The organism is Streptomyces sp. MMG1121, from assembly GCF_001280015.1.
Lineage (GTDB): Bacteria > Actinomycetota > Actinomycetes > Streptomycetales > Streptomycetaceae > Streptomyces.
In genome coordinates, this window is sequence record NZ_LGDV01000226.1 from 169,248 (window position 1) to 372,731 (window position 203,484).

The window sequence follows — 203,484 nt, forward strand, 5'->3', positions numbered from 1 at the left end:
GTACGGTCGCCTCGTTGCTGCTCCTGCTGCTGCCCGTGCTGCTGCTCGACACCGGCAACCTCTCCGCGACCGTGGCGCTCGCCGCGACCGCCGCCGCCGGTTCCGCGCTCTCCGCCTGCGCTCTGCTCGCCGCCCGCAGCGCCCCTGCCGTTCCGCCCACGCGGGTGCGTACGGCGATTCGGGACCGGGCCCGGCGTACCGCCTTTCTGCCCCAGCGTGATCCCGACGCGTCCGGCCGACGGCGGCCCAGGGCACCTGGGCTCGCCCTTCCGGCGACCGCCGCGTAGGGCACGTACTTCCCGCATCCGACTGCTTCTGGCACGTCCGTGCGCGTGACCCCGCGTGGGTCGTCCTGCCGTTCTGCTCACTTCCAGCATGTTCCCGGCACGACGAGACCCTCCGGAGGGCTCACCCATGTCCGTCTTCTTCTCCGCCTTCGCCGGCCTGGTCGAGCACCTCGCCGACCTGCTGACACCGCTGTTCCACGGCTCCGCGGCCGCCGCCGCGATCGTCCTGTTCACCGCACTCGTACGGCTCCTGGTCCACCCGCTGTCCCGCGCCGCCGCCCGCGGGCAGCGGGCCCGCGCCGAGCTTCAGCCGAGGATCGCCGAGCTGCGCAAGAAGCACGCCAAGGATCCCGAGCGGCTGCAGAAGGCGGTGCTGGAACTGCACGCCGAGGAGAAGGTCTCGCCGCTCTCCGGCTGCCTGCCGAGCCTGCTCCAGATGCCCGCCTTCTTCCTCCTCTACCACCTCTTCTCCAACTCCACGATCGGCGGCGAGGCCAACGGCCTGCTCGGCCACCAGCTGTTCGCGGCCCCGCTCGGCGGACACTGGGCCGACGCGCTCGCCGACGGCGGGGCGTTCGGTCCGGCCGGGCTGGTCTACCTCGGGCTCTTCGCGCTCGTCGCGGCCGTCGCCGCCTTCAACGTCCGGCGTACCAGGCGGATGATGACGAAGAACCCGGTCGCGGCGAGCGGCGATGGCGGCGAGCAGGTGCCGGGGCTCGGCGCGGTCAACAAGGTCATGCCGTTCATGTCGTTCTTCACGCTGGTCAGCGTGGCGGTCGTCCCGCTCGCCGCGGCGCTGTACCTCGTCACCAGCACCACCTGGAGCGCCGTGGAACGGGCCGCCCTTTATCAGTAGGAAGCGTGGTTACGGTCCAGTACGTGAACAGGGTCTTGCGGAGTGGACTGTGGGATTGGAGGATCAGCCAGTCCTCCGATGGCTGCACCCATCGGCCGGGCGCCCGCGATCGAGGGAGATGGTGACCATGAAGCTGCTGCGAGTCGGTACGGCGGGGGCGGAGCGGCCTGCACTGCTCGATGCCGAGGGAACCCTCAGGGACCTGTCGGGAATCGTGCCCGACATCGACGGCGCGCTCCTCGCCGACGACGCCGCGCTCGGCCGGGTGAGGGCGGCCGCCGAGTCCGGCGAGCTGCCCGCGCTGGACGCGGCGGGGCTCAGGATCGGGCCGCCGCTCGCCCGCATCGGCAAGATCGTGTGCATCGGGCTCAACTACCACGACCACGCCCGCGAGACCGGCGCCGAGCCGCCCGCCGAGCCGGTCGTCTTCTTCAAGGCGCCGGACACGGTCGTCGGCCCGAACGACACCGTGCTGGTGCCGCGCGGCTCGGTGAAGACCGACTGGGAGGTGGAGCTGGCCGTCGTCATCGGGCGTACGGCCCGCTATGTGGAGTCGGCGAAGGAGGCGCTCGCGCATGTCGCCGGGTACGCCGTCGCGCACGACGTATCCGAGCGGGAGTTCCAGATCGAGCGGGGCGGGACCTGGGACAAGGGCAAGAACTGCGAGACGTTCAACCCGCTCGGACCGTGGCTGGTGACGTCCGACGAGGTCGCCGACCCGCAGGAGCTGCCGCTGAGGCTGTGGGTCAACGGGGAGCTGAAGCAGGACGGCACGACGGCCGAGCAGATCTTTCCCGTCGCGGAAGTCGTGCGGTACGTCAGCCAGTTCATGACCCTCTACCCCGGGGACGTCATCAACACGGGGACGCCGGCGGGGGTGGCGATGGGGCAGGCCGAGCCCAAGCCGTATCTGCGGGCCGGGGATGTCGTCGAGCTGGAGATCGCCGGGCTCGGTCGGCAGCGGCAGGAGCTCAAGGACGCGTAAGCAGCAGAGCGAGCCTGCGCCATTGCGCTCTCGGGAGGGTTTCCCTCGGGGTGTCGGTGATGAGCTGGAGGGCCACGTGGTCCGCGCCCGCCTGGTGGAAGGTGTCGATGCGGTCGCGGACGCGGTCCTCGTCGCCCCAGGCGAAAACGGCGTCGACCAGCCGGTCGCTGCCGCCGTCGGCCAGGTCGTCCTCGGTGAAGCCGAGGCGCAGGAAGTTGTCGGTGTAGTTCGGCAGGGCCAGGTACATCGCGAGGGTGTCGCGGGCGAGGGCGCGGGCGCGGGCCGGGTCGGACTCCAGGACGACCTTCAGCTCCGGGGCCAGCAGCGGGCCCTCGCCCAGGATCTCGCGGGCCTGGGCGGTGTGCTCCGCGGTGACCAGGTACGGCACCGCGCCCGCCGCCCGGTCGCGGGACAGCTCCAGGGTCTTCGGGCCGAGGGCGGCCAGCACCCGGCGGTCCTCGGGCACCCCGGCCTCGTCCAGCTCGTCGAGGTAGGCGACCAGGGCCGAGTACGGACGGCGGTACTGCTCGGCGAGCTTGGCATGGCTCACGCCGAGGCCGAGCACGAAGCGGCCGGGATGCGCCGCGTCCGTCTCCGTGAAGGCGGCCGCGCTCGCCTTGGCGTCGTACTGCCAGATGCTCTGGATGCTGGTGCCGACGGTGAGGGTGCCGGTCGCCTCCAGGAGCGGTGCGGCGTGCCGGGCGGCGCTGCTGCCGCCCAGCCATACGGCTCCGTAGCCGAGGCTCTCCAACTCGGCTGCCGCGTCCGCCAGTTCGCCGCGCCGGGAGGCGTCCTCCGCGCGCAGGCCGATACTCCAGATGCCGTACCGGCCGATCCTGTCCTTCAAGGTGCTCATGGGGTCGATCCCTTCGGGCGGGTCGTGATCATCACGTGTGCACTCATCCCCAACCGAAGGGACCTGCCCGCGTAATCCCTGCCGGCGTCACACCTTCAGGAACTGCTCCAGGGCCGCCACGACGAGCCTGTGGTCCTCGACCTGGGGCAGGCCCGAGACCGTCACCGAGCCGATGACGCCCACGTTCTCCACGGTGAGGGGGAACGAGCCGCCGTGGGCCGCGTAGGTGCCGGGGTCCAGACGGGAGGAGTCCTCGAAGGTCGTGCCCTTGGCGCGGAAGCGGGCGCCGACCAGGTAGGAGGCGGCGCCGTAGCGTTCCACCACCCGGCGCTTGCGGGCGATCCAGACGTCGTTGTCCGGGGTGGATCCCGGCAGGGCCGCGTGGAAGAGCTGCTGGCCGGCCCGGTGGATGTCGATCGCGACCGGCGCCCGGCGCTCGCGGGCCAGCTCGACCAGGAGCGAGCCGAGCGCCCAGGCGTCGTCGTAGGTGAACTGCCGGAAGACCAGCCGGCGTTCCTGCGCCTCCAGCTCCTCGACGGACGGGGCGGTCCGGGGCATCAGAGGGTCACCGTCACCTTGTCGCGGGCGGAGCGCCGGGCGGCTTCGAGTACGTCGAGGGCGGCGGCCGCCTCCAGCGCGGTCACCGGGTTGGCGGCGGAGCCGCGCAGGGCCTCGGCGACGGCCGCGTAGTAGGCGGGGTAGTCGCCCGGCAGGGTCGGTACGGGGGTGCCGCCGTCGGTCAGCGGGGACTCGCCGGCGCCGATGCGGCCGTACAGGGCCTCGGGCTCGGCGCCCCACTTGGGGCCGGGCCGCAGGCCTTCCCGGAGGGCGCCCTCCTGCGGGTCCAGGCCGTACTTGACGTAGCCCGCCTGCGAGCCGAGCACCCTGAAACGCGGGCCGAGTTGGGCGGTCGTCGCGGAGACGTAGAGGTGGGAGCGGACGCCGTTCGCGTGCGTCAGGGCGATGAAGGTGTCGTCGTCGGTCTCGGCGCCGGGACGGCGGATGTCGGTCTCGGCGTACACCTCGGTGACCGGACCGAACAGGACCAGGGCCTGGTCGACGACATGGCTGCCGAGGTCGTAGAGGAGACCTCCGATCTCTGCCGGGTCGCCGGACTCGCGCCAGCCGCCCTTGGGCTGCGGGCGCCAGCGCTCGAAGCGGGACTCGAAGCGCCATACGTCGCCGAGCGTGCCGTCCGCCACCAGCTTGCGGAGGGTCAGGAAGTCGTTGTCCCAGCGGCGGTTCTGGAAGACGGACAGGAGCACGCCGCGCTCTTCGGCGAGGGCCGCGAGGTCACGGGCCTCGGCGGCGGTGCCGGCGACCGGCTTGTCCACGACCACGGGCAGGCCCGCCTTGAGGGCGGTGGCGGCCAGCGGGACGTGTGTCCTGTTCGGGGACGCGATGACGACCAGGTCCAGCTCGTCGGCGCGGTCGAACAGCTCCTCGGGGGCGGCGGCCGTGCGGACGTCCGGGAACTCCGCCCGGGCCTGCTCCTGCCGCTCGGGGTTCGAGGTGACCACGGTGTCCAGGGCGAGGCCCTCGGTCGCGGCGATCAGCGGGGCGTGGAAGACGGAGCCGGCGAGGCCGTAGCCGATCAGACCGACGCGGAGGGGGGTAGCAGTCATGCCTCCTACTTTCGCAACGCTGTTGCCAAAGTGCAAGCGGTGGGGACAATGGGTGGCGTGAACAGGACGAGGACGGGGATGGCGCCGGGTTCGGCAGGCGGTGGGGCGGCGGGTGCGAATCTCGGCGCGCTGCGCAGCCACAACACCGCGCTGGTGCTGGGGCTGCTGCGGGACGCCGGGGCGCAGGGCATCAGCCGGCTCGAACTGGCCGAGCGCACCGGGCTCACCCCGCAGGCGGTCAGCAAGATCACCGCGCGGCTGCGGGAGGAGGGGTTCGCGGCGGAGGCCGGGCGGCGGGCGTCCACCGGGGGCAAGCCGCGCACCGTGCTGCGGCTGGTGCCGGAGGCCGGGCACGCGGTGGGGGTCCATCTGGACCGGGACGAGCTGCGGGCGGTGCTCGTCGACCTGGACGGGGCCGTGGTGGCGCGGCGGCGGACCGAACTGGATCTGGGGGCCGGGGCGGAGGCCGTGCTGCGGGTGGTGGGCGATGTGGTGGAGGGGGTCGTGACCGACGGCCTGGGCGGGCCGGCCGGCGCCGGGTCGCTGCTCGGGGTGGGGGTGGCGCTGCCGGGGCCGCTCGATCACGCGCGGGGTGTGCTGCACCGGGTGACCGGGTTTCCCGGGTGGGACGGCTTTCCGCTGCGGGACGCGCTGGCGGCGCGGCTGGGGGTGCCGGTCGTGGTGGACAAGGACACGAACGCCGCGGCGCTCGGCCTCTCGGTGGGGGGCGAGGGCGGGTCGTTCGCGTACCTGCATCTCGGTACGGGGCTCGGGGCCGGGCTGGTGATCGGCGGGAGCGTGCACCGGGGGGCGCGGACCGGGGCGGGAGAGTTCGGGCACCAGGTGATCCAGCTGGACGGGCCGCTGTGCGAGTGCGGGGACCGGGGGTGCGTGGAGGCGCTGTGCCTCGCGGCGGTGGGCCGGGGGGAGCCCGCGGAGGCGGCTCGGGTGCTGGGCGTGGGGGCGGCGAATCTGGTGGGGCTGCTGGACATCGACGTGGTCCTGCTCGGCGGCCGGACGATCAGCGGGGCGCCGGAGACGTATGTGCGCGGGGTCGGCGGGGTACTGGAGGCCCGGGCGCGCCGGGAGGGCGCGGGCGGCGCCCCGGTGCCGGTGCGGGTCGCCCCGCGGGGGGAGGAGGCGGTGGCCGAGGGGGCCGCACAGCTGCTGCTGGCGCCGGTGTTCGGGCGGGGGGACGGGTGAGGGGGCGGCGGCCCGCAGGGGCGGCCCGGCGGGGCTCGGGGCCGCGTCTTTGATGCGGGGCTGCTGCCGCGTGGGCGCGCTCACCCCCTTGCGCTGATCGAGCGGAGTTTCCCCCGCCCCGGAGTGGCACTCCCGCACACCGCCGGCCGCCCGGCAAGGTCATGTGTTCATGCGACTGTGCACGTCCCTGTCCCCCTGCCTCGCCGCAGCCGCCCTCAGCGTCCTCGTCCCCGTGTCGCCGGATGCCGCCCACGCCGACGCGGCCGTCGCCTGCGCCGGTGCCGACGCGCACGCCTTCCCGCTGGCCACCCGGATCCGCGGCGGTCCCGGCTCGTACGTGGCGGGCGGCGGCTACGGCACCTGGTACATCGACCTCACCAACACCACCCGCCGGACCTGCACCGGCATCCACCCGGTCGTCGTCCTCGTCGACGACAAGCGCGCGTTGCAACCCGGCCAGCCCCGGCTGGACTTCTACGACGGTCCCCGGGCCCGGCCGGTGTCGTTCGAGAGCACCGACGAGCAGGAGCTGGTCGGGGTGCTGGACGGCGCCGGGTTCGACGGGTTCGCCGTACCGCCCGGCAAGACCGTCAGCGTCCGGGTCAGGCTCTCGCTCACCTCCGACGCGGTGGTCGAGCGGGTCACCGCCAGCGCCGCCGTCGTCCAGCGCCGGGGCGGGAACGGGGAGTGGGTCGGGGAGTCCGGCCCGTACCGGTTCGGGATCGGACGGGAGGGGCGGGACGGGGTGGTCGTGCTGCCGGAACCCGAGGCCACGCCGGAACGCGAGGGCACGCAGGCGCCCGGGGGCACGCCGGCGCCCGGGGGCACGCAGGGGGGCGGGAGTGCGCCGCCCCGTTCCCCCGGGAGCCCGCAGGCCGCGCCGGGCGCCGGCACCGCCACGGGTGTCCCGACCTCGGCCTCGTCCTTCCCCTCCTCCGCCTCGCCGCTCCCCTCCTCCCTCCCCGCCTCCGTCCTCCCCTTCGCCCAGGAAGTGGCGGAAGTGGCCGAAGTGGCGGAAGCCGGCTCGCGGGCACGGGAGTTGGCGCGCACGGGACTCGGTCTCGCCCACGGGCTGTTCGCCGCTGCCGCCGCCCTGCTCGGGGTCGGCGGCGGCGCGTTCGTGCTGGCCCGCCGACGGCCCTGAACCGGGGTCCCGTACCCGCGACGCCGCCGCCGTCTGCGACGATCCCCGGGTGGACTACCCGAACGACCAGGCCCCCGGCGCCCCCGTCCGCTCCGGCATTCCCGAGCACGGGCGCATCCCCAAGTACTACGCGGTGAAGGCGCGGATCGCCGCATTGCTGGAGGAAATGGGGGAGGGCGGCGTCATCCCCACCGAACGTGATCTGGCCGAGCGGTACGACGTCGCGCGGGAGACCGTGCGCCAGGCCGTACGGGAGCTGGTGCTGGAGGGGCGGCTGCAACGCCGGGGGCGTGGCACCGTCGTGGCCGGGCCCAAGCTCGCCCAGCCGCTGTCCCTCGCCAGCTACACCGAAGGCGTGCGCCGCCAGGGCCGTACTCCCGGCCGTACCCTCGTCACCCTCGACCGTTTCCCCTGCCCGGACGCGCTCGCCGCCGAGACCGGGCTCACCCGGGGCGAGCCCGTGTGGCACCTGGAGCGGGTGCTGCTCGCCGACGACGAGCGGGTCGGGCTGGAGAGCACGTACGTCGCCGTCGCCCGGCTGCCCCGGCTGGACACCGACTTCGCCCCCGACTCCTCCTTCTACTCCTACCTCAAGGCCCAGGGCATCGTCTTCGCCGACGCCGACGAGCGCATCGAGACCGTGCTGGCCACCCCGCGCGAGGCCCTGCTCATCGGCACCCCGCCCGCCCTGCCCATGCTGCTGATCCACCGCCTCTCCCGGGACACCGAGGGGCTGCCGCTGGAGCGCGTACGCACCCTGTACCGCGGGGACCGGTTCTCCTTCACCGCCCACCTCACCGGCTGAGCGCCGCCCGTCTCACCAGGCGATTCCGGCCTGAACCCACCCATCGGGACCCTCGTAAATGTCACGAGAAGATAACGGGTCTAGCCCAAACGTGATGGGTCGTTCACGCTCTCGTTGTCAGCCGGACCCTTCCGGTTCCCCGACTCCGAGGAGCGTTGCCGTCGTGAGAGTGACAGTCGTAGGAGCAGGCGTGGTGGGCACCATGCACGCCTGGCAGGCAGTGCAGCGCGGCCACCAGGTCGTCCAGATCGAGCGTGAGGCGGAGGCGCGCGGCGCCTCGCTGCGCAACTTCGGACAGATCTGGGTCAGCGGCCGCGCGGGCGGAGAAGAACTGGAGACCGCGCTGCGGGCGCGGGAGCTGTGGGAGGAGATCGGCGGCCGGGTGCCCGGCCTCGGATTCCGGGCCAACGGATCCCTCACCCCCGTGCGCGGGGATCTCGAACTCGCCGTCGCCGAGGCCGCCGTGGCCCGCCCGGACGCCGCCGCCCGCGGCTACAAGCTGCTGACCCCCGGCGAGGCGCGGGCCCTGAACCCCGCCCTGCGCGGCGAGTTCACCGCCGCCCTCCACTGCGAGCGCGACGCCGCCGTGGAGCCGCGCACCGCCCAGCTCGCCCTGCGCGAAGAGCTGCTGAAGTCCCCGAACTACACCTTCCTGCCGGGACGGGAGGTGCGTGAGGTGGTCGGCGCGGCGAGCGTGCGCGACGACCACGGCGAGGTGCACCACGCGGACGCCGTCGTGCTGTGCACCGGTGCCTGGCTCGGCGGGCTCGTCCGCGAGCTGGCCGGACCCGATCTGCCCGTGCGCCGCGTCCGCCTCCAGATGATGCAGACCGACCCGCTGGGCGAGAAGCTCACCACCTCGGTCGCGGACGCCGACAGCTTCCGCTACTACCCGGCCTACGCCTCCCCGGCGCTGGACGCCCTCAACGCCGGCCGGCCGCAGCCGGCGACCGCCGCCGAGTACAAGATGCAGCTGCTCATGGTGCAGCGCGCCGACGGCGGCCTGACCATCGGCGACACCCACGAATACGAGCACCCCTTCGCCTTCGACACCGTCGAGGACCCCTACGACCACCTCACCGAGGTCGTCGAGTCCTTCCTCGGCCGGCCGCTGCCGAAGATCCGCCGCCGCTGGGCGGGCGTGTACGCGCAGTGCACCGACAAGAGCCGGGTCGTCCACCGGCAGCAGGTGAGCGACGGCGTGTGGCTGGTCACCGGGCCCGGCGGGCGCGGCATGACCTGCTCGCCGGCGATAGCCGAAACGACCGCGAACGAACTGGGCTGGTGAGTACCCCCATGACCGACATCCACGACATCCGTCTCGTCGTCCTCGACATGGCCGGCACCACCGTCGCCGACGGTGGTCTCGTCGAGCGCGCCTTCGCCGCCGCCGCCTGCGAACTGGGCGTCGAACCCGGCTCGGCCGAGCACGCGGAGCACCTCGCGTACGTCCGCGCCACCATGGGCGAGTCCAAGATCTCCGTCTTCCGGCATCTGTTCGGCGACGAGGCGCGCGCCCAGCGGGCCAACACCGTCTTCGAGCAGGCGTACGGCGAGCTGGTCGACGCGGGCCTCATCGCCCCCGTCCCCGGCGCCCGCGCCGCCGTCGAGGAACTCGCCGGCAGCGGTCGTGCCGTCGTCCTGACCACCGGCTTCGCCCGGGTCACCCAGGACGCCATCCTCGACGCCCTCGGCTGGCGGGACCTCGTCCCGCTCACCTTGTGCCCAGCCGACGCCGGCGGGCGCGGGCGGCCCTACCCGGACATGGTCCTGGAGGCCTTCCTGCGCACCAAGGCCGCCGAGGACGTGACGCAGGTCGCCGTCGTCGGCGACACCTCGTACGACGTGCTCAGCGGGGTACGCGCCGGGGCCGGGCTGGTCGCCGGTGTGCGCACCGGGGCCCACGGCGACGAGGCGTTCCGCGCCGCCGGTGCCACGCACGTCCTCGACTCCGTCGCCGCGCTGCCCGCCCTGCTGTCGGGAGCGCACTGACATGGGCATCCGCTTCGACTCCGTCACCGTCGCCTACGGCGGCAACGTCGTCCTCGACTCCCTCGACCTGACCGTCGAGCCGGGCGAGGTCATGGCGCTGCTCGGGCCGTCCGGCTCCGGCAAGACCACCGCGCTGCGGGCGGTCGCCGGGTTCGTGCGGCCCGTGTCCGGGCGGGTGCTCCTCGGCGGCCGGGACGTGACGGACCTGCCGCCGTACCGGCGGGGCATCGGCATGGTCGTGCAGCAGTACGCGCTCTTCCCGCACCTGCGGGTCGACGAGAACGTGGCGTTCGGACTCAAGGCACGCAGGACGGCCAAGAGCGAGATACGGCAACGGGTCGCCGAGGCGCTGGAGATGACCGGCATGGCCGCCTACGCCCGCCGCCACCCGCGCGAGCTGTCCGGCGGACAGCAGCAGCGGGTCGCCATCGCCCGCGCGCTGGCCATCCGGCCGGACGTACTGCTCCTGGACGAGCCGCTGTCCGCGCTGGACGCCCAGCTGCGCTCCGGGATGCTGGCCGAACTCGCCCGGCTGCACCGGGAGCTGCCCGACGTCTCGATGCTCTACGTCACCCACGACCAGGTCGAGGCACTGACCCTGGCCGACCGGATCGCGGTCATGGACAAGGCGCGGCTCCAGGCCTGTGGCACACCGAAGGAGCTGTACCGCTTTCCGGCCAACGAGTTCACCGCCTCCTTCGTGGGCGGCGCGAACCTGGTGCCGGTGACCGTGGGGTCGGGCGGTGTCTCCTTCGCGGGCACGGAGCTGAAGGTCGACACGGCGGACGCGGTCGCGGGTGCGCGGGCCACGCTGTGTGTACGGCCGCATCTGGTCGGGCTCGGGGAAGGCCCCAACCGGCTCGTCGGCACCGTCACCGAGATCCAGTGGCGGGGCGCCACGCACCGGCTGTACGTCGAGGTCGACGGGCACAGTGTGATGGCCGACCTGCGCGAGCTGAAGAATCCGCCCGGTCTCGGGGATTCCGTGGCGCTGCACTTCGCCTCGGACGACGCGGTGTTGCTGCCCGCGGGAGTCAGTCATGGCTGAGGCCGTGCAGAACGCGCGGGCCGTCCGGGGCCGGTCGAGTGGCTCCCCGCGCACGTCCGGGGCGTTGCTGTGGGCCCTTCCTCCCCTCGCCGCCCTCGCCCTCTTCTTCCTCTACCCCCTCGCCCTCGTCGTCCAGCAGTCCTTCCAGCCGGACTCCGGCGGCACCTCGCTCCAGCCCTACGCCGACGTCTTCGCCTCCGAGTCCTTCCGGCACGCGCTGTGGACCACCGTGTGGCTGGCGCTGGCCTCGACCGCCGGATGTCTGGTCCTCGGGTTTCTGCTGGCGCTGGTCATCGCGTTCGTGCCGTTTCCCGGGGCGAAGGCGGTGGCGCGGTTCATCGACGTGTACCTGTCCTTCCCGTCCTTCCTGATCACGCTGGCCCTGCTGTTCATCTACGGCACGACCGGCATCATCGGGTCGTTCCAGTTCCTGACCACGCCGTGGGGTGTGCTGCTGGCGGAGGTCACCTACTTCACGCCGTTCGTGATGCGGCCGCTGCTCGCCGCCTTCTCGCAGCTGGACACCGCGCAGCTGGAGGCGGCCAGTTCGCTGGGGGCGCGGGCGCCGCGGATCGTGCGGCAGGTGATCCTGCCCGAGGCGCTCCCCGCGCTCGCGGCGGGCGGCAGCCTCGTCCTCGTGCTCTGTCTCAACGAGTTCGGCATCGTGCTCTTCACGGGCGCGAAGGGGGTCACCACCCTGCCGATGCTCGTCTACGGCAAGGCGATCCTGGAGTCCGACTATCCGGGCGCGTGTGTGGTCGCCGTCGTCAATGTCCTGATCTCCGTGGGGCTGTACGGCCTCTACCGGGTGGTGAGCCGTCGTGCTGGTGCATAGCCGGGGGGCCAAGTGGGCCGTGTGGGCGGTGTTCCTGCTGCTCTTCGTGCCGCTGTTCGCCCTTCCCCTCCTCGTCGTCCTCGGTGCCTCCTTCGCCACCCACTGGTCCGGCGTCCTGCCCTCGGGCCTGACCACCGCCAACTACCGTTCCGCCACCCGGGGCGAGGCCCTCCAGGCGCTCACCACCAGCCTGCTCACGGCCACCGCCGCCAGCCTGCTCGCGCTGACCGTCGGCACCTGGGCCGCACTGGCCGCGGCGGCCCTGAAGAAGCGGTACCGGCGGGTCATGGACGCGCTGTTCGTGCTGCCGGTCGCCGTGCCGTCGGTCGTCGTCGGACTGTCGGTCCTGGTGGCGTTCTCCAAGCCGCCGATGCTGCTCAACGGCACCCGGTGGATCGTGATCCTCGCGCACACCGTGCTGGTCACGGCCTTCGCCCACCAGTCCGTGTCGGCGGCGATCACCCGCCTCGACCCGGCCTACGAACAGGCCGCCGCCTCCCTCGGCGCCCGGCCCTCCTATGTGCTGTGGCGGGTACGGCTGCCCCTGCTGCTGCCCTCGCTGACCGCCGCCGCCGGCCTCTGCTTCGCCCTGTCCATGGGCGAGCTGAGCGCCACGATGATGCTCTATCCGCCCGACTGGACCCCGTTGCCCGTCCTGATCTACGCGGCCACCGACCGCGGTGCCCTGTTCACCGGCTCCGCCGTCGCCGTGGTGCTGATGGCCGCGACCCTGCTCGTCCTGTTCGTCGTCTCCCGGGTCCGCACCCGGGCGTCGTACCGCTGACCCCCTCCTCAAACCCCCGTGAAAACGCCAGGAGTTGGCCTCGCCATGCCCAGAACCCGCATCACGCTCGCCGTAGCCCTCGCTCTCCTCGCCACCCCCGCGCTGGCCGCCTGCGGCGGCTCCTCCTCCGCCTCCGACGCGAAGGAAGTCACCGTCTACAGCGCCGACGGCCTGAAGGGCGAGAACGGCGACGGCTGGTACGACAGGGTCTTCGCGGACTTCACCAAGCAGACCGGCATCAAGGTCAAGTACGTCGAGGGCGGCTCCGGCGAGGTGGTGCAGCGCGCCGTCCGCGAGAAGAGCAACCCGCAGGCCGACGTGCTGGTCACCCTGCCGCCCTTCATCCAGCAGGCCGACGCCAAGGGCCTGCTGCAGAAGTACGAGGTGAAGGACTCCGACCAGGTCAGCGGCGCCGACAAGGCCATGGACGGCAGCTGGATCTCGGTCGTCAACAACTACTTCGGCTTCGTCTACAACAGGAAGGAGCTGAAGCAGGCCCCCAAGACCTGGGACGAGCTGCTCGACGCCAAGTACAAGAACAAGCTCCAGTACTCCACCCCGGGCGTCGCCGGTGACGGCACCGCCGTGCTGATCAAGGCGATGCACGACCTGGGCGGCAAGGAGCAGGCCCTCGCCTACCTGAAGAAGCTCCAGGCCAACAACGTCGGCCCGTCCGCCTCCACCGGCAAGCTCGCCCCCAAGGTCGACAAGGGCGAACTGCTCGTCGCCAACGGCGATGTGCAGATGAACTACGCCCAGTCCAAGACCATGCCGAACCTGGGCATCTGGTTCCCGGCCGACCAGAAGGGCAAGCCCACCACCTTCGCCCTGCCCTACGCGGCCGGCCTCGTCACCAAGGCCCCGCACAGCGAGAACGGCAAGAAGCTGCTCGACTTCATGCTCGCTCAGAAGCAGCAGCAGGAGGTCAGCGAGATCGGCGGCGGCTTCAGCGCCCGCCAGGACGTCAAGGCCACCGATGCCAACGCCATCGCCCTCACCAAGATCATGGACGGTGTGGACTTCTTCGAGCCCGACTGGAACGACATCAACAAGAACCTCACCTCCTACGTCGAGGACTGGAAGTCGGCCACCGGCAGCTGACCTGGACGACCGGGGTCAGGATCAGGCCACTCTGACTAGGCTGGGGGCGTCGGTACGCCGTGGTTCCGGCGCCCCCAGCTTTCTTGACCGTACGTACGCCAGGAGACGCACAACATGGCAGACCGCAAGCCGATCGAGTCGTGGCTCACCGACATGGACGGTGTCCTGATCCACGAGGGCGTTCCGATCCCCGGCGCCGACGCCTTCCTGAAGAGGCTGCGCGAGTCCGGGCGGCCCTTCCTGGTGCTCACCAACAACTCCATCTACACCGCCCGCGACCTGCACGCCCGGCTGCGGCGGATGGGCCTGGACGTGCCGGAGGAGAACATCTGGACCTCCGCCCTGGCCACCGCCCAGTTCCTCGACGACCAGCGGCCCGGCGGCAGCGCCTACGTCATCGGCGAGGCCGGTCTGACCACCGCGCTGCACGACATCGGCTACATCCTCACCGACCACGAGCCCGACTTCGTGATCCTCGGCGAGACCCGCACCTACTCCTTCGAGGCCCTGACCAAGGCCGTCCGGCTGATCAACGACGGTGCCCGGTTCATCGCCACCAACCCCGACAACGTCGGCCCCTCCACCGAGGGCGACCTGCCCGCCACCGGCTCGGTCGCCGCCCTGATCACCGCCGCGACCGGAAAGAAGCCGTACTTCGTCGGCAAGCCCAACCCGCTGATGATGCGGGCCGGCCTGAACGCCATCGGCGCCCACTCCGAGACCTCCGCGATGATCGGCGACCGCATGGACACCGACGTCCTCGCGGGACTGGAGGCCGGGATGCGCACGTTCCTGGTGCTCAGCGGGGTCACCCAGCCGGCCGACGTCGACCAGCACCCCTTCCGGCCCTCGCAGGTCGTCGACTCCATCGCGGACCTGGTCGACCTCGTCTGAGACCGGATCGGCCGGGGTTCCCAAACCCCGGCTCACCCGTATGGAGCAATCGGGCGCCTTCCGAGGATGCGGGGGCGCCCGGTGCGGGGGAGCCTCCAGATAACTGGAGGTTCACGATGGGCTCACTTCGCCTCACTGTCTGTACCGGAATCCTGGCCGTCACCGCGCTCACGCCGTCTGCCCACGCGGCCGACGGCGCTTCGTTCTCCGACGCCGGCACGGTCTCCGTGACCCCTGCCTCCCCGGCACCCGGTACCGACGTGGCGGTACGGGCCGTCGGCTGCTCCGGACCCGAGGGCACCGCCGTCTCGACCGCGTTCGTCGCCGACGCCCGGCTGACCGGCAACCGGGACGCCCTGTCCGGCGACACCCGCGTCCGCTCCTCCCTCGCGCCGGGCGCCTACGACGTGAAGGTCATCTGCGCCGATCACGTCGTCACCGGGACGATCAGGGTGGCCGGCCGGGGCGCAGGGGCCGGTCGGGGGACGGGGCAGGCCGACGGGCCCGTCCGGCCGCCCACCGACGCCGCCTCGCCCGTCGCCCCCGTCCACGCGGGCGGCGGCGGCACCGCCACGCACTTCGCCACCGTGGCCACCAGCGAGTCCGGGCCCGGCGCCGCCCAGGCGGTGACCGGCCTCGGGCTCGCCGGCATCGCCGCGCTCGCCGTCGGGCTGCGCGCCCACCGGGGCCGTAACAGCCGTCACACCCGCTGACGGGCCGGCATGACCGACGACCACGGGCCCGCCACCACCGGAACCGGCCGGCTGGTCACCGTCCTGGCCTGGGCACTGCTGCTGCTCGGGCTGTGGCTGTGGGGGCGAGAGATCACGGGCGTACCGCACCACACCGACAGCCCGGACACCGGTGACGTGTTCGTCGCCGGCGCCGCCCTGCCCCGCCCGGCCGCACCGCTCGGAGACGCACTGCCCCAGCGCGTCGACATCCCCCGGCTCGGTGTGCGGGCACCGGTGGTGGCCCGCGGCCTGGACGCCGAGGGCGCCGTCGACCCGCCCCCCTTCGATCAGCCGGGGGTGGTCGGCTGGTACGGCGCCGGCACCAGGCCCGGCGCGAAGGGCGCCGCCCTGCTGGTCGGACACGTCGACACCGAGACCCGGCGCGCCGTCTTCTACCGGCTCAGCACGCTCAGGCCGGGCGTGACGGTCCGGGTGGTCCGCTCGGACGGCAAGGTCGCCGAGTTCACCGTCGACGACGTCCGCGTACTGCCCCGCGACGACTTCGACGCCCACCAGGCCTACGGCCCCCACCAGGCCGGCCGCGCCGAACTCCGGCTGATCACCTGCGGCGGCACCTTCGACCGCGTCACCCGCAGCTACACCGCCAACGTGGTGGTCTCCGCCTACCTCACGGGCACCGCCCACTGACCCCGCGCGCCCCACCACGCGACCTCGTGGCGAACCGTCCCGATATGCCAGCATGGAGCGGCACCCGGACCAGTGCGCCCAGGGGGGAATCGCATGTACGACAGCAGGGGGGCCCGGTCGACCGCGCGGGCGTCCGCGGCGGCGGTGCTGGGGGCGGCACTGCTGCTCGCCGGCTGCTCCTCGGGGGGCGGCGCGGACCAGCACGCCGACCCGGGGGGCCCGATCACCCAACAGCCCAAGTCCGCCGACCCGTTCTGGGTGAACCCGGACGGCACCGCGGCCCGCCGGCTCGCCGGCTCCACCAAGGCCGGCAAGACATCGGAGAGCGAACAGATCCGGAAGATCGCCCGGCAGCCGGTGGGGGAGTGGATCGGCCCGGAGAACCCGGAGCAGGAGGCCCGCGGCTTCACCGAGGCCGCCCAGCACGCCGACCGCACGGCCCTGCTCGTCCTGTACGACATCCCGCACCGCGACTGCGGCCAGTACTCGCAGGGCGGTGCCGCCGACGGCGACGCCTACCGCGCCTGGATCGACGGCGTGGCCCGGGGCATCGAGGACCGCCCCGCCGTCGTGATCCTGGAACCGGACGCCGTACTCCACCTCGTGGACGGCTGCACCCCGGACCAGTTCCACGAGGAGCGCTACGACCTCCTCAAGGGCGCGGTCGCCAAGCTCAAGTCCCTGAAGAACACCAAGGTCTACCTGGACGCGGGCAACGCCGGCTGGGGCCACCCCGACCAGATCTTCCAGCCCCTCCGGCAGGCCGGCGTCGACCAGGCCGACGGCTTCTCCGTCAACGTCTCCAACTTCTACTCCACCCAGGACTCCATCGCCTACGGCAGGCAGCTCTCGGCCAAGGTGGGCGGCCGGCACTTCGTCATCGACACCAGCAGAAACGGCAACGGCCCCTACACGTCCGGCGACCCGGCCCAACGCTGGTGCAACCCGCCGGGCCGGGCCCTGGGAGAGACCCCGACGACGAAGACGGCCGACCCCCTGGTGGACGCCTACCTGTGGGTCAAGCGCCCGGGGGAGTCGGACGGGACGTGCAAGGGGGGCCCGAAGGCGGGGCAATGGTGGGAGAGTTACGCGCTCGCCCTGGCCGAGAACAGCAAGTGACAGCACGGGCGTCCCGGGCGGAGCCCGGCTGCGGAACGGCCTTGAGTCTCCAGTGACTGGAGACAGCAGAGTAGGGGCCATGGACGCGACGACCCTCTATTCGATCGGGGAGCTGGCCCGCCGGACCGGCTTGTCCGTGAGGACCATCCGGTTCTACTCCGATTCGGGGGTGGTCGCGCCGACCACTCGAAGTCCCGCCGGATATCGGCTCTACGACCTCGACGCACTGCTTCGCCTGGAACTCCTGTGCACCCTGCGCGAGTTGGGCATCGACCTGGCCACGATCCAGCGGGTCATGGACCGCGAGCTCTCGGTGGCGGAAGTCGCCGCTGCGCACGCCGACGCCATCGACGTCCAGATCCGGGGGCTGCAACTGCGTCGGAGCGTGCTGCGAGTCGTGGCCGGACGCGGTTCCGATCCCGAGGAGACCAAGCTCATGCACAGGCTCACGCAGTTGTCCGCCCAGGAGCGTCGCCATCTGATCGACGACTTCGTGGAGGGCACCTTCGGCACGGCCGACGCCGACCCTGCCGCCGTGGCAATGATCCGTGCCGCCACTCCCGATCTCCCCGACGACCCGTCCAGCGAACAGGTCGCCGCCTGGGTGGAGCTCGCCGAGTTGGTCGGCGACGACGAGTTCCGGGCCCGGATGCGCCGGATGGCCGTGCGCCAGGCCGCCGGGCACCCGCCCGCCCTCGAGAGCGAGGCCGGCGAGGAACTGATGACCTTCACCCGGCGGCAGGTGACCGAAGCCAGGGAGTCCGGCATCGACCCGCTCACCGACAGGGCCGCACCCGTCGTCGACGACCTTGTCCAGCGCTTCGCCGAGGTGTTCGAGCGCACTCCCGACAAGGAGTTCCGGGACTGGATGGCCCGGCGGTTCGAAGAGGCGCACGATCCCGAGGTCGACCGGTACTGGCGGCTGGTCTGGATCGTCAACGGCTGGCAGGTGCTGCCGAACCTGACCCCGGTGCACTCCTGGCTCGTCCCGGCCCTGCGGACTGACCGCGACGTGTAGTCACCGTGGTCCGCCCGGCGGTCGGCATCGCGCCGACGGTCCGCATCGCCCCTGCTCAGGCACATGATCCGAGCCCCGGCCACTAGGGAACCCGGACCCATTGCGCGGTCGAGGGCGTCCCCTGGTCATCGTCCACGAACAGCATGTACCACCCCGACGGCACCAGATTCCGGTTCGTCGGCACCGTCACCGTGATCCTGTCCCCGGACACCTTGAAGTCCAGCGCGATCGAGCGCTGATCCACATCCGTCACATGCGTCGAAGCACTCGGCCGCATCAACCGCGCCTTCCTGACGGCGGCCGCCTGCTTCGACGTGAACGTCCCCGAAGCGCCACGGGCGATCGTCTGCGGACCGCCACCGAGCGAGGGCCGTGCGTCCCGGTACAGATACGGCGGGGTGTAGATCTCGATCCGCTGCTCGAACGTCCCCGGCTTGGTGTTCGCCTTGTCCCCGTACAGCGAGTCCGAGCCGAAGAACATCACCCGCCCGTCCGGCAGCAGGATCGACCCGGAGTGGTAGTTGCGCCCCACCAGCGGATCGGCGACCCGCGTGAAGCTGTTGCTGTCGGGGTGGTACAGCCGCGCCTGGAGGATGTTGGAGTCGCCGCGCCCCCGGTAGTCCTGCGAGCCGCCGGACACCAGGACCGTGTCGTCGGGCAGGATCGAGGTCTGCGGATAGCGAGTGCCCTTCTCCAGCCCGGGCCCGTCCACGAACCGGGGATCCCTGGCCTTCAGACCGATGAGCCGGGTCTTCCTGCTGGACAGCTTCGACTCCCCGACACCGCCGCCCCCGACCACCATGAACCTCTCGTCCTGCGCCGGCGGCAGCAGCACGGTCGCGGAGGTCTCCATCATGTCCGGGTCGCCGAGTCCGGGCAGCTTCGTGAACCGGTTGGTGTCCACGTCCCAGATCCCGGGATCCCGGCCGACGTCGTCCGGCCCGTACCCCGCGTTCGCCCCCGAGTAGAAGACCTTTCCGTTCTGCATCAGGAACAGCGCCGGATAGGTCGGGAACTGCCGGGTCTTCTGCGTGTACGTCCACTTCTTCGTCGCCGGGTCGAAGATCTCGTTCTTGCCCGGCACCAGCTGACCGATGTCGTCCAGACCCGAGACGCTGAGGATCCTCCCGTCCGACAGCGTCGTGAGCGTCGGATACCAGCGGGCCTCGTTCATCGGGTCGACCTTGATGTACCGCTCGGCGACCGGGTCGAACTCGTAGGCGTTCTTGATCCCCTCGAAGTCCTTCTTGTCGAGGGCGAGCTTCTGCGCGATGCCGTACGTGTTGCGCGCGTCGGCGCCGGCCAGGCCCTGGATCCGGTAGTTGTCCTGGGTGCCGGTCTCGTACTCGGTGCCTGCGCGCGGGGCCTCGACGTAGACCCGGCCGTAACCCGGGTTGTTCCGCAGCCACTTGCCGGTCCGGTCGAAGACCTTCGTCGCGCGCGGGACGAGGACCGGGTCCTGGGAGACGAACGTCCTGCCGTTCTGCTTGCCGGTGAACCGGGTGCCCGCCGGCAGCGTCATCGGCTTGTCCGGGTTCTCGTTGTAGAGGATCATGACGCCGCCCGCCTTCTTGACGTCGCCCTTGAGCTTCTCGTACCGCTTGGTGCCGCCGGCGATCAGGATGTCGCCGTTGCCGAGCTGGGTGTGACCCGTGCAGAAGAGGTCGGCCGGGGTGGGCACCTTCTTGATCGTGCCCTTGACCGGGTCCCAGATCCGGGTGTCGAACCTCTTGGCGTCGAAGTTGTCCTGGTTGTTGCCCGAGCCCGCGATCATCAGGATCTTCCCGGTACGCAGCAGGGACGCGTGGATGGTGTCCTGGCGGTACTCCTTGGGGAACTCGATGATGTCCCAGTGGCCGTTCGCGGCCTTGTACTCGGGTCTGTTGATCTTGTACTGGTGGTACTGCTCGGTGCCGAAGCGGTAGACCCACGGCCCGTCCATCCCGGCCAGGGCGAGTACCACCGCCGTGCCTATCGCGAGGCGACGGGCGCGACGACGGCCGGCCTGCTGCTTCATTCCTTACGTCCCCCCGGTCCGCCGAGAGCGATCTGCATGGTCTGTTCGTGGTCCTCGGCCGGACCGGCCCAGGCGGGCCGCCGCGCGGTGTACCCGGCGGGCACCGCGTCCTGCGGTTCGGCGGCCGCCACCGGCCTGCGCCTCTCCTGCCGCAGCGTGTACCGCCAGGCGAAGATCGGTGAGGCGGTGATCAGCAGCGCGAGCGCCGCCCAGACGATCATCGCGGGCTGCGAGTGCCCGAGCGCGAAGCCGGCGCCGAGCGAGCCGGCGAAGACCAGGATGAAGAACCAGTGGATCCGGAAGGTCCCGAACAGCGTGTCGGGGCTGGCCGATTCGCCCTTGGGCGTCACCACGAACTTGCTCTTGCGGCGCAGTACGGCGTCCATGAGGGAGCGCGCGTAGACGGGCGCGGACAGGGCGGACATCACCATGCCCGCCACGCCGCCGGACCCCTCCGGCTCGTGCGGGGAGACGTTGTGCCGCCGGTTCCAGATGTACAGCCCGATCTGGAGCGCCGAGGCGTTGCCGTACAGCATCAGCCACACGGTCGGGTCGATGTTCACACCCGAGGCGCCCAGGCCCAGGAACAGGGCGCAGCTCAGCGCCGCGAGGATCCAGTTGAGGGCGGACATCGGATAGAAGATGATCATCATCGTGTAGTTGAAGAGCTTGCCCGGCCCGAGCGTGAACAGGCCCTTCCAGTACTGCTTGAGGATCGTCTCGTAGGTGCCCCGGGACCAGCGCAGCTGCTGGGTGAAGAAGTCGGTCCAGGCGTTCGGGCCCTCGCCGACGGCGAGCACGTCCGGGGTGTAGACGGACTTCCATTTCCGGCCCGTCGCGGGGTTCCTGGCCCGGTGCATCTCGAAGCCGGTCGCCATGTCCTCGGTGATCGAGTCGTACAGCCCGCCGATCTGCTTGAGCGCCCTGATCCGTACGGCGTTGGACGTGCCGACGAACATCGGGGCGCCGTAGCGGTTGCCGGCGCGCTGGATCAGCGCGTGGAAGAGGAACTGCTGGGACTCGGCGGCCTTGGTGACGAACGTGTCGTAGTTGCCGTAGACCTGCGGGCCGATGACGAAGCCGACGTCCGGGTCGCGGAAGTAACCGAGCATCCGCTCCAGGTAGTTGGGCAGCGGGACGTGGTCGGTGTCGACGGAGGCGAAGAAGTCGTACGCGTCGCCGTGCGCCTCCAGCCAGGCGTTGTAGTTGCCGTGCTTGGTCCTCGCGCGGTGCGGGCCCCTGGGCCGGTTCCACTTCTCGACGCCCTTGCGGGTGAAGTGGTGCACGCCGAGCCGGGCGCAGACCTGCTTGACGGCCGGGTCGTCGCCCTCGTCCAGCAGCCACACGTGCAGCAGGCCCCGGTGCCGCAGCCGCACCGCCGCCTGAAGGGTCTTCGTCACCATCGCCAGCGGCTCCTTGCCGGGCACGAAGGAGGTGAGGAAGGCGACGCGGGTCCCGTTCTGCGGGACCACCGGGACCGGGTCGCGGGCGACCAGCGTGGCGTGCGCGTTGGACAGCACGTTCATGCAGCGGAAGAACTCGATCAGGCCGATCGAGACGAGCATGACGGTGTCGAGCGCCGGCAGAAAGTCGTAGGCGGGGTAGTCGCGGTGGGTCCAGTGCTCCGGACGCAGCAGCCAGAACAGCAGGACCAGAGAGAGGACCGGAGCGGCGCCCAGCATGAGCGCGGCACGTATGCGATGCGGTTCCTGCGACAGCAGCGAGCGGTACTGCACGGTGTACGGCTCGGTCGGGTCGGGCTGGGTGAGCGGGCCCGCGAGCCGGCTGTAGTGCTCGTAGTCGTATCTCGGCAGGCTCGTCCGTATCCGGCGGAACTGGCCCGTCCGGTGGCCGACCGCCCTGAGCCGTGTGGTCTGTGACGGGTCGTCGTGAGCGTGGCTCTGCCCGGCGCCCGGCGGCGTCGACGTCATGAGCATTCCCCCCACACGCAGGTCACCGCGTGTTGTGTCGGTCCTTTCCGCCCGGCAGGCCCCCCTCGGCCCGCGCGCACGGAATCGGTGGCAGGCGCGCGGCCCCCGCGTCTCCCCCACGCCTCGGACACAGGACCGCGACCTTCCGGTTGCATGATGCCCCCCTCGGCACCGATTCATGACGGGTCCTACTCCCCGTCGGTCAGCAACCGGATTCTTCCCCCCAACTGCCGCCAATCGGCGTCAGCTTGGACATCCAGGGTTCTACGGCGCTCCGCATGATCGCAAGACGCGAAACGTGGTGTTTACCGGTCAAACCCGTTCATTGCGGCGCGGGTGGGACTCGGGAGGATGGGGTGCGCCGGTGGACTTCGGAGGACGGGGTGCGCCGGTGGTGGCGAGGCGGACGCGGATGTTGCCGAAGTGGTCCCTTATGGCCCGCTCCGCCCGCAGCGAGTCCCCGGACCGGACCGCGTCCAGGATCTCCCGGTGCTGGTGGCAGGTGACCCGGGGGTCCTGCGGCACGTCCACCAGATCCCGCTGCACCCGGTGGAAGGCGTCCCAGAACGCCTCCAGCACCTCGCTCAGCAGGACGTTGTCCAACCCTCGGTAGAGGGTGGCGTGGAAGGCGCGGTCGGTCTCGGCGAGGCCCGCCCCCTCGGCGGCCTGACGGTCCATGCGGTCCACGAGCCCGTCCAGCTCGACGAGGTCCGACTCCGGCAGCCGTCCGGCCAGCCGCGACACGAGCCCCGTCTCCACGGCCTCGCGCAGCTCCAGCAGTTGCAGCAGGGAGTCCTCGCCCCGGTAGTGCCCCGCGACGGTGCGGAAGGCCAGGCCCTCGATCATCGGCGCGAACGACATCGGTCCGACGTAGGTGCCGAACCCGTGCCGGATCTCCACGATGCCCATCGCCTGGAGCGCCTTCAGCGCCTCCCGCACCGAGTTCCGGCTCGCCCCGAGGTACTCCATCAGCTCGGGCTCGGTGGGCAGCGGGGCGCCCGTGGGCAGCCGCCGGTCGACGATCAGCTTCTTGATCCGCTCCTGGAGGTCCCGGGCTGCCATGGCCAGAGGGTAACCGGCCAAACGGGGCATGCGGAAAGCCCCCCGCGTGTGCGGGGGGCTTTCCGGACGAGGGGGTGTGGGCGGCAGAGCCCCCACTGCGCGCGGCGAAGCCGCGCAGTAACAGAGATGGCGAGCCGAATCCGCGTTTCTCGCGGACGTGGCTCGCCATCGTCATCGTGCGCCGCCAGGGACTCGAACCCCGGACCCGCTGATTAAGAGTCAGCTGCTCTAACCAACTGAGCTAGCGGCGCCTGCTGACAGAGATAACTCTACCTGACCTGGAGGGGTGGCTTCGACCACCTCCAGGTGGCCGGAGGCTCCCGGGGGAGGGCCGTGTACATCATTCGGACCGTCAAAGTGGCAGTCGGGGCGACAGTTGGGAAACTGACCAACGTGCACACTCGCGGACAAACCTCCATCGAATGTGAGGCAGATCGCATGACTGTTCCGGTGTTCGGCGAATTCGACCCCGGGAGCGACTGTGACTGCCCAGGCTGCGCTCACGCGCGACCAGTGGGCCGGGCGGGCCGGGTGGCTTCCCGCCTCCGCCTGCTGCCCGGCCGCCCCGGCGTCCATCCGGCCGTATGCGGTCTCGCCGTCGTGGCCGCCGCGTCCGCCGTCCTCGGCGCGGCCGCCCCGGCCGCCGCCCTGACCACCGGCCGACCCGCCCTGCACCGTCCCCACGTCCCCGGGGACGGCGGGCCCGAGACCCCGCAGGGCGCCAGGTCCGGCCTGGGCGGCAGGCCGGCGGCCAAGCCCGGCGCCGTCCGGACCCCCACCACCACCCGCGCCGAGATCATCAACCGGGCCAAGATCTGGGTGGCCGCAAAGGTGCCGTACAGCATGGACAGCTACTGGTCCGACGGCTACCGGCAGGACTGCTCGGGCTATGTCTCCATGGCCTGGAGCCTGGCCGGCAACGAGTGGACCGGCAGTCTCGACCAGTACGGCGTGAAGATCACCAAGGAGGAGCTGGAGCCCGGCGACATCCTGCTGTACCACAACCCCGACAACCCGGAGAAGGGCTCGCACGTCGTGATCTTCGGCGGCTGGACCGACTACACGCACACCTACTACACGGTCTACGAGCAGACGCCCCCGCAAACGCGCAGCCAGAGCACGCCCTATCCCTACTGGAGCAACACCGACAAGTACGTCCCCTACCGCTACAAGGGCGTCGCCCCCGCCACGGCGGGCACGCAGTCGGCCGGCGCCAAGGCGGTCGCCTACCGGGGCGCCGCCTACCCGGGCGCCGCCCACTTCGGTCCGGGCGCCCGCAACGAGTACGTCAGCATGCTCGGCCGGCTGCTGACGGCCCGGGGCGCCCGCTCCTTCTACCCCCAGGGTCCCGGCCCGGCCTGGAGCGAGTCCGACCGGCGGGCCACCCGCGCCTTCCAGTTGGCCCAGGGCTGGACCGGTGCCGCCGCCGACGGGCTGCCCGGCCCGCGCACCTGGAACCTGCTCGTCACCGGCAAGGGCAAGGACATCGCACCGGGCGCCGCCGGCCGGAGCCGGCCCGCCGCGCACGGGGTGTCCGGCTATCCGGGCCGGGACCAGTTCCTGCCGGGCGCGGAGAACGCGCACGTCCTGCAACTGGGCCGCCGGCTGGTGGAGAAAGGGTTCGGCGGCCTCTATCCCGAGGGTCCCGGCCGGCGTTGGAGCGACGCGGACCGCCGTGCCGTGGCGGCCTTCCAGCGCGCCCAGGGCTGGCGGGGCGGCGCGGCGGACGGCTACCCGGGCCCGGAGACCTGGCGCCGGCTGTTCGCGCAGGCGGCCCCGGAGCGCGTTGCCGACCTCTGACGTCCCCGTCCTTCCATCCCTCCCCGGGCCGGCTGCCCGTCCCCCGCAGTCCGGCCCCACCCCCGCCCGTCCCTCACCCGTCCCGTTCTCGCCCCCTTCTCGTCCCCTGTCCCCTCCCCCTGCTCGACCCCCTGTTCGTGGCGCACCTGGCGCGGAGGCTGGAGGCACGCATGCATACGACCACGTCACACACACCACCCGAATCCGAGGAACTGGAGGAGGCCGCCATGGGGCCGGGCAGCCGTCCGGCCCGGCTGATCCAGAACGAGGCGACCACCGAGATCCCCGTCCATCTGCTCTTCCGTGACGGCCCCGACCCGGTGAACCCGGTGAAGGTGCCGCTCAAACCCGCCGTGGTGGGCCGCCGGCAGGGCACCGGCGAACAGCCGCGCACCAGGCGTACGGCACCGGTGCGCGGCCGGCCCCTGCCGGAGGTCGACCCGGAGCTGGCCGAGCGCCCGGCGCGGGTGCTGCCGGGGGCGGCCGGGGTGCTCGCCGGAGCGTGCGGGGTCACCGGATGCGTGGCGACCTCCTGGTGGGCGGGGCTGCTCCCGCCGTTCGTGACGGCGGCGCTCAGGCTGCCCGCGTCCGCCGGCGCGGCCCTTGGTCCGGCGCAGTGGGCGGCGTACGCGGGAGCCGGGGCGCTTGGGCTGGCCGGCTTCGGCGGGCTGGCCCGGGGGCGGACCGGGCGGGCCTGGGTGCTCGACCTGTTCGGCCGCTACCGGGGAACGGTCCGGCGCACCGGGCTGCTCTGGGTGAACCCGCTGCTGCTGCGCCGCCGGGTGGACGTACGGCTGCGGCACTGGCGCAGCGAGGCGATGCCGGCGGCGGATCCCGACGGGGTGGAGCTGCGGGTGGTGGTGCGGGTGGTGTGGCGGGTGCGGGACACCGCGCGGGCGATGCTCGGCATCGAGGACCACGAGACGTATCTGCGCGAGTGCGTGGAGGCGGCGCTGGCCCGGGTGCCGGTGGAGCAGACGGGCGGGACGCGAGGCGGGCCGACGGCGGCCGGGGACGCGCTGACCCGGCTGGTGGCGGCGGAGGCCGCGCCGGTCGGGGTGGAGGTGTTCTCGGTGCAGCCGGTCCGGGTGGAGTACGCGCCCGAGGTCGCCCCCGCGATGCACCGGCGCCGGATCGCCCAGCTGGACGCCCGGCAGCGGGCCGGCATGGTCACTTCGGTGGTGGACTCGGTCGAGGACACGGTGACCCGGCTGACCGTGCGCGGCCTGGTCGACCTCGACGACTACGAGCGCAAGGTGCTGGTGCGGGACCTGACGGTCGCCTTCTGCTCGGGGCGCGCGGAGCCGGCGTAGCCGCCCCGGGACCGGGACGGCACGCGTTTGTATGGACACAGTCAACTCGCGGCAATAATCTGGGACTTGGTCTAGACCTACCTGCACGGCTCACTGAACTCCCCACGTTCTCGAGGAGCGGCAGCATGCGCACCAAGACCAAGTTGTCCGCGGTCGTGCTCGGGGTGGTGACCGCCGGCGCGTTCGCGCTCTCCACCGGCGGCGCCAGCGGGCACGGCTACACCGACCTCCCCGTCAGCAGGCAGAAACTCTGCGCCAACGGCACGGTGACGGGCTGCGGTGACATCCAGTACGAGCCGCAGAGCGTCGAGGGTCCCAAGGGCTTCCCGGCCGCGGGACCCGCCGACGGCCAGATCTGCAACGGTGGCCTGAGCCGGTTCGCCCAGCTCAGCTCACCGACCACGCCGTCCGGCGGGGCCTGGCCCACCACCAAGGTGACGGGCGGCCAGACGTACACCTTCCGCTGGCAGTTCACCGCCATGCACGCCACGACGGACTTCAAGTACTACGTCACCAAACAGGGCTGGGACCAGAACCACGCCCTGTCCCGCTCGGACCTCGACACCACCCCGTTCCTGACGGTGCCGTACAACGGCCAGCGCCCGCCGGCCACCCTCAGCCACAGCGGCACCCTGCCCTCCGGCCTGAGCGGGCACCACGTCATCCTCGCGGTGTGGACGATCGCCGACACGGGCAACGCGTTCTACGCCTGCTCGGACGTCACGTTCTGAGCAGCGCGCCGGTACGGCACGGAAGCCGGGGTTCCCCGTAGGCCGGGCGCCCGGGGCGCCGGGTGCGCCGCCTTCCGGCTGGTCCGCCGCGCCCGGCGGACCAGCCGGACCCCGATGCCGTGACCCTCCACATCTGACGCAATGTCAGTTATCTTGCGCGGTCATGGGGCTGACGACACGCACGGTCGCCGAGCTGGTCGCGGCGCGGTGGGGTGACCACCGGCCGGGGCTGTGGTGCGAGGAACGGCTGCTGACGCTGCACGAGGTGGCCGCGGGCGCCGCCGCCCGGGCCGCCCTGCTGGCCGACCTGCTGCCCCCGGACGCCGTACGGCATGTCGGGGTGCTCCTCGACAACACCGAGGAGTTCCCGCTGTGGCTCGGCGCCGCCGCCCTCGCCGGCGCGGCCGTCGCCGGGATCAACCCCACGCGCCGGGGCCCCGAACTGGCCCGCGACATCCTGCACACCGAGTGCCCGGTGCTGGTCACCGAGCGGGCCCGGCTGCCGCTGCTGGCGGGCCTGGAGCTGCCCGGTGTGCGCCTTCTCGTGACGGACGACGAGGAGTACGCGGCCCTCCTCGCCCCCTACGCCGACGCCGTACCCGATCCCTCGCGGGCCACCCCGGCCGACCGGATGCTGCTGTACTTCACCTCCGGCTCGACCGGCGCCCCCAAGGCCGCGATCTGCTCCCAGGGGCGGCTGGCGGCGGCCGGGCAGGCCCTGGTCCGGCAGTTCGGGGTCCGCGCGGACGACGTGCACTACATCTGCATGCCGATGTTCCACGGCAACGCGGTGATCGCCGACTGGGCGCCCGCGCTGGCGGCCGGGGCCGGGGTGGCGCTGCGCCGGCGCTTCTCGGCGTCCGGGTTCCTCGCCGACGTGCGCCGCTACCGCGCGACCTACTTCACCTATGTCGGCCGGGCCGTCCAGTACGTCCTCGCCACCGAGGAGCGCGCCGACGACCGGGACAATCCGCTGCGCACGGGCTTCGGCACGGAGGCCGGCGCGGTGGACGCGGCGGCCTTCGAGCGGCGGTTCGGGGTGCGGCTGGTGGAGGGGTACGGGTCCTCCGAGGGCGGGGCGGCGATCCAGTGGGCGCCGGGGACGCCCGCGGGTGCGGTGGGTCCGGCGACACCCGGACTGGTGGTGCTGGATCCGGCCACCGAGCGCGAGTGCCCGCCGGCCGTCCTCGATGCGGCCGGGCGGCTGCTCAACGGGGAACAGGCGATAGGAGAGCTGGTCAACCGGGGCCCGAACCCCTTCGAGGGGTACTGGCGCAACCCGGCCGCGGAGGCCGAGCGGCGCCGGGGCGGGGCGTACTGGACCGGTGACCTCTTCTACCGGGACGGCGCCGGCTACCTGTACTTCGCGGGCCGCACGGACGACCGTATCCGCGTCGACGGGGAGAACCTGGCCGCCGCGATGATCGAGAACATCGTCGCCCGGTATCCGGGCGCGGCGGCCGTCGCCGTGTACGGGGTGCCGGACCCGGTGACCGGGGACCAGGTGATGGCGACGGTCGCCGGGTCCTTCGATCCCGCGGACTTCGCGGAGTTCCTGGCGGCCCAGCCGGACCTGGGCACGAAGATGGCGCCCCGGTTCGTGCGGGTGGTCGGGCGGATGCCGGTGACGGCGACGAACAAGATCCACCGGGCCTTGCTCCGGCGGGAGGGGTACGCGTGCGCCGACCCGGTGTGGTGGCGACCGCCGGGGGAGCCGGGCTACCGCAGACTCACTTGCGAGGACGCCGAAGGGCCCCTCGCTTCCGCGAAGGGCCCTTCATCTGTGCGCCGCCAGGGACTCGAACCCCGGACCCGCTGATTAAGAGTCAGCTGCTCTAACCAACTGAGCTAGCGGCGCATGACTCCCGCCGACCGCGTTCATTTTCTTCCCGCGGCTGGCGACGAAGAAAATACTACCTGGTCCTGAGGGGTGCTCGTGACCGCCTACAGGGTGAGCGACAGCAGCACCGGTGCCGCGCTGCGGTTCAGCGCGTCCGCCGCCTGCTTCAGCCGGTGTGCGTGCTCCACCGGGAGCGACAGGGCCAGGCAGCCCACGGAGGAGCCCGCGGTGATCGGGACGGCCGCGCAGACCGTGCCGACCGCGTACTCCTGGAGGTCGAGCACCGGCACCGTCGGCGGCTGGGACTCCAGGCGCGAGAGCAGCAGCTTGTCACTGGTGATGGTCCGCGAGGTGAGGCGGGCCATCTTGTGCCGGGAGAGGTGGTCGCGCCGGGCGTTGTGGTCGAGCTGGGTCAGCAGGCTCTTGCCGACGGCGGTGGCGTGCGCGGAGTAGCGGAAGTCCACCCACTCGTTCACCGCCGGGGTGCCCGGGCCCGCCGCGTACTGGGTGACCTTGACCTCGCCGTCGACGTACCGGCTGATGTAGACCGCCGCGCCGACCGAGTCGCGCAGCCGGTCCAGGGTGTGCTGGAGCTTGTCGCGCAGGGCCCGCTCGCGGTCGTGCGCCGAGGTGAGCCGGCGCAGGGTGTCGCCCGTGACGTACGCCCCGTCGGTGATCTGCTCGACGTAGCCCTCGCGGCGCAGCATGCGCAGCAGCGCGGTGAGCCGCTCGGCGCTGAAGCCGGTGCGGCGGGCCAGCTCGGTGTCGGTGACGCCGGCGGAGTGGCGGGCCACGGTCTCCAGTACGCGCAGCGCGTCCTGGGCGGAGTGGTACGGGGCGGTCGGCTCGTGCATCAGCGCCACGGTGTTCCCCCTGCGCTCGCCTGTCAGTGCTCGCCTGTCTGGCCGCGAAATCCGGTCGGCGGATCGGTACCACGATATCGGGCAAAGGGCCGGTGGGGAGAGGGGGTTGGCGAGATTGTGGTGTTCGCCGCCCGCTCCCAACTGCGCGGCAAACCCGCTGGCATATGCCAAAGGCATCATCCATCGCCTGGACCTCGCCCCTTCCCGTCTTCACACCTCGTAGTCAGAGGACTGCGCTGAGGAATTCCCTCGTGCGGTCCTGCTCCGGATCACTGAAGATCTTCTCCGGCGGGCCCGCCTCGATGACGCGGCCGTCGTCGAACATCAGGACCTGGTCGGAGATGTCCCGGGCGAAACCCATCTCGTGGGTCACACAGAGCATCGTGATGTCGGTGCTGCGCGCGATGTCCCTGAGCAGGTCGAGGACGCCCGCGACCAGTTCCGGGTCGAGCGCGGAGGTCACCTCGTCCAGCAGCAGCACCCGCGGCCGCATCGCCAGCGCCCGGGCGATCGCCACCCGCTGCTGCTGCCCGCCGGACAGCCGGGTCGGCCGCGCGTCGCACTTGTCGGCCAGCCCCACCAGCTCCAGCAGCTCCCGGGCGCGCGCCTCGGCCTCGTCCGCGGACAGCCCGAGGACCTGCACCGGAGCCTCGGTGATGTTCCGCAGCACGGTCATGTTCGGGAACAGGTTGAAGTGCTGGAACACCATCCCGATCTTCTTGCGGACCTCCCGGACCTGCTTCTCCGGCGCCGGGAACAGCAGCTGCCCGTCGACCGTGATCGTGCCCTCGTCCGGCTGGGTGAGGGTCATCAGCAGCCGCAGGATCGTGGTCTTGCCGGAGCCGGAGGGGCCGATCAGGGTCACGTGCCTGCCGGGCTGGACGGAGAAGTCCAGCTGGTCGAGGACGGTGTTCGTGCCGAAGCGCTTGGTGACCTTGTCCAGCCGGATCAGCTCGCCCGGCGCGGCGCCGGTGACCGGGGACGTGGCAGGGGACTTCGTACGGGCTTCGTTCGTATGGGGTTCAACGGACAAGGCGTCGCTCCAGGGCTCGCAGCAGCAGGGATGCCGGGAAGGAGATGAGGACGAAGGCCACACCGATCACGGTGAGGGGCTCGGTGAACTGGAAGTGCTGCTGGGAGAAGAGCCGGGCCCGGCCGAGCATCTCCAGCACGGTGATCACCATCAGCAACGGGGTGTCCTTGAGCATGGCGATCACGTAGTTGCCGAGCGCGGGGATCACCCGGCGGATCGCCTGCGGCAGGATCACCGCGGTCCAGGTCCGCCGGCGGGGCAGGTTCAGCGCCGTCGCGGCCTCCCACTGGCCGACGGGCACCGCCTCGATACCGGCCCGGTAGACCTGCATCGTGTACGTCGAGTAGTGCAGGCCGATCGCGAAGACGCCGGTGGCCAGCGCGGAGAAGGTCAGGCCCCACTCGGGCAGCACGTAGAACAGGAAGAACAGCTGGACCAGCAGCGGGGTGTTGCGCACGAACTCGGTGACCACCCCGACGGGCCAGCGCACCCACCGGCTCGGCGTCCGCATCAGCAGGGTCCACACCAGGCCGAGCGTGAACGAGAGCAGCGAACCGAGGGCCAGGATCTGCAGGGTGACCAGCAGCCCGTGCCAGAACTGCGGCATGAAGTCCCGCACGGCGTTCCAGTCCCAGGTCATACGCCACCACCTCCCACTCCGGTCGTCTGCGCGCGCTTCAGCTCACGCGCCGCCCACTCGGTCCCGGGATCCTTGCCGACCCCGGCCTTCAGCCGTATCTCCAGCGCGCGCATCAGCCGCGTGAGCACGAAGGCGATCGCGAAGTAGATCAGCAGCACGTACGTGTAGATCTGCGCGCTCTGCTGCAACGCGAGGCGCACCAGATTCGCGCTGAACGTCAGATCGCCCATGCCCATGACCGACACCAGCGCGGTGCCCTTGAGCAGCTCGATCAGCAGATTGCAGAAGGACGGGATCATCTCCGGCACCGCCTGCGGCAGCACGATCAGCCGCAGCCGCTGCCAGGGCGTGAAGCTGAGCGCCGTCCCGCCCTCCTTCTGCGCCGGGTCGACCGCGTTCAGCGCGCCGCGCACGATCTCCGAGCCGTAGGCGCCGTAGGTCAGCCCGAGCGCCAGCGTGCCCGCCCACATCGGCACCAGCTGCCAGCCGGTGACCAGCGGCAGCACGAAGTACACCCAGAAGATCATCACCAGTGCCGAGGTGCCGCGGAACACCTCGGTGTAGAAGCCGGCCACGAAGCGCACGATCCACAGCCGGTGGGTGCGCGCGATGCCGACGGCGAAGGACACGGCCGCGGCCAGCAGCGCGCTGAACACCAGCAGCTGGACGGTGGTCCACACGCCCTTCAGTACGAGTTCCCACAGTCCCGGGGTCATCCGCCGCACAGCTCCTTCGCGGTGAGGCCGGTCATCTCGGCCCGGGTGAAACCGAAGGGCCGCAGGATCCGGAACAGCTCCCCGCTCTTCTTCAGCGCGTGCAGCTCGGTGTTGAAGGCGTCCCGCAGCCGTGTCTCGGTCGGCCGGAAGGCGAACCCCCCGCCGTCGACGTGCGGTTTGCCCTTCACCAGGGGGGCGAAGGCCTCGGTCGCCTCCGCCTTGGCCGACTTCTTCACCACCGCGCGGGTGGTGAGCGCCGTTCCGGCGAAGACGTCGACACGCCCGGCCTCCACGGCGTTCAGCCCGGCCACCTGGTCCGGGACGATCAGGATGTCGCTCTCCTTGTACCCCGCCTCGACGGCGTACTGGATCTCGGCGTACCCGGTGCCGATGGCGAACTTCGCCTTCTTCGCGACGACGTCCCGGTAGGAGTGCAGCCCCTTGGGATTGCCCTTGCGCACGATGAACGAGTCCAGCATCTGGTAGTCCGGATCCGCGAAGATCACCTGCTGGCACCGCTCGGGATTGATGTACATCCCGGCCGCGACGACGTCGAACTGCTGCGAGTTCAGACCGGGGATCAACGAGCCGAACTCGGTGGGCACCGGCTGCACCCGGTCCACCCCGAGCCGCTTGAAGACGGCCTTCGCCAACTCGGGTGCCTCACCGGTGAGATGGCCGTCCTTGTCGATGTACCCGAAGGGGATCTCCCCGGCGATCCCGAGCCGTACGACCCCCTGCGCGCGCAGCCGTTCCAGCAGGTCACCGCCGGGCTTGTCCGACGCGGAGGCCACCCGTGTGCACCCGGCGGCCCCCAGTGCACCGAGGGCCGCGAGGCCGCCGAGCACGGACCGCCGGGTGCGTCTGTGTTCCGACCGGAATGTGTGTACGTCGTTCCCAAGTGGTGGAGCCATGGCGGCGCGGCTACCCAAGCGCACCCGGGCTATGCACCCTGGATTTCATGGCCGATCGATTCGTCACCGTCTCACTCGACAAGCGGGACGTGCACTGCACGGCCCGCCTCCTCACCGACCGCGCGCCCCTGACCTGCGAGGCGGTGTGGGAGGCGCTGCCCCTTTCGGGCGACGTCTACCACGCCAAATACGCCCGCAACGAGATCTACGCCCTCTTCCCGCCGTTCGCCTCCACCGAACCCCCACTGGAGAACCCGACGGTCACCCCGATTCCCGGCGACCTCTGTTACTTCTCCTTCGCCGGCGCCGAACTGGGCACGAAGGCCTACGGCTACGACCGCGAGGTCCGTCCCGGCAGCACGGTCGTCGACCTGGCCCTGTTCTACGAACGCAACAACCTGCTGCTCAACGGCGACGTCGGCTGGGTGCCGGGCATCGTCTGGGGCCAGGTGACCGAGGGCCTCGACGCGATGGCCGAGGCCTGCAACGACCTGTGGCGGACGGGGGCGGCGGGGGAGACGCTCAGCTTCCGGCGGGCGTGACGCTCCCGGAGAGCGGGACCCCCGCCTCGTACAGCGCGTGCGCCGCCCGCAGCACCAGATCGTCCCGGTGCCGGGCGGCGACGAGCTGCATTCCCACCGGCAGCCCGTCGCCGTCCGTCCCCACCGGGACGGTCGCCGCGGGCTGCTGGGTCAGGTTGAAGGGGTAGGTGAACGGCGTCCACCCGGTCCAGCGCCGGTGCGCCGAACCCGCCGGCACCTCGGCGCCCGCCTCGAACGCCGTCACCGGCAGCGTCGGCGTCACCAGCAGGTCGTACGTCTCGTGGAAGCGCCCCATACGGCGGCCGAGGTCCATGCGGACGTCCACCGCGGCCAGATAGTCCAGCGCGCCGTACCGGGCGCCCTGGGCGCAGATCTCCCGCAGCCCGGGATCCAGCAGCTGCCGCCGGTGCGGCGGGAAACGCTCGGTGAGCCGGGCCGCGCCGGTGAACCACAGGGTGTGGAACGCCTCCACCGGGTCGCTGAAGTCCGGGTCGGTCTCCTCGACGTACGCCCCGAGGTCGGCGAGCCGCGCCACCGTCCGCCGTACCGCCGCCGCGACCCGCGGCTGGACCGCCACCTGGCCGCCCAGCGTGGGTGAGTAGGCCACCCGCAGCCCCTTCACGCCCGCCTTCAGGGCCTCGGTGAAGGAGCCCGGCGCGGGCGGCAGGGCCGACCAGTCGCGCGGGTCGGGGCCGCCGATCACGTCGAGCAGCAGTGCCGCGTCGACCGCGTCCCGGGTCATCGGACCGGTGTGCGACAGCGTGCCGAACGGGCTCGCCGGATAGATCGGCACCCGGCCGTACGTCGGCTTCAGCCCGAAGATACCGCAGAACGCGGCCGGGATACGGATGCTGCCGCCGCCGTCCGTGCCCAGCGACAGCGGGCCCGCGCCGAGCGCGACGGCCGCCGCGCTGCCCCCGCTGGAGCCGCCCGCGGTGCGGGACGCATCGTGCGGGTTGCGGGTGATGCCCGACAGTGGGGAGTCCGTCACGCCCTTCCAGCCGAACTCGGGGGTCGTCGTCTTGCCGAGGAACACCGCGCCGTGCTCGCGCAGCCGGGCCACCGAGGGGGCGTCCTCGTGCCAACTCCCCTGCTGGGAAACGGTTGTGGAGCCGCGCAGGGTCGGGTGGCCGCGCATCAGCAGGATGTCCTTCACGGTCACCGGCACCCCGTCGAGCAGCCCGGCCGGTTCGCCGCGCCGCCAGCGCCGCTCCGACTCCCGGGCCCGGGCGAGCGCGTCCTGTTCGGTGAGCCGGACGAACGCGTTCACCCGCGGCTGGGCCCGCCGGGCCCGCTCGAGGGCCTCCTCGGTCACCTCCACCGGACTGAACTCGCCCTTGCGGTAACCGTCGAGGAGCCGGACGGCGGTCAGGTCGGTGAGCTGCATGCACCCTCCCAGGGGTCAGTGACCGGGCACGTAACCACGTTTTTTGTCGACCACGTTCACCAGTGATCTGCCCGCTGCCCACCGCTCGTACAACTCCACGAACTGTTCGCCCAGTTCGTCCCGCCAGCCGACCGTGTCGCCGCTCATGTGCGGGGAGACGATCAGCCCGGGCAGACCCCACAGCGGGCTGTCCTCGGGCAGGGGTTCGGTGGTGAACACGTCCAGCGCGGCGCCCGAGATCCAGCGCCGGGTCAGCGCCTGGGCGAGGGCGTCCTCGTCGACGAGCTGCCCGCGTCCGACGTTCACGAAGAACGCGGACGGCTGCATCACGCCGAACCGGTGGGTGTCGAACATGCCGTGCGTCTGCTCGGTCAGCGGCGCGGCGGCGATCACCCAGTCAGCGCGGGAGATCAGCCGGTCCAGGTCGGCCGGGCCGTGGATGCCGGTCCGCGGGACCCGCCCGACCAGTGCCGTCGTCACGCCGAGAGCCTTCAGGGTGCGTACGATCGCCCGGCCGATCGGACCCGAGCCGACCACGCACGCGCGCGTGCCCGCCACCCGCCGGCTCTCCCGGTGCCGCCAGGCCCGCTCGCGCTGGTCCTCCAGCGTGCGCGGCAGGTCCTTGGCGACCGCCAGCACGAGGGCCGCCACGTACTCGGCGATCGCCTGGTCGAAGATCCCGCGCGCGTTGGTCACCACCGTGTCCGACGCGGCCAGCTCCGGGCACATCAGATGGTCCACGCCCGCGCTCGCCGTGTGCACCCAGCGCGGCCGCGGGCCGTCCCCCGGCCAGGCCTCGCGCACCGCGTGCGAGGTGAAGTCCCAGACCAGCAGGACGTCCGCCCCGGGCAGCCGCTCGGCCAGGTGCGCGGCGTCCGTGCGTACGACCCGGGCGCGTCCGGTGAGGCGGCCGAGCCGGGGCGGCGGATCGGCGTCCAGAATCAGCAGGGTGGGGCGTGTCGGCGTCATGCGGGGCGGCTCCCGAGCGTCTGACATGCGCGGATTGACCACGCTCGCACCCGAACCTACCTTCGTCAACACGGGCGTACTCGCGATCCGTTGCCCACTCGTCCACTCAGTGTGAGGCCGGTGCCTGCCATGGACGTTTCCTTTCTCGGCGGACCCCGCCCCCAGCGGGGTGTCGGCGTGGTGGCCCCCTTCGACTTCGCCCTCGACCGCGAGCTGTGGCGCTGGGTGCCCGACGAGGTGTCGCTGCATCTGACCCGCACCCCGTTCGTGCCGGTCGAGGTGAGCCTGGACCTGGCCCGGCTGGTCAGCGAGCACGAGACGCTCGGTGATGCGGTCCGCGCGCTGACCGCCGTCGCCCCCGAGGTCGTCGCCTACGCCTGTACCTCCGGCAGTTTCGTCGGCGGGATCGCCGGGGAGCGGGCGATGTGCGCGGCGATGAGCCTCGCCGGCGCCCCGCCCTCGGTGACGACGTCCGGGGCGCTGCTGGAGGCGCTGGCCGAGCTGGGCATCCGCCGGGTCGCGCTGGTCACGCCGTACACGGTCTCCGTGACCCGGGTGCTGGAGGAGTTCGTCGCCGAGGCCGGCGTCCAGGTCACCGGGTGCGCCTTCATGGGACTGACCCGGCACATCTGGCAGGTGCCGTACCGGGACGTCGTCGCCATGGCCCGGCAGGCGGTCCGCCCCGGCAGCGCCGACGCGCTCTTCATCTCCTGCACCAATCTGCCGACCTACGACGTGATCCCCCAGCTGGAGGCGGAGCTGCGCATCCCGGTGCTGTCCGCCAACCAGGTCACGATGTGGGCGGCGCTGCGCCGGCTGGGTACTCGAGCGGTGGGGCCGTATCAGGCCCTGCTGGACGAGGCCGCGCGCGACTGGCCCGTACTGCCGGACGAAGAGCAGGAACACCAAGAAGGGGCGTCATGACCGCACTCGGATTCCTCTACCCCGGACACTCCGGCGAGGACGACTACCCGCGCATGGAACAGCTCCTCGGCAGCGATGTCCGGCTGGACCTGGTCCACACCGACATCGGCGAGGACGCGCACCGGGTGGACGCGCTGCGCGAGATGGGCTCGGAGCGGCGGCTCGCGGCGGGCGTGGCGGCGCTGCGGCTCACGGGCGTGGAGACGGTGGTGTGGGCGTGCACCAGCGGGAGTTTCGTGCACGGCTGGGAGGGCGCCCGGGACCAGGTGCGCACCCTGGCCCGGCTGGCCGGCATGCCCGCCTCCTCGACGTCGTTCGCCTTCGTGCACGCGGCCCGCGAGCTGGGCGTACGACGGGTCGCCGTCGGCGCGACCTACCCCGACGACGTGGCCGCGCTGTTCGCCGACTTCCTGCGGGCCGGCGGCCTGGAGGTGACCGGGGTGCGCCCGTCGGGGATCGTCACGGCGGCGGAGGTCGGCACCTGGGGCGAGGAGGAGGTGCTGGGGCTGGCCGGCGCCGCGGACGCCTCCGGCGCGGAGGCGGTGCTGTTGCCGGACACCGCGCTGCACACGGCCGCGTACGTCGGTCTGCTGGAGAAGGCCCTGGCCAAGCCGGTGCTCACGGCCAACCAAGTGACCGTGTGGGAGGGGCTGAGGCTCGCCGACCGCCGGGTGAACGCTCCCGCGCTAGGCAGGCTGTTCACCCGGGAGCCGATCGTCCAGGTCTGAGCCCGGGCCGCCATGAACGCGCAGGAATAAGCGGGGACCGCCTCCTGTTATGGCTCGGACGGACAGCCCACGCCATGAACAGGAGGCCCACACCGTGTCGGCAGACGAGATCCGGGGCACGACGCACGGCACCGCCCCCGTCCCCCTCTCCGTACTGGACCTGGTGACCGTCGGCGCGGGCAGTACCGCCGGCGACGCCCTGCGCACCAGCGTCGCGCTGTCCAAGCTCACGGAGGCCCGCGGCTTCCACCGGTACTGGGTCGCCGAGCACCACTCCATGCCGGGCGTCGCCTCCTCCTCGCCCGCCGTGATCCTCGCCCACCTCGCCGCCCACACCGACCGCATCCGGCTCGGCTCGGGCGGGGTGATGCTGCCCAATCACGCCCCGCTGGTGATCGCCGAGCAGTTCGGCACGCTGGAGGCGATGGCGCCGGGCCGGATCGACCTGGGCCTCGGCCGCGCGCCGGGCACGGACGGGGCCACGGCCGCGGCCCTGCGCCGCACCGACTCCCTGCACGAGGGCGCCGACGACTTCCCGCAGCAGCTCGCCGAGCTCACCCGCTTCCTGGACGACGACTTCCCCGACGGGCACCCCTACGGACGCATCCACGCGATCCCCGGGCCGGTCCAGGCCACCGCCCCCGGTGGCGTGCAGTCCCCGCACCGGCCGCCCGTCTGGCTGCTCGGCTCCTCCGGCTTCAGTGCCCGGCTGGCCGGAACGCTGGGGCTGCCCTTCGCCTTCGCGCACCACTTCTCCGCGCAGAACACCATCCCGGCCCTCGACCTGTACCGGCAGACCTTCCGGCCCTCCGCGGTCCTGGACGAGCCCTACGCCCTCATCGGCGTCTCCACCCTCGCCACGGACGACGCGCGCGAGGCCCGCCGGCAGTCCCGGGCGCTGGCGCTGAACATGCTCCGGCTGCGCACCGGCCGGCCCGGCCTCTTCCCCGACCCGGACGAGGCCGACCGGTACGAGTTCAGCCCGATGGAGGAGGAGTTCATCACCTCCTGGACGGCCAACATCGTGCACGGCACCGCCGACGAGGTCCGCTCCGGTCTGGACGACCTCCACAAGCGCACCGGCGCCGACGAGCTGATGCTCGTCTCCCACGCCCACCGCGGCGAACTGCGCCTGCGCTCCTACGAGTTGATCGCCGACGCCTACGGCTTGCCGGCCGCGTAGGTCGGCGAGCCGAGCAGCTCGGAGATACGATCCGGCGGCACCGGACGGGAGTACAGCCAGCCCTGTCCGGTGTCGCAGCCGATCCGGCGCAGCCGGGTGGCCTGGGCGGAGGTCTCCACGCACTCGGCGGTCACGGTGATGCCGAGCCGGTGGGCCAGCTGGATCATCGCCTCGACGATGACCTCGTCGGCGGGGTTGGGCGCGACGGCCGTGCCCTTGGCCGCCTCTTCGTACTGGAAGCCGCGTACGAAGGAGCCGTCCAGCTTCAGCGTCGAGACCGGCAGCCGGCTGAGGTAGGCCAGGTTGGAGTAGCCGGTGCCGAAGTCGTCGATGGCGATGCGCACGCCCATGTCGCTGAGCGCCTGCAGGGCCTGGAGCGGACGCCCCGCCGAGCCCATCACCGCCGACTCGGTCAGCTCCAGCTGGAGCAGATGCGGGGCGAGCCCGGTCTCGGCGAGCACCTCCGCCACGTCGGCCACCAGGTCGGAGTCCCACACCTGGCGTACGGCCACGTTGACGCTGACGAAGATGGGCGGCTCGCCGGGGTTGTCCAGCTGCCAGCGGCGGGCCTGCCGGCAGGCGGTGTTCAGCGCCCAGCGGCCGAGCTGCACGATGGAGCCGTCCTCCTCGGCCAGTCCGATGAACCGATTCGGCGTCAGCGTGCCGAACTGCGGGTGATGCCAGCGCACCAGCGCCTCGACCCCGGACAGGCTTCCGTCCTCCATGCCGATCAACGGCTGGTACTCGAGGACGAATTCACCGCGCTCGATGGCGGGGCGCAGGGTGGAGGACAGGGCCTGACGGGTCATCCGGTGCGCGTTGCGCTCGGGGTCGAACAGCGTCCAGCGGCCCTTGCCGTCGGCCTTCGCCCAGTACAGGGTCGTGTCGGCGGCCTGCATCAGTCCGGTGGCCGTCGTACCGGCCGCGTGGCGCTCGACGACCCCGATGGACGCGGTCAGCGACAGCCGCTGTCCGGCCAGGTCGAAGGGGGCCTCAAGGGCCTTGAGCGCCGACTCGGCGAGATCGGCGAGCTGTTCGGTGCCGGTGGAGTCCTCCACGAGCAGCGCGAACTCGTCGCCGCCGAGCCGGGCCACCAGGGGGGTGGCGGCGCGTGCGTAGCCCGCCTCGTCGGCGACCCGGGTCAGCCGCTCGGCCACGGACGCGAGCAGCCGGTCGCCGACGCGGTGGCCGAGGGTGTCGTTGACGGCCTTGAACCCGTCGAGGTCCAGATAGCACAGCCCGATCCGGCCGGTGCCGCTCTGCTCGTACGACTCCGCCTCCAGCGCGGCCGTGAGGCGCTCGAAGAACAGGGTGCGGTTGGGCAGCCGGGTCACCGGGTCGTGCATCTGCAAGTGCCGCAGCCGCGCCTGGAGTTCGCGGCGGGCGCTGATGTCGGCGACCGACAGCAGCACCCCGGGCTCCCCGCCGGTGAGCGGGGACACGGTGATCTGCACCCACACCGAGTGCCCCTCGGGGTGTTTGAGCCGGCGGGTGCAGCGCAGCCGGGCCTGCCGGCCGCGCAGGACCTCGCGGTAGGCGTGCCAGCTGCGGGCGTCGGAGGCCAGGTCCACCAGATCGGCGGCGACCCGGCCGGTGAGGGTGTCCGCACAGGCGCCGAGCAGCTCCCCGAACGCCGCGTTGGCGCTGACGACGAGTCCCGCTCGGTCCACGACGGCCATGGCGTGCGGGGCGGCCGCGAAGACACGGTGGTAGGTGGTGTGGTCACTGTCTGTAACGGCTGACCGGTCGAGGTCTGCCGCGGGCGTCGGCCCTTCGGACGTTCCGCTCACCGCTCGCTCCCGCAGTGCACTCGATCGCTGTCCGTGCCGGAAAGTGTGCCGATCATAGAGGCTGGCCCCGGGCCCTTCCAGCCACTCCCCAGTGTCCCGGATCGGGCAGGGTTTCTGACAGATCGTTTCTGCCCGCACCTGGGCGGGTTCTTCAAGCCCCCGACCAGTTGTGACGTTCCGTGAGTGTTTCGGGGTGTCGAGCGCCGGGGCGCGCCGGCGCGCGAAAAAAGCCCGCTCACCCTTCTGGTGCAGACAAATAGGGCATGTCATAAGAAACACCATCAATCTGGAATGCGGGTCCCGCGAACGCACCGCATCCGGAGGTCAAGTCCGTGCCCAAGCTGCGCAGCACCGCCGCCGTGTGCACCACGCTGTCGGCGCTCGCCGCCACCTCGATCCTCAGCCGCCCCTCGGTCGCCGAGCCCTTCTCCACCACCCCCTGCGCGCTGCACCGGACCGACGCCCACCACTCGGAGGGGGTGGACACGTGGAACCCGGACTACACCCGCCCGACCGGCACCCTCGACGCCGTACTGGTCTATCTGTCCTTCCCGGACGCCACCCCGCGCGTCACGCCCGCCGAGCTGACCGCTGACCACTTCCCGGCCACCACCCGCTACTTCGAGCAGGCCTCCTACGGCCGCTTCACCCTGCGCCCGCACCCGCTGAACCACTGGCTGCGCATGCCGAAGCCCTCCACGGCGTACGCCATGAAGCGCGACTGGGGTGCCGAGGACCGCGCCACCTATCTGCGGGACGCGTTCGCGGTGGCCGATCCGGAGGTGGACTTCTCCCGCTACCGGGTCGTGTACTTCGTCGCCGACCCGGACGCGCCGGGCGTCGACTCGGACGCCACGAAGGTCGTGAACCTCGACACCCCGGCACACGTGGACGGCACGGACGTCCGCCGGGTCGTCACGGTCTTCGAGAAGCACCCGCCGGACCGGCTGGTTCTCGCCCACGAGACCGGCCATGTCTTCGACCTGCCCGACCTCTACCACCGCCCGGACGACGGCAAGGGCGACTGGGACACCTACGTCGGCGACTGGGATCTGATGGGCAGCCAGTTCGGCCTCTCGCCCGACCTGTTCGCCTGGCACAAGTGGAGACTGGGCTGGCTGGACCGGCGTCAGGTGGTGTGTGTGCGCGGCGCCGGGGCGACCCGGCTGACCCTGGAGCCGCTGGAGGCCGGCCCGGGCGTCCCGCTGCAGGTCACGGCGGGCGCCCCGGCCTTCGGCCTCGGGCACGGAGTGAAGCTGGCGGTCGTGCGCACCGGCCCGGACGGCGTCCTGGCCTTCGAGGCGCGCGGTGCGGCCGGCAACGACCGGGCCACCTGCCGACAGGGTGTGCTGGTGTACCGGATCAAGGGCGGCGCGGAGTCCGGCGGCGGCCCGGTGGAGGTCGTGGACGCCCATCCGAACACCGAGGCCTGCTGGGAGAACTCGGTCTACCCGCCCCTCGCGGACGCCCCGGTCGCCCTTGGCGAGAGCTTCACCGTGCCCGGGGACGGCGTGAAGGTGGAGGTGGAGGACCGGACGGCGTCGGGGGCGTGGACGGTGAAGATCACACCGGGGGTGCAGGGCTGACCTCCCGGGCAACGGCCCGTCGCGTCAACTCCCCGCGTCGCCGCCAGCAGTCGTGGAGGTCGTGCGCTCTCTCACCAAAAAAGCCTGGGGCTTCTCACGGGAGTGAGAAGCCCCAGGCCAAGGTGCTGCTTGTCTGTGCGCCGCCAGGGACTCGAACCCCGGACCCGCTGATTAAGAGTCAGCTGCTCTAACCAACTGAGCTAGCGGCGCCTGCTGACGTCGTAGACCTTAGCACCCTGATCCGCGGGAGGAAAAATCGATATCCGCACCGCCGCCCTGGCCGCCCGCACGGCCGCCCAGAGGACCACTTCCGGGCCGGGCAGCCACGGGTGCCGCTGGTCCGGAGCCACCAGCCAGCGGGATTCGCCCGTGGCGGAGCCCTCGCCGTCCGGGGCCGGGACGGTCACCGCGTCGCCGGTGCCGTGGCACAGCAGCGGCGGCACCTCGTGTGTACGGTGCGAGCCCCACTCCTCCCAGGCCAGCAGCGAAGGCAGCCGCTGGGCCGTGCCCGGCGCGGCGAACAGCAGCATGCGGCCCCGGAACACCGCCACCGGGCCCGAGCCCGGCCCGCCGTCCCATAACTGGTCCAGCATCCGGCGCCCGAAGATGGCGGGGGCGCTCACCACGTCGAAGGCGGTGCCGCAGGGAACCCAGCGGGCCGACGTGCTTCGGACGTACGGTCCTGCCGAGGCGAGCCAGGCGGCGCCGTCGGGGGTGACTCGGGTGATGTTCGGTGCACTGCTCATGCCACCCAGATGTACCCGGGGTGAGCGCACCGTGCTTCTGAGTTGCCGAAACCCGGGACAGCGGCGGTGGGGGAGGAGTATCTTGCCCGCCTGGCATATGCCAGACGAGGTGACATATCGCGTCCGGTCACACGGGCCACACGGGCCACGGGTCAGAGGGGGTCGGCGGGCGTCCGTCCTTCGCTGTCGCCCCGCATCAGGTCCCGTCCGAACTCGACCATCTTCTTCGCGTAGTCCTCGGTCCACTCCGCCCGCGCGGCGATGTCGGCCGGGGTCAGCCGGTCGAACCGGCGCGGATCGGCGAGCTGGGCCGCCGCGACGGCCTGGAACTCCACGGCCCGGTCGGCAGCCGCACGGAACGCCTGGGTCAGCTCCGTCGCCCGGGCCAGCAGCGCCTGCGGATCCTCGATCGACTCCAGGTCGAAGAAGTGCTCGGGATCGCCGGCCGCCTCCGCGGGCTCGAAGAGCAGGGGCGCGGGGCGTAGCCGCGGTTCGTTACGACGCGGCGTGTGCTCCGCCATGTCTTGTCTCCTCCTCGTACGCTTCGCTGGGCACCGCCTTCAGGTGGGCCACCGTCCATTGTCCCGCGCCCCCGCAAGGGGCCCTCCGGGCCACCGTTGCCGACGCCTCAGGGCCGCCAGCTGATCCGGTGTTCGGACAGGTGGGCCAGGACCGCATGGTTCGCCTCCCAGCCGTCCGGAAACTTCACCAGCGTGCCCAGCTGGACCGGGTCCGTGGACGGGTAGTCGTCCAGGAGGTCCTCCACACCCGCGCGGCAGACCACGATGCATGCGTGGCGGTGGCGGGAGGCCAGGACGCACAGGCGGCCGGTCTCCAGGTGGAAGGCGGTGGCGTCGGGGCGCCCGGAGAGCGGGTGCAGGACCACCGTGACGTCGTACTCGCGGCCCTGGAGCCGGTTCGCGGTGTCGACCGTGACGTCCGCCATGCCCAGCTCGGCGAGCGCCGCGCGGACCGCCGCCGCCTGGTCGCGATGGGCCGTGCCGACGGCGACGCGGTCGGGGGTGAGGGGAGCGGGGGCGGGGGAGCGTTCGGAGGTCGCCGCGCCCGCGCGGTCCAGCAGGCGGCGTACGACCGTCGCCACCGCGCGGACCGCCTCCGGGTCCGTGCGCGGGGTGTGCCGGGCGGGCAGCTCCAGTAGGCCCCAGCCGGACCGCGCCGCCTCGTCGATCACCCGGTCCGGGCCGGAGCCGTCCGACGGGACGCCGAAGGCGAGCCTGCGGTCGCCGTGGTCCGTGCCGCTGCGGAACGGGGTGTACGGGTAGAACGCGTCCGAGACCAGGGGGGCCGCCGAGGCCGGGAGCCGCCAGGACACCGGCAGACGGTGCTGCGGCAGGCCCGGGTTGTGCGCCAGCAGCGTGGTCACCGCCGAGGCCGACGGGTCGTACGACAGGCCCGCCCACTGCTCGCTGCCGACGATCGCGAACGGGTCCAGCTGCCCCGGGTCGCCCACGAACAGCGCCCGCTCGAACAGCCCGGCCACGGCCAGCAGGGAGTCCGAGCGCATCTGGTACGCCTCGTCCACGATCGCGTGCCGCCACGGCTCGTCCGCCTTCACGTGCGCCCACTTCGCGGCGGTGGACAGGACCACCGGCAGACCGGTCAGCTCGGCCGCCTTCGCCGACGTACGGACCTGGGGCAGCTCCTCCAGCGCCGGGTCGTACGCGTCCGCGTCGCTGCTGTGGAGGCGGCCCACGGGCAGCTCGGGGTTCTTCTCGGCGAGGCGCAGGACCAGGTCGTCCACCTGGGCGTTCGTCTGGGCCACCACCATCAACGACCGCCCCGCGTCGGCCAGTTCGAGTGCCGCCCGGACCACCAGCGTGGACTTGCCGGCGCCCGGCGGGGAGTCCACGACCACGCCCCGCTCGGTGCCGTGCAGGGTGTCGCGCAGGATCGCGTCGGTGGCGCGGGCGGCAGCGGCTCCGGGGTCGAAGCCGACCGTCGGCACAGGACTCACAGGACTCACAGGACGTCCTCCTCGGTCACGGTGTCGGGCGCCTCCGGCGCGGACTCGCCCGGCGGGCCGCCGTGCGTCCACGGGGTCTCCTCCGGGTCGGGCAGCTTCGCGCCGCCGCGCTGCTCGTGCTCGAAGAGCGTGAAGCAGATCCGGTCGCCCTTCTCCGGCACCGACCCGGGCTCGGGCTCCTTGCCGCGGCCCATCTTGTCCAGGACGCGCAGGACGAACACACCCTCGGCCTCCTGCCCGGCGAACTCGGCCGACTGGGGCTTGCCGGCCAGCGAGCGGTACACCTTCGCGCGCTCGGCGAGCTGCGGCCGGTCGTCCGTGCGGACCGTCACCAGCGGGCGCGGGCCCGGCCGTCTGCCCTCGCTGTAGGTCATGACGACATCCAGTACCTCGCCCGCGAACGCCTCCCCGGCCAGCCGCCGCCCCGCCATCACCAGCGGGTCGTCCAGCGCCTCCTGCGCCTCCAGCCGGGCCTGCTCACGCTCGCGCGTGGCCAGCTTGTTCGCCGCCGTCACCGCGTCGTCCCGGCGCGGCTGCGGGGGCTCGCCGGCCAGCACCCGGTCGCGGTGGCCGGTGAACGACCAGCGGTCCCGGAGCCAGCGCTCCCCGGCATGCGCGCCCGCCGGCAGCGACCGCAGCAGGTCCAGGCCCCGCCACGTGGCGTCCCAGGTGGGCCGGGTGCGGCTCGCCACCAGGTCGCGGATCTCCCGCTCGGCCGCCGTGAGCGCGGCCAGCCGCTCGTCGGCGGCCAGGGCGTCCTCGGCCGCGGCGAGCGCGGCACGCGCGCGGTCGTAACGCTCGATGGCCGGGGCCAGCAGCTTGTTGTCGAACGCCGGGTCGGTGGCCGGGCCGGCCGGCGGGCACAGCAGCTGGCCGTCGGCGTCCCGGGCCAGCTCGGCCCGCCGCGCGGCCTCGGCGCCGGACGCCCCCTGCGGGGGGTCGATCCAGGCGAGCAGCGCGCCCAGGTGCTGGTCCTCCAGACTGGACTGGCCGGTCGCCCAGTGCCGGGAGAGCACGTCGGTGAGGGCCAGCAGGAGGGCGGAGCCGGGGACCCGGGCCCGCTCGCCGTAGTGGGTCAGCCAGCGGCCCAGCAACGGGATGTGCGGCGGCGCCGGATGGGGTGTCTCCGGGTCCTGCTCGGCCGTACGGCGAAAGCGCGTGGAGCGGCCCAGCAGCCGTACGAAATCCAGGCCCGCGCGGCTCGGCACGATCAGCTGGGGCGCGTCCGCGCACAGCTCCACCTCGACCTTGACCCGCTTGCCGGTCTCCGGGTCGGTCTCGGTGCGCTCGGCCGCCTCCACGGACTCGGCGTACGAGTCCAGGTACGGCAGGACGACGTCGGCCAGGTCGGCGAGGAACGTGAAGCGCAGATCGCGGTCGCGGGGCTGCGGCACGACCAGCAGCCGGGGCGCGTCCCGGTCGGTGCCGACCAGCGCGCCGAGCGGGGCGCCGGCCTCACCGGCGGTGGTGAGCGGCACGAACACCAGCGGGCGCTCGGACAGATGCCGGTGCCGGACGGTCGCGGTGGGCTGGGCCCGGCCGCCCGCGACGGCCTCCAGCCGGGCGAGGGTGGTGATCAGCGACACGCGGCCACCTCCAGAGCGGCCCGGGGTGCGGCGCCGGCGCCCGCCAGTGCCTCGGCGCGCAGGGCGGCCGCCCGCCGCAGGGCCGCGACCGCGGGGTCGTCCGGGTCGCCGGTCTCGCCCCGGGCCGCCGCGAGGACGTCCTCGACCGTGGCCAGGCCGCCCAGCTCGGCGCGCAGGGGCCGGCCCAGGCGGGTCACGGCGCCCGCCTCACGCGCGCGTTCCCGGCAGTGGAAGGCCAGTTCGCACGCGGACAGGCACTCCGGCGCGTAGGTCGCCGGGACCGCCGACACGGCCGCCGTCAGCTCCTCGGCGGGCCGGTCCGGCGCGAAGCACGTGCCCTCGGGCAGGGCCCCGGCGATCTCCTCGATCCGGGTGAGCCGGGCCAGCTGGCGGGCGGTGACCGCGCGCTGCTTGCGCACGTCCACGGCGGAACCGGCGGCCAGGTTGGAGAAGTCCTTCGGGCACACCAGCAGCACCCGGTGCCGTACGACCGGGACGGGATCCAGGCGGGCGGCGACCTCCTCCAGCGCGAGCACGTACACCGCCGACTGCCGGGCCGCCGCGCCGACCTTCGCCGGGTCCGCCGCGCCGTCCAGCAGCGGGAAGGACTTGATCTCCACCACCGACCAGCTGCCGTCCGGGTGCACCACCACCACGTCCGGCTCCAGGAAGGCGAGCGAACCCGCCACGTCCAGCGCCAGCATCGGATGGTCCAGCAGCGCCCAGCCACCCGCGCCCGTGGCCTCGCGCAACGCCAGCGCCGTACGGGCCGTGCGCCCCTCGGGGCCGTGCGCGCTCAGGTCGGGTACGGCGGCTGTCTCGGGCGGCGCGGCACCCGGGTCGAGGCGGGCGTGCGCCAGGCGCAGCAGCTCCGCGCCGCCGTCCGCCTTCACCCGCGCCTCGAACGCGTTGCCCCGGGTCAGCGCGAACTGCGACTGCCCGAAACCCGACGGCGCGCCCAGCGCACTCGCCAGCCGCGCCTTGTCCACCCCGGCGCCGTCCAGGATCGCCCGCCGGCGGCACCCGGGGTTCGCGGCGAGCGCCGCGAGGGCGCGCGCGTCCAGCGCCTTGGCCGGTACGTCGGGACCGCGCAGCTCAGCGAGCCGGTGCCGCAGCCCCTTCTCCCTCGTCGCTGGAGGAGGCGTCCGGTTCGGCCCCGGCGTCGAGCCGCGACTCGCGCTGCCGTGGAATTCGCTCACCCGCCGAAGTCTGGCACCCGCCACTGACAATCGGGGAGCCCGTGCCGCCCGCGGCGGTGGTGCCACGCGGGAACAGGCGGGCCCGGAGCAGGTCCAGGACCCGCATCACACGCGGCGCCAGCAGCTGGCCGACGCCCATCACGGCGACGCCCGCGACCGCGTCCAGAAGGTAGTGATTGGCGGTGCCCATGACCACGAGCGCGGTGCCCAGCGGGTAGGCGACGCCGAGGATCTTCGCCGCGCGCGTGCCGCCGTGCCGCCACAGCATCACCCCGCACCACAGCGCCCAGCCGACGTGCAGGCTCGGCATCGCCGCGTACTGGTTGGTCATCCCGCCCAGCCCGCGCGGCGCGCTGGCCTCGCCGCCCCACCAGCCGTACGAGCTGTACTGGGCCATGGTGTCCACGAAGCCGTGCCCGGCGGACAGCAGCCGGGGCGGGCAGGTCGGCAGCAGCGTGAAGCCGATCAGGCCGATGAACGTGGACGTCATCAGCCAGGTGCGGGCCCGCCGGTAGTGCTCGGCGCGGGCCCGGAACAGCCAGATCAGGATGGCGGGCGTGATCAGGTAGTGCAGCGAGGCGTACCAGAAGTCCGCCGGAACGCCGAGCCAGGGCTCGCGCGTGAACAGCCGGTTGAGCGGATGCTCGGCGTTGAGGTGCAGGGCCTTCTCGATGCGCAGGATCGTCAGGCCGTGGTCCACGGCGGAGGCGACGTCACCGCGCGCGAGGAGGCGGCCGGCCGAGTAGCAGCCGTAGACGAGGAGGATCAGCGGCAGCTCGGTCCACCAGCGCAGCCGGGTACGCGCGGCCACCTCGGTGCCCGGTGTCTCGGTCTGCGGCATCCGATCGCCCTCCCCCTTGTCGCTGTGCGGTCCGCCCCGGCGGGCGACCGTGCCACTTTACGGTGTTCGTGCACCGCCCATGCGGGCGCTCCCTCTTCGCTCGAGGGTTGCCCGAGCGTTCGCCGGGCCGCGCGCCCGTGCGGGCACTCAGCCCTCGAAGACGCCGAGATCGCCCGGCAGGTTGCCCCGGCGCGGGGTGCGCGATGATGGAGGGGTTCCCTTCGCATCCGGAAAGGTCTCCCATGGCACCGCGCATCCTGCTGGCCCGGCACGGACAGACCGAATGGTCGCTGTCCGGCAAGCACACCGGCAGGACGGACGTACCGCTGCTGGAGGAGGGCCGGCGCGGGGCCAAGCTGCTCGGCGAGCGACTGCACCGCGCTCCGCTGGACGGACTGCCGGACGTGGAGGTGCGCACCAGTCCGCTGGTGCGCGCGCGTGAGACGTGCGAACTGGCCGGTTTCGGCGACCGCGCCACCACCTGGGACACGCTCATGGAGTGGGACTACGGCGCCTACGAGGGAATGACCCCGGCCGAGATCCAGGTACTGCGGCCGGGCTGGCTGATCTGGCGGGACGGGGTCCCGGAGGGCGAGAGCATCGGCGACGTCACCGCGCGCGCGGACGAGGTGGTCTCATGGGCGCGCTCGGCCGACCGCGACGTCCTGCTCTTCGCCCACGGCCACATCCTCCGCTCCATAGGCGCCCGCTGGCTGGACCTCCCCCTGGACTTCGCCGCCCGCATCCGCCTGAACCCGACGTCCTTGTCCGTACTGGGCTGGGCGTACGGCGAACCGGCGATCGAGAGCTGGAACGACGTGGGGCACCTGGCGTCCTGAAGGGGCGCCGACCACGTTCAGGCCCTTCCCGTCCTCGGCACAGAGGCATGCCGGTCCAGGAAATCGGACACTCCGGACGCCCGCCGATGCGGCAGCAGAACCCGCGCCGTCCCCGCCAACATGCTCTGGATACGGGAGGACTGCACCTGGTCCAAGAGGGACAGCACGCGCAGGCCGGCGGCCGCCGCCTCGTCCGGCCGCCCCTCACGGGCGAGGTCGTCGGCCAACTCGGCCGTGTACAACGCGATGTTCCGGGTGAAGTGAGGATCCTGCAGCTCGGTGGCGCGATACGCGTGCCGCGACGCCCGCCGCCAATCGCCCAGCATGGACCAGCACTGCGCCTCCAGCCCTTCCAGCTCGGCCTCGCCGTAGAAGCTCATCCACTCGGGGTCGGCGTCCGAGTGGCCCCGGACGAAGAGGGCCTGCGCCCGGACGAGTGCCTGCTCGCAGCCGGTGCGGTCGGCGAGTCCCGCCCAGCCGCCCGCCTCACGCAGTGAGAGCAGGGACATCAGCCGGGCGGAGCCGAGGGGGCGGGCGGCGCGCTGGGCGGCCTGTGCGGCCCGGACCGCCTCCCGGGGCCGGCCGGCGTCCCGCGCCAGGAAGGCCGTGTTGCAGAAGGCGTGCGCCTCCAGCGCCGGGTCCCCGGTCATCCGGGCCGTGGCCAGCGCCTCCGCGTAGTGCGAGCGGGCATCGTCGAAGCGGCCGGAGTCGTGGGCCAGCCAGCCCACCGAAATGGCGAGTTCACCGGCGCCGGAGTGCAGACGGTCGGCGGTGGTCTGCCGGGTCGCGCCGGCGTCCAGCAGCTCGTAGGCCGCGCGCAGCGGAGCCGCCGCACGCCGGTAGAGGCCGTCCGCGCCGTGCCGGTCGTCGAGCAGCCGGATGCGGCGGACCGCCTCCTCCAGGGCGGTCGCCTCGGCCGTGCCGGGCCGTCCGGGGCGCCGGGTCGCGGCCGCGGCGTCCGTGGTGAGCCCGAGCGGGCTCAGCGTGACGGTGACGGCGGCCATCGTGGCGCCTCCGCCGGTCATGAATGCGCGACGCAGCACGTCGCTCTCCTCGTGGTTCAGGTGGTGGTTCTCGTACGGCTCGTGCGGGTCATACGGGTCGTACGGGTCGTGCATGTCGTGCATGTCGTGCGGGTCCGGTGGGTCATACGGCTCGCAGGCCCCCGGCGACTCACCGGAGGTGTCCAGGGCCGGGCGCGCCGCCCGGCCGCGGACGGACGAACGGGGCGCGAAGCCGAGGTCGGTGAGCGTGCGGCCGGGGAACATGTGCAGGAACACCCGCTCGTACGCGTAGTTCGGGCAGCGGATCTCGCCCGCCTCGACCCTGCCGATGTAACGCGCGTCACAGCTCACCCGCTCACCGATCTCGCGCGCGGCGCGCCGTACGAGCGCCGCGAACTCGGCCGGTGAACGCCTGCCGCGCAGCTGGCGGAAGGCGAGGTTGGGCCGGGGTGGCCGTTCGGGCTGTGACGAGGTCACGGTTGACGACGCCATGGCCGGGTCCTCTCGTGCGAACCGTCGAACCGGGCATGAACGTACCTGCTGTGACGGACCCGCCACGCGGTGTTTGGCTACAAACCGGATATCTCATCCACGATCTGCCATGAAGTGCCATCCTTTGCGGCGCACTTGTGCCGTAGCCGTTGACGACCTGGCGCGTTGGAGGGGTTGGACCGCAACAGTGCTGTGTGGTGGAGGCCGGCATGGAGACCAGCCAGAGCAACGAACCTTGTCCGCCGTCGTCGGCCGTGGAGGACGCGGCGGGCACGGCGGCATGCGACCTCGTGACGGTGCCCGCCCGGCAGGGGCTGGAGGCGGTCGACATCCTGAGGCGCGGGTCCGGGGAGGCGATGGGGCCCGTCCTGCACGACGACGGCTGCGGCACCCTCGGTTTCCTGGTCCCGGCCGGCACCGCGGCCTGCTGGGACATGCCGGGCAGCACCTGCACGGAGACCGAAGGGCGCGGCATGCGGCTGACCCCGCAGCCGCCGGTGGAGGGCTCCGACTGGCTGCTGCCGCCCGGGGAGGCCGATCTCGCCACCGATCCGGTGGTGCTGCGCAAGGCGCTGGGGGAAGCGGCCCGGATGATCGAGGCGGCCGACAGCTGCCGGTGAGGCGCGGTCCCGGACCGCCTGCGAAAATGGGCGGATGGGCAGAGCCAGGAACACACGGCAGTCACGGCGCGCAGCGGCCGCCGAGGAAGCCGTCGTGGAGGCGGTCGACGGCGGGCTCGCACAGCTCGTCCCCGATCCCGACCGCACCCGGGGCTGGACCCTGCTGATCGACGGCGCGCCCCAGTCCCACGTCGACCTGGACGACCCGGCGTATCTCTCCTTCGAGTACCAGCGCCGCCTCGGCCATGTCATCGACCTCGTCGCCCCGCCCGGCAGGCCCGTGCACGCCGTGCATCTCGGCGGCGGTGCGCTCACCCTCGCCCGGTACGTCGCCGCCACCCGGCCCCGCTCCACCCAGCAGGTCGTCGAATGGGACGCCGCCCTCGTCCAGTTGGTCCGGCGTGAGCTGCCCCTGGAGCCGAACGCCCGGATCCGGGTCAGGTCGGCGGACGCGCGCGCGGGGCTCGGCAAAGTGCCGGACGGATGGGCGGACTTGATCATCGCCGATGTCTTCAGCGGCGCCCGTACCCCGGCCCATCTGACCTCCACCGAGTTCCTGGACGAGGTCCGCCGGGCCCTGAAGCCCTCCGGGGTCTACGCCGCGAACCTCGCCGACGGTCCGCCGCTCGCGCACCTGCGCGGCCAGATCGCCACCGCCGCCGCGCGGTTCGCCGGACTCGCGCTGATCGCCGACGCGGCCGTACTGCGCGGCAAGCGCTTCGGCAACGCCATCCTGGTCGCCTCCGACGGCCCGCTCCCGCTCGCGGAACTCACCCGTCATGCCGCCTCCGACCCGCACCCCGGCCGGGTCGAACACGGCAAGCCGCTCACGGACTTCACCGGCGGCGCGGCCCCCGTGACGGACGCGGCGGCGGTGGCCTCCCCGGCCCCGCCGCCCTCGGTGTTCCGCTGACGTCCCGGCGGTCGGCGCGGTCGCCAAAAGACCGTGCTGTCGCCTCTCAGTAGTTCCCGACCTCCACGTGGGGCGGCCCGTCGTGCCAGGTGCAGAACACCGACACCCGCGCCGTGTCCTTGCTGAACTCCACCCGGATCCAGGTGTCGGTCTTCCACACCTGCATCGACCAGCCGGTCCCGGGCGTGGCCGAGACGAGGGTGGCGTCGGCGGTGCCCAGGGCGAAGACCGCGCGACCGCCGTCGGTGTCGTAGGCCTTGACCTGGCCGGACGCGGACTGCGTGGCCGTGGGGGAGGGCGTCGGGCGGTGGGCCGGGGTGTGCGGCGGGGTCGGGCTCGGCGCTCTGCCGGACGGGCTCGCCGACCGGGGCGGGCGCCGCGTCGGCGAGGCCAGGTCCTGTGTGCCCTGTGGGGTGGTGTCCGTGATCGGCAGGGCACGCGGCGGGTCGTACGCCGTCGCCGCCATCACTGTGTGCACGCCCCACCACGACAGCGTGACCGCCGCTCCCGTCGCGAGCAGCCACGCCATCACCGGTACGAGTCCTCTGCGCATCGCGGGCCATCCTGCCTCACGACCCACACGGGTTGTCCACAGGACCGGAGTTATCCACAGGTCCGGACCCGTGTCGACCGCATGGCGTACGGTGCGGCGCATGGCAAGTGTGCTCGTGGTCGAGGACGACCAGTTCGTACGCTCGGCGCTCATCCGGCATCTGACCGACGCCGCACACACCGTGCGCAGCGTCGGTACGGCACTGGAGGCGCTGCGCGAGGTCGCCCATTTCCGTTTCGACGTGGTCATCCTGGACCTCGGACTGCCGGACCTGGACGGCTCCGAGGCCCTGAAGATGCTGCGCGGCATCACGGACGTGCCGGTCATCATCGCCACCGCGCGGGACGACGAGACGGAGATCGTCCGGCTGCTGAACGACGGGGCGGACGACTATCTGACCAAGCCCTTCTCGGTCGAGCACCTCTCGGCCCGGATCGCGGCCGTGCTGCGCCGGGCCCGGGCCGTCGGCGGTGAGGCCCCGCCTGCCCCGGTGCTCCGGGTCGGCGGCCTGACCGTCGATCCGCTGCGCCGCCAGGCCGAGCTGGACGGGGTCGGCCTCGACCTCACCCGCCGGGAGTTCGACCTGCTCGCCTTCCTGGCCGGCCGGCCCGGTGTCGTCGTCCCGCGCAAGGAACTCCTCGCCGAGGTCTGGCAGCAGTCCTACGGCGACGACCAGACCATCGACGTCCATCTGTCCTGGTTGCGCCGGAAACTGGGGGAGACGGCCGCCCGGCCGCGTTATCTGCACACCCTCCGGGGCGTCGGCGTGAAGATCGAGCCGCCTGTCGAGGACGGGGCCGGCGGGTTCGGGGGGCCGGTGCGATGAGGTGGGCCCTGGTCAAGGTCTGCCTGGCGGTCACCACGATGGTCGTGGTCGCCTTCGCCGTGCCGCTCGGCCTGGTCGTCAAGGAGATGGCCCGCGACCGGGCGTTCTCCAACGCCGAGCGGGAGGCCGCCGCCGTCGCGCCCGCGCTGTCGATCACCACCGACCGGGACAAGCTGGAGCGTGTGGTGGCCTCCGCCGGCGCCGACTCCGGGATGGCCGTGCACCTGGCCGCCGCCGACGGCCGCCCGGCGCTCGACCTCGGCAGACAGCGCGCCGCCGACCGCGACATCCAGGCCGTGCGGAAACTGGGCCGGGCCTCCACGACCACCGTGACCGGCGGATCGACCCTGCTCCAGCCGGTCGCGCTCGGCTCCGGCACCATCGCGGTCGTCGAGGTCTACGTCCCCGAGTCCGAGGTGACCAACGGCGTCGGCACGGCCTGGGCGGTGCTCGCGGCCGTCGGCCTCGCGCTGATCGTCGGCTCGGTCGCCGTCGCCGACCGGCTCGGGGTGCGCATGGTGCGGCCCGCGCAACGGCTGGTGCGGGGGGCGCACGAACTGGGCGAGGGCAAGCTGGGCTCCCGGGTGCCGGAGGACGGCCCGACCGAACTGCGTCTGGCGGCCGTCGCGTTCAACTCCATGGCCGACCAGGTCGTCCAGCTCCTCGCGAACGAGAGAGAGCTGGCCGCCGACCTCTCCCACCGTCTGCGCACCCCGCTCACCGTGCTCCGGCTGAACGCGGCCTCCCTGGGCGCAGGTCCGGCCGCCGAGCAGACCCGGGCCGCCGTCGCCCAGCTGGAGCGCGAGGTCGACACCATCATCCGTACGGCCCGGGAGGCCAAGCCGCAGACGGCCGCGGCCGGTCCGGGCACCGGGTGCGACGCGGCCGGAGTGGTCCGCGAGCGCATGGAGTTCTGGTCCGCGCTCGCCGAGGACGAGGGCCGCAAGTGGCGGGTGGCCGGCGTGGAGCGGCCGGTGCGCATACCCGTCGCCCGCGCCGATCTGGCCGCCGCGCTCGACGCCCTGCTCGGCAACGTCTTCCGGCACACCGCCGAGGGCACCGCCTTCGCGGTCGACGTGCACAACGGCGAGGACGCGGTGATCGTGCTGGTCTCCGACGCGGGCCCCGGCATACCCGACCCGGACGCCGCGATGGCCCGGGGCCGCGGCTCGGGCAGCGCCGGCTCGACCGGACTGGGCCTCGACATCGTGCGCCGGCTGGCCGAGTCCACCGGCGGGGACGTGCGCATCGGCGCCTCGGTGCTGGGCGGCACCGAGGTGCGGATCTGGATCCAGCTCGACGGGCGCAAGCCGGTGGGGCGGGGACACCGGGGGAGCGTGCGCAGACGCCGATCGGGCAAACCGGTTCCGACCGGTCTTGACCATTAACCGTCCCCGATCCCTTCCTTAAGCGCACCCTAAGGTCTTCAACCACCGTCCCGATCAGGCCGTTTGTCCGATTCCGGATCGCTAGCGTGCTGCCGCACCCCACCCCCGTGAACATCGAAGGCAGGCACGCGCATGAGCACGCACCGGCGCAGGATCAGTGGCAGGAACAAGGCGATCGGCGGCCTCGTGGCCGCGGCCGTGGTCGGCGGTGGCGCGGTCCTGCTCAGCGGCACGGCGAACGCGGCCGGCGTGAACGCCGCGTACACCAGGACCAGCGAGTGGTCGACCGGCTACACCGCCCAGTACGTCGTCACCAACAACAGCGGTTCGCCGGAGAAGAGCTGGACGCTGGAGTTCGACCTCCCGGCGGGCGCCAAACTCAGCTCGCTGTGGAACGGCGAGTCGAGCGTGAGCGGTTCACACGTCACCGTGAAGCCGCCGCAGTGGGACACCGCGGGTCTCGCCCCGGGCAAGTCGGTGACCATCGGCTTCGTGGTCGACGGCGGCGGCGCCCCGACCGGCTGCCGAATCGACAACAGCCAGTGCTCCGCGGACGGCGGCGCCACCCCCGAGCCGAGCGGCCGGCCCACGCAGTCCCCGGCCCCCACCGCCACGCCGAGCAAGACCGCCACCCCCACTCCGACCAAGAGCGGCACCCCCACCCCCACCCCGACCGCTTCCCGGACGACCGGCAGCGGCAGCACCTCCTCCGCCGGCTTCGCCCCCTACGTCGACACCTCTCTCTACCCGGCCTTCGACCTGGTCGGCGCGGCCGACGCGACCGGCGTGAAGAACTACAACCTGGCCTTCGTCACCGACGGCGGCGGCTGCACCCCCAAGTGGGGCGGCGTGACCGACCTGACCAGCGACGCCGTGGCCGCGCAGATCGGTTCCCTGCGCGCCAAGGGCGGTGACGTCCGGGTCTCCTTCGGCGGCGCCTCCGGCTCCGAGCTGGCCACCACCTGCTCCTCGGCGGACGCGTTGGCGGCGGCGTACGGCAAGGCCGTCGACGCCTTCAAGCTCACCAAGGTCGACTTCGACATCGAGGGCGGCGCGCTGCCGAACACGGCCGCCAACACCCGCCGCGCCCAGGCCATCGCCAAGCTCCAGCAGCAGCACCCGGGCCTGGACGTCTCCTTCACCCTCCCGGTGATGCCCGAGGGCCTCACCCAGGACGGTGTGAACCTGCTGTCGAACGCCAAGTCCAACGGCGTGAAGACCAGCACGGTCAACATCATGGCGATGGACTACGGCGCCTCGTACAGCGGCGACATGGGGGGCTACGCCCAGCAGGCCGCCACCGCCACCCAGGCCCAGATCAAGGGCGTCCTCGGGCTGTCCGACTCCGCGGCCTGGAAGGCCGTCGCCATCACCCCGATGATCGGTGTCAACGACGTCTCCTCCGAGACCTTCAAGGTCGACGACGCCACTCAGCTGGTGAACTTCGCCAAGTCCAAGGGGCTCGGCTGGCTCTCCATGTGGTCCGCGGCCCGCGACAAGCAGTGCGCCGGTGGCGCGAAGGACTCCGCCGACCCCACCTGCAGCTCGATCGTCCAGGACAAGGACGCCTTCTCGAAGGCGTTCGGCGCCTTCAACTGACCCGATCCCGACGGACCGGCCGAGCCGGGGTGTGGCGTTCCGGGGGGAGCGCCACACCCCTTCGTCCTCGTCCGGGTCACACGGCGAAGTCCGCCGACGGCAGCGTGCCCGTCCGCGCCGCCTCCCCGTACCACCGGGCACTCGACTTCGGTGTGCGCTCCAGCGTCGCGTAGTCCACGTACACCGCGCCGAACCGCTTGCCGTAGCCGTACGCCCACTCGAAGTTGTCCATCAGGGACCACAGGTAGTAGCCGCGCACATCGGCGCCGTCGGCGAGGGCCCGGCGGACCGCCGACAGGTGGCCGTGCAGGTAGGCGATGCGCTCGGGGTCGTGGACGCGGCCGTCGGGGTCGGGCTTGTCGTCGTAGGCCGCGCCGTTCTCGGTGATGTACAGGGGCAGCCCCGGCGCCTCGCGCGAGTAGCGCATGACCAGGTCGTACAGGCCCGTCGGGTCGATCGTCCAGCCCATCTCGGTGCGCTCGCCCGGGGTCTGGTGGAACAGCACGTCGTCCGAGCCCGGCCAGGGGGAGTGGTCGCTGGCGCCGTGGCCGTCCGCCCGCGGGCCCGTGACCTCGCCGGATCCGGCCGAGACCAGCGCCGGGGTGTAGTAGTTGAGGCCCAGCGCGTCCGGCTTCGCCCCGGCGATGCGGAGATCGCCGTCGAGGACGTACGACCAGTCGGTGACCGAAGCCGTCGCGGTGAGCAGCGACCCGGGGTAGGCGCCGTGCAGCAGCGGGCCGTGGAAGACCCCGTTGGCCAGGTCGTCGATCCGGCGGGCCGCGGCGAGATCGGCCGGGTCCTGCGAAAGCGGCCGTACCACCGAGGAGTTGAGACTGATCGCGATCCGGTTGCGGGCCGGCATCACCGAGCGCAGCGCCGACGCCCCGAGCCCGTGCGCCAGGTTGAGGTGATGGGCGGCGCGCAGCGAGGCCGCCGGATCGGTGCGCCCGGGCGCGTGCACGCCGGAGCCGTACCCCAGGAAGGCGCTGCACCAGGGCTCGTTGAGGGTGGTCCACTGCTCCACCCGGTCGCCGAGCGCCTCGCCGACCAGGCGCGCGTACTCGGCGAACCGGAAGGCGGTGTCCCGCTCCGGCCAGCCGCCCGCGTCCTCCAGCTCCTGCGGCAGATCCCAGTGGTAGAGGGTGAGCGCCGGCTTGATGCCGTGGGCGAGGAGTTCGTCCACCAGACGGCGGTAGAAGTCCAGGCCCCGCTGCACGGCCGGTCCCCGCCCCGTCGGCTGCACCCGCGGCCAGGAGACCGAGAAGCGGTACGCGGTCAGGCCCAGCTCCGCCATCAGCGCCACGTCGTCGCGGTAGCGGTGGTAGTGGTCGACGGCGATGTCACCGCTCTCGCCGCCGGCGGTCCTGCCCGGCGTATGGCTGAAGGTGTCCCAGATCGAGGGGGTGCGGCCGTCCTCCCGCACCGCCCCCTCGATCTGGTACGCCGAGGTCGCGGCACCCCACAGGAAGGCGGGCGGGAAGGTCACGGAGGAAGCGGACGGGACGGACTCTGACATGGAAGCGCTCCCATAGGAAGTCGTGGAAGACCGGCGAAGTAAAGAGGAGAGTTGGCGAAGGAGAGGCGGGGGCCGGGCGGCGGGGCCCCGGCCCCCTCAGGAGACGCGGGCGGTCAGCCCTTGACCGCGCCCTGCATGATCCCGCCCACGATCTGCTTGCCGAAGACCGCGAACACGAGCAGCAGCGGCAGCGTGCCGAGCAGCGCGCCCGCCATGATCAGCGACTGGTCGGGGGTGTAGCCGCGGCCCAGGGCCGAGACCGCGACCTGCACGGTCGGGTTGCCGTTCTGGGTGAGCACCAGGAACGGCCACAGGAAGTCGTTCCACGTCTGCACGAACATCAGCATCCCGAGGACCGCCATCGCCGGCCGGGCCGCCGGGAACACGATGTGCCACACCACCCGCCAGCTGCTCGCGCCGTCGACCCGGGCCGCCTCGATCAGCTCGTCCGGCAGCGCCTGCATCAGGTACTGCCGCATGAAGAACACCCCGAACGCGCTCACCAGCGACGGCAGGATCACCGCCTGCAACTGGTCGGTCCAGTCCAGCTTGGCGACCATCATGTACAGCGGGATGATGCTCAGCTGCGGCGGCACCATCATCGTGCCGATCACGATCAGCATCAGGGCGTTACGGCCCTTGAACCGCAGCTTGGCGAAGGCGAACCCGGCGATCGTGGACAGGAAGACGATGGTCGCCGCCGAAACACCGGCCACGAAGGTGGTGTTGACGAACGCCTTGCCCAGGTTGGCGTCGTTCCAGGCGACGTCCAGGTTGTGCGGGAGGTTGGACCCGAACCAGAACGGCGGCGGGGTCTCGGCCAGCCGGTTGTTGTCGCGGGACGCGGCGATCGCCGTCCACACCAGCGGGAACAGCGAGCCGATCGAGAACAGGATCAGGACCGCGTACGCGAGGGGGCCCGCGTGCAGCGTCCCGCCGGCCCGCGCCGCCTTCGGCCGCCGAAGCCGCCGAAGGCGCCGTGGCCGCCGCTGCTCTTCCACCTCGGTCGGGGTCAGGGTCGTCGTCACGGCCGTACTCCTAACCACTCTCGCGCAGCCGGCGCGAGATGACGTAGTTGACGATCCCGATCACGATGAGGATCAGGAACATCGTCCAGGCGATCGCGGAGGCGCGGCCCAGGTGCTGGTTGACCCAGCCCTGCTCGTACAGATACAGGCCGAGCGTCTGGAACTGGTGCTCGCCGCCGCCGGAGGCGCCCTTGTTGGCGTCGAACATCAGCGGCTCGCCGAAGAGCTGTGACGCTCCGATCGTCGAGACGACACAGGTGAACAGGATCGTCGGGCGCAGCTGCGGCAGCGTCACGTGGAAGAACTGCTGCCAGCGGCTGGCGCCGTCCAGCGCCGCCGACTCGTACAGGTCCTGCGGGACGGCCTGCATCGCCGCCAGATAGATCAGCGCGTTGTAGCCGGTCCAGCGCCAGATGACGATCGAGGAGACCGCGATCTGCGAGGGCCACCTGTCGTTCTGCCAGTCGATGCGGCCGATGCCGATGTAGTGCAGCGCCCAGTTGATCATGCCGTAGTCACGGCCGAAGAGCAGCACGAAGACCAGCGAGGCGGCGGCGATCGACGTCGCGTACGGCGCCAGCATCACGACCCGGTAGAAGGTCGAGGCGCGCAGCTTGTAGTTGAGGATGTGGGCCAGCCCCATCGCCATCGCCAGCTGCGGGACGGTGGAGATCACCCCGATGGTCAGGGTGTTCCGCGCGGCGTTCCAGAAGAAGTCGTCGTCGAAGATCCGGGTGTAGTTGTGCAGCCCCGCCCACTGCATGTCGGTGGGCGCGGTCAGCTCCACCGTGTGCAGCGAGGCCCAGCCGGTGTAGATCAGTGGGAACAGACCGAACGCGACGAACAGCAGGAAGAACGGGGAGACGAAGGCGTACGGGCTCCAGCGGATGTCCCGCTGCCAGCGGCGGGACAGCCGCGCCCGCCGCCGCTCGTCCGTGCCGGATGCGGCACCGGAGCGGGCCGGGGCCGCGCCCCCCTCCCCTGCGGGGGGCGCGGCGGTGTCGTGCCGGGTGGCCATGCCGGTCACTTCTCCAGGTTGTTGTCGATGGTCTTGACGGCCGTGTTCCAGGCGTCCGCGGCGGACTTGCCCTTCGTGACCAGGAAGACACCGTTGTCCGTCAGGCCCGCTTGGATGATCTGGTCCTTCGGGCCGATCACCTGGGGCGGGATGGACTTGGCGGCCTGCGCGAAGATCGTGCCGATCGGGGCGTCCCCGGTCATCTCGTTCTTCGCGCCCGTGACCTGGGACATGGCGTACGCGGGCGGTGCGCTCGGGAAGCTGCCCTGGACGGCGAACAGCTTGGCCTGCTGGGCGGGCGCAGTCAGCCAGGTCACGAACTTCTCGGCCTCGGTGACGTTCTTGCCGGACTTGGGCACGGTCAGGAAGGTGCCGCCCCAGTTGCCGGCCTGCGGCGCCTGGGCCACGTCCCACTGGCCGGCGGTGTCCGCCTTCGACTTGCCCTTGATGTAGCCGAGCATCCAGGGCGGGCAGGCCACGGAGGCGAACTTGCTGTTGGAGATCAGCTGGTCCCAGCCGGGCTGGAACTGCGTCTGCGACTGGAGCAGTCCGTCCTTGGCGGCCTTGGCCGTCAGGTCGAAGGCGCTCTTGACGGCCGGGTTCGTCTTGTAGATGACCTTGCCGGAGGAGTCGTAGAACTTCTGGCTCGCGCTGCTGACGATCGCGTTGAGCAGACCGCCGGGGGAGTCCATGAAGGTGGTGCCCTTGGGGGCCTTCTTCTGGTACTGCTCGCCGACGGAGACGAGCTTGCTCCAGTCACCGGCCCACAGCTTGGACACCTGGTCGCGGTCGGTGGGCAGGCCGGCCGCCTTGAACATGTCCTTGCGGTAGCAGATCGCCATCGGCCCGATGTCGGTGCCGAGCCCGACCGTCTGGCCGCCCGCCGTGGTGGCCTGCTGCCACTTCCAGCCGAGCCAGTTGCTCTTGTCCACGCCCTGGACCTTGGAGAGGTCCGCCAGCTTGCCCGCCTGGGTCTGGACGACCTCGGCGATGTTGCCGACCTCGACGGCCTGGACGTCCTGGAGGCCGCTGTTGGTGGTGAGGTGGTTGACGAGGGCCGGGTAGTAGTTCTCGTTCTTCTCGATCACGTTCTCCTTGATCGAGATGTCGGGGTGCAGCTTCTCGTACGCGGTGTAGAGGCCGGCTTCCTTGAAGCCCATGGTGCCGAACAGGCCGAGGGTGATCGTGGTCTTGCCCTTGCCGCCGCCATCGCCCGAGGTGTCGGACTTGCCGCCGCTGTCGTTGGCACAACCGGTCAGCAGCCCCGTGGTCAGCGCGGCCACGGCCGCGAGGGCCCCCAGCCTGCGGGACCGGCGGATGCTCGTACGCATTGCGTCCTCCTGTTGCCTGACGTGCCGACCCCCGGCCAACTGCACTGTTGGGCCCGTCTGTTGCTCGCTGCGGCTCGGGCGGGGAACGTGCGGGATGTGTATGTCTCAGGTAGTGTGGGAGCGCTCCCACACGTGATGGGTTGAAGAGTCGTCGGTTCGGGGCGGGGTGTCAAGGGAGCGGGCAAGGGCAACCGCGTTCGTTTATTGGCTCGTTGACAGAGTCTCACCTGAGCCCGTCCGGCGTTCGAGGGCGAGGCCGAAGGCCGGCAGCGCAGGTCTGGAGGCGGCGGCCCGGGGACGGCGGGGGTGACGCGCGGTGCTGTTACATTCCAGGCCAGCTAGAACATTCGCGGCGGAGAGGCGGAGCCCATGGCAAGCCACGGAGCGCGGGGCCGGAGCGGGGGGCGGCCCACGCTCGAGGAGGTCGCGGCCCGGGCCGGCGTCGGCCGGGGCACGGTCTCGCGGGTGATCAACGGCTCGCCCCGGGTCAGCGACGCCACCCGCGCCGCGGTCGAGGCGGCCGTGGCCGAACTGGGTTACGTCCCCAACACCGCGGCCCGCGCCCTCGCGGCCAACCGCACCGACGCCATCGCGCTCGTCGTCCCCGAGCCGGAGACCCGCTTCTTCGCGGAACCCTACTTCTCGGACATGCTGCGCGGGGTGGGCGCCGAACTCGCCGACACCGAGATGCAGTTGCTGCTGATCTTCGCGGGCAACGACCGGGAGCGCCGCCGCCTGGCGCAGTACCTGGCGGCCCACCGGGTCGACGGCGTGCTGCTGGTCTCGGTCCACGCGGACGACCCGCTCCCCGACCTGCTGGCCCAGCTGGAGATCCCGGCCGTGATCAGCGGCCCGCGCTCGGCCGGCGAGACGCTCACCTCGGTGGACTCCGACAACTACGGCGGGGCCCGCTCGGCCGTGGAACACCTGCTCGCCCGCGGCCGCACCCGCATCGCCCACATCACCGGCCGCCTCGACGTCTACGGCGCCCAGTGCCGCGTCGACGGCTACCGCGACGCCCTGCGCGACGCGGGCCACCCGGCGGACGAACTCCTCGTCGAACCGGGCGACTTCACCGAGGAGGGCGGTCGCCGCGCCATGTCCGTCCTGCTGGACCGGCACCCCGGCCTGGACGCGGTCTTCGCCGGCTCGGACGTGATGGCGGCCGGCGCCCGCCAGGTGCTGCGCGAGGCGGGCCGCCGTATCCCCGAGGACGTGGCGCTGATCGGCTACGACGACTCCGCCATCGCCCGCCACATGGACCCCCCGCTGACCAGCGTCCGCCAGCCCATCGAGGAGATGGGTCGCGCGATGCTCGGCCTCCTGCTCACCGAGATCGCCGACCGCCGCCCGGCCGCCTCCCGGGGGCTGGAGCGACGGCATGCGGTGCTGCCGACGAAGCTGGTGACGCGGGCGTCGTCGTAGCGTGCCCCCGTGCCCCCGTGTTCAGAAGCGGCCCCAGGGCACGAAGCGGCGAGGGCGACGTAGACCAGGTCCACCGCCACCAGGGGGTACTCGTGCCGTCGGACGCGGGTGAGCGCGGCACCGGTCGCCTACGGCATGACCGGCTCCGTGGGCGGCGCCGAGGACCTCGTACAGGACGCCTTCCTCGGGCTGACCCGGGCGCGGCGGGCGGAGAGCGCGCGGCTGGCCGACCGGTTCTTCGCGGCCGCCGCCGGCGGCGACCTGGACGCCCTGCTCAGCATGCTCGCCCCCGACGCGGTGTTCCAGGGCGACGGCGGCAAGGCGCAGGCCCTCGCGGCGTCGGCGACCGGGCCGCGGCGGATCGGCCGGCTGCTCGTCGGCGGCTTCCGCCGGGTCCGGGCACTCGGCGCCGTCCTCGAACCGGCCTGGGTCAACGGCCGCCCGGGAGGGGGCACGTACGACGCCGAGGGCCGCGTGGCCAGTGTGGTCGTGCTCGACATCGCCGACGGCGCGGTCCGAGCGGTCCACGCCGTGTCCAACCCCGACAAGCTCGCTCACCTCGGACCGGTGTCCGGCATCGGACTGCTGCCGGGACGGTGACCCGCCGGGTTCAGACCGCGTAGCGCCCCGGCGCGAACAGGTGGAGGTTGCCGTGGATCCAGTCGGAGGTACGGCGCAGGCCCTCGTCGAGGGTGACCTCGGGCTTCCACGACGCCCAGGTACGCGCGCGGGAGTTGTCCGACAGCAGGCGGTGGACCTCGCTGCCGGCCGGGCGCAGCCGCGCCTCGTCCACGACGATCTCCGCGTCCTGCCCGGAGACGGCGATGAGCTTGCGCGCCAGGTCCCCGATGGCGATCTCCTCGCCGGTGCCGAGGTTGACCACGTCGCCGAGCGCCCGGTCGCACTGCGCCACGGCGAGGAAGCCGCGGGCGGTGTCGGTGACGTAGGTGAAGTCGCGGGTGGGGGTCAGCGAGCCGAGCCGTATCTCGCGGGCACCGGCGTGCAGTTGGGCGAGGATCGTGGGGATCACGGCGCGGGCGGACTGGCGGGGGCCGTAGGTGTTGAAGGGGCGGACGACCGTCACGGGCAGGTCGAAGGCGTGGTGGTGGGAGAGGACCATCATGTCGGCGCCGATCTTCGAGGCCGAGTACGGGGACTGCGGCTGGAGCGGGTGGTCCTCGCCGATCGGGACGGTCAGGGCGGTGCCGTAGACCTCGCTGGTGGAGGTGTGCACCAGACGCCGCACCTGGTGGCGGCGGCAGGCCTCGGCGATGTTCTCGGTGCCGGTGACGTTGACGGCCACGTAGGCGCCGGGGGAGTCGTAGCTGTACGGGATGCCGATGAGGGCGGCGAGGTGGAAGACGGTGTCGCAGCCGGCCACGGCGTCCATCACCCGGCCCGGATCGCGCACGTCACCCGCGAGCAGCTCCACCCGGGGGTGGTCCTGGAGATGGGCGAGGTAGCCCTTCTCCGCGTAGGGCTTGTAGTGGACGAAGGCGCGCACCGTGGCGCCCTGGGCGACGAGCAGGTCGACCAGCGTGGAGCCGATGAAGCCCTCGGCCCCGGTGACGAGGACGGTACGGCCGCGGAAGAAGTCGGTCGTGGACATGGCAAGACCTTTCATGGGTGGGGGATGGCGCGGAAGTCGGTTCAGGCGGTTCAGAAGGCGATGGGTACGGGGGCCGGCAGCGCGTGGCCCGCGAGGTGGAGCACCTTGCGCGCCAGCCGGTCGGCCGCGTCCCGGTGGAGTGCGCCGACACCGGCCGCCGCGGCGGCGCGGCCCATGGTGTGCAGTCGGCGCGGGTCGTCGAGCAGGGAGCCGGCGAGGGCGGCGAGGGACCCGGCGGTGGTCTCCTCGTCCCGCAGCAGCACACCCGCCCCGATCCCGGTGAGGGTGCGGGCGTTGTGGGTCTGGTGGTCGCCCGGGGCGTGCGGATACGGGACGAGTACGGCGGGCAGCCCGATGGTGGCCAGTTCCGCGACGGTCGCCGAGCCCGCGCGGCACACCAGCAGGTCGGCGGCGGCGTAGGTCCGGTCGATGCGGTCCAGGTAGGCCACCGCCTCGGCGACCCGGTCGGCCCCGGTGGCGCGCAGCCTCGCGCGGGCCTCCTCCAGCGCCGCCGGCCCGGTCTTGATCAGGAGCCGTACGTCGGTGCGCTCCCGCCAGCGTTCGGCGAGCCCGAGGGCCGCCTCGGTGAGCCGGGCCGCGCCCAGGCTGCCGCCGTTGACGAGGAGCAGCCGGGTGTGCGGGGAGATGCCCAGCTCCCGGCGGGCGTCCTCGCGTTCGCCCTCCCGGTCGAGGGCGGACAGCGGGCCGGAGAGCGGCATGCCGACGAGGTCGGGCCGGCCGGCCGCGGGCAGCCGGTCGCCGCCCGCCTCGAAGGCGAGCGCGATGTGCGGGGTGAGCCGGGCCGCGAAGGCGTTGGCCCGGCCCGGCACCGCGTTGGACTCGTGGATGAGGCTGGGCAGCTGCGCGAAACGGGCGCCGAGGATGACGGGGGCGCTCGGATAGCCGCCCATGCCGACGGCGACCTGCGCGCGCTGCTCCCGCAGGACGGTCCGGCACTGGCCTGCGGACTTCAGCAGCGCGGCGGGCAGGGTGAAGCGTTTCGCGCCGAGCGAGCGGTCGAAGGGGATCATGTCGACCGTGTGCAGTCGGTACCCGGCCTCGGGGATCAGCCGGGTCTCCAGGCCGCGCTCGGTCCCGACGAAGGAGATCACCGCGTCGGGCACCCGGCGGCGCAGCGCGTCGGCGAGCGCGAGCCCGGGATAGATGTGGCCGCCGGTGCCCCCGGCACCGATCACGACGGAGAGCGGAGTGTCCATGCCCGGCACGGTCCCGGTCTGTTCTAAGAGGCTTCTAAGAGAGCGGTTTGGCAGGCTGGGGCCATGAACGACGCAGCTCAGGACCAGCCCCTCGGCGCCGGACGCCTGCTGGTGGTGGACGACGACCCCGAGGTGCGGGCCGCCCTTGAGGACGGACTGGCGCTGGAGGGCTTCACGGTCCGGGGCGCGGCGGACGGACACGCGGCGCTGGCGGCGGTGGCGGACTGGGAGCCGGACGCCCTGGTGCTGGACGTGATGATGCCGGTGGTGGACGGGCTGGCCGTGTGCCGGCAGCTGCGCGCGCTGGGCGACCGTACACCGATCCTGGTGCTGACCGCTCTCGACGCGGTCAGCGACCGGGTGGACGGCCTCGACGCGGGCGCCGACGACTACCTGGTCAAGCCGTTCGCGCTGGACGAGCTGGCGGCCCGGCTGCGCGCCCTGCTGCGCCGGGCTGGCCCCGGCGAGACACCCCAGCCGGGCGGGCTGCGCTTCGCCGACCTGGAGGTGGACCCCGAGAGCCGCTCGGCCGTGCGGGCGGGACGGCGGCTGGAGTTCACCCGCACCGAATGGGCGCTGCTGGACCTGCTGCTGCGCCACCCCGGTCAGGTCCTCGAGCGGGAGACGATCATGCGCTGGGTGTGGGGCCGCGACCTCGGCCCGGATTCCAACTCGCTGGCCGTCTACGTCGGATATCTGCGCCGCAAACTGGAGGCCGGGGGCGCCTCGCGGCTCGTCCACACCGTGCACGGCGTCGGCTACGTGCTGGACGAGCGATGACCCGGACCCGCGCACCCCGCGCACTCCGCGCGTCCCAGGCACCCCGTCGGCACCGCCGCCCTCCACTGCGCCGCCGGCTGGCGCTCACCGCCTCCGCCGCGGTGGCCGGTGTGGCGCTGGCGGTGTGCGCGGGCGCGTACGCCGTCACCGTCTACACCCTGAACCGGCAGTTCGACCTCCAGCTCACCCAGGCGGCGACGCTGGCGATCCAGCAGCACCAGGGGAACGGGCCCGGCGTGCAGGCCGGCGAGTGCCGCTACCTGGCCGCGCCCGCGTGCGCCCAGCTCGTGCCCGCGTCGGCCGCGGACGACCCGCGCGCGAGCTATCTGCTGCCCGTCACCGCCACCGTGCGCCAGGTCGCGGGCCGGCATCGGGCGCCGTACTACAGCACGGCCTCGGTGGCCGGTCACCCGGTGCGGGTGCTGACCACTCCCGCCGGCGAGGGGCAGGCCATGCAGGTGGCGCTCCGCTCCGACGGGGTACGACGGGCCGAGCGCCAGGTCGCCGGGCTGCTGGCGGTGATCGGCGGGGCCGGTGTGCCAGTGGCCGCGCTGCTGGGTTACTGGGTGTCCCGCTCGGGGCTGGCTCCGGTGACCCGGCTGACCTCGACGGCGGAGCGGATCACCGCCACGCGCGATGCCGGGCACCGTATCGAGCTGCCGCCCGGACCGCGCGGCCGGGAGGACGAGATCACCCGGCTCGCGGTCAGCTTCAACACCATGCTCGACGCCCTGGAGGAGTCCCTCGCGGCCCAGCGCCGCCTGGTCGCCGACGCCTCGCACGAACTGCGCACCCCGCTGACCGCGCTGCGCGCCAACGCGGAGATCCTGCTGAGGGCGGAGCGGCTGACCCCACGCCAGCGGGAGCGCGCGACGGGCGCCCTCACCCGTCAGCTGCGGGAGGTGACCAACCTCGTCAACGACCTGATCGACCTGGCCCGCGACGAGGAACCGCAGCAGGCCCTGGAGCTGGTGCACCCGACGGCCCTGCTGGAGCACGCCGTGGCCGCCGCCCGGGACCACTGGCCGCACCTCGACTTCGTGCTCGACACCGACCCCTCGGCCGCCGCCATGCTGGCGGCCGCCGTCCCCAGCCGTCTGACGAGGCTGTTCTCCAACCTCCTGGACAACGCGGCGAAGTTCTCCCCGGCCGGCGGCCGGGTCGAGGCGGCCGCGCTCCGGTCACCGGGCGACGCCCGGCTGGAGATCACCGTCCGCGACCACGGCCCCGGTATCGACCCCGCCGATCTGCCCCATGTCTTCGACCGCTTCTACCGGGCCCGCACCGCTCGTGCCCTGCCGGGCTCCGGCCTGGGCCTGGCCATGGCCCGCCAGATCGCCCACACCCACGGCGCCGAGCTGACGGCACATCAAGCCCCGGGCGGCGGAGCCCTGTTCCGGCTGCGGCTGCCCGCCGGCGCGGCCTAGGCACACTGAGGGAGACTTATGCGGCCCGCGGCCGTACCGCCTCCCAGCCGTTCTCCAGCAGGTCGAAGGCCGCGTTCACGGCGGCGGCGGGGTCGCCGGCGGGGCCGGCGAGGGCGCGGGCCTCCAGGGCGAGATGGGCCAGAGCCGCACAGGCCGGGTCGTCGGCGGGGGCGCCGGTGTCGGCCGCGATCGCCCCGGCCAGGGCGCGGGCGTGCCGCAGCCACATGCGCCGGTGGTACTCGGCGAGCGCCGGGGTGGCGTCGATGAGCCGCCGGAACGCGGCCAGCTGTTCCTCGTGATCGCTCCGGAACGCCCGCGCGCCCAGCATGTGGGTGCGCAGCGCGGTGAGCAGCGGGGTGTCGGGCGCGCGGTCGCGCACGGCCGCGACCAGGGCGGACTCGACGTCCGTGTCCTGGTCGAAGAGCAGCGCCTCCTTGCCGGGGAAGTGCTTGAAGAGGGTCGTGGTGGAGACGTCGGCCGCCTCCGCGACGTCCCGGATGCTCACCGCGTCGAAGCCGCGCTCCAGGAACAGCTCCAGTGCCGCGTCCGCCAGTGCCTGGCGGGTCGCGGCCTTCTTGCGTTCGCGGCGGCCCATCGTCTCCGTCATGAGCCGTAGCGTACCCAGGTTCGGTTGTCGTGGAAAAAAAGTTGACTCGTTGCACTCGGGCTCGCTGTCGGTGTCCGCCCGAACCCCTGCTGCCGCCGCGTGTGTTCAGCGGCACGGCGAAAACGAAACAGCCGGTGATTCCGTCTTGCGACGGAATCACCGGCTGATCGGTGAGGGTGAGTGACGGGACTTGAACCCGCGACATCCTGGACCACAACCAGGTGCTCTGCCAGCTGAGCTACACCCACCATGACCGGCAGTGGAACTTGTCGTTTCCCCGACCGGCCGAGAAGAAGTCTACAGGGTCCGAAGGGGTGCTCGCGCACAGGTTTTCGCGCGGGCCCCCGGGCGGCCTACTGCGCGGGCAGGACGTGCTTGGCGGCGATCGCCTTCGCGGTGTCGGAGTCCGGGCCGGGCTGCGGGACGAAGACGGCCTCGCGGTAGTAGCGCAGCTCGGCGATCGACTCGCGGATGTCGGCGAGGGCCCGGTGGTTGCCGTTCTTCTCCGGGCTGTTGAAGTACGCCCGCGGGTACCAGCGGCGGGCAAGCTCCTTGATGGAGGACACGTCGACGATCCGGTAGTGGAGGTAGTCCTCCAGGGTCGCCATGTCGCGCAGCAGGAAGCCGCGGTCGGTGCCGACGGAGTTGCCGCACAGCGGGGCCTTGCCGGGCTCCTTCACGTACTGCTTCACATACGCGAGGACCTGCGCCTCGGCGTCCTCGAGCGTCGTGCCGTTCGGGAGCTCGGCGAGCAGCCCGGACGCGGTGTGCATCTGACGCACCACCTCCGGCATCGTCTCCAGGGCCTGGTCCGGCGGGCGGATGACGATGTCCACCCCCTCGCCGAGTACGTTCAGCTCGGAGTCGGTGACGAGGGCGGCTACCTCGATGAGAGCGTCGTCGGACAGCGAGAGGCCGGTCATCTCGCAGTCGATCCACACCATGCGATCGTTCATGCGACCACCCTAAAGCGGACCTGAGCTTTTTAGCTGCCCCCTGCTGGTGCCGGCCTCCGGAGCCGCCGCCCCGGACCCCCACGGCCCGTGCCGAAAAAGACGGAGGGGGCGGGTGTGGGCCCGCCCCCTCCGTACGCCGTGCTCAGCTGCCGTGCCTCGGACCCGGCAGCAGGCTCACCGCTCCGGCCGGGGCGCGGCGGCTCTGGACCGGGACTCCGCTGTCCGGATGCAGCAGGGCAGGCACGGGGCCCACCGGTCCCGGGCCGCCCAGGCCGGCCGGGGCACCGGGCTGGTGCACCGGGGTCTCCGGCTCACCCGGCTTGTCGCCCTGCGGCCGGCGGGCCCGGTAGGCGGCCCGGTAGGCGGCGGGGGACGAGCCGAGCTGGCGGCGGAAGTGCCCGCGCAGCGCGACCGGGGAGCGGAAGCCGCACCGGCCCGCCACCTCGTCCACGCTGTAGTCCGACGTCTCCAGCAGCCGCTGTGCCTGCAGCACCCGCTGCGTGATCAGCCACTGCAGCGGAGCGCTGCCGGTCAGTGAGCGGAACCGGCGGTCGAACGTACGGCGGCTCATGTAGGCGCGTGCCGCCAGCGTCTCCACGTCGAACTGCTCGTGGAGGTGTTCCAGCGCCCAGGCGACGACCTCGGCCAGCGGGTCGGCGCCGATCTCCTCTGGTAAAGATCGATCGAGGTAGCGCTCCTGGCCGCCCGATCGGCGCGGCGGGACCACCAGGCGCCGGGCGAGCGCGCCGGCCGCCTCGTTGCCGTGGTCCGTCCGCACGATGTGGAGACAGAGATCGATCCCGGCCGCAGTACCGGCCGAGGTCAGGACGTCGCCGTCGTCCACGAAGAGTTCTCGCGGATCGACGTGCACGGACGGATAGCGCTTGGCCAGCGTCGGTGCGTACATCCAATGAGTGGTCGCGGGGCGGCCGTCCAGCAGTCCGGCCGCGGCGAGCACGAACGCGCCCGTACACAGCCCTACGATGCGGGCGCCCTCTTCATGCGCGCGGCGGAGTGCGTCGAGCGCCTCCTCCGGCGGCGGTGAGGTGATCGAACGCCAGGCCGGTACGACGACCGTCCCGGCGCGTGAGATCGCCTCCAGCCCATGCGGTGCGGTGAGTTCCAGGCCCCCTGTGGTCCGCAGCGGACCTTCCTCGCCGGCGCACACCAGTAGTCGGTAGCGCGGCACGCCGGCGTCCTGGCGGTCGATCCCGAACACCGACAACGGAATGGAACTCTCGAAGATGGGGCCGCCGCTGAACAGCAGCACCGCGACGATCTCCTTGCGGCGGCGCCCGGAGAGTTTCCGGGCCGCGGCTTCCGGCGCGGCAGTGGAGTCGTGGCTCATACTGCTAAGCCCCCCTCGGTGGTCGCGGCTCCTCGGTTGTGTCGCTCCTGCACGTTTCCCCTCGGTCCTGCACGAGTCCCCCGCCGTAAGTCATCAAGATCGAATCTACTGGCTACCGCGGTCTCACGGTGGCCGGTTCGACACGCCGGAGATTGTCGACATGACAACTTGGCGTGAAGCATTCGATCACGAAGCGTTGCACTCACGGGGGGTGTAGGGAAGTGCGCCTTGTCGCGGTGGCCGAAGCGCGTAGGGTGCGCAGTCGTCCGTAGACCCTTTCCGTGCAGGTCAAACGGGGGTTGGAGGGTGGTCAGGACCCCCCTGGGGTGACATTGAGAAGTTGGCTGAAAAGAAACCTTCGGGAGTATGGAAACAGGTCAGTCGACCGGTGTCCGCCTCCTGGTGTGACGTCTGCCGCTTTGCGTGCCGGAACGTTGGGCACAGCGCGCCGCGCACCGTTCCGAGCGGCGCAGCAGGACCCGGCACGCGGTCGTGACGGCGACCAGCCCCAGGGCGGCCCCCGCCGCGCCGGCGAGCGAGGTGCCGTACCAGACCAGGACCACGGGGACGAGGACGCAGCTGAAGGCGGCCCAGCGGATCACCTCGCTCGCGCTGTCCGGCACGGTGCGCGGCTCGAAGCTGTGTCGCGGTCCGGGCATCTCGTACTCCCCTTCGTGCCCCCTGGGGGTACCCCCGGGGGATGGCTCACCGGGTTCAACGCCCGTTCGACCGGTCGGTCACCGGCCGTACGTCTGTGAATGCTGAGCAAACCGCCTGTACGGGGCAGCAACCATTGCGTTACGGGCGCGGCTCGTGCATGCTCCGGTGAACCCCTACGGACGTCGGGGGACCGATTACGGAGCGTGCGCGGGATCTGGGCTCGGGAGGCGTGCCGCCGTACCCTTGGGGGTATGGGCTTGGGAAGATGTTTCCCGGACACAGCTCCGCCGCACTCTGTCGTCCCCTCCCATAAAGGATCACAACGCCGAGACAGCCATGGCCGGTCACGAATTCTTCGAACCCGCGGACCGCAAGCGGCCCGTCGCCGATCCCACGGCGTCCGAGCCCCTGGCGGCGGAAGAGTCACGCCCCTCCTGCGACCCCGCCTTCCGGCACGGAGTCGTCGTCGGCTTCGACGGCTCCACCTCCAGTGAGCGTGCCCTCGCCTACGCGATCGGCATGGCCCACCGCTCCCACGCCGGTCTGATCATCGTCCATGTCGCCAACCGGCTGCCGTCCACCGTGTGGGCCGGCTGCGAGCCACCTGTCTTCGTCGACGTGCCGGATCACCGCACCGAAGTCCTCGGGCTCGAACTGGCCTGTGCGGACTATCTGGCCGAGGTGCCCTGGATCCTGGTCGAGCGGGGCGGGGACATCTGCCACGAACTCGAAGAGGTGGGGCGGGAGTACGAGGCCGACGCGATCGTCGTCGGTTCCACGCACGGCATCGTCGGCCGGATCTTCGGCTCCGTGGCCGGGCGGCTCGCCAAACGGGCGCGACGACCCGTGATCGTCATTCCGTAGGGTTTCCGGCCCAACTCCCTTTGTGCAGCGCGAAACTACTCGCGCGTAGAGGTGGTTTGTGCCCTTGTGAAGGGCATATATCAGTCACCGCGCAACTGCACAGCATGCATGAAGGGAGCCCGCCGTGGACAACGAAGTCTCCGCGGGAAGCACAAGCACAACGGTGGTGGGCCGACTCGCCCTGGGGATAACCCTGTTGGCGTTCGGTCTCGGTACGACTGGCGTGATTCACGGCGTGGCAGCGTCCGACGCCGTGTCAATGGCCCACTACGTGGGCGGAGTTGCCCTGTTCCTCGTCGGCCTGCTGGCGTTCCGGGACCGGGACGGCGCCTCCGGTACGGGCTTCGTGGCGCTCGGTGCCCTGTGGTTCACCTGGGCGGTCGGGACGCACTCTTCGGCCGACGCGGCCGGACTCTTCCTCCTCCTGTTCGCCCTCGTGGCACTCACCCTGACCCTGGCGGGCGGCGACAGCCTCGGTCAGGCCATGCACGGGCTGCTGTTCCTGGCGATGCTGGTGCTGGCCGTCGCGGCCTTCGCCGACAGTTCCTCCCTGACCAAGGTCGGAGGCTGGGTCGCCGCGGTGTCCGGTGCGGTGGCCTGGTACGCGGCGACGGCGAGCCTGGCTCACTGGCCGACGACGCTTCCGGGGCGTGCCGCCCGCCGGGGGGTGACGGCCACCGGCTGATCCGCAGCGGCACGGAAAGGACCCCCACGTGTCTGGTGGCACACGTGGGGGTCCGTTCCGTGGTCGTGCTCCCGGGGAGTTACTCCACCGTGACCGACTTGGCCAGGTTCCTCGGCTTGTCTATGTCCCGGCCCAGGGCCTTCGCCGTGTGGTACGCCAGCAGCTGGAGGGGGATGCCCATCAGGATGGGGTCCAGTTCGTCCTCGTTCTTCGGGACGACGATCGTCTGGTCCGCCTTCTCCTGGTGCTGGTGGGCCACCGCCAGGATCTTGCCGCTGCGGGCCTTGATCTCCTCCAGGGCCGCGCGGTTCTTCTCCAGCAGGTCGTCGTCGGGGACGATCGCGACCGTCGGCAGGGCCGGCTCGATCAGGGCCAGCGGGCCGTGCTTCAGCTCGGAGGCGGGGTAGGCCTCGGCGTGGATGTAGGAGACCTCCTTGAGCTTCAGGGAGGCCTCGCGGGCCACCGGGTAGCCCCGCACGCGGCCGATGAAGAGCATCGAGCGGGCCTCGGCGTACAGCTCGGCCAGCTCCTTGATCTGCTCCTCCTGCTTGAGGATCTCGGTGATCTGGTCGGGCAGCTTGCGCAGGCCCTCGATGATCCGCTTGCCGTCGCGCACCGAGAGGTCACGGGTGCGGCCGAGGTGCAGGGCGAGCAGGGCGAAGGCGACCGTGGTGTTCGTGAAGCACTTCGTGGAGACCACGCAGACCTCCGGGCCCGCGTGGACGTAGATCCCGGCGTCCGCCTCACGCGCGATCGCCGAGCCGACCACGTTGACGACGCCGAAGACCCGGGCGCCCTTGCGCTTCAGCTCCTGGACGGCCGCGAGGACGTCGTAGGTCTCACCGGACTGGGAGACGGCGACGTACAGGGTGTCGGGGTCCACCACGGCGTTGCGGTAGCGGAATTCCGACGCCGGCTCGGCGTCCGCGGGGATGCGGGCCAGCTCCTCGATCATCTGGGCGCCGATCATGCCCGCGTGGTACGAGGTGCCGCAGCCGAGGATCTTCACACGGCGGATCTGCCGGGCCTCGCGCGCGTCCAGGTTGAGGCCGCCGAGGTGCACGGTGGAGAAGCGGTCGTCGATGCGGCCGCGCAGCACGCGGTCCACGGCGTCGGCCTGCTCGAAGATCTCCTTGTGCATATAGGTGTCGTGGCCGCCCATGTCGTACGACTCGGCCTCCCACTCCACCGTCGTGGGCTCGGCGGTGGTGCGCGTGCCCTCGGTGGTGTAGGTACGGAAGTCGTCGGCCTTCAGGGTGGCCATCTCGCCGTCGTCCAGGGTCACTATCTGGCGCGTGTGCATGACCAGCGCGGCGATGTCGGAGGCGACGAACATCTCCTTCTCGCCGATGCCGAGGACGACCGGGGAGCCGTTGCGGGCCACCACGATCCGGTCGGGGAAGTCGGCGTGCAGCACGGCGATGCCGTACGTGCCCTCGATCACCCGGACCGCCTGGCGGACCTTGTCCTCCAGCTTCTCGGCCGTGGCGCGGGCGATGAGGTGGGTGAGCACCTCGGTGTCGGTCTCGGAGAGGAACTCGACACCGTCCGCCTCCAGCTTGCGGCGCAGGTCGGCGGCGTTGTCGATGATGCCGTTGTGCACGACGGCGACCTTGTTGTCGGCCGACATGTGCGGGTGGGCGTTGACGTCGGAGGGGGCGCCGTGGGTGGCCCAGCGGGTGTGGGCGATGCCCGTGGTGCCCTTGAAGCGCGCCGGGACCTTGGCCTCCAGGTCGCGCACCCGTCCCTTGGCCTTGACCATCTTCAGGCCGGCCGCCTTCGGGGAGGTGACGACGATGCCCGCGGAGTCGTAGCCGCGGTACTCCAGCCGCTGCAGCCCTTCGAGCAGCAGCGGGGCTACGTCACGCTTCCCGATGTATCCGACAATTCCGCACATGTATAGGTGTCCCGTATCCCGTTCTCAGCCGTAGACCATGCGGCGCAGCTGCCTGAGCGTCAGCTCCGGCGGCGCCACCGCCCGGTAGTTCAGGTCCGCCTCGATCCGTTCGAAGATCTCCGCGTTGACCAGGCCCTGGGCCTGCAGTTCGCGGTGGCGGCGACGGACGAAGTCCTGCGTCGTCTCGTCGAAGTAGGCGAGCACGTCCTGGACCACCCGCAGCGCCTCGCCCCGGCTCAGGGGCGTGGACCGCGTCAGATGATCAACAAGTTCGTCGTGCACCCGGTAGATCCTGGGCCACCGGCGCCGGTTTCGCAAGAATCGTGCCCGATATCGGGCAGGAGCCTTGCCGGCGTCTTACCCGGGGCTGTTGGATCTCTGTTCGTACGCTGTCCATTCTGTGTCTTGCGTCTCGTTGCCCGGACCCACGAGTTTCGGACGCCATGGACATTCCTCGTATGGGAGTACCGGACCGGCTCGCCGAGCGCATGAGCATGGCCGAGCAGCACGAGTACCTGCGCGCGAGATTCTCGCGGCGCACCATGATCAGAGGCGGCGCCGTCACGCTGGGTGCCGTCACGGGCGGCGCGTTCGTGACGGGCGCCACCGCTCAGGCGGCCGTACCGGCACAGCGCACCGCCCCCGCCGCCGAGCACGTCGACGGCGCCCTCGTCGCCCCCTTCGGCCGGCACCTCGCCTACGGCACCGACGCACGCACCGAGATGACCGTCTCCTGGCAGGTCCCGGTCGCCGTGAAGAAGCCCTTCATCCGGATCGGCGCCCGCCCCTGGGACCTCTCCCGCAAGATCGAGGCCGAGGTCCGCACCCTCTACACCCCGGCCGGTGTCGGCGCGAGCGGCGACCACACCCAGTACTACCTGCACGCCCGGCTCACCCACCTGCGCCCGGGGCGCACCTACTACTACGGCGTCGGCCACGAGGGCTTCGACCCGGCCGAGCCCCACCTGCTGGGCACCCTGGGCACCTTCACCACCGCCCCCGCCCACAAGGAGCCGTTCACCTTCACGGCCTTCGGCGACCAGGGCGTCAGCTACCACGCCCTGGCCAACGACAGCCTGATCCTCGGCCAGAACCCGGCCTTCCATCTGCACGCGGGCGACATCGCCTACGGTGACCCGGCCGGCCAGGGCAAGTCCACCGACACGGGCTTCGACGCCCGTACCTGGGACCAGTTCCTCGCCCAGACCGAGTCGGTCGCCAAGCAGATCCCGTGGATGGTCTCCTACGGCAACCACGACATGGAGGCCTGGTACTCACCCAACGGCTACGGCGGCGAAGACGCCCGCTGGACCCTGCCGGACAACGGTCCGGACGCGAAGAACCTGCCGGGCGTCTACTCCTTCGTCCACGGCAACACCGCGATCATCTCGCTGGACCCCAACGACGTCTCCTTCGAGATCCCCGCGAACCTGGGCATTTCCGGTGGAACGCAGACAAAGTGGTTCGAGAGCCAGCTCAAGCGGTTCCGGGCCCGTGACGACATCGACTTCGTCATCGTCTTCTTCCACCACTGCGCGTACTGCACGTCCACGGCGCACGCCTCGGAGGGGGGCGTGCGCCAGGAGTGGGTGCCGCTGTTCGAGCAGTACCAGGTGGACCTGGTCATCAACGGCCACAACCACCAGTACGAGCGCACCGACGTCATCAAGGCCGGCGCCGTCACCAAGAAGCTCCCGATCGGCGGCACCGCCTACCCCGAGACCGAGGGGGTGGTCTACGTCACCGCCGGCGCCGCGGGCCGCAGCCTCTACGCGTTCAGCGCCCCGGACTCCTACGAGGGCAACGAGCACGAGGTCGACTCGGTCGCGTCGTTCATCAACACCAAGGACGGCAAGGTGAACGAGACCGTCACCTGGTCCCGGGTGCGTTACCTCAACTACTCCTTCCTGCGCGTCGACGTCACCCCGGCCCCGCGCGGCCGGCAGACCACGCTGAAGGTGTCGGGCATCGCCGAGACCGGTGACCGCATCGACCACTTCACGGTGTCCCGCCGGGCCAAGTAGGCAACCGGCAGGCGGTTCTCACATGCGCCTGAGGACCGCCTGCTTGGCCAGGGTGAACTCCTCCTCGGTGAGCACCCCGTCGCGGTGCAGTTCCCCCAGTTCGCGCAGGCGCCGCAACAGCGCGTCGTGGTCGTCCCCGGCGGGCGCCTCGCCGAGCGGCCGCGGGTCCTGCGGCGCGTCCGCCCCCGCCGTGGCCGGATGCGGCAGCCGCGCCTGTACGGCGGCGGCCACCAGGGCCATCAGCGGGTCCCTCTTGAAGCCCCACAACTCGACCGCGTTCGGGTCGTACTTGGGCGGCGCCGTGCCCGGGGTGCCGCGTACCAGGAAGCGCAGATGCCCGTTCTCCAGCCCGGCAGCCGGCTGCCACTCGACGCCGGTGATGTCCGCGACGGGGATCGTCCGGGGACCGCCGGCGGCCTTGGCGTCCTCCGTCTTCCAGTTCCACTCCAGCCGCACCCGCTCCCCGTCGAAGCTCGCCGAGCCGTCCCCGGCGGCGGCGGACACCGGCAGCGCCGGGCCCGGCAGCAGATAGCCGGTCACCGGCTCCGGTGAAACCCCCTCCAGCAGCAGCGCGTTGCGCACCTCGTCCGCGACGTACTCGGCGACGCCGAACCGGTCGGAGGACACCGTCAGCTGATACGGGTCGTCCGCCTCGGCCAGCCGCCCGCCGGTCGCCTGCGTCAGCGGATCGGCGCCGTCGCGCAGCCGCAGCCTCAGCCGTCCCGCCTTGCGCCCCTGCTCGACGGAGACACCGGTCAACGCCCCGCACGGTATGACGAGTTCGCCCAGCTCACGGCGGAGCAGGCTCACGTTCTTGTCCCGGCCCGGAGTGAGCCGCAGGGCCTCGCCGTCGAAGGTCCAGGTGCCGTCCTTCTGGATGATTTCCGCCATGGAGGGATTGTTTCACCGGATCTGCGGGAGAGTGGTCTCGACCACGTCTGACGTCCCACCCTTCTGAAGGGAGCGCATGTGAGACGGAACCACAGCACGACTCCCCGAACGAGCCGCCTTCTCGGCTCGCTGCTCCTGGTCGCCGCGGCCGGTGTGTTCACCCTCGGCGCGGCCCCCGTGGCGCGTGCGGCGGCGGCACCGACCCCGCTGGACCGGGTGATCCCGGCCCCCGCCTCCGTCCGGGCGGGCGGCACCCCGTACCGCATCACCCGCGCGACCGGCGTCCGTGTCGACGCCTCCGCCGAGGTCCGCCGGATCGGCGCCTACCTCACCGGCATCCTGCGGCCCTCCACCGGTTATCCGCTGCCCCTTACCGATCACGGCACCGGCGGCATCCGGCTGCACCTGGCGAAGGGCGGCTTCGGGGCCGAGGGCTACCGGCTGCAGAGCGGCGCCGGTGGCGTCACCATCACCGCGAGCGCTCCCGCCGGCCTCTTCCACGGTGTGCAGACCCTGCGTCAGCTCCTGTCGCCCGCCGTGGAGAAGAAGACCGTGCAGGCCGGCCCCTGGCGGATCGCCGGCGGCACCGTCGAGGACCGCCCCCGCTACGCCTACCGGGGCGCCATGCTCGACGTCGCCCGGCACTTCTTCACCGTCGCCCAGGTCGAGCGTTACATCGACGAGCTGGCGATGTACAAGGTCAACGAGCTGCATCTGCACCTCAGCGACGACCAGGGCTGGCGCATCGCCATGGACTCCTGGCCGCGCCTGGCCACCTACGGCGGCTCCACCGAGGTCGGCGGCGGAAAGGGCGGGTACTACACCAAGGCCCAGTACCGGCAGATCGTCTCCTACGCCGCCTCCCGCTATCTGGAGGTCGTCCCCGAGATCGACATGCCCGGCCACACCAACGCGGCCCTCGCCTCCTACGCCGGGCTCAACTGCAACGGCGTGGCACCCCCGCTCTACACCGGCACCGAGGTCGGTTTCAGCTCGCTGTGCGTGCCCGACAAGGTCACCTACCAGTTCGTCGACGACGTCGTCCGCGAGCTGGCGGCCATCACCCCCGGCCGCTACATCCACATCGGTGGCGACGAGGCCCACTCCACCAGCCACGCCGACTACGTGACCTTCATGGACCGTGTGCAGCCCGTCGTCGCCAAGTACGGCAAGACGGTCATCGGCTGGCACCAGCTCACCGGCGCCCACCCGGCCAAGGGCGCACTGGCCCAGTACTGGGGCCTGGACAGCACCAGCGCCGCCGACAAGGAACAGGTCGTCAAGGCCGCGCAGAACGGCACCGGGCTGATCCTGTCCCCGGCCGACCGGGTGTACCTCGACATGAAGTACACCAAGGACACCAAGCTGGGCCTCGACTGGGCGGGCCTGGTGGAGGTGCAGCGGTCGTACGACTGGAATCCGGGCGACTACCTCGCGGGGGCGCCGAGTTCGGCGATCAGGGGGGTCGAGGCGCCGCTCTGGTCCGAGACCCTGAAGACGTCCGCCGACATCGACTACATGGCGTTCCCGCGGCTCCCGGGCGCGGCCGAGCTGGGCTGGTCCCCGGCGGCCACGCACGACTGGAACACGTACAAGGTGCGACTGGCCGCGCAGGCCCCGCGCTGGGACGCCCTCGGGATCGGCTACTACCGCTCGCCGCAGGTGCCGTGGCCGGCGCCGTAGGGTGACGGGCCGACGGGCTCCTCCGAGGACCGTACTCAGGGGAGCCCGTCGGACCGGATCAGAACCCCGCGATGGGATTGTTCAGGGTTCCCACCAGCTGGAGGGCGCCGGAGGGATCCGCCAGGTCCACCATCTGCCGGTTGTCGCGCAGCTGGAGCCGGTTGAGGCAGGAGCGCGCGAACCTTGGGGCGAACATGTCGTACTGGGCGAACTTGTCGGCCAGTTGAGGGTTGGCGTCCTGGTACTCACGGGTGACCTCGGCGACCGTCCGCCAGAAGTCGTCCTCCTCCAGGATCCCCTCGGCGGCCAGGTGCGCGGCGAGGAAGCGGAAGAAGCAGTCGAAGACGTCCGTGAAGATCGACAGCAGCTTCTTGTCCTCAGGGACCTCCACCCGGATCCGCCGCACCTCGGGCGGCAGTGCGGCGTCCGGGTCCATCACCGCGATCTCCTCGGCGATGTCCTTGTAGATCGCGCGCCGCACGACCCCGTCCTCCAGCACCAGGACGACGTTCTCGCCGTGCGGCATGAACACCAGGTCGTAGGCGTAGAAGCTGTGCAGGAGCGGGGTGTAGTACGCCCCGAGATACCGGCGCAGCCACTCGGTGGGCGCGAGCCCGGACCGTTCGATCAGCGCGCCCGCGAAGGAGGCGCCGGCGTGGTCCACGTGCAGCAGACAGGCCATGGTCGCGAGGGACTCGCCGTCGCGCAGCGAGGGCACCGGGCTCTCCCGCCACAGCGCGGCCAGCATCTTGCGGTACGGCGAGTAGCGGTCGGTGGCCTGCTCGTACTCCAGGTGCCGGTAGCCCACGGCCGCCCGCTCCCGGATGATCGTCAGGTCCGTCGACTTCAGCACCGGGTCGTTCTCGATCAGCTGGGCCAGCCAGTCGTTGATCGCCGGGGTGGCGTCCATGTAGGCGGCCGAGAGACCGCGCATGAAGCCCATGTTGATGACGGACAGGGCCGTCTTCACATAGTGCTTGTGCGGGTCGCTGCTGTTGAAGAAGGTCCGGATGGACTGCTGGGCCAGATACTCGTCGTCCCCCTCGCCGAGGCAGACAAGAAGCCGGCGGGCCACCTCGGCGGCGAAGGTGACGGACAGCTTGTTCCACCACTGCCAGGGGTGGACCGGGATGAGCAGGTAGTCGGCCGGGTCGAGACCCTGGGCGGTCAGCGTGTCCCGGAACCGCCCGACGGTCTCCTCGCCCAGCTCCTGCCGGATGAAGTCCTCGTACTCGATCCCGACGCCCGCCGTGAACGCGGCCCGCGAGCGGTGCGCGGCCAGCCACACCAGCCGCACCGGGCTCGCGGTCTCCGGGGCGTACGACAGGTACTCGTGGATGCCGAACCCGAGCCGCCCGTTGTTCGCGACGAAGCACGGGTGCCCCTCGGTCATCCCGGTCTCGATCGCCTGGAAGCCGCTCGTGACCAGCTCCGCGGAGGTGACGCGGGGCTTGGTCAGCTTGTAGCAGGTGCCGGAGAGGGTGGAGGAGATCTCCTCCAGGTAGACCGGCAGGACCTCGTCGCTCAGGCCCAGGGAGTCCTTCAGCTCGATGAAGAAGTCCAGTGCGGCGAGCGGGAGTTCGCCGCCGTCGCGGTGCCGGGTCAGGGATGCGGCGTCGACCTGCCAGTGGTCGAGGGCCCGCCGTACGGCGCTGAACCGGTAGGAGGTGAGCCCGTCGTCGCTGCGTACGGCGTACCGTCCGTCGTCGAGGGCCTCGGGCGTGATCAGGCGCTCGTGAGCGAACTCGGCGAGCGCCTTGCGTATGAGCTGCCGGTTGGCGTCCGCCCAGCGCTCGGGGGACAGATGGGCCACGGCGTCGGCGGGCGTCATGCGGCCACCCCCGTCGCCGACAGGAACCGCTCCCGGGTGCAGATGCTCAGCAACGCCTTTTTCTCCGGCTTCTGGATCTCGCGTTCGGGCACGAACCCGACCACTTCGTTCAGGGCGTGGACGGCCTTGTTGGCGACGTCCGGTTCGACGACGACACGCTCGGTCGCCGGGTCCTCGAAGAGGCGGGCCAGCACGGCGGTGATGACGGCTTTGGTGAACCCGTGCACGGGAGTGTCGGTCGCCGGGGTCAGGAAGTGCATGCCGACGTCACCGGGCAACGGCTCATACAGGCCGACCAGTTCGCGGTGCGTGGGGTCGTAGTACTCCATCAGGAAGGCCGGTTCGCCGTCCCGGAGTCCGAGCAGCGCGTGATGGTGCTCGTCGGCCGCGATCTCCATGTAGGCGCGCTCGACGTCGACCAGCGTCGCGTCCTGCATCATCCAGAAGGCCGCTTTGGGGTGGGTGACCCAGCTGTGCAGCAGCTCGGCGTCCTTCAGCGGGTCGAGCGGACGGAAGGTGAAGGTCATACGGCGAACTCCTGGAAAGCGATGGTCTTCTCGACCGGGTAGTACTCGGTGCCGAGCAGCTCACGGATGATGGAGCTGTTGCGGTAGGCGCCCATGCCCAGGTCGGGGCTGGTGATGCTGTGGGTGTGGACGCCGGCGTTCTGGAGGAAGACGCCGCGGCCCGTGGTGTCGATGGAGTAGTTGCGGGCGACGTCGAAGCGTCCGTGGGCGTCGCGGCGCAGGCGGTCGTGGACCGGGGCGAGGAAGGCCGGCGGCGCGTAGTGGTAGCCCGTCGCCAGCACCAGGCCCTCGGTGCGGATCTCGAAGTCCTTGCCCTGCTCGTCCTGGCGGAAGCCGAGCGTGTACGCGCCCTCCTCGTACGCGGCGCTCGTCAGCGAGGAGTTGGTGAGAAGCCGGGTCGGGACCGGACGTCCGCCGCTCTCGACGTTCTTCTGGTAGAGCAGGTCGAAGATCGAGTCGATCAGGTCCGAGTTGATGCCCTTGAACAGCCCCTTCTGCTGCTTCTCCAGCCGGTAGCGGGTCTCCTCGGGCAGGGCGCGGAAGTAGTCGATGTAGTCCGGGGAGGTCATCTCCAGGGTCAGTTTGGTGTACTCCAGCGGGAAGAACCGCGGGGAGCGGGTGACCCAGTTCAGCTCGTATCCGCGTACGTCGATCTCGGCGAGCAGCTCGTAGTAGATCTCCGCGGCGCTCTGGCCGCTGCCGACGATCGTGATGGACTTCTTCGACTGCAGCTCCGCCTTGTGGTGCATGTACTGCGCGTTGTGCAGGAAGTCGCCGCCCAGGCCCTGGCAGGCCTGTGGGACGTAGGGGACCGTCCCGGTGCCGAGGACGAGGTGGCGGGCGCGGTACGTCGTGCCGGTCCGGGTGCGCACGACGTAGTGCTCGTCCTCGTACGTCACCTCGGTGACCGTCGTGCCGAAGCGGACGCTGCTGAGTTTGTTCGCCGCCCAGCGGCAGTAGTCGTCGTACTCGACCCGCAGCGGATAGAAGCTCTCGCGGATGTAGAACGAGTACAGCCGGCCCTTCTCCTTCAGGTAGTTGAGGAAGGAGTACGGCGAGGTCGGGTCGGCCAGGGTGACCAGGTCCGACATGAACGGGGTCTGGAGGTGGGCGCCGTCCAGGAACATCCCGGCGTGCCACTCGAAGTCCGCCTTGGACTCCAGGAAGACGCCGTCCAGCTCGGCGATCGGCTCGGTCAGACAGGCGAGGCCGAGGTTGAAGGGGCCAAGCCCGATCCCCACGAAGTCATAGGTGCGGCTGGCTTCAGGAAGCGCGGTCAAGGGACTCTCCCAGGTACTGCTCGGCGTGGCCGGCGATCAGGTCGAGGACGGCGGCGATGTCGGCCGCCGTGGTCTCGGGATTGAGCAGGGTGAACTTCAGGTAGTGGCGCCCGGAGACCTTGGTGCCCGCGACCACGGCGTCGCCGGAGGCGAACAGGGCCTTGCGGGCGTAGAGGTTGGCGCGGTCGATCTCGGCCGGGTCGGTCACGGCCGCCGGGATGTAGCGGAAGACGAGGGTGGAGAGCGAGGGCTGCACGGCCACGTCGTAACGGGGGTCGGCCGCGAGCAGGTTCCAGCCCTCGGCCGCCAGGTCGCAGACCTCGTCGAAGAGCTGCCCGATGCCGTCGGCGCCCATCACGCGCAGCGTCATCCACAGTTTGAGGGCGTCGAAGCGGCGGGTGGTCTGCAGCGACTTGTCGACCTGGTTGGGGATTCGTTCCTGCACCGCGCGGCGCGGGTTGAGGTACTCCGCGTGGTAGGTGGCGTGCCGCAGGGTCGCCGCGTCCCTCACGAGCAGGGCGGACGAACTCACGGGCTGGAAGAAGGACTTGTGGTAGTCGACCGTCACCGAGTCGGCGCGTTCGATGCCGGCGAGGCGGTCGCGGTACTTCAGGGAGGCGAGCAGCCCGCAGCCGTAGGCCGCGTCGACGTGCATCCACACGCCGTACTGGGCGCAGAGCCCGGCGATCTCGGGGAGCGGGTCGATGGAGCCGAAATCGGTGGTGCCGGCGGTGGCGACGACCGCCATCGGGACCAGTCCGTCCCGGTGGCAGCGCTCCAGCTCGTGGGCGAGGGCGACGGTCTGCAGGCGCTTGTCGTGGCCGACGGGGATCGCGACGACCGAGTCCGGGCCGAGGCCGAGCAGTTTGGCCGACTTCTGCACGCTGAAGTGGCTGACCTCGGAGGCGAAGATCCGCAGTTTGGCGAGGGAGTCGCTCTTGGCCTCCTCCCGGGCCAGCAGCAGCGCCTGGAGGTTGGACTGGGTGCCGCCGGAGGTGAACACGCCGTCGGCGGCGGGCCCGAGGCCGATGCGCCCGGTCGTCCAGTCGACGAGCTTGCGTTCGATGAGGGTGCCGCCGGCCGACTGGTCCCAGGTGTCGAGGGAGGAGTTGACGGCGCAGAGCACGGCCTCGCCGAGCACCGCCGGGATGACGACCGGGCAGTTGAGGTGGGCGAGGTAGCGGGGGTGGTGGAAGTAGACCGCGTCCTTGAGGTAGACGTCCTCCAGCTCGTCCAGGACGGCGGCGGTGTCGCCGAGCGGCCGGTCGAGGTCGATGGCGTCGACTCGGGGGGCGAGGGCGTCGGCGGTGACGCCGGTGAACGGACGGTCGGTGGTGGCGAGTTTCGCCGCCACCCGCTCGACTCCTTCGGTCACGGAGCTGCGGTAGTGCTCCGCGGTGAGGCCATTGAGCAGGTGCGAGCGCATGTGGGGGTCCTCCGAGGGGACAGTCCGTGCCGGTTCAACTTAGGTTAGCCTAACCTAACTTTTTTGGATCAAGGTGTGCGTCACCCGTGACCGGTGTCACGTCAGAGGCGGATCACTCCGCGGCGCGCAGCTGCTCCTCGGTCATCCCCTGCCGCCAGTACCCGACGAACGTCACCCGCCGCCGGTCGACCCCGCGCTCACCCACGAAGTGCCGCCGCAACGCCTTGACCTGCCCGGACTCGCCGGCGATCCACACGTACGGCCGCTCGCAGAGGGGGAGTCGGGCGGCCCGTACGGCGTCGACGGCCATGGGGGACCCGTCGTGCCGCACGAGCCACGTGATCTCGGCGTCCGCCTCGGTCCGCACGTCCTGGATGTCCCCGGCGTGCGGGACCTCCAGCCAGGCCCGGGCGCGCGTACCGGCCGGGAGGGACTCCAGGATCGCGGTCGCGGCGGGTACGGCGGTCTCGTCGCCCCAGACGACGACGAGGGTGGTGTCCTCGGGCGGGCGGAAGCGGATGGCGCGGTTGTCGGCGAGGGCGGGGCCGAGCACCAGGACGCGATCACCGGCGGTGGCACGGGCGGCCCAGCGGGAGGCGGGACCGGCCGGGGTGCCCGTGCCGGGTTCGAGGCCGTGCAGGGCGAAGTCGATGTCGATCTCGTCCGGATCGCGGCGCAGGGCCCGCAGTGTGTACGAGCGCATCACCGCCCGTACGTCGTCCGGGAGTTCACGCCAGCCCTGCCACCAGCCGTCGCCCAGCTCCAGCGGGACGGCCGGCTCGCTCTGGCCGGGGTGCGGCAGGAAGAGGGAGAGGGACTGGTCGCGGCCCAGCGACTGGAACTCGCACAGGTCGCTCCCGCCGAAGGTGACCCGGACCAGAGACGGACCGAGCCGCCTCGTCCGTACGACCTGGAGGGAGAAGAAACGGAACGGGGCGGCTACGGCCGTCGTCATGTGTGGCTCCTGAGATGGGGGATTTCAGGGCTGATGTGCGGTGAACCGGCTGGTCGGCCCGGCGCTCAGCTGACCTTCCTGGCCTTCTCCAGCGCCTCGGCCAGACTCGTCAGCAGCGGCACGCACTTGTCGTACGAGAGGATCGGCTCGGGTGAACGCGCAATGACCTGGCCCGCCTTCACCGCGGGCAGCTTCTTCCAGGTCGCCTTCGTGATGTCGGCGGGCTGCATCGCCGAGGTGCGGTCGTCCATCATGATGATGTCGGCCTGGTACTTGTCGACGTTCTCCCAGCTCAGCGACTCGTACCAGCCGCCGCCCTGCTTCTTCGCGCTCTGCGGGGGCTCGACGAAGTTCACGCCGAGGGCCTTGAAGTACTCCAGGTCGACGGAGAGGTCGGTGCCGGAGACGTAGAAGAGCTGGTCGCTCGCGCTGCCGGCCATCACCTTGAGGCCGGGCTTGGCCTTGGCGGCGGCGCGCAGCCGGGCGGCCGCGGCCTCGAACCGCTTCTTGGCGTCGGTCACCTCGGCGGCCTTCATGTCCGCACCGAGCGACTCGGCGAGGTCCCACATGCGCTGGAGCGGCCCGGTGAGCTGGCGGTCGTAGACGGAGATGCCGACGCTGGGGGCCAGCTCGGCGATCTTCTTCTTCGACTCCTCGGGGACGTACCAGAGGGTGCCGGCGTTGTCGAACATCGTCGTGATCAGCACCTCCGGCGCGAGGGAGGCGTACTTCTCGATGTTGAACTGGCCCCAGGCGTTGCCGAGGATCGTGACCTTGCTGATGTCCATGTCGCCGGCCTGGACGTCGGGCTTGCCGGCGCTGGTCTTCGTCGGGCCGAAGACGCCCTTGACCTGGACGCCGTAGTCGTAGAGGGCCGCGCCGACGCCGGTGAACGCCACGATGTCCGCGGGAACCCTGTCCAGCTTCACGGTCGTGCCGCGGTCGTCCTTGAAGGACCAGGGGCCGGACTTGCCGGCCTTCGGCCCGCTGCCGGAGCCGCTGTCTTTGCCCTTGCCGTCCCCGCAGGCGACGAGCGCGGCGCCGAGCGCGAGGACGCCGCCCGCGGCGAGGACGCCGCGGCGGTTGACACGGGAGACAGGGGCGTTGGGCATGGCTCGGCTGCTTTCGGAACAGGGCGGGGTGATCCACCAGGCTGATTCGAAAGTCAGGTTAGCCTAACCTCACTCGATGTCCAGAGGGGAGCCATGCCCGCGGCGTGGTGAAGGTCCTGGAGGGCCGACCCCGGCCCTCCAGGACCCTTCGAGCCGCTCACGGTGCCGGGCCGGTCAGCTCACCAGCCCCAACTCCCGTGCGATCAGCATCCGCTGGACCTCGCTCGTGCCCTCGCCGATCTCCAGGATCTTGGAGTCGCGCCACATGCGGGCCACCGGGTACTCGTTCATGAAGCCGTAGCCGCCGTGGACCTGCGTCGCGTCGCGCGCGTTGTCGACCGCGATGGTGGAGGAGTACAGCTTGGCCAGGGCCGCCTCCTTCTTGAAGGGTTCCCCGGCGACCAGACGGCTGGCGGCGTCGCGCCAGGCCAGGCGGGCCGTGTGGGCCTTCATCTCCATGTCGGCGATCTTGAACTGGACGGCCTGGTTGGCGCCGATCGGGCGGCCGAAGGCGTGCCGTTCCTTCGCGTACTTCACCGACTCGTCCACACAGCCCTGCGCCAGGCCCGTCGCGAGCGCCGCGATGGCGATACGGCCCTCGTCGAGGATGCGCAGGAACTGGGCGTAGCCCCGGCCCTCCTCGCCCAGCAGGTTCGCGGCCGGCACCCGCACGTCGGCGAACGACAGCTCGCGCGTGTCCGACGCGTTCCAGCCGACCTTCGAGTACGGGGCCGCCACCGTGAAGCCCGGGGTGCCCGACGGGACGATGATCGCCGAGATGCGCGGCCGGCCGTCCGGCTTGCGGCCCGTCACCGCCGTGACCGTCACCAGACCCGTGATGTCCGTGCCCGAGTTGGTGATGAAGCACTTCGTGCCGTTGATCACCCATTCGTTCGTGTCCGGGTCCAGACGGGCCGTCGTACGGGTGGCTCCGGCGTCGCTGCCGCCGTCCGGTTCGGTGAGGCCGAACGCGCCCAGGGCCTCGCCCGCGCACAGCCTCGGTAGCCACTCGCGCTTCTGTTCCTCCGTGCCGAAGAGGTGGATCGGCATCGCGCCCAGCGAGACGCCCGCCTCCAGGGTGATCGCCACCGACGAGTCCACCCGGGCCAGTTCCTCCAGGGCGATGCCGAGGGCGAGATAGTCGCCGCCCATGCCGCCGTACTCCTCCGGGAACGGCAGCCCGAACAGGCCCATGCGGCCCATCTCGCGGACGATCTCGTACGGGAACTCGTGCCGCTCGTAGAAGTCGCCGATCTTCGGCGCCACCACGTCGTGCGCGAACGCCTCGACCGTACGGCGGAGTTCCTCCAGCTCGGGGCTGAGACGGTGGTCCATGCTGATCACTGGTCCTTGTGGGAGAGAGCGCGGACGGTACGGGACGGGCTCGGGCGGCCCAGCTGTTCGGCCATCCACACGCTGGTGGCGGTGAGACGGCCGAGGTCGACGCCCGTCTCGATGCCGAGGCCCCGCAGCATCCAGACGAGGTCCTCGGTCGCGAGATTGCCGGTGGCCGACTTGGCGTACGGGCAGCCGCCGAGGCCGCCGGCGGAGGCGTCGATCGTCGTCACCCCGTGCTCCAGCGCCGCGTAGGTGTTCGCGAGCGCCTGGCCGTAGGTGTCGTGGAAGTGCACGCCGATCACGTTGGTCGGCACGCCCTCCTCGTTGAGCACGTTGAGCAGTTCCTGCACATGGCCCGGGGTGGCCACGCCGATCGTGTCGCCGAGGCTCAGCTCGTCGCAGCCCATGTCCCGCAGGGTCGTGCAGACCGAGGCCACCTGGTGGATCGGCACCGCGCCCTCCCACGGGTCGCCGAAGCACATCGACACGTAGCCGCGTACGTGTGCGCCCGCCTTCTTGGCGTGCCGCACCACCGGCTCGTACACCCCCAGCGACTCCTCCAGCGAGCGGTTGAGGTTGGCCCGTGCGAAGGACTCGCTGGCGCTGGCGAAGACCGCGACCCGCTGGGCGCCGAGCGCGAGCGCCCGGTCCAGGCCGCGCTGGTTGGGCACCAGCACCGGAAGGTCGGCCGGCACGTCGGCGAGCAGCGGGAACAGCTGCTCGGCGTCGGCCAGTTGGGGCACCCACTTGGGGTGCACGAAGCTCGTCGCCTCGATCGTCGTCAGGCCCGCGTCGGCCAGCCGGCGGATGAACTCCGCCTTCACCGACGTCGGTACGGCCGTCTTCTCGTTCTGCAGACCGTCGCGCGCGCCGACCTCGTGGATCCGCACCCGCGAGGGCAGATCCGTGGCCGGGACGACCATGGGCAGCCCTTCGGCGCTCATGACTCCGCCTCCTCATGGGGTGCGATCACGGCGAGCACCTGGTCCATGGCGACCGTCGTGCCCGGCGTCACGTCCAGCTCGGCGACCGTGCCCGCGTGCGGGGCGGAGATGACGTGCTCCATCTTCATCGCCTCCACCACCAGCAGGCTCTGCCCCGCCGTGACCTCGTCGCCGACGGCGACCTTCACCACCGTCACCGTGCCCGGCATCGGCGCGGTCAGCGAGTCGGCGCCCGCGTGCCCGGCCCCGGTGAGGGACGCGGCGACCGGGTCGTGGTCGCGCACCTGCCAGGCGTCCGCGTCCCGGCCGAGCCAGTCACCGGCCCGGTGGAAGGTGTGCCGGACGCCGTCGAGGGTGACGGAGACCGTGTCGGCGGTGACCGTGGCGGTGCCTCGGCGGGTGTACGTCACCGGGTCCTGCACCCGCAGCGGGAAGGCGGGCGGCTTCGGGGTGCCGCCGAGCCGCCAGCCGCTCGGCACCGAGAACGGGTCGACCCAGCCCTCCGCGCGCGGCTCCAGCGCCTCGGCGCGGACGGCCGCCGCCGCCTCGTAGACCTCCTGCGGCACGTCCGTCGGCACCAGGTCGTCCACGACCCGCTCGACCAGGCCGGTGTCCAGCTCGCCCGCGGCGACCGCCGGATGCCCGAGCAGCCGCCGCAGAAAGCCCGCGTTGGTCTGCACGCCCAGCGTGACCGTCCGCGCGAGTGCCGCCCGGAGTTTCCTGAGCGCCGTCTCCCGGTCGGGGCCGTAGGCGATGACCTTGGACAGCATCGGGTCGTACAGGCTGCCCACCTCGGTGCCCTCGCTGAGGCCGGAGTCGGTGCGCACGCCGTCGCCCTCGGGTTCCCTCAGCAGCAGTACCGTGCCGCCGGAGGGGAGGAAGCCGCGCGCCGGGTCCTCCGCGCAGATGCGGGCCTCGACCGCGTGCCCGGTCAGCGTCACGTCCTGCTGCGCGAAGCCCAGCTCCTCCCCGGCCGCCACCCGCAGTTGCCACTCGACCAGGTCCAGGCCCGTGATCAGCTCGGTGACCGGGTGTTCCACCTGGAGGCGGGTGTTCATCTCCATGAAGTAGTACCGCGAGGGGTCGTTGCCCGGCACGATGAACTCCACCGTGCCCGCGCCCCGGTAGCCGCACGAGCGGGCCGCCTGTACGGCCGCCTCGCCCATCGCCGCGCGCGTGGCCTCGTCGAGGAGCACGCTGGGCGCCTCCTCGATGATCTTCTGGTGCCGCCGCTGGAGCGAGCACTCGCGCTCGCCGAGGTGGACGACGTTGCCGTGGCCGTCCGCCAGCACCTGGATCTCGATGTGCCGGGGCCGGTCGATCCACCGCTCCACCAGCAGCGTGTCGTCGCCGAAGGAGGCGCGGGCCTCGCGGCGGGCGGCGGCGATCTCCTCCTCCAGGACGGCCATGTCCCGCACCAGCCGCATGCCCTTGCCGCCGCCGCCGGCCGACGGCTTCAGCAGCACGGGTGCGCCCAGTGCGCGGGCTGCTTCGGCGAGTTCGGGATCCCGGCCGCCGGGGACCACCGGAACGCCGGCCGCCTGCACCGTCTCCTTGGCCCGGATCTTGTCGCCCATGAGCGCGATCGCGTCCGCGGGCGGGCCGATGAAGACCAGCCCCGCCTCCTCGCACGCGCGCGCGAACGCGGCGTTCTCGGCGAGGAAGCCGTACCCCGGGTGCACGGCCTGCGCACCCGTGCGGGCGGCGGCCGCCAGCAGGCGCTCCACCGACAGATAGCTCTCGGCGGCCGGCGCCGGGCCGATCCGTACCGCCGTGTCGGCCTCCCGGACGTGCCGCGCGTCCGCGTCGGCGTCGGAGAAGACCGCCACCGAGCGCACGCCCAGCGAGCGGAGCGTACGGATGACGCGTACGGCGATCTCGCCCCGGTTGGCCACCAGCACTGTGTCGAACACGGTTCCCCTCCTCACATCCGGAAGACGCCGAACTGGGGATCTCCCAGCGGCGCGTTGGCACAGGCGGTGAGGGCGAGGCCCAGCACCTGACGGGTGTCCAGCGGGTCGATCACGCCGTCGTCCCAGAGCCGGGCGGTGGCGTAGTAGGCGTTGCCCTGGCGCTCGTACTGCGCGCGGACCGGCGCCTTGAAGGTCTCCTCGTCCTCGGCGGACCAGGACTCGCCGCGCGCCTCCAGCTGGTCGCGCTTGACCGTGGCGAGGACGCTCGCGGCCTGCTCGCCGCCCATGACGGAGATCTTGGCGTTCGGCCACATCCACAGGAAGCGGGGGGAGTAGGCCCGGCCGCACATCGAGTAGTTGCCCGCGCCGTACGAACCGCCGACCACCACCGTCAGCTTCGGCACGCGCGTGCACGCCACCGCCGTCACCATCTTGGCGCCGTGCTTGGCGATGCCACCCGCCTCGTAGTCCCTGCCGACCATGAACCCCGAGATGTTCTGCAGGAACACCAGCGGGATGCCGCGCTGGTCGCACAGCTCGATGAAGTGGGCGCCCTTCTGGGCCGACTCGGAGAACAGGATGCCGTTGTTGGCGACGATCCCGACCGGGTGGCCGTGGATCCGGGCGAAGCCGGTGATCAGGGTCTGCCCGAACTCGCTCTTGAACTCGGCGAACCGGGAGCCGTCGACCACGCGCGCGATGATCTCGCGTACGTCGTAGGGGGTACGGGAGTCGACGGGGACGGCGCCGTACAGCCCGTAGGGGTCGACCTTGGGCTCGACCGTCGGCTGGACCTCCCAGGGCAGGGAGGGCCGGGCCGGGAGCGTGGCGACGATGTTCCGCACGATCCTGAGCGCGTGCGCGTCGTCCTCGGCGAGGTGGTCGGTGACGCCGGACACGCGCGCGTGGACCTCGCCGCCGCCCAGCTCCTCCGCCGTGACGACCTCACCCGTGGCCGCCTTCACGAGCGGCGGGCCGCCGAGGAAGATCGTGCCCTGATTGCGGACGATCACCGCTTCGTCGCTCATGGCCGGCACGTACGCGCCCCCCGCCGTGCACGAGCCGAGGACGGCCGCGATCTGCGGGATCCCGGCGCCGGACATCCGCGCCTGGTTGTAGAAGATCCGCCCGAAGTGCTCGCGGTCCGGGAACACCTCGTCCTGCATCGGCAGGAAGGCCCCGCCGGAGTCCACGAGGTAGACGCACGGCAGCCGGTTGTCGAGGGCCACCTCCTGGGCGCGCAGGTGCTTCTTCACGGTCATCGGGTAGTACGTGCCGCCCTTGACCGTGGCGTCATTGGCGACGATCACGCACTCGCGCCCGCTGACCCGCCCGATCCCGGCGATCACCCCGGCGGCCGGTGCCTGCCCGTCGTACATCCCGTCGGCCGCGAGCGGGGCCAGCTCCAGGAACGGCGAGCCCGGGTCGAGCAGTGTGTCCACCCGGTCCCTGGGCAGCAGCTTGCCGCGCGCGGTGTGCCGGGCGCGGGCCTTCTCACCGCCGCCGAGCGCCGCCGCGGCCAGCTTGCCGCGCAACTCCTCCAGCAGCGCGAGATGGGCCTGTTCATTGGCCCGCCAGGCCTCCGACGCGGGGTCTGCCGCGCTCCGGAGCTCCGGTGCCTCCTGCATCCTGCGGTCCCCTCACCCGGTGCTCGAACCGGTTAATGAGCGTTAACCATTTCCTTCAGGTTAACGACCGCTAACCTCGCTGTCTAGAATTATCGGCATGGTCACCAGAACCGACGCCCCCACCCGGCGCGAGCAGATCCTCAAGGAGGCCGCGCGGCTCTTCGCCGAGCGCGGTTTCCACGGCGTGGGCGTGGACGAGATAGGTGCAGCGGTCGGTATCAGCGGCCCCGGTCTGTACCGCCACTTCCCGGGCAAGGACGCGATGCTCGCCGAGCTGCTGGTCGGCATCAGCGGCCAGCTGCTGACGGGGGCCAAGCGGCGCCTGGCGGAGGCCGACGGCGGCACCGGCGCCCGGGCCGTGCTCGACTCGCTCGTCGAGGGCCACATCGACTTCGCCCTGGACGACCGCCCGCTGATCACCCTGCACGACCGCGAGCTGGACCGGCTGCGCGACAGTGACCGCAAGCTGGTGCGCCAGCTCCAGCGGCAGTACGTCGAGCTGTGGGTGGAGGTGGTCCGCGAGGTGTACCCGGCGCTGACCGAGCCCGCCGCCCGCTCCGCCGTCCACTCGGTCTTCGGACTGCTGAACTCCACGCCCCACCTCGGCCGCGCGGGCACGCTGCCCGGCCGGGGCGCCACGGCGGCGCTGCTGCACCGGATGGCGTGCGGGGCGTTCGAGGCGGCCGGCGAGGAGTGACCTGCGTCTCTGGACGCATTCCGTACTCGCCGGTACGGTGGAATCTGAGCAAGCGCTTAGACATGCCGATGTGCCGAGGTACGTGGAGGTAGCCGTGCGCCGTACGGTGTTCAACGAGGATCACGAGGCGTTCCGGGAGACCCTCCGCGCCTTCATCGAGGCCGAGGTCGTCCCGGTCTACGACGAGTGGTTCGCCGCCGGCCAGGCGCCGCGCGACTTCTACTACAAGCTCGCCGAGCTGGGCGTCTTCGGCATCCGTGTCGACGAGGAGTACGGCGGCGCGGGCATCGACTCGTACAAGTTCGAGGCCGTCCTGTACGAGGAGACCGCCCGCGCGGGCGTCTCCTTCGGCGGCTCCGGCGTGCACGTCCTGCTCGGCCTGCCGTACATCAAGCTGCTCGCCAGCGACGAGCAGAAGAAGCGCTACCTGCCCAAGTTCGTCTCCGGCGAGGAGATGTGGGCGATCGCGATGACCGAGCCGGGCACCGGCTCCGACCTCGCGGGCATGAAGACCACCGCCAAGCTCTCCGAGGACGGCACCCACTACGTCCTCAACGGCGCCAAGACCTTCATCACCGGCGGTGTGCACGCCGACCGCATGATCGTCTGCGCCCGCACCTCCGCGCCCACCGCCGAGGACCGCCGCCACGGCATCTCCCTCTTCGTGGTGGACACCAAGGCCGAGGGCTACTCGGTCGGCCGCAAGCTCGACAAGCTCGGCCTGAAGACCTCCGACACCGCCGAGCTGGCGTTCGTCGACGTCAAGGTGCCCGTCGAGGACCTCCTCGGCGAGGAGAACAAGGGCTTCTACTACCTCGGCCACAACCTCGCCTCCGAGCGCTGGGGCATCGCCTTCGGCGCCTACGCGCAGGCCAAGGCAGCCGTCCGGTTCGCCAAGCAGTACGTGCAGGAGCGGGTGGTGTTCGGCAAGCCGGTCGCGGCCTTCCAGAACACCAAGTTCGAACTGGCCGCCTGCCAGGCCGAGGTCGACGCGGCCGAGGCCGTGGCCGACCGCGCCACGGAGGCCCTGGACGCCGGCGAGCTGACCCCCGCCGAGGCCGCCTCCGCGAAGCTCTTCTGCACCGAGGTCGCCCACCGCGTGATCGACCGCTGCCTCCAGCTGCACGGCGGCTACGGCTTCATGAACGAGTACCCGATCGCCCGCCTGTACGCGGACAACCGCGTCAACCGCATCTACGGCGGCACCAGCGAGATCATGAAGACGATCATCGCCAAGGACATGGGCCTGTAAGGTCCGCGCAACCCACGCAATGAGTGGCCGGTACAACTGACGCCATGAGCCAGGCACTCCAGGACCTCCTCGATCTGCTCGACCTCGAGCAGATCGAGGAGGACATCTTCCGCGGCCAGTCCCGTTCCGCCGTCGTACCCCGCGTCTTCGGCGGGCAGGTCGCGGCGCAGGCGCTGGTCGCCGCCGGGCGGACGGTCCCCGCGGACCGGACCGCCCACTCCCTGCACGCCTACTTCCTGCGCCCGGGCGACCCCGGCGCGCCGATCGTCTACACCGTGGACCGCATCCGCGACGGCCGCTCCTTCACCACCCGCCGTGTGGTCGCCGTCCAGCACGGCAAGCCGATCTTCCACCTCTCGGCGTCCTTCCAGACGTACGAGGACGGTCTGGAGCACCAGGCCCCGATGCCGCCCGCCCCGGACCCCGCCACGCTGCCCACCTCCCAGGAGCGGCTGCGCGGCTACGACCATCTCGACGCGGCCGTGGTCGAGAAGTTCCTCGAAGCCCGGGAAGCGGTCGATCTGCGCTACGCGGAGGAGCCGCCCTACGGCCGGTTCGGCGCGCCGCGCGAGCCGCACAGCCAGGTGTGGTTCCGCACCAACGGCAAGCTCGGCGGCGCCGTCGACGAACCGCTGCTGCATGTCGTCCTCGCCACCTACGTCTCCGACATGACCCTGCTCGACTCCGTGCTGCTCGCGCACGGACGCGGCGGGTGGGCGGTCGGCGATGTCGTGGGTGCCTCGCTGGACCACGCGATGTGGTTCCACCGCCCCTTCCGCGCCGACGAATGGCTGCTCTACGACCAGGAGTCGCCGTCCGCCCACGGCGGCCGGGGCCTCGGCCAGGCCCGTATCTACACGCAGGACGGGCAGTTGGCCGTCACCGTCATCCAGGAGGGCGTGGTCCGCGTTCCGCGCGGCTGAGCCGCCGAAAGCTCAGGACAGTCCCGACTCCGCGAGCAGGTAGGCCGTCATGGGGTCGTAGTAGCGCGGGCTGAGCACGTGGTCGTCCAGCGGTACGACGGCCTGGAGGGTGCCCTCGGACTCGGCGAGGAACAGCGCCGGGTCGTTGCAGTCGGCGTACCCGACGGAGTCGACCCCGTGCTGTCCGGCGTACCCGGCCCAGCCGTGGTCGGCGACGACCAGGTCCGGCAGCGGGCGTCCCTCGCATTCAAGTCCCGTCAGGATCGCCCGCATCGGCTCTCCGGAGTGGGTGTGCCACAGCGTGGCCCCGTGCTCCAGCACGGCCACGTCCGCGAACTGCATGACGTACCCCTCGTCCGTCTGCAGCCCGTCCGGGATGACCACGATCTCGCAGCCGGCGGCGCGCAGCGCGGCGGCCGTGGCCCGGTGCACATCCAGCAGACCGCCCGGGTGACCGGTGGCGAACAGCACCCGCTGGTGCCCCTCGGCCGCCTTGCGCAGCCGCGCCGCCATCCGCTCCAGCGCGTCCACGGTCAGTTCGGGGTCGATGGTGTCCTGCCCGTACCGGTATTCGGGATCGTCGTTGACGCCAACCCGCTCGGCCATCACCGCGAGCACGTCCTGCTCGTCCGTCCAGCGGTCGCCCAGCTCCAGACCGAACCAGAAGCCCCGGACACCGTTGGCGAGCTGGCGGTAGTGGGAGAGGTTGTTCTCGCGGGGCGTGGCGACGTCCCCCGCGATACGGGTCCTCACCAGATGGTCGACGAGCTGGGCGCGGCTGGGTGTCCCGGATATCGGCATGCCTCCCATTGTGGGGCAGGGCCCGGCGGGCGTCGTGGGCGCATCGGCCGCCGGTACGCGGCCCTCACCCGCGCGGGACGTACGCCGGGCCGTGCGCACCCGGTTCGCTACGCTTCGCGATCGACAGCCGGGTCAGGAGCCGTAGCGTCTCGTGCGCCGACGACGTCGACGGTGGACGGGACGACGCAGGACACGCAGGCGAGCCGGCCGTCGGGCGCGGAGCGGACGGCCGGCGGGCCGGGACCGGCCTCGACGTCGCCCACGCGCTCGTGCGTCCCGGTGGCGAACACCGTGAGCCGGCCCGGCGCGAGCCTGCCGAGGTCCGCTCGGCTCGGCAGGCGCCGCGGGCCGATCGACAGCGCGCTCGCGGGGCTCGGGCTGCGACGCCGCACCGCCGTCGTCGTGCCGTCCCGCACCGGCGCGCTGATGCTGCCCGGCACCGTCGCGGCGCTGGGCCTGCGCACCTTCCCCGTCCCGCTGGACCCGGCTCCCCCCGACCTCGGGACGGCCCGGGACCCGCGCAACTCGGCCGGCCCGGCGCACCGCTGGTTCCGCGCCCGTCCGGCGGACGCGGTACGGGAGCCGTCCGGCCGCCCGGCAGTCCCTAGCCCAGATGCGTCGGCGCGAACATCCGCAGCACCGCCGGGAGTACGACCACCGACGGGCCCGGTGCGGCCAGGGCCTTCGCCAGGTCCTCCGCCAGGGTCTGCGGGGTCGTACGGACCCCCGGCACCCCGAAGGACTCCGCCAGGGCCACGTAGTCCGGGCGGGTCAGTTCCGTCGCCGTCGCCCGGCCGAAGGTGTCCGTCATGTACTCGCGGAGGATGCCGTAGCCGCCGTCGTCGACGATCAGCCAGGTGACCGGCAGGTCGTACTGCTTCGCCGTGGCCAGTTCCGCGATCGAGTAGAGGGCGCCGCCGTCGCCGGACACCGCGAGCACCGGGCGCGTCGGGTCGGCCGCCGCCGCGCCGAGCGCCGCCGGGAAGCCGTAGCCGAGGCCGCCGGCGCCCTGGGCCGAGTGCATGGTGTTCGGACCCTGTGCGTCGAAGGCCGACCAGGCCCAGTACGCCAGGATCGTCATGTCCCAGAAGGACGGGGACCCGGCGGGCAGGGCGCGGCGGACCGACGCCAACACGTCCTGCTCCAGGGTGAGTTCCTGGGAGGCGAGGCGCTCACCCACACGGGACAGCAGCTCGCGCACCCGCTCCGGCGCCGAGGTGTCCGTGCGCTCCTGAGCGGTCTCCAGCAGGGCCTGGAGGGCGAGGCGGGCGTCCGCGTGGATGCCGAGGGCGGGGTGGTTGGACTCCAGCTTGCCGAGGTCGGCCTCGATCTGGATCACCCGGCCGCGGGGCTTGAACGTGTGGTAGTTGGAGGAGAGTTCGCCGAGGCCGGAGCCGACCACCAGCAGGACGTCCGCGTCCTCCAGGAAGTCCGTCGTGTGCCTGTCCTCCAGCCAGGACTGCAGGGACAGCGGGTGCTCCCAGGGGAAGGCGCCCTTGCCGCCGAAGGTCGTCACGACCGGCGCGGCCAGCATCTCGGCGAGCTGGAGCAGCTTGCCCGACGCGTCCGACCGTACGACCCCGCCGCCCGCGATGATCGCCGGCCGGGCGGCGTGGGACAGCAAGTGGGCCGCCACCGCGGTCAGTTCGGGGCGCGGGACCAGGTCGTCCGGGGCCGCGTCCATCGCCGTCACCACCGGCAGCGAGGTCTCGGCGAGCAGCACGTCCTGCGGGATCTCCACCCACACCGGGCCGTGCGGGGCAGTCAGCGCGGACTTCCAGGCCTCCGCGATGGCGGAGGGGACCTGGGAGGCGGTGCGGACCGTGTGGACCGACTTCACCACGCCACGGAACGAGGCCGACTGGTCCGGGAGTTCGTGCAGGTAGCCGTGCCGGCCGCCGCCCAGCCCCGCCGTCGGGATCTGGCTGCTGATCGCCAGCACGGGGGCGGAAGCCGCGGCCGCCTCCTGGAGCGCGGCCAGGGACGTCAGGGCGCCCGGGCCGGTGGAGAGCAGCAGCGGGGCGGCCTCGCCGGTGATCCGGCCGTACGCGTCCGCCGCGAAGCCCGCGTTGTTCTCCACCCGCAGGCCGACGTAGCGCAGCGAGGAGCGGCGCAGGGCGTCGAACATGCCGAGGGCGTGCTGGCCGGGCAGGCCGAAGACGGTCGTCGCGCCGAGCCCGGCCAGGGTCTCCACGACCAGGTCTCCGCCGTTGCGCCCCGGGGGTGGGTTCAGAGCCGTCGAGATCTGCGCCTCGGTCGGGCGGAGTACCAGGTCGTGGTCGTGAGTCACTGCTCTCGGTCCCCTAGGAGAATCAGGCGGTGCGGGCCGCCGCGATCTGGCGGCTCATGATGGTGGTCAGTTCGTAGGCCGTGTGGGAGGCCGCGACCGAGGTGATCTCGGCGTGGTCGTACGCCGGGGCGACCTCGACCACGTCCGCCGAGACCAGGTTGCACGAGGCCAGGCCGCGCAGGATCTCCAGCAGCTCGCGGGAGGTCATGCCGCCGGCCTCGGGGGTGCCGGTGCCGGGCGCGTGGGCCGGGTCCAGGCAGTCGATGTCGATGGAGATGTACAGCGGGCGGTCGCCGATGCGCTGGCGCAGCTGGTCGGCGATCTCGTCGGCGCCGCGGCGGTAGACGTCGGCGGACGTGACGATGCCGAAGCCCATCTTCTCGTCGTCCGTCAGGTCCTGCTTGCCGTACAGGGGCCCGCGCGTACCCACGTGGGACAGGGCCGAGGTGTCGAGGATGCCCTCCTCGACCGCGCGGCGGAACGGGGTGCCGTGGGTGTACTCGGCGCCGAAGTAGGTGTCCCAGGTGTCGAGGTGGGCGTCGAAGTGGAGCAGGGCCACCGGGCCGTGCTTCTTCGCGACGCTCCTCAGCAGGGGCAGCGCGATGGTGTGGTCGCCGCCCAGGGTCATCAGGCGGGCGCCGGTGCCGAGCAGCTCGTCCGCGGCGGCCTCGATGGTCTCGACGGCCTCGTTGATGTTGAACGGGTTCACCGCGATGTCGCCGCCGTCCGCGACCTGGGCGAGGGCGAACGGGGAGGCGTCCTGCGCCGGGTTGTACGGGCGCAGCAGCCGGGACGCCTCGCGGATGGCGTTGCCGCCGAAGCGGGCGCCCGGCCGGTACGAGACGCCGGAGTCGAACGGCACGCCCACGACGGCGACGTCGGCGGTGCCGACCTCGTCCAGGCGGGGCAGCCGGGCGAAGGTCGCGGGGCCGGCGTACCGCGGGACGCGGGAGGAGTCGACGGGGCCGCGGGGCGTCTCGTTGCTGCTCATGGTGAAATGCCTTCTTTCCTGCGCTTCGTCGCGCATGTACTGCTTTCCCTACGACTCTACTGGTGAGCCGGGACCGGTTCGGACGCGAGTTCGGGGGACCGTCCGGCGAGACGCTCGCGCCAGGCGGCGAGGACGGTCTCGTCGGTGGGCCTGGTGGCCAGCGACACGACGAGGTAGGCGGCGAGGGAGGCCAGCAGACCGTAGTAGACGGGCTCGTTGGCGAGGATGCCGTATCCGGCCATCAGGCCGATCACCGCGAGGCCGCCGACGATCACCGAGGCCAGCGCGCCCTGCGCCGTGCCGCGCTTCCACAGCAGGCCGCCGAGGATGGGCACGAGCAGACCGCCGACGAGCAGGTTGTACGCCACGGTCAGCGCCTCGACCACGTTGTTCAGCGCGATCGCCGTACCGATCACCGCCACGCCCATGGCCAGGATGAACGCGCGGTTGCCGCTGACCTCGTCATGATCCTCGGACGACCGCTTGCCGGCCTTTCGCAGCCTCGACCAGATGTCGTTGTTGGCGACGGTGGCGCAGGCGATCAGCGCGCCGGAAGAGGTGGACATCACGGCGGCCAGGGCGGCGGCCAGCACCAGGCCGCGCACGCCGACGGGCAGTTCGTCCTTGACGATGGTGGCGAACGCGTCGTCGGGGCTGGCCAGCTTGGGGTAGAGCACCTTGGCGGCCGTACCGATCACCGCGCCGGCGAGGGCGTAGGCCAGACAGTAGGTACCGGCCACCGTGCCGCCCCACTTGGCGGTCCTGTCGCTGCCGGCGGTGAACACGCGCTGCCAGATGTCCTGCCCGATCAGCATGCCGAACGTGTAGATCAGGACGTAGGTGAAGATCGTCTCGCCGCCGATGCCCAGCGGGTCGAAGTACGAGGTCGGCAGCTTGGCCCTCATCCCGCTGAAGCCGCCGGCCTTGACGACCGCGATGGGCAGGAGCAGGAGCAGTACGCCGATGGTCTTGACCACGAACTGCACCATGTCGGTCAGGGTGATCGACCACATGCCGCCGAGGGTGGAGTAGGCGACCACGATCGAGCCGCCGATGACGATCGCGAGCGTCCGGTTCATGTCGAAGAGGACGTCGAAGATCGTGGCGTAGGCGATCGTCGAGGTGACGGCCAGCATGAGGGTGTACGCCCACATGACCAGGCCCGAGATCACACCGGCCCGGCCGCCGTAGCGCAGGTCGAGCATCTCGGAGACGGTGTAGACCTTCAGGCGGGCGATGCGGGCCGAGAAGAAGACCGACAGGGCCAGCAGGCCGAGGCCGATGGTGAAGACCATCCAGGCGCCGGAGAGACCGTACTGGTAGCCGAGTCCCACGCCGCCGATGGTGGACGCGCCGCCGAGGACGATCGCCGCCATGGTGCCGGAGTACATGGCGGGCCCGAGGCGGCGGCCCGCCACCAGGAAGTCGCTCTTCGACTTGGCGCGGCGCATGCCCCACCAGCCCATGGCCAGCATGCCGGCGAGATAGACGACGATCACTGTGTAGTCGACGGCCATGGGGCGGCCCTCCTTCGCGCACGGTCGGTGGCGTGTCGTGCAGAGACGTGGGAAACGCGCCGGCAGCGGATCGCGGGGACATCCGCCCGTACCCGCGGCTGCCGTGCTGACTTGACACTAGGTGGCCGGAAAGCGACTGCGAAGTGTACGTTTCATCCATATGGACGGGATGGCAGTGGAGGGAATGCACACCATGTCGGAATCGATCGCCCCAGCGGTCCCGTCGACCCCACCGACCCCACCGGTTTCGTTGCAGGCCCTGCTGGCCCGCGAGGATCTCGCGCTGCGCCAGATCGCGGGCCCGGCCGGCCCGGGGACCGTGATCCACTGGGCGCACACCTCGGAGATGGCCGACCCGTACCCGTATCTGCTGGGCGGCGAGCTGTTGCTCACGGCCGGCGTGCACATCCCGGAGGCGGCGGGCTGCGACGGGGGCGCCCCCGGTCGGGCGGATTCGACGCCGGGGGACTACTTCGACGGTTACGTGGCCCGGATCGTCGCGGCGGGCGGCGCGGCCCTCGGCTTCGGTGTGGCCCCGGTGCACGACACGGTCCCGCGCGCCCTGGTCGCCGCCTGCGAGCGCCACGGCCTGCCGCTCCTGGAGGTCCCGCCGCAGACCACCTTCTCCGGCGTGGCCCGCGCCGTGTGGCAGCTGATGGCCCAGGCCCGCCTCGCCGAACTGCGCCGCGTCACCGAGGCCCAGCAGAGCCTCGCCTCCGCCGCCGCCCGCCCCGACCCGGTCCCCTCGGTCCTGCGGCAACTGGCCCAGCGCCTGACCGGCCACGCGGCGCTGTACGGCCCCGACGGCACCGAGATCGCCTCGGCGGGCCGCGAACCGGCGGCGGGGGTCCGTCAGGCGCTGACGGGCCTGGCGGAGGTGGTGCGGCCGGGAGGGGCGGGCAGCCACCCCGCGGGGACCCCCACCCCCACGTCCGCCACCGACGCCCTGGGCGGCACGCACCTGGCGGCCTACGCCCTCGGCTCCGGTGGGGGATTCGTGCTCGGTGTCGCCGCCCCGCGGCGCGAACCCGGCGACCACACCATCGCCTCCGTGGCCTCCGTGCTGCTGTCGCTGCTGACCGGGGAGCACCACAGCGGGACCGGAGCCGCCCGGTCCTCGGCGTTCGTGCGGCTGCTGCTCGGCGCGCGGCCGCAGGAGGTCGCGCCGCTGCTCGGGGAGGGCAGCTGGGTCGTCGTGCACGCCCGGCCCGAGGCACAGCTTCCCGACGCCGTCGCCGCCTCGGCCCTCGGCGCCGCCCTGGGTTCGCCGCTGGTCGACCTCGCGCATGACGTCGTACGGGTGCTGGTGCCGGGCGGGCGGGAACCGGAGCCGCAGACCGGCTGGACGCTCGGGGTCAGCGCCGCGGTGGCGCCGCGCGGGTGGCCGGAGGCCGACACCCAGGCGGCCCGCGCCCTGGCCCGCGCCCGTGCCACCCGCACCCCGCTGGTCCGGCACGGCGCCCGGCCGGGGCTGGAGGACCTGGTGCCGCGCGCGGACGCCGAGGCGCACGCCCGCACCCTGCTCGCACCGCTCGCGGGCCGGCCCGCGCTCATCGATACCCTGCGCAACTGGATTGCGCTGCACGGAAGTTGGGACCGTACGGCGGTGGCGCTGGACGTGCACCGCAACACCGTCCGCCAGCGCATCGCGCGCTGCGCGGCCCTGCTGGACGCCGACCTGGACGATCCCGACGTCCGCATGGAGTTGTGGTTCGCGCTGCGACACGGCTGAGCGTGCCAGGAATTCACTATGGCCTGAACTTTTCCGTCGCCGACGGTCAGTCCCGTCGGCCGTGAGCAGGCCGAAGCGCAGCAGCGCGGACAGGCCGTCGGCCTCCTCGGGCGTCGTTTCGCCGCCGGCCGACGGATGGGGCACCCGCCCCGTCCTCAGGGCCCGCAGGTACAGGCCCTTCGCCCGGCTACGGCGGCTCGTTCAACCGCGGCGTCGCGAACGCGGAGCCCGGGGTGATCAGCCTGGCCAACGGTGCCAGTTTCACGATGTCGTTCCACACCCGGACGGGCCTGTAGCGGGCGACGGCCCCGGCACGCGTGGCCGGCCCCGGCGGCTCACGCCAGGCCGGCCGCCGTCGCGCGCGCGAATCCCTCCGGGTTGTCCAGCATGATGTTGTGGCCGCAGTCCGCGATCCGCGTCACGGTGATGCCCGCCTCCGTCAGGGATTCGATGCCGGTGAGCGTGTCGTCGGCGTCGGGCAGGAGGTAGGTCCGGGGAACGGGCAGGCCGACGAGGAGCTCGCGCATGGTGGGACGGGTGCCCCGGATGAGATGCACGGCGCTGCGGTACAGCGCCTGACGGCCGGCCAGGCGCATCGTGGACCACCAGTGCGGGCCGACCAGATCGCGGATCTCCTCCCAGCCTCCCGCCAGGAACTCCTCCTCCGAGTAGAAGGCGATTCCGCTGCCGCCGCCCCAGTGCGGCCTGGGTTCGACCGGATCGAGATTGGCGTCGACCAGCACCAGGCGGGAGACCAGGTGGGGATGGCGAGCGGCCAGCACGATCGCCACGGAGCCGCCCATGCTGTGCGCGATGAGCTCGGCCCCGATGACACCGGCGGATGTCAGGGCGGCGGCCAGCGCGTCCGCGTGCGACTCGAGCGTGTAGTCGAAATCCGTGGGGCGATCGCTGATGCCGTGGCCGAGCAGGTCGATCAGCAGCGAACGGTGACCCGCCAGCAGGGGATGGACCGCGGCCTCGGCGAAATAGGCCGGGGAGGTGGAACCCAGTCCGTGCACGTAGACGCGGGCCGGTTCCGCCCCGGGCAGTTCCACCCAGCGCATCAGGTCGCCGGCGGGTGTCACGGCGGCGGCACGCATGTCTGCTCCCATGCTCAGAAGAAGGAAAGGGGTGAGGAAGGGGTAATCTACCGCCGCCTACGGCACAGCGCGCCAAGGGGATCAAAGCCCTTGGCGCGGCGTGTGGTTCGTGCGGTGGGGTCGGCGGCGGTACCGCCTCAGTTCACGTCGGACGCGTCCAGACGGTAGATCGTCGACTGGCTGGAGCCGGACGAGGACGAAGACTTGGCCGAGGACGAAGACTTCGAAGAGCTCGCGGTCTTGCTGTACGCGCTCTCCTTCACCAGTGTCCCGTGCTTCTTCACCCAGGCCGTGACCTGCGAGGACACGCTGTTGGTGGCCCCGCCGGGGCCGCCCGTCATGCCGCCGCCGAGCTGGACGTAGTGCAGCTCGCCCTTCTTGACCAGTTCCTCCAGCTTGGCGACGGTCATCGCCTCGTCCGTGCCGGTGAAGCCCCACATGGAGATGACCGGCACCTTGGCGCTCAGCTCGATCTGGGCCGCGCTCTGCGAGTTGGAGACCGCGAGCAGCCAGGTGGCGCCGTCCTGGTGCTTCTTCAGGTAGGCGATCAGCTCACTGTTCGCACCGCCCATGCCGCCGCCCATGCCGCCGCCCATACCGGCTCCCGTACGGCCGCCCGTACGGTTCGGGGCACCTGCCTCGCCGGTACCGCCGGGGGCCGTACCGCCCGAAGCGCCCTGGCCGCCGGGGAGTTCACCGTTCTCGCCGCCGCCCGGGAAGCCGCCGGCCTGCTGACCGCCGCCCGGCATCTCCCCTCCGGAAGCCCCGCCGGGGGAGCCGCCGCCCGCCTCGGCGTTCCGGCCGCCGCCCTGGCCGGGCATCTCGCCGCCGCCCGGGAAGCCGCCCCGGCTGCCGGACCCGCCGGGGCCGCCGCCGAAGCCGTTGCCCGTGGACGGGCCCGCCGTCGGGTTCACCCCGCTCATGCCGCCGCCCGAACCGGACGGTACCGACCAGGCGTACGCCGCCGGGCCCGCGAGCGCCGCGAGCACGGCCGCCGCCACGGACGCGGCGAGCAGCCGTACGCGACCGCCGGAGCGGAAGAGGAACAGGCCCGCGATCGCCGCCGCCATGACCACGGCGACGGTCGGCCACAGCCAGGTGTGCCAGCCGGAGGCCCGGCGCAGGAGGACGATCGCCCAGCCGGCCGTCACGGCGAGACCCGCCGGCAGTACCCACGCCCAGCGCTTGTCGGCGCGGAACGCGCGCAGCAGCAGGACGCCGCCGCCTCCGCACAGTGCCGCGATGCCGGGGGCGAGGGCCGTCGTGTAGTACGGGTGCATCGTGCCCTCGGCGGTCGCGAAGGTCACGTAGTGCAGCACCGTCCAGCCGCCCCACAGGACGAGCGCGGCCCGGGTGAGGTCGGTGCGCGGGGCGCGGCCGCACAGGATCAGGCCGGAGACCAGGGCGATCGCGGCGAACGGGAGCAGCCAGGAGATCTGGCCGCCGAGGATGTCGTTGAACATCCGGCCGAGGCCGGCGGAGCCGGAGAAACCGCCCCCGCCGCCCGCGCCCCCGCCGCCGTTGCCCTCGCCGCCGAAGATCCGTCCGAGGCCGTTGTAGCCCATGATCAGGTTCCAGGCGGAGCCGTCCGTCGAACCGCCGATGTACGGCCGCTCGGAGGCGGGGACGAGGGACACGGCGATCGCCCACCAGAAGCTGGAGACCGCCAGTACGACGGCGGCGATCAGCAGGTTCACGATCCGCTTCACGAGCTTCGGCCGTGCCGCGAGCAGATAGACCGCGAAGACGGCGGGCAGCGCGATGTACCCCGCCAGCATCTTCGTGTTGAAGGCGAGACCGAAGCAGACCGCCGAGCCGAGCAGCGGCAGCAGCCGTCCGTCGCGGGTGGCGCGCAGGGCGAGCGCCGCGCCCCCGACCATCAGCAGGACGAGGATGGTGTCGGGGTTGTTGTCCCGGTTGATGGCGACCGTGATCGGCGTCAGCGCGAGCACCAGCGCGGCCACTGCCGCCGCCGCGTGCCCGAAGGCCCGCTTCACGCAGGAGTGCAGGATCCAGATCGAGCCGAGTCCGGCCGCGACCTCCGGCAGCATCATCTGCCAGGTGCCGAAGCCGAAGATCCGGCACGACAGGCTCATGACCATGTTGGCGAACGGCGGCTTGTCGACGGTGAGGAAGTTCCCGGCGTCGAGCGAGCCGAAGAACCATGCCTTCCAGTTCTGCGTGCCGCTGTAGATGGCCGCGCTGTAGAAGCTGTTCAGGCCGGAGCCGGACAGGTTCCAGGTGTAGAGCACGGCCGCCAGCAGCAGGATCGCGAGCAGCGCGGGCAACGACCAGCGGGGCGTGCGCTCCGGCGGCGCGGCGTCCGGTGCCGAGGGGCCGGGGGTCGCGGTCGTCGTGTGGGGGAGGGGATCGGTGGCAGATGTCACGGGGGTAGCGTGCAGAGGCGGCTTGAGCGCGCACTGTGGCGTACCTTGCCGTTGCCTGTGAATCGGCAAAGGGCCACGTAAAGGCCGCGGTCAGGCCGTGAAGCCGCCGCCCTTGACGGCCGTGACGAACGACGACCAGCCGGCTGCGGGGATGATCAGCGCGGGACCGGTGGGGACCTTGGAGTCCCGGACGGGCACGTCGCCTGAGGGGTGGTCGTCGAGGACTTCGAGGCAGTTGTCGGCGTTGGGGCTGCTGTAGGTCGACTTGCGCCAACCGCTCAGTGTGGCGGCGTTCGGGATGGTCCGGTCAGTCATGGTGTCCGTAATCCTTCGCAATGGCCCTGAGCAGAGCGACCGACTCCTTCAGAGGCGAGGCGTCGCTCAGAGCGAGATAGTAGCGACTCTGCAACTCACGGACCATGGCCGGGGAGTCGTGCAGCTTTCCCATTCCGTATCCCTCGGTGTATGCCAAGGGCGGCTGGTCCTCGAACCACATGAGCCTCAGCGTGCTGTCCAGCAACGGATGTAGCCCCACGCCGAACGGCAGCACATGGACGCGGATCCGTCCAGCCTCGACGAGGCGGACGAGGTGCATGATCTGCTCCGCCATGACGTCCGGGCCGCCCACCGGGCGCCGCAGCAGTGCCTCGTCCAGCAGTGCCCACACCACGGGTGTCAACGAGTCTTCGAGGATCTTCGCGCGCTCAAGGCGTGTGACAACGCGCCTGTCACATTCCTTTTCACTCACCGGAGGGAACGCCGAGCCCAGAACCGCACGCGCGTACCTTTCCGTCTGGAGGATGCCCGGAAAGTACGCCAGGGCGAACTCGTGGATCATCGCCGCCTGTTGTTCGAGTACGCGCACCGCCTCGAAGTAGTCGGCGATCGACACGTCCTCCTGCGGCAGGAAACTGCTCAGCACGTTCCCCGTGTTCAGCGCCCTGTCCAGCCTCCGCGCGTCCTCCTTCGACGGCACCCTGCGCCCCGCCTCGATGTGCGCGATGTGCGAACGGGTCATGACCGCCACGTCGGCCAGCTCCTGCTGGGTCAGCCCCGCCGCCTCGCGCTGCTTCCTGAGCCAGTCACCGTACGTGTTGGCCATGGCCACCCCTTTGTGACAAATCCCTGGTCACGCTCGCCCCCCTGGCGAGCCTAGCCGCGGCCGTCTCACTCTGTATGCGGATCGCTACAGAACGCGAAGCCCCCGCGACCGCGCGACCGGTCCGGGGGCATGGCCATCAACCAACCAGCCAAGCCAGGGGAGTTGACGACATGCGTCACCATATCGCCCGCCTCTTCCGTTCGCTGCGACGACGTCGGCGGCCCACCGGTTACCAGACCGGTGCCTGGTCCCCGCAGCCGGTGCGCGCGGTGCGCCCCGCCGGGGTGCCGGGCATCGGCCTCGGGTCGTGCGGTCTGCCGATGGGTGTGGAGGTGGGCAGGTGAAGAGCGGCACCAGTGCACGTCTGCTGCCCTGGGCGGGCTCGGAGGGCAAGCCCTGTTACCTCGTGACCGACGGCACCGGCCATCTCTCCAAGGTGGCCGACACCGTCGAGAGCGTGCAGCTCGGGATGGCGGCCGACCTGCTCGACCACGCCGCCGAGATGCTGGCCGACCACCGGTCGACGTCTGCCCAGCTCCGGTTCCTGCTCGCTCGGATGCGCGAGGCGTTGGCCGACGTGCACCGGATTGCCGAAAGCCGCGGTGCCCGCCTCGCGGATCGGACGTGAAGCCCTCCGGCATCAGCCCAGGAGGCTCGGAAAGGCCTCTTTGAACTGCGCCAGCTGGGCCTCGTACCCGGCGATGAAATCCGGGCGGCGGTCCTTGCCGAGCGTGCCCGTGGGGGCGAGTGGCCCCTGCTCCAGGAGACCGGGCAGCGAGTGGAACACCGCCGCTGCCGCCTTCCAGCGCGCGTCGCCCTGCTTGCGTGCCTTCAGCAGGGCGTCGTACGGATCCGACTTCAGGGCGTCGATCCGCTGCGCTGCGGTGGCCTTTCCCGCGAAGGCGTCCGCGCCGGGCAGGGACTTGCCCGGATCCGCGAGGGAGCGGAGTACCGCCAGTGCCGCGAACAGCCGTCCCCATCGCCTGACCTGACTTTCCGTCCCCTGTGCCATGGGTCAATTCTTGCCACGCGCCTGCCCTCTTGAATCGTCGGCGACTCCCGCCCCTGCGAACGCGTGTGCAACTATCGGGCGCCCCCGCGTGTCCTTCCTCGCAGCGCACGGGTGCGCTCAACGGCGTTCAGGGGGACGCCCGTACGACGTTCAAGGGGGAACCTTTCATGACTTACCGGATATCCGGCCGGGCCGGCGCGCTCGGCGCCGCCCTCGGCGCCGCGCTGCTCATACCGGCCGTCACCACCGTCGCCACCGCCACCCCGGCAGCCGCTGCCGCGCCGGCCGTCAGTTGTACGTCCGCCAAGGCGGGCCTCGCGGCCAAGCTGCAGAAGGACATCACCGCCGCCCTGGCCGGCCGCAAGGGCACCGTCGCCGTCGGCCTGTACGACCGCAGCACCAGCACCACCTGCACGCTGCGCGCCACCAGCGCCTACGACTCGGCCAGCACCGTGAAGGTCACCGTGCTTGCGACGCTGCTGTGGGACGCCAAGAAGCACAACCGGTATCTGACGAGCACCGAGCAGAAGCTCACCACGGCCATGATCACCCAGTCCGACAACGACGCGACCAGCAAGCTCTGGAAGCAGCTCGGCATGACGAAGATCAAGGGCTTCCTGTCCGCCGCCGGGATGACGAAGACCGTGCCGGGCACGGGCGGCTACTGGGGTCTGACCCAGGAGAACGTCACCGACGAGCAGAAGCTGCTCAAGCTGGTCACCGCCAAGAACAGCGTGCTGAGCGACAACTCCCGCGCCTACATCCTGAAGCTGATGGGGCAGGTCATCCCGTCGCAGCGCTGGGGCACCCCGGCCGGCGCCCCGTCGGGGGTCTCCGTGCACGTCAAGAACGGCTGGCTGCAGCGCTCGACGCACGGCTGGCGTGTGCACAGCCTCGGCACCTTCAACGGCGCCGGCCACGACTACATGATGTCGGTGCTGACCCAGGACAACAGCACCATGGACTACGGCGTCACCACCATCCAGAACGTCGCCAAGGCCATCCACAAGGACCTCGTGCCGACCAAGGCCGGTGCCAAGGTCTACACCCCGACGAACAGGCCGAGCGAGGCGTTCGTCGCGGTGCCCCCGCGGGGCTGACGCTTCAAGAGGCGGTTCAAGAGCCGGTTCATGAGGCGGTCTCCCGCAGGACACCCGCCCGTCCTACGGTGACGGCCATGCGCCTGAGAACCGTACTCGCCACCCTCACCGCCTGCCTGGCGGCGGCCACCTGTCTGACCGCCGCCGGGCCCGCCGGCGCCGACTCCGCGAGCGGCCACGCCTGTTCGCCGGCCGTCTCCCTCGACCGCTTCTCCGACGCGCTCGACAAGACGACGTACGACGGCACGTTCGTCGGCAACTTCTCCGCCCTCGCCGTGGACCGGGACGGTTCGATCGCGGCCCTGGAGGACCGCTCCTCCCTGTTCGACCTGGACGCGAGGACCCTGCGGCCGGAGCGGGCCGTCCGCCTCGCCGACGAGAAGGGCGCCGACCTCGACTCCGAGGGCCTGGCCATCGACCGGGACGGCACCCGGCTGATCACCTCCGAGACCGAGCCGTCCGTCCGCCGCTACTCCGCCGACGGCAGGATCCTCGACCGCCTCCCCGTCCCGTCCTCCCTCCTGGTCGCCCCGGCCGGCCGCGCCACGGGCAACCAGACCTTCGAGGGCCTGACCCTGCTGCCCGGCGGACACACGCTGCTCGCGTCCATGGAGGAGCCGATCGCCGGCGACGCCAGGGACATCGTCCGCTTCCAGACCTGGACCCGGACCCGGGGCGGCCACTTCCGGCTCGCCGCCCAGTACGCCTACCGCATCGACGCCGGCCTCGGCGTCCCCGAGGTCCAGGCCACCTCCGACGGCCGCCTCCTCGTCCTGGAGCGCGGCTTCACCGCCGGCGTCGGCAACACCGTCCGCCTCTACCTGGCCGACCCCCGCCACGCGACCGACACCAGCGGCATCGAGAACCTGACCGGGCAGCCGGGTGTCCGTCCGATCAGGAAGACCCTGCTCACCGACATCGCCACCTGCCCGTCCCTGGGCGCCACCGCCAAGCAGCCCCAGCCGAACCCGCTGCTGGACAACATCGAAGGCATGACGATCACCGGGCGTGACCACACCGGCCGCCTGAAGGTCCTGCTGGTGAGCGACGACAACCAAAATCCGGTGCAGACGACCCGGTTCTATTACTTGCGGGTACGCGTCTGACCTTCCCCCTTCGGTTTGTTGCGGAGGGATGAAATCCGCTCACGTGTGCGTTGGTGCCTTCCGGTAGAGCAGGTCAACAGGGAGGCACCGGCGTGGCAGCGCAACGGGGATGGGCACGACGTCTGGCGGCGTACGCCTGGCGGTATCCGAAGGACGTGGTCCTGGCCCTCGGCTCGTCCCTCGCCGGCATGGCCGTCATGGCCGTCGTCCCGCTGATCACCAAGGTGATCATCGACGACGTGATCGGGAACCACACCCGCTCCATGGCCCCCTGGGCCGGCGCCCTGATCGGCGCGGCCCTCCTCGTCTACGTCTCCACCTACATCCGCCGCTACTACGGCGGCCGCCTCGCCCTCGACGTCCAGCACGACCTGCGGACGGAGATGTACGGCACCCTCACCCGGCTCGACGGGCGGCGCCAGGACGAGCTGTCCACCGGACAGGTGGTCGGCCGGGCCACCAGCGACCTCCAGCTGATCCAGGGCCTGCTCTTCATGCTCCCGATGACCATCGGGAACGTCCTGCTCTTCGTGATGTCCCTGGTGATCATGGCGTGGCTGTCGCTGCCGCTGACCCTGGTCGCCCTCGCCGTCGCCCCCGCGCTCGGCTGGATAGCCAAGCGCAGCCGCGGCAGGCTGCACCCCGCCACCTGGTACGCCCAGGCCCAGGCCGCCGCCGTCGCGGGCGTGGTCGACGGCGCCGTCAGCGGGGTACGCGTGGTGAAGGGCTTCGGGCAGGAGGACCAGGAGACCGGGAAGCTGCGGGAGGTCGGCCGCAAGCTCTTCGCCGGGCGGCTGCGCACCATACGGCTGAACAGCAGGTACACCCCCGCCCTCCAGGCCGTACCGGCACTCGGCCAGGTCGCCATGCTGGCCCTCGGCGGCTGGCTGGCCGTACGCGGGCACATCACCCTCGGCACCTTCGTCGCCTTCTCCTCCTACCTCGCCCAGCTCGTCGGCCCGGTCCGGATGCTCGCGATGGTCCTCACGGTCGGCCAGCAGGCCCGCGCCGGCACCGAGCGGGTCCTGGAGCTGATCGACACCGAGCCGACCATGAAGGACGGCACCAAGACCCTGCCGGCCGACGCGCCCGCGGCCGTCGAGTTCGACGACGTGTCCTTCGGGTACGCACACGAGCGTCCGGTCCTGGAAGGGCTCAGCTTCGAGATACGCCCCGGCGAGACCCTCGCCGTCGTCGGCTCCTCGGGCTCCGGCAAGTCCACCGTCTCCCTGCTCCTGCCGCGTTTCTACGACGTCACCCACGGCGCCGTCCTGATCGGCGGCCACGACGTCCGCGAGCTGACCCTGGACTCGCTGCGGTCCGCGATCGGGCTGGTCCCCGAGGACTCGTTCCTCTTCTCCGACACCGTCCGCGCCAACATCGCCTACGGCCGCCCGGACGCCACCCAGGAGGAGATCGAGGCCGCCGCCCGCGCCGCCCAGGCGGACCGTTTCATCGCCGAGCTGCCCGAGGGCTACGACACCACGGTCGGCGAGCAGGGCCTGACCCTCTCCGGCGGCCAGCGCCAGCGCGTCGCACTCGCCCGCGCCCTGCTCACCGACCCGCGACTGCTCGTCCTGGACGACGCGACCTCGGCTGTGGACGCCCGCGTCGAGCACGAGATCCACGAGGCGCTCAAGCACGTCATGGAGGGCCGCACGACCCTCCTCATCGCCCACCGCCGCTCCACCCTCAACCTCGCCGACCGCATCGCCGTCCTGGACGGCGGCCGGCTCGCCGCCCTCGGTACCCACGAGGAACTCCAGGAGCGCAGCCCCCTGTACCGTCGGCTGCTCACCGACCCCGACGAGCTGGGCGGCGTCTCCCCGGGCCACGCCGAGCCCGCCGTCCTGGCTGAGGACACGACCCTGCGCGAGGAGCTGGACGCCGAGTTCGACGCCGAGCGGGGGGTGACCCCCCGGCTGTGGACCGGCGACCGCGAGCCGAAGGATCCGGCGCTCAGCGGCACCCCCGCCACCCCCGAGCTGCTCGCCCAGGTCGAGGCGCTGCCCCCGGCCACCGACACCCCGGACGTCGACGAGGCCGGAGCGGTCCGCCGCGAGGACTCCTACGGGCTGCGCCGCCTGCTGCGCGGCTTCGGCGCGCCGCTCCTGGTCAGCCTGGGCCTGGTCGCCGTGGACGCGGGCGCGGGCCTGCTGCTGCCGGTGCTGATCCGGCACGGCATCGACCAGGGCGTCACGAAGATGGCCCTCGGCGCGGTCTGGGCGGCCTCGCTGCTCGGTCTGCTGACCGTCCTCGTCCAGTGGGCCGCGCAGATCGGCGAGACCCGGATGACCGGCCGCACCGGCGAGCGGGTCCTGTACACGCTGCGGCTGAAGATCTTCGCCCAGCTCCAGCGGCTCGGCCTCGACTACTACGAGCGCGAGCTGACCGGCCGGATCATGACGAGGATGACGACGGACGTCGACGCCCTCTCCACCTTCCTCCAGACCGGGCTGGTCACGGCGTTCGTCTCGGTCGTCACCTTCTTCGGCATCATGGTCGTGCTACTCGTGATCGACGTCCAGCTCGCGCTCGTCGTCTTCGCGACCCTGCCGCCGCTGATCGTCGCGACGGTCTTCTTCCGCCGGGCGAGCGTGAAGGCGTACGAACTCGCCCGCGAGCGCGTGTCGGTGGTCAACGCCGACCTCCAGGAGTCGGTCGCCGGGCTGCGGATCGTGCAGGCCTTCCGGCGCGAGCGGGACGGCGGGGCGCGGTTCGCCGGGCGCAGCGACGACTACCGCCGCGCCCGTATCCGCGGGCAGTGGCTGATATCGATCTACTTCCCCTTCGTCCAGCTGCTGTCCTCGGTCGCCTCGGCGTCCGTGCTGATCGCGGGCGCGCACCGGGTGGAGGCGGCCACGCTGACGACCGGCGCCCTGGTCGCCTATCTCCTCTACATCGACCTGTTCTTCGCACCCGTCCAGCAGTTGTCCCAGGTCTTCGACGGCTACCAGCAGGCCACGGTCTCCCTGGGCCGGATCCAGGAGCTGCTGCGCGAACCGACGTCCACGAAGCCGGCGGACGAACCCCTGGAGGTGCTCTCCCTGCGCGGTGACATCGCGTTCGAGGACGTGCACTTCGCCTACGGTGCCTCCGACGGCGACGAGGAGGCGCTGACCGGCATCGACCTGACGATCCCCGCCGGTCAGACGGTGGCCTTCGTCGGCGAGACCGGCGCGGGCAAGTCCACCCTGGTCAAGCTGGTCGCGCGCTTCTACGACCCCACCGGCGGCCGGGTCACCGCCGACGGCACGGACCTGCGCACCCTCGACATGACCTCGTACCGGCACCGGCTCGGCGTGGTCCCGCAGGAGGCGTACCTCTTCGCGGGCACGCTCCGCGACGCCATCGCCTACGGCCGCCCCGACGCGACCGATGCCGAGGTGGAGGCGGCGGCACGGGCGGTCGGCGCGCACGAGATGATCGCCGGTCTGGAGGGCGGCTACCTGCACGAGGTCGCCGAACGCGGCCGCAATCTGTCGGCCGGCCAGCGCCAGTTGGTCGCGCTCGCCCGGGCCGAGCTGGTCGACCCCGACATACTGCTCCTCGACGAGGCCACGGCCGCCCTGGACCTGGCCACGGAGGCCCAGGTCAACCAGGCCACCGACCGGCTGGCGGGCCGTCGTACGACGCTGGTGGTCGCCCACCGGCTGACCACCGCGGCCCGCGCCGACCGGGTGGTGGTGATGGACCGCGGCCGGGTCGTCGAGGACGGCACCCACGACGAACTCCTCGCCCGTGGCGGCCGGTACGCCGTGCTGTGGCGCACCTTCGTCGGCGGGGCCGAGCCGGAGGAGCCGGTCGGCGCCGCCCGCTGAGGCGCGCCGACGGCCGGGGAAGGCGACGCGTTCCGCTGACGGTCGTGCAACCATCCGACACATCAGTGCGTCCGTACATCAGTACGGTCATCGGGCAACCCACCGCGGTACGGGGAGGAACAACTGTGGACAGTGGGGGGATACGCCGGCGTCTGGCGCTCGGGGCGGCGGTGCTGGCCGCGGCCGGGTCGCTCGGCCTCATGGCGTCCGGCACCGCCCAGGCGGACACGGCGAACGCCTGCGCGGGGCGCGAGGTGCGGACCCTGTCGTTCAGCACCGGCGTGACAAGCGTCTACAAGCAGGACGGCTACATCTGCGCCGTGACCGTGCCCAGACGCCCCGGCGTCACCCAGACCATGTCCGTCAGCGTCCAGGCCCGCGGCAACCGCGCGGTGGTCGACAAGGGCGGCTACCGGTACCACGCGGGCCCCGTCACCGTCCACGCCGGCCACCGCTGCGTGTGGATCAGGGGCTCGGTCGGCCGGGACTCGGTCAGCTCGGGCTGGATCCTGTGCTGAGCGTGGCCTGAGAACGACCCCGGCAGACGGCACAACTCCCTCTGGTGCGCCGGAAGTTGCTTCGGTAGCTTCCGGCGCACATGTGTCTCACAACAGTCACACAGGGGAGAGTGCGCATGCGCAAGGCGCTCAGATGGCTGCTGGCGCTCACCGTGTTCATAGGCACGCTGAGCACAGCGGGCGCGGCCACCGCCGCCCAGGCCGGGCCGGCCGACATCAAGGACCGGCTGCTCGCCGTACCGGGCATGAAACTGATCGAGGAGAAGCCGTACCCCGGCTACCGCTACTTCGTCCTCGACTACACCCAGCCGGTCGACCACCGCCACCCGGACCGGGGCACCTTCCAGCAGCGGATCACCGTGCTGCACAAGGACACCAGCCGGCCGACCGTCTTCTACACCAGCGGCTACAACGTCTCCACGACCCCGTCCCGCAGCGAGCCCACCCGGATCGCGGACGGCAACCAGGTCTCCCTGGAGTACCGCTTCTTCACCCCGTCCCGCCCCGACCCGGCCGACTGGTCCAAGCTCGACATCTGGCAGGCGGCGAGCGACCAGCACCGGGTGTACGAGGCCCTGAAGCCGATCTACGGCGGCCACTGGCTCGCCACCGGCGGCTCCAAGGGCGGTATGACCGCGACGTACTACGAGCGTTTCTACCCGCGCGACATGGACGGCGTGGTGGCCTACGTCGCCCCCAACGACGTCGTCAACGACGAGGACTCCGCCTACGACCGCTTCTTCGCCGGCGTCGGCACCAAGGAGTGCCGCGACCGGCTGGACGCCGTCCAGCGACAGGCGCTGGTGCGCCGCGCGCCGCTGGAGAAGCGGTACGCGCAGTACGCCGCCGACAAGGGCTACACCTTCGACACCATCGGCGGCCTGGACAAGGCGTACGAGGCGGTCGTCCTCGACTACGTGTGGGGCTTTTGGCAGTACAGCCTGCTGAAGGACTGCGCCGGCGTCCCGGCGGACGCGGCCACGGCGAGCGACGACGCGATCTGGTCGTCGGTCGACACCATCTCCGGCTTCTCCGCCTACACCGACCAGGGGCTCGCCCAGTTCACGCCGTACTACTACCAGGCGGGCACCCAGCTCGGCGCGCCGACCATCCACTTCCCGTACATCGAGCGGAAGTTGATCCGCTACGGCTACCAGCCGCCGCGCAACTTCGTGCCGCGCTCCATCCCGATGCGCTTCCAGCCGCACGCGATGCGGGACGTGGACACCTGGGTACGACACCACGCCACCCACATGCTCTTCGTCTACGGCCAGAACGACCCCTGGGGCTCGGAGCGCTTCCGGCTCGGCGCGGGCGCCCGTGACTCCTACGTCTTCACCGCGCCCGGCATGAACCACGGCGCGAACGTGGCGGGCCTGGTCCCGGACCAGCAGGCGCTGGCCACGGCACGCATCCTCCAGTGGGCCGGGGTCTCCTCGGCCGAGGTGGCCCGGGCGAAGCCCTTGGCCCACTCCGACGCGACACTGGATGCCCGGGATCTCGACCGCGAGCCTGCGCTGCGGCCGTAGGGGTCACAGCCGGCGGGCGCAGCCCACCGGCTCGTCTCCGCCCAACTGGACGTACAACGCCGTCGACGCCGGGCAGTCCGCCCGGGTCGCGGCCGCCTCGGTGATCCGGTACTGGGGCCGGTGTCCGCCCGAGCCGTCGCAGGGCGTCTCGCGGACCTGGCCCGCCCCGGAGGTGTACACGCAGTCGCCCGGGATCGTGCGCGGGCCGCCCCCGCCGCCGGGATCGCCGGGGTGCGGGGGCTCCAGCTCGCGCATGCAGGCGTAGCCCCGGGCGCCGATGTGCAGCACGAAGTCGGTGGTCGGCGGGCACAGCGGGCCGTCGGCCGCCGCACCGTCGTAGCGGGCGACGACCCTGGCCGCCGCCCGCTCGCTCGCGCAGGGCACCTCGGTGACCCGGGACGTGCCGAAGGAACTGCACGCGCCGACCGCGAGGAACCCGGTGCCGTATCCGCTGCTCGCGGTGGGGCGGGCGTCGCCTGCGGACGTGCCCGCCGGGCCCCGGCAACCGGTCAGCAGCGCGGCCAGCAGCAGGCACACGAGCCCCGAGGCACCTTTCCCGCGCATCGCCACCCCCCCGACAGGATGGTTTCCGGCTTTTGTGGGTGTTACGCCCGGTGTGTGGCGTACGCCTAGTACGTCAGTCCGTGCCCGATCGGATACAGCACCTGCGCCGGATCGTCCGCCCGCCGCACCTCCACCGGCAGCTTCCCGCGCGGCGCCACCCGTCCGGCGATCACCCGCGCGGCGGCCCGCACCTCGACGTCGGTCCAGCCGTACGACGTCAAACAGGATTTGACGGAGGGGAGTTGGGCCACGTCGTAGGGGTTGCGGACGGCGAGGGCCGCCAGCGGCCGGCCCGTGGCCAGCAGCCGCTCCACCAGGGTCCGCTGTGCGTCGCCCGCCGTCACGTTGTACGTCGCCACGACGATCGCGTCCGCGTCCCGCGCCGCCGTGACCGCCTTGGCGATGGCCGCGGCGGAGGGCGGGGTGCCGGTGGACAGGGCCGTGGCGGTGAAGCCCAGTTCGGCGAGGGCGGCGGCCAGGACGCCGGTGGGCGGGCCGGTGGTGCCGGAGGGGGAGTCCGGGTCCGCGCCGACGACCAGGATCCGGCGTTCGGTGCGCGGGGCGAAGGGGAGGGTGCGGTCCTCGTTGACGAGCAGGGTCGTGGTCCGCTCGGCGATCCGGTCGGCGGCGGCCAGGTGCGCCGGGCTGCCCACCGTGCGCCCGACGCCCGCCCGGGAGGTGTACGGCTCGTCGAAGAGGCCGAGCCGGGACTTCAGCCGCAGGATGCGCAGGATCGATTCGTCCAGCCGGGATTCCGTCAGCTCGCCGTCCTGGACGGCCTTCAGCACGGCGTGCCAGGCCACGTCGATCGACGGCGGGTTGAGCAACTGGTCCACCCCGGCCTTCAGCGCGAGCACCGGGACCCGGTCGTCGCCGTACTTGGTGCGCACGCCCTCCATGCCGAGGGAGTCGGTGATGACGACGCCGTCGTAGCCCAGCTCCCCGCGCAGGATGCCGCTGAGGACCGGGCGGGAGAGGGTGGCCGGGTCGCCGGAGTCGTCCAGGGCCGGGAACTGGATGTGCGCGGTCATGACCGAGTCGATGCCGGCGGCGATCGCGGCCCGGAACGGCACGGCGTCCAGCTTCTCCCACAGGTCCCGGCTGTGCGTGATGACCGGGAAGCCGGTGTGGCTGTCGACAGCGGTGTCGCCGTGGCCCGGGAAGTGCTTGGCGGTGGCCGCGACCCGGGACGCCTGGTAGCCCTTCACCTCGGCGGCCACCAGCGCGGCGACCGCGTCCGGGTCGGCGCCGAAGGAGCGGACCCCGATGATCGGGTTGGCGGGGTTGACGTTGACGTCGGCGTCGGGGGAGTAGTCCTGGTTGATCCCCATCGCACGCAGCTCGGCGCCGGAGATCCGGCCGAGGGTCTCGGCGTCGGAACGGGAGCCGCCCGCCCCTACCGCCATCGCGCCCGGGAAGAGCGTGGCGGGCTTGCCGACCCGGCAGACCGCGCCGTGCTCCTGGTCGGTGGCGACGAGCACCGGCAGGCCGCGCGGCTGTTCCAGGGAGGCCTGCTGGATGCCGTCGGAGAGGTCCGCGATCTGCCGCGGATCACGGGTGTTGTGCGCCCACGTGAAGTAGATGATGCCGCCGACCCGGTACTTCGCGATCAGCTCGGCGGCCGTACGGACGCCGAGCTCCTTGATGTTGGCATCGATGTCGGCCTGGTCCGGGGCGGTCGCGGAGTGGCCGTAGACCCGCATCACGAAGAGCTGGCCGGCCTTCTCCTCCAGAGTCATCCGGGAGATCAGGGCGCGCAGCCCGCGGTCGTCGGGGGGAGCGGCGGCGCGGGCGGACGTCGCTACGGTCAGCGCGGCGGTGAGACCCGCGGTGGCGGTGAGGACGGCACGTCTGGACGGCCGTGCGGTGCTTCCCGCGCTTCCCGTGCTGGTGTCGTGCACGTGCGCTCCTTCCGGAGGAGAACCGCTGGAGCATGCACAGTAACCACCGAGGCGCCGCCAGCGACGCATTCGCGAGGCGCGCCGTCCAGCCCCTGGACATGCGTGACCGGGGCGGGGGTGAGCGGCCATCATGCGGCCATGCCCGCAGTCGACATCCCCGGTTCCAAGTCCATCACCGCCCGCGCGCTCTTCCTCGCGGCCGCCGCCGACGGCGTCAGCACCCTGGTACGCCCCCTGCGCTCCGACGACACCGAGGGCTTCGCCGAGGGCCTGACCCGGCTCGGCTACCGGGTGGGCCGCACCCCCGACACCTGGCAGGTGGACGGCCGCCCGCAGGGACCGGCGCACGCCGAGGCCGACGTCCACTGCCGCGACGGCGCCACCACCGCCCGCTTCCTGCCCGCCCTGGCCGCGGCCGGACACGGCACCTACCGTTTCGACGCCTCCCCGCAGATGCGCCGCCGCCCCCTCGGCCCGCTCACCCGCGCCCTGCGCGACCTGGGCGTCGACCTGCGGCACGAGCAGGCCGAGGGGCACCACCCGCTCACCGTCCGGGCCGCCGGCGTCGAGGGCGGCGAGGTCGTGCTGGACGCCGGCCAGTCCTCGCAGTACCTGACCGCACTGCTCCTGCTGGGCCCGCTGACCCGCACCGGCCTGCGGATCCGGGTGACCGACCTGGTCTCGGCGCCGTACGTGGAGATCACGCTCGCGATGATGCGGGCGTTCGGGGTCGAGGTGGTCCGGGACGGCGACGTCTTCTCGGTCCCGCCCGGCGGCTATCTGGCCACCACCTACGCGATCGAGCCGGACGCCTCCACCGCGAGCTACTTCTTCGCCGCGGCCGCCGTCACCCCGGGCCACGAGGTGACCGTGCCGGGCCTCGGCTCGGGCGCGCTCCAGGGCGATCTGCGCTTCGTCGAGGTGCTGCGGCGGATGGGCGCCGAGGTGGAGATCGCGCGGGACCGGACGACCGTACGCGGTACGGGAGTCCTGCGCGGGATCACCGTGAACATGCGGGACATCTCCGACACCATGCCGACGCTGGCCGCGATCGCGCCGTTCGCCTCCGGACCGGTCCGCATCGAGGACGTGGCGAACACCCGGGTGAAGGAGTGCGACCGGCTGGAGGCCTGCGCGGACAACCTCCGGCGGCTCGGCGTGCGGGTGGCGACCGGCCCCGACCGGATCGAGATCAGCCCCGGCACCCCCGCACCCGGCACCGAGATCAAGACCTTCGGCGACCACCGCATCGTCATGTCCTTCGCCGTGACCGCCCTGCGCACGTCCGGCCTGACGTACGACGACCCCGGCTGCGTCCGCAAGACGTTCCCGACGTTCCACGAGGCGTTCGCGTCCCAACGGGACGCTGGGAACCGGGCGACCGGCCACGACGCGGCCGCAGGCGCCGGATGACCGTACCCGGCACCGGCTACGCGGCCTCGTCCAGCAGGCGCAGCACGTGCTCGCGCCCGCCCGCGAGCAGCCCGGCCAGCGGCGCGGCCGCCTCGTACCACCGCTTCTCGTACTCCCAGCACAGCCACCCGTCCCAGCCGCGCCGGCACAGGACGTCCACGCACTCGGTGAGCGGCAGCACCCCCGCGCCCAGCGGCAGCGGCGTCGTGTCCTCGGCCGAGGCGATGTCCTTGACCTGCACGTATCCCAGATGCGGGGCGAGGGCCGCGTAGCTGTCCGAGGGCTGCTCGCCGCCCAGCCAGGTGTGCATCACGTCCCACAGCGCGCCGACGTGACCGTGTCCGACCAGGCCCAGCACACGGATCGCGGCGGCACCGGTGCGGTGCGAGTCATGGGTCTCCAGCAGGATCCGCACCCCGAGGGCGGCGGCGTCCTCGGCTACGGTGCCGAGCCGCCGGGCGGCGATCGCGTCGGACTCGGCGGGCGGCCGGGACGGATCGGCGCCGGGGAAGACCCGGATGAAGGGCGCGCCCAGGTCATGGGCCAACTCCAGGAGTTGACGCGTCTCGTCGACGACCGGGCCGTCCCCGCCGGGTGCCGCGAGGCGGGCGTACCCGGCGACGCACAGGACTTCGACCCCGGCCGCCTTGAACTCGGCGGCCACATCGGCCCGTTGCGCCGCCCCGAGGCCCGGATGCACCGGCTCCTCCGGATGCGCGCGCAGCTCGACTCCGTGATAGCCGTGCGCGGTGGCGAGCGCCAGCACGTCCGGCACCGGAAGACCGGGAACCCCGAGGGTGGAGAAGGCTAGCTTCATGGTCACGGACCTTACTCGTCACTCGCCCGACCGGTGCAGATCCAGGCGCCAGTCCTGGCCGGTCAGGTCCTTGCCGAAGGAGCGGTGCGGTTTCTCGGCGGTGAGCACGAAGCCGTGCCGCCGGTAGAGGCGCCGGGCGGCGCCGAGCACGTCGTTCGTCCACAGCACCAGGTCCCGGTAGCCGACCCCGCGCGCGAAGTCCACTACCGCCCCGACCAGCCGGTCCCCGATGCCGAGCCCCCGTGCCGCCGGCTCGACCAGCAGCAGCCGCAGCCGCGCGGCGCCCGGGGCGTCGTCCCGTACGCACATCACGCAGCCCACGGGCCGCCCCGCCGATTCGGCGATCCACACCCGCTCCAGATGGGGATCGTGGTCCTCGGCGAAGTCGGCGACGATCCGGGCCACCAGTCCCTCGTAATCGGCGTTCCAGCCGTGCTCGGCGGCGTACAGCGCGGCGTTGCGCTGCACGATCCAGCCGAGGTCACCGGGCCGGGGCTCGCGCAGGACGACCTCGGCGGGGTCGGTGGTCGCGGGGGCGTCGCCGAGGGTCGTACGGATGGTCCGCAGGGCCTGCTCCAGGCGTGTCCGCTCGACGGGACCGACCGCTTCGAGCAGCGCGCCGGCCGATTCCCGCGCCTGTGTGTCGAGCAGGGCCGCGGCGGCCCGCCCGCGCCCGGTCAGGGCCGGGCGCGCCGCCAAAGGGGTGCGCTCGACCAGTCCCGCCTCCTCGAAGGCGTCGAGCACCCGGTTCAAGTGCCCGTCCTCCAGCCCGAGTCCGGCGCGCGGCCCGGCCGGGTCGGCGCCCGTCGTGTGGGCGAGTTCGTGCAGCACGGTGGCGAAGCGATGGAAGGCACGGACGTCCTGGACGGTCATGGCTGGACCCCGATGGTTCCCGGTGGTTGAAAGCTTCAAGTACCTGGGCTTCTTTTGCTAGTTCTCTACTTTGCCCGTCGGGGCCTGCCTTTGACTTCCCCGCTCTCTCATCGTACGTTTAATAACGAACGTCACTTATATCCGTTTAGAACCGGAAGTGACGTGCCCGTCGTAAACCGCCATCGCGGGCGGCGGACGCCGCCCAGAGCTGCGCGCAGGCTCTGGTGCGTACGAGGACGGCCCCCGTTGGCGGCCGCCGTAAGAATCCACACCCTCGGAGAGGGGCATATCATGCGCGCGCACACCACCCGTATGAAGAGAGTGGCCATCGCGGTCTGCTCAGCTCCCATCCTCGCCCTCGCGGCCGGAGCGGGAGTCGCCAGCGCGGCCACCAACGCAGCTCCCACCAACGCAGTTCACACCAACCTCGTCGCGTACGACCACGGCGGCGGAGGCGGCTGGGGATGGGGAGATGACAACTGCTGAACCAGCTGTGACATGACCCCCCCTCGAAACGAAGGACGGATCCGGGTGCCCGGCCCTTGGGCACCCGGATCCCTATGACCCCGGGGCGTGACCCCGCGGCCGTGAAGGCGGTGACCGGATGAGGATCGTCTGCGTGGGCGGAGGCCCGGCCGGGCTGTACTTCTCGATCTCGGCGAAGTTGCGGGACGCCGGGCACGAGATCACGGTGATCGAACGCGACCCGCCGGAGGCCACGTACGGCTGGGGCGTCGTGTACTGGAGCGACCTGCTGGACATCCTGCACCGCAACGACCCCGAGAGCGCCCGGGCGGTGAGCGCCGGTTCCGTGCTCTGGCAGGGGCAGGAGGTGCAACTGCACGGCAGCCGGCACGACGGTACGGCGTACTTCGGAGGGTACGGCTACAGCATGGGCCGCGCGGCCCTGCTGGACGTCCTGACCCGGCGCGCGAAGGCACTCGGCGTGGACGTGCGGCACGGGGAGCGCCTGGCCGACCCCGCCGACCTGCCGGAGGCCGACCTGGTCCTGGCCGCCGACGGTGCGGGCAGCCGGATCCGGCAGAGCCGCGCCGAGCACTTCGGCACCACGACGGAGACCGGCCGCAATCACTACATCTGGCTCGGCACGGACCGGCAGTTCGACAGCTTCGTGTTCTGCTTCGAACAGACCCCGGCGGGCTGGATCTGGTTCCACGCCTATCCGTCGATCCGCGGGATCAGCACCTGCATCGTGGAGTGCTCCCCGCAGACCTGGCAGGGCCTGGGCCTGGACTCGCTCGACGCCGAGGACGCCGTACCCCTGCTGGAGAAGATCTTCCACCGCGCGCTCGACGGCCACTCCCTGATCAGCAGATCACGCGGCGAACCGGCGAAGTGGCAGCGGTTCACGCACCTCAGCAACGAGACGTGGGTCGACGGCAACATCGTCCTGGCCGGCGACGCCGCGCACACCACCCACTTCACGCTCGGGTCCGGCACCCGGCTGGCGATGATCGACGCGATCGTGCTGGCCCACAGCCTCGCCCAGGAGCTGGATCCGCAGGCGGCGCTGCGCGCGTACGACGAGCACCGGCGCGCGGAACTGCACTCCATCCAGGCCGGAGCGCGCTCCAGCATGGCCTGGTTCGAACAGCTGGACGACTACCTGGACCGCGACCCGGTCTCCTTCGCCTACGCGATGTCGGTCCGCACGGGCCACGAGTCCCCCTGGCGCTACCAGGTCCACCTGGCCAACCAGATCCCCGCCCTGCGCAACGCCCGCCAGGCCTACGAGACGGGACGGCGCTGGTACCGGGACCGCCGCAGGGGCGAGGCCCCGCTCCCGCTGCTGGGCCGTTCGCTTGCCGGCCGGGAACAATCGGGTGGCGGGCGCTCAGGCGCGCGGCACTCCTGAGGACCCCCGCACCATCAACTCCCCCCGGACCGTCGCGACACCGCCCGGCGGCGGTTCCTCGCGCCCCATGGCGATACGCCCGGCCCTGGCCCCCGCCTCCGCCAGCGGCAACCGCACCGTCGTCAGCGAAGGCACCGCGTCGATGCTGAACGGCAGATCGTCGAACCCGGCCACCGACACGTCCCCGGGAATCCGCAGCCCCGACTCCCGCAGCGCGGCACACGCCCCCAGCGCGACGGAGTCGTTCGCGGCGACGATCGCCGTCAGACCCGGGTCCCGGCGCAGCAGTTCCAGCGTGGCCTCGTACCCGGACCGGCGGTCGTAGCGGCCGTACACCGTCCGGCGCGGGTCGTCCTCGATCCCCGCCGCCGCCAGCGCCGCGCGGTGGCCCTCCAGCCGGTGCCGGGTCGTGGTCCGCTCCTCGGGCCCGGCGATATAGCCGAGGCGGCGGTGGCCGAGACCGATCAGGTGCTCGGTCAGCCGGTGTGCGCCGCCACGGTTGTCGAAGGTCAGCGCGACGGCCTCGGTCTGCGGCGCCGGCGGCCGCCCGCACAGCACCACCCGGGTCCCGGCCTCCGCCAGCTTGCGCAGCTTCGCCGCGACCGCCGCCGCGTGCGGGGCGTCCTCCACGGCGCCGCCGGTCAGCACCACGGCCGCGGCCCGCTGCCGCTGCAGCAGGGTCAGATACGTCAGCTCGCGCTCGGGCGAGCCCCCGGTGTTGCAGACGACCGCCAGGCGCTCGCCGCCCGCCCGGCCGCCCGGCCCCCCGATCTCGGCCTGTATGGCGGACGCCATGATCCCGAAGAAGGGGTCCGCGATGTCGTTCACCAGAATCCCGACCAGGTCGGACGTGGCGGCGGCCAGCGCGCTCGCGGGACCGTTGAGGACGTAGTCCAGCTCGTCCACCGCCCGTAGCACCCGTTCGCGTGTGGAGGCGGCCACCGGGTAGTTGCCGTTCAGCACGCGCGACACCGTCGCGGGGGAGACCTGGGCGCGGGCCGCCACGTCCGCCAGGGTCACCGTCATGTCGTCGTCCTCCGGTCGCGCTTCGTGTCGTACGCCCTCGTAGACAGCCAGACCCTGCTCCTGGTTCCGAGCAGATCTTCCAGCAGACCTTAAAGCCATGAACCCCGGTCGTTCGCCCCCTCGAACAACTCGAAGGGGACACGGTCTTGTACAGACCAGTGTCCAGAGGCTAGCTTCTCACTGATAGAAAGCGCTTGCTGCACTCGCTTGTCGTACTGATCGGGGCGCGCGGCGCCCACAGAGGGGACTGACGTGACACGCAAGACGGTGCGTATCGCCATGAACGGCGTGACCGGGCGCATGGGCTACCGCCAGCACCTCGTCCGGTCGATCCTCGCCCTGCGCGAGGCGGGCGGCCTCGACCTCGGCGACGGCACCGTGCTGTGGCCGGAGCCCGTCCTGCTCGGCCGCCGTGAGCACGCGCTGCGGGAGATCGCCGAGCGGCACGGTCTGGAGGAGGTCTCGACGGACATCGACGCGGTCCTCGCGGACGACGGCGTGGACATCTACTTCGACTCCCAGGTCACCTCCGCCCGTGAGGAGGCGCTCCGGAAGGCGATCGCGGCCGGAAAGCACGTCTACACCGAGAAGCCGACGGCGACGGGCCTGGCGGGCGCCCTCGAACTCGCCCGCCTCGCCCACGCCAAGGGCGTCAAGCACGGCGTCGTGCAGGACAAGATCTTCCTGCCGGGCCTGCTGAAGCTGAAGCGGCTCATCGACGGCGGGTTCTTCGGGCGGATCCTCTCCGTCCGGGGCGAGTTCGGCTACTGGGTCTTCGAGGGCGACTGGCAGCCCGCCCAGCGCCCCTCCTGGAACTACCGCGCCGAGGACGGCGGCGGCATCGTCGTCGACATGTTCCCGCACTGGGAGTACGTCCTGCACGAGCTGTTCGGCCGCGTGAAGTCCGTCCAGGCCCTCGCCACCACCCACGTCGCGCAGCGCTGGGACGAGAACGGCAAGCCCTACGACGCCACGGCGGACGACGCGGCCTACGGCATCTTCGAGCTGGACGGCGGTGCCGTCGCCCAGATCAACTCCTCCTGGGCGGTACGCGTCAACCGCGACGAACTGGTGGAGTTCCAGGTCGACGGCACCGAGGGCTCGGCGGTGGCGGGCCTGCGCAACTGCCGTGTCCAGCATCGCAGTTCGACCCCCAAGCCGGTGTGGAACCCGGACATCCCGGCGACGGAGGTCTTCCGCGACCAGTGGCAGGAGGTGCCGGACAACGGGGACTTCGACAACGGCTTCAAGGCCCAGTGGGAGCTGTTCCTCAAGCACGTCTACGCCGACGCGCCGTACCACTGGGACCTGCTGGCCGGCGCCCGTGGAGTGCAGCTCGCCGAACTGGGCCTGAAGTCGTCGGCCGAGGGCAGCCGTATCGAGGTGCCGGAGGTCGCGCTGTGACGATCCGGCTTCCTTCGGCGGGCGGCGCGCTGCGGACGTACGAGCCCCGCACCGGCCCGCTGGTCATCTCGTCCGGCACCCCCTTCAGCTCCCGTACGGTCTTCTCGGCGGCCCACGTGGTCGCCGACCCGTACGCGGACGTGTCCCCCGACGCGCCCGCCGCCGTCGACTGGGACGCCACCCTCGCCTTCCGCCGCCACCTGTGGTCCCACGGGCTCGGCGTCGCCGAGGCGATGGACACCGCCCAGCGCGGCATGGGCCTGGACTGGGCGGGCGCGGCCGAGCTGGTCCGGCGCAGCGCGGCCGAGGCACGGTCGGTCGGCGGCCGGATCGCGTGCGGGGTCGGCACCGACCAGATCACGGGCGGCTCCCTGGCGGAGATCCGCGCGGCCTACGAGGAACAGCTCGCGGTCGTGGAGGAGTCGGGCGCCCGGGCGATCCTGATGGCGTCGCGGGCCCTGGCCGCTGTGGCCTCCGGTCCGGAGGACTACCTGGAGGTCTACGGCCACCTCCTGCGCCAGGCGGCCGAACCGGTGATCCTGCACTGGCTGGGCCCGATGTTCGACCCGGCGCTGGAGGGCTACTGGGGCTCGCCCGACCTGGACGCGGCGACGGAAGTGTTCCTGGAGGTCGTCGCGGCCCACCCGGACAAGGTCGACGGCATCAAGGTGTCCCTGCTGGACGCCCGGCGCGAGATCGGCCTGCGCCGCCGTCTCCCGCACGGAGTCCGCTGCTACACCGGCGACGACTTCCACTACCCCGAGCTGATCGCGGGCGACGACCAGGGCTTCAGCCACGCCCTGCTCGGCATCTTCGACCCGCTGGGCCCGCTGGCCGCCGAGGCGGTCCGGGTCCTGGACACGGGGAACACGGCCGGCTTCCGCGCACTGCTGGACCCGACGGTCGAGCTGTCCCGCCACCTCTTCCAGGCCCCGACCCGTTTCTACAAGACCGGCGTGGTCTTCCTGGCCTGGCTCGCGGGCCACCAGGGGCACTTCACGATGGTCGGCGGTCTCCAGTCGGCACGCTCCCTCCCGCACCTGGCCCGCGCGTACGAACTCGCCGACGGCCTCGGCCTGTTCCCGGACCCGAAGCTCGCCGAGGAACGGATGAAGAACCTGCTAGCCCTGTACGGAGTGGACCAGTGAGCGTTGATCTCGCGCGCTTCAGCATCAACCAGATGACGGTGAAGCAGCTTCCGCTGCCCGAACTGGCCCACGCGTGCGGACAGTCGGGCATCGGCCAGGTGGGCCTGTGGCGCGAGCCGGTCCAGGCGTACGGCCTGGAGGCGGCGGCGAAACTGATCCGCGAGGCGGGCCTGACGGTGACGACCCTGTGCCGGGGCGGCTTCTTCACGGCGATCGACCCGGCCGGGCGGGCGAAGGCGCTGGACGACAACCGGCGGGCGATCGAGGAGGCGGCGACCCTCGGCACGGACACGCTCGTCCTGGTCTCCGGCGGCCTGCCGGCCGGCTCCAGGGACCTGCGCGGGGCACGGGAGCGGATCGCCGACGCCCTCGCCGAGCTGGGCCCGTACGCCGAGGACCACGGCGTCCGCCTGGCCATCGAGCCCCTGCACCCGATGTACGCCTCCGACCGCTGCGTCGTCTCGACCCTGGCCCAGGCGCTGGACCTCGCGGAACGCTTCCCGGCGCGGCAGGTGGGCGTCGCGGTGGACACGTACCACATCTGGTGGGACGACCAGGCGCCCGCGCAGATCGCCCGCGCGGGCGCGGGCGGCCGTATCCACACCTTCCAACTCGCCGACTGGATCACCCCGTTGCCCGAGGGCGTCCTCAACGGCCGGGGCCAGATCGGCGACGGCGCGATCGACATGCGCGAGTGGCGGGGGTACGTGGAGGCGGCCGGCTACACCGGCCCGATCGAGGTGGAGCTGTTCAACGACGAGCTGTGGGCGCGGGACGGGCGGGAGGTGCTGGCGGAGACGGCGGAGCGTTTCCACAGCGCATTCCTGTAACCGCGGCTAAATTCTGTGAAAGAGACAGGTATTCCTGTGGAATACCTGTCTCTTTTTCTTTTTCGAGAAATTCAGGAACCGGCGAAACCGCAGGTCGTGTCTGTACGGCTGAGTCCGCCGCAAGGGTGGATGGAGAACAACTCAGTTCAAGGAGTTTTCATGAAGAAGATGGCCACCGCCGCAGTTTCCCTGGTTTCCGTCGCACTGGTCGTGGGCGGCGCCACGGCCGCCACCGCGGCCCCCGCTCCCCACCCGACCCTCACCCTCTCGGCGGGCGACACCCACGTGAGGCTCGGCGACAAGGTGCTCCTTTCCGGCCGTGCCGCCGGTCTGAAGGAGGGCAGCAAGGTCACGCTCCAGGAGAAGCGCGGCGCCCAGTGGGTCAACCTGCCGGTGACCACCACGGTCAAGCGCGGCGGCTACCGCCTCGCGGAGAAGGCGAACCGCAAGGGCGTCCAGATCATCCGCACCAAGGACGGCGGGGCCGTTTCCAAGGCCGTGACCATTTCGGTCCGTTGATGAGCCGATGAGGTGAGGGGCTTGCCCGACCGCCGGTCCGGGCAGGCCCTTCGCTTTTCAGTCGCGGATGTGGCCCTGCTTTACGGCGGTGAGGAAGCTTGCCCAGTCGTTGGTGGAGAAATGGGGGGGCGTAGGCGTCCGGCGCGGCTGGGATGACGGGCGAACGACGGGATTCCGGGCATGCGCGTTCCCGTGCGACCCATGATCATTGTCACCTGTGGGGCGGTCGGGTGGATCTGCGGATAGATAGCTGTAAAACGGTCATTGGCTGTCATGTGGGCATCGCGGCACCTCCTAGACTTTGCCATCGCATTACTCGCTATTGACCAAAGGCTTGAGCAACACATGCGCATACCCAAGGCCGGTGTCACCGGCCTGGTCCTCCTGTCCGTCCTGCTGCCGACGGCACCGGCGTACGCCACCGCGCCTTTGCGGCAGGACGCCCCGGTACCGGCCGCCACGACGGCCCCTGACGTTCCGTCCGCCCTCGCCGCCGCCCGCCGCACCGGCGACCGTGTGGAGGCCCTGTCCGAGCGGACCGAGACCGCCACCACCTGGGTGCACGCCGACGGCTCCCTGACCACGGAACTGACCGCGGGCCCGGTCCGCTTCGAACGCGACGGCCGCTGGGTCGCCGTCGACACCGACCTGGCCGCCCGCCCGGACGGCTCCGTCGCCCCCAAGGCGCACCCCGCCGACCTGACCCTGGGCGGCCCCGGTGGGCGGACGGCCGACTCGCTCGCCGACACCCGTACGGCCAGACCCCGTGACCTCGTCACCCTCGGCGAGGGCGACCGGCAGGTCACCCTCCAGTGGAAGGGCGGTCTGCCCAAGCCCCGGTTGGACGGCAACCGGGCCGAGTACCCCGAGGCGGTGCCCGGCGCCGACGTGGTCGTGGAGGCCACCCGGACCGGCTTCGAGCAGTACGTCGAGATCAAGGAGCGCCCCGAGCCCGGCGAGGACAAGGGCGCCTATCGGTACACCCTGCCGCTGCGGGCCGAAGGGCTGAAGGTCGGGCACCAGCCCGACGGCAGCGTGCTGTTCACCGACCGGCGCACCGGCCAGGAGCGCGCCGTCATGCCGGCGCCGGTGATGTGGGACGCCACCGTCGACGAGCGCTCCGGCGAGCACACCCGCCGGGTCGCGGTGGACATGGAGGTCGTGGAGAAGGGCGACGACTCCTTCGATCTCGTGGTGACGCCCGACGCCGGCTTCCTGGCCGACCCGAAGACCCGTTACCCGGTGACCGTCGACCCGTCCACCTCGGCGCTGAGCAACGTCTTCGACACCTACGTCCAGCAGGGCGAGACCCGCGACTGGTCCACCGACACCGAGCTGGACTTCGGCAACCCGGGCACGAAGAACGCGGGCGGCAGCCCTCGTACGGCCCGTTCGTTCCTCACCTGGGGCACCGCCCCCGTCGCGGACGCCCTGGTCAGCAGCGCCAGACTGAACCTGTGGAACTTCCACTCGGCCAACACCGACTGCAAGCCGCAGGCCTGGGAGGTCTGGTCGGCCGACGCGGCGACCACGGCCAGCCGCTGGACCAACCAGCCCGCGACACAGAAGAAGTACGCCACCTCCACCGAGACCAAGGGCAACCCGGCCTGCGGCGCCGACGGCTGGATCGGCGCCGACGTGACGGCCCTCGTACAGACCTGGGCCTCGGCCAAGGCGCCGAAGGGCACGATGGCCCTGCGGGCCGCGGACGAGTCCGCCGTCGCCCCCTGGAAACGCGTCAACTCGGCCAACGCGACCGCGAACCCGCCGAAGCTGACCGTCACGTACAACTTCCGTCCGCGCTCCGGCAACAACCGGCAGGCCGGACCGCCGTACGTGAAGGACGCCTCCGGCACCTGGCAGGTCGACACCACCACGCCGACGCTGCGCGACACGTTCTCCGACAAGGACGGCGACCGGATCAACGGCACCTTCGAGGTCGTCGAGGCCGCCACCGGCAAGCGCGTCGGCGAGTACCTCGTCTCGCCGTACGTCGACTCGGGGCGCCCCGCCGCCGTCACCCTGCCCGACGGACTGCTGAAGGACGGCACCACCTACCGCTTCCGCACCAGCCCCTACGACGGCACCCACTACAACCTCGCCTGGTCGGAGTGGACCACGTTCACGGTGCAGACCGGCCGCAGGCCCGGCGGGCTGCCCGACATGCCGCAGGCGCTGGAGCAGGGCGCGACCGACACCCTCACCCCGCTCCTTTCCGGCGTGGCCTCCAGTCCCGAACAGGGCCGTGTGCGCGCCGAGTTCGCCCTGCGCGACGAGGACGGCAAGCCGCTCGACGGCGTGCACGTGCCCGACGCCTGGGTGGACAGTGGCCGGCGGGCGGCGGCCCAGGTGCCGACGGGCGCGCTGCGCTCCGGTACGACGTACCTGTGGGCGATGCGTTCCTGCACCGACGCCGGCTGCTCGGCCTGGTCGTACGAGCAGGAGTTCACCGCGTCCGACCAGCCGGGCCCCAAGGCGCCGGACACCAAGTCGCTGACGCTGAGCGGCACGTCGCTGGACGACGCCACCGCCGCCGTGCGCGAGGACGGCCCGGCGGTGCGCGACGAGCGGCTCGTGCTGGACGCCGACCACACCGCCTGGTTCAAGCCCGACCTCACCAAGGTGCCCGCCGGAGCGAGGATCGCCGGGGCCAGGCTGCGGCTGACGCCCGTGAGCGGTACCGAACGGCCCGCCGAGATCTACGAGTTGCTCGACCCGTGGACGGCCCCGCAGAAGGGCAAGGACCTCCCGGACCTGCTCGACGAGGCTCCTTTCGGTGACGCCGCCCGCCCCGCCGACCAGGATCTCACCGCGGTCGTCCAGTCCTGGCTGGAGCAGGGGAGCGGCGAGGGCCTCGCGCTGCGGCCGCCCTCCGGTGACCGGCAGGCCGTCGCCTACCACTCCGGCCGGGCCAAGGACGCCGCCCAGCGGCCCCGCCTGGTGATCGACTACGTTCCCCCGGCCGCCCCCGGCCGCCCGCAGGACGTCCGCGCCACCTCCGGCGCCGGCGGACTGCTGGCCACCTGGAACCCGCCGCAGGACGACGGCTCGGCCGGCGACGGCCCCGCGTACACGGTCGTCGTGCGCAAGGAGGACGGCAGCGAGGCCGCCCGTGTGACCACGCCCGCCCCCCGCGCCGTCGTCACCGGACTCGCGGACAAGACCGCCTACCGCGTCTTCGTCCAGGCCCGCACCGACCACGGCACCAGCCCCGACGCCACCGCCGGGCCGGTGACCACCGCGGGCGTCCCGGGCGGCGCCACCGCCTACCGGGAGATCGTCCAGCAGTACCTCGACGCCCGGGCCGGGCTCCTCACCGGCCGCCACACCACCGCGGCCGCCGCGCTCGCCGCCAGTACCCGCGGGACGTCCTTCGCGGACCTGCTGAACGCCCAGGCCCCGGCCCTGATCGACTCCCGCGAGGCCCTCGCCCGGCACGACAGCACCTACACCGACGCCTCGGTGAAGCTGTCCGACGTCCTGGTCGGCACCGACGCCGACGGCGCCGTCTTGCTGCGCGCGGCGGTCGAGGAGTCGGCCCAGCTGAAGCAGGACGGCGCCGCCGAGCCGGACGAGGGGCGCCAGGAGCAGCGGTTCACCTTCAGCAGCAACGGCGGCGCCCCGATCCTGCACCTGGCGGCCGACGCCCCGGCCGCCGAGACCGTGCTGACCGAGGCACCCTCCGCCTGGAACGGCCTGGACGTGGCCCCGCCCGACGCCCAGGACGCCGACGAGGTCCCGGACGAGCCCATCGCCCTGGACGCCGACGGCTTCCCGGCCGAGGAGAAGACGGCCGCGTCCCCCGTGGCCCTGCGCGCCGCCGCGGTCTCCGGTTCCGGCACCGCCAACTGGGCCTCGAAGAACATCAACACCAAGTGGGAGTACGGCCAGGACTGCACGAACTTCGTGTCCAAGGCCCTCTACCACGGCGGCAAGATGAAGACCCGCTCCGGCGGCCGCAAGCACGACCGCGCCTGGTGGCAGCAGTACTACCTGTTCGGCACGATCAAGAACAAGAGCTACACCTGGTCGGGCGCCGAGAACTTCCGCCGCCACATGACCAGGTACCGGCACGCCCCGTCGGTGTCGCAGAAGAACGCCCGGCCCGGCGACATCGTCATGTTCAAGTGGAAGAAGGAGAAGGTCTACAACCACGCGGCGGTCGTGGTCGGCAACAACGGCCGGAACATCCAGCTCCGCCAGCACGGCGGCGTCAACAAGACCACGCTGAGCGCGGCCATCGCCCGCTACCGCCACAAGGCCAACTACATCGAGCGCGTGATCATCCTGCGCCCGAAGTCGAGGAGCTGACCGTGAAACCGCGCCACATCCGGGCCGCCGCCCTCGCGCTCGCACTCGGCGCCGCCCTGACGGCCTGCGGCGACGACCACCTGGACTACCGGACCGATTACGCGAACCACCGTCCGCTGCGCGTCACCGGCCACCCCAGCACGGGCAGTCTGGAAACGGTCCAGAAGGTCGTCTGGCACCTCGCCGACCAGGACGCCGACGGCCTCGCCGCCCTGAACACCGAGGGCGGCGACGCGGGTCCGGCGGCCCGCGCCTGGGTCAAGGCCTACGGCAGGGCGGCCCGGTCCGAGGTGAGCGCCGACTTCCTCGACGAGGGCTCGGTGCGCCAGGACGTGGTCCTGCACTTCTCCGGCCCCCGCCGCACACAGGAACTCACGGTGCGGATCGGGAAGGACGACGCCTGGGGCATCGTCCTGGACGACCCGGAGCCGCAGCCGCGGTCCTGAGGCACGCGGAGGGGGCGTGCCCGGTCGCCCGACCGGGGCACGCCCCCCTGCGCCCGGCACGTCCGGGCGCTGTCCGGGCGCTAGAAGAACACCCCGCACCGCAGCAGCACATTCGCGTACGGCCGGGCCTCCCCGGTGCGGATCACCAGCCGGGCGCCCGCCGACAGCTCCTTCAGCCGCTCGTGCGGGACCAGTTCCAGGTCCCGGAAGTGGCCCTCCAGCACCGCCCGGTTGGGGCCGCGCAGCTCCCGCGCCGCCGTCGCGCCCTCCACCACCAGCTCGGCCAGCAGCCCGTCCAGCACCTCGGCGAACGACGGCACCCCCGCACGGAACGCCAGGTCCACCACGCGCGGCCCGGCCGGGACCGGCATGCCCGCGTCGCACACCAGCACCCCGTCACCGTGCCCCAACTCGGCCAGCGCGCCGGCGAGATGGCGGTTGAGGATCCCCGCCTTCTTCACAGGGAGTCGACCTCCTGCGCCGTCGGGTACGACTCCTGCGCACCCCGCCCGGTCACAGCGGCCGCGCCGACCCGGGCCGCGTAGCCCGCCGCCTCGGCCAGACCCGCGCCCGACCCCAGCTTCCAGCCCAGGGCCGCGGTGAAGGCATCGCCCGCGCCCGTGGTGTCCACCGCGTCCACCTTCACCGACGCCACCCGCGTCACCCCGGAGCCGTCGCACACCAGAGCACCCTCGGCCCCCAGGGTCACGACCACCGAGCGCGGCCCCTTGGCCAGCAGCAGCTTCGCCCAGTCCTCGGGTTCCTCGCTCACACACGCGTCGCCGAGGACGACCCGGGCCTCGTGCTCGTTGACGATCAACGGGTCGCAGGCCGCCAGGACCTCCGAGGGCAGCGGCCGCGGCGGCGACGGGTTCAGTACGAAACGGCTGTCCGGGGACAGGTTCCGTACGACCTCCACGACCGTCTCCAGCGGGATCTCCAGCTGCGTCGACACCACCCGGGAGGCATGGAAGAGGCTGCCCGCCGTCCGCACGTCCGCCGGGGTGAGCCGGGCGTTGGCGCCGGGTGACACCACGATGCTGTTGTCCCCTTCGGGGTCGACGGTGATCAGCGCCACGCCCGTCGGCGCCCCGCCCACCAGCACGCCGACCGTGTCGACGCCCGCCGCGCGCAGGGAGTCGAGCAGCAGCCGGCCGTGGCCGTCGTCGCCGACCCGGGCCAGCAGGACCGTACCCGCGCCGAGCCGGGCGGCGGCGACCGCCTGGTTGGCGCCCTTGCCGCCCGGGTGGACGGCCAGGTCACCGCCGAGCACCGTCTCGCCGGCGGCGGGCCGCCGCTCGACGTCGATCACGAGGTCGGCGTTGGCCGAACCCACGACCAACAGGTCGTAGTCGTACATCAGTTGACTCCCCTGAGAGATGATCCGGGCGCCCGTTGTCAGCCGGTGAATCCGGCCACGTTGTCCTTCGTGACCACCTTCACCGGTACCTTCACCGTCGGCTCCACCTTCTTGCCCTGCACGGCCTTCAGCGCGTTGTCCACGGCGATCCTTCCCAGCTGCGAGGGCTGCTGGGCGACCGAGGCGTACAGCGTGCCGTCCTTCACCGCCGTCAGCCCGTCGGGGGTGCCGTCGAAGCCGACCACCTGGACCGATGTGCCGGCCTTGGAGCCGAGCGCCTTGATCGCGCCGAGCGCCATCTCGTCGTTGGCGGCGACGACACCCTGCACATCGGGGTGGGCCTGGAGCAGGTTCGCCATCACGTCGAGGCCCTTGGTGCGGTCGAAGTCGGCGGGCTGCTGGGCCAGCACCTGGATGCCGGGGTAGGCCTTCAGGCCGTTCGCGAAGCCCTGCGCCCGCTCCCGGGCCGCCGACGTGCCCGCCTGGCCCTGGAGGATCACGATCCTGCCCTTGCCGCCGAGCTTCTCGGCGATCGCCTTGGCGGCCAGCTCACCGCCGGCCACGTTGTCGGACGCCACCAGGGTGTCCACGTCGGCCTTGTTGACACCGCGGTCGACGGCGACGACCGGGATCTTCGCCTGGTCGGCGGCCTTCACCGAGTTGCTCGCCGCGTCCGAGTCCACCGGGTTGACGATGATCGCGCCGAGGCCCGAACTGGTGAAGTTCTGCAACTGGTTGGCCTGCTGCGAGGCGTCGTTCTGGGCGTCGGTGACGGTCAGGTCCACCCCCAGCTTCTTCGCCTCGGCCTGGGCACCGGCCCGGATCTGCACGAAGAACGGGTTGTTGAGGGTGGACAGCGACAGACCCATGCGCGGGTTCGCCGAGGACGACGAGCCGGTGTGCAGGAAGGAGGTCGCGCCGACGACCGCCACGGTGACGACGGCCGCGAGGGCGTACGTCACCGCCTGCTTGCCCCTGCTGCCCCCGCCCGGCCCGCCCGCCACCGGGCTCGCCCCGGCCTTGCGGCGCACGGTGTCCAGCAGCACCGCCAGCGCGATGACGACACCGATCACGACCTGCTGCCAGAACGCCGACACGGAAAGCAGGTTGAGACCGTTGCGGAGCACCGCCAGGATCAGCGCGCCGATCAGCGTGCCGGACGCCTTGCCCGTGCCGCCCGCCAGCGAGGCACCGCCGATGACGACCGCCGCGATCGCGTCCAGCTCGTAGCCGTCGGCGGCCTGCGGCTGCGCCGAGGACAGCCGGGAGGCGAGCACGATGCCCGCGACGGCCGCGAAGACCCCGGACAGCGCGTAGATCGCGAGCTTCTGCCTCGGTACGCGCAGCCCGGACAGCCGCGCCGCCTCCTCGTTGCCGCCGATGGCGTACATGGAGCGACCGATGTACGTGCGCCCCAGCACGAGCGCGGCGATCAGCCCCATGACGACCATGACCAGCACCGGCACCGGCAGCCAGCCGCCGAGCGTGTCACCGAGGTGCGAGACCGAGTCGGGGAAGGCGATGGGGGAACCCTGCGAGATCACGAGGGCCAGACCGCGCCCCACGGACAGCATGGCCAGCGTCGCGATGAACGGCGGCAGCTTGCCGTAGGCGATGAGGAAACCGTTCACCAGCCCCGCCACGACTCCCGTGGCGAGACCGAGCAGCACCGCGAGCGGCACCGGCACCCCGTGCTGCGTGGCGCTCCAGGCCAGCACGGTCGCCGACAGCGCGGCGACGGAGCCGACCGACAGATCGATACCGGCCGAGACGATCACGAACGTGACACCGAAGGCGAGGATCGCCGTGACAGCGGCCTGCACACCGATGTTGAGCAGATTGTCGGTCGTCAGGAAGTCCCCGGACAGCGCCGAGAGGGCGATGACCAGGACGATCAGCGCGGTCAGCGCGCCGTTGTCGAGGAGCAGCCGGCGCAGGCCGCCCGGGGCGCCACTCGCGCCCGTCGTGCTCTTGAGCGTGTCAGTGGCCACGGCTGGCCTCCTTCTCGGTGTCCTGCTCGGCGGTGGGGGTGGAGACGGCGAGCGCCATGACGGCGTCCTGGGTGGCCTCGTCGGCCGCGAGTTCACCGGCGATCCGGCCCTGGGCCATGACCAGCACCCGGTCGCTCATGCCGAGCACCTCCGGCAGATCACTGGAGATCATGAGCACGGCGGCACCGGCGGACGTCAGCTCATTGATCAGCTGGTAGATCTCGACCTTGGCGCCGACGTCGATTCCGCGCGTCGGCTCGTCGAGGATCAGCACCTTGGTGTCGGCCAGCAGCCACTTGCCGATGACGACCTTCTGCTGATTGCCGCCGGACAGGGTGCGCACATGCTGCCCGAGCCCGGCCATCCGCACGCCCAGCTGTGCGGCGATCCGCTCGGCGGCGACGTGCTGCCCCTTGCGGTCGACCAGCCCGGCCCGGGTGGCGGACCGCATGGTGACGAGCCCGAGGTTCTCCCCGACGGAGGCGTCGAGGACGAGCCCCTGCCCCTTGCGGTCCTCGGGTACGAGCCCGATCCCGGCGGCCATGGCGGCGTTCACGTCATGCCGCCTGAGGGGCGTACCGGAGACGGTGACGACCCCGCCGTCGTACGGATCGGCCCCGAACACGGCCCGCACGACCTCGGTACGGCCGGCGCCCACGAGCCCGGCGATCCCGACGACCTCCCCGGCGTGCACCTCGAAGCTCACGTCGTGGAAGACCCCGTCCCGGGTGAGCCCGTCGACGCCGAGCAACGCGGCACCGCGGTCGGCCCGCCGCCTCGGATACTGCTGCTCGATCGACCGCCCGACCATGAGCCGTACCAGCTCGTCCTCGGGGGTAGAGGCGGGTACCTGCCCGACGCTCCTGCCGTCCCGGATGACGGTGACCCGGTCCCCGAGGGCGGCGATCTCCTCCAGGTGATGGGTGATGAAGACGATCCCGACGCCGTCCTCGCGCAGCGAGCGCACGATGCCGAAGAGCTTCTCCACCTCCTCCGAGGTGAGCACGGCGGTCGGCTCGTCCATGATGAGCACGCGCGCGTCCAGGCTGAGCGCCTTGGCGATCTCGACCATCTGCAGCCGGGCGATGCCGAGTTCCCGCACACGCGCGCGTGGCGACACGTCGACGCCCACGCGTGCGAGGAGGGTTTCGGCCTCGGCCTCCATCCGCTTGCGGTCGATCAGCCCGAAGCGGCGAGGCTGCCGCCCGAGGAAGATGTTCTCGGCGACGGTGAGATCGGGCACCAGATTGAACTCCTGGTAGATGGTGGCGATCCCGAGTCGCTCGGCGTCCTGCGCACCGTGGATCCGCACGACCCGGCCACCTGCCAGGATCCGCCCGCCATCGGGCGTGTACGCCCCGGAGAGCATCTTGATGAGCGTGCTCTTGCCGGCGCCGTTCTCACCGAGCAGCACGTGGACCTCGCCCCGGCGCAGATCGAAGTCGACGCCGTCGAGCGCGACCACGCCGGGGAAGGTCTTGCGTATGCCCTCGATGCGCAGCAACTCGTCCGGGTTGCTCACGACGTGCTCCTGTTCTTCGGGGAAGGCTCGCCGCACGAGCGGCGCACGACGAGCCGGGCGGGCAGGGTGACGGACCGGGGGGTCCGCCCCTCGATGCGATCGACGAGGGCCCGCACAGCGGCCCTTCCCAATGCACCGGTCGGCTGGGCGATGGCGGTGACGGGCGGGTCGGTGTGCACGAACCAGGGGATGTCGTCGAACGCGGCCAGCGCGATGTCGTCCGGAACGCGCAGCCCACGCGCGCGTACGGCATCCAGCGCGCCGAGCGCCATGAGGTTGTCGGCGGCGAAGACGACGTCCGGCGGCTCCGGAAGATCCAGGAACCCCTCCGTGACCCGCCGCCCGCTCTCGGCCTGGAAGTCGCCCTGGCCTGTGTATGCGTCGGGGAGCGCGAGCCCGTACTCGGCCAGGGCGGCCCGGAACGCCTCCACGCGCTCACTGCCGGTGGTCGTGGCGGCGGGCCCGGCGATGATGGCGAGCCGCCGATGCCCGAGCGCGCACAGATGGGCGACGAGATCCCGTACGGCCTCCCGCCCGTCGGCCCGCACGACGGGCACGTCCACGCCCGGGATCCACCGGTCGACGAACACCATCGGGGTCCCGGCCCGAGCGGCGTCGAGCATGAGCGGCGACCCGCCGTCCGTGGGCGACACGAGCAGCCCGTCGATCCGCCGGTCCAGCAGATTCCGCACGTGGTGGTCCTGCAGCTCGGGCTGCTCGTCGGCGTTGCCGATGATCACGCTGTACCCGAGGGTCCGTGCTTCCTCCTCGACGGAACGGGCCAGCTCGGTGAAGTACGGATTCAGCACGTCGCTGATCACGAGCCCGAGGGTGTGGGTCTGGTCGGTGCGCAGGGAGCGGGCGACGGCGTTGGGCCGATACCCCAGCTCTTCGACGGCGGCCAGCACACGTGCGCGTGCGTCGGCACTGACCGACGGGTGCGCGTTCAGGACACGCGACACCGTGGCCACGGACACCCCGGCCGCAGCGGCGACATCCTTGATACTCGCCAACGCCGGCTCACCTCCTCGTGAGACTCCTTGTCGGAACAGGCGTGTAATCGATTCCACGCCGTGCCGTAGGAGGGATTGGAATCGATTACACGGGGTGGAGGCAAGGGGGTGCGGGGTGGCCGAAACACAATCGTGACCGGGGCGGGGGAGCGGTGAGTTTCGAGGCGGAGCCGAGTCCATCACGGTGCGGGGGGGCCTGCGAGGGATGACGAGAAGCGGCGAGAGGAACGGCCATGGACGCCAAGCCCCGCCAGGACGCCACCGCAGGAAAGATGCTCTGGCACTTCACCATGTTGCTGGACGGGTTCGTGGCCGGGCCGGACCATGCGATGGACTGGATGACGGGCCTCCCGCCCCGGCCCAGCCTCATCGACGCGTACGTCCGGACGACCGGCGCAGTGTTGGGCGGCCGGGACGGCTGGAACGCCTGACCCGACCCCGGCGCCGTCTACGGCGGCGCCGGGACGGGTCCACTGTTCGTCCTCACGCACCACCCCGAGGTTGCGCGGCCCGCCGGCGGGGTGACCTTCCTGCACTGCAACGTGGCCGAGGCGGTCCGGATCGGGCCGGCGTCCGCCAGCGGCATGAACCTCGAAGTCTTCTCGCCCGCGATCGGCCGGCGGCTCCTGGAGCGCCGGCTGATCGACGAGGTTGATCTGCATATCGTGCCCGTGTTGCTCGGCGAGGGAATCCGACTGTTCGAAAATCCGGGCGGCACGCCCGTACGGCTCGCACGGCTCAATGGTGACGATTGCTCGGCGGTGGTGCACCTTCGGTATCGCCCGACCTGAGAGCGGAGGATCGACCAGGGTGCGGCGCGACCGGAAATCCGAATGAACGTACGGGCGCTCGGCATCGAGCCCACGTTGGCCGGATGCATAGGTCAACTCGTCTGCTTCGGCCGTCTGTTGGGGGAAGTTGGCTGACGGTTTTAACGACGGGCGGGCGGTGAGGTCTGCGCGACTTCGCCTCCGGAATATCACATTCTGCAAGAGAATTGTTTTTCAGTCGCATCCTCCTCCCCCTCCCGTCCCTCGGGAATCTTCTGTCTTCGCGAGGGTAATCCAAGTAAGTAGAAATCACGTCACCCGCCCCCTCGGCGTTTTCCGGACTTTGTCCCCGAGGTGAACCGCGAAACCGTTTCCGCATATCTACGATCGCAGGCTATGACCGACAATCCACGGGACAACTCCGCCACCCGTGCCCGCTGGCAGACATGTCTCAGGCTGGCCCGGGAACTCTTACTCGTCGGACCCGGCGGCGAGGACCTCAAGCTCGCATACCTGCACACCCTGATAGACACGGGCCGCCTCGGCCCCACCCGGCACCCGCGCAAGAAGATCCTCGTCATCGGCGCCGGCGTCACCGGCCTCGTCGCCGCCGGACTGCTCAAGGACGCCGGTCACGACGTCACCGTCCTGGAGGCGAACGCCAACCGTGTCGGCGGACGCGTCAAGACCTTCCGCACCACCGAGCACCACCAGCCCTTCGCCGACCCGGCCCAGTACGCCGAGGCCGGGGCGATGCGGTTGCCCGACTTCCACCCGCTCGTCCTCGCCCTCGTCGACAAGCTGGGACTCGGCCGGCGCCAGTTCTACAACGTGGACATCGACCCAGGTACCGGCAGCGGCCCCGACGTCCCCGTCCCGCCGGTGACGTACAGCTCCTTCACCGGTCGGACCTGGAGCTACGGCGACGACAGCCCGGAGTTCTGCGAGCCCGACAAGCGGGGCAACTCCTGGATCCGCGCCAACCGCGTCCAGGTCCGGCGCGCCGACTACGCCACCGCCCCCGAGCGGATCAACGAGGGCTTCCACCTCCCCGACGACGAGGTCCGCGCCCCCGTCGTACAGATGGTGGACGCCGCGCTGGAGAGCGTACGGGACTACTACTCCGACGTCGTCGACGGCAAGCGGGTCAACAAGCCCGTCCAGCAGTGGATCGAGGGTTGGGCCCGGGTGATCCGCGACTTCGACGGCTACTCGATGGGCGCCTTCCTGCGCGACCGCGCCGGGCTCAGCGACGAGGCGGTCGAGGCCCTCGGCACCCTGGAGAACATGTCCTCGCGGCTGTACCTGTCCTTCTTCCACAGCTTCCTGAGCCGCAGCGACATCAACCCCGCCGTCCGCTACTGGGAGATACCCGGCGGCAGTTGGCGCCTGCCGCACACCCTCCACCAGGGCCTGCTCGACGAGGTGCGGCTCGGGCAGCGCATGATCCGGCTGGAGTACCACGACCCCAGCCGCGACACCGACCCCGAGGGCACCGGCGCCGTCGGCCACGACGGCTGGGGCGTGGCCGTGCAGACCGTCGCCGAGGACGACCCGCAGGCACCGCCCCGCCTGTGGACGGCGGACCTGGCGATCGTCACCATCCCGTTCTCCTCCCTGCGCTTCGTCGAGATCGTCCCCTCCATGTCGTACAAGAAGCGCCGCGCGATCATCGAGACCCACTACGACCAGGCCACCAAGGTACTGCTCGAATTCAGCCACCGGTGGTGGGAGTTCACCGAGGACGACTGGCGGGACGAGCTGGAGAGCATCGCGCCGGGCCTGTACGCGTACTACCGCCGGGGCGACGACGCCGACACCGATTCCGTCTCCGCGCCTACGCTGCCCGAGCCGGAGGCGGGGCTGCTCGGCGCCGCCGTCAAGGACAGCGGTGTCACGGCGGAGATGCGCCGGCTCAACGGCTCCCTGCCGCTGCGCGGCCCCGCCGTCCGCCCCGCCACCCACTGCTTCGGCGGCGGCTCCGCCGCCGACAACCCCAACCGGTTCATGTACTACCCCTCGCACCCGGTCGAGGGCAGCACCGGCGGCGGCGTCGTCCTCGCCGCGTACTGCTGGTCCGACGACGCCGCGCGCTGGGACTCCATGCCGAAGACGGAGCGCTACGTCTACGCCCTGCGCAACCTCCAGGCCCTGCACGGCCGGCGCGTCGAGGTGTTCTTCACCGGCCGGGGCACCACCCAGAGCTGGGCCCGCGACCCCTACGCCTTCGGCGAGGCCGCCATCTACACCGCGCACCAGATGACCAGCTTCCACCTGGACGCCTCCCGGCCCGAGGGCCCGGTGCACTTCGCCGGCGAGCACACCTCCCTCAAGCACGCATGGATCGAGGGCGCGCTGGAGAGCGCCGTCCGCGCCGCCCTCGCCGTCCACCAGGCCCCGCCGGTCACCGACCCGGGCCCGGACCGGGAGGGGGAGTCCTCGTGAGCGCGACCACCTCCACCTGCACGGTCGCCCGCTATCTCGCCCTGCGGCTGGCCGAGTTGGGCATCACCCACCTCTTCGGCGTCCCCGGCAACCACCTCGGCCCGTTCCTGACCACCCTGCGGGCCGAGGGCGACGTCGAGTGGGTCGGCACGCCGACCGAGGGCGGCGCGGGCCAGGCCGCCGAAGCCTACGCCCGCATCCACGGCGTGGGCGCGGCGGCGGTCACGTACAGCGTGGGCGCGTTCAACCTGCTCAACGCCTGCGGCGGCGCGTACGTCGAGCAGATTCCGCTCATCGCCGTCAACGCCTGCCCGCCGTACGAGCAGTGGCAGAACTACCGGGCAGTCGGCCTGCTCACCTCCCACATGAGCCCCCGCGCGGAGAGCAACCTGGACGTCTACCGGCAGGTCACCGTGGACGCACAGGTCATCTCCCACCCGGGCCTCGCGCCCGCCCAGATCGACGCCGCGCTCACCGCGTCCGTCTCCGAGCGCCGGCCGGTCTATCTGGAGGTCATGGAGGACCTGTGGGACGAGCCGTGTCCCGCGCCGACGGAGCCGATCGTCCGCCGTGAACGGCCGTTCAGCACGCGCAACCAGACCATGCTGGAAGACTCCGTGCACGCGATCCTCACCCTGATCGAGGAACATCCGGGCCCGGACGGCAGGCCCCGCGCGATCGTGTGGGCAGGCGAGGAGATCGACCGGTTCCGCCTCGGCGAGGAACTGACCGACCTGGTGGAGGCCACCGGCGTACCGTTCTGCACGACCGTCGGCGCGAAGGCCGTCGTGGACGAGCACCTCCCGCAGTTCCACGGCGTGTACAACGGCAAGGCCAGCCACCCGGACGTGCACGCGATCTTCAAGGACTGGGCCACCTGCCGGATCGGGCTCGGCGCCTGGTCCACGTCCAAGAACCTCGGCGGCGAGCAGAACGTCGGCACGGACTGGGCGATGGCGGCGCACGGCGGCATCAGCGTCGGCACGTCGTACTTCCCCGACGTCCAGCTCGCCCACCTGCTGCCCGCCCTCCAGGACGCGCTGGTGAAGGAGTACGGCTCCGGGGGCCTGGCGGCCGACTACTACGCCGAGTCCTACAGCTACGGCGGAGCGCGGGCCGACCGCCCCGCCGGCCTGGCGCAGTACCGCGCCTCGCTGAGCATCGACCGCGCCCGGACCCGGAACGCCGAACACCTCACGTACGACGGCCTGTTCGACCGGATCAACCACTTCCTGGGCGAGGAGACCGGGGAGGACTGGACGGTCGTGTCGGACGCCGCGTTCTCCCTCATCGGCTCGATGAACCTGTTCCTGGCCGCGGGCGGGTTCCTGTCCCAGGTCGGCTGGCTGTCCATCGGCTGGTCGGTCGGCGCGGCCACCGGCGCGGCGCTCGCTCCCGAGCGGGAGAGCGCCCGCCCGATGGTGTTCGTCGGCGACGGCTCCTTCCAGGAGACCTGCCAGGAGATCTCCACCCACACCCGGCTCGGGCTGCGCTCGGTGGTGTTCGTCCTGGACAACGGACACTTCTACGGCATCGAGCAGATGCTGGTGCACCCCTCCTACTTCGCGGAGCGGAACCCCACCGAGCCGGACTTCTACAACGTCCTCCACCCCTGGCACTACGACCGCCTCGCGCAGGTCTTCGCCGGCGAGGGCAGCCCGGCGAACGGCGTCAGCATCGCCCACCCCACGGACCTGGACGCCCTGCTCTCACGCCTTACCGACCCGAGCGACCCGTACAACGCCGGCCCGCTCCTGGTCCGCGTCCGCCTGAACCGGCACGACTACCCGAGGGCGATGGCCTACAAGGTCTCGAAAGCCTCGTAACCGAAAAGCCTCGTAACCGAAAAGATTCGTCACCGAAGGGGTAAGGAAATGGCCGACCTGAACGTACTGATCTCGTTCGACGCGGCGACGATCGTCGAGCAGAACCCGAACGCGTCGAGGAACCCGGACGCACCGACCTACGCCGACCAGAGCCTCATCTACATGACGACGCGCCACGACCACATCGTCGGCACGTCGGGCGCGGAGCTGAACCTCCGGGCCGAACCCGGGGACACCATCCGCTGGCGGGAGACCACCCTCTCCCTCGGCAGTGACTACAAGGCGCTGCTGTACCGGTACGTGAGCAGCGACCGCGACCACACGCTCATCAGGACGCCGGAGATCGAGGTGGTCGACGGCGTCTATCCGGTCCCGAAGGAGGGGAGCGAGGGCAGCCCGGACTTCGTGACGCAGAGGTACCAGGACCACTACTGGCGCACGACCGTCAAGAGCGTCGGCAAGGTCGTGTACCACTTCTACTTCCAGATCCTCGACCGCCACCGGCAGTTGAAGGGGTACTTCCAGTGGGACCCCTTCATCACCATCGAAGACTCCTGAGCCCCACATGACGGCGGCGGCCCCGGGCTCCCCGGGGCCGCCGCCGTCTGTCCCTCATTTCTCGGCGAACAGCTCCTCCGCGTCCGTGGCGTGTACGGCTCGCTGGGCCCAGACTTCGAGCTGGTCGAGGTCGGTGCAGGTGCTGACCCGCTCCCGGACGGCGTCGGGGACGGGGACACCGCGCCATTCCAGCACGTGGAGCACCATCTCGGCCTTGGCCTCAAGCCGCCCCTGCTCCAGCCCCTGCTCTCGTCCTTCTTCGCGTACCTGCTCGGCGAGCGGGTGTCGCCAGAAGTACTGGATTGCCGTCATGAGGTCCCTCCACATCTGCTTCGCCTGAGGGGCGGTCAGGCAGGAGTCGACGAACTGCACGAAGACTGCGGCGCTGTCGGGGTCAATGGTCCGCAGGGCGGCGGCCAGGGATTCCAGTATGGCCGGGGCCTGCGGTCCGCGCCCGTGTGTCATGGCCGAGAGCACCGCAAGGGGTACGTCCTTCTCGGCCTGCCGTTCGTCCGCGATCACGGGCACGTTGTCCGGGCCGAGCACGAGGGGCCGTACGGTCAGCGACTCCCAGCCGGGGAAACCGAGCCGGATCGGGCGCGAGGCCCAGTGCGCGGTGCTGCTGCTCTGGGTGATGACGATGAGCACGGGCTCGCAGCGGTACTTCTCGAAGAGGTACGACAGGTAGTACGGCCAACTGCCCCGCTTGCGCTCGTCCACCTTCCCCTGTGACTCGACCACGAGGAGATAGGTCCCCTCGCCCGTCTCCGCCCGCAACAACGTGTCCACACGCCGCTCGACCGGTTCGATTTCCGTGAGGTCCACGTTCAGTGCGGCGATCTCGCGCGGTTCGGGGAAGAGCACGTGCAGTACCCGCTGTAACGCCCGCGTCAGCCCCTTGCCCAAGCCGGACCAAGACCCCCGCCCGAGCCGCCCTCACCTTCCCCGCCCCCGCCTTCGCCGTCTTCCTCGAAGCCCTGAAGGCGAAGGGGTGACCCGCTGTCACACCTCACCGGTACCGTCGAAGGCGTGACTCAACAGGCGGGGAACCCCACGACCGAGCGTCGGCTCGCCGTGCTCGAAGGTGTGCTGGAGCGGATCACGTACGCCAACGAGGAGAACGGCTACACGGTCGCCCGGGTCGACACCGGAAGAGGCGCCGCGGACCTCCTCACGGTCGTCGGTGCGCTGCTCGGTGCCCAGGTCGGGGAGTCGCTGCGGATGGAGGGCCGGTGGGGCTCGCACGCCCAGTACGGCAAGCAGTTCCACGTCGAGAACTACACGACCCTCCTGCCCGCCACCGTCCAGGGCATCCGGCGTTACCTCGGCTCCGGCCTGGTCAAAGGCATCGGACCCGTCTTCGCCGACCGCATCACGCAGCACTTCGGGCTCGACACCCTCCAGATCATCGAGGAGGAGCCCAAGCGGCTCATCGAGGTGCCCGGACTCGGGCCGAAGCGGACGAAGAAGATCGCCGACGCCTGGGAGGAGCAGAAGGCGATCAAGGAGGTCATGCTCTTCCTCCAGACCGTCGAGGTGTCCACCTCCATCGCCGTGCGGATCTACAAGAAGTACGGCGACGCGTCGATCTCCGTCGTCAAGAACCATCCCTATCGGCTGGCCTCCGACGTCTGGGGCATCGGCTTTCTGACCGCCGACAAGATCGCCCAGTCCGTGGGCATTCCGCACGACAGTCCGGAGCGGGTGAAAGCCGGTCTGCAGTACGCGCTGTCGCAGGCCACCGACCAGGGCAACTGCTTCCTGCCCGAGGAGCGGCTGATCGCCGACGCGGTCAAGCTGCTCCAGGTAGACACCGGACTCGTCATCGAGTGCCTCGCCGAGCTGGCCCAGCCGGGGGAGGACGGCGAGGAACCGGGTGTCGTACGGGAGAAGGTGCCCGGGCCGGAGGGTGACGCGTCCGAACCCGTCACCGCCGTCTACCTCGTCCCCTTCCACCGCGCCGAACTCTCCCTCTCCGCCCAGCTCCTCCGCCTCCTGCGCACGGACCAGGACCGGATGCCGGGCTTCCGGGACGTCGACTGGGGCAAAGCCCTCGGTTGGCTGAAGTCCCGTACCGGTGCCGACCTCGCCCCCGAGCAGGAAGCCGCCGTCAGGCTCGCGCTCAGCGAGAAGGTCGCCGTCCTCACCGGCGGCCCCGGCTGCGGCAAGTCCTTCACGGTCCGCTCGATCGTGGAGCTGGCCCGCGCCAAGCGGGCCAAGGTGCTGCTCGCCGCGCCGACCGGGCGGGCCGCCAAGCGGCTGGCCGAGCTGACCGGCGCCGAGGCCTCCACCGTGCACCGGCTGCTGGAGCTGAAGCCCGGCGGGGACGCCGCCTACGACCGGGACCGGCCGCTCGACGCCGACCTGGTCGTGGTCGACGAGGCCTCCATGCTCGACCTGCTCCTCGCCAACAAACTGGTCAAGGCGGTGCCCCCGGGCGCCCACATCCTCTTTGTGGGCGACGTCGACCAGTTGCCCAGCGTCGGCGCGGGCGAGGTGCTGCGCGACCTGCTCGCCGACGGCAGCCCCGTCCCCGCCGTCCGGCTCACCCGCGTCTTCCGGCAGGCCCAGCAGTCCGGCGTCGTCACCAACGCGCACCGCATCAACGCCGGGCAGCATCCGCTCACCGACGGGCTGGGGGACTTCTTCCTCTTCGTGGAGGACGACACCGAGGAGGCCGGGCGGCTCACCGTGGACGTGGCCGCGCGGCGAATTCCGGCCAAGTTCGGGCTCGATCCGCGTCGGGACATTCAGGTCCTCGCGCCGATGCACCGGGGGCCCGCCGGGGCCGGCGCGCTCAACGGGCTGCTCCAGCAGGCCATCACGCCCGGCCGGCCCGATCTGCCCGAGAAGCGATTCGGCGGGCGGGTGTTCCGGGTCGGCGACAAAGTCACCCAGATTAGGAACAATTACGAGAAAGGGCAGAACGGTGTCTTCAACGGCACCGTGGGCGTCGTGACCTCGCTCGATCCGGTCGACCAGCGGCTCACGGTACTGACGGACGAGGACGAGGAGGTTCCGTACGAATTCGACGAACTGGACGAACTGGCACACGCGTACGCGGTGACCATTCACCGCTCGCAGGGGAGTGAATATCCCGCCGTGGTGATTCCCGTCACGACCGGAGCATGGATGATGCTCCAGCGGAACCTCCTCTACACGGCGGTCACCCGGGCCAAACGGCTCGTGGTCCTGGTCGGTTCGCGCAAGGCGATCGGGCAGGCGGTGCGCACGGTGTCCGCCGGACGACGGTGCACGGCCCTCGATTTCAGGCTGGCGTCACCTGCCGGACGGGCAGCGCAAAAAATGATCGATCAAACGAGTCGTGAAGGTCACAGAGCCCTTCCAGATGTCGGTCAAAGGGGGCAGGATGAGTAAGTTGGCGGCACTGAGTGCCGCCAATAGGCCCAATGGTCGACCCCGAGTGCACTCTCCTGCGCCAAATGGGGGATGGTAGAGACAGTCAGGGCACCTCGAAGAAGAGGCACAACGTCGGTGAGGGATGACGTGAGCGACAACTCTGTAGTACTGCGGTACGGCGACGGCGAGTACACCTACCCGGTGGTCGACAGCACCGTCGGCGACAAGGGCTTCGACATCGGGAAGCTCCGCGCCCAGACCGGTCTGGTGACTCTGGACAGCGGGTACGGCAACACGGCCGCCTATAAATCCGCTGTCACCTACCTCGACGGCGAGGCGGGCATCCTCCGCTACCGCGGCTACCCCATCGAGCAGCTGGCCGAGCGCTCCACCTTCCTCGAGGTGGCGTACCTGCTGATCAACGGCGAGCTGCCCACCGTCGACGAGCTGACGACGTTCCAGAACGACATCACGCGGCACACGCTGCTGCACGAGGACGTGAAGAACTTCTACAAGGGCTTCCCGCGCGACGCCCACCCGATGGCCATGCTGTCCTCGGTCGTCTCGGCGCTGTCCACCTTCTACCAGGACAGCCACAACCCGCACGACGAGAAGCAGCGCGACCTCTCCACGATCCGGCTGCTCGCGAAGCTTCCGACGATCGCGGCGTACGCGTACAAGAAGTCGATCGGCCACCCGTTCGTCTACCCGCGCAACGACCTCGGCTACGTCGAGAACTTCCTGCGGATGACCTTCTCCGTCCCGGCGCAGGAGTTCGACCTCGACCCGGTCGTCGTCGCCGCGCTCGACAAGCTGCTGATCCTGCACGCGGACCACGAGCAGAACTGTTCGACGTCGACGGTCCGCCTGGTGGGTTCGTCCCAGGCCAACATGTTCGCGTCGATCTCGGCCGGCATCAGCGCCCTGTGGGGTCCGCTGCACGGTGGCGCCAACCAGTCCGTGCTGGAGATGCTCGAGGGCATCCGCGACTCCGGCTCCGACGTCGACACCTTCATCCGCAAGGTGAAGAACAAGGAGGACGGCGTCCGCCTGATGGGCTTCGGCCACCGGGTCTACAAGAACTTCGACCCGCGCGCCAAGATCATCAAGGCCGCCGCGCACGACGTGCTCTCCGCGCTGGGCAAGGAGGACGAGCTCCTCGACATCGCCCTGAAGCTGGAGGAGCACGCCCTCTCCGACGACTACTTCGTGGAGCGCAAGCTCTACCCGAACGTGGACTTCTACACCGGTCTGATCTACCGGGCCATGGGCTTCCCGACCGAGATGTTCACGGTCCTGTTCGCCCTCGGCCGGCTGCCGGGCTGGATCGCCCAGTGGACCGAGATGATCAAGGAGCCGGGTTCCCGCATCGGCCGCCCGCGCCAGATCTACACGGGCGTCGTCGAGCGCGACTTCGTCCCGGTCGAGGAGCGCTGAGCGCACTGAGTGGCAGGGCCCGCCTTCGACCGGGTGGGCCCTGAAACAGCCGTAAAAAGCGGAAGGCGCCCTGCCGCCGGTCCCCCCACGGGCCGACGGTCAGGGCGCCTTCCCATGTCCCGGTGCGGATTCCCCCCACGGGATCCGGCCGGGCGCTCGGAGAGGACAGCGCCTGAATCGCTGCCTTGTGAGCAGAACGAGCAAAACTCGTCCCACTCCAGTGATGCGGTGCGATCTGCCGGGACATCGCACGCTGGGAGGGCCGCTCAAAGCTCCCCGGTGTACGTGCCCCGGCAACGCATCTCTGAGGAAGTCCCCCAAGACATCCCCAGATGCCGGCTGACGCCCCCCAAGACGCCGTACCGACATCGCCAACTTAGACCTTCGAACCCCTTCGATGGTTACGTTCACATCACTGTGATCTGCGTCTCTTGCATATGTCCTTTAGGTACGCAAGAGCCCCGATACGGCGATCGGGACCCAAGCGTAAGGAAGATGCGCGAGCCTTGTGAAGAGCTTATGTGAGGCGTGCGTCCGACTCTAGAGGGTCTCCTACTTCGACCGTGCCGAACCGCCGGTAACCCCGGGGGACTTCAGCGGAAGCGCCGCAGCCGCAGACTGTTCGTCACCACGAACACCGAGGAGAAGGCCATCGCCGCGCCCGCGATCATGGGGTTGAGCAGCCCGGCGGCGGCCAGCGGCAGCGCGGCCACGTTGTAGCCGAAGGCCCACACCAGGTTTCCCTTGATGGTGGCCAGCGTCCGCCGGGACAGCCGGATGGCGTCCGCCGCCACGCGCAGGTCCCCGCGCACCAGCGTCAGATCGCTCGCCTCGATCGCCGCGTCCGTGCCGGTGCCCATCGCGAGGCCCAGATCGGCGGTGGCCAGCGCGGCCGCGTCGTTGACGCCGTCGCCGACCATCGCCACGGCACGCCCCTCGGCCCGCAGTCGCCGTACGACGTCCACCTTGCCCTCGGGGAGCACCTCGGCGTACACGTCCCCGGCGTCGATGCCGACCGTCTTCGCGACCGCCTCGGCGACCGTCCGGTTGTCGCCGGTGAGCAGCACCGGGGTGAGCCCGAGGGCGCGCAGCCCGTGTACTGCCTCGGCGCTGGTCTCCTTGACCGCGTCGGCGACGGCGAGGACGCCGCGCGCCCGCCCCTCCCAGCCGGCCACCACGGCCGTACGGCCCTGCTGCTCGGCCTCGCGGACCGCGCGGGTCAACTCCTGCGGCAGCGCGTCGTACAGCCGCCCCACGGCCACCTCACGGCCGTTCACGCGCCCGCGTACGCCCCGCCCGGGGACGTTCTCGAAGTGTTCGACCTGCGGCAGCGTCCCGGCGCGTTCCTCGGCGCCGGCGGCGACGGCGCGGGCGACCGGGTGCTCGGAGGCGTGCTCCAGGGCACCGGCGAGCCGCAGCAGTTCCTTCTCGTCCTCGCCGTCGGCGACGTACACCGCCTGGAGCGTCATCCGGCCGGTGGTGACGGTGCCGGTCTTGTCGAGGACGATCGTGTCGACGCGGCGCGTGGACTCCAGCACCTCGGGGCCCTTGATGAGGATGCCGAGCTGGGCGCCGCGGCCGGTGCCGACCATCAGCGCGGTCGGTGTGGCGAGGCCCAGCGCGCAGGGGCAGGCGATGATCAGGACGGCGACGGCCGCGGTGAACGCGGCGACCGCGTCCCCGGTCACGCCCAGCCAGACGCCGAACGTGGCGAGGGCGATGAGGATGACGACGGGCACGAAGACGGCGGAGACGCGGTCGGCGAGCCGCTGCACCTCGGCCTTGCCGTTCTGCGCGTCCTCCACGAGCTTCGCCATCCGCGCGAGCTGGGTGTCCGCGCCGACCCGGGTGGCCTCGACGACCAGCCGGCCGGCCGCGTTGACCGTGGCCCCGGTGACCTGGTCGCCGGGGCCCACCTCCACCGGCACCGACTCGCCGGTCAGCATGGACGCGTCCACGGCGGAGACGCCCTCGGCCACGGTGCCGTCGGTGGCGATCTTCTCGCCGGGCCGTACGACGAACCGGTCGCCGACGGCCAGGGACGCCACGGGTATGCGCACCTCGCGCCCGTCCCGCAGGATCGCCACGTCCTTGGCGCCCAGTTCCATGAGGGCCTTCAGGGCGGCCCCGGCGCGGCGCTTGGAGCGGGCCTCCAAAGAGCGGCCGAGCAGGATCAGCGCGACGACTCCGGAGGCGACCTCCAGATAGATGGTCGAGGCGCCGTCCATGCGCGCGACGGTGAAGCGGAACTCGTCGTGCATACCGGGCATGCCGGCGTCGCCGAAGAACAGCGCCCACAGCGACCAGCCGAACGCGGCCAGCGTGCCGACCGAGACCAGGGTGTCCATGGTGGCGGCGCCGTGCCGGAGGTTGGTCCAGGCGGCCCGGTGGAAGGGCGCGCCGCCCCAGACGACGACGGGCGCGGCGAGCGTGAGGCAGAGCCACTGCCAGTTGTCGAACTGGAGGGCCGGGATCATCGAGAGCAGGACGACGGGCGCCGCGAGCAGTGCGGAGACGAGCAGCCGCTGTCGTAGCGCGACCTGTTCGGCGTCCTCGGAGGGGGTGGCCGGCTCGGGCTCGGGTCGTGGCGGTGCGGGCTCCTCGGCGGTGTAGCCGGTCTTCTCCACGGTGGCGATCAGGTCGGCGACCCGGACGCCCTCGCCGAAAGCGATCTTCGCCTTCTCGGTGGCGAAGTTGACGGAGGCGCTGACGCCCTCCATCCGGTTGAGCTTCTTCTCCACGCGCGCGGCGCAGGAGGCGCAGGTCATCCCGCCGATGAGCAGTTCGACCTCGGAAGCCGTACCGGTAGCCGTGGCTGTCTCTGCGGTAGTGCTGGTCATGTCCGGACTCCAGACATCGGACCGGACCGTACGGATCCAGTATGAGCTGGTCGGTACGGACCGATCGGGGAAAGGTTTCGGGACCCGTGCGGGCCGGACCCGTTGCCGCGCGCTCCCGCCGTCGGGCGGGTTCGCGCCCTGCCGTACCGGGCGGGTCAGGCCCGGCCGGCCAGCTCGAAGCCGGCCTCGTCCACCGCGGCGCGCACGGCCTCGTCGTCCAGCGGGGCCTCGGAGACGACGGTCACCTCGCCGGTCGACGCCACGGCCTTCACCGAGGTGACACCGGGGATCTCGGAGACCTCACCGGAGATCGCACCCTCGCAGTGGCCACAGCTCATGCCGGTCACCTTGTAGACGGTGGTGACGGAACCCGGGGTGTCGGTGTGGGTGGTCATGTCGTTACTCCTCGTCGAGGCGTATGGGGCCAGTGGGGTCCACGGGGCCGCCAAGGCCACGGGGAGATCCCCATGCTCACCAGACTATACCCCTAGGGGGTATTTCTCAAAGAGGGGTCCCGGCGCGTCAGCGACCGCACCCAGCCGACTCCGGCCAGCGCCACCAGGACCAGTCCGCCGACCGAGAACAGTGTGAACAGGTGCTCCTGCGCGGCGCTCGGCCGGGTGAGGTACGCCTGCGCGAACAGCGGACGGTCCAGGCCGGCACCGGTCAGCCGGGCCGTCGCCCGGAGCGCGAGGCCGTTGGTGGCGTCCCACAGCGTGTGCAGCAGGCAGACGCCCAGGCAGGTGACGACGACCGGCGTGGCGATACGGAAGCGGCCGTTCAGGCGGCGCCGGGACAGCAGGGCGCCGCCGGCGATCGCGGTCCACAGGCCGTGCCCGGAGGGTACGAGCACCCCGCGCAGGATCTCCGTCTCCAGCAGCGCGCGCAGATCGACGCCCTCGGTGGAGACGGCCGCCTCGAAGGCGTACCCGGCGCTCTCCAGGGCGGCGAAGCCGAAGCCGACGGCCGCGCCGAGCACGAGCCCGGCGCGCATGCCGCGGATGCCCGGTCTGCCCCGCAGTACGAACGCCAGCGCGGCCAGCTTGGCCGTTTCCTCGGCCAGACCGACGCCGGCGAACATCCCGAGGGAGGGGCGCAGCAGGTACGACTCCATCAGTGAGGTGCCCAGTACGCCGAGCGCGCCGCCGGTCAGGAAGCAGCCGAGGATCGCGCTGACGCCCAGATCACGGCCGTGCCGCTCGTACGCCCACAGCACGAAGGCGACCGGCGCGAGAAAGCTGCCGAGCAGAATCAGTGTCGGCAGCAGCGCGCTGTCGCGCGTCTCGTAGGCCACCCACGCGGTCAGCGCCCACACGGCGAGCCCACCGCCCAGGCAGCGCCGCCACAGTCCGGCACGGATGCGCGGGTACGGCGGCGGGGGCTGCTGCGGGCCGGGGATGCGGGCCCTGGGTGTGCCGGGCGGCGGGGAGTGGGTCACGGGAGTCCCCTCGACAGCTGCTGGGCGATTTATCCGCACTCTAGGCAGATGCGCCGGGTGCCGCAGTCCGGGTGACTCCCTCGGGTCACCTACGGCCGGGCCGGTCGCCCGTCAACGGGTCCAGGTAGCGGACCAGGACGTCCTTGACCTCCTGGACGTAGGCCGTGCGCTCGGCGCCCTCGCTGGCGAGGACCAGTTCCAGACCGGACTTGTAGATGCCGAAGCGGACATGGGCCGTGCGCGTGATGTCGGCCGGGGCGGCACCGGGCATGAGAGAGGCGAGCAGGCCCTCGATCCGGCCGATCAGGGTCGCGTGCAACTGGTCGTGCGCCTCGGTCATCCGGCCCGGGACGTCGGCGCCGTGCATGAGCGCGAAGAAGACCGGGTGTTCGGTGTTGAACGCCATGAACCGGTCCACGGCCGCGCCGATCGCCTCCTCCAGCGGGGTGGCGGGGGCGACGGGCGCCAGTGCCGTGCCGTAGGTCTCGCGCATCTCGTGGATGAGCCGGTCGCCCAGCTCGATCGCGATCGCCTCCTTGTTCGGGAAGAACTGGTAGAGCGTGCCCGGCGAGACCCCGGCCTCGCGGGCGATGGCGTTGGTGCTGGCGGCCGTGTAGCCGGTGGTGCAGAAGACCTGGGCGGCCGCTTCGAGCAGCTGGGCGATGCGGCGCTCGCCGCGGGCCTGGCGGCGGCGGGGCTGCTCCTTCTGTGGCTGCTCCTGCTCCTGCTGCGTCTGCGGGTTGTCGGGCACGTGTTATCCCCAGGTCTCCGAACGGGATCGACGGGCAGCCCCGGCGGCGGCCTGGAGATCCTCGCCGAGGGCCGGGCCACCCCCGCCCAGTACGCCGCCTACACACAGCGGGTCGCCGCCCTGCCCGAGGTGGTCCGCGTCGACGGCCTGCTGGTCAAGGGCGACGCCGCCTACTTCACGGTGCAGCCCAGGGGCGAGGCCGTGGACGACGCCGCCCAGCGCCTGGCAGGCGACGTCCGCGCCCTGCCCGCGCCCTTCGACACCAAGGTGACCGGCACGGCGGCCGTCCTCGTCGACACCAAGCACGCCATAGCGCGGCGCCTGCCGTGGGCGGTCGCGTTCATCGCCGTCGTCACCCTGCTGCTGGTGTTCCTGCTGACGGGCAGTGTGCTGATACCGATCCAGGCGGTGCTGCTGAACGCCCTCAGCCTGACGGCGATGTTCGGCGCCGTGGTCTGGGTCTTCCAGGACGGCCACCTCTCCGGCCCGCTCGGCTTCACCAGCTCCGGCTCCATCGAGACCACCCTGCCCGTGCTGATGTTCTGCGTGGCCTTCGGGCTCTCCATGGACTACGGCGTCTTCCTGCTCTCCCGCATCAAGGAGGAGTACGACCGCACGGGCGACCACGACGCGGCCGTACGGCACGGACTCAGGCGCACCGGCGGGCTGATCACCGCGGCGGCGGTCATCCTCGCGGTGGTGATGGTCGCCATCGGCACCTCCCGGGTGACCAGCACCAAGACGCTCGGCCTGGGTATCGCTCTGGCGGTCCTGATGGACGCGATGGTCGTCCGCAGCCTCCTGGTCCCGGCGATCATGCGCCTCACGGGGAGGGCGACCTGGTGGGCACCGGCACCGCTGCGGCGGCTTCACGGACGGTTCGGTCTGAGCGAGGGCGGGCCGGACACGTCCCCGAGCGGCGCGGGACCGTGCCGACATGAGGCTCCACCGCGTGGTGCGACCAGCGACAAGGCATCGGAACTGGTCACCCAACGCGGCGGCCCCCGGGCCTCTAGTCTTCGCGTAGGTTCCCGAAAGGATTGCGCATGCGAGCCGTCGTCCTCGAACGCTACGGCGCCCGCGCCGAGGTGCGGGAGGTCCCCGACCCCGAGCCCGCGGAGCACGCCGTGGTGGTCCGGGTCGAGGCCACCGGGCTGTGCCGCAGCGACTGGCACGGCTGGATGGGCCACGACCCCGACATCGAGCTGCCGCACGTGCCCGGGCACGAACTCGCAGGAGTCGTCGAGACGGTGGGCTCCCGGGTGACGCGCTGGCGGCCCGGCGACCGGGTCACCGTGCCGTTCGTCTGCGCCTGCGGCACCTGCGCGGCCTGCGCGGCGGGCGACCAGCAGGTGTGCGAACGCCAGACCCAGCCGGGCTTCCACCACTGGGGCTCCTTCGCCGAGTACGTGGCGCTCCACCACGCGGACGTCAACCTGGTGGCGATCCCGGACGACATGGCGTACGCCACCGCCGCCGCCCTCGGCTGCCGTTTCGCCACCGCCTTCCGCGCGGTGGTGCAGCAGGGCCGGGTGACGGCGGGGGAGTGGGTCGCGGTGCACGGCTGCGGCGGGGTCGGCCTGTCGGCCGTGATGGTCGCGGCGGCCTCGGGAGCGCGGGTGGTCGCCGTGGACGTCGCTCCCCGGGCCCTTGAGCTGGCGCGGAAGTTCGGGGCGGTGGAGTGCGTGGACGCGACCGGTGTGCCCGACACGGCCGCCGCCGTCCGTGAGCTGACCGACGGCGGGGCCCATCTCTCCCTGGACGCCCTCGGCTCCCCGGCCACCTGCGCGGCATCCGTGAACGGCCTGCGCCGCCGTGGCCGGCACATCCAGGTCGGTCTGCTGCCCTCGGCCGACGGCACCACGCCCGTCCCGCTGGCCCGCGCCATCGCCCTGGAGCTGGAACTGCTCGGCAGCCACGGCATGGCCGCCCACACCTACCCCGCGATGCTCCGCCTGGTCCGCTCCGGGGTGCTGCGTCCCGACCTGCTGGTGACGTCCACCATCCCGCTGGACGCGGCGCCGGAGGCGCTCGCGGCGATGGGGACGGCGCCCGGCGCCGGGGTCACGGTCATCGAGCCGTGGGGCCGAGGGCGGCCCACTCCCGGTCCAGGATCGACATGACCACCTCGTCCGCCCACGCACCGTCCCGCAGCGCGACCTCCCGCCGGACGCCCTCCACCACGAACCCGACCTTCTCGTAGACCCGCCGGGCCCGCGCGTTGTGGCCGTAGACCTCCAACTCGATCCGGTGCAGCCCGAGTTGCTCGAAGCCGTAGCCGACGATGAGCCGGGTCGCCTCGGTGCCGATGCCCCGGCCCCGGCCGCGTGGGCCGATCAGGGTGCGAAAGGTGCAGCCGCGGGCCTGCCGGTCGACCTCGTACAGGACGACCTCGCCGAACAGTTCGCCGGTGGCGGGATCGGTGACGGCGAGGTCCAGCCGGTCGGGTCCGGCCGCGCGTGCGCCGTAGTGGGAGCGCAGCCGGTCCAGGGTGATCACGGTGGTCGGATCGAAGGTGAAGCGGATGACCTCGGGGTCGTTGATGATCTCCCCCATCGGCTCGGCGTCGTCCGCGGTGAAGGGGCGCAGCACGGTCCGCTCGCCGGTCAGAACGGGTTTGACGGAGAAATCCATGGTCGGCATGGAGAGCACTGTGCCCCACGCGGACGGTGGGGGCACAGAAGTTTTCCGGAGGCGGAGGCGGGGGCGGGGGTCAGTCGAACCGGCGGCCGCGGTTGCCGGGCCGGGAGGCGACCCAGGCGCGGACGGTGTCGGCGTACCAGTAGGGCTTGCCGCCCTCCACGTGGTCGGGCGGGGGCAGCAGCCCGTGCTTGCGGTAGGACCGTACGGTGTCCGGCTGCACCCTGATGTGCGCCGCGATCTCCTTGTAGGACCAGAGCCTGCGGTCGGTCATGAGTTGCACCTCCCTGCGCACGCCGCGGCGGCGGCCTGGGGCGGCCGTCGGGGGAGCCGGGCGCTGCGCTGGCGATCACCAAGCCTGCGCACGGTGAACGACGGAGAGTGAGAGGGGACAGCGCCTGTAGGAACGGTGTGACGCACAGCCCGCGTACATGTGACACATGTGACACAAGTGGAGTGTTTGTGACACACCGGCCGCACCGCGTGCCGGCCGGCAGCTTCAGATCGCGCCGGGCGGTTTCCTTGGCTGGTCCGAATGTCTGGACAAAACATTGACAGGGTGAGGCGTACGGGACTACAAAACCGGGGAGAGCCGTAACGAAGGGAAGCCGATGGCCTACGACCTGATCACCATGGGGCGGATCGGAGTGGACCTCTACCCGCTGCAAACCGGTGTCCCGCTCGCCCAGGTGTCGACCTTCGGCAAGTTCCTCGGCGGGTCGGCGACGAACGTCGCGGTCGCCGCGGCACGACTCGGCCGGCACACCGCCGTGATCACCCGAACCGGTGACGACCCGTTCGGCACCTATCTGCATGAGGCGCTGCGCGGTTTCGGTGTCGACGACCGCTGGGTCACCCCCGTCCCGGGACTGCCGACCCCGGTCACCTTCTGCGAGGTCTTCCCGCCGGACGACTTCCCGCTGTACTTCTACCGTCAGCCCAAGGCGCCCGACCTGGAGATCGACGCCCACGACCTGGACCTCGACGCCATCCGCGGCGCCCGCATCTTCTGGGTCACCGGCACCGGCCTGAGCGAGGAGCCGAGCCGCACGGCGACGCTCGCGGCCCTCGCGCACCGCGCCAAGTCCGGTACGACGGTCTTCGACCTCGACTGGCGGCCCATGTTCTGGACCCACCCGGACGAGGCCCGCCCGTTCTACGCCGAGGCCCTGCGCCACACCACGGTCGCCGTCGGCAACCTGGACGAGGTGGAGGTCGCGACGGGGGTGCGCGAGCCGCATGCCGCCGCCCGGGCGCTGCTGGCCGCCGGCGTCGAGATCGCCGTCGTCAAACAGGGACCCAAGGGAGTCCTGGCGGTGAGCGCTTCGGGTGACTCGGCCGAGGTGCCGCCCCTCCCGGTCGACGTCCTCAACGGCCTCGGCGCCGGTGACGCCTTCGGCGGCTCGCTCTGCGACGGCCTGCTCGAAGGCCGGGACCTGGAGACGATCATGCGACACGCCAACGCGGCCGGCGCCATCGTCGCCTCCCGCCTGGAGTGCTCCTCCGCGATGCCCACCCCGGCCGAGGTGGCCGCCGCGCTCGAGGCCGGAGCGGTCCTGTGAGGGCCGGCCGCGTCACGGGCACGCACACCGAGGGCGGGGACGCGGGAAGGCGCTCACGCGTCGACGTCGCCGAACTCGTCCGTATCCGCACCCACCACCCCGAGGCGATCGCCGAGGCCGCGGTCCGCCGGGCCCGGCGCCCGCTGCTGGGGGACAACGGCCGGCTGATGATCGTCGCCGCCGACCACCCGGCCCGCGGCGCGCTCGGCGTCGGCGACCGGGGGCTCGCCATGGCCAACCGCGCAGAACTGCTGGAACGGCTGTGCCTGGCGCTGTCCCGGCCCGGCGTCGACGGTGTCCTCGCCACCGCCGACATCCTGGACGACCTGCTGCTGCTCGGCGCCCTCGACCACAAGGTCGTCATGGGCTCCATGAACCGGGGCGGACTGCAGGGCGCCAGTTTCGAGCTGGACGACCGCTTCACCGGGCACCGCCCCGAGGACATCCAGCGGCTCGGCTTCGACGCGGGCAAGCTGCTGCTGCGCATCGACTACGACGACCCGGGTTCGCTGACCACCCTGGAGTCCACCGCCCGCGCCGTCGACGAGATGGCCGCGCGCCGGCTGCCGGTGTTCGTGGAGCCGTTCATCAGCCGCCGCACCCCCGAGGGGAAGCTGCGCAACGACCTGTCCGCCGAGGCGGTCACCCGGTCCATCGCCATCGCCTCAGGCCTCGGCGGCTCCTCCGCCTACACCTGGCTGAAGGTGCCCGTCACCGAGCACCCCGACGACATGGCCCGGGTCATGGAGACCTCGACCCTGCCGGCCGTGCTGCTCGGCGGCGACATCGGCGACTCGCCCGAGGACCAGGTCGCCGCCTACGAGAAGTGGCGCGACGCGCTCCAACTGCCCACCGTGCGCGGCCTGGTGGTCGGACGCTCGCTGCTGTACCCGGCGGACGGCGACGTGGCCGCCGCCGTGGACACCGCCGTAGGACTGCTGTGAGGGCCGCATGACCAGCACCGACCTGTATCTGCCCCGGGGCGCGACCGCGAACGCCCAGTACGCCGTCGACATCGACCCCAAGTTGGCCGGCTGGACACACAGCAGCCTGCGCGTGGTCGAGTTGGCGCCCGGCGGCAGCCATACGTTCACCACCGGCGACAGCGAGTGGATCGTGCTTCCGCTGCAAGGCGGATGTACCGTACAAATCGAGGAGAACGAGTTCCAACTCCTGGGCCGGGGGAGTGTGTTCGCGGACGTCTCCGATTTCGCGTACGTTCCCCGGGACGCCCGGGTCCAGATCGCCTCCGGCGCGGGAGGCCGCTTCGCCCTGGCAGGAGCGAAGTGCGAGCGACGACTCCCCGCCCGCTACGGCCCCGCGCCGGAGGTACCCGTCGAGCAGCGCGGCAGCGGCACCTGCGCCCGCCAGGTGCGGGGCTTCGCCGCAGCCGACTCCTTCGACTGCGACAAGCTGATCGCCGTCGAGGTGATCACCCCCGGCGGCAACTGGTCCTCGTACCCGCCGCACAAGCACGACGAGCACCGGCCGGGCGAGGAGTCCGAGCTGGAGGAGATCTACTACTTCGAGATCGACGGCCCGAACGGTCTCGGCTATCAGCGGGTGTTCCCCTCCCGCGAGGGCGGATCCGACGTCCTCGCCGAGGTCCGCTCCGGCGACGCCGTCCTCGTCCCCGACGGCTGGCACGGCCCGTCGATCGCCCAGCCCGGGCACGACATGTACTACCTGAACGTCATGTCGGGCCCGGGCCGGACCCGGGAGTGGCGGATCTGCTTCCACCCGGACCACACCGAGACCACAGGGGGGTACCGATGACGACGACCCGGCTGACCGTCGCCCAGGCGCTCGTCCGCTTCCTCGCCGCCCAGTACACCGAGCGCGACGGCGAGCGCCGCCGGCTGATCGGCGCGACCTGGGGCATCTTCGGGCACGGCAACGTCGCGGGCCTCGGCCAGGCGCTGATCGAGTACGCCGAGTTGATGCCGTATCACCAGGGCCGCAACGAGCAGTCCATGGTGCACGCGGCGGTCGGCTACGCCCGCCAGTCCAACCGGCTGTCCACGCACGCGGTGACGACGTCGATCGGCCCCGGCGCGACGAACCTCGTCACCGGCGCCGCCCTCGCCACCATCAACCACCTCCCGGTCCTGCTGCTGCCCGGCGACGTCTTCGCGACCCGCCCCGCCGACCCGGTCCTGCAGCAGCTGGAACTGCCGTACGCGGGCGACGTCTCGGTCAACGACACGCTGCGCCCGGTGTCGAAGTACTTCGACCGGATCACCCGCCCGGAGCAGCTGATCCCGTCCGCGCTCCAGGCCGTGCGGGTCCTCACCGACCCGGTGGAGACGGGCGCCGTCACCCTCGCGCTGCCGCAGGACGTGCAGGCCGAGGCGTACGACTGGCCGCAGGAGTTCTTCGCCGAGCGCGTGTGGACCGTACGACGCCCGGGCGCGGACCCGACCGAGCTGGCCGAGGCGGTCACGGCGATCCGTGCCGCGCGGCGCCCGCTGGTCGTCGCGGGCGGCGGAGTGCACCACAGCCGCGCCGAGGAGGCCCTCGCGGAGTTCGCGTCGGCCACCCGGATCCCGGTCGCCTCCACCCAGGCCGGCAAGGGCTCGCTGCGCCACGACCACCCGCAGGACGTGGGCGGCATCGGCCACACCGGCACCGCGACCGCCGACGAACTGGCCCGCACCGCGGACCTGGTGATCGGCGTCGGCACCCGGTACACCGACTTCACCACCGCCTCCGGCACCCTCTTCGCACACCCGGCCGTCCGCTTCCTCAACCTCAACATCGCCCCCTTCGACGGCCACAAGCTGTCCGGGCTGCCGCTGATCGCGGACGCCCGCAGCGGCCTGGGCGAGCTGACCGAGGCGCTGGTCGTGCACGGCCACGCGGTGGCCGACGCCTACGTCACCGAGTACACCGAGGACAAGGAGCGCTGGGAGCAGCGCGTCGACGCCTGCTTCGAGGCCGACGAGACGGACGTACGGCCGAGCCAGCCGCAGGTCATCGGGGCGCTGGACGCCCTGGTGGACGAGTCGGACATCATCATCAACGCGGCCGGCTCGCTCCCCGGCGACCTGCACAAGCTGTGGCGGTCACGCTCGCGCGACCAGTACCACCTGGAGTACGGCTACTCCTGCATGGGCTACGAGATCCCGGCCGCGCTCGGCGTGAAGCTCGCCGCGCCGGAGCGGAACGTGTGGGCGCTGGTCGGCGACGGCACGTATCTGATGATGCCGACGGAGATCGTGACGGCCGTGCAGGAGGGCATCGCGATCAAGATCCTGCTGGTGCAGAACCACGGGTACGCGTCCATCGGCGGTCTGTCGGAGTCGGTCGGCGGGGAGCGGTTCGGTACCGCCTACCGGTTCCCGACGGACGAGGGGACGTACACGGGCGCCCCGCTGCCCCTCGACCTCGCCGCCAACGTGGCCAGCCTCGGCATGCGGGTGCTGCGCGCGAAGACCGTACGCGACCTGCGCGAGGCGCTCGCCGAGGCGCGGGCCGCCGACACTCCCACATGTGTCTACGTGGAGACCGAAACGTCCGACACTGTGTCGGGCGCGCCCCCGGCGCAGGCCTGGTGGGATGTTCCTGTGGCCGAGACCGCGACCCGATCGTCCGCGGTCAAGGCACGTGAGCTGTACGAACGGCACGTCTCGACCCGACGCCGCCATCTGTAATAAGGAGTCTCTGGGCATGACGAAGATCGTCAACCACTGGATCGGCGGCAAGACCGCCGAAGGCGCGTCGGGTACGTACGGGCCGGTCACGGACCCGGCGACCGGTGCGGTCACCACCAAGGTCGCGTTCGCGTCGGTCGAGGAGGTGGACACGGCCGTCGCGGCGGCCAAGGACGCCTTCGCGACCTGGGGCCAGTCCTCGCTGGCCCAGCGCACCACGATCCTCTTCAGGTTCCGGGCGCTGCTGGACGCCAACCGGGACGCCATCGCGGAGCTGATCACCGCCGAGCACGGCAAGGTGCACTCCGACGCGCTCGGCGAGGTCGCGCGCGGCCTGGAGATCGTGGACCTGGCCTGCGGCATCAACGTGCAGCTCAAGGGCGAGCTGTCCACGCAGGTCGCCAGCCGCGTCGACGTCTCCTCGCTGCGCCAGCCGCTCGGTGTCGTCGCGGGCATCACGCCGTTCAACTTCCCGGCGATGGTCCCGATGTGGATGTTCCCGATCGCCATCGCGACCGGCAACACCTTCGTGCTGAAGCCGAGCGAGAAGGACCCGTCGGCCGCCGTCAAGATCGCCGAGCTGCTCTCCGAGGCGGGTCTGCCGGACGGCGTCTTCAACGTCGTGCACGGCGACAAGGTGGCCGTGGACCGCCTGCTGGAGCACCCGGACGTGAAGGCGGTGTCGTTCGTCGGCTCGACCCCGATCGCCCGCTACATCCACACCACGGCCTCGGCGAACGGCAAGCGCGTCCAGGCCCTGGGCGGTGCCAAGAACCACATGCTGGTCCTGCCGGACGCCGACCTGGACGCGGCGGCGGACGCGGCGGTCTCGGCGGCGTACGGCTCCGCGGGCGAGCGCTGCATGGCCATCTCGGCCGTCGTCGCGGTCGGCGCGATCGGCGACACGCTGGTCGACAAGATCCGTGAGCGCGCCGAGAAGATCAAGATCGGCCCCGGCAACGACCCGGCGAGCGAGATGGGCCCGCTGATCACCAAGGTCCACCGCGACAAGGTGGCCTCCTACGTCGAGGGCGCGGCGGCCGAGGGCGCCGAGGTCGTGCTCGACGGCACCGGCTACACGGTCGAGGGCTTCGAGGACGGCCACTGGATCGGTATCTCGCTGCTCGACAAGGTGCCGACCAGCGCCAAGGCGTACCAGGACGAGATCTTCGGCCCGGTGCTGTGCGTGCTGCGCGTGGACACGTACGAGGAGGGCCTGGCCCTCATCAACGCGTCCCCCTTCGGCAACGGCACCGCGATCTTCACCCGGGACGGCGGCGCGGCCCGTCGCTTCCAGCTGGAGGTCGAGGCCGGCATGGTGGGCGTGAACGTGCCGATCCCGGTGCCGGTGGGGTACCACTCCTTCGGTGGCTGGAAGGACTCGCTCTTCGGCGACCACCACATCTACGGCAACGACGGCACGCACTTCTACACCCGCGGCAAGGTCGTCACCACGCGCTGGCCCGACCCGGCCGACGCCCCTGCGGGCGTGGACCTGGGCTTCCCGCGCAACCACTGAGAGTAACCAGAACCTGCCGTCAGGCCGTCCGGATTCCGGACGGCCTGACATTTTTTTGACGCGTTCGCTGCGGTTCTCGTGCACGGTGGACGAAACGGGTGGCGAAGGGGTTACGGGGATATGACCTTTGAAAGCAAGGTCACATTCGACCAAGGCTTGATGGATGCGCCAATGGGGCGTCAGAGCCTAGGAATGTGATGCGACGCAAGGGTCTTCGCAAGTGCGGATTCCGAAGGTAAACGGCCATTGACGCGGCGGTTTTCGTCGGGGTTCGCTATGCAGCGCCGGGAGCGGACCAGACGAACGCACCACGATCCGCCGGAGGCGATAGCGCTCCCGACCCCCACCCTCAGTCGCACACGTCGATCGGAATCGCCGCATGACCGACACGCTCCGCCCTGTCGAGACAGCCGTCCTGGACGCTGCTGACAGCTCTCAGAAGCTCAAGCGTTCCATCGGCGTGGTCGGCGGCACCCTGCTGACGCTGTCGTGCGTCACGCCCGCCTCGACGCTCTTCGTGATCGTGCCGGACCTGTTCTCCAGCCTGGGCACCGCGACCGCTCTGTGCATCGCCATCGGCGCGCTGCTCTGTATCCCCGTGGCCTTCTGCTACTCGGAGCTGGGCACCCTCATCCCCAGCGCCGGCGGCGAGTACGCCATCGTCTCCACGCTGGCCGGGCGGCTGGCCGGCTGGCTCGCCTTCGTGATGTCGCTGCTCGTCGTGATGATCGTCCCTCCGGTCATCGCGATGGGCACCGCCGACTACCTCGCCCCGGTCATCCACCTCGACCCGGCCTTCACCGGCGCCGGCGTGATGCTCGCGGCCACCCTCGCCGGCCTCCTCGACCTGCGCGCCAACGCCTGGATCACCGGCATCTTCCTGGTCCTGGAGGTCGTCGCCGCCGGTGTCGTCGCGTTCCTCGGCTTCTCCCACTCCCACCGCGGGGTGAGCAGCCTCGGCTCCCTCCAGGTCGCCGGTGAGCACGCACACGTCAACCCGGTCACAGCCATGATGGTCCTCTCCGGGCTCGCCATCGCCCTCTTCGCCACCCAGGGCTTCTCCACCGCCGTCTACCTCTCGGAGGAGCTGGAGAACCCGCGCCGCAACGTCGCCCGTACCGTCCTCGCCACCCTCGCCATCTCCAGCGTCGTCATCCTGGTACCGGTCGTGGCGATCACCCTGGGCGCCGGTGACCTGAAGGCCCTGACCGGTGGCGACATCTCCAGCATGGTCATCGCCTGGAGCAACTCGGCCGTCGGCACCTTCGTCAGCCTCTGTGTCGCCCTCGCGATCATCAACGCGGGCATCGTCATGGTCATCCAGAACTCCCGCGTCCTGTTCGCCTCCGCCCGCGACAAGGCCTGGCCCACGCCGGTCAACACCGCCCTGTCCCGGCTCGGCCGGTTCGGCTCCCCGTGGGTCGCCACCCTCGTCGTCGGAGTGCCCGGCGCCTTCCTCTGCTTCGTCAACCTGGACACGCTGTACGGCGTCACCGGAGTCGCCGTCACCGGTCTGTACCTGCTGGTCGCGATCGCCGCGCTGCTCGCCCGGCGCGGGGTGCACGGCACCCGGAAGGCGTGGCGGATGCCGCTGTGGCCCGCGATGCCGGTCCTGCTGATCGCGGTCCTCGTCTACATCCTCGTGGAGCAGGACCCGTCGTACCTGGCGTGGACCGGCGGCATCACGGCCGTCGCGACCCTCTACTGGGCCTTCTATCTGCGTCCGCGCCGCGAGATCCGCTGGCTGGTGACCATCCCGGAGGACGTCCCGGTCCCGGACGGCACGCAGGCGTAACGCCTCAGAACGTCCACACCACCACCGTGCACGGTTCCTCGCTCTCGCCGCCCGCACCGCGATAGGCGGCGAGAGCGACGTCGTTCCCGGCCTCGACCCCCACCCACATGCCGTAACAGCCCCGCTCCCGGGCCAGCGCGGCCAGCCGCCGCACCAGCGCCCGCCCGATGCCCCGTCGCCGGTACGGCTCCGCCACGGCCAGCTCGTACAGGAACATCTCGGTGCCCTTGTCGGGGTGGACGGTCTCCACCCCGCTGACGAAGCCGACGGGGGCCGTCCCGCCGGCTTCGTAGGCCAGCAGCAGATGGTGTCCCGCGGTGCCGAGGAAACGCTCCGCCCACTCGGGGCGCACCGGATTGTCGAACAGGTGCTCGGCGGCGGTGACTTCGGTGACGGTGGTGGCCCGGCGGATCTCCATGGCCCTTCGTACCACGCCCGAAGTACGGCGGATCCGGCTGTACTCCCCGAGGAGGGGCCGGGGTTCAGCCCGCAGGCGCCGTCGGATGTCAGTGCGGGCCCGTACCGTTGAGGCATGGATCTTCGCCGGCCCTCGCTGCGGGGGCTGCTCAAGGGGCCGCGCCGGCTGGCCGCCGCCGTGGCCGCCGTCGTGGTGCTCGTCGGCGCCGGCACCTGGACGGCCGCCGCCTCCGGCGACACGCCCCCGGTGCACCGCACCGACCAGGTCATGGCGGTCGACGGCGTCCGCCTGGACACCTCGTTCTTCACCCCGTCCGGCGCCGGCCGGCACCCGGCCGTCCTGCTGGCGCACGGCTTCGGCGGCAGCAAGGACGATGTGCGCGGCCAGGCGGAGGACCTCGCGAGGGACGGATACGCGGTCCTGACCTGGTCCGCACGCGGCTTCGGCAGGTCGACCGGGAAGATCGGGCTCAACGACCCCAAGGGCGAGGTCGCCGACGTCTCCCGGCTCATCGACTGGCTGGCGAAGCGGCCCCAGGTCCGGCTCGACCGACCGGGCGACCCGCGCGTGGGCGTGGCCGGCGGTTCCTACGGCGGTGCGATCTCCCTGCTCGCCGCCGGATACGACCACCGGGTGGACGCCATCGCCCCGGCCATCACGTACTGGAACCTCGCCGACGCCCTGTTCCCGAACGGCGTGTTCAAGAAGCTGTGGGCCGGCGTCTTCTTCAACACCAGTGGCGGCTGCGCCCGCTTCACGCCCGAGCTGTGCCGGATGTACGACAGGGTCGCCGAGTCCGGCACCCCGGACCAGGCCGCCCGCACCCTGCTGGAGGAGCGCTCCCCGTCCGCCGTCGCCGCCCGCATCAAGGTGCCCACGCTGCTGGTGCAGGGCCAGACGGACTCCTTGTTCCCCCTCGGCCAGGCCGACGCCGCCCAGAAGGCGATCAGAGCCAACGGCGCCCCCGTCGACGTCGACTGGATCGCGGGCGGTCACGACGGCGGCGACATGGAGACCGGCCGGGTCCAGGCACGCGTGCGTGCGTGGTTCGACCGCTATCTGAAGGACGACAAGAGCGCGAGCACCGGCCCGGCCTTCCGGATCACCCGCACCGGAGGGGTGCGCTCGAACGACGGCACGGCCCAGCTGCGCGGTGCGAGCGCCGCCGCCTACCCTGGTCTGCGCGACGACCCGCGCGCCGTCCCCCTGACCGGCGGCACCCAGCAGGTCGCCAACCCGGCCGGCGCCAGCCCGCCCGGCGTCTCCGCGCTGCCCGGCCTCGGCGGCTCCGGCGGCCTGTCCCAGCTCTCCGCGCTCGGCCTCGGTGTCTCCCTCGACTTCCCCGGCCAGTACGCCAGGTTCGACTCCGCGCCCCTCACCCGCGACCTCCAGATCACCGGCGAGCCGACCGCCACCGTCCACGTCACCTCCACCAGCGCCGACGCCGTCCTGTTCGGCAAGGTCTACGACGTCGGCCCCGACGGCACCCAGCAGGTGCTGCCCTCCCAGCTGGTCGCGCCCGTCAGGGTGACCGGCGCCAAGGCCGGCAAGGACGTCACGCTCACCCTCCCGGCCATCGACCACCAGGTACAGAAGGGCCACCGGCTCCGCCTGGTCCTCGCCTCCACCGACCTCGGCTACGCCTCACCGGCCGCCCCCGCCACCTACACCGTCGCGTTGAAGGGCGCCCTGAGCGTGCCGACGGCCCCTGCCGTCCACACCGCCGCCGCGCCCCTGCCCGCCTGGGTGTGGTGGCTGCCCGCGGCCGGCGTGGTGCTCGCGCTCGCCCTGCTGCTCACCGGCCGCCGCCGCACCGCGACCCCCGCGCCCGACCCGGAGTCGGCCGAAGTCCCGCTCGTGATCAAGGACTTGAGCAAGCGCTACGCGAAGTCCGCCGACCGGTACGCGGTGCGCGAGCTGTCCTTCCGGGTGGAGCGCGGCCAGGTGCTCGGCCTGCTCGGACCCAACGGCGCGGGCAAGACCACCACCCTGCGCATGCTGATGGGCCTCATCACCCCGGACGACGGCGAGATCCGCGTCTTCGGCCACGCCATCCGGCCCGGCGCGCCCGTGTTGTCCAGGGTCGGCGCCTTCGTGGAGGGCGCGGGCTTCCTGCCGCATCTGTCCGGCCGGGAGAACCTGGAGCTGTACTGGCGGGCCACCGGCCGCCCGCCCGAGGACGCCCGCCTCGACGAGGCCCTGCAGATCGCCGGGCTCGGCGACGCGCTGGCCCGCGCGGTGCGCACCTACTCCCAGGGCATGCGCCAGCGCCTCGCCATCGCCCAGGCCATGCTCGGCCTGCCCGACCTGCTCATCCTGGACGAGCCCACCAACGGCCTCGACCCGCCGCAGATCCGCGAGATGCGCGAGGTGATGATCCGCTACGCGGCCGCCGGCCGCACGGTGATCGTCTCCAGCCATCTCCTCGCCGAGGTCGAGCAGTCCTGCACGCACCTCGTGGTGATGGACCGTGGCCGGCTCGTCCAGGCGGGCCCCGTACGGGACATCGTCGGCTCCGGCGACACCCTGCTGGTCGGCACGGCCACGCCCGTGCGGGAGCCGGTCGTGGAGAAGGTCGGCGCACTGCCCGGCGTCGCCTCCGCCGTGCGCACCGACGACGGACTGCTGGTCCGGCTGGAGCCGGGCGGCACGGCCGAGCGGCTGGTCGCGGAGCTGGTGCGCCTCGACGTGCCGATCGCCTCGGTCGGCCCGCACCGCCGCCTGGAAGACGCCTTCCTGACCCTGATAGGAGGTTCCGCATGAGCACGCTCACCGAGGTCGCCTCCGGCTATCGGACCCGGCACACCCTGCCGCTGCGGGTCGAGCTGGTCCGCCAGCTCAAGCGGCGCCGCACCCTGGTCATGGGCGCGATGCTCACCCTGCTGCCGTTCGTGCTGCTGATCGCCTTCGCGATCGGCACCCCGCACGACCGGAACGGACAGATCACCCTGATGGACACGGCCACCGCGTCCGGCGCCAACTTCGCCGCGGTGAACCTGTTCGTCTCGGTGGGCTTCCTGCTCGTGATCCCGGTCGCCCTGTTCTGCGGGGACACGGTGGCCTCGGAGGCGAGCTGGTCCTCCCTGCGCTATCTGCTCGCCGCACCCGTGCCCCGGACCCGGCTGCTGTGGTCCAAGCTCGTCGTGGCGCTCGGACTCAGCCTCGCCGCGATGGTGCTGCTCCCGGTCGTGGCGCTCGCCGTCGGTACGGCGGCCTACGGCTGGGGGCCGCTCCAGATCCCCACCGGCGGCGCGCTGGACACCGGCACGGCGGCACAGCGGCTCGTGGTGGTCGTGGCGTACGTCTTCGTGTCCCAACTGGTCACCGCCGGGCTCGCGTTCTGGCTGTCCACGAAGACGGACGCCCCGCTCGGCGCGGTCGGCGGCGCGGTGGGCCTCACGATCGTCGGCAACGTCCTGGACGCCGTCACCGCCCTCGGCCACTGGCGCGACTTCCTGCCCGCGCACTGGCAGTTCGCCTGGGCCGACGCCATCCAGCCGCACGCCGAATGGTCCGGCATGATCCAGGGCGCCGCGATCTCCGTCTCGTACGCCCTGGTGCTGTTCGCCCTGGCCTTCAGGGGGTTCGCTCGCAAGGACGTTGTTTCATAATTTCTTTTTCGTATTTCTTTTTCCGTCGGCATATCGGCTGCCGCAAGCTTGGCACACCATACGATCAATCGATTCGCCGACCGGATGTGAATCACTCCGGGGAATCCGAATAATTCGCGCTCCTTGGTTGCAGAAATCTTCATGCGTATGGAGTAGTGCATCGCTTTGCATGGGCTGTGGACTGCTATGTTCTGCGTCTGTCGGATCAGAGGTAACTCCAAGTGAGGTGATCATGAAGAAGGCAGTTTTCACAACTGCGGCGCTGGCCATTGGCGCAAGTCTCGTGGGTGGCTCCGCCGTCGCGGCGTCGGGCACGGCCAAAGCGCCCGCCCATGAAACCGGCGCGCTCGGTCTCGTGTCCCAGACCGACGTGGCTCCGGCGATTGTGCCTGCGGCCGACACTGTGATGCGGGTGGCCAAGCAGGGCAACCTCACCAAGGGCAGTGCGTTCGACGAGAACCAGTCAGCGACGGTCACCGGCACTAACAAGGCGGCGAGGGTTTCCGGCGTTTACCTGGACGGGATGGGGCGCGGCAGCAGCAAGAAGCCCGCAATTCCAGTGAAGAACCCGGTCGGAACCGGATCCGTTCAGCTTCATCCGCTGAATTCCCCGACCAGCGCCGGGCTCGGTAGCCTGCTCAGCCAGGGGTGACACGTAAACGGTCAGGAGTCGGTGCGGTGACAGCCGCCGGAATCCTGACACTCTGATCCGGTTCTTGTCAGCCGGAGACCGACATCGTAGTGCCGCTGACGGATCGGCCTGGTGGCCGCCCCGGCACGACCCATTTCCGGCGCCTTGAGGGCATAGCCAGAGTCTGGAGCCGGACCAGCAGCTCCGCGCTCGCCCGGTGCCCGATGTCGTGTCCGGGATACGCCTCAAGCCTGTTCGGCCCACTGGACTCCTCCTAGCCAGTGGGCCGGACGCATGTCGGCGTCCGCTCCTGCTTTCGTGCTGCACTCGGGAAGCGGGGCACGGCATCGTTCCGCCATCCGATGGAATCCGTCCGCTATGGCCGGTGTCCGCGTGACTTTCCGTCGCATATTTCGGTTTCTTGCCATGTAAGCGCGGGTTACCGTGAATCCAGGAAGGAACTGAGTTGACCAGGAAGTTCGCGGTCGTCACTGCACTGGCCCTTGGCGCTCTCTGCGGCAGCGCGGGCGTTGCCTCCGCCCACTCGAACACGACCAACGTCACTGGCGGTGACGGCTTTTCGGAGTCTCCGGTCGTCGTGAACGCCCCCCAGCAGGGTGTGGTCGTCATCAATGGCGCCCTCGTCGATGGCCGCTGCATCGCGCCGTGGTCCAACGGTGCCGTTCTCGGCGGAGTCGTTCCGCCGAACTCGCACTACGCCGCCTGTAACACCGCTGCTGTCGACCAGTCGCAGAAAGCTCCGTACGCGGGCGGCCTGCTCTTCTGATCTCCCGCTCCGAGTAATTCGGGGCAGGTGAACCCTCCCAAAACGCAGTCCGGAAAGGACATCTCATGCGTAACAAGGTTACGGCCATCTCCGCCCTCGCCGCAGGTGTCGTCCTGGCGGCTGCCGGCACCGCCGCAGCCGACAACTGCACGACTGTCACCGGCGGCAACGGCTTCTCGTCGTCCCCGGTCGTCGTGAACGCGCCTCAGCAGGGCGCCATCGTCTCCAACGGCACGCTTGTCGACCTCCGCTGCGTCGCCCCGTGGTCCAACGGTGCCGTTCTCGGCGGCGTCGCCGCACCGAATTCGCACTACGCCGCGTGCAACACGGCCAAGGTCAACCAGGCGCAGTACGCGCCGTACGCCGGCGGCCTGCTGTTCTGACCCCTTCGCGCTCCGACCCCGCCGGAGCAGGGCGGGGATGTCAGCAGACGTTCCCGCCCAACCCACCCCTCCCCCAACCGAAAGGCGCATGTCATGCGTAACAAGGTTACGGCCCTCTCCGCGCTCGCCGCGGGCATCGTCCTGGCCGCCGCCGGTACTGCTGCTGCCGACAACAACACCGTCGTCACCGGTGGCAACGGCTTCTCGGAGTCTCCGGTCGTCGTGAACGCCCCTCAGCAAGGGCTTGTCGTTTCCAACGGTTCTCTGATCGACGGTCGCTGCATCGCGCCGTGGTCCAACGGTGCCGTTCTCGGTGGCGTGGTCGCGCCGAACTCGCACTACGCCGCATGCAACACGGCCGGGGTCGACCAGACGCAGCTCGCCTCCTACACCGGTGGTCTGCTGTTCTGAGCAGTCCTCACCAGCCGGGCGGCCCGCCGGATTTCGGCGGGCCGCCAGCTGTTTTCTGTGGACGCCCTGGAGGCGCGTCCCGAAAACGCCGAAGGCCGGCTCCGGGAAACGGAGCCGGCCTGAATCGCTCGGCGGGTGTGTGTCTTCACGACGTGGTGCACGGAAATCGTAACGGCGGGGCGGGACGTGAACAGAGCCGTACGGGTGGGAAGACTGTGACGTCTTTCCTGGCCCGTACGGCTCTGTCGCATCGCGTCGGCACCGGCAGTTCCCGGAAGCAACTCGACGAGATCATCGCCGGTTTGGTCCGGTCTGGATGGCTCAGCGAGACTCGGCGCCGCGTGAACGCCGAGGTCATGACCGTCAGCGTGCGGCTCCGGCTTCCGGATGCCGCGCTCTCCGTCTTCTGGCGGCCCGGGGCTTCACCGTGCCCGACCGGCCCGGTCCGCGCCTGCGCGCCCTGGCCGACGTCTCCGCCCGCGCCCAGGCCGGGACGCGCACCCTGTCAAACCGGAGCGATGCGCCCCGGTCGCATGCACGAGCAGGCCGTGTTGAATACCGAGGCACACAAGGCATGGCGTCCCTCCAGCGGTACATCGGCCGCCGTGAGTACGCCGAGGAGACCCAGCCGGCCATTGCCGACCTGGTCTCCGACCGTGGCACCGAAAGTGCTCACCCACCAGCCGAAGCCCCAGGCCGGGACATCCCGGCCTCAGTCGTGCACCACGTCGTTACTTGACGACCGGAAGCTTGGCCGGAAGCTGGGCGGGCGGCTTGCCGTTGAGGGGGTTCGGCAGGGTGCCGCCGAAGACGGGTGTCTTGACGATGCCCGACTGCTTCACGCCCTCCGCAGCGGTCCTGACGTCGTTGGCGACGGCGCCCGTCGGCAACTCGGCTGCGTTGGGAAGAGCGTGAGTGACCGTCTTCCCGTCCTCCAGAATGCCCTGTGCCGGCATGTCCGCGGCGACAGCGGGCGCCGCAGCGCCTGCGATGGCCAGGGCGCCGACCATGAGGGCCGCAGCCTTCAGCTTCTTCATTGTGTTCCTTTCGTCCGCAGCTCGGGAGCTCGGGTCACACTTCGGCTGGGCTAACGAGAGAGATACGCCGCGGGAAACTCCACTGACTGCAAGTTCCTGGAACTCATACATCCCTAATGGCCCCGCGAATAATTTCATCGGATTATTTGCGCGTGGGGTTACTTCTCCGACACGGTTGTCGATTTCATGGATAAAAACGGATAAGCGACTAGTGTGCTCTGTGAATCCGGCTCGCTTATGTCGAGGCCAGGGTTCGCACACCTTGCGCTGGGTTCGGAATGTTTCTTCGGAAGGAAGGGAAGCCTCGGTCATGCGCATTCCCCTCGGTTCCCCACCGCGCCGTGCAACGGGGTCCGCCGCACGCGAACCGAACGTCCTGCACGTCACTCAGCCGGTCGAGGGCGGTGTCGCCCGGTTCGTGATGGACCTGGCGACGGCACAGCTCGCCGCAGGGCTGCGGGTCACCGTGGCCTGCCCGCGAGGCGGCACGCTGACGGACACACTGCGCGCGGCGGGCTGCAAGGTGCTGCCCTGGGAGGCGACCCGCTCACCGGGGCCTGAACTGCCCGGTGAGGTAGGGCGGCTGGCGGGGCTCCTGCACGAGGTGCGTCCCGACGTGGTGCATGCGCACAGCGCGAAGGCGGGGCTCGCGGTGCGGCTCGCGGTGCGCGGGCGGCTCCCGACCGTCTTCCAGCCGCACGCGTGGTCGTTCGAGGCCGTGGACGGCGTCACGGCCCGGGCAGCTCTGCGGTGGGAGCGGTTCGGGGCGCGGTGGGCGACGCGTGTCCTGTGCGTGAGCGAGGCGGAACGGCGTACCGGGGAACGCAATGGCATCACCGCCCGGTGGAACGTGATCCCCAACGGTGTCGACACCAGCAGATTCCGGCCGGAAGGGAGCGTCGCCCGGTCCGGAGGGGGCCCGTTGGTCGTCTGCGTGGGACGGCTGTGCCGCCAGAAGGGCCAGGACGTGCTCCTTCAGGCCTGGCCCGCCGTCGTGCGGCACGTGCCGGCCGCCCGGCTGGTGCTGGTCGGAGGTGGTCCGGACGCGGACCGGCTGCGCACTGTCGCACCCGCGTCGGTGGAGTTCACCGGCCCGGCAGCCGACGCCGCCCCCTGGTACCGGGCCGCCGACGTCGTGGTCCTGCCGTCCCGCTGGGAAGGCATGGCGCTCGTCCCCCTGGAGGCGATGGCGTGCGGCCGGCCGGTCCTGGTCACGGACGTGGACGGAGCGCGCGAGAGCCTGCCGCCCGGGCATCTGCCGCACTGCCTGGTGCCTCCGGAAGACCCCGGCACGCTGGCCCGGGCGTTGACGGCGTTGCTGTGCCGCGCACCGCTGTGCGCGGCACTGGGCGCGCAGGGCCGCGCGCACGTGCTCGCCGCCCACGACGTGCAGCAGACCACGGACGCAGTGATCGACGTGTACCGCGAACTGCTCGGCATTGTCACCACGCCGGTCCTGCTACCCGCCCAGACCAGGGAGTCCGTCACCACATGACCGGCTCCTCAGGCGGTCACGTCGAGCGGCTCCGAGCGGGGCGTCGTGTGCCTTCCGTCGGTGACGGCGATCGTGTAGCGGTGATGTGAGCCGCGAGGGACGGAATCCGTGTACGTCATGTCCGGTCGGTCCCATTCGGCCGATCGCCGCTTCGGCGAGGCCACGAGAACACCGTCGCGGTAGATCCGGTACGTCAGCTCCGCGTCGTCCCTGTCCCATGCGGCACGCCAGGCGAGCGTGACCGTTCCGGCGCGGGTACGCCCGCCCGTGAGCCGGGGCGCCGCTTCCGGGGCCGTGTCGCCGGGGCGGGCCCCGAAGCGCGTCAGACCCTGCTGGGGTCTGCCGTTGACCGTGGTGAACTCGCCTCCTGCCCAGAGGATGTCGCCGGCCATCACCAGTGCCCGGGGGCCGACTCCCTCACCGATACCGTCATCGGTGTCGGGGAACCAGTGCAGGATGTTCTTGTCACCGGCCGATTGAGCCAGGAAATGCCGTCGGGGTCCGTCGGGGAAGCCCCCGGGGGTGAGGCCGCAGTAGTGGGCGTGGGATGCGCTGTAAAGGACGTCTTTGTACACGACGACATCCTGAGTGGCACCCAGGCAGGTGTCCTTCCAGACCATCGCGCCGTCGGACAGCCGGCCCGCGATCCGGCCGTCGAAGATGCCCGTCCCCTCGCCCTCGGCCCCCAGGTAGAAGCGGTCGCCGTTGCGGGTCAGCGATGTCACCGCGGATCGTTCCGGCAGCCAGTCCGGGAAGGACTTCACCGTCGAACCCGTTGTGGGATTCAGGGAGACCAGTGCCTGCTCCGGCTTGCCGTTGACGTTGTGGAACTGTCCGCCGACGAGCACCTGTCCCCGGTCGGATGCGGCCAGGATGGCCCGGACCGGCTCGTCGATGTCCGCCTTGAACGGCAGCAGTGTGCCGCTGCGACCGAACGCCGCGACGCGCTTTCTCTCCTGGCCGTCGACGACCGTGAAATCGCCACCCAGGTACACGGTCGTGTCGGTGGTCTCGATGGCCCGTACGGGCGCCGCCACGGCGGGACGGAAGTCCCTCCGCAGCGAGCAGTCGGCCGTGTTGAGCGCGACCGCACTGGCCACTCCGGCGCCGTCGACCTTGCCGAACGATCCGCCGACATACAGCACTTTGCCGTCGCGGGATGCCTTCAGCGCCCGTACCGTCCCGGCGCCTTCCGTGAAGGAGTGGGCACACGGCAGCAGTTTGCCGGTCACCGCGTCGAAGGCCGCGAAGTTCTTCCGGGCGACCTGTTTCTGGCCGGGCTTCGCGCCGGGCGGGCGGACGCTGCGGAAGGTGCCGCCGACGTACACGACACCGCGTGCGTACTCGACCGACCAGACGATGCCGTCCGTCTGCCAGGTCGTCAACGGGGCCGCAGTGAGCGCTGTTTCACCACGTGGGGCCATTTCGGCACGCGGGATTTTCAGGTCGTGCGCCTGCGCGCCGAAAGCTGACGTGAGTGAAGCGGACGCGAGGAGGACTACCGCGGAAGCCATGGTGGCGGTCCTGGTCGTGCTTTTACTTGGTCGCATGGAATTCGAAAGTAGACACCCGGCTCCGGATCTCGCGGCGCCGCGACGGCGCGCTCCGCCCTTCAGGCCCTCACTGAAGCTCGAATGGCCTAGGAAAAGGAGTCGTAACCCACGATGGCATGCTGTTCGTGGGAATGTCGGGCGAGATCAGGTACCCGAGCTCTGGTACCCCAAGCAACGAGGAGGAGTGCTCGTCATGCGAGTAGCCGCCCGAACAAAGACGCAGTCACGGCAGTTGAGTTGGGGAGCGGGGCTCGTCGGCGCCGGCCTGACCGCGACCGTGGCATTCGGCATCGCTGTCGGCCCGGCGTCGGCCTACGCCGTCCCCCGGGCGACGCAGGCGTGCACGTCGTGCAAGGCGACGACCACCCCCACGACCGGGTGCTCGGTGTGCCAGACGAAGCCGCCCATGACCGGGTGCTCGGCGTGCCAGACGAAGCCGCCCACGTCCGGGTGCTCGTGCCAGAAGCCGCCGCCCCCTCCGCCGATCTGCCCCTCGGGCACGACCGCGGTCAGCGTGACCAATCCCATGACCGAATCCGTCGCGATCCCCGGCGACGGACGGTTCCAGCTCACCGTCACCAGCACCACCCAGGGACAGGTGTTCAGCTTCAACATCCCCGGATCCGATCACCGCTCCGTCGTCAGGGTCACCGCCACGGGCAGCACCGGCGGCTCCACCGTGGTCACCTACGACAGCACGACGGGCTTCCCCGACGGCATCGCGGCCGCCGGACCACTGCACGCCCCGGTCAACTCGACCGGCAAGTACGCGAACCTCAGCCGCATCGACTTCTGCATCAAGCCCACCAAGTACCACTGAGGAACACACAGGTGAGGGGGGCCCGGGACGTCCCGGGCCCCCCTCAGGGCCGGGGCGGGGGCGGGCCGGGGGACACCACGGGGGTGCTGGGCGTCGCCGGGGGGGATGCGTCGCCGGTGGGCGCGGTGTCGATGCAGTCGGTGAACTGTACGAAGCGGGCGGAGCCGGTGCCCTCGGTGACGGCGAACTCGGCCCGGGGGTGGCTCCTGAGCAGGCACATGTCGTAGCGGACGACGGTCGGCAGGGCCTCCTCCTCGTGGGTCGTCCGGTACTGGTGGCGGCCCACGAGCTGACAGGAGTCGTAGCGGATCAGGGGTCCCCGCGGGCCTACCGTGTAGCGGTGCGGGCGGACTTCGGCGGAGAAGTCCTTGAAGGCGTTGCCGGTGTCGTCGCAGTCGTTGAAGTGGACCGTTCCGCTGCTCCACACGCAGTCGATGATCCTGACGTCCGGGTCACGTACTTCGAACCGGATGTCCTGGGCGTGGAAACGCTGTACCGAGTCGTGGTGCGGGCTGACCGGGAAACGGAAGAAGGTGCTGGTGGTGCCGTACTCCGGGGTGCTTTTGGGGCGCTTGCCGGTGATGATGTACGAGCCGCCGCGGCAGGCGATGGATCCGCCGTAGGGGAACTCCAGGAAGTTGCCCCACTCGTATTCGACCTTCATGTCGGTGAACCAGTAGTTCAGGAACTGGTCCTGGTAGTTGGGGCTGGCCTGTTTGTGGCCCGTGAGCCCCGAGTACAGAAACGCTTTCCGGTAGCTGCCGGCGACCGTGCAGGCTTCCCAGCGCATTTCCGAGTTGGTGTCCGTACCGTCGAGGGCGAGCCCGTACTCCCATTCCCCGAGCCACTCGCATTCCGAGAACCGGTAGTCCTGGGCCTGGCCGGTGGAATAGGAACTGAAGAAGGACGCGCCCGGTGTGGCCGAGCGGAACTGCATGCGTTCGAAGGACAGGTTCGACCAACTGTCCTCATTGCGGCACAGATAGGAGCCCGGGCCGGTGGCCGGACGGAAGACCAGGGTGGTCATGTTCTTGCCGACCCCGGCGAAACGCAGACCGTTGGCGGGCCGTGGCGGGGCTACGCCGTTCAGCAGCGCATGCGGCCGGGTGATGAGGAAGTCACCGGCGGGAATCTCGATCACGAGGCGGCCCACCCCGTTCCGGACATGGGCGGCGGCGAGCGCATAGGCGGATTCGAATGCCTTTGTGTCGTCGGTGTATCCATCGCCCACGGCACCGAGATCGGCTACATTGATCGTGGACGTCGGCCCCGGGGGCGCACTTTTGGCGGACGCGCTGCCGATGGGCAGGACCGCCGAGGCCAGCAGCGACGTTCCGCCGCGCAGAATATGCCGACGGTTGCATGAGACCTCGCCACCCAGTTCTGACATAGTTGCCTTCTTTTCTCGAGTGGTTGTGTCACCAAGGAGGGTGATGGCCGAGTTCGCGGAGACGCTGAGGCAACTCTCGACGGCACAGAAGCCGGCGAAGGGGGTGTCGGTCTACAGTCGGTTCGTCAATCGCCCGGTCGGCCGTGTCATGGCCGCGCTGGCCTTCCGGATCGGTGCGACCCCCAATCAGCTGACTCTCCTCGGTGCCTTGTTCACTTTTCTGGCCCTTGCGGCGGTGGCCCTGCTGCGGCCCGCGCCGGTGATGTCGGTCTGTGTCGGCGTGGCCCTTGCCCTGGGCTTCGCCCTGGACGCCGCGGACGGTCAGCTCGCGCGGATCCAGCGCTCTGCGAGCCTGTCGGGCGAATGGCTGGACCATGTGCTGGACTGCGTCAGGATCGTCACGCTGCACTCGGTCGTCCTGGTGACGTTCTACCGTTTCTTCGTGCTGCCCAGTCCGCTCTTTCTGCTGGCCCCCATGGTGTTCCAGTCCGCAGCCGTGGTGATCTATTTCGCGGGCATTCTCACGCAGAAGCTCAAGGGGGGGAGAGCGGCGGCGGGAACGGACGGTGGCACCGCCTCGGTGCTGGGGCCCGTGCTGCTCCTGCCGGTCGACTACGGCACGACCTGTATCAGCTTTCTGTTTCTCGGCAGTCCGGCCATATTCCTAGTTCTGTACTGCGGGCTGGTGCTGGCTCATGTCCTGTTCCTCGTCGCCTTCTTGGTGAAGTGGTACCGGGAACTGCATCATTTCCAGCGCCCCGCGCAACAGTGTGCTGGAGGTGTGGACCGTATAGGGTAAGTAGACGACTCCGACACCCACGTCCGCGAAGCGGCGTTCGAGGTTTTCCCATGTGGGTGTGCCCTTCCAGTCGTCTCCCTTGAAGACGACGTGAAAACCGACCTGCCGCCAGATCTGCAGTTTGTCTTCGTGCGTCTCCACCACGACATCGTCGACGTGGCGCATGCTGCGGACGATCTCCTGACGCTCGGCCAGCGGGATCACCGGCCGTCTCCCCTTGACGCGCCAGGCCAGTTCGTCGGACACCACCCCGGCCACCAGGCGGTCACAGCGCCGGCGCGCCTGACGCAGGATGTTGAGATGCCCGATGTGGAACAGGTCCCAGACGCCGGGCGCGTATCCGATGAGCGTCGCTTCCACAGCTCAGCCTCCGCTCGACGGGCCGGCGTGCGCGGGCACCGTCACGGACAGGGCCGGCGATCTGCGGGAGGTGCGGATGCCGTTGGTCACCTCGATGGTGTACCGGTGGCGCGTACCGGCGGGCACGGAGTCGGTGTGGCTCATCTCCGGAAGGTTCCAGGACGTGGAGGAGGCGGTCTTCCGGAAGACGGGCTTTCCGTCCCGGTAGAGCCGGTAGGTCAGGGCGGCGGTGTTGCGGTCCCACGACGCGTGCCAGCCGACGGTGACCTTTCCCGGGTTCGCGGCCAGCAACGTCAGGGCGGGGGTCTGCGGCACGCTCGTGGGCGTTCCGGTGCCGAAGCGGGTCAGTCCCTGCTGCGGCCGGTCGTTGACCCGGGTGAACTCGCCACCCACCCAGAGGATGCCCCGGGCCACGGTCAGGGCGCGCGGGCCGACCCCCTCTCCGAGCCCGCCGTCGGTGTCGGGGAACCAGTGCAGGATGCGCCGGTCCGTGACCGACTGGGCCAGGAGGGTGTGCCGGATGCCCTGTTCGGGAAACCCGCCGGGGGTCTGTGAGCAGTCGTGCGCGTGGGAGGCGCTGTAGAGGACGCCGTGGTAGGGCAGGACGGTCTGGGTGGCGCCGAGGCAGGTGTCCTTCCACGCCATTGTGCCGTCCTGGAGCCGGGTCGAGATGCGTCCGTCGAAGACCCCGCCCCCGGTCCCTTCGGCGCCGACGTAGAAGTGAGAGCCGTCCTGTGCGATCGACTTGACCACCGAAGCGGCCGGCAGCCAGCCGGGATAGGTGTGGACCGTCGCACCGGAGGTGATGTCCAGCGCGGCCAGGGCGTGGACCGGACGGCCGTTGACCGACTCGAAGTCACCTCCGACCAGGATCTCGCGTTGCGGGGGCATGGCCGACAGGGCGCGGACCGGAAGATCGACGTCGGCCTTGAAGGGCAGCAGGGAACCGCCGGGGGTGAAGGCGGCGACGCGGCTCCGGCTCCGGCCGCCCGCCTGGTCGAAGTCACCGCCCAGGTACACCCCGCGGCCGGTCGTCTCGATGGCCCGCACGGTTGCGTTCACCGCGGGCCGGAAGTCCTTGCGCAGGGTGCAGTCGGCCGTGTCGACGGCCACGGCGTTTGCCACCCCCGTGGATCCGACGCGGCCGAAGGAGCCGCCCACGTACAGCACCCGCCCGTCGGGGGAGGGCTTCATGGCCCGTACCGTGCCGGCCGTGTACGGGCCGGCACCCGAGGTGAAGGACAGGGCGCAGGGCAGCAGTTTTCCGGTCACGGCGTCGAACGCGGCGAAGTTGTGCCGCCGGACCTGCCGGGTGCCCGCCGCGGCGCCGGGCGGACGGACCGTGTCGAAGGAGCCCGCGGCGTAGACGACACCGCGGGCGTAGGCCAGGGACCAGACGATGCCGTCCGTCTGCCAGGTGGCCGGCGGATCCGCGGTGAACGTTGCCGGTTCATGGCCCGCGACCGCGGCCGCGGGAGAGCTGAGCAGAGCGCCTGTGCAGATCAGGGCAGCGGCAGCCGGGCCCGTGACCGCCTTCTTACGGAGCTTGCTCTGACGCAAGGGACACCTCAAGGGGAAGGGGGCGGGCAGGACGAAGGCGCCGGCGCGGACGGTGCCGGCTCACGCGGTGCGACGGCGCAGCACCTGGACGAGTTCGCTCACACCCAGAGGCGTGCGATATCGCCACAAAAAGGTACCAAATGCCGACATTCCGAAAGTCAGACTGAGTGCGAGTCCTGACGGAGTGTCACCCGACAGGACGCGCACGGCTGCCAGCACCACCGAGACCGCCAGACCGATACCGAGGGCGCTCGTGTACCCGGCGGCCACGGTGGTGAAGCCGAGCCGCAGTCGGACCAGCAGAGCGGCCGAGAGGTTCTCCACGACGATGGCCGCGCCCCAGGAGACGGCCGCGCCGAGGATGCCCCACCGGGGCACGGCGAGCACGCCCACGGTGAGCTGCACCGTGAACGCCGCAGCCGTGCAGGCCAGATGCCACGAGCTCTTGCCGGCCATGAGCAGCACGGTCTGCGCGTTGCCGACCGCGACATTGACCACGGAGGCGGCACACAGGATGACCAGGGCGGGTGCCCCCTTGGTGAACTCCGGCCCGAAGACGGCGAGGACGGTGCGGGGAAAGCCGGCGACGAGAACGAACAGGGGCCAGGAGAACAGGACGATCCAGCAGGTCGAGATGCGGTGCAGGTGGCGGGCTTCGGCGACCTCGCCGACGGCGAGCAGCCGGCTGAGCTGGGGTGCGACGGACAGGCGGACGGCGAGCTGGACGAGGGCGCCCGCGGTGACGACGCGGCCGATGGCGGTGTAGATACCCGCCTCGGCGTCGGTGGCCAGCGCCGACAGCAGGATGACCCCCACCCAGACCGCGCTGATGTCGAAGACGGAGGAGACCGCGCGGGGTGCGGAGAAGGCCCAGAACGCCCGCCAGGAGACGGGCTCTCCACCCCTTCGTGCCGTCGTGGTGTGGTGGTGGGCCCGGCAGCGGTGCAGGCCCAGCCACGCGGCCGCGAGACCGGCCAGCGCCGGCAGCAGCCAAGCCGCCGCCAGGGACATCATCCGGGGAGCCCAGTAGGCCACCGGCACCGCGATCAGCACCCGGAGCACGGGCTTGCCGATCTGCTCCACGGAGACGAACGGCACCACGGTGCCGTATCCCTGGGTGGCGCCGAGCAGGAGCAGGCTGACGGTGGCGGCGGGCAGGACCAGGCCGAAGAACCGGATCAGGGCGACCGCGTCGGCGCGGGGCAGGTGCGGCAGGAGCATCGTGGCCACCGCGGGGCACAGCAGCAGCACCGCGCTGGTCGCGGTGGCGGCCGCCACCGCCGGGAGCACCGCCATGCGCAGCAGAGAGCCCACCGAGCGGCCGCCGTTCAGAGCGAGGTCGCCGGGGATGAAGCGGACGAGCCCGGTGTCGGCGCCGAGCTTGCAGACGTTGCTGGCAATGGTGAACACGGCGACGCCCGTGAAGATCGCTCCGGCCCCCTGGGCTCCGGCCGCACGGGTGATCAGGCCGACCAGGAGGAAGGCGAACACGGCGTTCGTGGCGGAACCCACCGCGCCCCACAACCCGCCCCGCGCGGCGGCGGCGACCGTGCTGCGGGCGGTGGCCCCGGTGGGGGGAGGGGCCACCCCGGGCGCCGTCATCCCCGGGGGGCCGTGAGTGTGTCGTGCTGCCCCGCGGGCTGCGCGGCCGGCAGGACGCTCGCGGTCCGGGAACGGGGCTTCACGCCGCGGAGCGCGGCGCCGCCGCGCCGCGCGCGTCCGGCGTCGACCACGGCGCCCAGCAGTCGTACGCCGGAGCAGCTGATCAGCTCGCCCATCTGTCTGAGGTCGTCCCGCCGGGTGCCACGTCCGGTGACCACCAGGACACCGCCGACGTGCTGGGTCGTCACCAGCGCGCCCGGGTACTCCAGCAGCGGCCTGCCGGCAATGACCGTGGTGGGCGAACGGGTGTCGGGCGCGTCCTGGTCCGTCTCCCGGGACACGTCGGTGTGCGGGGACCGGCCGGCTCTGCCGCCGGGGCAGAGGGCGAACCGTCCCGCCGAGCCCGCGTCGACAAGGACGCCCCCCTCGGGCAGGGAGGGCTCCGGCTCGGCGCGCTCTTCCGCCGGCACCAGCGGCAGGCGGGCCGCAAGACCGGGCGCGCCGGGGTCGGCGTCCACGAGCACGACCTCCCGTCCGCACTCCGCGAAGGCCGCAGCCAGGTTCGCGGCGACCGCCTCGGCGCCGCCGCCGGCCCGCGGCGCCACCACGAGGAGGCAGCCGGTGCCGCCCGAGAGCCCGGTGCGGACGGCCAGGGACCGATAGGCCTGGGCCCGGGCGCCGCCCGTGCCGCCGACGGCCAGCAGGGCGTCGCCTGCGCGGGGGTCGTGGGGCAGGCTGCCCAGCACGGGCGCGCCCAGGGCGGCCTGGACCTCGCGGGCCGACCGCACCCGGCTGTCGAGGGCCGAGCACAGCCAGGCCAGCAGGATGCCCAGGACGGCGCCGCCGGCCAGACCGAGGACGACCAGCGTGCCCGTCCCGGGACCTGAGGGCAGGGCGGGCGCCGCGCCCGTGCGGACGATGTCGCCACCGCTGGTGTCACGGGAGTTGATCTCGGACACGCGCTTGCGCAGGCTGCCGATCTCGCTCTGTACGGCGGAGGCGGCCGCGCTGTTGTCCGAGTCCTTCGTCGTCTGCCGGGTCAGCGCGGTGATCTGCGTTCTCATGCCGCCGACGGCCCGGTGCACCGCCGCGGCGTTGCGGCTCCTGCGGTCGGCGAGATAGGCCTCGGCGAAGGCGTTGGCGCCGCGCGCCGCGCGCTGGGGGGTACGCGCGGTGAACGCGAAGCGGAGCACCTGGGACTTGGCCGGGTTGGTGACCCGGAGGTGGTCCTGCAGGGCGGTGGCCCGGCTGGCGGGCTGTCCCAGGGTCTGCGCCGCACGGACGGCGACGGCCGCGCTGGCGGCGATCTGCTGCTCCGTGTTCATACTGATCTGGTTGTCGACGGGCACGTTGACCGTGTCGAAGGGGTCGGCGCCGGCGCGGACCAGAACGTCACTGGTGGAGCTGTAGGTGCCGGCGCCGTACAGCGCCATGGCCAGCCCACCGAGCAGCCCCAGGGCGACCCCCAGTGCCATCGCCACCCGGTAGCGAAGGAGCAGGCGCAGTTGGTCACGGAGCTGGTCCGGTTCGCCGAAACGGTCGTCGAAGGGGACGGGACCGGTCACAGGTGGCCTCCTGGGTGAGGAAGTGAGGCGTGCGGGACGGGGGCGGACGGGGCCGCCGGTGAGGCGGGTACGGACACCTGGCGCGTCGACGTGCTGATGAGCAGCGGAACGGTCATCATCAGCAGCATCGGGCCCGTGATGCCGAGCAGGCTTCCGCGCAGGAACATCAACTGGTAGAAGGCGAAGGCGGGGACCAGCAGAGCCGCCAGGGTGCCGCGCCGGTCCGACAGGCGTTCCCGGGCCTCGTCCATACGGCGTCCCGCCGTGCCCAGCAGGCAGAACACGAGGGCCACGGCGGCCGGGCCGGCCCACAGATAGCTCTCGATCCACAGGGGCGCCGACAGGTTGAGGAAGTCGTAACCCGCGTACCGCGCCAGCGCGATACCGGTGTCGTCGGGTTTGTCCGGCCACACCGAGCGCGGCACCATGAAGAGGAGAGGGCCGAGTGCGGACCGGGGGGAGACCCCCTTGTCCCGCGCGTAGTCGAGGCCGGTCTGCACCTGCTGGAAGGCGTCGTAGTCGCCCTTGGCGATGAACTGCTCGGCCATCGACACGACGGCGACCGTCTGCCGGTCGTCGTAGCGGAAGTAGTCGCTGTAGGGAAAGACGACGAGCACCGTGGCGAGAACGGCGCCGGCGAGCGCACGCGAGGCCCGGGGCCGGCACAACCGGTCCGCGTTGAACAGCAGCGTCAGCAGCACCGTGCCGGCCCAGAACCTCGGTTTGCTGATGGGGTTGTTGACGACGATGTTCACGGCGACGAGCAGGGGCAGCAGCAGCCACCGGAGGCCGCGCAGCAGGCGGTCGCCGCCCGGCAGGCGCGGGAGGCGCAGCAGGCCCAACAGGCCCCAGAAGGCGGGCACGGACAGCGACCAGCTTCGCAGAGGCTGCAGGAAGGAGTCCGACGAATCGTTCAGGGCGCCGGTTTCGTGAACGGCCTGGCGGCTGGTGAAGTAGGCGACGACTCCGCCTGGTTGGCCGGGAATCAGCAGCACCGCGAGCGCCAGGGCGAGTCCGCACAGCGCCAGGACGCGCCAGGGCGCGAGGCGGCGGGCGAGCAGCCGTTCCAGTGCGCCGGGCCGGGTGGCACGGGTGACCGCGCCTCGGACGGCGAGGGCCGTTCCGGCACTGTAGGCGAGCAGCCCCAGCTCGACGACCGTCACGGCAGCGAAGGAGGTCTCCTCGCCGGCCCGATAGGGCCAGGGGTAGGTGTCCGAGGTGAGCTGCGCCAGGGGGGCCAGACCGAACCAGATGTAGGAGAACATCCAGAAGCCGAGAGCGACGAGCCGGACCTTGGGTGCGGTCAGCACGCGGGTGAGGGCGCCCCCGGTGTGCGCCACGACGACGCCCTGCAGCAGCAGGGCCGTCGGCACGGGCCCGTGGTGCGGCCGGAGCACCAGCACCGGCAGCATGACGATCAGCACCACGGCCCAGATGCAGACCCCGGGCACACTGCGGGCGCGAGCGTCCCGCACCGGGACGTGGGGGATTTCTGCGGTCGATGAGTGCGACGAGTGCGACGAGTGCGGCCAGTACGGCGAGTGCTTCGGCGGAAACCTCACCGGCAGATGTATAGCGGCCTCCATCCCCTATACGGCATCAGGCGCGCCAATACATGGCAAATCGGACAAACCTTAATACTCTGGGCGCCTCGCATTCCCCTTCACTCGAGGAGCTGTCCATGAACAAGCAGGTCGACGCAGTCGTTGCCGGTGGCGGGGGATTCATCGGCGGGCACCTTGTGGGCGCCCTGCTGGCCCAGGGGTTGACGGTCCGCTCCATCGACGTCAAGCCCCGGCGCGAGTGGTACCAGGTCCACGAGGACGCCGAGAACCTGACCGCGGACCTCTCGCTCCTGGACAGCGCACGCGACGGCGTCCGGGGCGCTCGGTACGTGTACATGCTGGCCGCGGACATGGGTGGCATGGGCTTCATCGAGAACAACAAGGCCGCGTGCATGATGTCGGTGCTCACCAGCACCCACATGCTGCGGGCCGCGCGCGAGGCCGGCGTGGAGCGGTACTTCTACTCCTCCTCCGCCTGTGTCTACGCCGCCGGCAAGCAGACCGATCCGAAGGTCACCGCCCTCAAGGAGGAGGACGCCTATCCGGCGCAGCCGGAGGACGGCTACGGCTGGGAGAAGCTCTTCTCGGAGCGTATGTGCCGTCACTACGCGGAGGACTACGGGTTCACCACCCGCGTCGCCCGCTACCACAACGTCTACGGCCCGCACGGTACGTGGTCCGGCGGCCGGGAGAAGGCCCCGGCCGCGGTGTGCCGCAAGGTGGCCGAGGCCGTGCTCTCCGGTGTCCACCGGATCGAGATCTGGGGCGACGGCCGGCAGACGCGTTCCTTCATGTACATCGACGACTGCCTCAAAGGCACGCAGATGATCACGGAGGGGGGCAGCGGCGTACCGGTCAACCTCGGCTCCTCGGAGCTCGTGACCATCAATCAGCTCGTCGACCTGGTCGAGCGGATCGCGGGCATCCGCTGCGAACGCAGCTACCGGTACGACGCTCCCCAGGGCGTACGCGGCCGCAACTCCGACAACACCCTGATCCGCGAGATCTACGGATGGGAGCCGTCGATCCCGCTGGCGGACGGCCTGGAGAAGACCTACGCCTGGGTCTACGACCAGGTGAAGCGTTCCCAGGGCTGAGGCCCCGGTGCGAGGACACCACGAGCCGATGCGGATCTTCGTTCACGACTACAGCGGTCACCCCTTCCAGGCCCAGCTCAGCCGGGAGCTGGCCCGCCGCGGTCATGCAGTGGTCCACTCGACCTGTACGGCCTACCGCAGCGGCAAGGGCGATCTCGAGTCGGACGTCCCCGGCCTGCGCTTCGTCACCATCGGGGACCGCACGGTGCTGAAGAAGCAGGCCTACGTGCGCCGGCTCTTCCAGGAGAGCCTGCTGGGCATGGAGCTCACCCAGCAGGTGCGGCGTGCGAAGCCCGACGTGGCGCTGTTGTCCAACATGCCGATTCCCACGCTCGTCGTGACCGCGGCGGTGCTGAAGCGGCTCGGCATCCCCTGGGTGCTGTGGCACCAGGACGTCACCGCCGTCGCGCTCAAGAGCTTCGCCGCAGCGGAGGTCGCCGACGCGATGGGCATCGCCGCGAAGGTCTTCGGTGCCGGCGAGAAGTGGGCGGCACGTCAGGCCTCGGCCATCGTGGTGATCGCCGACTCCTTCGTCGAGGTGCACCGGCAGTGGGGCACCGCCGGCAAGGTGACCGTCATCCCCAACTGGGCACCGCTGGACGAGATCGTTCCCGTGGCCCGGGCCAATGCCTGGTCGGACGAGCAGAGCCTGAGCGGCGTGAAGACCCTCCTGTACGCCGGCACGCTGGGCCTGAAGCACAATCCCGTGCTGTTGGTGCGGCTGGTGGAGCGGCTGCGGCAGCGGGGCGAGCGCGTGCGTCTCGTGGTCGTCAACGAGGGCCCGGCCGTGCCCGTCCTCGAACGGGCCGCCGCCGTCCACGGCGTCGAGGTCACGCTGCTGCCCTTCCAGCCCTACCGGCGGCTGCCCGAGGTACTGGGCACCGGTGACGTCCTGGTCGTCCTCCTCGAAGGCGACGCCGGGATGTTCTCGGTCCCCTCGAAGACCCTGTCGTACCTGTGCGCCGGGCGCCCGGTGCTCGGCCTGATGCCTGCCGAGAACCTGGCCGCTGAGCTGCTTCACCAGGCCGGCTCGGCGGTCTTCCCGCCGGCGGAGTCGTCGCTGGAGGACGCCGCCGGCTGGGTCCAGGAGGTGCTGTCCGACCCGGAACACGCCGCGTCGCTGGGCAAGCGGAGCCGCGTCCTGGCCGAGCGGGAGTTCGCCCTGGAGGGCTCCGCCTCCCGCTTCGAGGACATCCTCAAGACGGTGACCGGCGCCTCGGTGCCCTGAGCACCCGGCTGAACCCCCGCCGGGCGCCCGGCGGGGGGGAACGCTCACATCTGTCGTGCGCGCTCTCGGTAGAGGCCCTCCAGCCGATCCACCACCGCGCGGATGGAGAAGACCTCCCTGATCGCCCGGCGCCCGGCGTCGGCCAGTCGGCGGCGCAGAGCTTCGTCGCCGAGCAGCCGGCCCACCGCCTCGGCCAGGGACTCCGGGCTGTCGTCGGTGATCAGCGCCGCCTGTCTGCTTGCCAGTTCCTCCGCGATGCCGCAGCTGTCCGTGCACACCACGGGTGTTCCTTCGGCCAGTGCTTCCAGAACCGTCATGCCGAACGGCTCGTTCACGCTGGGCAGGACGTAGACGGTGGCCTGGCGATAGGCCTCCAGCGCCGCGGAGTGTTCCAGCGCGCCGCCGTAGTGGACCACGTCGGTCAGCCCGCGGTCGGCGATGAGCTGATTCACCTGCCGCAGCGATCCCTCGTCCGTTCCGTGCAGGGTGAAGCGCGCCTCCGGGAACTCCTTGTGGACGAGGGCGGCCATCTCCACGAACGCCTCGGGCCGTTTGCGCGGGTGAAGCCGGGCGAGGAAGAGCACGTGGTGGCCGTCGCGCGGCCGCTCGTCCGGCACCTGACGGGGCGGGGGCATACCGTTGCCCAGCATCATCAGGGGCGGAGCCTTGGGGCCCAGTACCGCGGTCAGGGCCCGCCGCTCCTCCTCGGTGAGCACGAGGCAGCAGCGTGCGCGCCGGAGCAGGGGGACGTAGACGCGGTCGAAGACGCGCGCGGCGATTCCGGTACGGGGCTCCACCATGCCGTGTGTCTGGACGACGAAGTCAGTGCGCCGCATCCGGGCGACGGCGAGTGCGGCCAAGGACACGAGGTCTCTGCCCGCATGCAGGTGGACGGCGTCGGCGCGTCCCATGGCATGCCAGAGATCCCGCAGCAGCAAGGGGTGCATGAGGCCGAGATATCCCTGGCCCGGGACGACGGTCCGCGCCGGGCGGGAGATGAACGGGATGGCGCCGATGCGTCGGGGAGCGGGCGTGCGGCCCCGCCACAACGCCACCAGCTCCACGTCGTGACCCCGTTCGGCCATCTCCTTGAGTTGGGTGACCGCCACGCTCGGCGGGCCTCCGAAGGCCGCGCCTTCGCTGACGAGCGTGACGACCTGGACCACTCTCATGGCCTGATTCCTCTCATGGGTTCGGACGGAGACGTCCCCCTTGGAGCACCGCCGGGCGTGAGGACCAGGCCCGGGGCGAGGTCCTGGTGCGCCACGGCGCCGGCGCCCACCACGGCGCCCCGGCCGATGGTGACGCCTCGCAGCACGACCGCCCGGGCCGCGACCCAACTGCCCGGCTGCAAACGGATGGGGCCGTTGTCGAACTCGAACGTGGCGGAGTGACGCAGATGGCTGCCCGTGCACAGCAGCGCGCTCTGCGAGACGCAGCAGTCGCTGCCGATCGTGACAGGCTCGAGGTTGAGGATCCAGGCGCACTCGCCGATCCACACGTCGTCGCCGACGTCCAGCTTCCACGGCCAGTGCACCCGCACTCCGTGCCGGATCAGCACCCGCTCTCCGATGCGGGCGCCGAAGGCGCGCAGCAGCACCGGACGCCAGCGGGCCGGGAACCACCACTTGACGAAGACGAGGTGGAGGACCGCGAACCAGGCGGCCTGGACGAGCAGGGGCCGCCCCTTGTCGTATCCGGCACCGGTGAAGCCGCGCAGCGACCACGTGGTTCGGACTGTGCGCTGTGCCATGACGCTGTGCCTTTCCCGCAGGGCCACGACGGCCGGAGCAAGCGGTGTGATCAGTAGGCGCCCTGGCCGTTCAGTACCGCGCGCACGGTGCGGGCCATCACGGTGACGTCTCCTGCCAGGGACCAGTTGTCGATGTAGCGCAGATCGAGCGCGACCGTCTCGTTCCAGGAGAGGTTGGATCGTCCGCTCACCTGCCACAGCCCCGTCAGACCCGGTTTGACGGTGAGCCGGCGCCGCTCCACCAGGTTGTACTTGTCGACCTCTTCGGGCAGCGGGGGCCGCGGTCCGACCAGTGACATGTGGCCGAGCAGGACGTTGAGCAGCTGGGGCAGCTCGTCGAGCGAGTAGCGGCGCAGGAAGCGTCCGACGGACGTGACCCGTGGGTCACGGCGCATCTTGAACATGTGCCCGTCGTTCTCGTTCGCCTCTTCCAGCTGGCTCTTGAGCCGGTCGGCACCCACCACCATCGTGCGGAACTTCCACATGGAGAAGTGCCTGTCGTGCTGGCCCACGCGGGTCTGCCGGTACAGGGCAGGGCCGGGTGAGCCGAGCCGCACCCACAGCCCCACGAGGAGAAGTAGGGGGGAGAGAAGGACGATCAGCAGCAGCGCACCCACACGGTCCACGACGGCCTTGAACAGCGCCGGAATGTCGTGGCGCAACGGCGGTGCGACGATGTGCAGCATCGTCAGCCCGGCGGCGGAGGTGGCCCGGAGCCGACGTCGGGCGACGTCGACGATGCCGGGCAGCACGATGAGCGGGCAGCCTCGGTCGTGCAGCGCCCAGGACAGCCGGCGCAGTCGCTCGCCGGACATGGAACGGCTCACGGCCACGAAGGTCACATCGGCGGCCAGTTCGTCCACGGCGCCCAGTACGGCCGGCGCGTCCGTCTCGGGTGTCCGAGGCGCTTCGCCGGCCAGCCGTACGCATACGGCGACGCCCGAGGAGACCGGGTCCTCGCCCACCGCACAGGCGCCGACGATGACGTATCCGTGGTCGGTGCGCTGGGCGAGCTGCGCGACCACGGCGTCGACCAGAGGGCCCTCACCGACGACGAGGACGCGGCGCAGTGTACGGGCGTCCCTCCAGGCGGCCCGCAGATGACGGCGGATCACCTCCTGACAGGTCGCGGTGAGGACCAGCGCGGGCAGGAGTGCGGTGAAGGCCTCGATGGGGACGCTGTTCAGACCGCACAGCACGCGGAGCGTGGCCAGGGCACCGACCAGCACCAGCCAGTCCCTCAGGACGTCCCGCAGACCGACCCCGTCGGTCCAGACCCCGGAGGCGTAGCGCTTTCCCGCCAGTCCGATCAGCGGCCACAACACGGCGGCGGCAGCCGCCAGGCGCAGCGGGTGCGGCTCCCGGACGTGGATGATCGCCGCCGCGACCGGCAGCGCCGCGCCGGCCAGATCCACGCAGACGGAGAGCGGGCGGTACCAGCGAGCCCGCGTGCCCTCGCGGTGAACAGTTTTGCAGGGCGGGGAGTAGGACGCCTGCCCGGACATCGCGTTGGTGGACCGCCCCATGGCTCTCCTTAGCAGCCTCAGTCGCTCATCGGCCACTACTTATATCAGTCAAACTTCATAAAACCATGTCTTTCCGTACGTTGATCCGCTTTGCGGTTGCCCGTGATGACACGTAACGGGCAGAGGTCGCAAAACCGGAATGAACAGATGGAATGCGTATAGTGCGGGCACGGTGGGGAACAGTGCGCAGGCGATCGCAGCGAAACCCGCGAGGAGAGAAGGATGCCGGTATTTGCCGTGCTCGCCCACACCGAGCCCGGGCTGTTCGCCCGGCTGGTCGAAAGGCTGGCGCCCTACCCCGTGGTCGTCCATGTGGACGCCCGGTCGCGAGGTGACGACTTCGCGGGGGCGCCTCGCACCACGTGCGTCCGCGACCGGGTCGCTGTCCGATGGGGAGGTTTCTCGGTCGTCCGCGCCATGCTGGCTCTGTACCGCACGGCGCTGGAGTTCGCGCAACCGTCGGATCACATCGTCCTGCTGTCCGGGCAGTGCTATCCGGCCCGGCCGGTGGCCGAATTCGCCGACTATCTCGCTACGGTCCCGTTCCGGCAGCACTGCCGCACGGCACCGCTGCTCGACGGCGCGGCTGCCGAGGGCCGAGTCCTCAAGCGGTGGTGTTTCGACGCTTTTCCCATCGGACCGGGCCCGGCCTACCTCGCCCGCGCCGTGCTGCGGAGGGGGATCTCGGAGTTGACCCCTCGACGCAGGCCTTCGGTGTTCGGTGACGTCGAGCCGGTGTCGGGGAGCCAGTGGACGGCGCTGACCGCCGACTGCGTCGCGGACCTGCTGGGCAAGGCCGAGGACCCCCGCTGGGAGAACCTGTTCCGTACGACGCTCGCACCGGACGAGATGTTCTTCCACACGCTTCTGTGGAACAGCGGCTGGCGGGAGGAGGTGGAGGATCCGGTACTCCGGCCGAGGGCCGGCCGCATCACCTCTGACCTCACCAACTTCCACTACGTGGACCGAATGCTCATGGGCACCAGGACACTTGCCGATCTCCCGGCGATCGAAGCCTCCCGGATGTACTTCGTCCGCAAGGTCGCCTCACCGCGGTCGGCAGAACTGCTCGACGCCCTCGACGCTCTCGGCGCCCTCGACGGACGAACGTGACCTGACGTCCACCGGGACGAACGGGAGACGGCCGCGGAAGGGAAGCGGCGGGTGCCGGACGCGAGGCGTCCGGCACCCGGTTGACTACTTCTGGGACGCGGCCCGGCGGCCCCGCCGGTACAGGACGGTTCCGGCGGCCAGCAGGGCCCCGCTGGCGGCCAGGGCGGTGAGGGTCTCCTCCGTGCCGGTCCGGGCCATCTCGGGAGGCTGGTGCGCCGGCGGCCGGGTGTCGTGGTGATGCACCGGCGGGGTGACGTGGCGCTGCGGTGGCTTCGGCGCGGGCTCTTCGTCGGAGCCTCCGGGGGAGGGTGGTTGGCTCGGTTCGTCGGCGCCGTAGCCTCCGGGGGAGGGCGGTTGGCTCGGTTCGTCGTCGCCGTAGCCCCCGGAGGAGAACTGGTAACTCGGCTTCGTCGTGTCGGTGGAGGCACCGCTGCCGGGGGAATCGCCGGTGGTGTGAGCCGGGACCGAGGACTCCTCTGCCGTCCTGGTCGCCATCTGCGTCGCGCTTTCCGCGCGCTCGATGGCCTGGCCGGCGTTTGCCTCACCCGGGAAGTCCCGCTGATCCGTGTTTCCGGACATCGAAGCGAATGAGTCGGCTCCTGTCACCCGCGGACCGGAGTCCGCGAATGCCCATGAGCCGCAAAGAGTCAGGGTGCTTGTCGCGGCGGCCGCCACGATCAATCCCTTGCTCAGGGTCTGTCGCACTCTCTTGTCTTTCCTCTCGGAAGGATTCGGAAGCCGGCCCCTGGAGCCAGGGAAGGGGATGCTCCTCAGCGGGCCGTGGGCTGTTGTTCCGCGCGGTCGTCGCAGGGGCGTATGTCGCCCGGATATGCCGCCCGTTCACACGTGTCAGGACGTGCAGACTGTGAACGAGATATGGAGCCCGAAGAAACTCGGATGCGTGAAACGCCGGGGAATTCACCCGGTTGCCCGTCCGGCCCGGCAGCTGTAATTCTTGATCGCCGAGGCGTCCGTGCAGGTCAGCAGGTACCTGCGGGTGTGGGAACGGCCGCCGTGATCATGAGCGTTTGTGATGATGTTCAACGATCAGGTGCCGTGGAGGCCACGACGGCCGAGGTGATGCTGACGGAACTGGAGCGGTGCAACTGCTGGACGCTCGCCCATGTGCTCGGCCATGACGGGCCCTACCGGCGGCAGCGAGTCCACTCCGCCCAGGCGCGGTGGCGGCGAGCACCGCCGGACGCCACCGCCCCTCCCGCACACGGGTGGTGACGCCCGGACCGTGCTCGCGACCTCGGCCGACCGTGCCGCGCTGATCGCGGCCGGCACGGTCATGTACCGGCGCGGCCGGGTTGCTTCCCGCCGACAGCACGCCGGGTGCGGGAGCCGACCGCCCGGCAGCCGGCCCGCGCCACGACGAACCCGCGGCCGGCCGGCGGCCCGTCACGGCAACGGCGCCTCCAGCAGCAGCGCGGTCGCCGCCGGCGACGGCACCCGCGGCGGAGCGTCCCACAGCCGGCGCCGTACCCCGCGTACCAGCGTGCCCGCCGTGAACGTCGCGCCGTGCACGAAGCGCATCGCCGGGCCGAAGCCCGTGGCCGTGACCAGACCGGCCAGGAACAGCCCGGGGTACGACGACTCGAACTCCGGCCCCACCTCCGGCGCCCCGTCGGCGCCCGCCGCCAGCAGTGCGCGCAGCTCGGGGGCGAGCGGTCGCAGCCGGTCCCGGGTGGCCCTGAAGCCGGTCGCCGCGATCACGTGCCCGGTGCGCAGCGACTGTGCCCCGTGGCTGCCCGCCGTCTCCAGCCGCAGCCCGTCCGGCACTTCACGGGCCGTCACGATCTCCCGGCCGAGCAGCACTTCCACCCGGTGCTCGATCCGCTCGCGCACCCACCAGGCGCCCGCCGGGCCGAGCGCACCGGCCGCGATCCGGGTCCGGGTCCCCTCCGGCAGCCGTCGGAACAGGCCGGGCCGCTCGGCGTAGAACCAGTTCCGCCAACCGGGGCCGAGGCCGCTGTGCGGGGTGCGGGCCGCCCGCCACCAGGGGCGCTCCCAGGGCGGCGGCACGTCGTTCCAGCACAGTCGGTCCGCGCGGGCCAGCACCCGTACCCGGGTGCCCTGTTCGGCGAGGAGCGCGGCCGTCTCCAGGGCCGCCTGGCCGCCGCCGACGACGGTGACGTCCTGGTCGCGGAAGCGGTCGAGGTCGGCGTGGTGGCTGCTGTGCGAGACCAGCGCCGGGGGCAGACGGCGCAGGGGTCCGGGGATCTCGGTGAACGGCAGCACGCCCACGGCCAGTGCGACCGTGCGCGCGCCGAGCGTCTCGCCGTCCTCGGTGACGGCCTCGAAGCCGCCGGTGCCGGGCGCGACCCGGGTCACCGTCCGCTCGTCGACCTCGAGTACGGCGTTGCGCGCGAACCACAGCCCGTACTCGGCGAACACCTCCAGCGGGAGCGGCTCGGCGTGCCGGACCGGCAGGCCGCGGAAGGCGCAGTAGACGTCGAGCCGCCAACGCCCTTCCGGATCGGAGAGGTTGGACGCCCAGGGTTCGGACTTCAGGAACATGCCGCGGGGCATGTGATCGCGCCAGGACGCCATGGGCCGGCCGAGGACGCGGACGCTCAGCCCGGCCGCCGCGGCGTGCGAGGCGATGGACAGCCCGTACGGGCCGGCGCCCACCACCAGCAGGTCGTACATCAGCAACTGCTCGCTTTCTCGTCGTCGCGGAAGTCGTCGGTGAGGCGGGCGGGCGGGGCGAGAGGGTCGTCCGGGGCGCCCGCCTGGTGCACCAGGAGCGGTGCCGCGGCCGGTGCGCGGGAGGTGCGGCGACCCGGGCGGTCGGCGAGCAGGCGGGCGAGGAGGCCGACGAGGAGGCCCACGGGGCGGCGTACGAGCCGGCGCGCTGCGTGGCGGCACCACAGTGCCCACATCACGCGGCCCGGCGCCGGGTCGTCCGCCGCGTGCCAGGCCAGCTCCCGGCCCCGGGACGCGGGCCGCAGCACGGTCAGCGGCGCGTAGTTCTCCACGACGAACTCGCGCCCGGGCAGCGGCATCCCCGTCGGCAGCGGACGCTGGGTCAGGTCCAGGTGCAGGGCCCGTACGACGTCCAGACCGGCGCTGTCCGTGAACAGCCGGAACTGGGCGCCGGGGCGCGGGTTGAAGTCCAGCAGGTGGTAGCGGCCCGTGCTGCCGCAGCGGCGGAAGTCCAGGTCGAAGACGCCCCGGTAGCCCAGGTCGCCGGTGAGCTGTTCGGCCAGCGCCCGCACCTGTGCGTTGGGCGCCCACTGGCCGACCGCGGTCAGACCCGCGCCGCGCGGCCAGGCCAGGTGCTTGCGGCCGGGGCCGCCGGCGCGGACGGCGCCGGTGCGGTCGACGTACCCGTGGAAGAACCAGTCGCGGTCCGGACCCGGCGGCAGGAACGTCTGGAGCAGCAGCGTGCTGCCCGCCTCCCCGGCGCGCAGGAACAGCTCCCGGGCCTCGCGGGCCGAGCGCACCAGCGCGGTCGAGCGCAGCCCGCTGCCGGCCGGTACCAGCCAGGGCCGGCTCCACTTGGCCACCAGCGGCAGCCCCAGCCGCCAGGCGGCCGCCGCGGCGTCCTCGGCGCTGTCCGGGATCAGGGTCACCGGGTGCGGGATGCCGGTGGCGGCGCACAACTCGGCCAGCTCCGCCTTGTCGGCGACGCGTTCGGGCAGCGCGTCGGGCTGCTGCGGCAGCAGATAGGCGGGCGTCAGTTCTTCACGCAGCCGTCCGGCGGCGATGGCGCTCGCGTCGTCCAGCGGGATCAGCACCGCCGGACGCGCCACGCGGGCCGCGACCCGGTGCAGGGCGGCGGCGATCTCGCCGGTGGACGCGTCGGGGCGCGGCGGGGGATGCAGTTGATGGACGAATCGCGACGTGCGTACGGGGCTGCCCGTGGAATCGGCGACGACATGCACCTCCACTCCCGCTCTGCCCAGCGAACGCACGGCGCCGAGCGTGCCGTGATGAAAAGGGTTCCGGTCGATCCGCAGCAATACCGCGGGGACCCGGATGTCCAGCAGCGACACGGGTGTTTCTCCTCCTCCGTTCGCCCGTGCGGGGGTTCGGGCAACCTGAAAGCCGTAACCGCACTGGCGGAATTCGTATCGATATGACTGTGTGTCAGTAAGAGAAAACGCAGAGCGGGGAAGCGGTCGAGCGGAGAGTCGCGTGGAGAGTCGAGTGGAGAGAGGAGCGGGCATGGCAGCACAGCGGAGCAGAGCCCGCACCCGGCGGTTGGCCGTGGTGGCGGTGGCGGCCGTCGCGTCGGTCACCCTGGCGGTCGGCCCGGGATTCGCCGTGGTCCCGGACACCCCGACCCCCGTCACCCCGGCCCCGGACACTCCGGTTCCGGGCGCCTCGGTTCCGGTCGCCCCGGCCCCGGTCGCCCCGGCCCCGGTCACTCCGGTTCCGGTCACTCCGGCCGCGGCCGTCCCGGCTCCGACCGTCCCGGCTCCGGTCACTCCGGCCGCGGTCGTCCCCGCTCCGGTCACTCCGGCTCCGGCCGTCCCGGTCCCGGTAGTTCCGGCTCCGGTCACCCCGGCTCCCGAGCCCGTCAAGGCCGTGGCACCGCCCTTCGGGGCGTTCCTCGACTCCGGGCGGCTCGGGGTCGCCCGGATGGCAGGGCTGAGCCACTGGCTGGGCGGGACCGAGCTGAAGGTCGCCCACACGTATCTGCCCGGCGCTCGCTGGGCGGACATCGAGGGCCCGCCCGGCTTCCTGGACGTGTGGGCGCACTGGCGGCGCGGCAAGCCCGACCGGACGCTCGTGCTCAACGTGCCGATGCAGCAGCACAACGAGGACCACGTCTCCGACGCCGGAGTGGGGTGGCTGCTGCGGCAGGGCGCGAGGGGCGTGTTCGACCAGCACTTCAAGGCCCTCGCCGAGCGGCTGGTGGAGCTGAAGGTGCCGGACACGGTGATCGTGCTCGGCTGGGAGATGAACGGCACCACCTACACGCATCGCTGCGGACCGGCCCCGGAGAGCTGGAAGAAGTACTGGAACAGGATCGTCACCACCATGCGTGCGGTGCCGGGCCAGAAATTCCGGTTCGATTTCACGCCGAGCCGCGGCCGGGACGCCGTGCCCTGGACGGAGTGCTATCCGGGTGACAGCACGGTCGACATCATCGGTATGGATTCCTACGACCAGCCGACGGGGCTGTCCTTCGACGAACAGGTGAAGGAGCCCTACGGTCTGCAGGCGCAAGTGGATTTCGCGAAATCCCACGGCAAGCCCATTTCCTACCCGGAATGGGGACTCTTCCGCAACGGTGACGACGCCGCGTACATGAAACGCATGCTCGCCTGGATCGACGAGCACAAACCGGTCTACAACACGCTGACCGACTACTGCCCGCACGGTGTGTGGCAGTGCTCGAACAACCCCGAGTCGTCGCGGATCTACCGCACCGCCCTGTACGGCCTCCCCGAGAAGCCGGTCCCGGCACCCACGGCACCCACCCCCACGCCGACCCCCACGCCGACCCCGACGCCGACCCCCGTCAAGCCCCCGGCCAACTGCTCGCCGGTGGATCTCGGCGACTGGGTCGAGTACTGGCTCGGCGGAAAGCTCTGCGTCCGTTTCGACTGGTGGTCGCGCAACGGCTAGCCCTGCCGGCGTTCTCTCCACCGGTGCAGCACCTCCTTGCCCCGTTGCCGGGCGGCCGCGTGGCACAGCGCGGCCGTCAGCAGCGGGGCGGTGCGCCGCCGGGCCATGAGCAGACGTCGGTTGGCGACAGGTTCGGGCCGCCAGTGGTGCTTGTACGGCTCGTCGCCGCGCAGCAGGCTCAGCGTGCCGCGCCCGCCCGCGCCGGTGTGCTCGGCACACGCGTCCAGCATCATCACGGCCACGTCCGCCTTGCGTTCCCGCAGGTCCGGGTGGGCGCCGTAGAGATAGCCGCCGGCGAGGCTGCGGGACAGCAGGGTCAGGTCGACGGCCACCACCTCGCCGTCGATCCGGAACTCGGTGACCGCCGCGCTGCCCGCACGGACCATCGGGCCGGCCGCGCGCACCAGATGGGCGCGGAAGCGGGGCTGGAGGTGCTCGGTCGTCACCTTCCGCCCCTGCCACTGCAGCCGGTGCAGCTCCAGCAGCCGGCCGAGGGCCGAGTCCACCTCCTCCGGCTCGACCACCCGCCGCTCCACGCCCAGCGACCCGAGCTTGCGCAGCTTGGCCCGCACCCGCTGCTGGGCCTTGTTCGAGGGCAGCCGGGCCACCAGGGCGTCCATGGGCACGGCCGGCAGCTCCAGGCACAGGGAATCGGCCACCGTGCGGCGCGGCCCACGCCAGCGGTCGTAGACCCGCTCCACCGCGCCGCCCGGCCGCACCTCGCGGAAGTCGACCAGCGACGTACGGGCCGCGTCCGCCAGGGCCGCCGTGAGCGCGCCGGCCGCGCGCCCGTCGTCGGCGTCGTCCAGCAGCACGTCCGCGTAGTCGGAGATCGCCCCGCCGAGCGGCACCAGTGCGGGCAGCGGCCGGCGGACCAGCATCAGCGGCGCGGCGGCCACCAGTTCGCCACCGGCGCGCACCAGCAGCAGCCGGAGCCGGCCGCGCGTGCCGTACGACAGCCACCACGAGTGCAGCCAGGGGTGGCTCTGGAACGGGGTCGCGGCGGCGCACCGCCCGTACAGCCGCCCCCAGGCCGGGGCCAGACAGGCGAACGCCGTCTCGTCGGTGACGAGTTCCGTGGTGTACGCCGGACGCCCCGGGTACGTCGCCGTCACCGGGCGCCGTGCGCGTCGGCGGCGACGGCCGGACCGGGCACCGAGGCCGGGCGCCCGGCCTCCTCCGCGGGCCGGCGCCGCGGCCGTACCAGCAGCCCGAGCCCGCCGAGCAGCCCGCCCGCGCTCGCCCCGACCAGCCCGGTCACCTTGGCGGACGCCGAGGCCGGCGCGGTCGGCTTCACCGCGCGGGAGAACTCCAGGAGTTCGACGTGCGTGTCGTCCTTGGCGTCGTCGGCGTGCCGGGTGAGCGCACGGGCCACCGCGTTGGCCATGTCGGTGGCATCGGCCGGGTGCGTGGAGGTGGCGGAGACGGCGATCATCGGGGCGTCCGGCGAGGTCGCGGTGCGCACGCTGTCGCGCAGGGTGCGCACCGGCACCCCGGCCCACATCTGCGCGTCGGCGAGCACCGCGAGCTGCGTGGCGACCCGGCCGTAGGCCTGCGCGAAGCCGGTGGCGGAGGCGGTGTCGGACTTGTCGGTGGGGACCGCGATGACATAGCTGGTCGCCGTGTACGTCGGCGGCTTCAGTTCGCCGTACGCGCCGCCGAGCAGCCCGCCCGCGAGCACCCCGGCCGCCACCAGCGACCAGGGCGGGAGCGCGCGCACGCGGGAGGGGCGGGAGGGGCGGTTGTTGTCGGTCATGAGGGGCTTGCTCCCTGTTGGACGGGGATGTGGACGGGGGTGTGCGGGGCCGCGAGCGCCGAGGCGTAGACGTCCATGAGCCGGGCGGCGCTGCGGGTGATGCAGTAGTGGCGGGCGGCCTCGGGGGCGGTGCGCGGGCCGGGGCCGGCGGCGCGGACCTCGGTGAGGGCGCGGGCGTAGGCGTCGGCGTCGCACGGGACGCGCAGCGCGTCCGGGGCGGCCTCGGGCGGCAGGTCCTGGAGGGCCGGGCAGGAGGTGTAGCGCACCGGCAGCCCGGCCGCGAGCGCTTCCACGACCGCGAGCCCGAACGCCTCCTCGGCGGACGGCGCGGCGAGCACGTCCATCGCCGAGGCCAGCGCGGGCAGGTCCGGGCCGGGCGCACCGTCGGCGACGTACGGCCGCTCGCCCGCGAACAGCACCCGCTCGGCCACCCCGGCCGCCTGCGCGGCCCGCCGCAGCGGGCCTTCCTCCGGCCCCCCGCCGACCAGCAACAGCCGGTAGTCGTACGGGAGTTTGGCCAGAGTGCGGATCAGGACGTCGAAGCGTTTGCCGGGGGCGAGGCGGCCGACGGCGCCGATGACGAACGCGTCGGCGGGCAGGCCGAGCCGCTCGCGGGTGCGCCGCCGGGCCGCCGGGTCGTAGGCGAACCGGGCCAGGTCGATGCCGTTGGGCACGACCGCGACGCGCGGTGCGGGCACGCCCCAGCGGGTGAGCCGGTCGGCGACCGTGGGCGAGACGGCGACCGTGGACCGGCCGAGCCGCTCGCCCAGCAGATACAGCCCGCGCACCCCCGCGGTGAGTGGCCGGCCCTCCAGCTGTACGTCGCCGAGGGAGTGCTCGGTGGCGACGACCGCGCGGACCCCGGCCAGCCGGGCGGCGATCCGGCCGTACAGACAGGCCCGGTACAGATGGGTGTGCACGAGGTCGTAGCGGCCGCGCCGGATGATCCGGGCCAGCCGGGGCAGGGCGGCCAGATCGCGGTTGCCGGTCATGCCGAGGTGCGTCACCCGCACCCCGTCGGCGGCGAGCCCGGCGGCCACCGGACCGGGGTTGGTGAGCGTCACCACATCGCACTGCACCGGCAAGTGCCGTACGAGAAGCCGGAGTTGCTGCTCGGCGCCGCCGACGCCGAGCCCGGTGATGATGTGCAGCGCCTTCACCGCAGCCCCTCGACCGGTCGGCGGCGCAGCCGGTGCAGCCGGTACTTCAGGAACAGGCGTACGGCGTGGTCGTTCTGCCCGATGTGCACGCGCGGCAGGACGTGCGGGCCGTTCAGCCCGCCGGGGTCGATGGCGCAGGCGTAGCCGTACCCGGCCGCGCGTACGGCCTCCACGGCGCGCCGGTCGACCGTGCCGTACGGATAGCAGAAACCGGCGACGGGGGAGCCGGTCAACTCCTCCAGCAGGGCGCGGCTCTCGGCGGTCTCGTCCCGCAGTCGCGCGTCGTCGGCCCGTGTGAGGTCCACATGGGTGAGGCCGTGCGAGCCGATCTCGATGCCCGCGGCGGCGGCGCGCCGGATGCCGTCGGCGCTCAGCAGGGGTCGGCGCGGGCCCAGCGGGTCCCAGGCGTTGTCGCCGCCGAGCCGTCCGGGCAGCACGAACAAGGTGGCCGTGCACCTCCAACGGGTCAGCACCGGAAGGGCGTTGACGGTGAAGTCGGCGTACCCGTCGTCGAAGGTGAGGCCCACCAGGTACCGCCCCTCGCCCCGTGCGCGGGCGGCGAGCAGCTCGGCCACGGACACGCCCCGCAGCCCCCGCCGGCGCAGCCAGCGCAGCTGCCGCTCCAGCCGGGCGGGGGTGACCGTGATGCGGTACGGGTCCTCGGAGCGGTCGCCGACCGAGTGGTACATGGCGATCCAGGGGGCCGGGCCGGGGCTGGCCGGGTGGAGCGGGGCGGGGGTCTCAACGCAGGAGGGCATGGGCGAGCCTTCGGGTCCGGGTGCGTACGGTACGGAGGGCGGCGGTGCAGCCCCGGTCGCCCAGGGCGCCGCCGAGCAGGACGAACACGACGGTCACGGTGGCGCCGCCGGCGGCGAGTCCGGCGAGCGGCGACGCGGGCGTGCGGCCGACGACTGCACCGGCCAGGGCGGCGACCCCGGCCGCCCGCAGCGGCCGGCTCAGCTCGCGCAGCACGACCGGCGTGCGGATCGGCACGTTGCGGACCCCCATGCCGGCCAGCAGCAGGGCGGCGGTGACGGTGATGCCGGCGGCGTTGGCGGCGGCGATCCCGGTGACCCCCGAGGTGCCGACCGTCCGGGCGCCGAGCCAGGACGTCACGACGATCCCGGCGGCCATCGCGCCGACCGGGTACCAGGTGGCGCGGCCCGCCGAGAAGTAGGAGCGGACCAGGATGCCGGTGAGCGTCTGGCCGAGCAGGCCGAGCGCGTAGACGCGCATCACGCCGGCGGTGGCGGCGGTGTCCTGGGCGGTGAACGCGCCGCGCTGGAAGAGGAGCTGGATCAGCTGCGGCGCACAGGCCACCACCGCGGCGGCGCCGAGCAGCACCAGGGTGGCGCCCACCGCCAGATCCCGCTCCACCCGGGTCCGGGCCCGCTCGGTGTCGCCCTCGGCGAGCGCCCGCGCGACCACCGGGAAGGTGACCGTGCACAGCATCATCGACAGCGTCATCGGGATCTGGGCGACCTTCTGCGCGTAGTTCAGGTGCGAGATCGCCCCGGCGGGCAGGGTGGAGGCGAGGAACCGCTCGATGAGCACCTGCGACTGCCGGCACAGCGCGAACAGCAGCACGGTCGCCATGAGGGGCACGTCCAGAGCCCGTACGCCGACCACGGCCGCGGAGGCCGCACCCGTCGTACTGCGCCCAGGGGCCCGCAACTCGCCGATCAAGGACGGAAGTTGGATGAGAACCATCAGGAACCCGCCCGCCGCGACCCCGAGCGCCGCCGAGCGCACGCCCCACAGGCCGCCGAGCGCGTGCATCGCCGTGATGATGCCGAGGTTGTAGGCGATGTAGATCGCGGCCGGGGCCAGGAAGCGGCGGTGGGCGCGCAGGGCCGCGCTGCAGTATCCGGCGAGGCCGAAGCCGAGCACGCAGCTGGCGGTGAGCCGGGTGCAGTCCACGGCGAGCCCCGGATCGGGCAGCCCCGGCGCGAGCGCCGCCACGAACTGCGGCGCGGCCAGCGCGAGCAGCCCGCCCACGGCGGTGAACGCCAGCGCCAGCCGCGGCAGCGTACCGGCGACCAGCGACCGCACCGGGTCCCCCGGAGCACCCTGGGCACGGCGGGCCAGCGCCCTGCTGAACGCCGGGACCAGCGCGAACGCCAGCCCGTCCTCGATGAGCAGCGTGGCCGCGAACTCCGGCACGGTCCAGGCGACCAGAAACGCATCGGTGTCCTGCCCGGCCCCGAACAGCCGAGCCAACGACTGATCCCGCACCAGCCCGAGCAGGGCCGCCACGACAGAGAGACAGGCAGTGACCAACGCGGCCCGCGCAAGGAAACGACGGGTGGGCGGGGTGTGGTCGGGGGAGGGCGGCGCGGGGGTGGTGCCGGTGGTGGTGTGTGTGACGGGGGTGGGTTC

General features: G+C 71.5%; 180 protein-coding genes, 4 tRNA genes and 3 pseudogenes (1 of these 187 cut by a window edge). 90 read left to right on the forward strand and 97 right to left on the reverse strand.

Annotated features, from left to right (window positions below):
• The 3 genes from ADK64_RS33910 to ADK64_RS33920 form a co-directional block, all read left to right on the forward strand.
• Positions 1–287 carry the 3' portion of a DUF6412 domain-containing protein gene (locus tag ADK64_RS33910; RefSeq protein ID WP_053665804.1) on the forward strand. Its footprint begins 10 nt before the window's first position, so 287 of the gene's 297 nt are visible here — the last part of the coding sequence; its start codon lies off the left edge, out of view; its stop codon occupies positions 285–287.
• Between the two features lie 127 nt (positions 288–414).
• Positions 415–1,143, forward strand: coding sequence for a YidC/Oxa1 family membrane protein insertase (locus ADK64_RS33915; protein WP_053665453.1), 729 nt, complete (start codon positions 415–417; stop codon positions 1,141–1,143).
• A gap of 127 nt (positions 1,144–1,270) precedes the next feature.
• On the forward strand, positions 1,271–2,128 hold the full coding sequence (locus tag ADK64_RS33920; protein WP_053665806.1) for a fumarylacetoacetate hydrolase family protein: 858 nt from the start codon (positions 1,271–1,273) through the stop codon (positions 2,126–2,128).
• On the opposite strand, the gene ADK64_RS33925 is transcribed toward ADK64_RS33920, so the two are convergent.
• The 3 genes from ADK64_RS33925 to ADK64_RS33935 form a co-directional block, all read right to left on the reverse strand.
• Entirely contained in the window at positions 2,115–2,984 is an 870-nt protein-coding gene (locus ADK64_RS33925) for an LLM class F420-dependent oxidoreductase (protein ID WP_053665455.1), read from the reverse strand. The genes ADK64_RS33920 and ADK64_RS33925 overlap by 14 nt on opposite strands.
• Before the next feature lie 87 nt (positions 2,985–3,071).
• Complete coding sequence (locus ADK64_RS33930) at positions 3,072–3,542, reverse strand: heme-degrading domain-containing protein (RefSeq protein ID WP_053665457.1); 471 nt, start codon at positions 3,540–3,542, stop codon at positions 3,072–3,074.
• Entirely contained in the window at positions 3,542–4,609 is a 1,068-nt protein-coding gene (locus ADK64_RS33935; protein ID WP_053665459.1) for a Gfo/Idh/MocA family oxidoreductase, read from the reverse strand. Before ADK64_RS33935 ends, ADK64_RS33930 begins: the two co-directional genes overlap by 1 nt.
• A 48-nt stretch (positions 4,610–4,657) precedes the next feature.
• Here ADK64_RS33935 and ADK64_RS33940 point away from each other — a divergent pair, with 48 nt between their 5' ends.
• From ADK64_RS33940 to ADK64_RS34005, 14 genes are all read left to right on the forward strand, one after another.
• Positions 4,658–5,812, forward strand: coding sequence for an ROK family transcriptional regulator (locus tag ADK64_RS33940; RefSeq protein WP_420713079.1), 1,155 nt, complete (start codon positions 4,658–4,660; stop codon positions 5,810–5,812).
• 169 nt (positions 5,813–5,981) lie between these two features.
• Positions 5,982–6,956, forward strand: a complete 975-nt coding sequence (locus tag ADK64_RS48785) for a hypothetical protein (protein WP_324614474.1) — start codon at positions 5,982–5,984, stop codon at positions 6,954–6,956.
• 49 nt (positions 6,957–7,005) lie between these two features.
• Complete coding sequence (locus tag ADK64_RS33950; RefSeq protein WP_053665465.1) at positions 7,006–7,761, forward strand: GntR family transcriptional regulator; 756 nt, start codon at positions 7,006–7,008, stop codon at positions 7,759–7,761.
• A 202-nt stretch (positions 7,762–7,963) separates the two neighbouring features.
• Positions 7,964–9,049 carry a TIGR03364 family FAD-dependent oxidoreductase gene (locus ADK64_RS33955; RefSeq protein WP_234384822.1) on the forward strand — a complete coding sequence of 362 codons (1,086 nt, stop codon included), beginning with the start codon at positions 7,964–7,966 and terminating at the stop codon, positions 9,047–9,049.
• Between the two features lie 8 nt (positions 9,050–9,057).
• Positions 9,058–9,753: an HAD family hydrolase gene (locus ADK64_RS33960; RefSeq protein WP_053665469.1), complete on the forward strand. Its 696-nt coding sequence runs from the start codon at positions 9,058–9,060 to the stop codon at positions 9,751–9,753.
• 1 nt (position 9,754) lies between these two features.
• A complete protein-coding gene (locus tag ADK64_RS33965) occupies positions 9,755–10,801 on the forward strand; it encodes an ABC transporter ATP-binding protein (RefSeq protein WP_053665471.1) in 1,047 nt (348 codons plus the stop codon).
• Positions 10,794–11,636 (forward strand): 2-aminoethylphosphonate ABC transporter permease subunit, encoded by an 843-nt coding sequence (locus tag ADK64_RS33970; RefSeq protein WP_078993010.1) that lies wholly within the window; start codon positions 10,794–10,796, stop codon positions 11,634–11,636. The genes ADK64_RS33965 and ADK64_RS33970 overlap by 8 nt, the downstream gene beginning before the upstream one ends.
• Positions 11,623–12,420, forward strand: a complete 798-nt coding sequence (locus tag ADK64_RS33975; protein WP_199829783.1) for an ABC transporter permease — start codon at positions 11,623–11,625, stop codon at positions 12,418–12,420. Before ADK64_RS33970 ends, ADK64_RS33975 begins: the two co-directional genes overlap by 14 nt.
• Before the next feature lie 45 nt (positions 12,421–12,465).
• Entirely contained in the window at positions 12,466–13,521 is a 1,056-nt protein-coding gene (locus tag ADK64_RS33980; RefSeq protein ID WP_053665474.1) for a 2-aminoethylphosphonate ABC transporter substrate-binding protein, read from the forward strand.
• Between the two features lie 114 nt (positions 13,522–13,635).
• Complete coding sequence (locus ADK64_RS33985) at positions 13,636–14,415, forward strand: HAD-IIA family hydrolase (RefSeq protein WP_053665476.1); 780 nt, start codon at positions 13,636–13,638, stop codon at positions 14,413–14,415.
• A gap of 116 nt (positions 14,416–14,531) precedes the next feature.
• On the forward strand, positions 14,532–15,128 hold the full coding sequence (locus tag ADK64_RS33990) for a hypothetical protein (RefSeq protein ID WP_053665478.1): 597 nt from the start codon (positions 14,532–14,534) through the stop codon (positions 15,126–15,128).
• A 9-nt stretch (positions 15,129–15,137) separates the two neighbouring features.
• Positions 15,138–15,797 (forward strand): class F sortase, encoded by a 660-nt coding sequence (locus tag ADK64_RS33995; protein WP_053665480.1) that lies wholly within the window; start codon positions 15,138–15,140, stop codon positions 15,795–15,797.
• 93 nt (positions 15,798–15,890) lie between these two features.
• Positions 15,891–16,916: a glycoside hydrolase family 6 protein gene (locus tag ADK64_RS34000; RefSeq protein WP_053665482.1), complete on the forward strand. Its 1,026-nt coding sequence runs from the start codon at positions 15,891–15,893 to the stop codon at positions 16,914–16,916.
• Positions 16,917–16,995: 79 nt separating this feature from the next.
• A complete protein-coding gene (locus tag ADK64_RS34005; protein WP_053665484.1) occupies positions 16,996–17,934 on the forward strand; it encodes a MerR family transcriptional regulator in 939 nt (312 codons plus the stop codon).
• Between the two features lie 82 nt (positions 17,935–18,016).
• Here the strand turns inward: ADK64_RS34005 and ADK64_RS34010 are convergent, their stop codons facing one another.
• The 4 genes from ADK64_RS34010 to ADK64_RS34025 form a co-directional block, all read right to left on the reverse strand.
• Positions 18,017–19,951 carry a kelch motif-containing protein gene (locus tag ADK64_RS34010; RefSeq protein WP_053665486.1) on the reverse strand — a complete coding sequence of 645 codons (1,935 nt, stop codon included), beginning with the start codon at positions 19,949–19,951 and terminating at the stop codon, positions 18,017–18,019.
• Positions 19,948–21,882 carry a glycosyltransferase family 2 protein gene (locus tag ADK64_RS34015; protein WP_053665811.1) on the reverse strand — a complete coding sequence of 645 codons (1,935 nt, stop codon included), beginning with the start codon at positions 21,880–21,882 and terminating at the stop codon, positions 19,948–19,950. Before ADK64_RS34015 ends, ADK64_RS34010 begins: the two co-directional genes overlap by 4 nt.
• Positions 21,883–22,194: 312 nt before the next feature.
• Positions 22,195–22,944, reverse strand: a complete 750-nt coding sequence (locus ADK64_RS34020) for a FadR/GntR family transcriptional regulator (protein ID WP_053665812.1) — start codon at positions 22,942–22,944, stop codon at positions 22,195–22,197.
• Positions 22,945–23,121: 177 nt separating this feature from the next.
• Positions 23,122–23,195 (reverse strand) — tRNA-Lys (locus ADK64_RS34025).
• Positions 23,196–23,382: 187 nt separating this feature from the next.
• Between ADK64_RS34025 and ADK64_RS34030 the strand changes: the two genes are divergently transcribed.
• The 4 genes from ADK64_RS34030 (at position 23,383) to ADK64_RS42290 (ending at position 28,607) form a co-directional block, all read left to right on the forward strand.
• The gene (locus ADK64_RS34030) at positions 23,383–24,744 is read left to right on the forward strand and encodes a peptidoglycan-binding protein (protein ID WP_053665488.1); all 1,362 of its coding nucleotides are present in this window, start codon (positions 23,383–23,385) and stop codon (positions 24,742–24,744) included.
• Between the two features lie 170 nt (positions 24,745–24,914).
• Positions 24,915–26,057 (forward strand): SPFH domain-containing protein, encoded by a 1,143-nt coding sequence (locus tag ADK64_RS34035; RefSeq protein ID WP_053665490.1) that lies wholly within the window; start codon positions 24,915–24,917, stop codon positions 26,055–26,057.
• Between the two features lie 125 nt (positions 26,058–26,182).
• Positions 26,183–26,788, forward strand: coding sequence for a lytic polysaccharide monooxygenase auxiliary activity family 9 protein (locus ADK64_RS34040; RefSeq protein ID WP_053665492.1), 606 nt, complete (start codon positions 26,183–26,185; stop codon positions 26,786–26,788).
• A gap of 163 nt (positions 26,789–26,951) precedes the next feature.
• The gene (locus tag ADK64_RS42290) at positions 26,952–28,607 is read left to right on the forward strand and encodes an AMP-binding protein (RefSeq protein ID WP_078993011.1); all 1,656 of its coding nucleotides are present in this window, start codon (positions 26,952–26,954) and stop codon (positions 28,605–28,607) included.
• On the opposite strand, the gene ADK64_RS34060 is transcribed toward ADK64_RS42290, so the two are convergent.
• The 6 genes from ADK64_RS34060 to ehuB form a co-directional block, all read right to left on the reverse strand.
• A tRNA-Lys gene (locus ADK64_RS34060) sits at positions 28,573–28,646 on the reverse strand. The two genes, ADK64_RS42290 and ADK64_RS34060, sit on opposite strands and share 35 nt — an antisense overlap.
• An 86-nt stretch (positions 28,647–28,732) precedes the next feature.
• Positions 28,733–29,491: an IclR family transcriptional regulator gene (locus tag ADK64_RS34065; protein WP_053665500.1), complete on the reverse strand. Its 759-nt coding sequence runs from the start codon at positions 29,489–29,491 to the stop codon at positions 28,733–28,735.
• Between the two features lie 223 nt (positions 29,492–29,714).
• Positions 29,715–30,524 carry an ectoine/hydroxyectoine ABC transporter ATP-binding protein EhuA gene (gene ehuA / locus ADK64_RS34070; RefSeq protein WP_053665502.1) on the reverse strand — a complete coding sequence of 270 codons (810 nt, stop codon included), beginning with the start codon at positions 30,522–30,524 and terminating at the stop codon, positions 29,715–29,717.
• On the reverse strand, positions 30,514–31,164 hold the full coding sequence (gene ehuD, locus ADK64_RS34075; RefSeq protein WP_053665504.1) for an ectoine/hydroxyectoine ABC transporter permease subunit EhuD: 651 nt from the start codon (positions 31,162–31,164) through the stop codon (positions 30,514–30,516). Before ehuD ends, ehuA begins: the two co-directional genes overlap by 11 nt.
• Positions 31,161–31,880, reverse strand: coding sequence for an ectoine/hydroxyectoine ABC transporter permease subunit EhuC (ehuC, locus tag ADK64_RS34080; RefSeq protein WP_053665506.1), 720 nt, complete (start codon positions 31,878–31,880; stop codon positions 31,161–31,163). The genes ehuD and ehuC overlap by 4 nt, the downstream gene beginning before the upstream one ends.
• Positions 31,877–32,794 carry an ectoine/hydroxyectoine ABC transporter substrate-binding protein EhuB gene (ehuB, locus tag ADK64_RS34085; protein ID WP_053665508.1) on the reverse strand — a complete coding sequence of 306 codons (918 nt, stop codon included), beginning with the start codon at positions 32,792–32,794 and terminating at the stop codon, positions 31,877–31,879. The genes ehuC and ehuB overlap by 4 nt, the downstream gene beginning before the upstream one ends.
• A gap of 47 nt (positions 32,795–32,841) precedes the next feature.
• Here ehuB and ADK64_RS34090 point away from each other — a divergent pair, with 47 nt between their 5' ends.
• Entirely contained in the window at positions 32,842–33,336 is a 495-nt protein-coding gene (locus ADK64_RS34090; protein ID WP_053665510.1) for a DUF3830 family protein, read from the forward strand.
• On the opposite strand, the gene ADK64_RS34095 is transcribed toward ADK64_RS34090, so the two are convergent.
• Together ADK64_RS34095 and ADK64_RS34100 are read right to left on the reverse strand one after the other, a co-directional pair.
• On the reverse strand, positions 33,317–34,723 hold the full coding sequence (locus tag ADK64_RS34095; protein ID WP_053665512.1) for an amidase: 1,407 nt from the start codon (positions 34,721–34,723) through the stop codon (positions 33,317–33,319). The genes ADK64_RS34090 and ADK64_RS34095 overlap by 20 nt on opposite strands.
• Before the next feature lie 15 nt (positions 34,724–34,738).
• Positions 34,739–35,692, reverse strand: a complete 954-nt coding sequence (locus ADK64_RS34100; RefSeq protein WP_053665514.1) for a D-2-hydroxyacid dehydrogenase — start codon at positions 35,690–35,692, stop codon at positions 34,739–34,741.
• A gap of 129 nt (positions 35,693–35,821) precedes the next feature.
• Between ADK64_RS34100 and ADK64_RS34105 the strand changes: the two genes are divergently transcribed.
• The 3 genes from ADK64_RS34105 to ADK64_RS34115 are packed head-to-tail and all read left to right on the forward strand — an operon-like array spanning position 35,822 to position 38,527.
• Positions 35,822–36,616: an aspartate/glutamate racemase family protein gene (locus tag ADK64_RS34105; RefSeq protein WP_053665515.1), complete on the forward strand. Its 795-nt coding sequence runs from the start codon at positions 35,822–35,824 to the stop codon at positions 36,614–36,616.
• The gene (locus tag ADK64_RS34110) at positions 36,613–37,344 is read left to right on the forward strand and encodes a decarboxylase (RefSeq protein WP_053665517.1); all 732 of its coding nucleotides are present in this window, start codon (positions 36,613–36,615) and stop codon (positions 37,342–37,344) included. Before ADK64_RS34105 ends, ADK64_RS34110 begins: the two co-directional genes overlap by 4 nt.
• Positions 37,345–37,393: 49 nt before the next feature.
• A complete protein-coding gene (locus ADK64_RS34115) occupies positions 37,394–38,527 on the forward strand; it encodes an LLM class flavin-dependent oxidoreductase (protein WP_053665519.1) in 1,134 nt (377 codons plus the stop codon).
• Here the strand turns inward: ADK64_RS34115 and ADK64_RS34120 are convergent.
• Entirely contained in the window at positions 38,506–40,317 is a 1,812-nt protein-coding gene (locus ADK64_RS34120; protein ID WP_053665521.1) for a putative bifunctional diguanylate cyclase/phosphodiesterase, read from the reverse strand. The two genes, ADK64_RS34115 and ADK64_RS34120, sit on opposite strands and share 22 nt — an antisense overlap.
• 332 nt (positions 40,318–40,649) lie before the next feature.
• On the opposite strand from ADK64_RS34120, the gene ADK64_RS34125 reads away from it, so the two are divergent.
• Complete coding sequence (locus ADK64_RS34125) at positions 40,650–41,903, forward strand: M6 family metalloprotease domain-containing protein (RefSeq protein ID WP_199829784.1); 1,254 nt, start codon at positions 40,650–40,652, stop codon at positions 41,901–41,903.
• Between the two features lie 136 nt (positions 41,904–42,039).
• Here the strand turns inward: ADK64_RS34125 and ADK64_RS34130 are convergent.
• From ADK64_RS34130 to ADK64_RS34155, 7 genes are all read right to left on the reverse strand, one after another.
• Positions 42,040–42,113: transfer RNA gene (locus tag ADK64_RS34130), tRNA-Lys, on the reverse strand.
• Positions 42,104–42,649 (reverse strand): hypothetical protein, encoded by a 546-nt coding sequence (locus tag ADK64_RS42295; RefSeq protein WP_063789994.1) that lies wholly within the window; start codon positions 42,647–42,649, stop codon positions 42,104–42,106. The genes ADK64_RS34130 and ADK64_RS42295 overlap by 10 nt, the downstream gene beginning before the upstream one ends.
• A 152-nt stretch (positions 42,650–42,801) precedes the next feature.
• The gene (locus ADK64_RS34135) at positions 42,802–43,170 is read right to left on the reverse strand and encodes a hypothetical protein (RefSeq protein WP_053665525.1); all 369 of its coding nucleotides are present in this window, start codon (positions 43,168–43,170) and stop codon (positions 42,802–42,804) included.
• 107 nt (positions 43,171–43,277) lie between these two features.
• Positions 43,278–44,615, reverse strand: a complete 1,338-nt coding sequence (locus ADK64_RS34140) for an AAA domain-containing protein (protein ID WP_053665527.1) — start codon at positions 44,613–44,615, stop codon at positions 43,278–43,280.
• A 14-nt stretch (positions 44,616–44,629) separates the two neighbouring features.
• On the reverse strand, positions 44,630–46,219 hold the full coding sequence (locus tag ADK64_RS34145) for a hypothetical protein (RefSeq protein ID WP_053665529.1): 1,590 nt from the start codon (positions 46,217–46,219) through the stop codon (positions 44,630–44,632).
• A complete protein-coding gene (locus tag ADK64_RS34150) occupies positions 46,210–47,418 on the reverse strand; it encodes a hypothetical protein (RefSeq protein ID WP_420713076.1) in 1,209 nt (402 codons plus the stop codon). Before ADK64_RS34150 ends, ADK64_RS34145 begins: the two co-directional genes overlap by 10 nt.
• The gene (locus ADK64_RS34155; protein ID WP_053665532.1) at positions 47,315–48,259 is read right to left on the reverse strand and encodes a phosphatase PAP2 family protein; all 945 of its coding nucleotides are present in this window, start codon (positions 48,257–48,259) and stop codon (positions 47,315–47,317) included. The genes ADK64_RS34150 and ADK64_RS34155 overlap by 104 nt, the downstream gene beginning before the upstream one ends.
• 242 nt (positions 48,260–48,501) lie before the next feature.
• On the opposite strand from ADK64_RS34155, the gene ADK64_RS34160 reads away from it, so the two are divergent.
• The gene (locus ADK64_RS34160; RefSeq protein ID WP_053665534.1) at positions 48,502–49,098 is read left to right on the forward strand and encodes a histidine phosphatase family protein; all 597 of its coding nucleotides are present in this window, start codon (positions 48,502–48,504) and stop codon (positions 49,096–49,098) included.
• A gap of 17 nt (positions 49,099–49,115) precedes the next feature.
• On the opposite strand, the gene ADK64_RS34165 is transcribed toward ADK64_RS34160, so the two are convergent.
• The gene (locus ADK64_RS34165; protein ID WP_107093163.1) at positions 49,116–50,594 is read right to left on the reverse strand and encodes a hypothetical protein; all 1,479 of its coding nucleotides are present in this window, start codon (positions 50,592–50,594) and stop codon (positions 49,116–49,118) included.
• Positions 50,595–50,803: 209 nt separating this feature from the next.
• Between ADK64_RS34165 and ADK64_RS34170 the strand changes: the two genes are divergently transcribed.
• Both ADK64_RS34170 and ADK64_RS34175 read left to right on the forward strand, forming a co-directional pair.
• The gene (locus tag ADK64_RS34170) at positions 50,804–51,214 is read left to right on the forward strand and encodes a hypothetical protein (protein ID WP_053665536.1); all 411 of its coding nucleotides are present in this window, start codon (positions 50,804–50,806) and stop codon (positions 51,212–51,214) included.
• Between the two features lie 34 nt (positions 51,215–51,248).
• Positions 51,249–52,127, forward strand: coding sequence for a spermidine synthase (locus ADK64_RS34175; RefSeq protein ID WP_053665538.1), 879 nt, complete (start codon positions 51,249–51,251; stop codon positions 52,125–52,127).
• Between the two features lie 46 nt (positions 52,128–52,173).
• On the opposite strand, the gene ADK64_RS34180 is transcribed toward ADK64_RS34175, so the two are convergent.
• Entirely contained in the window at positions 52,174–52,680 is a 507-nt protein-coding gene (locus ADK64_RS34180) for a hypothetical protein (protein WP_053665540.1), read from the reverse strand.
• A 100-nt stretch (positions 52,681–52,780) separates the two neighbouring features.
• Between ADK64_RS34180 and ADK64_RS34185 the strand changes: the two genes are divergently transcribed.
• The 3 genes from ADK64_RS34185 to ADK64_RS34195 all read left to right on the forward strand — a co-directional run bounded on the left by ADK64_RS34185 (position 52,781) and on the right by ADK64_RS34195 (position 56,493).
• A complete protein-coding gene (locus tag ADK64_RS34185) occupies positions 52,781–53,506 on the forward strand; it encodes a response regulator transcription factor (protein ID WP_053665542.1) in 726 nt (241 codons plus the stop codon).
• Positions 53,503–54,894, forward strand: a complete 1,392-nt coding sequence (locus ADK64_RS34190) for a sensor histidine kinase (protein WP_053665544.1) — start codon at positions 53,503–53,505, stop codon at positions 54,892–54,894. The genes ADK64_RS34185 and ADK64_RS34190 overlap by 4 nt, the downstream gene beginning before the upstream one ends.
• 132 nt (positions 54,895–55,026) lie before the next feature.
• Positions 55,027–56,493 carry a cellulose binding domain-containing protein gene (locus tag ADK64_RS34195; RefSeq protein ID WP_053665546.1) on the forward strand — a complete coding sequence of 489 codons (1,467 nt, stop codon included), beginning with the start codon at positions 55,027–55,029 and terminating at the stop codon, positions 56,491–56,493.
• A 76-nt stretch (positions 56,494–56,569) separates the two neighbouring features.
• On the opposite strand, the gene ADK64_RS34200 is transcribed toward ADK64_RS34195, so the two are convergent.
• From ADK64_RS34200 to ADK64_RS34215, 4 genes are all read right to left on the reverse strand, one after another.
• Positions 56,570–58,009: a GH1 family beta-glucosidase gene (locus ADK64_RS34200; protein WP_053665548.1), complete on the reverse strand. Its 1,440-nt coding sequence runs from the start codon at positions 58,007–58,009 to the stop codon at positions 56,570–56,572.
• Between the two features lie 113 nt (positions 58,010–58,122).
• Positions 58,123–59,037: a carbohydrate ABC transporter permease gene (locus ADK64_RS34205; protein ID WP_053665550.1), complete on the reverse strand. Its 915-nt coding sequence runs from the start codon at positions 59,035–59,037 to the stop codon at positions 58,123–58,125.
• Positions 59,038–59,047: 10 nt separating this feature from the next.
• Positions 59,048–60,055: a carbohydrate ABC transporter permease gene (locus ADK64_RS34210; protein WP_053665816.1), complete on the reverse strand. Its 1,008-nt coding sequence runs from the start codon at positions 60,053–60,055 to the stop codon at positions 59,048–59,050.
• A gap of 5 nt (positions 60,056–60,060) precedes the next feature.
• A complete protein-coding gene (locus ADK64_RS34215; protein ID WP_053665552.1) occupies positions 60,061–61,386 on the reverse strand; it encodes an extracellular solute-binding protein in 1,326 nt (441 codons plus the stop codon).
• 369 nt (positions 61,387–61,755) lie between these two features.
• On the opposite strand from ADK64_RS34215, the gene ADK64_RS34220 reads away from it, so the two are divergent.
• Both ADK64_RS34220 and ADK64_RS34225 read left to right on the forward strand, forming a co-directional pair.
• Positions 61,756–62,811, forward strand: coding sequence for a LacI family DNA-binding transcriptional regulator (locus ADK64_RS34220; protein WP_053665554.1), 1,056 nt, complete (start codon positions 61,756–61,758; stop codon positions 62,809–62,811).
• Between the two features lie 108 nt (positions 62,812–62,919).
• Positions 62,920–63,411: a nuclear transport factor 2 family protein gene (locus ADK64_RS34225; RefSeq protein WP_053665556.1), complete on the forward strand. Its 492-nt coding sequence runs from the start codon at positions 62,920–62,922 to the stop codon at positions 63,409–63,411.
• 10 nt (positions 63,412–63,421) lie between these two features.
• Here ADK64_RS34225 and ADK64_RS34230 read toward each other — a convergent pair whose 3' ends face one another.
• Both ADK64_RS34230 and ADK64_RS34235 read right to left on the reverse strand, forming a co-directional pair.
• Complete coding sequence (locus ADK64_RS34230) at positions 63,422–64,420, reverse strand: SDR family NAD(P)-dependent oxidoreductase (RefSeq protein ID WP_053665558.1); 999 nt, start codon at positions 64,418–64,420, stop codon at positions 63,422–63,424.
• A 50-nt stretch (positions 64,421–64,470) separates the two neighbouring features.
• A complete protein-coding gene (locus tag ADK64_RS34235) occupies positions 64,471–65,637 on the reverse strand; it encodes a UDP-N-acetylglucosamine--N-acetylmuramyl-(pentapeptide) pyrophosphoryl-undecaprenol N-acetylglucosamine transferase (protein WP_053665560.1) in 1,167 nt (388 codons plus the stop codon).
• Between the two features lie 63 nt (positions 65,638–65,700).
• Between ADK64_RS34235 and ADK64_RS34240 the strand changes: the two genes are divergently transcribed.
• Together ADK64_RS34240 and ADK64_RS34245 are read left to right on the forward strand one after the other, a co-directional pair.
• Positions 65,701–66,417 carry a response regulator transcription factor gene (locus tag ADK64_RS34240; RefSeq protein ID WP_053665563.1) on the forward strand — a complete coding sequence of 239 codons (717 nt, stop codon included), beginning with the start codon at positions 65,701–65,703 and terminating at the stop codon, positions 66,415–66,417.
• Positions 66,414–67,844 carry a HAMP domain-containing sensor histidine kinase gene (locus ADK64_RS34245; protein WP_053665565.1) on the forward strand — a complete coding sequence of 477 codons (1,431 nt, stop codon included), beginning with the start codon at positions 66,414–66,416 and terminating at the stop codon, positions 67,842–67,844. The genes ADK64_RS34240 and ADK64_RS34245 overlap by 4 nt, the downstream gene beginning before the upstream one ends.
• Positions 67,845–67,860: 16 nt before the next feature.
• On the opposite strand, the gene ADK64_RS34250 is transcribed toward ADK64_RS34245, so the two are convergent.
• The 5 genes from ADK64_RS34250 to ADK64_RS34270 all read right to left on the reverse strand — a co-directional run bounded on the left by ADK64_RS34250 (position 67,861) and on the right by ADK64_RS34270 (position 71,414).
• Positions 67,861–68,451: a TetR/AcrR family transcriptional regulator gene (locus ADK64_RS34250; RefSeq protein WP_053665567.1), complete on the reverse strand. Its 591-nt coding sequence runs from the start codon at positions 68,449–68,451 to the stop codon at positions 67,861–67,863.
• Between the two features lie 175 nt (positions 68,452–68,626).
• Positions 68,627–68,699 (reverse strand) — tRNA-His (locus ADK64_RS34255).
• Between the two features lie 105 nt (positions 68,700–68,804).
• Complete coding sequence (orn, locus tag ADK64_RS34260; RefSeq protein WP_053665569.1) at positions 68,805–69,407, reverse strand: oligoribonuclease; 603 nt, start codon at positions 69,405–69,407, stop codon at positions 68,805–68,807.
• 142 nt (positions 69,408–69,549) lie between these two features.
• Positions 69,550–70,755: a helix-turn-helix domain-containing protein gene (locus tag ADK64_RS34265; RefSeq protein ID WP_053665572.1), complete on the reverse strand. Its 1,206-nt coding sequence runs from the start codon at positions 70,753–70,755 to the stop codon at positions 69,550–69,552.
• 377 nt (positions 70,756–71,132) lie between these two features.
• Entirely contained in the window at positions 71,133–71,414 is a 282-nt protein-coding gene (locus tag ADK64_RS34270) for a hypothetical protein (protein ID WP_199829785.1), read from the reverse strand.
• Positions 71,415–71,751: 337 nt separating this feature from the next.
• Between ADK64_RS34270 and ADK64_RS34275 the strand changes: the two genes are divergently transcribed.
• Positions 71,752–72,279, forward strand: coding sequence for a universal stress protein (locus tag ADK64_RS34275; protein WP_053665574.1), 528 nt, complete (start codon positions 71,752–71,754; stop codon positions 72,277–72,279).
• A 124-nt stretch (positions 72,280–72,403) separates the two neighbouring features.
• The gene (locus ADK64_RS34280; protein ID WP_053665576.1) at positions 72,404–72,964 is read left to right on the forward strand and encodes a GPR1/FUN34/YaaH family transporter; all 561 of its coding nucleotides are present in this window, start codon (positions 72,404–72,406) and stop codon (positions 72,962–72,964) included.
• Between the two features lie 79 nt (positions 72,965–73,043).
• Here ADK64_RS34280 and glmS read toward each other — a convergent pair whose 3' ends face one another.
• Both glmS and ADK64_RS34290 read right to left on the reverse strand, forming a co-directional pair.
• A complete protein-coding gene (glmS, locus tag ADK64_RS34285) occupies positions 73,044–74,861 on the reverse strand; it encodes a glutamine--fructose-6-phosphate transaminase (isomerizing) (protein ID WP_053665578.1) in 1,818 nt (605 codons plus the stop codon).
• A 24-nt stretch (positions 74,862–74,885) separates the two neighbouring features.
• A complete protein-coding gene (locus tag ADK64_RS34290) occupies positions 74,886–75,143 on the reverse strand; it encodes a hypothetical protein (RefSeq protein WP_053665580.1) in 258 nt (85 codons plus the stop codon).
• A 176-nt stretch (positions 75,144–75,319) separates the two neighbouring features.
• Between ADK64_RS34290 and ADK64_RS34295 the strand changes: the two genes are divergently transcribed.
• A complete protein-coding gene (locus ADK64_RS34295; RefSeq protein ID WP_053665581.1) occupies positions 75,320–76,885 on the forward strand; it encodes a purple acid phosphatase family protein in 1,566 nt (521 codons plus the stop codon).
• Between the two features lie 18 nt (positions 76,886–76,903).
• On the opposite strand, the gene ADK64_RS34300 is transcribed toward ADK64_RS34295, so the two are convergent.
• Positions 76,904–77,776, reverse strand: coding sequence for a DUF4429 domain-containing protein (locus ADK64_RS34300; protein WP_053665583.1), 873 nt, complete (start codon positions 77,774–77,776; stop codon positions 76,904–76,906).
• A gap of 78 nt (positions 77,777–77,854) precedes the next feature.
• Here ADK64_RS34300 and ADK64_RS34305 point away from each other — a divergent pair, with 78 nt between their 5' ends.
• On the forward strand, positions 77,855–79,459 hold the full coding sequence (locus ADK64_RS34305; RefSeq protein WP_053665585.1) for a beta-N-acetylhexosaminidase: 1,605 nt from the start codon (positions 77,855–77,857) through the stop codon (positions 79,457–79,459).
• A gap of 58 nt (positions 79,460–79,517) precedes the next feature.
• Here ADK64_RS34305 and ADK64_RS34310 read toward each other — a convergent pair whose 3' ends face one another.
• The 10 genes from ADK64_RS34310 to ADK64_RS34355 all read right to left on the reverse strand — a co-directional run bounded on the left by ADK64_RS34310 (position 79,518) and on the right by ADK64_RS34355 (position 92,413).
• The gene (locus ADK64_RS34310; RefSeq protein WP_053665587.1) at positions 79,518–81,290 is read right to left on the reverse strand and encodes an IucA/IucC family protein; all 1,773 of its coding nucleotides are present in this window, start codon (positions 81,288–81,290) and stop codon (positions 79,518–79,520) included.
• Positions 81,287–81,817, reverse strand: a complete 531-nt coding sequence (locus ADK64_RS34315; RefSeq protein ID WP_053665589.1) for a GNAT family N-acetyltransferase — start codon at positions 81,815–81,817, stop codon at positions 81,287–81,289. The genes ADK64_RS34310 and ADK64_RS34315 overlap by 4 nt, the downstream gene beginning before the upstream one ends.
• A complete protein-coding gene (locus tag ADK64_RS34320) occupies positions 81,814–83,097 on the reverse strand; it encodes a lysine N(6)-hydroxylase/L-ornithine N(5)-oxygenase family protein (RefSeq protein WP_053665591.1) in 1,284 nt (427 codons plus the stop codon). Before ADK64_RS34320 ends, ADK64_RS34315 begins: the two co-directional genes overlap by 4 nt.
• The gene (gene desA, locus ADK64_RS34325) at positions 83,081–84,523 is read right to left on the reverse strand and encodes a lysine decarboxylase DesA (protein ID WP_053665593.1); all 1,443 of its coding nucleotides are present in this window, start codon (positions 84,521–84,523) and stop codon (positions 83,081–83,083) included. The genes ADK64_RS34320 and desA overlap by 17 nt, the downstream gene beginning before the upstream one ends.
• 112 nt (positions 84,524–84,635) lie before the next feature.
• Positions 84,636–85,478 carry a siderophore-interacting protein gene (locus ADK64_RS34330; RefSeq protein ID WP_053665595.1) on the reverse strand — a complete coding sequence of 281 codons (843 nt, stop codon included), beginning with the start codon at positions 85,476–85,478 and terminating at the stop codon, positions 84,636–84,638.
• Between the two features lie 65 nt (positions 85,479–85,543).
• Positions 85,544–86,590, reverse strand: a complete 1,047-nt coding sequence (locus ADK64_RS34335) for an ABC transporter substrate-binding protein (RefSeq protein ID WP_053665597.1) — start codon at positions 86,588–86,590, stop codon at positions 85,544–85,546.
• Positions 86,591–86,764: 174 nt separating this feature from the next.
• Positions 86,765–87,925, reverse strand: coding sequence for an acyl-CoA dehydrogenase family protein (locus ADK64_RS34340; protein WP_053665820.1), 1,161 nt, complete (start codon positions 87,923–87,925; stop codon positions 86,765–86,767).
• Between the two features lie 5 nt (positions 87,926–87,930).
• Entirely contained in the window at positions 87,931–88,872 is a 942-nt protein-coding gene (locus ADK64_RS34345) for a hydroxymethylglutaryl-CoA lyase (protein WP_053665599.1), read from the reverse strand.
• Positions 88,869–90,785, reverse strand: a complete 1,917-nt coding sequence (locus ADK64_RS34350) for an acetyl/propionyl/methylcrotonyl-CoA carboxylase subunit alpha (protein ID WP_053665602.1) — start codon at positions 90,783–90,785, stop codon at positions 88,869–88,871. Before ADK64_RS34350 ends, ADK64_RS34345 begins: the two co-directional genes overlap by 4 nt.
• Positions 90,786–90,796: 11 nt before the next feature.
• Positions 90,797–92,413: a carboxyl transferase domain-containing protein gene (locus tag ADK64_RS34355; RefSeq protein WP_053665604.1), complete on the reverse strand. Its 1,617-nt coding sequence runs from the start codon at positions 92,411–92,413 to the stop codon at positions 90,797–90,799.
• A 97-nt stretch (positions 92,414–92,510) separates the two neighbouring features.
• Here ADK64_RS34355 and ADK64_RS34360 point away from each other — a divergent pair, with 97 nt between their 5' ends.
• The 3 genes from ADK64_RS34360 to ADK64_RS34370 all read left to right on the forward strand — a co-directional run bounded on the left by ADK64_RS34360 (position 92,511) and on the right by ADK64_RS34370 (position 95,285).
• Positions 92,511–93,110 carry a TetR/AcrR family transcriptional regulator gene (locus tag ADK64_RS34360; RefSeq protein ID WP_053665606.1) on the forward strand — a complete coding sequence of 200 codons (600 nt, stop codon included), beginning with the start codon at positions 92,511–92,513 and terminating at the stop codon, positions 93,108–93,110.
• 94 nt (positions 93,111–93,204) lie between these two features.
• Positions 93,205–94,362 carry an acyl-CoA dehydrogenase family protein gene (locus ADK64_RS34365; RefSeq protein WP_053665610.1) on the forward strand — a complete coding sequence of 386 codons (1,158 nt, stop codon included), beginning with the start codon at positions 93,205–93,207 and terminating at the stop codon, positions 94,360–94,362.
• 44 nt (positions 94,363–94,406) lie between these two features.
• The gene (locus ADK64_RS34370; protein WP_053665612.1) at positions 94,407–95,285 is read left to right on the forward strand and encodes an acyl-CoA thioesterase; all 879 of its coding nucleotides are present in this window, start codon (positions 94,407–94,409) and stop codon (positions 95,283–95,285) included.
• 12 nt (positions 95,286–95,297) lie between these two features.
• Here ADK64_RS34370 and ADK64_RS34375 read toward each other — a convergent pair whose 3' ends face one another.
• The 5 genes from ADK64_RS34375 to ADK64_RS34395 form a co-directional block, all read right to left on the reverse strand.
• The gene (locus ADK64_RS34375; protein WP_053665614.1) at positions 95,298–96,086 is read right to left on the reverse strand and encodes a phosphatase; all 789 of its coding nucleotides are present in this window, start codon (positions 96,084–96,086) and stop codon (positions 95,298–95,300) included.
• Positions 96,087–96,193: 107 nt separating this feature from the next.
• Positions 96,194–96,550, reverse strand: a complete 357-nt coding sequence (locus ADK64_RS46285) for a hypothetical protein (protein WP_159046398.1) — start codon at positions 96,548–96,550, stop codon at positions 96,194–96,196.
• Positions 96,551–96,690: 140 nt separating this feature from the next.
• Positions 96,691–98,376 carry a thiamine pyrophosphate-binding protein gene (locus ADK64_RS34385; RefSeq protein WP_053665618.1) on the reverse strand — a complete coding sequence of 562 codons (1,686 nt, stop codon included), beginning with the start codon at positions 98,374–98,376 and terminating at the stop codon, positions 96,691–96,693.
• 22 nt (positions 98,377–98,398) lie between these two features.
• Positions 98,399–99,367, reverse strand: coding sequence for an agmatinase (gene speB / locus ADK64_RS34390; RefSeq protein ID WP_053665620.1), 969 nt, complete (start codon positions 99,365–99,367; stop codon positions 98,399–98,401).
• Between the two features lie 56 nt (positions 99,368–99,423).
• Positions 99,424–100,884, reverse strand: coding sequence for a sodium:solute symporter (locus ADK64_RS34395; protein WP_053665622.1), 1,461 nt, complete (start codon positions 100,882–100,884; stop codon positions 99,424–99,426).
• 193 nt (positions 100,885–101,077) lie between these two features.
• On the opposite strand from ADK64_RS34395, the gene ADK64_RS34400 reads away from it, so the two are divergent.
• Positions 101,078–102,616 carry a PucR family transcriptional regulator gene (locus ADK64_RS34400; protein ID WP_234384809.1) on the forward strand — a complete coding sequence of 513 codons (1,539 nt, stop codon included), beginning with the start codon at positions 101,078–101,080 and terminating at the stop codon, positions 102,614–102,616.
• A 335-nt stretch (positions 102,617–102,951) separates the two neighbouring features.
• Here the strand turns inward: ADK64_RS34400 and ADK64_RS34405 are convergent, their stop codons facing one another.
• From ADK64_RS34405 to ADK64_RS34420, 4 genes are all read right to left on the reverse strand, one after another.
• Positions 102,952–103,716, reverse strand: coding sequence for an alpha/beta fold hydrolase (locus ADK64_RS34405; RefSeq protein ID WP_053665624.1), 765 nt, complete (start codon positions 103,714–103,716; stop codon positions 102,952–102,954).
• A gap of 137 nt (positions 103,717–103,853) precedes the next feature.
• Entirely contained in the window at positions 103,854–106,103 is a 2,250-nt protein-coding gene (locus ADK64_RS34410; protein WP_053665626.1) for a glycosyltransferase family 39 protein, read from the reverse strand.
• A 90-nt stretch (positions 106,104–106,193) separates the two neighbouring features.
• Positions 106,194–106,418 carry a DUF397 domain-containing protein gene (locus ADK64_RS34415; RefSeq protein WP_053665628.1) on the reverse strand — a complete coding sequence of 75 codons (225 nt, stop codon included), beginning with the start codon at positions 106,416–106,418 and terminating at the stop codon, positions 106,194–106,196.
• Entirely contained in the window at positions 106,411–107,205 is a 795-nt protein-coding gene (locus tag ADK64_RS34420) for a helix-turn-helix domain-containing protein (protein WP_053665824.1), read from the reverse strand. Before ADK64_RS34420 ends, ADK64_RS34415 begins: the two co-directional genes overlap by 8 nt.
• A gap of 170 nt (positions 107,206–107,375) precedes the next feature.
• Here ADK64_RS34420 and ADK64_RS46290 point away from each other — a divergent pair, with 170 nt between their 5' ends.
• Both ADK64_RS46290 and ADK64_RS34425 read left to right on the forward strand, forming a co-directional pair.
• Positions 107,376–107,549, forward strand: a complete 174-nt coding sequence (locus tag ADK64_RS46290) for a hypothetical protein (RefSeq protein WP_159046399.1) — start codon at positions 107,376–107,378, stop codon at positions 107,547–107,549.
• Positions 107,546–107,833, forward strand: coding sequence for a hypothetical protein (locus ADK64_RS34425; protein WP_053665630.1), 288 nt, complete (start codon positions 107,546–107,548; stop codon positions 107,831–107,833). The genes ADK64_RS46290 and ADK64_RS34425 overlap by 4 nt, the downstream gene beginning before the upstream one ends.
• Before the next feature lie 12 nt (positions 107,834–107,845).
• Here the strand turns inward: ADK64_RS34425 and ADK64_RS34430 are convergent, their stop codons facing one another.
• Positions 107,846–108,217, reverse strand: coding sequence for a hypothetical protein (locus ADK64_RS34430; protein ID WP_053665632.1), 372 nt, complete (start codon positions 108,215–108,217; stop codon positions 107,846–107,848).
• 167 nt (positions 108,218–108,384) lie between these two features.
• Between ADK64_RS34430 and ADK64_RS34435 the strand changes: the two genes are divergently transcribed.
• From ADK64_RS34435 to ADK64_RS34455, 5 genes are all read left to right on the forward strand, one after another.
• Positions 108,385–109,317 (forward strand): serine hydrolase, encoded by a 933-nt coding sequence (locus ADK64_RS34435; RefSeq protein ID WP_053665635.1) that lies wholly within the window; start codon positions 108,385–108,387, stop codon positions 109,315–109,317.
• A 77-nt stretch (positions 109,318–109,394) separates the two neighbouring features.
• A complete protein-coding gene (locus tag ADK64_RS34440; protein ID WP_053665637.1) occupies positions 109,395–110,423 on the forward strand; it encodes an esterase-like activity of phytase family protein in 1,029 nt (342 codons plus the stop codon).
• A 92-nt stretch (positions 110,424–110,515) separates the two neighbouring features.
• Entirely contained in the window at positions 110,516–114,244 is a 3,729-nt protein-coding gene (locus ADK64_RS34445; protein WP_053665639.1) for an ABC transporter ATP-binding protein, read from the forward strand.
• Between the two features lie 125 nt (positions 114,245–114,369).
• Positions 114,370–114,762, forward strand: coding sequence for a hypothetical protein (locus ADK64_RS34450; RefSeq protein WP_053665641.1), 393 nt, complete (start codon positions 114,370–114,372; stop codon positions 114,760–114,762).
• 116 nt (positions 114,763–114,878) lie between these two features.
• Complete coding sequence (locus ADK64_RS34455) at positions 114,879–116,291, forward strand: S28 family serine protease (RefSeq protein ID WP_053665643.1); 1,413 nt, start codon at positions 114,879–114,881, stop codon at positions 116,289–116,291.
• A 3-nt stretch (positions 116,292–116,294) separates the two neighbouring features.
• On the opposite strand, the gene ADK64_RS34460 is transcribed toward ADK64_RS34455, so the two are convergent.
• On the reverse strand, positions 116,295–116,855 hold the full coding sequence (locus ADK64_RS34460; RefSeq protein ID WP_053665645.1) for a hypothetical protein: 561 nt from the start codon (positions 116,853–116,855) through the stop codon (positions 116,295–116,297).
• Positions 116,856–116,920: 65 nt separating this feature from the next.
• Positions 116,921–118,756, reverse strand: a complete 1,836-nt coding sequence (locus ADK64_RS34465; protein WP_053665649.1) for a glycoside hydrolase family 3 protein — start codon at positions 118,754–118,756, stop codon at positions 116,921–116,923.
• Positions 118,757–118,894: 138 nt separating this feature from the next.
• Here ADK64_RS34465 and aroA point away from each other — a divergent pair, with 138 nt between their 5' ends.
• Positions 118,895–120,169, forward strand: coding sequence for a 3-phosphoshikimate 1-carboxyvinyltransferase (gene aroA, locus ADK64_RS34470; RefSeq protein WP_053665651.1), 1,275 nt, complete (start codon positions 118,895–118,897; stop codon positions 120,167–120,169).
• Positions 120,170–120,185: 16 nt separating this feature from the next.
• On the opposite strand, the gene ADK64_RS34475 is transcribed toward aroA, so the two are convergent.
• Positions 120,186–120,986 (reverse strand): sugar phosphate isomerase/epimerase family protein, encoded by an 801-nt coding sequence (locus tag ADK64_RS34475; RefSeq protein ID WP_053665653.1) that lies wholly within the window; start codon positions 120,984–120,986, stop codon positions 120,186–120,188.
• A gap of 18 nt (positions 120,987–121,004) precedes the next feature.
• Positions 121,005–121,859 carry a bifunctional helix-turn-helix transcriptional regulator/GNAT family N-acetyltransferase gene (locus tag ADK64_RS34480; RefSeq protein WP_078993013.1) on the reverse strand — a complete coding sequence of 285 codons (855 nt, stop codon included), beginning with the start codon at positions 121,857–121,859 and terminating at the stop codon, positions 121,005–121,007.
• 291 nt (positions 121,860–122,150) lie between these two features.
• On the opposite strand from ADK64_RS34480, the gene ADK64_RS46295 reads away from it, so the two are divergent.
• Positions 122,151–122,345 carry a hypothetical protein gene (locus tag ADK64_RS46295; protein ID WP_159046400.1) on the forward strand — a complete coding sequence of 65 codons (195 nt, stop codon included), beginning with the start codon at positions 122,151–122,153 and terminating at the stop codon, positions 122,343–122,345.
• A gap of 118 nt (positions 122,346–122,463) precedes the next feature.
• Complete coding sequence (locus tag ADK64_RS34485) at positions 122,464–123,735, forward strand: FAD-dependent monooxygenase (protein WP_053665655.1); 1,272 nt, start codon at positions 122,464–122,466, stop codon at positions 123,733–123,735.
• Here the strand turns inward: ADK64_RS34485 and ADK64_RS34490 are convergent.
• The gene (locus ADK64_RS34490; protein ID WP_053665657.1) at positions 123,715–124,761 is read right to left on the reverse strand and encodes a LacI family DNA-binding transcriptional regulator; all 1,047 of its coding nucleotides are present in this window, start codon (positions 124,759–124,761) and stop codon (positions 123,715–123,717) included. The genes ADK64_RS34485 and ADK64_RS34490 overlap by 21 nt on opposite strands.
• Before the next feature lie 252 nt (positions 124,762–125,013).
• On the opposite strand from ADK64_RS34490, the gene ADK64_RS34495 reads away from it, so the two are divergent.
• From ADK64_RS34495 to ADK64_RS34520, 7 genes and pseudogenes are all read left to right on the forward strand, one after another.
• On the forward strand, positions 125,014–126,165 hold the full coding sequence (locus tag ADK64_RS34495) for a Gfo/Idh/MocA family protein (RefSeq protein ID WP_053665659.1): 1,152 nt from the start codon (positions 125,014–125,016) through the stop codon (positions 126,163–126,165).
• Entirely contained in the window at positions 126,162–127,313 is a 1,152-nt protein-coding gene (locus ADK64_RS34500; protein WP_053665661.1) for a dihydrodipicolinate synthase family protein, read from the forward strand. The genes ADK64_RS34495 and ADK64_RS34500 overlap by 4 nt, the downstream gene beginning before the upstream one ends.
• A 32-nt stretch (positions 127,314–127,345) precedes the next feature.
• Complete coding sequence (locus tag ADK64_RS34505; RefSeq protein ID WP_053665826.1) at positions 127,346–128,143, forward strand: sugar phosphate isomerase/epimerase family protein; 798 nt, start codon at positions 127,346–127,348, stop codon at positions 128,141–128,143.
• A gap of 159 nt (positions 128,144–128,302) precedes the next feature.
• Entirely contained in the window at positions 128,303–128,662 is a 360-nt protein-coding gene (locus ADK64_RS34510) for a hypothetical protein (protein WP_234384810.1), read from the forward strand.
• A gap of 345 nt (positions 128,663–129,007) precedes the next feature.
• Positions 129,008–130,798: pseudogene (locus tag ADK64_RS47865) on the forward strand (DNRLRE domain-containing protein); the annotation flags it as partial.
• Positions 130,799–131,056: 258 nt separating this feature from the next.
• Complete coding sequence (locus tag ADK64_RS47870) at positions 131,057–132,973, forward strand: amidase domain-containing protein (protein WP_234384825.1); 1,917 nt, start codon at positions 131,057–131,059, stop codon at positions 132,971–132,973.
• A gap of 2 nt (positions 132,974–132,975) precedes the next feature.
• Positions 132,976–133,419, forward strand: a complete 444-nt coding sequence (locus ADK64_RS34520) for a hypothetical protein (RefSeq protein ID WP_053665665.1) — start codon at positions 132,976–132,978, stop codon at positions 133,417–133,419.
• Between the two features lie 80 nt (positions 133,420–133,499).
• Here the strand turns inward: ADK64_RS34520 and rbsD are convergent, their stop codons facing one another.
• From rbsD to ADK64_RS34545, 5 genes are read right to left on the reverse strand one after another with little or no spacing between them, the layout of a single operon-like run.
• Positions 133,500–133,880 carry a D-ribose pyranase gene (rbsD, locus tag ADK64_RS34525; protein WP_053665667.1) on the reverse strand — a complete coding sequence of 127 codons (381 nt, stop codon included), beginning with the start codon at positions 133,878–133,880 and terminating at the stop codon, positions 133,500–133,502.
• Complete coding sequence (locus tag ADK64_RS34530) at positions 133,877–134,779, reverse strand: ribokinase (protein WP_053665669.1); 903 nt, start codon at positions 134,777–134,779, stop codon at positions 133,877–133,879. Before ADK64_RS34530 ends, rbsD begins: the two co-directional genes overlap by 4 nt.
• A gap of 38 nt (positions 134,780–134,817) precedes the next feature.
• Positions 134,818–136,770: a substrate-binding domain-containing protein gene (locus tag ADK64_RS34535; protein ID WP_053665671.1), complete on the reverse strand. Its 1,953-nt coding sequence runs from the start codon at positions 136,768–136,770 to the stop codon at positions 134,818–134,820.
• Positions 136,760–138,292 carry a sugar ABC transporter ATP-binding protein gene (locus tag ADK64_RS34540; RefSeq protein WP_053665673.1) on the reverse strand — a complete coding sequence of 511 codons (1,533 nt, stop codon included), beginning with the start codon at positions 138,290–138,292 and terminating at the stop codon, positions 136,760–136,762. Before ADK64_RS34540 ends, ADK64_RS34535 begins: the two co-directional genes overlap by 11 nt.
• Complete coding sequence (locus tag ADK64_RS34545) at positions 138,289–139,305, reverse strand: LacI family DNA-binding transcriptional regulator (RefSeq protein ID WP_053665675.1); 1,017 nt, start codon at positions 139,303–139,305, stop codon at positions 138,289–138,291. Before ADK64_RS34545 ends, ADK64_RS34540 begins: the two co-directional genes overlap by 4 nt.
• Positions 139,306–139,538: 233 nt before the next feature.
• On the opposite strand from ADK64_RS34545, the gene ADK64_RS46790 reads away from it, so the two are divergent.
• From ADK64_RS46790 to ADK64_RS34570, 5 genes are all read left to right on the forward strand, one after another.
• On the forward strand, positions 139,539–139,736 hold the full coding sequence (locus ADK64_RS46790; protein WP_053665677.1) for a hypothetical protein: 198 nt from the start codon (positions 139,539–139,541) through the stop codon (positions 139,734–139,736).
• Positions 139,737–139,826: 90 nt separating this feature from the next.
• Complete coding sequence (locus ADK64_RS46795) at positions 139,827–140,096, forward strand: dihydrofolate reductase family protein (RefSeq protein WP_234384811.1); 270 nt, start codon at positions 139,827–139,829, stop codon at positions 140,094–140,096.
• Positions 140,097–140,471: 375 nt separating this feature from the next.
• A complete protein-coding gene (locus ADK64_RS34560) occupies positions 140,472–142,520 on the forward strand; it encodes a flavin monoamine oxidase family protein (RefSeq protein WP_053665679.1) in 2,049 nt (682 codons plus the stop codon).
• Complete coding sequence (locus tag ADK64_RS34565; RefSeq protein ID WP_053665681.1) at positions 142,517–144,346, forward strand: thiamine pyrophosphate-binding protein; 1,830 nt, start codon at positions 142,517–142,519, stop codon at positions 144,344–144,346. Before ADK64_RS34560 ends, ADK64_RS34565 begins: the two co-directional genes overlap by 4 nt.
• Positions 144,347–144,394: 48 nt before the next feature.
• A complete protein-coding gene (locus ADK64_RS34570; protein ID WP_053665683.1) occupies positions 144,395–144,904 on the forward strand; it encodes an inclusion body family protein in 510 nt (169 codons plus the stop codon).
• A 54-nt stretch (positions 144,905–144,958) separates the two neighbouring features.
• Here the strand turns inward: ADK64_RS34570 and ADK64_RS34575 are convergent, their stop codons facing one another.
• The gene (locus tag ADK64_RS34575) at positions 144,959–145,768 is read right to left on the reverse strand and encodes a hypothetical protein (protein ID WP_324614476.1); all 810 of its coding nucleotides are present in this window, start codon (positions 145,766–145,768) and stop codon (positions 144,959–144,961) included.
• Positions 145,769–145,933: 165 nt separating this feature from the next.
• On the opposite strand from ADK64_RS34575, the gene ADK64_RS34580 reads away from it, so the two are divergent.
• On the forward strand, positions 145,934–148,282 hold the full coding sequence (locus tag ADK64_RS34580; RefSeq protein ID WP_199829786.1) for an ATP-dependent RecD-like DNA helicase: 2,349 nt from the start codon (positions 145,934–145,936) through the stop codon (positions 148,280–148,282).
• A 129-nt stretch (positions 148,283–148,411) separates the two neighbouring features.
• Positions 148,412–149,701 (forward strand): citrate synthase, encoded by a 1,290-nt coding sequence (locus ADK64_RS34585; protein ID WP_053665687.1) that lies wholly within the window; start codon positions 148,412–148,414, stop codon positions 149,699–149,701.
• Positions 149,702–150,294: 593 nt separating this feature from the next.
• Here the strand turns inward: ADK64_RS34585 and ADK64_RS34590 are convergent.
• The 4 genes from ADK64_RS34590 to ADK64_RS34605 all read right to left on the reverse strand — a co-directional run bounded on the left by ADK64_RS34590 (position 150,295) and on the right by ADK64_RS34605 (position 154,730).
• The gene (locus tag ADK64_RS34590) at positions 150,295–152,541 is read right to left on the reverse strand and encodes a heavy metal translocating P-type ATPase (RefSeq protein ID WP_053665690.1); all 2,247 of its coding nucleotides are present in this window, start codon (positions 152,539–152,541) and stop codon (positions 150,295–150,297) included.
• A gap of 155 nt (positions 152,542–152,696) precedes the next feature.
• Positions 152,697–152,936: a heavy-metal-associated domain-containing protein gene (locus tag ADK64_RS34595; protein ID WP_053665692.1), complete on the reverse strand. Its 240-nt coding sequence runs from the start codon at positions 152,934–152,936 to the stop codon at positions 152,697–152,699.
• A gap of 92 nt (positions 152,937–153,028) precedes the next feature.
• On the reverse strand, positions 153,029–153,979 hold the full coding sequence (locus ADK64_RS34600; protein WP_053665693.1) for a PrsW family intramembrane metalloprotease: 951 nt from the start codon (positions 153,977–153,979) through the stop codon (positions 153,029–153,031).
• An 85-nt stretch (positions 153,980–154,064) separates the two neighbouring features.
• Positions 154,065–154,730 carry a TetR/AcrR family transcriptional regulator gene (locus ADK64_RS34605; RefSeq protein WP_053665695.1) on the reverse strand — a complete coding sequence of 222 codons (666 nt, stop codon included), beginning with the start codon at positions 154,728–154,730 and terminating at the stop codon, positions 154,065–154,067.
• Positions 154,731–154,754: 24 nt separating this feature from the next.
• On the opposite strand from ADK64_RS34605, the pseudogene ADK64_RS34610 reads away from it, so the two are divergent.
• Both ADK64_RS34610 and ADK64_RS34615 read left to right on the forward strand, forming a co-directional pair.
• Positions 154,755–155,663: pseudogene (locus ADK64_RS34610) on the forward strand (MMPL family transporter); the annotation flags it as partial.
• Between the two features lie 113 nt (positions 155,664–155,776).
• Entirely contained in the window at positions 155,777–156,853 is a 1,077-nt protein-coding gene (locus ADK64_RS34615; protein ID WP_053665696.1) for a zinc-dependent alcohol dehydrogenase family protein, read from the forward strand.
• On the opposite strand, the gene ADK64_RS34620 is transcribed toward ADK64_RS34615, so the two are convergent.
• Both ADK64_RS34620 and ADK64_RS34625 read right to left on the reverse strand, forming a co-directional pair.
• Positions 156,801–157,373, reverse strand: coding sequence for a GNAT family N-acetyltransferase (locus tag ADK64_RS34620; protein WP_053665832.1), 573 nt, complete (start codon positions 157,371–157,373; stop codon positions 156,801–156,803). The two genes, ADK64_RS34615 and ADK64_RS34620, sit on opposite strands and share 53 nt — an antisense overlap.
• Positions 157,374–157,443: 70 nt before the next feature.
• The gene (locus ADK64_RS34625; protein WP_053665698.1) at positions 157,444–157,644 is read right to left on the reverse strand and encodes a helix-turn-helix transcriptional regulator; all 201 of its coding nucleotides are present in this window, start codon (positions 157,642–157,644) and stop codon (positions 157,444–157,446) included.
• A 337-nt stretch (positions 157,645–157,981) separates the two neighbouring features.
• On the opposite strand from ADK64_RS34625, the gene iolC reads away from it, so the two are divergent.
• The 6 genes from iolC to ADK64_RS34655 all read left to right on the forward strand — a co-directional run bounded on the left by iolC (position 157,982) and on the right by ADK64_RS34655 (position 165,899).
• On the forward strand, positions 157,982–158,932 hold the full coding sequence (gene iolC / locus ADK64_RS34630; RefSeq protein ID WP_053665700.1) for a 5-dehydro-2-deoxygluconokinase: 951 nt from the start codon (positions 157,982–157,984) through the stop codon (positions 158,930–158,932).
• A gap of 83 nt (positions 158,933–159,015) precedes the next feature.
• On the forward strand, positions 159,016–159,876 hold the full coding sequence (locus ADK64_RS34635) for a Cgl0159 family (beta/alpha)8-fold protein (RefSeq protein ID WP_053665833.1): 861 nt from the start codon (positions 159,016–159,018) through the stop codon (positions 159,874–159,876).
• Between the two features lie 7 nt (positions 159,877–159,883).
• Entirely contained in the window at positions 159,884–160,708 is an 825-nt protein-coding gene (gene iolB / locus ADK64_RS34640) for a 5-deoxy-glucuronate isomerase (RefSeq protein WP_053665702.1), read from the forward strand.
• Positions 160,705–162,585 (forward strand): 3D-(3,5/4)-trihydroxycyclohexane-1,2-dione acylhydrolase (decyclizing), encoded by a 1,881-nt coding sequence (iolD, locus tag ADK64_RS34645; protein WP_053665704.1) that lies wholly within the window; start codon positions 160,705–160,707, stop codon positions 162,583–162,585. The genes iolB and iolD overlap by 4 nt, the downstream gene beginning before the upstream one ends.
• Positions 162,586–162,601: 16 nt before the next feature.
• Entirely contained in the window at positions 162,602–164,104 is a 1,503-nt protein-coding gene (gene mmsA / locus ADK64_RS34650) for a CoA-acylating methylmalonate-semialdehyde dehydrogenase (protein WP_053665706.1), read from the forward strand.
• Between the two features lie 379 nt (positions 164,105–164,483).
• Positions 164,484–165,899 (forward strand): APC family permease, encoded by a 1,416-nt coding sequence (locus ADK64_RS34655; RefSeq protein ID WP_053665708.1) that lies wholly within the window; start codon positions 164,484–164,486, stop codon positions 165,897–165,899.
• 4 nt (positions 165,900–165,903) lie between these two features.
• Here the strand turns inward: ADK64_RS34655 and ADK64_RS34660 are convergent, their stop codons facing one another.
• Positions 165,904–166,317, reverse strand: coding sequence for a GNAT family N-acetyltransferase (locus ADK64_RS34660; RefSeq protein ID WP_053665710.1), 414 nt, complete (start codon positions 166,315–166,317; stop codon positions 165,904–165,906).
• Positions 166,318–166,431: 114 nt separating this feature from the next.
• On the opposite strand from ADK64_RS34660, the gene ADK64_RS34665 reads away from it, so the two are divergent.
• The 6 genes from ADK64_RS34665 to ADK64_RS34690 all read left to right on the forward strand — a co-directional run bounded on the left by ADK64_RS34665 (position 166,432) and on the right by ADK64_RS34690 (position 172,140).
• The gene (locus ADK64_RS34665; RefSeq protein WP_053665712.1) at positions 166,432–169,080 is read left to right on the forward strand and encodes a CocE/NonD family hydrolase; all 2,649 of its coding nucleotides are present in this window, start codon (positions 166,432–166,434) and stop codon (positions 169,078–169,080) included.
• A complete protein-coding gene (locus ADK64_RS34670; protein WP_053665713.1) occupies positions 169,077–169,928 on the forward strand; it encodes an ABC transporter permease in 852 nt (283 codons plus the stop codon). The genes ADK64_RS34665 and ADK64_RS34670 overlap by 4 nt, the downstream gene beginning before the upstream one ends.
• Before the next feature lie 232 nt (positions 169,929–170,160).
• Positions 170,161–170,580, forward strand: a complete 420-nt coding sequence (locus ADK64_RS34675) for a hypothetical protein (RefSeq protein ID WP_234384812.1) — start codon at positions 170,161–170,163, stop codon at positions 170,578–170,580.
• A gap of 445 nt (positions 170,581–171,025) precedes the next feature.
• Positions 171,026–171,346 (forward strand): hypothetical protein, encoded by a 321-nt coding sequence (locus ADK64_RS34680; protein WP_053665715.1) that lies wholly within the window; start codon positions 171,026–171,028, stop codon positions 171,344–171,346.
• 65 nt (positions 171,347–171,411) lie between these two features.
• Entirely contained in the window at positions 171,412–171,729 is a 318-nt protein-coding gene (locus ADK64_RS34685; protein WP_053665716.1) for a hypothetical protein, read from the forward strand.
• Between the two features lie 93 nt (positions 171,730–171,822).
• Complete coding sequence (locus ADK64_RS34690) at positions 171,823–172,140, forward strand: hypothetical protein (RefSeq protein WP_053665718.1); 318 nt, start codon at positions 171,823–171,825, stop codon at positions 172,138–172,140.
• A 731-nt stretch (positions 172,141–172,871) separates the two neighbouring features.
• Here ADK64_RS34690 and ADK64_RS34695 read toward each other — a convergent pair.
• Positions 172,872–173,177: a hypothetical protein gene (locus tag ADK64_RS34695; RefSeq protein WP_053665720.1), complete on the reverse strand. Its 306-nt coding sequence runs from the start codon at positions 173,175–173,177 to the stop codon at positions 172,872–172,874.
• A gap of 310 nt (positions 173,178–173,487) precedes the next feature.
• Between ADK64_RS34695 and ADK64_RS34700 the strand changes: the two genes are divergently transcribed.
• The gene (locus ADK64_RS34700) at positions 173,488–174,672 is read left to right on the forward strand and encodes a glycosyltransferase family 4 protein (RefSeq protein ID WP_053665722.1); all 1,185 of its coding nucleotides are present in this window, start codon (positions 173,488–173,490) and stop codon (positions 174,670–174,672) included.
• An 8-nt stretch (positions 174,673–174,680) separates the two neighbouring features.
• Here the strand turns inward: ADK64_RS34700 and ADK64_RS34705 are convergent, their stop codons facing one another.
• Both ADK64_RS34705 and ADK64_RS34710 read right to left on the reverse strand, forming a co-directional pair.
• On the reverse strand, positions 174,681–176,057 hold the full coding sequence (locus ADK64_RS34705; RefSeq protein ID WP_234384813.1) for a fibronectin type III domain-containing protein: 1,377 nt from the start codon (positions 176,055–176,057) through the stop codon (positions 174,681–174,683).
• Positions 176,058–176,537: 480 nt separating this feature from the next.
• Positions 176,538–176,753: a hypothetical protein gene (locus ADK64_RS34710; protein ID WP_053665726.1), complete on the reverse strand. Its 216-nt coding sequence runs from the start codon at positions 176,751–176,753 to the stop codon at positions 176,538–176,540.
• Between ADK64_RS34710 and ADK64_RS34715 the strand changes: the two genes are divergently transcribed.
• Positions 176,752–177,045, forward strand: a complete 294-nt coding sequence (locus ADK64_RS34715) for a hypothetical protein (RefSeq protein ID WP_053665728.1) — start codon at positions 176,752–176,754, stop codon at positions 177,043–177,045. The genes ADK64_RS34710 and ADK64_RS34715 overlap by 2 nt on opposite strands.
• Before the next feature lie 43 nt (positions 177,046–177,088).
• On the opposite strand, the gene ADK64_RS34720 is transcribed toward ADK64_RS34715, so the two are convergent.
• A complete protein-coding gene (locus tag ADK64_RS34720; RefSeq protein ID WP_107093166.1) occupies positions 177,089–178,435 on the reverse strand; it encodes a glycosyl hydrolase family 28-related protein in 1,347 nt (448 codons plus the stop codon).
• A 43-nt stretch (positions 178,436–178,478) separates the two neighbouring features.
• Here ADK64_RS34720 and ADK64_RS34725 point away from each other — a divergent pair.
• A pseudogene (locus ADK64_RS34725) lies at positions 178,479–179,177 on the forward strand (CDP-alcohol phosphatidyltransferase family protein); the annotation flags it as partial.
• Here ADK64_RS34725 and ADK64_RS47875 read toward each other — a convergent pair.
• From ADK64_RS47875 to ADK64_RS34745, 5 genes are read right to left on the reverse strand one after another with little or no spacing between them, the layout of a single operon-like run.
• Complete coding sequence (locus ADK64_RS47875) at positions 179,100–179,594, reverse strand: adenylyltransferase/cytidyltransferase family protein (RefSeq protein ID WP_234384814.1); 495 nt, start codon at positions 179,592–179,594, stop codon at positions 179,100–179,102. The pseudogene ADK64_RS34725 and the gene ADK64_RS47875 overlap by 78 nt on opposite strands.
• Positions 179,595–179,597: 3 nt before the next feature.
• Positions 179,598–181,154 (reverse strand): hypothetical protein, encoded by a 1,557-nt coding sequence (locus ADK64_RS34730; RefSeq protein WP_053665732.1) that lies wholly within the window; start codon positions 181,152–181,154, stop codon positions 179,598–179,600.
• A gap of 60 nt (positions 181,155–181,214) precedes the next feature.
• The gene (locus tag ADK64_RS34735; RefSeq protein WP_234384815.1) at positions 181,215–182,741 is read right to left on the reverse strand and encodes a lipopolysaccharide biosynthesis protein; all 1,527 of its coding nucleotides are present in this window, start codon (positions 182,739–182,741) and stop codon (positions 181,215–181,217) included.
• An 11-nt stretch (positions 182,742–182,752) separates the two neighbouring features.
• Entirely contained in the window at positions 182,753–184,321 is a 1,569-nt protein-coding gene (locus tag ADK64_RS34740) for a hypothetical protein (RefSeq protein WP_053665736.1), read from the reverse strand.
• Positions 184,318–185,796, reverse strand: coding sequence for a hypothetical protein (locus ADK64_RS34745; protein WP_234384816.1), 1,479 nt, complete (start codon positions 185,794–185,796; stop codon positions 184,318–184,320). Before ADK64_RS34745 ends, ADK64_RS34740 begins: the two co-directional genes overlap by 4 nt.
• A 206-nt stretch (positions 185,797–186,002) precedes the next feature.
• Between ADK64_RS34745 and ADK64_RS34750 the strand changes: the two genes are divergently transcribed.
• Positions 186,003–186,983 carry an NAD-dependent epimerase/dehydratase family protein gene (locus tag ADK64_RS34750; protein WP_053665737.1) on the forward strand — a complete coding sequence of 327 codons (981 nt, stop codon included), beginning with the start codon at positions 186,003–186,005 and terminating at the stop codon, positions 186,981–186,983.
• Positions 186,984–187,011: 28 nt separating this feature from the next.
• Positions 187,012–188,211 (forward strand): glycosyltransferase family 4 protein, encoded by a 1,200-nt coding sequence (locus ADK64_RS34755; protein WP_053665739.1) that lies wholly within the window; start codon positions 187,012–187,014, stop codon positions 188,209–188,211.
• Between the two features lie 44 nt (positions 188,212–188,255).
• Here ADK64_RS34755 and ADK64_RS34760 read toward each other — a convergent pair whose 3' ends face one another.
• From ADK64_RS34760 to ADK64_RS34770, 3 genes are read right to left on the reverse strand one after another with little or no spacing between them, the layout of a single operon-like run.
• Positions 188,256–189,383, reverse strand: coding sequence for a glycosyltransferase (locus ADK64_RS34760; protein ID WP_053665741.1), 1,128 nt, complete (start codon positions 189,381–189,383; stop codon positions 188,256–188,258).
• A complete protein-coding gene (locus tag ADK64_RS34765; RefSeq protein ID WP_053665743.1) occupies positions 189,380–189,964 on the reverse strand; it encodes an acetyltransferase in 585 nt (194 codons plus the stop codon). The genes ADK64_RS34760 and ADK64_RS34765 overlap by 4 nt, the downstream gene beginning before the upstream one ends.
• Positions 189,965–190,014: 50 nt before the next feature.
• Positions 190,015–191,379: a sugar transferase gene (locus ADK64_RS34770; protein ID WP_053665838.1), complete on the reverse strand. Its 1,365-nt coding sequence runs from the start codon at positions 191,377–191,379 to the stop codon at positions 190,015–190,017.
• A gap of 333 nt (positions 191,380–191,712) precedes the next feature.
• Between ADK64_RS34770 and ADK64_RS34775 the strand changes: the two genes are divergently transcribed.
• Positions 191,713–192,603: a beta-1,6-N-acetylglucosaminyltransferase gene (locus tag ADK64_RS34775; RefSeq protein ID WP_078993015.1), complete on the forward strand. Its 891-nt coding sequence runs from the start codon at positions 191,713–191,715 to the stop codon at positions 192,601–192,603.
• An 84-nt stretch (positions 192,604–192,687) separates the two neighbouring features.
• Here the strand turns inward: ADK64_RS34775 and ADK64_RS34780 are convergent, their stop codons facing one another.
• Complete coding sequence (locus ADK64_RS34780) at positions 192,688–193,182, reverse strand: hypothetical protein (RefSeq protein WP_053665747.1); 495 nt, start codon at positions 193,180–193,182, stop codon at positions 192,688–192,690.
• A 477-nt stretch (positions 193,183–193,659) separates the two neighbouring features.
• Between ADK64_RS34780 and ADK64_RS46300 the strand changes: the two genes are divergently transcribed.
• Complete coding sequence (locus ADK64_RS46300; protein ID WP_159046401.1) at positions 193,660–193,836, forward strand: hypothetical protein; 177 nt, start codon at positions 193,660–193,662, stop codon at positions 193,834–193,836.
• Positions 193,837–194,007: 171 nt separating this feature from the next.
• Here the strand turns inward: ADK64_RS46300 and ADK64_RS34785 are convergent, their stop codons facing one another.
• Together ADK64_RS34785 and ADK64_RS34790 are read right to left on the reverse strand one after the other, a co-directional pair.
• Positions 194,008–195,258, reverse strand: a complete 1,251-nt coding sequence (locus ADK64_RS34785; RefSeq protein ID WP_053665749.1) for an FAD-dependent oxidoreductase — start codon at positions 195,256–195,258, stop codon at positions 194,008–194,010.
• Positions 195,258–196,607, reverse strand: coding sequence for a hypothetical protein (locus tag ADK64_RS34790; protein WP_053665752.1), 1,350 nt, complete (start codon positions 196,605–196,607; stop codon positions 195,258–195,260). The genes ADK64_RS34785 and ADK64_RS34790 overlap by 1 nt, the downstream gene beginning before the upstream one ends.
• 172 nt (positions 196,608–196,779) lie before the next feature.
• Between ADK64_RS34790 and ADK64_RS34795 the strand changes: the two genes are divergently transcribed.
• Positions 196,780–198,189 carry a glycoside hydrolase family 26 protein gene (locus tag ADK64_RS34795; RefSeq protein WP_199829787.1) on the forward strand — a complete coding sequence of 470 codons (1,410 nt, stop codon included), beginning with the start codon at positions 196,780–196,782 and terminating at the stop codon, positions 198,187–198,189.
• On the opposite strand, the gene ADK64_RS34800 is transcribed toward ADK64_RS34795, so the two are convergent.
• From ADK64_RS34800 to murJ, 5 genes are all read right to left on the reverse strand, one after another.
• Positions 198,186–199,304, reverse strand: coding sequence for a GNAT family N-acetyltransferase (locus ADK64_RS34800; RefSeq protein ID WP_053665756.1), 1,119 nt, complete (start codon positions 199,302–199,304; stop codon positions 198,186–198,188). The genes ADK64_RS34795 and ADK64_RS34800 overlap by 4 nt on opposite strands.
• Complete coding sequence (locus tag ADK64_RS34805; protein ID WP_053665759.1) at positions 199,301–199,945, reverse strand: lipopolysaccharide biosynthesis protein; 645 nt, start codon at positions 199,943–199,945, stop codon at positions 199,301–199,303. Before ADK64_RS34805 ends, ADK64_RS34800 begins: the two co-directional genes overlap by 4 nt.
• Positions 199,942–201,105, reverse strand: coding sequence for a glycosyltransferase (locus tag ADK64_RS34810; protein ID WP_053665762.1), 1,164 nt, complete (start codon positions 201,103–201,105; stop codon positions 199,942–199,944). The genes ADK64_RS34805 and ADK64_RS34810 overlap by 4 nt, the downstream gene beginning before the upstream one ends.
• The gene (locus ADK64_RS34815) at positions 201,102–201,863 is read right to left on the reverse strand and encodes a polysaccharide deacetylase family protein (RefSeq protein WP_234384818.1); all 762 of its coding nucleotides are present in this window, start codon (positions 201,861–201,863) and stop codon (positions 201,102–201,104) included. The genes ADK64_RS34810 and ADK64_RS34815 overlap by 4 nt, the downstream gene beginning before the upstream one ends.
• Positions 201,847–203,484, reverse strand: a 1,638-nt coding sequence (gene murJ / locus ADK64_RS34820; RefSeq protein ID WP_053665767.1) for a murein biosynthesis integral membrane protein MurJ, incomplete at its 5' end; no start/stop codon positions are given. The genes murJ and ADK64_RS34815, both read right to left, overlap by 17 nt.

Bases quoted from the DNA above. Each gene is read 5' to 3' on its own strand.
- ADK64_RS33985 (WP_053665476.1), top strand. From the start codon at position 13,636: ATGGCAGACCGCAAGCCGATCGAGTCGTGGCTCACCGACATGGACGGT.
- speB (WP_053665620.1), bottom strand. From the start codon at position 99,367: ATGAGCAGCAACGAGACGCCCCGCGGCCCCGTCGACTCCTCCCGCGTC.
- ADK64_RS34375 (WP_053665614.1), bottom strand. From the start codon at position 96,086: ATGCCGATATCCGGGACACCCAGCCGCGCCCAGCTCGTCGACCATCTG.
- ADK64_RS34710 (WP_053665726.1), bottom strand. From the start codon at position 176,753: ATGGGATTGGTCACGCTGACCGCGGTCGTGCCCGAGGGGCAGATCGGC.
- ADK64_RS34345 (WP_053665599.1), bottom strand. From the start codon at position 88,872: ATGAGCGCCGAAGGGCTGCCCATGGTCGTCCCGGCCACGGATCTGCCC.
- ADK64_RS34185 (WP_053665542.1), top strand. From the start codon at position 52,781: ATGGCAAGTGTGCTCGTGGTCGAGGACGACCAGTTCGTACGCTCGGCG.
- ADK64_RS34455 (WP_053665643.1), top strand. From the start codon at position 114,879: ATGCGCAAGGCGCTCAGATGGCTGCTGGCGCTCACCGTGTTCATAGGC.
- ADK64_RS34370 (WP_053665612.1), top strand. From the start codon at position 94,407: ATGAGCCAGGCACTCCAGGACCTCCTCGATCTGCTCGACCTCGAGCAG.
- ADK64_RS34105 (WP_053665515.1), top strand. From the start codon at position 35,822: ATGGACGTTTCCTTTCTCGGCGGACCCCGCCCCCAGCGGGGTGTCGGC.
- ADK64_RS34195 (WP_053665546.1), top strand. From the start codon at position 55,027: ATGAGCACGCACCGGCGCAGGATCAGTGGCAGGAACAAGGCGATCGGC.
- ADK64_RS34620 (WP_053665832.1), bottom strand. From the start codon at position 157,373: ATGCCGACCATGGATTTCTCCGTCAAACCCGTTCTGACCGGCGAGCGG.
- ADK64_RS34005 (WP_053665484.1), top strand. From the start codon at position 16,996: ATGGACGCGACGACCCTCTATTCGATCGGGGAGCTGGCCCGCCGGACC.
- ADK64_RS34795 (WP_199829787.1), top strand. From the start codon at position 196,780: ATGGCAGCACAGCGGAGCAGAGCCCGCACCCGGCGGTTGGCCGTGGTG.
- ADK64_RS34665 (WP_053665712.1), top strand. From the start codon at position 166,432: ATGGATCTTCGCCGGCCCTCGCTGCGGGGGCTGCTCAAGGGGCCGCGC.
- ADK64_RS34805 (WP_053665759.1), bottom strand. From the start codon at position 199,945: ATGACCGACAACAACCGCCCCTCCCGCCCCTCCCGCGTGCGCGCGCTC.
- glmS (WP_053665578.1), bottom strand. From the start codon at position 74,861: ATGTGCGGAATTGTCGGATACATCGGGAAGCGTGACGTAGCCCCGCTG.
- ADK64_RS34570 (WP_053665683.1), top strand. From the start codon at position 144,395: ATGGCCGACCTGAACGTACTGATCTCGTTCGACGCGGCGACGATCGTC.
- ADK64_RS34160 (WP_053665534.1), top strand. From the start codon at position 48,502: ATGGCACCGCGCATCCTGCTGGCCCGGCACGGACAGACCGAATGGTCG.
- ADK64_RS34295 (WP_053665581.1), top strand. From the start codon at position 75,320: ATGGGAGTACCGGACCGGCTCGCCGAGCGCATGAGCATGGCCGAGCAG.
- ADK64_RS34655 (WP_053665708.1), top strand. From the start codon at position 164,484: ATGACCGACACGCTCCGCCCTGTCGAGACAGCCGTCCTGGACGCTGCT.
- iolD (WP_053665704.1), top strand. From the start codon at position 160,705: ATGACGACGACCCGGCTGACCGTCGCCCAGGCGCTCGTCCGCTTCCTC.
- ADK64_RS34190 (WP_053665544.1), top strand. From the start codon at position 53,503: ATGAGGTGGGCCCTGGTCAAGGTCTGCCTGGCGGTCACCACGATGGTC.
- ADK64_RS34750 (WP_053665737.1), top strand. From the start codon at position 186,003: ATGAACAAGCAGGTCGACGCAGTCGTTGCCGGTGGCGGGGGATTCATC.
- ADK64_RS34155 (WP_053665532.1), bottom strand. From the start codon at position 48,259: ATGCCGCAGACCGAGACACCGGGCACCGAGGTGGCCGCGCGTACCCGG.
- ADK64_RS34235 (WP_053665560.1), bottom strand. From the start codon at position 65,637: ATGGACACTCCGCTCTCCGTCGTGATCGGTGCCGGGGGCACCGGCGGC.
- ADK64_RS34275 (WP_053665574.1), top strand. From the start codon at position 71,752: ATGGCCGGTCACGAATTCTTCGAACCCGCGGACCGCAAGCGGCCCGTC.
- ADK64_RS34315 (WP_053665589.1), bottom strand. From the start codon at position 81,817: ATGACCTTCACCTTCCGTCCGCTCGACCCGCTGAAGGACGCCGAGCTG.
- ADK64_RS34530 (WP_053665669.1), bottom strand. From the start codon at position 134,779: ATGTACGACTACGACCTGTTGGTCGTGGGTTCGGCCAACGCCGACCTC.
- ADK64_RS34020 (WP_053665812.1), bottom strand. From the start codon at position 22,944: ATGGCAGCCCGGGACCTCCAGGAGCGGATCAAGAAGCTGATCGTCGAC.
- ADK64_RS34115 (WP_053665519.1), top strand. From the start codon at position 37,394: ATGGCTCGGACGGACAGCCCACGCCATGAACAGGAGGCCCACACCGTG.
- ADK64_RS33955 (WP_234384822.1), top strand. From the start codon at position 7,964: ATGCACGCCTGGCAGGCAGTGCAGCGCGGCCACCAGGTCGTCCAGATC.
- ADK64_RS34015 (WP_053665811.1), bottom strand. From the start codon at position 21,882: ATGACGTCGACGCCGCCGGGCGCCGGGCAGAGCCACGCTCACGACGAC.
- ADK64_RS34815 (WP_234384818.1), bottom strand. From the start codon at position 201,863: ATGCCCTCCTGCGTTGAGACCCCCGCCCCGCTCCACCCGGCCAGCCCC.
- ADK64_RS34475 (WP_053665653.1), bottom strand. From the start codon at position 120,986: ATGAAGCTAGCCTTCTCCACCCTCGGGGTTCCCGGTCTTCCGGTGCCG.
- ADK64_RS34230 (WP_053665558.1), bottom strand. From the start codon at position 64,420: ATGTCCACGACCGACTTCTTCCGCGGCCGTACCGTCCTCGTCACCGGG.
- ADK64_RS42290 (WP_078993011.1), top strand. From the start codon at position 26,952: ATGGGGCTGACGACACGCACGGTCGCCGAGCTGGTCGCGGCGCGGTGG.
- ADK64_RS34240 (WP_053665563.1), top strand. From the start codon at position 65,701: ATGAACGACGCAGCTCAGGACCAGCCCCTCGGCGCCGGACGCCTGCTG.
- ADK64_RS34175 (WP_053665538.1), top strand. From the start codon at position 51,249: ATGGGCAGAGCCAGGAACACACGGCAGTCACGGCGCGCAGCGGCCGCC.
- ADK64_RS34245 (WP_053665565.1), top strand. From the start codon at position 66,414: ATGACCCGGACCCGCGCACCCCGCGCACTCCGCGCGTCCCAGGCACCC.
- ADK64_RS34300 (WP_053665583.1), bottom strand. From the start codon at position 77,776: ATGGCGGAAATCATCCAGAAGGACGGCACCTGGACCTTCGACGGCGAG.
- ADK64_RS47870 (WP_234384825.1), top strand. From the start codon at position 131,057: ATGCGTTCCTGCACCGACGCCGGCTGCTCGGCCTGGTCGTACGAGCAG.
- ADK64_RS34700 (WP_053665722.1), top strand. From the start codon at position 173,488: ATGCGCATTCCCCTCGGTTCCCCACCGCGCCGTGCAACGGGGTCCGCC.
- ADK64_RS34215 (WP_053665552.1), bottom strand. From the start codon at position 61,386: ATGCGTACGAGCATCCGCCGGTCCCGCAGGCTGGGGGCCCTCGCGGCC.
- ADK64_RS33995 (WP_053665480.1), top strand. From the start codon at position 15,138: ATGACCGACGACCACGGGCCCGCCACCACCGGAACCGGCCGGCTGGTC.
- ADK64_RS34405 (WP_053665624.1), bottom strand. From the start codon at position 103,716: ATGCGTGCCGCCGCCGTGACACCCGCCGGCGACCTGATGCGCTGGGTG.
- ADK64_RS33915 (WP_053665453.1), top strand. From the start codon at position 415: ATGTCCGTCTTCTTCTCCGCCTTCGCCGGCCTGGTCGAGCACCTCGCC.
- ADK64_RS33935 (WP_053665459.1), bottom strand. From the start codon at position 4,609: ATGACTGCTACCCCCCTCCGCGTCGGTCTGATCGGCTACGGCCTCGCC.
- ADK64_RS34720 (WP_107093166.1), bottom strand. From the start codon at position 178,435: ATGTCAGAACTGGGTGGCGAGGTCTCATGCAACCGTCGGCATATTCTG.
- ADK64_RS33930 (WP_053665457.1), bottom strand. From the start codon at position 3,542: ATGCCCCGGACCGCCCCGTCCGTCGAGGAGCTGGAGGCGCAGGAACGC.
- ADK64_RS33940 (WP_420713079.1), top strand. From the start codon at position 4,658: ATGGGTGGCGTGAACAGGACGAGGACGGGGATGGCGCCGGGTTCGGCA.
- ADK64_RS34110 (WP_053665517.1), top strand. From the start codon at position 36,613: ATGACCGCACTCGGATTCCTCTACCCCGGACACTCCGGCGAGGACGAC.
- ADK64_RS34685 (WP_053665716.1), top strand. From the start codon at position 171,412: ATGCGTAACAAGGTTACGGCCATCTCCGCCCTCGCCGCAGGTGTCGTC.
- ADK64_RS34660 (WP_053665710.1), bottom strand. From the start codon at position 166,317: ATGGAGATCCGCCGGGCCACCACCGTCACCGAAGTCACCGCCGCCGAG.
- ADK64_RS42295 (WP_063789994.1), bottom strand. From the start codon at position 42,649: ATGAGCAGTGCACCGAACATCACCCGAGTCACCCCCGACGGCGCCGCC.
- ehuD (WP_053665504.1), bottom strand. From the start codon at position 31,164: ATGACCTGGGACTGGAACGCCGTGCGGGACTTCATGCCGCAGTTCTGG.
- iolB (WP_053665702.1), top strand. From the start codon at position 159,884: ATGACCAGCACCGACCTGTATCTGCCCCGGGGCGCGACCGCGAACGCC.
- ADK64_RS34310 (WP_053665587.1), bottom strand. From the start codon at position 81,290: ATGACGCCCGCCGACGCCGTGGCCCATCTGTCCCCCGAGCGCTGGGCG.
- ADK64_RS48785 (WP_324614474.1), top strand. From the start codon at position 5,982: ATGCGACTGTGCACGTCCCTGTCCCCCTGCCTCGCCGCAGCCGCCCTC.
- ADK64_RS34595 (WP_053665692.1), bottom strand. From the start codon at position 152,936: ATGACCACCCACACCGACACCCCGGGTTCCGTCACCACCGTCTACAAG.
- orn (WP_053665569.1), bottom strand. From the start codon at position 69,407: ATGAACGATCGCATGGTGTGGATCGACTGCGAGATGACCGGCCTCTCG.
- ADK64_RS34200 (WP_053665548.1), bottom strand. From the start codon at position 58,009: ATGTCAGAGTCCGTCCCGTCCGCTTCCTCCGTGACCTTCCCGCCCGCC.
- ADK64_RS46290 (WP_159046399.1), top strand. From the start codon at position 107,376: ATGCGTCACCATATCGCCCGCCTCTTCCGTTCGCTGCGACGACGTCGG.
- ADK64_RS34780 (WP_053665747.1), bottom strand. From the start codon at position 193,182: ATGTCCGGAAACACGGATCAGCGGGACTTCCCGGGTGAGGCAAACGCC.
- ADK64_RS46295 (WP_159046400.1), top strand. From the start codon at position 122,151: ATGCGCGCGCACACCACCCGTATGAAGAGAGTGGCCATCGCGGTCTGC.
- ADK64_RS34775 (WP_078993015.1), top strand. From the start codon at position 191,713: ATGCCGGTATTTGCCGTGCTCGCCCACACCGAGCCCGGGCTGTTCGCC.
- ADK64_RS33925 (WP_053665455.1), bottom strand. From the start codon at position 2,984: ATGAGCACCTTGAAGGACAGGATCGGCCGGTACGGCATCTGGAGTATC.
- ADK64_RS34135 (WP_053665525.1), bottom strand. From the start codon at position 43,170: ATGGCGGAGCACACGCCGCGTCGTAACGAACCGCGGCTACGCCCCGCG.
- ADK64_RS34250 (WP_053665567.1), bottom strand. From the start codon at position 68,451: ATGACGGAGACGATGGGCCGCCGCGAACGCAAGAAGGCCGCGACCCGC.
- ADK64_RS34340 (WP_053665820.1), bottom strand. From the start codon at position 87,925: ATGGACCACCGTCTCAGCCCCGAGCTGGAGGAACTCCGCCGTACGGTC.
- ADK64_RS34035 (WP_053665490.1), top strand. From the start codon at position 24,915: ATGCATACGACCACGTCACACACACCACCCGAATCCGAGGAACTGGAG.
- ADK64_RS34490 (WP_053665657.1), bottom strand. From the start codon at position 124,761: ATGACGGTGACCCTGGCGGACGTGGCGGCCCGCGCCCAGGTCTCCCCC.
- ADK64_RS34040 (WP_053665492.1), top strand. From the start codon at position 26,183: ATGCGCACCAAGACCAAGTTGTCCGCGGTCGTGCTCGGGGTGGTGACC.
- ehuC (WP_053665506.1), bottom strand. From the start codon at position 31,880: ATGACCCCGGGACTGTGGGAACTCGTACTGAAGGGCGTGTGGACCACC.
- aroA (WP_053665651.1), top strand. From the start codon at position 118,895: ATGCCCGCAGTCGACATCCCCGGTTCCAAGTCCATCACCGCCCGCGCG.
- mmsA (WP_053665706.1), top strand. From the start codon at position 162,602: ATGACGAAGATCGTCAACCACTGGATCGGCGGCAAGACCGCCGAAGGC.
- ADK64_RS34180 (WP_053665540.1), bottom strand. From the start codon at position 52,680: ATGCGCAGAGGACTCGTACCGGTGATGGCGTGGCTGCTCGCGACGGGA.
- ADK64_RS34010 (WP_053665486.1), bottom strand. From the start codon at position 19,951: ATGAAGCAGCAGGCCGGCCGTCGTCGCGCCCGTCGCCTCGCGATAGGC.
- ADK64_RS34090 (WP_053665510.1), top strand. From the start codon at position 32,842: ATGGCCGATCGATTCGTCACCGTCTCACTCGACAAGCGGGACGTGCAC.
- ADK64_RS34690 (WP_053665718.1), top strand. From the start codon at position 171,823: ATGCGTAACAAGGTTACGGCCCTCTCCGCGCTCGCCGCGGGCATCGTC.
- ADK64_RS34000 (WP_053665482.1), top strand. From the start codon at position 15,891: ATGTACGACAGCAGGGGGGCCCGGTCGACCGCGCGGGCGTCCGCGGCG.
- ADK64_RS34505 (WP_053665826.1), top strand. From the start codon at position 127,346: ATGACGGTGAAGCAGCTTCCGCTGCCCGAACTGGCCCACGCGTGCGGA.
- ADK64_RS34430 (WP_053665632.1), bottom strand. From the start codon at position 108,217: ATGGCACAGGGGACGGAAAGTCAGGTCAGGCGATGGGGACGGCTGTTC.
- ADK64_RS34220 (WP_053665554.1), top strand. From the start codon at position 61,756: ATGGCAAGCCACGGAGCGCGGGGCCGGAGCGGGGGGCGGCCCACGCTC.
- ADK64_RS34100 (WP_053665514.1), bottom strand. From the start codon at position 35,692: ATGACGCCGACACGCCCCACCCTGCTGATTCTGGACGCCGATCCGCCG.
- ADK64_RS34480 (WP_078993013.1), bottom strand. From the start codon at position 121,859: ATGACCGTCCAGGACGTCCGTGCCTTCCATCGCTTCGCCACCGTGCTG.
- ADK64_RS34625 (WP_053665698.1), bottom strand. From the start codon at position 157,644: ATGACCGACCGCAGGCTCTGGTCCTACAAGGAGATCGCGGCGCACATC.
- ADK64_RS33960 (WP_053665469.1), top strand. From the start codon at position 9,058: ATGACCGACATCCACGACATCCGTCTCGTCGTCCTCGACATGGCCGGC.
- ADK64_RS34330 (WP_053665595.1), bottom strand. From the start codon at position 85,478: ATGACGACGGCCGTAGCCGCCCCGTTCCGTTTCTTCTCCCTCCAGGTC.
- ADK64_RS34095 (WP_053665512.1), bottom strand. From the start codon at position 34,723: ATGCAGCTCACCGACCTGACCGCCGTCCGGCTCCTCGACGGTTACCGC.
- ADK64_RS46790 (WP_053665677.1), top strand. From the start codon at position 139,539: ATGGACGCCAAGCCCCGCCAGGACGCCACCGCAGGAAAGATGCTCTGG.
- ADK64_RS34420 (WP_053665824.1), bottom strand. From the start codon at position 107,205: ATGGCCAACACGTACGGTGACTGGCTCAGGAAGCAGCGCGAGGCGGCG.
- ADK64_RS33980 (WP_053665474.1), top strand. From the start codon at position 12,466: ATGCCCAGAACCCGCATCACGCTCGCCGTAGCCCTCGCTCTCCTCGCC.
- ADK64_RS34695 (WP_053665720.1), bottom strand. From the start codon at position 173,177: ATGAAGAAGCTGAAGGCTGCGGCCCTCATGGTCGGCGCCCTGGCCATC.
- ADK64_RS33970 (WP_078993010.1), top strand. From the start codon at position 10,794: ATGGCTGAGGCCGTGCAGAACGCGCGGGCCGTCCGGGGCCGGTCGAGT.
- ADK64_RS33965 (WP_053665471.1), top strand. From the start codon at position 9,755: ATGGGCATCCGCTTCGACTCCGTCACCGTCGCCTACGGCGGCAACGTC.
- ADK64_RS34415 (WP_053665628.1), bottom strand. From the start codon at position 106,418: ATGACTGACCGGACCATCCCGAACGCCGCCACACTGAGCGGTTGGCGC.
- ADK64_RS34675 (WP_234384812.1), top strand. From the start codon at position 170,161: ATGAAGAAGGCAGTTTTCACAACTGCGGCGCTGGCCATTGGCGCAAGT.
- ADK64_RS34335 (WP_053665597.1), bottom strand. From the start codon at position 86,590: ATGCCCAACGCCCCTGTCTCCCGTGTCAACCGCCGCGGCGTCCTCGCC.
- ADK64_RS34785 (WP_053665749.1), bottom strand. From the start codon at position 195,258: ATGTACGACCTGCTGGTGGTGGGCGCCGGCCCGTACGGGCTGTCCATC.
- ADK64_RS33920 (WP_053665806.1), top strand. From the start codon at position 1,271: ATGAAGCTGCTGCGAGTCGGTACGGCGGGGGCGGAGCGGCCTGCACTG.
- ADK64_RS34670 (WP_053665713.1), top strand. From the start codon at position 169,077: ATGAGCACGCTCACCGAGGTCGCCTCCGGCTATCGGACCCGGCACACC.
- ADK64_RS34360 (WP_053665606.1), top strand. From the start codon at position 92,511: ATGGTCACCAGAACCGACGCCCCCACCCGGCGCGAGCAGATCCTCAAG.
- ADK64_RS34170 (WP_053665536.1), top strand. From the start codon at position 50,804: ATGGAGACCAGCCAGAGCAACGAACCTTGTCCGCCGTCGTCGGCCGTG.
- ADK64_RS34760 (WP_053665741.1), bottom strand. From the start codon at position 189,383: ATGAGAGTGGTCCAGGTCGTCACGCTCGTCAGCGAAGGCGCGGCCTTC.
- ADK64_RS34265 (WP_053665572.1), bottom strand. From the start codon at position 70,755: ATGAGCCACGACTCCACTGCCGCGCCGGAAGCCGCGGCCCGGAAACTC.
- iolC (WP_053665700.1), top strand. From the start codon at position 157,982: ATGGCCTACGACCTGATCACCATGGGGCGGATCGGAGTGGACCTCTAC.
- ADK64_RS34460 (WP_053665645.1), bottom strand. From the start codon at position 116,855: ATGCGCGGGAAAGGTGCCTCGGGGCTCGTGTGCCTGCTGCTGGCCGCG.
- ADK64_RS34210 (WP_053665816.1), bottom strand. From the start codon at position 60,055: ATGGCCACCCGGCACGACACCGCCGCGCCCCCCGCAGGGGAGGGGGGC.
- ADK64_RS34510 (WP_234384810.1), top strand. From the start codon at position 128,303: ATGAAGAAGATGGCCACCGCCGCAGTTTCCCTGGTTTCCGTCGCACTG.
- ADK64_RS34440 (WP_053665637.1), top strand. From the start codon at position 109,395: ATGCGCCTGAGAACCGTACTCGCCACCCTCACCGCCTGCCTGGCGGCG.
- ADK64_RS34270 (WP_199829785.1), bottom strand. From the start codon at position 71,414: ATGCCCGGACCGCGACACAGCTTCGAGCCGCGCACCGTGCCGGACAGC.
- ADK64_RS34755 (WP_053665739.1), top strand. From the start codon at position 187,012: ATGCGGATCTTCGTTCACGACTACAGCGGTCACCCCTTCCAGGCCCAG.
- ADK64_RS34435 (WP_053665635.1), top strand. From the start codon at position 108,385: ATGACTTACCGGATATCCGGCCGGGCCGGCGCGCTCGGCGCCGCCCTC.
- ADK64_RS34395 (WP_053665622.1), bottom strand. From the start codon at position 100,884: ATGGCCGTCGACTACACAGTGATCGTCGTCTATCTCGCCGGCATGCTG.
- ADK64_RS34165 (WP_107093163.1), bottom strand. From the start codon at position 50,594: ATGGCGTCGTCAACCGTGACCTCGTCACAGCCCGAACGGCCACCCCGG.
- ehuB (WP_053665508.1), bottom strand. From the start codon at position 32,794: ATGGCTCCACCACTTGGGAACGACGTACACACATTCCGGTCGGAACAC.
- ADK64_RS34615 (WP_053665696.1), top strand. From the start codon at position 155,777: ATGCGAGCCGTCGTCCTCGAACGCTACGGCGCCCGCGCCGAGGTGCGG.
- ADK64_RS34355 (WP_053665604.1), bottom strand. From the start codon at position 92,413: ATGCAGGAGGCACCGGAGCTCCGGAGCGCGGCAGACCCCGCGTCGGAG.
- ADK64_RS34765 (WP_053665743.1), bottom strand. From the start codon at position 189,964: ATGGCACAGCGCACAGTCCGAACCACGTGGTCGCTGCGCGGCTTCACC.
- ADK64_RS34590 (WP_053665690.1), bottom strand. From the start codon at position 152,541: ATGACCAGCACTACCGCAGAGACAGCCACGGCTACCGGTACGGCTTCC.
- desA (WP_053665593.1), bottom strand. From the start codon at position 84,523: ATGCGCTCGCACCTGCTCAATGGCCTCACCGCGGAGCACTACCGCAGC.
- ADK64_RS34400 (WP_234384809.1), top strand. From the start codon at position 101,078: ATGTCGGAATCGATCGCCCCAGCGGTCCCGTCGACCCCACCGACCCCA.
- ADK64_RS34715 (WP_053665728.1), top strand. From the start codon at position 176,752: ATGACCGAATCCGTCGCGATCCCCGGCGACGGACGGTTCCAGCTCACC.
- ADK64_RS34485 (WP_053665655.1), top strand. From the start codon at position 122,464: ATGAGGATCGTCTGCGTGGGCGGAGGCCCGGCCGGGCTGTACTTCTCG.
- ADK64_RS34560 (WP_053665679.1), top strand. From the start codon at position 140,472: ATGACCGACAATCCACGGGACAACTCCGCCACCCGTGCCCGCTGGCAG.
- ADK64_RS33990 (WP_053665478.1), top strand. From the start codon at position 14,532: ATGGGCTCACTTCGCCTCACTGTCTGTACCGGAATCCTGGCCGTCACC.
- ADK64_RS34030 (WP_053665488.1), top strand. From the start codon at position 23,383: ATGACTGTTCCGGTGTTCGGCGAATTCGACCCCGGGAGCGACTGTGAC.